At 37.6% G+C, this 230,686-nt stretch carries 214 protein-coding genes and 1 pseudogene (1 of these 215 cut by a window edge); 91 read left to right on the top strand and 124 right to left on the bottom strand.

What is annotated here, in order from left to right:
- The 12 genes and pseudogenes from R2R71_RS17940 to R2R71_RS17995 all read left to right on the top strand — a co-directional run.
- Positions 1–1,627, top strand: a pseudogene (locus tag R2R71_RS17940) (hypothetical protein); the annotation flags it as partial.
- A 9-nt stretch (positions 1,628–1,636) separates the two neighbouring features.
- On the top strand, positions 1,637–2,125 hold the full coding sequence (locus tag R2R71_RS17945) for a hypothetical protein (RefSeq protein WP_316832657.1): 489 nt from the start codon (positions 1,637–1,639) through the stop codon (positions 2,123–2,125).
- Positions 2,126–2,135: 10 nt separating this feature from the next.
- Positions 2,136–5,147: a hypothetical protein gene (locus R2R71_RS17950; protein WP_316832658.1), complete on the top strand. Its 3,012-nt coding sequence runs from the start codon at positions 2,136–2,138 to the stop codon at positions 5,145–5,147.
- Positions 5,148–5,219: 72 nt separating this feature from the next.
- Entirely contained in the window at positions 5,220–6,509 is a 1,290-nt protein-coding gene (locus R2R71_RS17955) for a gliding motility-associated C-terminal domain-containing protein (RefSeq protein WP_316832659.1), read from the top strand.
- A 50-nt stretch (positions 6,510–6,559) separates the two neighbouring features.
- Entirely contained in the window at positions 6,560–6,868 is a 309-nt protein-coding gene (locus R2R71_RS17960; RefSeq protein WP_316832660.1) for a gliding motility-associated C-terminal domain-containing protein, read from the top strand.
- Between the two features lie 67 nt (positions 6,869–6,935).
- Positions 6,936–7,898 carry a type IX secretion system membrane protein PorP/SprF gene (locus R2R71_RS17965; protein ID WP_316832661.1) on the top strand — a complete coding sequence of 321 codons (963 nt, stop codon included), beginning with the start codon at positions 6,936–6,938 and terminating at the stop codon, positions 7,896–7,898.
- Between the two features lie 82 nt (positions 7,899–7,980).
- Entirely contained in the window at positions 7,981–9,933 is a 1,953-nt protein-coding gene (locus R2R71_RS17970; RefSeq protein WP_316832662.1) for an OmpA family protein, read from the top strand.
- Positions 9,934–10,086: 153 nt separating this feature from the next.
- Positions 10,087–10,467 (top strand): hypothetical protein, encoded by a 381-nt coding sequence (locus R2R71_RS17975; protein ID WP_316832663.1) that lies wholly within the window; start codon positions 10,087–10,089, stop codon positions 10,465–10,467.
- An 80-nt stretch (positions 10,468–10,547) separates the two neighbouring features.
- A complete protein-coding gene (locus tag R2R71_RS17980; protein WP_316832664.1) occupies positions 10,548–14,912 on the top strand; it encodes a CusA/CzcA family heavy metal efflux RND transporter in 4,365 nt (1,454 codons plus the stop codon).
- A gap of 6 nt (positions 14,913–14,918) precedes the next feature.
- Complete coding sequence (locus R2R71_RS17985; RefSeq protein WP_316832665.1) at positions 14,919–16,058, top strand: efflux RND transporter periplasmic adaptor subunit; 1,140 nt, start codon at positions 14,919–14,921, stop codon at positions 16,056–16,058.
- A 346-nt stretch (positions 16,059–16,404) separates the two neighbouring features.
- Positions 16,405–18,258, top strand: a complete 1,854-nt coding sequence (locus tag R2R71_RS17990; protein ID WP_316832666.1) for a tetratricopeptide repeat-containing sensor histidine kinase — start codon at positions 16,405–16,407, stop codon at positions 18,256–18,258.
- A gap of 9 nt (positions 18,259–18,267) precedes the next feature.
- Entirely contained in the window at positions 18,268–18,723 is a 456-nt protein-coding gene (locus R2R71_RS17995; protein ID WP_316832667.1) for an NUDIX hydrolase, read from the top strand.
- Here R2R71_RS17995 and R2R71_RS18000 read toward each other — a convergent pair.
- Both R2R71_RS18000 and R2R71_RS18005 read right to left on the bottom strand, forming a co-directional pair.
- Complete coding sequence (locus R2R71_RS18000) at positions 18,720–19,097, bottom strand: DUF779 domain-containing protein (protein ID WP_316832668.1); 378 nt, start codon at positions 19,095–19,097, stop codon at positions 18,720–18,722. The two genes, R2R71_RS17995 and R2R71_RS18000, sit on opposite strands and share 4 nt — an antisense overlap.
- A gap of 64 nt (positions 19,098–19,161) precedes the next feature.
- The gene (locus tag R2R71_RS18005) at positions 19,162–20,667 is read right to left on the bottom strand and encodes an aldehyde dehydrogenase family protein (RefSeq protein WP_316832669.1); all 1,506 of its coding nucleotides are present in this window, start codon (positions 20,665–20,667) and stop codon (positions 19,162–19,164) included.
- Positions 20,668–20,820: 153 nt separating this feature from the next.
- On the opposite strand from R2R71_RS18005, the gene R2R71_RS18010 reads away from it, so the two are divergent.
- Positions 20,821–21,747: an AraC family transcriptional regulator gene (locus R2R71_RS18010; RefSeq protein ID WP_316832670.1), complete on the top strand. Its 927-nt coding sequence runs from the start codon at positions 20,821–20,823 to the stop codon at positions 21,745–21,747.
- A gap of 76 nt (positions 21,748–21,823) precedes the next feature.
- On the top strand, positions 21,824–22,675 hold the full coding sequence (locus tag R2R71_RS18015) for an NAD(P)-dependent oxidoreductase (protein WP_316832671.1): 852 nt from the start codon (positions 21,824–21,826) through the stop codon (positions 22,673–22,675).
- Positions 22,676–22,701: 26 nt separating this feature from the next.
- On the opposite strand, the gene R2R71_RS18020 is transcribed toward R2R71_RS18015, so the two are convergent.
- Positions 22,702–24,066: a hypothetical protein gene (locus R2R71_RS18020; RefSeq protein WP_316832672.1), complete on the bottom strand. Its 1,365-nt coding sequence runs from the start codon at positions 24,064–24,066 to the stop codon at positions 22,702–22,704.
- Positions 24,067–24,250: 184 nt separating this feature from the next.
- On the opposite strand from R2R71_RS18020, the gene R2R71_RS18025 reads away from it, so the two are divergent.
- Genes R2R71_RS18025 through R2R71_RS18035 form a run of 3 tightly spaced genes read left to right on the top strand, consistent with a single transcriptional unit; the run spans position 24,251 to position 28,973 of the window.
- Positions 24,251–24,643 carry a BlaI/MecI/CopY family transcriptional regulator gene (locus R2R71_RS18025; protein ID WP_316832673.1) on the top strand — a complete coding sequence of 131 codons (393 nt, stop codon included), beginning with the start codon at positions 24,251–24,253 and terminating at the stop codon, positions 24,641–24,643.
- Between the two features lie 26 nt (positions 24,644–24,669).
- The gene (locus R2R71_RS18030; protein WP_316832674.1) at positions 24,670–26,499 is read left to right on the top strand and encodes a M56 family metallopeptidase; all 1,830 of its coding nucleotides are present in this window, start codon (positions 24,670–24,672) and stop codon (positions 26,497–26,499) included.
- A 23-nt stretch (positions 26,500–26,522) separates the two neighbouring features.
- Positions 26,523–28,973, top strand: coding sequence for a TonB-dependent receptor (locus R2R71_RS18035; RefSeq protein ID WP_316832675.1), 2,451 nt, complete (start codon positions 26,523–26,525; stop codon positions 28,971–28,973).
- A 9-nt stretch (positions 28,974–28,982) separates the two neighbouring features.
- On the opposite strand, the gene R2R71_RS18040 is transcribed toward R2R71_RS18035, so the two are convergent.
- Positions 28,983–31,529, bottom strand: coding sequence for an ABC transporter permease (locus R2R71_RS18040; protein WP_316832676.1), 2,547 nt, complete (start codon positions 31,527–31,529; stop codon positions 28,983–28,985).
- Positions 31,519–32,211 (bottom strand): ABC transporter ATP-binding protein, encoded by a 693-nt coding sequence (locus R2R71_RS18045; protein WP_316832677.1) that lies wholly within the window; start codon positions 32,209–32,211, stop codon positions 31,519–31,521. The genes R2R71_RS18040 and R2R71_RS18045 overlap by 11 nt, the downstream gene beginning before the upstream one ends.
- A 104-nt stretch (positions 32,212–32,315) precedes the next feature.
- Here R2R71_RS18045 and R2R71_RS18050 point away from each other — a divergent pair, with 104 nt between their 5' ends.
- The 6 genes from R2R71_RS18050 to R2R71_RS18075 all read left to right on the top strand — a co-directional run bounded on the left by R2R71_RS18050 (position 32,316) and on the right by R2R71_RS18075 (position 40,483).
- Positions 32,316–32,999 carry an arylesterase gene (locus tag R2R71_RS18050; protein ID WP_316832678.1) on the top strand — a complete coding sequence of 228 codons (684 nt, stop codon included), beginning with the start codon at positions 32,316–32,318 and terminating at the stop codon, positions 32,997–32,999.
- 3 nt (positions 33,000–33,002) lie between these two features.
- Complete coding sequence (locus R2R71_RS18055) at positions 33,003–33,956, top strand: hypothetical protein (protein WP_316832679.1); 954 nt, start codon at positions 33,003–33,005, stop codon at positions 33,954–33,956.
- A gap of 397 nt (positions 33,957–34,353) precedes the next feature.
- Positions 34,354–37,377: a TonB-dependent receptor gene (locus R2R71_RS18060; RefSeq protein WP_316832680.1), complete on the top strand. Its 3,024-nt coding sequence runs from the start codon at positions 34,354–34,356 to the stop codon at positions 37,375–37,377.
- 12 nt (positions 37,378–37,389) lie between these two features.
- Positions 37,390–38,832 carry a RagB/SusD family nutrient uptake outer membrane protein gene (locus R2R71_RS18065; protein WP_316832681.1) on the top strand — a complete coding sequence of 481 codons (1,443 nt, stop codon included), beginning with the start codon at positions 37,390–37,392 and terminating at the stop codon, positions 38,830–38,832.
- A 61-nt stretch (positions 38,833–38,893) separates the two neighbouring features.
- Positions 38,894–39,568, top strand: coding sequence for a hypothetical protein (locus R2R71_RS18070; protein WP_316832682.1), 675 nt, complete (start codon positions 38,894–38,896; stop codon positions 39,566–39,568).
- Between the two features lie 222 nt (positions 39,569–39,790).
- A complete protein-coding gene (locus R2R71_RS18075; RefSeq protein WP_316832683.1) occupies positions 39,791–40,483 on the top strand; it encodes a helix-turn-helix domain-containing protein in 693 nt (230 codons plus the stop codon).
- A gap of 63 nt (positions 40,484–40,546) precedes the next feature.
- Here the strand turns inward: R2R71_RS18075 and R2R71_RS18080 are convergent, their stop codons facing one another.
- Positions 40,547–41,404, bottom strand: coding sequence for a helix-turn-helix domain-containing protein (locus R2R71_RS18080; RefSeq protein ID WP_316832684.1), 858 nt, complete (start codon positions 41,402–41,404; stop codon positions 40,547–40,549).
- Positions 41,405–41,602: 198 nt separating this feature from the next.
- Between R2R71_RS18080 and hxlB the strand changes: the two genes are divergently transcribed.
- The 3 genes from hxlB (at position 41,603) to R2R71_RS18095 (ending at position 43,351) form a co-directional block, all read left to right on the top strand.
- Positions 41,603–42,208, top strand: a complete 606-nt coding sequence (gene hxlB / locus R2R71_RS18085; protein ID WP_316832685.1) for a 6-phospho-3-hexuloisomerase — start codon at positions 41,603–41,605, stop codon at positions 42,206–42,208.
- 32 nt (positions 42,209–42,240) lie between these two features.
- Positions 42,241–42,873: a 3-hexulose-6-phosphate synthase gene (hxlA, locus tag R2R71_RS18090; protein ID WP_316832686.1), complete on the top strand. Its 633-nt coding sequence runs from the start codon at positions 42,241–42,243 to the stop codon at positions 42,871–42,873.
- 253 nt (positions 42,874–43,126) lie between these two features.
- Complete coding sequence (locus tag R2R71_RS18095; protein ID WP_316832687.1) at positions 43,127–43,351, top strand: hypothetical protein; 225 nt, start codon at positions 43,127–43,129, stop codon at positions 43,349–43,351.
- A 224-nt stretch (positions 43,352–43,575) separates the two neighbouring features.
- Here R2R71_RS18095 and R2R71_RS18100 read toward each other — a convergent pair whose 3' ends face one another.
- From R2R71_RS18100 to R2R71_RS18110, 3 genes are all read right to left on the bottom strand, one after another.
- Entirely contained in the window at positions 43,576–43,914 is a 339-nt protein-coding gene (locus R2R71_RS18100; RefSeq protein ID WP_316832688.1) for a hypothetical protein, read from the bottom strand.
- A 165-nt stretch (positions 43,915–44,079) separates the two neighbouring features.
- Entirely contained in the window at positions 44,080–45,303 is a 1,224-nt protein-coding gene (locus tag R2R71_RS18105; RefSeq protein WP_316832689.1) for a glycosyltransferase family 87 protein, read from the bottom strand.
- Positions 45,304–45,703: 400 nt separating this feature from the next.
- Positions 45,704–46,330, bottom strand: a complete 627-nt coding sequence (locus R2R71_RS18110; RefSeq protein ID WP_316832690.1) for a Crp/Fnr family transcriptional regulator — start codon at positions 46,328–46,330, stop codon at positions 45,704–45,706.
- A gap of 316 nt (positions 46,331–46,646) precedes the next feature.
- On the opposite strand from R2R71_RS18110, the gene R2R71_RS18115 reads away from it, so the two are divergent.
- The 3 genes from R2R71_RS18115 (at position 46,647) to R2R71_RS18125 (ending at position 49,101) form a co-directional block, all read left to right on the top strand.
- Positions 46,647–47,483: a PAS domain S-box protein gene (locus R2R71_RS18115; RefSeq protein ID WP_316832691.1), complete on the top strand. Its 837-nt coding sequence runs from the start codon at positions 46,647–46,649 to the stop codon at positions 47,481–47,483.
- Between the two features lie 160 nt (positions 47,484–47,643).
- Positions 47,644–48,846, top strand: coding sequence for a GAF domain-containing sensor histidine kinase (locus R2R71_RS18120; RefSeq protein ID WP_316832692.1), 1,203 nt, complete (start codon positions 47,644–47,646; stop codon positions 48,844–48,846).
- A 114-nt stretch (positions 48,847–48,960) separates the two neighbouring features.
- Positions 48,961–49,101, top strand: a complete 141-nt coding sequence (locus R2R71_RS18125) for a hypothetical protein (RefSeq protein WP_316832693.1) — start codon at positions 48,961–48,963, stop codon at positions 49,099–49,101.
- A 42-nt stretch (positions 49,102–49,143) separates the two neighbouring features.
- On the opposite strand, the gene R2R71_RS18130 is transcribed toward R2R71_RS18125, so the two are convergent.
- From R2R71_RS18130 to R2R71_RS18155, 6 genes are all read right to left on the bottom strand, one after another.
- Positions 49,144–50,430: a gluconate:H+ symporter gene (locus tag R2R71_RS18130; RefSeq protein ID WP_316832694.1), complete on the bottom strand. Its 1,287-nt coding sequence runs from the start codon at positions 50,428–50,430 to the stop codon at positions 49,144–49,146.
- A gap of 3 nt (positions 50,431–50,433) precedes the next feature.
- Positions 50,434–51,921 carry a gluconokinase gene (locus tag R2R71_RS18135; RefSeq protein WP_316832695.1) on the bottom strand — a complete coding sequence of 496 codons (1,488 nt, stop codon included), beginning with the start codon at positions 51,919–51,921 and terminating at the stop codon, positions 50,434–50,436.
- A gap of 214 nt (positions 51,922–52,135) precedes the next feature.
- The gene (locus R2R71_RS18140) at positions 52,136–52,759 is read right to left on the bottom strand and encodes a Crp/Fnr family transcriptional regulator (protein WP_316832696.1); all 624 of its coding nucleotides are present in this window, start codon (positions 52,757–52,759) and stop codon (positions 52,136–52,138) included.
- A 144-nt stretch (positions 52,760–52,903) separates the two neighbouring features.
- Positions 52,904–54,145 carry a helix-turn-helix domain-containing protein gene (locus tag R2R71_RS18145; protein ID WP_316832697.1) on the bottom strand — a complete coding sequence of 414 codons (1,242 nt, stop codon included), beginning with the start codon at positions 54,143–54,145 and terminating at the stop codon, positions 52,904–52,906.
- A 388-nt stretch (positions 54,146–54,533) separates the two neighbouring features.
- The gene (locus R2R71_RS18150) at positions 54,534–54,887 is read right to left on the bottom strand and encodes a hypothetical protein (RefSeq protein ID WP_316832698.1); all 354 of its coding nucleotides are present in this window, start codon (positions 54,885–54,887) and stop codon (positions 54,534–54,536) included.
- Positions 54,888–55,081: 194 nt separating this feature from the next.
- Positions 55,082–55,513 (bottom strand): DoxX family protein, encoded by a 432-nt coding sequence (locus R2R71_RS18155; RefSeq protein ID WP_316832699.1) that lies wholly within the window; start codon positions 55,511–55,513, stop codon positions 55,082–55,084.
- A 176-nt stretch (positions 55,514–55,689) separates the two neighbouring features.
- Between R2R71_RS18155 and R2R71_RS18160 the strand changes: the two genes are divergently transcribed.
- A complete protein-coding gene (locus tag R2R71_RS18160) occupies positions 55,690–56,319 on the top strand; it encodes a class I SAM-dependent methyltransferase (RefSeq protein ID WP_316832700.1) in 630 nt (209 codons plus the stop codon).
- Here R2R71_RS18160 and R2R71_RS18165 read toward each other — a convergent pair.
- From R2R71_RS18165 to R2R71_RS18385, 45 genes are all read right to left on the bottom strand, one after another.
- Entirely contained in the window at positions 56,316–57,062 is a 747-nt protein-coding gene (locus R2R71_RS18165) for a polysaccharide deacetylase family protein (protein WP_316832701.1), read from the bottom strand. The two genes, R2R71_RS18160 and R2R71_RS18165, sit on opposite strands and share 4 nt — an antisense overlap.
- 259 nt (positions 57,063–57,321) lie before the next feature.
- The gene (locus tag R2R71_RS18170) at positions 57,322–57,876 is read right to left on the bottom strand and encodes a WcaF family extracellular polysaccharide biosynthesis acetyltransferase (RefSeq protein WP_316832702.1); all 555 of its coding nucleotides are present in this window, start codon (positions 57,874–57,876) and stop codon (positions 57,322–57,324) included.
- Positions 57,877–57,906: 30 nt separating this feature from the next.
- The gene (gene xrtY, locus R2R71_RS18175) at positions 57,907–58,491 is read right to left on the bottom strand and encodes an exosortase Y (protein WP_316832703.1); all 585 of its coding nucleotides are present in this window, start codon (positions 58,489–58,491) and stop codon (positions 57,907–57,909) included.
- Positions 58,492–58,519: 28 nt separating this feature from the next.
- Positions 58,520–59,392, bottom strand: coding sequence for a glycosyltransferase family 2 protein (locus tag R2R71_RS18180; protein ID WP_316832704.1), 873 nt, complete (start codon positions 59,390–59,392; stop codon positions 58,520–58,522).
- Between the two features lie 4 nt (positions 59,393–59,396).
- Positions 59,397–60,761 (bottom strand): XrtY-associated glycosyltransferase XYAG1, encoded by a 1,365-nt coding sequence (locus R2R71_RS18185; protein WP_316832705.1) that lies wholly within the window; start codon positions 60,759–60,761, stop codon positions 59,397–59,399.
- A gap of 4 nt (positions 60,762–60,765) precedes the next feature.
- Entirely contained in the window at positions 60,766–62,160 is a 1,395-nt protein-coding gene (locus R2R71_RS18190) for a hypothetical protein (RefSeq protein WP_316832706.1), read from the bottom strand.
- Positions 62,153–63,337, bottom strand: coding sequence for a glycosyltransferase family 4 protein (locus R2R71_RS18195; RefSeq protein WP_316832707.1), 1,185 nt, complete (start codon positions 63,335–63,337; stop codon positions 62,153–62,155). The genes R2R71_RS18190 and R2R71_RS18195 overlap by 8 nt, the downstream gene beginning before the upstream one ends.
- Positions 63,334–64,632, bottom strand: coding sequence for a glycosyltransferase (locus R2R71_RS18200; RefSeq protein WP_316832708.1), 1,299 nt, complete (start codon positions 64,630–64,632; stop codon positions 63,334–63,336). Before R2R71_RS18200 ends, R2R71_RS18195 begins: the two co-directional genes overlap by 4 nt.
- Positions 64,633–65,355, bottom strand: coding sequence for a hypothetical protein (locus tag R2R71_RS18205; protein WP_316832709.1), 723 nt, complete (start codon positions 65,353–65,355; stop codon positions 64,633–64,635).
- Positions 65,352–66,311 carry a hypothetical protein gene (locus R2R71_RS18210; protein ID WP_316832710.1) on the bottom strand — a complete coding sequence of 320 codons (960 nt, stop codon included), beginning with the start codon at positions 66,309–66,311 and terminating at the stop codon, positions 65,352–65,354. Before R2R71_RS18210 ends, R2R71_RS18205 begins: the two co-directional genes overlap by 4 nt.
- Entirely contained in the window at positions 66,304–67,497 is a 1,194-nt protein-coding gene (locus tag R2R71_RS18215; protein WP_316832711.1) for a glycosyltransferase, read from the bottom strand. Before R2R71_RS18215 ends, R2R71_RS18210 begins: the two co-directional genes overlap by 8 nt.
- A complete protein-coding gene (locus R2R71_RS18220) occupies positions 67,490–68,479 on the bottom strand; it encodes a glycosyltransferase family 2 protein (protein WP_316832712.1) in 990 nt (329 codons plus the stop codon). The genes R2R71_RS18215 and R2R71_RS18220 overlap by 8 nt, the downstream gene beginning before the upstream one ends.
- Complete coding sequence (locus tag R2R71_RS18225; RefSeq protein ID WP_316832713.1) at positions 68,479–69,270, bottom strand: class I SAM-dependent methyltransferase; 792 nt, start codon at positions 69,268–69,270, stop codon at positions 68,479–68,481. The genes R2R71_RS18220 and R2R71_RS18225 overlap by 1 nt, the downstream gene beginning before the upstream one ends.
- A complete protein-coding gene (locus tag R2R71_RS18230) occupies positions 69,245–70,207 on the bottom strand; it encodes a glycosyltransferase family A protein (protein WP_316832714.1) in 963 nt (320 codons plus the stop codon). Before R2R71_RS18230 ends, R2R71_RS18225 begins: the two co-directional genes overlap by 26 nt.
- 3 nt (positions 70,208–70,210) lie before the next feature.
- Positions 70,211–71,011, bottom strand: a complete 801-nt coding sequence (locus R2R71_RS18235; protein WP_316832715.1) for a glycosyltransferase — start codon at positions 71,009–71,011, stop codon at positions 70,211–70,213.
- On the bottom strand, positions 70,996–71,799 hold the full coding sequence (locus R2R71_RS18240) for a hypothetical protein (protein ID WP_316832716.1): 804 nt from the start codon (positions 71,797–71,799) through the stop codon (positions 70,996–70,998). The genes R2R71_RS18235 and R2R71_RS18240 overlap by 16 nt, the downstream gene beginning before the upstream one ends.
- A gap of 131 nt (positions 71,800–71,930) precedes the next feature.
- Positions 71,931–72,638 (bottom strand): hypothetical protein, encoded by a 708-nt coding sequence (locus tag R2R71_RS18245; RefSeq protein WP_316832717.1) that lies wholly within the window; start codon positions 72,636–72,638, stop codon positions 71,931–71,933.
- Positions 72,639–72,778: 140 nt separating this feature from the next.
- Positions 72,779–73,675 carry a glycosyltransferase gene (locus R2R71_RS18250; RefSeq protein WP_316832718.1) on the bottom strand — a complete coding sequence of 299 codons (897 nt, stop codon included), beginning with the start codon at positions 73,673–73,675 and terminating at the stop codon, positions 72,779–72,781.
- The gene (locus R2R71_RS18255; RefSeq protein ID WP_316832719.1) at positions 73,668–74,216 is read right to left on the bottom strand and encodes an acyltransferase; all 549 of its coding nucleotides are present in this window, start codon (positions 74,214–74,216) and stop codon (positions 73,668–73,670) included. Before R2R71_RS18255 ends, R2R71_RS18250 begins: the two co-directional genes overlap by 8 nt.
- Positions 74,217–74,243: 27 nt before the next feature.
- Positions 74,244–75,176, bottom strand: coding sequence for a glycosyltransferase family A protein (locus R2R71_RS18260; RefSeq protein ID WP_316832720.1), 933 nt, complete (start codon positions 75,174–75,176; stop codon positions 74,244–74,246).
- On the bottom strand, positions 75,158–76,117 hold the full coding sequence (locus R2R71_RS18265) for a class I SAM-dependent methyltransferase (protein WP_316832721.1): 960 nt from the start codon (positions 76,115–76,117) through the stop codon (positions 75,158–75,160). The genes R2R71_RS18260 and R2R71_RS18265 overlap by 19 nt, the downstream gene beginning before the upstream one ends.
- Complete coding sequence (locus R2R71_RS18270) at positions 76,101–77,036, bottom strand: glycosyltransferase family 2 protein (protein WP_316832722.1); 936 nt, start codon at positions 77,034–77,036, stop codon at positions 76,101–76,103. Before R2R71_RS18270 ends, R2R71_RS18265 begins: the two co-directional genes overlap by 17 nt.
- Positions 77,017–77,754 (bottom strand): class I SAM-dependent methyltransferase, encoded by a 738-nt coding sequence (locus tag R2R71_RS18275; protein WP_316832723.1) that lies wholly within the window; start codon positions 77,752–77,754, stop codon positions 77,017–77,019. Before R2R71_RS18275 ends, R2R71_RS18270 begins: the two co-directional genes overlap by 20 nt.
- The gene (locus R2R71_RS18280; RefSeq protein WP_316832724.1) at positions 77,755–78,537 is read right to left on the bottom strand and encodes a DUF5672 family protein; all 783 of its coding nucleotides are present in this window, start codon (positions 78,535–78,537) and stop codon (positions 77,755–77,757) included.
- A complete protein-coding gene (locus R2R71_RS18285) occupies positions 78,524–79,399 on the bottom strand; it encodes a nucleotide-diphospho-sugar transferase (RefSeq protein ID WP_316832725.1) in 876 nt (291 codons plus the stop codon). Before R2R71_RS18285 ends, R2R71_RS18280 begins: the two co-directional genes overlap by 14 nt.
- Positions 79,400–79,477: 78 nt before the next feature.
- Positions 79,478–80,155, bottom strand: a complete 678-nt coding sequence (locus R2R71_RS18290; RefSeq protein ID WP_316832726.1) for an FkbM family methyltransferase — start codon at positions 80,153–80,155, stop codon at positions 79,478–79,480.
- Positions 80,156–80,311: 156 nt separating this feature from the next.
- Complete coding sequence (locus R2R71_RS18295) at positions 80,312–81,136, bottom strand: glycosyltransferase family 2 protein (protein ID WP_316832727.1); 825 nt, start codon at positions 81,134–81,136, stop codon at positions 80,312–80,314.
- 1 nt (position 81,137) lies between these two features.
- On the bottom strand, positions 81,138–82,010 hold the full coding sequence (locus R2R71_RS18300; protein ID WP_316832728.1) for a glycosyltransferase family A protein: 873 nt from the start codon (positions 82,008–82,010) through the stop codon (positions 81,138–81,140).
- On the bottom strand, positions 82,003–82,920 hold the full coding sequence (locus R2R71_RS18305; protein WP_316832729.1) for a glycosyltransferase family A protein: 918 nt from the start codon (positions 82,918–82,920) through the stop codon (positions 82,003–82,005). The genes R2R71_RS18300 and R2R71_RS18305 overlap by 8 nt, the downstream gene beginning before the upstream one ends.
- On the bottom strand, positions 82,905–83,732 hold the full coding sequence (locus R2R71_RS18310) for an alpha-1,2-fucosyltransferase (RefSeq protein ID WP_316832730.1): 828 nt from the start codon (positions 83,730–83,732) through the stop codon (positions 82,905–82,907). Before R2R71_RS18310 ends, R2R71_RS18305 begins: the two co-directional genes overlap by 16 nt.
- Positions 83,733–83,776: 44 nt before the next feature.
- Positions 83,777–84,847 (bottom strand): WavE lipopolysaccharide synthesis family protein, encoded by a 1,071-nt coding sequence (locus tag R2R71_RS18315; protein ID WP_316832731.1) that lies wholly within the window; start codon positions 84,845–84,847, stop codon positions 83,777–83,779.
- Positions 84,822–85,565: a glycosyltransferase family 2 protein gene (locus R2R71_RS18320; protein WP_316832732.1), complete on the bottom strand. Its 744-nt coding sequence runs from the start codon at positions 85,563–85,565 to the stop codon at positions 84,822–84,824. Before R2R71_RS18320 ends, R2R71_RS18315 begins: the two co-directional genes overlap by 26 nt.
- The gene (locus tag R2R71_RS18325; protein WP_316832733.1) at positions 85,562–85,891 is read right to left on the bottom strand and encodes a hypothetical protein; all 330 of its coding nucleotides are present in this window, start codon (positions 85,889–85,891) and stop codon (positions 85,562–85,564) included. Before R2R71_RS18325 ends, R2R71_RS18320 begins: the two co-directional genes overlap by 4 nt.
- Complete coding sequence (locus R2R71_RS18330; RefSeq protein ID WP_316832734.1) at positions 85,881–86,612, bottom strand: glycosyltransferase family 2 protein; 732 nt, start codon at positions 86,610–86,612, stop codon at positions 85,881–85,883. Before R2R71_RS18330 ends, R2R71_RS18325 begins: the two co-directional genes overlap by 11 nt.
- On the bottom strand, positions 86,605–87,231 hold the full coding sequence (locus R2R71_RS18335) for an HAD family phosphatase (protein WP_316832735.1): 627 nt from the start codon (positions 87,229–87,231) through the stop codon (positions 86,605–86,607). Before R2R71_RS18335 ends, R2R71_RS18330 begins: the two co-directional genes overlap by 8 nt.
- A 1-nt stretch (position 87,232) precedes the next feature.
- Positions 87,233–87,862 (bottom strand): hypothetical protein, encoded by a 630-nt coding sequence (locus R2R71_RS18340; RefSeq protein ID WP_316832736.1) that lies wholly within the window; start codon positions 87,860–87,862, stop codon positions 87,233–87,235.
- Positions 87,863–87,867: 5 nt separating this feature from the next.
- Positions 87,868–89,145 (bottom strand): polysaccharide ABC transporter ATP-binding protein, encoded by a 1,278-nt coding sequence (locus R2R71_RS18345; protein ID WP_316832737.1) that lies wholly within the window; start codon positions 89,143–89,145, stop codon positions 87,868–87,870.
- Between the two features lie 35 nt (positions 89,146–89,180).
- Complete coding sequence (locus R2R71_RS18350; RefSeq protein ID WP_316832738.1) at positions 89,181–89,543, bottom strand: four helix bundle protein; 363 nt, start codon at positions 89,541–89,543, stop codon at positions 89,181–89,183.
- An 83-nt stretch (positions 89,544–89,626) separates the two neighbouring features.
- Positions 89,627–90,481 carry an ABC transporter permease gene (locus tag R2R71_RS18355; RefSeq protein WP_316832739.1) on the bottom strand — a complete coding sequence of 285 codons (855 nt, stop codon included), beginning with the start codon at positions 90,479–90,481 and terminating at the stop codon, positions 89,627–89,629.
- Complete coding sequence (locus R2R71_RS18360; protein WP_316832740.1) at positions 90,478–91,581, bottom strand: glycosyltransferase family 4 protein; 1,104 nt, start codon at positions 91,579–91,581, stop codon at positions 90,478–90,480. Before R2R71_RS18360 ends, R2R71_RS18355 begins: the two co-directional genes overlap by 4 nt.
- 14 nt (positions 91,582–91,595) lie before the next feature.
- A complete protein-coding gene (locus tag R2R71_RS18365) occupies positions 91,596–92,000 on the bottom strand; it encodes a GIY-YIG nuclease family protein (RefSeq protein WP_316832741.1) in 405 nt (134 codons plus the stop codon).
- A gap of 344 nt (positions 92,001–92,344) precedes the next feature.
- Positions 92,345–94,135 carry an asparagine synthase (glutamine-hydrolyzing) gene (gene asnB, locus R2R71_RS18370; protein WP_316832742.1) on the bottom strand — a complete coding sequence of 597 codons (1,791 nt, stop codon included), beginning with the start codon at positions 94,133–94,135 and terminating at the stop codon, positions 92,345–92,347.
- Positions 94,136–94,462: 327 nt separating this feature from the next.
- Positions 94,463–94,966, bottom strand: coding sequence for a UpxY family transcription antiterminator (locus R2R71_RS18375; RefSeq protein WP_316832743.1), 504 nt, complete (start codon positions 94,964–94,966; stop codon positions 94,463–94,465).
- Positions 94,967–95,092: 126 nt separating this feature from the next.
- Positions 95,093–97,498 (bottom strand): polysaccharide biosynthesis tyrosine autokinase, encoded by a 2,406-nt coding sequence (locus R2R71_RS18380; protein WP_316832744.1) that lies wholly within the window; start codon positions 97,496–97,498, stop codon positions 95,093–95,095.
- Positions 97,495–98,316 carry a polysaccharide biosynthesis/export family protein gene (locus tag R2R71_RS18385; RefSeq protein ID WP_316832745.1) on the bottom strand — a complete coding sequence of 274 codons (822 nt, stop codon included), beginning with the start codon at positions 98,314–98,316 and terminating at the stop codon, positions 97,495–97,497. Before R2R71_RS18385 ends, R2R71_RS18380 begins: the two co-directional genes overlap by 4 nt.
- A gap of 258 nt (positions 98,317–98,574) precedes the next feature.
- On the opposite strand from R2R71_RS18385, the gene R2R71_RS18390 reads away from it, so the two are divergent.
- The 11 genes from R2R71_RS18390 to R2R71_RS18440 all read left to right on the top strand — a co-directional run bounded on the left by R2R71_RS18390 (position 98,575) and on the right by R2R71_RS18440 (position 112,444).
- Complete coding sequence (locus R2R71_RS18390; RefSeq protein ID WP_316832746.1) at positions 98,575–98,991, top strand: hypothetical protein; 417 nt, start codon at positions 98,575–98,577, stop codon at positions 98,989–98,991.
- A gap of 918 nt (positions 98,992–99,909) precedes the next feature.
- The gene (locus R2R71_RS18395; RefSeq protein WP_316832747.1) at positions 99,910–100,302 is read left to right on the top strand and encodes a hypothetical protein; all 393 of its coding nucleotides are present in this window, start codon (positions 99,910–99,912) and stop codon (positions 100,300–100,302) included.
- 1,122 nt (positions 100,303–101,424) lie between these two features.
- A complete protein-coding gene (locus tag R2R71_RS18400; RefSeq protein WP_316832748.1) occupies positions 101,425–101,961 on the top strand; it encodes a hypothetical protein in 537 nt (178 codons plus the stop codon).
- 66 nt (positions 101,962–102,027) lie between these two features.
- Positions 102,028–102,468, top strand: a complete 441-nt coding sequence (locus tag R2R71_RS18405) for a hypothetical protein (protein ID WP_316832749.1) — start codon at positions 102,028–102,030, stop codon at positions 102,466–102,468.
- 2,174 nt (positions 102,469–104,642) lie between these two features.
- Positions 104,643–105,044, top strand: coding sequence for a hypothetical protein (locus tag R2R71_RS18410; protein WP_316832750.1), 402 nt, complete (start codon positions 104,643–104,645; stop codon positions 105,042–105,044).
- 12 nt (positions 105,045–105,056) lie between these two features.
- Complete coding sequence (locus R2R71_RS18415; protein WP_316832751.1) at positions 105,057–105,800, top strand: glycosyltransferase family 2 protein; 744 nt, start codon at positions 105,057–105,059, stop codon at positions 105,798–105,800.
- Between the two features lie 92 nt (positions 105,801–105,892).
- Complete coding sequence (locus tag R2R71_RS18420) at positions 105,893–106,990, top strand: MraY family glycosyltransferase (protein WP_316832752.1); 1,098 nt, start codon at positions 105,893–105,895, stop codon at positions 106,988–106,990.
- Between the two features lie 598 nt (positions 106,991–107,588).
- A complete protein-coding gene (gene gap / locus R2R71_RS18425) occupies positions 107,589–108,593 on the top strand; it encodes a type I glyceraldehyde-3-phosphate dehydrogenase (RefSeq protein ID WP_316832753.1) in 1,005 nt (334 codons plus the stop codon).
- A gap of 118 nt (positions 108,594–108,711) precedes the next feature.
- Entirely contained in the window at positions 108,712–109,152 is a 441-nt protein-coding gene (locus R2R71_RS18430) for a GNAT family N-acetyltransferase (RefSeq protein ID WP_316832754.1), read from the top strand.
- Between the two features lie 2 nt (positions 109,153–109,154).
- A complete protein-coding gene (locus tag R2R71_RS18435; RefSeq protein WP_316832755.1) occupies positions 109,155–110,348 on the top strand; it encodes a phosphoglycerate kinase in 1,194 nt (397 codons plus the stop codon).
- Between the two features lie 68 nt (positions 110,349–110,416).
- A complete protein-coding gene (locus R2R71_RS18440; RefSeq protein WP_316832756.1) occupies positions 110,417–112,444 on the top strand; it encodes a gliding motility-associated C-terminal domain-containing protein in 2,028 nt (675 codons plus the stop codon).
- A gap of 33 nt (positions 112,445–112,477) precedes the next feature.
- On the opposite strand, the gene R2R71_RS18445 is transcribed toward R2R71_RS18440, so the two are convergent.
- Positions 112,478–114,310 carry an ABC transporter ATP-binding protein gene (locus R2R71_RS18445; RefSeq protein WP_316832757.1) on the bottom strand — a complete coding sequence of 611 codons (1,833 nt, stop codon included), beginning with the start codon at positions 114,308–114,310 and terminating at the stop codon, positions 112,478–112,480.
- A 206-nt stretch (positions 114,311–114,516) separates the two neighbouring features.
- On the opposite strand from R2R71_RS18445, the gene R2R71_RS18450 reads away from it, so the two are divergent.
- Positions 114,517–116,091, top strand: a complete 1,575-nt coding sequence (locus tag R2R71_RS18450) for a hypothetical protein (RefSeq protein ID WP_316832758.1) — start codon at positions 114,517–114,519, stop codon at positions 116,089–116,091.
- 9 nt (positions 116,092–116,100) lie between these two features.
- On the opposite strand, the gene R2R71_RS18455 is transcribed toward R2R71_RS18450, so the two are convergent.
- Positions 116,101–116,484: a hypothetical protein gene (locus R2R71_RS18455; protein WP_316832759.1), complete on the bottom strand. Its 384-nt coding sequence runs from the start codon at positions 116,482–116,484 to the stop codon at positions 116,101–116,103.
- A 492-nt stretch (positions 116,485–116,976) separates the two neighbouring features.
- Here R2R71_RS18455 and mraZ point away from each other — a divergent pair, with 492 nt between their 5' ends.
- The 17 genes from mraZ (at position 116,977) to R2R71_RS18540 (ending at position 140,730) form a co-directional block, all read left to right on the top strand.
- Complete coding sequence (gene mraZ, locus R2R71_RS18460; protein WP_316832760.1) at positions 116,977–117,444, top strand: division/cell wall cluster transcriptional repressor MraZ; 468 nt, start codon at positions 116,977–116,979, stop codon at positions 117,442–117,444.
- Positions 117,434–118,339 (top strand): 16S rRNA (cytosine(1402)-N(4))-methyltransferase RsmH, encoded by a 906-nt coding sequence (rsmH, locus tag R2R71_RS18465; protein WP_316832761.1) that lies wholly within the window; start codon positions 117,434–117,436, stop codon positions 118,337–118,339. The genes mraZ and rsmH overlap by 11 nt, the downstream gene beginning before the upstream one ends.
- Complete coding sequence (locus R2R71_RS18470) at positions 118,336–118,749, top strand: FtsL-like putative cell division protein (RefSeq protein WP_316832762.1); 414 nt, start codon at positions 118,336–118,338, stop codon at positions 118,747–118,749. The genes rsmH and R2R71_RS18470 overlap by 4 nt, the downstream gene beginning before the upstream one ends.
- Entirely contained in the window at positions 118,739–120,841 is a 2,103-nt protein-coding gene (locus tag R2R71_RS18475; protein WP_316832763.1) for a penicillin-binding protein, read from the top strand. Before R2R71_RS18470 ends, R2R71_RS18475 begins: the two co-directional genes overlap by 11 nt.
- A gap of 63 nt (positions 120,842–120,904) precedes the next feature.
- Positions 120,905–122,362 carry a UDP-N-acetylmuramoyl-L-alanyl-D-glutamate--2,6-diaminopimelate ligase gene (locus tag R2R71_RS18480; protein WP_316832764.1) on the top strand — a complete coding sequence of 486 codons (1,458 nt, stop codon included), beginning with the start codon at positions 120,905–120,907 and terminating at the stop codon, positions 122,360–122,362.
- Complete coding sequence (gene mraY / locus R2R71_RS18485) at positions 122,362–123,609, top strand: phospho-N-acetylmuramoyl-pentapeptide-transferase (RefSeq protein WP_316832765.1); 1,248 nt, start codon at positions 122,362–122,364, stop codon at positions 123,607–123,609. The genes R2R71_RS18480 and mraY overlap by 1 nt, the downstream gene beginning before the upstream one ends.
- A 37-nt stretch (positions 123,610–123,646) precedes the next feature.
- Positions 123,647–125,038: a UDP-N-acetylmuramoyl-L-alanine--D-glutamate ligase gene (gene murD / locus R2R71_RS18490; protein WP_316832766.1), complete on the top strand. Its 1,392-nt coding sequence runs from the start codon at positions 123,647–123,649 to the stop codon at positions 125,036–125,038.
- A gap of 14 nt (positions 125,039–125,052) precedes the next feature.
- A complete protein-coding gene (locus R2R71_RS18495) occupies positions 125,053–126,246 on the top strand; it encodes an FtsW/RodA/SpoVE family cell cycle protein (protein ID WP_316832767.1) in 1,194 nt (397 codons plus the stop codon).
- Positions 126,247–126,369: 123 nt separating this feature from the next.
- Positions 126,370–127,476: an undecaprenyldiphospho-muramoylpentapeptide beta-N-acetylglucosaminyltransferase gene (murG, locus tag R2R71_RS18500; RefSeq protein ID WP_316832768.1), complete on the top strand. Its 1,107-nt coding sequence runs from the start codon at positions 126,370–126,372 to the stop codon at positions 127,474–127,476.
- Between the two features lie 74 nt (positions 127,477–127,550).
- Positions 127,551–128,906 (top strand): UDP-N-acetylmuramate--L-alanine ligase, encoded by a 1,356-nt coding sequence (murC, locus tag R2R71_RS18505; RefSeq protein WP_316832769.1) that lies wholly within the window; start codon positions 127,551–127,553, stop codon positions 128,904–128,906.
- Positions 128,899–130,089 (top strand): cell division protein FtsQ, encoded by a 1,191-nt coding sequence (locus R2R71_RS18510; RefSeq protein ID WP_316832770.1) that lies wholly within the window; start codon positions 128,899–128,901, stop codon positions 130,087–130,089. The genes murC and R2R71_RS18510 overlap by 8 nt, the downstream gene beginning before the upstream one ends.
- A gap of 44 nt (positions 130,090–130,133) precedes the next feature.
- A complete protein-coding gene (gene ftsA, locus R2R71_RS18515; RefSeq protein WP_316832771.1) occupies positions 130,134–131,492 on the top strand; it encodes a cell division protein FtsA in 1,359 nt (452 codons plus the stop codon).
- 130 nt (positions 131,493–131,622) lie between these two features.
- Complete coding sequence (gene ftsZ / locus R2R71_RS18520) at positions 131,623–133,248, top strand: cell division protein FtsZ (protein ID WP_316832772.1); 1,626 nt, start codon at positions 131,623–131,625, stop codon at positions 133,246–133,248.
- Between the two features lie 172 nt (positions 133,249–133,420).
- Entirely contained in the window at positions 133,421–134,662 is a 1,242-nt protein-coding gene (locus R2R71_RS18525) for an aminotransferase class I/II-fold pyridoxal phosphate-dependent enzyme (protein ID WP_316832773.1), read from the top strand.
- 258 nt (positions 134,663–134,920) lie between these two features.
- Positions 134,921–135,097: a hypothetical protein gene (locus R2R71_RS18530; protein ID WP_010602932.1), complete on the top strand. Its 177-nt coding sequence runs from the start codon at positions 134,921–134,923 to the stop codon at positions 135,095–135,097.
- Positions 135,098–135,951: 854 nt separating this feature from the next.
- Positions 135,952–139,146 carry a TonB-dependent receptor gene (locus R2R71_RS18535; protein ID WP_316832774.1) on the top strand — a complete coding sequence of 1,065 codons (3,195 nt, stop codon included), beginning with the start codon at positions 135,952–135,954 and terminating at the stop codon, positions 139,144–139,146.
- A 27-nt stretch (positions 139,147–139,173) separates the two neighbouring features.
- Positions 139,174–140,730, top strand: a complete 1,557-nt coding sequence (locus R2R71_RS18540; RefSeq protein WP_316832775.1) for a RagB/SusD family nutrient uptake outer membrane protein — start codon at positions 139,174–139,176, stop codon at positions 140,728–140,730.
- Between the two features lie 124 nt (positions 140,731–140,854).
- Here the strand turns inward: R2R71_RS18540 and dapA are convergent, their stop codons facing one another.
- Both dapA and ligA read right to left on the bottom strand, forming a co-directional pair.
- Positions 140,855–141,742 (bottom strand): 4-hydroxy-tetrahydrodipicolinate synthase, encoded by an 888-nt coding sequence (gene dapA, locus R2R71_RS18545; RefSeq protein WP_316832776.1) that lies wholly within the window; start codon positions 141,740–141,742, stop codon positions 140,855–140,857.
- 85 nt (positions 141,743–141,827) lie between these two features.
- Entirely contained in the window at positions 141,828–143,840 is a 2,013-nt protein-coding gene (ligA, locus tag R2R71_RS18550) for an NAD-dependent DNA ligase LigA (RefSeq protein ID WP_316832777.1), read from the bottom strand.
- Between the two features lie 220 nt (positions 143,841–144,060).
- Between ligA and R2R71_RS18555 the strand changes: the two genes are divergently transcribed.
- A complete protein-coding gene (locus R2R71_RS18555) occupies positions 144,061–146,094 on the top strand; it encodes an FUSC family membrane protein (protein ID WP_316832778.1) in 2,034 nt (677 codons plus the stop codon).
- A 103-nt stretch (positions 146,095–146,197) separates the two neighbouring features.
- Positions 146,198–146,572, top strand: coding sequence for a hypothetical protein (locus R2R71_RS18560; RefSeq protein WP_316832779.1), 375 nt, complete (start codon positions 146,198–146,200; stop codon positions 146,570–146,572).
- A 14-nt stretch (positions 146,573–146,586) separates the two neighbouring features.
- Here the strand turns inward: R2R71_RS18560 and R2R71_RS18565 are convergent, their stop codons facing one another.
- Complete coding sequence (locus R2R71_RS18565) at positions 146,587–147,261, bottom strand: hypothetical protein (RefSeq protein WP_316832780.1); 675 nt, start codon at positions 147,259–147,261, stop codon at positions 146,587–146,589.
- Positions 147,262–147,416: 155 nt separating this feature from the next.
- Here R2R71_RS18565 and tyrS point away from each other — a divergent pair, with 155 nt between their 5' ends.
- Positions 147,417–148,703: a tyrosine--tRNA ligase gene (gene tyrS / locus R2R71_RS18570; protein ID WP_316832781.1), complete on the top strand. Its 1,287-nt coding sequence runs from the start codon at positions 147,417–147,419 to the stop codon at positions 148,701–148,703.
- A gap of 52 nt (positions 148,704–148,755) precedes the next feature.
- Here tyrS and R2R71_RS18575 read toward each other — a convergent pair whose 3' ends face one another.
- The 3 genes from R2R71_RS18575 to R2R71_RS18585 are packed head-to-tail and all read right to left on the bottom strand — an operon-like array spanning position 148,756 to position 152,555.
- Entirely contained in the window at positions 148,756–149,739 is a 984-nt protein-coding gene (locus R2R71_RS18575) for an acyl transferase (RefSeq protein ID WP_316832782.1), read from the bottom strand.
- Positions 149,740–149,759: 20 nt separating this feature from the next.
- Positions 149,760–150,077 carry a hypothetical protein gene (locus R2R71_RS18580; protein ID WP_316832783.1) on the bottom strand — a complete coding sequence of 106 codons (318 nt, stop codon included), beginning with the start codon at positions 150,075–150,077 and terminating at the stop codon, positions 149,760–149,762.
- Between the two features lie 48 nt (positions 150,078–150,125).
- The gene (locus R2R71_RS18585) at positions 150,126–152,555 is read right to left on the bottom strand and encodes a penicillin acylase family protein (RefSeq protein ID WP_316832784.1); all 2,430 of its coding nucleotides are present in this window, start codon (positions 152,553–152,555) and stop codon (positions 150,126–150,128) included.
- 190 nt (positions 152,556–152,745) lie between these two features.
- Here R2R71_RS18585 and R2R71_RS18590 point away from each other — a divergent pair, with 190 nt between their 5' ends.
- The 3 genes from R2R71_RS18590 to glgB all read left to right on the top strand — a co-directional run bounded on the left by R2R71_RS18590 (position 152,746) and on the right by glgB (position 160,298).
- Positions 152,746–155,631, top strand: coding sequence for a TonB-dependent receptor (locus tag R2R71_RS18590; RefSeq protein WP_316832785.1), 2,886 nt, complete (start codon positions 152,746–152,748; stop codon positions 155,629–155,631).
- A gap of 156 nt (positions 155,632–155,787) precedes the next feature.
- Positions 155,788–158,250, top strand: a complete 2,463-nt coding sequence (locus tag R2R71_RS18595; protein WP_316832786.1) for a glycoside hydrolase family 31 protein — start codon at positions 155,788–155,790, stop codon at positions 158,248–158,250.
- A 62-nt stretch (positions 158,251–158,312) separates the two neighbouring features.
- Positions 158,313–160,298, top strand: a complete 1,986-nt coding sequence (glgB, locus tag R2R71_RS18600) for a 1,4-alpha-glucan branching protein GlgB (protein WP_316832787.1) — start codon at positions 158,313–158,315, stop codon at positions 160,296–160,298.
- 134 nt (positions 160,299–160,432) lie between these two features.
- Here glgB and R2R71_RS18605 read toward each other — a convergent pair whose 3' ends face one another.
- A complete protein-coding gene (locus R2R71_RS18605) occupies positions 160,433–162,619 on the bottom strand; it encodes a TonB-dependent receptor (RefSeq protein WP_316832788.1) in 2,187 nt (728 codons plus the stop codon).
- A gap of 574 nt (positions 162,620–163,193) precedes the next feature.
- On the opposite strand from R2R71_RS18605, the gene R2R71_RS18610 reads away from it, so the two are divergent.
- Positions 163,194–163,499: a sigma factor gene (locus R2R71_RS18610; RefSeq protein WP_316832789.1), complete on the top strand. Its 306-nt coding sequence runs from the start codon at positions 163,194–163,196 to the stop codon at positions 163,497–163,499.
- 11 nt (positions 163,500–163,510) lie between these two features.
- Here the strand turns inward: R2R71_RS18610 and R2R71_RS18615 are convergent, their stop codons facing one another.
- Positions 163,511–163,681 carry a hypothetical protein gene (locus tag R2R71_RS18615; RefSeq protein ID WP_316832790.1) on the bottom strand — a complete coding sequence of 57 codons (171 nt, stop codon included), beginning with the start codon at positions 163,679–163,681 and terminating at the stop codon, positions 163,511–163,513.
- 246 nt (positions 163,682–163,927) lie between these two features.
- Between R2R71_RS18615 and R2R71_RS18620 the strand changes: the two genes are divergently transcribed.
- Complete coding sequence (locus tag R2R71_RS18620; protein WP_316832791.1) at positions 163,928–165,208, top strand: site-specific integrase; 1,281 nt, start codon at positions 163,928–163,930, stop codon at positions 165,206–165,208.
- A gap of 42 nt (positions 165,209–165,250) precedes the next feature.
- On the opposite strand, the gene R2R71_RS18625 is transcribed toward R2R71_RS18620, so the two are convergent.
- The gene (locus R2R71_RS18625; protein ID WP_316832792.1) at positions 165,251–165,724 is read right to left on the bottom strand and encodes a hypothetical protein; all 474 of its coding nucleotides are present in this window, start codon (positions 165,722–165,724) and stop codon (positions 165,251–165,253) included.
- A gap of 706 nt (positions 165,725–166,430) precedes the next feature.
- Here R2R71_RS18625 and R2R71_RS18630 point away from each other — a divergent pair.
- The 11 genes from R2R71_RS18630 (at position 166,431) to R2R71_RS18680 (ending at position 177,179) form a co-directional block, all read left to right on the top strand.
- Entirely contained in the window at positions 166,431–168,278 is a 1,848-nt protein-coding gene (locus R2R71_RS18630; RefSeq protein WP_316832793.1) for a hypothetical protein, read from the top strand.
- Between the two features lie 542 nt (positions 168,279–168,820).
- Positions 168,821–169,336 carry a hypothetical protein gene (locus tag R2R71_RS18635; RefSeq protein ID WP_316832794.1) on the top strand — a complete coding sequence of 172 codons (516 nt, stop codon included), beginning with the start codon at positions 168,821–168,823 and terminating at the stop codon, positions 169,334–169,336.
- Positions 169,337–169,594: 258 nt separating this feature from the next.
- On the top strand, positions 169,595–170,113 hold the full coding sequence (locus R2R71_RS18640; protein WP_316832795.1) for a hypothetical protein: 519 nt from the start codon (positions 169,595–169,597) through the stop codon (positions 170,111–170,113).
- Positions 170,114–170,437: 324 nt separating this feature from the next.
- Complete coding sequence (locus R2R71_RS18645) at positions 170,438–170,884, top strand: hypothetical protein (RefSeq protein ID WP_316832796.1); 447 nt, start codon at positions 170,438–170,440, stop codon at positions 170,882–170,884.
- A gap of 96 nt (positions 170,885–170,980) precedes the next feature.
- The gene (locus tag R2R71_RS18650) at positions 170,981–171,295 is read left to right on the top strand and encodes a hypothetical protein (protein ID WP_316832797.1); all 315 of its coding nucleotides are present in this window, start codon (positions 170,981–170,983) and stop codon (positions 171,293–171,295) included.
- 23 nt (positions 171,296–171,318) lie between these two features.
- Positions 171,319–171,546 (top strand): hypothetical protein, encoded by a 228-nt coding sequence (locus R2R71_RS18655; protein WP_316832798.1) that lies wholly within the window; start codon positions 171,319–171,321, stop codon positions 171,544–171,546.
- Between the two features lie 896 nt (positions 171,547–172,442).
- Positions 172,443–174,014, top strand: a complete 1,572-nt coding sequence (locus R2R71_RS18660; RefSeq protein WP_316832799.1) for a hypothetical protein — start codon at positions 172,443–172,445, stop codon at positions 174,012–174,014.
- A gap of 833 nt (positions 174,015–174,847) precedes the next feature.
- Positions 174,848–175,036 (top strand): hypothetical protein, encoded by a 189-nt coding sequence (locus R2R71_RS18665; RefSeq protein ID WP_316832800.1) that lies wholly within the window; start codon positions 174,848–174,850, stop codon positions 175,034–175,036.
- 154 nt (positions 175,037–175,190) lie between these two features.
- Positions 175,191–175,448 carry a hypothetical protein gene (locus R2R71_RS18670; protein WP_316832801.1) on the top strand — a complete coding sequence of 86 codons (258 nt, stop codon included), beginning with the start codon at positions 175,191–175,193 and terminating at the stop codon, positions 175,446–175,448.
- 202 nt (positions 175,449–175,650) lie between these two features.
- Positions 175,651–176,430: a hypothetical protein gene (locus R2R71_RS18675; protein ID WP_316832802.1), complete on the top strand. Its 780-nt coding sequence runs from the start codon at positions 175,651–175,653 to the stop codon at positions 176,428–176,430.
- Positions 176,431–176,723: 293 nt separating this feature from the next.
- On the top strand, positions 176,724–177,179 hold the full coding sequence (locus R2R71_RS18680; protein WP_316832803.1) for a JAB domain-containing protein: 456 nt from the start codon (positions 176,724–176,726) through the stop codon (positions 177,177–177,179).
- A 759-nt stretch (positions 177,180–177,938) separates the two neighbouring features.
- Here R2R71_RS18680 and gap (R2R71_RS18685) read toward each other — a convergent pair.
- From gap (R2R71_RS18685) to pfkA, 3 genes are read right to left on the bottom strand one after another with little or no spacing between them, the layout of a single operon-like run.
- On the bottom strand, positions 177,939–178,937 hold the full coding sequence (gap, locus tag R2R71_RS18685) for a type I glyceraldehyde-3-phosphate dehydrogenase (protein ID WP_316832804.1): 999 nt from the start codon (positions 178,935–178,937) through the stop codon (positions 177,939–177,941).
- Between the two features lie 9 nt (positions 178,938–178,946).
- Entirely contained in the window at positions 178,947–179,789 is an 843-nt protein-coding gene (locus R2R71_RS18690; RefSeq protein WP_316832805.1) for a hypothetical protein, read from the bottom strand.
- A gap of 5 nt (positions 179,790–179,794) precedes the next feature.
- Positions 179,795–180,781: a 6-phosphofructokinase gene (gene pfkA / locus R2R71_RS18695; protein ID WP_316832806.1), complete on the bottom strand. Its 987-nt coding sequence runs from the start codon at positions 180,779–180,781 to the stop codon at positions 179,795–179,797.
- 110 nt (positions 180,782–180,891) lie between these two features.
- Here pfkA and R2R71_RS18700 point away from each other — a divergent pair, with 110 nt between their 5' ends.
- Positions 180,892–181,581: an NUDIX hydrolase gene (locus R2R71_RS18700; protein WP_316832807.1), complete on the top strand. Its 690-nt coding sequence runs from the start codon at positions 180,892–180,894 to the stop codon at positions 181,579–181,581.
- A gap of 96 nt (positions 181,582–181,677) precedes the next feature.
- Here R2R71_RS18700 and R2R71_RS18705 read toward each other — a convergent pair whose 3' ends face one another.
- On the bottom strand, positions 181,678–182,538 hold the full coding sequence (locus tag R2R71_RS18705) for a BadF/BadG/BcrA/BcrD ATPase family protein (RefSeq protein ID WP_316832808.1): 861 nt from the start codon (positions 182,536–182,538) through the stop codon (positions 181,678–181,680).
- A 221-nt stretch (positions 182,539–182,759) separates the two neighbouring features.
- On the opposite strand from R2R71_RS18705, the gene R2R71_RS18710 reads away from it, so the two are divergent.
- The 5 genes from R2R71_RS18710 (at position 182,760) to R2R71_RS18730 (ending at position 189,121) form a co-directional block, all read left to right on the top strand.
- On the top strand, positions 182,760–183,782 hold the full coding sequence (locus tag R2R71_RS18710; RefSeq protein ID WP_316832809.1) for a GntG family PLP-dependent aldolase: 1,023 nt from the start codon (positions 182,760–182,762) through the stop codon (positions 183,780–183,782).
- A 17-nt stretch (positions 183,783–183,799) separates the two neighbouring features.
- The gene (accC, locus tag R2R71_RS18715) at positions 183,800–185,293 is read left to right on the top strand and encodes an acetyl-CoA carboxylase biotin carboxylase subunit (RefSeq protein ID WP_316832810.1); all 1,494 of its coding nucleotides are present in this window, start codon (positions 183,800–183,802) and stop codon (positions 185,291–185,293) included.
- A 10-nt stretch (positions 185,294–185,303) separates the two neighbouring features.
- The gene (locus R2R71_RS18720; protein ID WP_316832811.1) at positions 185,304–185,891 is read left to right on the top strand and encodes a riboflavin synthase; all 588 of its coding nucleotides are present in this window, start codon (positions 185,304–185,306) and stop codon (positions 185,889–185,891) included.
- An 84-nt stretch (positions 185,892–185,975) separates the two neighbouring features.
- Positions 185,976–188,624 (top strand): glycoside hydrolase family 78 protein, encoded by a 2,649-nt coding sequence (locus R2R71_RS18725; RefSeq protein WP_316832812.1) that lies wholly within the window; start codon positions 185,976–185,978, stop codon positions 188,622–188,624.
- Positions 188,625–188,659: 35 nt separating this feature from the next.
- Positions 188,660–189,121: a DUF4268 domain-containing protein gene (locus tag R2R71_RS18730; protein WP_316832813.1), complete on the top strand. Its 462-nt coding sequence runs from the start codon at positions 188,660–188,662 to the stop codon at positions 189,119–189,121.
- Here the strand turns inward: R2R71_RS18730 and R2R71_RS18735 are convergent.
- Complete coding sequence (locus R2R71_RS18735) at positions 189,118–190,266, bottom strand: tetratricopeptide repeat protein (protein ID WP_316832814.1); 1,149 nt, start codon at positions 190,264–190,266, stop codon at positions 189,118–189,120. The genes R2R71_RS18730 and R2R71_RS18735 overlap by 4 nt on opposite strands.
- Positions 190,267–190,400: 134 nt before the next feature.
- Here R2R71_RS18735 and R2R71_RS18740 point away from each other — a divergent pair, with 134 nt between their 5' ends.
- Both R2R71_RS18740 and R2R71_RS18745 read left to right on the top strand, forming a co-directional pair.
- Positions 190,401–190,697, top strand: a complete 297-nt coding sequence (locus R2R71_RS18740; protein ID WP_316832815.1) for a hypothetical protein — start codon at positions 190,401–190,403, stop codon at positions 190,695–190,697.
- A gap of 15 nt (positions 190,698–190,712) precedes the next feature.
- Positions 190,713–191,303: a porin family protein gene (locus R2R71_RS18745; RefSeq protein WP_316832816.1), complete on the top strand. Its 591-nt coding sequence runs from the start codon at positions 190,713–190,715 to the stop codon at positions 191,301–191,303.
- Positions 191,304–191,344: 41 nt separating this feature from the next.
- Here R2R71_RS18745 and R2R71_RS18750 read toward each other — a convergent pair whose 3' ends face one another.
- The 6 genes from R2R71_RS18750 to R2R71_RS18775 form a co-directional block, all read right to left on the bottom strand.
- Positions 191,345–192,289 (bottom strand): YihY/virulence factor BrkB family protein, encoded by a 945-nt coding sequence (locus R2R71_RS18750; protein WP_316832817.1) that lies wholly within the window; start codon positions 192,287–192,289, stop codon positions 191,345–191,347.
- 76 nt (positions 192,290–192,365) lie between these two features.
- Entirely contained in the window at positions 192,366–192,764 is a 399-nt protein-coding gene (locus tag R2R71_RS18755) for an META domain-containing protein (protein ID WP_316832818.1), read from the bottom strand.
- A gap of 62 nt (positions 192,765–192,826) precedes the next feature.
- Positions 192,827–193,039, bottom strand: a complete 213-nt coding sequence (locus R2R71_RS18760; protein ID WP_316832819.1) for an alkylphosphonate utilization protein — start codon at positions 193,037–193,039, stop codon at positions 192,827–192,829.
- Between the two features lie 23 nt (positions 193,040–193,062).
- Positions 193,063–193,506 (bottom strand): GNAT family N-acetyltransferase, encoded by a 444-nt coding sequence (locus R2R71_RS18765; protein WP_316832820.1) that lies wholly within the window; start codon positions 193,504–193,506, stop codon positions 193,063–193,065.
- Between the two features lie 87 nt (positions 193,507–193,593).
- Positions 193,594–194,109, bottom strand: coding sequence for a DUF4199 domain-containing protein (locus tag R2R71_RS18770; protein WP_316832821.1), 516 nt, complete (start codon positions 194,107–194,109; stop codon positions 193,594–193,596).
- Between the two features lie 120 nt (positions 194,110–194,229).
- Positions 194,230–194,709: a response regulator transcription factor gene (locus R2R71_RS18775; protein WP_316832822.1), complete on the bottom strand. Its 480-nt coding sequence runs from the start codon at positions 194,707–194,709 to the stop codon at positions 194,230–194,232.
- 145 nt (positions 194,710–194,854) lie between these two features.
- On the opposite strand from R2R71_RS18775, the gene R2R71_RS18780 reads away from it, so the two are divergent.
- Positions 194,855–195,640, top strand: coding sequence for a hypothetical protein (locus R2R71_RS18780; RefSeq protein WP_316832823.1), 786 nt, complete (start codon positions 194,855–194,857; stop codon positions 195,638–195,640).
- Here the strand turns inward: R2R71_RS18780 and R2R71_RS18785 are convergent.
- The 15 genes from R2R71_RS18785 to R2R71_RS18855 form a co-directional block, all read right to left on the bottom strand.
- Positions 195,630–196,253: an alpha-ketoglutarate-dependent dioxygenase AlkB family protein gene (locus R2R71_RS18785; RefSeq protein WP_316832824.1), complete on the bottom strand. Its 624-nt coding sequence runs from the start codon at positions 196,251–196,253 to the stop codon at positions 195,630–195,632. The two genes, R2R71_RS18780 and R2R71_RS18785, sit on opposite strands and share 11 nt — an antisense overlap.
- Positions 196,229–196,480 carry an Ada metal-binding domain-containing protein gene (locus R2R71_RS18790; RefSeq protein WP_316832825.1) on the bottom strand — a complete coding sequence of 84 codons (252 nt, stop codon included), beginning with the start codon at positions 196,478–196,480 and terminating at the stop codon, positions 196,229–196,231. The genes R2R71_RS18785 and R2R71_RS18790 overlap by 25 nt, the downstream gene beginning before the upstream one ends.
- Positions 196,470–197,321, bottom strand: a complete 852-nt coding sequence (locus R2R71_RS18795) for a methylated-DNA--[protein]-cysteine S-methyltransferase (protein ID WP_316832918.1) — start codon at positions 197,319–197,321, stop codon at positions 196,470–196,472. Before R2R71_RS18795 ends, R2R71_RS18790 begins: the two co-directional genes overlap by 11 nt.
- A 93-nt stretch (positions 197,322–197,414) precedes the next feature.
- Complete coding sequence (locus R2R71_RS18800) at positions 197,415–197,702, bottom strand: hypothetical protein (protein ID WP_316832826.1); 288 nt, start codon at positions 197,700–197,702, stop codon at positions 197,415–197,417.
- Between the two features lie 30 nt (positions 197,703–197,732).
- Positions 197,733–199,817, bottom strand: a complete 2,085-nt coding sequence (locus R2R71_RS18805; RefSeq protein ID WP_316832827.1) for a hypothetical protein — start codon at positions 199,815–199,817, stop codon at positions 197,733–197,735.
- Between the two features lie 70 nt (positions 199,818–199,887).
- Entirely contained in the window at positions 199,888–200,304 is a 417-nt protein-coding gene (locus R2R71_RS18810) for a DUF1801 domain-containing protein (protein WP_316832828.1), read from the bottom strand.
- Between the two features lie 126 nt (positions 200,305–200,430).
- Complete coding sequence (locus tag R2R71_RS18815) at positions 200,431–200,838, bottom strand: alpha/beta hydrolase (RefSeq protein WP_316832829.1); 408 nt, start codon at positions 200,836–200,838, stop codon at positions 200,431–200,433.
- 2 nt (positions 200,839–200,840) lie between these two features.
- A complete protein-coding gene (locus R2R71_RS18820; protein WP_316832830.1) occupies positions 200,841–201,743 on the bottom strand; it encodes an alpha/beta fold hydrolase in 903 nt (300 codons plus the stop codon).
- 52 nt (positions 201,744–201,795) lie between these two features.
- Complete coding sequence (locus R2R71_RS18825) at positions 201,796–202,353, bottom strand: DNA-3-methyladenine glycosylase I (protein WP_316832831.1); 558 nt, start codon at positions 202,351–202,353, stop codon at positions 201,796–201,798.
- A 2-nt stretch (positions 202,354–202,355) separates the two neighbouring features.
- Positions 202,356–203,276, bottom strand: a complete 921-nt coding sequence (locus R2R71_RS18830; protein ID WP_316832832.1) for a helix-turn-helix transcriptional regulator — start codon at positions 203,274–203,276, stop codon at positions 202,356–202,358.
- A 17-nt stretch (positions 203,277–203,293) separates the two neighbouring features.
- Entirely contained in the window at positions 203,294–204,091 is a 798-nt protein-coding gene (locus R2R71_RS18835) for an SDR family oxidoreductase (protein WP_316832833.1), read from the bottom strand.
- Between the two features lie 89 nt (positions 204,092–204,180).
- Positions 204,181–205,098 (bottom strand): helix-turn-helix transcriptional regulator, encoded by a 918-nt coding sequence (locus R2R71_RS18840; RefSeq protein ID WP_316832834.1) that lies wholly within the window; start codon positions 205,096–205,098, stop codon positions 204,181–204,183.
- Between the two features lie 15 nt (positions 205,099–205,113).
- A complete protein-coding gene (locus R2R71_RS18845) occupies positions 205,114–206,007 on the bottom strand; it encodes an NAD(P)H-binding protein (protein ID WP_316832835.1) in 894 nt (297 codons plus the stop codon).
- Positions 206,008–206,095: 88 nt separating this feature from the next.
- Positions 206,096–206,551 (bottom strand): SRPBCC domain-containing protein, encoded by a 456-nt coding sequence (locus R2R71_RS18850; protein ID WP_316832836.1) that lies wholly within the window; start codon positions 206,549–206,551, stop codon positions 206,096–206,098.
- A 14-nt stretch (positions 206,552–206,565) separates the two neighbouring features.
- Positions 206,566–207,138, bottom strand: coding sequence for an SRPBCC domain-containing protein (locus R2R71_RS18855; protein ID WP_316832837.1), 573 nt, complete (start codon positions 207,136–207,138; stop codon positions 206,566–206,568).
- A gap of 122 nt (positions 207,139–207,260) precedes the next feature.
- On the opposite strand from R2R71_RS18855, the gene R2R71_RS18860 reads away from it, so the two are divergent.
- Positions 207,261–208,241, top strand: coding sequence for a GlxA family transcriptional regulator (locus R2R71_RS18860; RefSeq protein ID WP_316832838.1), 981 nt, complete (start codon positions 207,261–207,263; stop codon positions 208,239–208,241).
- Here the strand turns inward: R2R71_RS18860 and R2R71_RS18865 are convergent, their stop codons facing one another.
- The 3 genes from R2R71_RS18865 to R2R71_RS18875 are packed head-to-tail and all read right to left on the bottom strand — an operon-like array spanning position 208,242 to position 209,630.
- Positions 208,242–208,655: a DUF6157 family protein gene (locus tag R2R71_RS18865; RefSeq protein WP_316832839.1), complete on the bottom strand. Its 414-nt coding sequence runs from the start codon at positions 208,653–208,655 to the stop codon at positions 208,242–208,244.
- A gap of 30 nt (positions 208,656–208,685) precedes the next feature.
- The gene (locus R2R71_RS18870) at positions 208,686–208,880 is read right to left on the bottom strand and encodes a KOW motif-containing protein (RefSeq protein ID WP_316832840.1); all 195 of its coding nucleotides are present in this window, start codon (positions 208,878–208,880) and stop codon (positions 208,686–208,688) included.
- A gap of 27 nt (positions 208,881–208,907) precedes the next feature.
- Complete coding sequence (locus R2R71_RS18875) at positions 208,908–209,630, bottom strand: SDR family oxidoreductase (RefSeq protein WP_316832841.1); 723 nt, start codon at positions 209,628–209,630, stop codon at positions 208,908–208,910.
- 231 nt (positions 209,631–209,861) lie between these two features.
- Here R2R71_RS18875 and R2R71_RS18880 point away from each other — a divergent pair, with 231 nt between their 5' ends.
- Positions 209,862–210,104, top strand: coding sequence for a hypothetical protein (locus tag R2R71_RS18880; RefSeq protein WP_316832842.1), 243 nt, complete (start codon positions 209,862–209,864; stop codon positions 210,102–210,104).
- A 20-nt stretch (positions 210,105–210,124) separates the two neighbouring features.
- Here the strand turns inward: R2R71_RS18880 and R2R71_RS18885 are convergent, their stop codons facing one another.
- The 13 genes from R2R71_RS18885 to R2R71_RS18945 form a co-directional block, all read right to left on the bottom strand.
- Positions 210,125–210,712: a YdeI/OmpD-associated family protein gene (locus R2R71_RS18885; protein ID WP_316832843.1), complete on the bottom strand. Its 588-nt coding sequence runs from the start codon at positions 210,710–210,712 to the stop codon at positions 210,125–210,127.
- A gap of 4 nt (positions 210,713–210,716) precedes the next feature.
- Complete coding sequence (locus R2R71_RS18890) at positions 210,717–211,169, bottom strand: DUF1569 domain-containing protein (RefSeq protein WP_316832844.1); 453 nt, start codon at positions 211,167–211,169, stop codon at positions 210,717–210,719.
- Between the two features lie 71 nt (positions 211,170–211,240).
- Positions 211,241–211,933, bottom strand: a complete 693-nt coding sequence (locus tag R2R71_RS18895) for a YafY family protein (protein WP_316832845.1) — start codon at positions 211,931–211,933, stop codon at positions 211,241–211,243.
- 10 nt (positions 211,934–211,943) lie between these two features.
- Entirely contained in the window at positions 211,944–212,507 is a 564-nt protein-coding gene (locus R2R71_RS18900) for a DUF4256 domain-containing protein (RefSeq protein WP_316832846.1), read from the bottom strand.
- Positions 212,508–212,610: 103 nt separating this feature from the next.
- Positions 212,611–213,732, bottom strand: coding sequence for an NAD(P)/FAD-dependent oxidoreductase (locus R2R71_RS18905; protein ID WP_316832847.1), 1,122 nt, complete (start codon positions 213,730–213,732; stop codon positions 212,611–212,613).
- Between the two features lie 20 nt (positions 213,733–213,752).
- A complete protein-coding gene (locus tag R2R71_RS18910; RefSeq protein ID WP_316832848.1) occupies positions 213,753–214,928 on the bottom strand; it encodes an NAD(P)/FAD-dependent oxidoreductase in 1,176 nt (391 codons plus the stop codon).
- A gap of 73 nt (positions 214,929–215,001) precedes the next feature.
- The gene (locus R2R71_RS18915) at positions 215,002–215,754 is read right to left on the bottom strand and encodes an AraC family transcriptional regulator (protein WP_316832849.1); all 753 of its coding nucleotides are present in this window, start codon (positions 215,752–215,754) and stop codon (positions 215,002–215,004) included.
- A 3-nt stretch (positions 215,755–215,757) separates the two neighbouring features.
- Complete coding sequence (locus R2R71_RS18920; protein ID WP_316832850.1) at positions 215,758–216,825, bottom strand: nitronate monooxygenase family protein; 1,068 nt, start codon at positions 216,823–216,825, stop codon at positions 215,758–215,760.
- A gap of 78 nt (positions 216,826–216,903) precedes the next feature.
- Complete coding sequence (locus tag R2R71_RS18925) at positions 216,904–217,515, bottom strand: dihydrofolate reductase family protein (RefSeq protein ID WP_316832851.1); 612 nt, start codon at positions 217,513–217,515, stop codon at positions 216,904–216,906.
- A gap of 59 nt (positions 217,516–217,574) precedes the next feature.
- Positions 217,575–217,928, bottom strand: coding sequence for a nuclear transport factor 2 family protein (locus R2R71_RS18930; protein ID WP_316832852.1), 354 nt, complete (start codon positions 217,926–217,928; stop codon positions 217,575–217,577).
- 17 nt (positions 217,929–217,945) lie between these two features.
- Positions 217,946–218,371: a VOC family protein gene (locus R2R71_RS18935; RefSeq protein ID WP_316832853.1), complete on the bottom strand. Its 426-nt coding sequence runs from the start codon at positions 218,369–218,371 to the stop codon at positions 217,946–217,948.
- Between the two features lie 45 nt (positions 218,372–218,416).
- Positions 218,417–218,917: an SRPBCC domain-containing protein gene (locus tag R2R71_RS18940; protein ID WP_316832854.1), complete on the bottom strand. Its 501-nt coding sequence runs from the start codon at positions 218,915–218,917 to the stop codon at positions 218,417–218,419.
- The gene (locus R2R71_RS18945) at positions 218,907–219,233 is read right to left on the bottom strand and encodes a metalloregulator ArsR/SmtB family transcription factor (RefSeq protein ID WP_316832855.1); all 327 of its coding nucleotides are present in this window, start codon (positions 219,231–219,233) and stop codon (positions 218,907–218,909) included. The genes R2R71_RS18940 and R2R71_RS18945 overlap by 11 nt, the downstream gene beginning before the upstream one ends.
- Positions 219,234–219,609: 376 nt before the next feature.
- Here R2R71_RS18945 and R2R71_RS18950 point away from each other — a divergent pair, with 376 nt between their 5' ends.
- A complete protein-coding gene (locus R2R71_RS18950) occupies positions 219,610–220,482 on the top strand; it encodes a DMT family transporter (protein ID WP_316832856.1) in 873 nt (290 codons plus the stop codon).
- Between the two features lie 47 nt (positions 220,483–220,529).
- Here R2R71_RS18950 and R2R71_RS18955 read toward each other — a convergent pair whose 3' ends face one another.
- The 10 genes from R2R71_RS18955 to R2R71_RS19000 form a co-directional block, all read right to left on the bottom strand.
- Positions 220,530–222,119 carry an ABC-F family ATP-binding cassette domain-containing protein gene (locus R2R71_RS18955; protein ID WP_316832857.1) on the bottom strand — a complete coding sequence of 530 codons (1,590 nt, stop codon included), beginning with the start codon at positions 222,117–222,119 and terminating at the stop codon, positions 220,530–220,532.
- Positions 222,120–222,284: 165 nt separating this feature from the next.
- On the bottom strand, positions 222,285–222,818 hold the full coding sequence (locus tag R2R71_RS18960; RefSeq protein WP_316832858.1) for a GNAT family N-acetyltransferase: 534 nt from the start codon (positions 222,816–222,818) through the stop codon (positions 222,285–222,287).
- Positions 222,819–222,967: 149 nt separating this feature from the next.
- On the bottom strand, positions 222,968–223,921 hold the full coding sequence (locus R2R71_RS18965) for a Fic family protein (RefSeq protein WP_316832859.1): 954 nt from the start codon (positions 223,919–223,921) through the stop codon (positions 222,968–222,970).
- 444 nt (positions 223,922–224,365) lie between these two features.
- Positions 224,366–225,166: a hypothetical protein gene (locus tag R2R71_RS18970; protein WP_316832860.1), complete on the bottom strand. Its 801-nt coding sequence runs from the start codon at positions 225,164–225,166 to the stop codon at positions 224,366–224,368.
- 180 nt (positions 225,167–225,346) lie between these two features.
- Entirely contained in the window at positions 225,347–225,781 is a 435-nt protein-coding gene (locus tag R2R71_RS18975; RefSeq protein ID WP_316832861.1) for a hypothetical protein, read from the bottom strand.
- Between the two features lie 139 nt (positions 225,782–225,920).
- Positions 225,921–226,628, bottom strand: a complete 708-nt coding sequence (locus R2R71_RS18980; RefSeq protein ID WP_316832862.1) for a hypothetical protein — start codon at positions 226,626–226,628, stop codon at positions 225,921–225,923.
- Positions 226,629–226,776: 148 nt separating this feature from the next.
- Positions 226,777–227,313, bottom strand: a complete 537-nt coding sequence (locus tag R2R71_RS18985; RefSeq protein ID WP_316832863.1) for a hypothetical protein — start codon at positions 227,311–227,313, stop codon at positions 226,777–226,779.
- A 146-nt stretch (positions 227,314–227,459) separates the two neighbouring features.
- Positions 227,460–228,053: a hypothetical protein gene (locus tag R2R71_RS18990; protein ID WP_316832864.1), complete on the bottom strand. Its 594-nt coding sequence runs from the start codon at positions 228,051–228,053 to the stop codon at positions 227,460–227,462.
- Between the two features lie 192 nt (positions 228,054–228,245).
- Positions 228,246–228,683 (bottom strand): hypothetical protein, encoded by a 438-nt coding sequence (locus R2R71_RS18995; RefSeq protein ID WP_316832865.1) that lies wholly within the window; start codon positions 228,681–228,683, stop codon positions 228,246–228,248.
- A 71-nt stretch (positions 228,684–228,754) separates the two neighbouring features.
- Positions 228,755–229,111, bottom strand: a complete 357-nt coding sequence (locus R2R71_RS19000; RefSeq protein WP_316832866.1) for a hypothetical protein — start codon at positions 229,109–229,111, stop codon at positions 228,755–228,757.
- Between the two features lie 236 nt (positions 229,112–229,347).
- On the opposite strand from R2R71_RS19000, the gene R2R71_RS19005 reads away from it, so the two are divergent.
- Entirely contained in the window at positions 229,348–229,692 is a 345-nt protein-coding gene (locus tag R2R71_RS19005; RefSeq protein ID WP_316832867.1) for a single-stranded DNA-binding protein, read from the top strand.
- 95 nt (positions 229,693–229,787) lie between these two features.
- Here the strand turns inward: R2R71_RS19005 and R2R71_RS19010 are convergent, their stop codons facing one another.
- Positions 229,788–230,686, bottom strand: partial view of a TonB-dependent receptor gene (locus R2R71_RS19010; RefSeq protein ID WP_316832868.1) — the 3' portion only. Its footprint extends 1,150 nt past the window's final position; only the last 899 of its 2,049 coding nucleotides appear in the window; the start codon falls outside the window, past its right edge; the stop codon is at positions 229,788–229,790.

A 230,686-nucleotide genomic window follows, 5' to 3' on the forward strand; every position in this document is an offset into this window, starting at 1 on the left:
TACCCCTGGTACACCCGGTTCAGGCACTCCAGGAGCACCAGGGGAAGGAATTACAATTGTAACCAATGACAGTGGCACTTGGGTTTACAATCCAACCACCAATACCTGGACTAACATCAACGGTGCAAAAGGAGATAAGGGGGATAAAGGTGATACTGGTTTGACCGGTTCACAAGGGCCACAGGGAGAGAAGGGAGAAACAGGTTTAGCAGGCCCAAAAGGTGATAAAGGCGATAAAGGTGATACTGGTTTAACCGGTTCACAGGGGCCACAGGGAGAGAAAGGTGAAACCGGTTTAGCAGGTACCAAAGGCGATACTGGTTTGGCTGGTTCACAAGGGCCACAGGGTGAAAAAGGTGAAACAGGTTTAGCAGGCCCAAAAGGTGATAAAGGCGATACTGGTTTAACCGGTTCACGGGGACCACAAGGAGAGAAAGGTGAAACAGGTTTAGCAGGTCCAAAAGGCGATAAAGGTGATACTGGTTTAACCGGTTCACAGGGGCCACAAGGAGAGAAAGGTGAAACAGGTTTAACAGGTCCAAAAGGCGATAAAGGCGATACTGGTTTGACCGGTTCACAAGGGCCACAGGGAGAAAAAGGTGAAACCGGTTTAGCAGGTCCCAAAGGTGATAAAGGCGATACTGTTTTAACCGGTTCACAAGGGCCACAAGGAGAGAAGGGAGAAACAGGTTTAGCTGGCCCCAAAGGTGATAAAGGCGATACTGGTTTAACCGGTTCACAAGGGCCACAAGGAGAGAAGGGAGAAACAGGTTTAGCTGGCCCAAAAGGCGATAAAGGCGATACTGGTTTAACTGGTCCTCAAGGGCCGGCTGGCACGAATGGTGTTGGTGGGATAACAACAGTTACTACTCCGTTAACAATTTCTGGCAATGGAACAGCTACATCAAACTATATCATCGGAGTAAATAATGCGACAAGCAGTACTGTGGGCGTTGTTAAACCTGGAACGGGTTTAAGTATTGATGGAACTGGCACTTTATCAGTGGATGCAACAAATATATCAACAGGTAAAACGATCACAGGTACAGCAATCACAGTTGAGAACGGCACAAATGCAGTATTAAGAGATGTTAGCTTGTCAGTTAATAGCGGGAATGGTTTGTCTATTGGAGGTTCAGCGCCTAACCAGTATGTAAAACTTGGAGGGACCTTAACTGAGCCCTCAACAACTATTGTAACAAATACTGTTTCAGGTAGTAATACGCTTGCAATTAGCGGTTTGCAACCAGGAGTTATAACCGATAAAATAGTTGTAGCAGATCCTGTTTCAGGTATTTTAAAACAGGTTAACGGGGTTGCACCAAAATGGTTTTACATGCCCTCAATAGTGTTGGATGTAGCAACTATTGGTAATAACAAAACGGTAGATCTATATGCATTATATGTGGCACAGTTTAATAACGTTCCGGCTAATATGAATAGTACCGGCTCAGTTAAAAGTATTCCTTATCAGCAGAATGCTACCGACTTGGAATACTATGTTACCTATGTCGATTCTACTGTAATAAATGTAACCTCGGTTAGTGCATCTGGTGTAATGACTTATAATGTAATTGGTAAGGCTAAAACAACCTCATTTGCAAATATTGTATTCGTAGTTAAATAATTAGGGAAAATGAAAAAAGTAATTCCATTAGTCTTCGTGGCGTGGGTAAGCATTATTTCAGCTACGCAGGCACAAATTTCGAAGATAAGTACATATCATGATAAAATTAAAGGTATTTCTGCTAAGGAAAGTGATGAAATTAAGTATTTGTTTTTTGGCGCAGCAAAGAGAATAGGCTTGAAAGAGGATGCTGTTCAAAATAAACTGCCTGAGGTCTTAACATTGGATTTTAATCAGATTGGAAAATTAAATACACTAATCGATAAAAATGGATTTCAAAATATAAAAGTAATTGATATTAAGGTAGACGCTGTAAAACCTATAGATATCAGTCCTACTGATCTTGCATTATTTCCTTTGTTGAAATTTATATTAATAAAAAGCTATGAGCAGATAAGCATTGAAGAGATTAAAACTATGCTTCGTTCGTTGTTGTCATCTGAAAATGTTTCCGATCAAATTGAAGTTGTATTTTATAAAATGGAGCGTGCTTCGTAAACGGGTTCGAATGAAAAAGTGTTTTGTGCATAAATTTAAAGCTGCTATTAGATTAGTTCTGTTGGTTTTGGCCGTACTGCTATTCAATTACAAAAGCTTTTCCCAATCTCGGGTGGCATTTACCCCGCGTACATCTCAAAAAGCGCCTGGGGTTTTTCAGGGGAAATCAATCTATAATTTGCAGGGCGACTTTACAATGATTGGGAATACGAATTTAACCTTGTCAAGTTATTCAACTTCAACAGATAACAGTAATTCGCAAATGATTTATGTTGATGTTGATGGGGATGAAAATACATTTAACTCTTCAACTTCTAATTTTAATTATACTGTAGACCCTACGTGTACCAAAATAATTTATGCAGGATTATATTGGACTGGAAGAGCCAATGATAATAATTCGAATACTTTTAATGTAAGTAAAACCGTAAATGTTTCTACAGCGGTGCCAGCTAATTCAACTCAAAAACTTACAAATGGATCTGCTGTGCAATACTCTTCTTACACAATGGCTGTTTCGAGAATAAATAACAGTTCAACAGACAGGTATCCGCGATATTCTTTCACGGGTTCAGGAACTACTTATTTATTCGAAGTAAGAAATTCGCCATCTGCCGGAGCAGTTTATGTTAGTACCAATAATGGAACAAGTTGGACAAGTCTTTCCTCAACATATACCACAACAACAAGTACAAGTAGCGCAACATTAACAACTCCTTATATAATTGCTGATGGCAGCTTAAATATTAAGATAAACAGCTTTAACAGATATACACTAACCAATGGTAGTGCAACTAATTACACTGCTACTGCTGATAACTATGCTAACGTTAGTCTTTCAGGAACAGGAACCTCAAGTCAGCTCATAACTAAAACATTCGATAAAACTAAGGTAAAATTAAAAAAAGCAGGCGGCACCTATCAGAATATTACTGCAACCTCCACAGATATCTACTACCCAAACGGAACTGATGGAAATATGTATGCTGCTTATGCCGATGTAACTGATTATGTAATTGCTAATGGTACCGGAGATTACACCGTAGCAGATATTGCATTAACCGAAGGTGATGGTGGCTCAACGGGTTATTACGGTGGTTGGGGAATGGTTATTATTTATGAAAATCCATCAATGAAATGGCGTGATATAACTGTATTTGATGGTTTTGGCTACATTGCCGGGGCTGTTGGGGCGCAACAGCTGGCGATATCAGGATTTCAGGCGGCTAAAAATGGGCCTGTAAATGTTAAAATGGGTTTAATGGCTGGTGAGGGCGATCGAAACATTTCAGGTGACTATTTTAATATCAGAAACGCAGCGAATAACGCTTGGATTCCATTGAGTCATAGTGGAAATTCAGTAACCAATTTCTTTAATTCAAGTATTGTTACTGGCGGGAATGCCCGTAATCCAAACTTAGATAATAACACTGGTTTGGATGTTAGTATGTTCGATCTGTCAAATACTAACAATACGATAATAGCAAATAATCAAACTGCTACAACTTTTCAGTATGGCAGTACGCAAGATACCTATGTCATTTTCAATATAACATTTGCTGTTGATGCTTACATACCAGAGATTCAGGTTTATAATGCAAATACTTCAAGTATAGCCAATGGCGCTAGTGTCGATCCGAATCAGGATATCCAGTTTACAGCTACTATTTATAATAAAGGAACTGAAGATATAAATAATGGTATAGTAAAAATACCTCTACCTCCAAATGTATATTATACTGGCTCAACCATTACAGTGGGAAGTGGTACAGTTCCGGTTGGTGGCGGAACCGTGACCTGGATACCTCCAGATGGCGGAATTAATGATCCAAGTGTAACAGCAGGCGGAACCATAATCTGGAATCTGGGTACAATTATTAAACCGGCTGACCCAAATACCATACTCGCTCAGTTAAAATACTCAATTAAAGTAACAAATGATTGTACAATATTAAGCACTGGAGGTAGTTGCGGTTTAAAAATTGATTTGGGTGGTACTTTTAGCGGCACCGGTGCAAACTCTGCAATTTCTATAAATAATGAATTTGTAACAGGTTATAATACAGATTGTGGAAGTACACCAATCAGAGATCCCTTTAGTATGAACATCGTACCTTCACAAGCATTCCTGAGTAGCTGTCCTTCAGATGTTGTTAATGGTAAAAAACAATTTAAAGCTTTTTGTTCTGCAGCAGGCAATGTAATCCCTCGAAGTGAAATAACTAGCGCTTATCCTCAGGGAACTAAATTTTATAGTGCTGTTCCTGGAACGACTGGATATGAAAGCTCGCTGATTACGGGAGACTTCCCTGTAAACCCAGCTGGTGGTTCAATTGATTATTATGCCATGCTTCCAGGAACAGTTAACTTCTGCTACCTGAGCTTACAAACGGTTCTTGAGGTAGTTACATCAGCACCATCAGCATCAGATCTTAAATATTGTGTTAATGGCGGGCCATCATCTTTTACCAATGTTACTTTATCAGCCACAGGTACGGCAAATAATTATCAATTGTTTTATTTCAATGATAGGGCTACTCAACCTTTAGCGAGTGTTCCATCGCCATCAAATGTCGCAGGTACAACAACTTATCAGGTTGCTGAGGGAATTGTGAAAAACGGAGTTACTTGTTTTGGACCTAAAAAAACCTTTACCGTAACCGTATATCCATTACCTGTTATTACAACTGATTTAACTGATGAGTTTTATGTTTGTGCCGATGAAACTAAAACTTTAGCTTTTGCAGCTAATAATGCTAGCCAGATAGATTGGGAATATTTCGATATCCCAACTTCGACCTGGATGAGCTTGTCAAATACCAGTTATCCCAATCAAATTTCAGTTAGTAATACCGGATTACAGTTTTCATCACCGGCATTATCACTTGATAAAATAACGGTAAGGGCTAAAGTTACCTCTGCAAATAGCTGTATAGTTTATTCAAAAGCTGCGATCATAGAAGTAAGGTTATGTAATATTATTACAAATCCGATGCTCCCTGCAAAAATTATTAAAAATTAAAAGATTATCTGATGCCAAGGAAATTATTCTTTACAAGATATGGAACAGTTTAGAGCATTACTAAAAGTTGCTATGAGAAAATTAGTACATAGAATATTTACGTTATTACTGCTTTTAATAGGCTTAAAACTATCCGCTCAAACCGGAACGGGTAGTATGACTGTTGATAACGCAGCCGTTAATATTGCCGTAGGAACTACCGAACAACGTTTTTCGGAAGGGACTTATTTTGGGCCCAATTCCAACTGGACTATCGATGGAACATTGGAAATTTACAGTAAAAATATATGGATAGCACCAGGTGCAACTTTTAGCGGGACAGGAAAAATCGTTATTCTAAATCCAGGCAGTAACCCCTTTTATCCAGGTATGAGTTCAAGTTCTACTAAAATTGATGGGAATAATGGTGGATTTATTAATCTAATCATTGAACATCGTAACAACAGCAATCTGATGCTTGCGGATGTTTCCGATCCTGGTTTTGGTACAACTAATCCTTCCGGGCTAAACTCCGCAACACTTAATATTGGAGGTACTATTGATATGGCTGTTAATCAGGCTGACATTGTTTTAAACGGACATAATTTAGTATTTGGAACAACCGGCAAAATTATTAACTATTCAAAAGATAGAATGGTTGTAACCAGTAATAGTACTTCAGGTCACATGGTAAAAGATTATGCAGGTAGCGATGGATTTGTATTCCCAATTGGTATTGATGAAGGCGATTACACCCCTGCAACATTAACACCATCTGCATCAGGAAGAATTTATGCCAGTGTTCAAAACTATTTGATGGCAGGGAAAAGTATACAGAAAGAAGAAACTGGTATGGATCGGGTATGGAATATTTATAGTGCTACACCATTAACTGCAAATATGATTTTACAGCATAATTCAGCAACTAACGGAAACTTATTTAAGGATAGTAATGCTGCAATAGCCCGCTATATTAACGGAAACAAATGGGATTTATTAAAAGGTACAAATCCTTCTCAAGGTGTTCATACACGAAATAATATCGTGTTATCTACAGATATAAATGCGAATGGCGCATATTTTACCAAGCTATCTGTTTCCGGCCGCGATCTGTTTATCCCGACGCTATTCACGCCTAATGGGGATGGAGATAACGATGTTTTTGAGATAAGGGGATTGGAACTTTTTGCAGAAAATACGCTGGTAATTACCAATCGATGGGGTAATGAGGTTTACAAATCAAATAACTATACAAATAACTGGAATGGCGATGGATTAAACGAAGGAACTTACTATTACCTGTTAAAAGTGCGTGAAACAAATAATGGTGAATGGTTTACCTATGCAGGATGGACAACACTGATAAGGGCCTTTAAAAAGTAATAAAGTATAGCGGTATTAAAAAAGGATTTATTTCATTTTAACTATTTTTTATGGCTAGGATAAAATTACAACAGGCAGAAATTCACATCCCTGATTTTTTTATTCCACAAGCAGGTACCAAGTCTGCTGGTTTTGAAATTGTTGGTCTGGAGTATGTAACCGACAATCATTTCTATATCGTTAACCATTGGGGTAAGGAAGTTTATAAATCCAGAAACTATAAAAATAATTGGATGGGGGAAGGGCTTAAATCTGGAAGTTATTATTATATGCTAATGATTAAAGAATCTCAAAACCGCGATTGGAAAACTTTTAAAGGCCATATCAATTTGATGTGTAAAAATGATAATGAGAAATAAGTATTGATTAACTGAAGGTGAGTAAACCCTCAAAAATATAGAAGGTGATGAAATTGAAAAAGATGCTATGAGAAAAATATTGTTATTGATTTTAATAATTAGTGGCAAAACTGTGTTTTCACAGCAAGATGCACAGTTTAGTCAATATATGTTTAACGGCATATATATTAATCCCGCTTATGCCGGATATAAGGAGCAGCTTAATCTGCATGCTTTCTACCGTACGCAATGGACAGGGATAGCTGGTGCGCCAAAAACAATGAGTTTAGCGTTAGATGCGATTGCTAACGATGGCAATGTAGGGTTGGCTTTACAGGTTTCTAGTGATAGACTTGGCGCACAGAGAAATCAATCAGTTTACGCAAACTACGCATATCGAATAAAAATGAATGCTGATGGAAGTGCCAGACTAGCCTTTGGCCTTGGTGCTGGTGCGGTGCAATTGGGTATCGACGGTGCACTATTAAAACCTAATGACCCTGAACCATTTCAGCCTACCGGAATGGAGAGTACCATTTTGCCAGATGCCAGGGCTGGCGTTTATTACGCAGATAATCGTTTTTACGCTGGTTTTAGTGCCGATAACCTGGTTTCACAATATATTGCTGTTGATCGGTATGCTTTTATCCCTCAGCCCAAACCTCATTACTATTTAACGGCAGGTATGCTCGTTCCGTTATCAACCGATATTTTGCTTAAACCTTCGTTTTTGCTTAAAGACGACCGTGGAGGACCTACAAGTTTAGATCTAAATGTCTTTGTGATTTTAGCAGAAAAATTTTGGGTTGGTGGTTCCTATCGTACCGGGGTAAAACTCTATAATAAAGATTATTTGCAAAATGATTTGAGCAATGTTAACTCCGCTGTAACAGCCATTCAAATCTTTCCTTCCCAAACATTAAGGATTGGCTACGCGTACGATTTTTCGATAGGTCCGTTACAAGGTTACAGCAGCGGAACTCATGAAATATCAATAGGTTATTTCTTCAATAGAAAAAATACAAGAATGCTAACACCGAGATATTTTTAGTTGTCATTTTCAGAAGTAAAAATAAAGCTGATTGCAAAAGTATTTAACACACAACTGAATCATTTCCGGTAAATAAAAAATTATGAAAAAAGTTTTACAACTTGTCATTATAATAACGCTTGCGGTATCAGATACGCCCGTTATGGCACAGTATATTCTCAAAGAGGCTGATGTGCAATTTGGCCTCTTTAATTATGAGAAAGCTATAGATTTATACGAGCAGGCATATCAAAAGAAGCCCTCACTTTATGCTGCTGAAAAACTTGGCGAATGCTACAGATTACAGAATAACTATAAACAAACAGAAAGCTGGTATGCTGTAGCTGCAGGAATGGCCAATACAAAGCCTGATAATATATTGAGCTATGCAAAGGCGCTGCAAAGCAATTCTAAATTCGCAGAAGCTAAAAGTTACTACCAGAAATATGTCGACGTACAAAAAGATATTACTGCCAAACAGCAAAGTATTTGGTTGTTAAGTTGTGATTCTGCCATGAACTGGATGAGAAATCCCACGGCAACAACAATAAACAATCAGCAAAAAATAAATTCTTCAGAATCAGATTGGGGCCTAAGTTTGCTGGGGAATTACCTTGTGTTTTCATCAGATCGAGGCTCAGTAAATATAACTCAGGGTAATGACAAACCTTTTTTAAAATTCGATGGCACTAAAGTACCCGATAAAGAAATTTATGGATGGACGGGCAATCATTATTTAAGGTTGTATCAAGTAGATAAAACCACAGACAGTACGAGCCTCTTCCCGATTAACGCTAATACGGATTATCATGTCGGACCTGCGAGTTTTACAGCAGATGGTAATGAAATGTATTTCACGCTAACTAAAATCCCAAAGAAACCAGTATATATAAAAGGAAAACTGGCTACTGTAAACATCGAGATTTACAGCAGTAAAAAAGATGTGAACAACAAATGGACAGCTCCAATGCCATTTAAATATAATAATGTAAACGAATATTCAGTTGGTGATCCCTTTATCAGCAAAGATGGAAACAGTCTTTATTTCGTATCGAACATGAGCGGAGGTATTGGCGGCACGGATATGTATGTGAGCATGAAGACTGAAACGGGTGATTGGGGCTTACCTGTTAACCTTAAAGATTTAAATACCGAAGGAAATGAAAGGACACCCTTTTTTGATAGTGAGAATAATTTTTTCTTTAGCAGCGATGGGAGAATTGGAATGGGCGGACTAGATATCTATAAGGCCACTTTGGTTGGTGGGAAAATGACCGAACCAAAAAATATGGGCTATCCGACCAATTCACCGCAAGATGATTTTGCCTATATTCAGCTTGCTCCTGGCTCAGGCTATCTGTCGTCGAACAGGGTTGATGGACTTGGTGATGATGATATATACAGTTTTACGCAAGCTCAAATTTTGGCCTTCAGGTTAACGGGTAAAGTATTAAATAAGAAAACCGGCGGGCCAATAACCAACGCAATTGTAACCTTGAGTAAAATACGCGGACAAAGTTTAAAAGTACAAACCGATGATAGCGGGGATTTTAAGTTTAATCTTGATCAATCTGCAGATTATACTTTGACAGGTGAAAAAACAAACTTCAGGAGCGATATTGCCAGCTTAACTACGAATAACTTAACCACATCAACAGAGTTGAAGCAAAATTTGTTTTTGGAGCAGATAGAGTTAGATAAGCCCATAAGATTAGAAAACATTTATTATGATTTCGATAAATCAACCATAAGGGCAGATGCAGCAACTGAACTTGATAAACTGGTAAAGATTATGAAAGATAATCCAACAATTTGGATTGAATTAGGCTCACATACTGATAGCCGAGGTAATGATCAGTACAACCAATGGTTGTCACAAAGCAGGGCAAATTCGGCGGTTCAGTATATTATCGAAAGGGGAATAAATAAAAATAGGATAACTGCGAAAGGCTATGGTGAAACACAACTCTTAAATAAATGTGCTAACGGAGTAAAATGTAGTGAAGCTGAGCATCAAGTAAACAGAAGAACAGAATTTAAAATAGTAAAACAATAATCCTTTGGAGGAAAATAATTTAAAGAAGACCGCCTTTGTGCGGTCTTTTTTGTGCATTATAAATTTTTAAATTCTTTCTCTGCATGATATTAAGTAACAGACATGATAAATGGAAAGGTTTGAATTAATTTGGTGCTTTAGTATATTTGCACAGTGAATAGAATTGTCCTCATATTACTTTTCCCGGTGCTTATTTTCAATACCTCGGTTCGTGAAGTAATCAAGGCGCCACAACTTGTGCTGCATTATATTCAACATTATCAACTCAATTCTGAGATCAGCTTTATCGATTTTTTAGATATGCACTATTTTGGGCAGGACCTGAATGATAATGATGATGAGGAGGATATGAAGCTGCCTTTCAAAAAAATAGACGGACATCATATAATTTCTATCGGTGTACCTGCTGAAAAGTTCGTTTTGCTGAAAGCAGCCTGTCTTAACTTATTTGAACAAAATACTTTTCATTACCGCAACTGGTATAACAATCCTGCTTTCGGAAGCCTTTTCCGCCCTCCGATGTCGATAGCTTAAAATAATTTTTCAATTTCTTCATTTAACCCGCTTTAGCGTGGGTCTGAATGATAGTTTCTTTATTTTAATTCAAAGCTATTATGTTAAATAAAATCATTGGCTTTTCCATCAGGAATAAGCTAATCATTGCTTTATTTGTACTCTCGCTGATTGGCTGGGGTGCATTTGAAGTTACTAAATTACCAATTGATGCCTTACCTGATATTACCGATAATCAGGTTCAGGTAATTACAGTTTCACCATCACTAGGAGCGCCAGATATTGAGCGTTTAATTACTTTTCCAATCGAACAAGCCTGTAGTAGTATTTCGGGTTTGAAACAAATCCGAAGTTTTTCCCGTTTCGGCCTTTCGCTGGTTACGATTGTTTTTAATGAGGAAACTGATGTTTATTGGGCAAGGCAACAAATTGCCGAACGGTTGCAACAGGTACAACAGGAAATCCCTCAAGGTATCGGCTCACCGGCAATGGCTCCTGTTTCAACCGGTCTGGGTGAAATTTACCAATATGTGGTACGGCCTAAAAAAGGTTACGAAGGCAAGTATAACGAACAGGAACTCCGCACTATTCAAGACTGGGTGGTAAGGCGGCAACTCTTAGGTACGCCTGGTGTCGCGGAAGTGTCGAGTTTTGGCGGCAGGTTAAAACAATATGAAGTTGCAGTTAAGCAAGACCAGCTAAAAGCTTACGGACTTACTATTGCAGAAATTTTCGATGCACTGGAAAAGAACAATGAAAATACCGGCGGCGCTTACATAGAAAAAGGGCCTACTGTATTGTATATCAGAAGTGAAGGCTTAACCACAAGTCTTGCCGATATAGAGAAAATTGTGGTTAAAACGCTTGATAATGGTATGCCTGTTTTAATGGGACAGGTTGCAAAAGTGCAATATGGCTCTGCTATACGTTATGGTGCCATGACCTATAATGCCAATGGCGAAGTGGCAGGAGCTGTTGTAATGATGCTTAAAGGTGAAAATTCTTCGGTTGTTGTTAAACGTGTAAAAGAGAAAATTGCCGAAATTCAGAAGATGGTTCCTGAAGGTGTTGTTATTGAACCATTTCTCGACAGGACGAAGATGGTTGATAATGCTATCAGTACTGTAGAAACCAATTTAATGGAAGGTGCACTGATTGTAATATTTGTGCTCGTGTTTTTTCTTGGAAACCTGCGTGCAGGACTTATCGTGTCGTCAGTTATTCCTTTATCAATGCTTTTCGCAATTATACTGATGAATAAATTCGGTGTAGGTGGGAATTTAATGTCGCTGGGGGCAATTGATTTCGGTCTTATTGTCGATGGCTCTGTAATTGTTGTTGAAGCAATTTTGCATCGTTTCTCCCATAGTAAGCATTTCAGGTCTGTTGGCCGTATCGATCAAAATCAAATGGATACGGAAGTTGAAAAGTCAACCGGTTCAATGATTAAATCCGCTGTTTTTAGTCAGATTATTATCCTGATTGTGTACTTGCCAATCTTATCACTCGAAGGTATTGAAGGAAAAATGTTTAAGCCAATGGCCTGGACAATCGCTTTTGCTATCCTGGGTGCATTTATTCTTTCTATTACATATGTGCCAATGATGTCGGCCTTGTGCCTGAATAAAAATATCAGTCATAAGAAAAACCTTACCGATAAACTAATGGCTTGGCTGGAGAGAAGGTATCAGCCCATTTTGAATAAAGTACTCAATTTTCCAAAAACCATTCTTGTGGTTACACTTTCCTTATTTGCCATATCGGTATTTGTGATGGGTACGCTTGGAGGAGAATTTATCCCTCAACTCGAAGAAGGTGATTTTGCTGTAGAAACCAGACTACTTACCGGTAGTAACCTGAATAATACGATAGAGAATACGCAAAAAGCTTCAAAAATTTTGCTGGATAAATTTCCCGAAGTGCAAAAAATTGTAACCAAAATCGGTAGTGCCGAAGTACCAACCGATCCAATGCCTTTTGAGGCAGGGGATATGATGGTTATATTAAAACCTAAGAAAGAATGGACTTCTGCCAAGTCATTTCCTGAGCTAAGTGCTAAAATGACGAAGGCCGTAGAAGTAATTCCAGGTATTACGGTAGGTTTTCAGTTTCCGGTACAGATGCGGTTTAACGAGCTGATGACGGGTGCAAGACAGGATGTGGTGTGTAAAATTTTTGGCGAAGACCTGGATTCATTGGCGGTTTACGCGAAACGTCTTGGTGATATTATTGGTACAGTGAAAGGTGCAATTAATGTTTATGAAGAACAGGTTACCGGTATGCCGCAGGTGGTTATCAAATACAACCGCGATGGGATGGCAAAATATGGTGTAAATGTAGATGATGTGAATCGGGTGGTGAATACTGCATTTGCAGGGCAAATTGCCGGACAGGTTTATGAAGGTGAAAAACGTTTTGATATGGTGGTAAGGTTGGATGAAGCTGCACGGAAAAATATCAGCGATGTAGAAAATCTGATGGTGCTAACAAAGGCCGGTACACAAATTCCTTTAAGTATGGTGGCCAATGTGGAAGAGGTAGAAGGCGTAAATCAGATTCAAAGGGAAAATACAAAAAGAAGGATTATAGTTGGTTTTAATGTTAAAGACAGGGATGTACAATCGATTGTTGAAGAATTACAACAAAAGGCAGGAGATAAGCTCAATCTTTCCAAAGGATATACGATTTCTTATGGCGGCTCTTTCGAGAACATGACCGCGGCTAAATCCAGGCTTGCGATTGTTGTTCCGATTGCGCTTTTATTAATTTTTCTGCTGCTTTATTTCGCATTCAGTTCTGTTAAACAAGGTTTGTTAATCTATACAGCCATTCCTTTATCAGCCACAGGTGGGATTTTTGCCCTCTGGATCAGGGACCTGCCTTTCAGTATATCTGCAGGCGTGGGCTTCATTGCATTGTTCGGTGTGGCCGTATTGAACGGAATATTACTTGTGTCTGAATTTAACAGGTTAAAAAGGGAAGGTTGGACTGATGTAAAGCGTATCGTTATTCACGCAACAAAGTCAAAACTTAGGGCGGTACTGATGACCGCTTTGGTTCCATCACTTGGTTTTATCCCGATGGCAATCAGCACCGGTGCAGGTGGCGCCGTTCAAAAGCCGCTAGCAACTGTTGTGATAGGTGGTTTATTAATCTCTACACTGCTAACCTTATTTGTTTTACCCATGTTATATATTTTGTTCGAAAAAGGCTTTGGCTATTTCAAGCCTAAAAGTAAGCTTGCTTTACTTGTAATTATTATAGTTTTTGCTGGTTCGAGCGCTAACGCACAGCAACAAATCAGCCTTAAAGCGGCCTTGGATACAGCTGTGAAAAATAACATTAGCCTGCAAATTGCCAATAACGAAGTACAATATTATAAACAGCTCACCTCGACTAGTTTTGATGCACCTAAAACTGCATTTAACTTCGATTACGGAAAGTTGAACAGTCTGGAAAATGATAATAAATTTTCGGTTGTACAGATTCTTGATTTTCCAACGGTTTATGCCCGTCAGTACGCTGTGCATAAAACCAACTTTCGTATCAGCGAAATCCAGGCTAGTGGTAAACAGCTCGATTTGAAGACAGCGGTTAAATCGACCTATTATAATTTACTGTTGTTAAATGAAAAACGTAAGTTATTGTTGTGGGCAGATAGTGTCTACTCCGCATTTCTTGAGAAGTCTTCGCAGCGGTTTAAATCGGGTGATGTCGATGTACTTGAGCTTCGCACGGCAGAAAACCAGAAACAGCAAATCAGTAACCAGTTGGCCTATCTAAAGACAGATTATGCCAAAATGTTGAATAGGTTCAAATTCTTATTAAACAGTAAAACTACATTGGAAGCTTCGCCAGATAGTATTGTTTATACATCAAATACAATTTTAAATGATGAATGGGCCAATAATCCTTTGCTTAAGCTAAGCGAAGCTCATCTGCTTGCGGCAAAACAGCAAAAATCGCTGGAAAGCAGTAAGCTTATGCCATCTTTAAATTTTGGTTACAATAATTCCAGTATTATGGGCTGGCAAACAAGCAGTATTGGCGCCGAACAGTATTTCGATAAAAGTAAAAGGTTTTCTTCAGTAAGTATAGGATTGGGGATTCCCATTTTCTTTGGCGCACAACAATCACGCATTAAAGCTTCAAAAATCTTGATACTACAGCGTGAAAAGGAACTGGAACTCACCAGGAAAATGTTGGATAATGAATTATCAACCGCAATAGATAGTTATGCTCAGCTGCAAAAATTAATCGACTCTTATCAAAAAATATCTTTAAGAAATGCATCTGATATCGTAAAAACAGCATCCGCTAAACTTAACGCAGGCGAAATTGCTTACCTCGATTGGGTAATATTAATCAATCAGTCAATACAGCTTAAAGTAGAATATTATGATAAGGTGCAGCAGTTTAACGAAGCCGCATTTGAAATAGAACGTATTACAGCCACAGAAAAATAAATCAAAATGAAGAGTAAAATAATAGGCGGATTAATCTGCATGTCAGTTCTGGCGGCTTGTAGTAATACCGCAAAAGAAGATAAGCCTGCAGAGAAAGTAAGCAGTACAAATGCCGACATGGTAGCATTTACACCTGAACAGGTTAAAAATGCAGGGATTGTAACCGGGCAATTCGAGAAGAAAGCCATCAACGGTACAATAAATGTAAATGGTGTAGTAGACGTACCACCTGAAAATACATTCTCAGTAAGTGTGCCCATGAGTGGTTACATTAAAAGAATGGTCATGATGCCTGGTATGCTGGTAAAAAAGGGCACTGTTTTAGCCACGGTAGAAGATCAGCAGTATATACAATTGCAGCAAGATTACCTGACAGCAGTAAACAGGTTGCAATTTCTTTCGGCTGATTATACCAGACAAAAAGGCCTGAACGAAACCAAAGCAACAAGTGATAAAATTTTCCAGCAAACTGAAAGTGACTTTAATAACCAGAAAGTACTGGTTAAAGCACTTGCTGAAAAACTCCGCTTAGTTGGAATTAATCCTTCCAGTTTAAATGTAAATAATATCACCAGGAATATTAATATTTATGCACCTATAACGGGGTACATCACTAAGGTAAATATCAATACCGGTAAGTTTGTTAATGCTGCCGATGTTCTTTTTGAATTAATTGGCCAGGGTTCATTACACGCTAACCTAACAGTGTTTGAAAGGGACGCTGCTAAACTGAAGGTTGGCCAACAGATAGTTTGTACAACAACCGCGAATCCTGATAAGAAATATATGGCAAAAATCCACTTAATTACGCCAAACATTGAGGATAACAGAACAACAAGTGTTCATTGCGACATTGAAAACCCTGACAGTAAGCTGCTTCCCGGAACATTTTTAAATGCCGCAATTGCCATTGGAAATGCAGAAGTGGATGTTCTGCCTGAAGATGCAATTGTGAAGTGGGAAAACCGCTATTACATTTTCCAGGTAACAGGTAATAATAATTATAAAATGCTCCCGGTTGAGACAGGTGCCAGCGCAAATGGATTTACGGAAATAAAAATGGCTAGTAAGCCTGAGCAGGTAGTTATTAAAAACGCCTATGCAGTATTAATGAAAATGAAAAACGGAGGGGAAGAGGGAGAATAGGCTTTTTCAACAATAATGAAATAATATCATTGAAATGAACTTCATATTTATCTTCATGAAAAATTCATCTAAATGGTCTTATCTTTACAACGTAAGGGGTGAGAGCCTTACATCAACTTCATAGTTGAGAGCGTTAATTTAGATATGGGACAATCATTAATTTGGTTGTCCTTTTTTTATTTTGATTATTGATGATGGGCTGTAAATTCGGTGGTTTTGAAGAAGCTTGAGCCGTCAGTTTCGAAGCGGGCATCGCAAACTTAATCCTACTCATTTTTAAGTATTCGTTTTGATATTAGGCAATAAAACTTTATACTTATAAGTAATTATCCCCGACATCAGATTCATGAAAAAAATCATCCCGATTTTACTGATTGGTACGTTTTTTAATTTACTGTGCTTTGCACAATCGTCAGAATTGAAAAATATAAAGGCTAGCATCTCGCAAATAAAAGATAGCCTAAGGTATATCGATGCCCTGAACCGCCTTGGAATGTTAATGTATGAAAAAAATGTTGACAGTACTTTTTACTACACCAAAATTGCCCGTGAATGCTCAATGCGTTTGAACTATGAGCAAGGTAAGGCAGATGCCTTAAATAACCTGGGTGTTTTTTTTGATATTAAAGGGAATCTGCAGTTGGCCATGCGTTACTATAACGAGGCAAACATGGCTTATACTCAATTGAAAGATACAGCGAATGAGGTACAGACGACCATGAATATTGCAATGGTTTACAGAGAGCTAGGCAAGGATGATAAGGCAATCCAGCGCTTTGATATAGCAATGAAAAATGTTGCAGGTATCACGAAGGATTCGATAAATTCCCTGGTGATTTACAACTATCTTCTTGCTTACCCTTCTAAGTTCGATAAAATAAAAAAAACACAATTAATCGAAAAAGCGCAGTCCATTGCCCGAAAATATAAAGATGAACGTGTTTTGCTTGCCATTGATCAGCTTGTGGCTGATGATTTGATTGCTGAAGGAGAAGTGCAAAAAGGCATTGATTTACTCGATAAAACAATTAAAGATGGTTTCGGCAAAAAGCTGTATTATTTTACTATGGATTTGTTGATTGATATTGGTGATCAATTATTGCAAGCAGATGAAAGCCGGGCTTTAGCCTATTATAAGCAAGGATTGGAAATTGCTGAAAAGAACAGCTATTCTTTTTATAGTGAAGTAATCGCCAAAAAACTCTTTGACTTTCACAAAGGAAAGCATGATGATTTGTCGGCATCATTGTACAGCAGCAAGCTTGTAAAAATGTATGAAGAAAAAGAGGCTGCAAATGCCGCCTCAGGTATAGATTATATCGAGTACGTCCTAAATCAGCAACAACTCGATGCTTTAAGACAACGCTCCAACTATCAGGTGATTTTGCTTCTGCTAATTTTAGTTATTTGTATTTCGGTTATTTCATTTCTGTTTGTGTTGAGAAAGAATTTAAAAAGAACCAGGTATTTAAATAAGAAAGTTGTGAGTCAGAATAGTCAGCTAAAACAGGTAATAAGCTCACTTGAACATAGTCAGCAAGAAAATGCTAAAATGATGAAGATTGTTGCGCATGATCTTCGAAATCCTATGGCTGGTATTTCTGCTATGACAGACTTACTTCTGACGGATAAAGAACGTTCAGCTCGCGATATTAAAGCTTTTGGATTAATGAGTAAAGCGGCTAAAGATGCGCTGGGATTGGTAAGTGATTTACTTAACTATAATACGTTATCAGGAGAGTTGAAAAAAGAAGACGTTGATATGCGTGAGCTGATTGAATACTGCGTAAGTATGCTGCGGGATAAGGCAGAAAGCAAAGCCCAGGAAATTAAACTGGAACTTATTCCATCCACTATTTTAGCAACAAGGGAAAAGCTTTGGCGGGTTATTAGTAATTTGATTAGCAACGCGATTAAATTCAGTTCCAGAGATTCAGAAATTCTAATAAAAATGGAATCCGTAGATGGATATGTCAGGATTTTAGTAGCAGATCAGGGGATTGGAATACCTGAAGATTTACAAGCTAAGGTTTTTGATGTTTTTACTAAAGCCAGGAGAAAAGGAACGGATGGTGAAACACCTGTTGGTTTAGGTCTGTTTATCTCAAAACAGATTATTGAAGCACACAGCGGAAAAATATGGTTTGAAAGTAAAGAGGGTTTAGGTACATCGTTTTATATAGATTTACCAGCCGCATAGTTTTATCAAATGAAAATAAGTGCAGGTTTATTGCTTTTTCGAAAAATTAATAATTACCCTGAATTCTTTCTTGTTCATCCGGGAGGCCCTTTTTTTATTAAGAAAAACGAAGGTTGGTGGACGATTCCAAAGGGCGAACTTTTAGCAAATGAAGCGCCTCTTGCTGGCGCAATCAGGGAGTTTATTGAGGAAACAAGTTTTAAGCCTTCAGGCGATTTTACCGAACTTAGGGCGGTTACACAAAAAGGAGGTAAGAAAGTATTGTGCTGGGCTATTGAATTCAATGTAGATGAAACCGCATTCGCAAGTAATAGCTTTGAAATGGAATGGCCACCACGATCAGGTAAACAACAAAGTTTTCCAGAAATTGATAAGGCTGCCTGGTTTAACTACGAGCAAGCCGCTAAACATATTAATGAAAAGCAGCTAAGTTTTCTGGATGAAGTACTCGCCAGATTGGTTTAAGCCTCATCCAGCGGTATTAAAGGCGCTAAATGTTTAAGTTCATCATCACTGAATAACCTCGAATCGATGAAAAAGCCAACATCAAGCGTAGATTCCAATGAAAAGCTGGCCGCCCGGCCTTCCATCGTATCTAAAGTAAGCTGTGTATGCTTCCAGTACTCAAACTGGTCACCGGCCATATAAAATTTACAACCTTCAATCTCACCGATACATACATCATTCGAGCCGATTAGAAAACCACCTTTCTCAAAACAATGGGGATAAGAGCCTTCACAACAACCACCGCTCTGATGAAACATCAGTTCTCCATATTCGGCCTTAAGCTGCCTGATTACTTTTGCTGCATTATCTGTAACTAATATTCGCTGTGTCATCTGCTTAAAATTAAAAATTAAAACAGGATATCACAACTTGTGATACCCTGAAATAAACCCAAACCTAAAAGAAACCCAGTTTATTTTTATCGTATGAGATCAGCATATTTTTAGTGCTGCGGTAATGATCCAGCATCATTTTATGGTTCTCGCGTCCAAAGCCCGATTTTTTATAGCCACCGAATGGTGCATGCGCAGGGTAAGCGTGGTATTGATTCACCCATACCCGGCCAGCTTGAATAGCCCTTGGCACCTGGTAAAGTTCGTGTGCATCTCTGGTCCACACACCGGCACCTAATCCATAAAGGGTATCATTAGCAATTTCAATCGCCTCCTCAACAGTTTTAAATGTGGTTACACACACTACAGGGCCAAAAATTTCTTCCTGGAAAACCCTCATTTTATTGTGGCCTTTTAATATGGTTGGCTCAATATAATAACCGGTTTCGAGCTCGCCTTCCAGTTTATTGGCCTCACCACCAGTTAATACTTCAGCACCTTCTTCTTTACCTATTTTGAGGTAGGAAAGAATCTTCTGGTATTGCTCATTTGATGTTTGGGCGCCCATCATGCCTGTCCTGTCAAGTGGATGAGCAATTTTAATGGCCTTGGTCCGCTCGATAACTTTTGCGATAAATTTATCATATATACTTTCCTGAATTAACAAACGGGAAGGGCAGGTACAGATTTCGCCCTGATTTAAGGCAAACATCACCGCACCTTCAACGGCTTTGTCAAAGAATGCATCATCTTCATCAGCTACTGATTCAAAGAAAATGTTCGGTGATTTTCCGCCAAGTTCCATAGTCGAGGGAATGATATTCTCAGCAGCATATTGCATAATTAAGCGGCCTGAAGTGGTACTGCCAGTGAAAGCTACTTTCGAAATACGGGAAGAGGTAGCCAGTGGTTTACCCACTTCAATACCATAGCCATTTACTACATTTAGCACACCCGGAGGAAGTAAATCGCCAATCAGCTCCATTAAAACCATGATTGAAACAGGCGTTTGCTCGGCTGGTTTAACCACCGTACAGCATCCCGCGGCCAATGCCGGTGCAATTTTCCAGGTGGCCATTAATAAAGGGAAATTCCAAGGGATAATTTGAGCAACAACGCCTATAGGTTCGTGTAAGGCAATGCTTACGGTGTTTTCATCATGTTCGGAAATACTGCCTTCATCGCCCCTGATTACACCCGCAAAATAACGGAAATGATCTACAACCAAAGGCAAATCTGCAGCTAAGGTTTCACGGACAGCCTTTCCATTATCAATGGTTTCAACCGTCGCAAGGAATTCTAAATTATCTTCAATTTTCTGTGCAATTTTCAACAGAATATTACTGCGATAGGTGGGAGCGCTTTTACTCCAGGTTTTAAATGCTTCGTGTGCTGCGTCTAATGCCAGTTCAACATCCTCTTTGCTCGAACGGGCTGCTTTGGTGAACACTTTTCCGTCGATGGGTGAAATGTTGTCGAAATAAACTCCTTTAACTGGTGCAACAAATTTACCATTGATAAAATTATCGTAATGGGTTTTAAAGCTAGGTCTGCTTATTAAATTTTCCATGATTATAAGATTTGGTTATGTACAAACCTAGTGGCAAAGACTTTGCGGGTGATAGTAAAATAGTAGCAACTGATAGCATTTTTGTTTCAGGTCATGTAACCTTGTTGAAATACACTTATATTTGATTATTAAGTATCTAACCATAATATCTTTATGCAGCATACATTGGATACCGTGAGCCTAAGCAAAGCGGAAAATTTACAAACGCTCGTAGAAAACAGAACTTCCTATACCCTGGAGCGATGTGAACTAAATGTTTTTGAAACCTATACCAAAAGTTATCTGGTTCCGCTAACATTTAATGATTTTGTAATTACCAGCATGCTTCGCGGCAAGAAGGTGATGCATCTTTTTGATAAGCAGGGCTTCGATTATAATCCGGGACAAACCGTTATCGTACCACCTTCGGTGACCATGAAAATCGACTTTCCCGAAGCAACAGATGCTAACCCAACACAATGTATTGCACTTGCAATTGACCAGGATCAGATCAAAAAAACGATTAACTACCTGAATGAATTCTTTCCAAAAGAGGGTGTTGTGGATAAATGGGTACTCAATTACGACCAATACCATTTTCATAATAACCAGGAAATTGCTTACCTGATTAATAAAGTAGTAAAAATCTGTTCTGAAAAATCCCTTGAGAAAGATGTGCTCGCTGATCTGACATTAAAAGAATTGCTGGTTCGCATTATGCAAAGCCAGAACCTGTATGCACTGAATAATGCCCAAGAAAACATCAACCAGAATCCAATGGCTTATATTATTGACTATATTAAATCTAACCTCGGTGAAAAAATCAATATCGATGGTTTGACAGATAAAGCATGTATGAGTAGGGCAACTTTTTACAGGCTCTTTAAAAGGGAACTGGGTATTAGCCCAAATGATTTTATTCTTGCGGAAAAAATAAGCCGGGCAAAGGAATTGCTGGCTAATCCTACGGCAAAAGTTACTGCAATAAGTTACGAGCTGGGTTTTAGCGATGCCAATTATTTCATCAGGGCATTTAAAAAACTTGAGGGGATTACCCCGGGTGTTTATCAGGCTTTGTTAATGAAACAATATGTGAGTTAATCAGCAATCTTAAATCATAGTCAAATACTTGAGGTTAACATTTCAGAATTAAAGCTGATTAATTGATATTTGCCAAATGGAGCAGAAAAAAATAGGATGGATCGGTTTGGGCAATATGGGTATCCCAATGGCCTCCGAACTAATTAAGGCAGGTTATCAGCTAACCGTTTACAACAGGAGCAAGAATAAAGAAAGTGCATTAGAGGCTTTGGGAGCCGCTATTTGCGCTTCGCCAAAAGCTTTATTAAACAATACTGATATTGTTTTTATTATGGTATCGGATGATTCGGCTATCAGCCAGATTTTTAACGCAGAAAATGGTTTGCTTTCAGCTGAGACTTCTGGTAAAATCATCATTAACATGAGCACTGTTTCTCCGGGAATTAGTATTCAAATGGCTGAACTGTGTAAATCGAAAGGTAATTTTTACCTCGATGCACCGGTTTCTGGTAGTGTTAAACAGGCCGAGACTGGTACACTTGTTATAATGGCCGGTGGCGATGAAAATGCTTTTGCAACAGCCAAGCCTGTATTGGATAAATTGGGCAAATTAACCATGCACATTGGTGATACTGGTGCAGGGAACAATGCTAAGTTAGCCATTAATTCATTACTTGCCCTTTATGCCCAGGGCCTTTCTGAAACGGTTTTGTTTGCCAACCAAAAAGGCGTTAAAACCGAGGATTTACTAAATCTGATTAATAATGCAGCCATAGGTAATATCTTCACCAAAATAAAAGGTGATGCAATTCTACAGGATAATTTTAAAGCCGCCTTTGCCCTTAAACATATTGTTAAAGATCTAAAGCTGGCTAAAGCAGAAGGTTTGTCTTCGCCTTTGGCTAACACAGCATTTGAAACTTATCAAAATGCCGAAGCCAGTTACGCGGAAGAAGATATCATCGCTATAATCAAGGCCATAAAATAATCAAACTATTTATCCGGCAAAATGAATTACATCTTCATTAATGCCGGATAAATTCTTAAAAATATTTGTGCACCCACGGGGTTTTTGCCGTATAAACTGTTCAAGGTATCATTTGTATGGTAAAACGAGAACTGTCCGCCCAGTGCTGCCCTGAATTTTTTTAAGTTCATTACATCGTAGTTGATGCCGAAACTTAAGGCATTTACGCCATAAAGGTTGGCTCCGTAAATCGTTTCGTTAAGATTAAGCTCTTCAGTGGATTTTTGCACCCACTCGTACCTTGAATAAAGCGATAATTTGCGTTTGCAGTAAGCAGCTTCCAGTAAGGCTGCATTTTCGCCTTCATGGCCCTTAACTTTATTTAGCCCCCATAATGCAGTAGCATTTAAATTTTCCGCTTCACCTAAAGGCAATGCATATATCGCGGATGCGATGGTACGGTTTACGTTTTCATTGCCATGCAAGGCTTCGGGGCTTTTTATCCAACCATGAGAAAGCTGTAAAGCCCAGTTTTTATTTGGGTTAAAAGATAGTCTGGCACTATAGGAATCGAAGCGGGGTTTGTCAAAATCGAAACGGTTTTCATCAGGTTCCCTTCCCGTAAATGAAGAAGCTTCAATTTTGATTTTATCGTAACGATAGCCAATTGTGGCTACGCCAAAGGTGATATGTGTACCATCGTTCCAATGATGAGAAATAGGCGCATCGGGATTGGATAGTGCAGAAGGTCGGTGCATAAAGGCAACTGAACCTAAAGCTGGCTCGCCTGGATAACCCAGATAAAAGCTAAGGTCTGATTTTTTTGAAAATGAATACGTGTAGGCAACAGACAATTCTGAAAATAGATCATGCGGATGCTGCCTGTCTACCAAAGGAACGCCTTTCCAGCTTTCACCGGTTTGAAACAACAAGGGATAACCGTTACCACCCTCAGTCAACCGGTCTAATGATAACATGGCCCCAAAATGGAATAAGCCTTTTTGCCCGACTTTACGCTGGCCCATCAACATGAACCAGTTCGGCGCATCAAATTTATCATCACCTCTGCTGCCTTTATCGGTTAAGTCTTGTTTGATGTAACGAAAGGAAATGTTTCCATGTAACATATACATCCATTTCTTTTTATGAATCATTAAACCATACATTGGTGAAGCATCTGGCAGCCATGAGGTTCCGGAACCATTTCTGCTCATGGGCAGGTTCAGCGAATAGGAATGGCTCATCGGCGAATTCATTTTTTGATGGTGCATGTTATGCATCCCATTCATTGTTGTATCGATTCGGTTTTGCGATGAATCTTTTGTGGGTTGAATGTGCATTTCATGCTGCGCCAGGGCTTTATAGCTGAATATGGATAAGGCCATTCCGGCGAATAAAAATTTTAAATTCATGTCTTCAGGAAAATGTGTGATGATGCAAAATTAACTTACATCATAAGCACTGGCTTTACATCATTTCGAAAATATCTTACATAATTTAAGGCCGTTTTTAAGCAATAGGAAGCTAAAAAGTGAATTATTGAAAAAAATAATCACTAATATTTGTTTCGTACGAAAACTATCGTACCTTTGAAATATGAAAAGTGCAAATTCTGAAAATAATCTACCTGAACCTACAAAAGCTGAACTGGAAATTCTTCAGGTTTTATGGGAATACGGTCCATCAACTGTTCGTTTTGTAAATGATAAACTAAATGAACAGCGGGAGGTAAATTATACTTCAACATTAAAACAAATGCAAATTCTTACAGAAAAAGGTATTCTTAAACGAGATGAAAGTCAGATGAAGCATATTTATATCCCAGTTGAAGCGGAATCAAAAACTAAAGACCAGCTTTTAGACAGATTTGTAAATACCCTATATAAGGGCTCTGCACCTTCGCTGGTCATGCAATTACTGGGGAATGAAAAAACCTCAAAGGAAGATATTGAAGAAATTAAAAAACTACTCGATAGTTTCGAAAAATAAAAAACTAACGCTAAAGAACCACAATCATGGAATTTAACCTAACAAATTATTTACCCTCAAACTGGCTACATGCGCTAGGCGCAACACTTTTTCACTCTTTGTGGATGGGTGTGGTATTGGCTTTGGTTGTTGCCCTTATTTTGCTTTTAACCCGCAAAACATCCGCGGCTTTGAGGTATAATCTGCTAACCGGCAGTCTTTGTTTATTTGTACTAGCTTCAGGTCTGGTTTTTTACAATGCACTTAATCATCATCCCTCATTGGTGGTTGGGAGCGGGGTGGAGAAAAACATTGTTATAACAACACAAGCCACTACGCTTGCAGCTTCTCAGGCCAATTTTAAGTCGGGTGTGAGTAATGTGATAAACATTTGGGAAGCCTATTCTGCAGAGATTGTACTTGTCTGGTTTTTGATTATTTGTATCAAAAGTATTCAGCTTCTTGCTGGTTTAAATGGTGTAAGCCATATCAGGAATAACAAAACCTATGCTGCCGGAAAAAAATGGGATCAGGTGCTCATTGAATTGTCGCAACGCCTGGGGATAAGTCAAAAAGTTAGTATCCTGCAATCAGGTATTGCTCAGGTTCCAATGGTGGTTGGCCACTTTAAACCCGTAATTCTTATACCATTGGGTTTATTAAACGGACTTTCTGCTCAGGAGGTTGAGGCAATCATTTGTCACGAACTCGCACATATCAAAAGAAGGGATTACCTGGTAAACCTGCTTCAAAGTTTTATTGAAATCATATTTTTCTTCAATCCTGCAGTGCTATGGCTTTCAAAACTGATTAGAAATGAAAGGGAAAATTGCTGTGATGACTTAGCCGTTGAACAATTAGATGATAAAAGAAGCTACGTAAAAGCACTCATTACCTGCCAGGAGTTTCAGCTGAATGCGCCATCGTTGGCTATGGCAGTAAATGGTAAAAAGAACCATCTTTTTAATCGTATTAGCCGCATGTTATTCGATACTAAAACCACATTAAATAAAATGGAAAAAACAATATTAACATTTGCCCTGGTAACTGTAGTTATTGGCTCGGCTGCTTTCAAAAATGTTGCCTCATCAGCTCAATCAATTCCTCACCAAGAACTTCAGGATACCACCAAAAAGAAAATGGCAAAGGCTGAATTGGCTAAAAAACAAGCTGAATCAGACAGGCAACAAGCTGTAATCGCTAAAAAGCAAGCTGTGATGGACTCGAAACTCGCTATTGAGGATTCGAAACAGTCAATTGAAGATGCAAAGATTGCAGCAGCGGATGCCAAACAGGCAAAAGAAGATGCACGAATTGCAGCAGTTGATGCCAGGATAGCAAAACAGGATGCACTCCAGGCAGAAATTGATGCGAAGGTTGCAAAGGAAGATGCAAGAATGCACCAGAATAGTGGCAGGAAGTTAAAAGCCTTATCTCCAATTACGCCAACACCACCTACTCCGCCAACGCCTGCGACACCAGGCGCTTACGAACCTTTAAGCCCGCTAAGCCCGGTAGCCCCTCCAACGCCACCAACTTACCAATCGACACCTCCAATGCCACCGGCAAATTTTAACCATTCAGGAAATAAAAAAACAACAAGCAAAACCGGTACGGAGCGTACTATAGAATCGATTAGTAGTACAGATTCGGATGCGCACGACTATAAATCGATTATAAAGGAAATGCTTCGCGATGGTTTAATTAATGACACGAATAAGCTTTCCTATAAGTTAGATAAGAATAACCTCATCGTTAACGGAGTTAAGCAAACAGAAAGTTTTCACAAAAAATACAAAGACAGGTATTTGGAAAAAGAAAACACTTCGTTATTGTATAATTACGAAACCAGTTCCTCAACGAAAACAACACCTTAATATTTAGCTAAGCTCCAGGTTTTATGAAATACAAATTAATGGCTTTTTTAGCCATATGGATGACTATTGCCCTTAATTTACAGGCACAAACGCTTTCAACAAAAATTTCCGGTGTCATTCTGGACGAAAAAGGTGCACCGCTTGAGGCGGCGACAGTTGGATTGTACAAAACTAATGATTCATTACTGATTAAAACAACACTTAGTGAATCGGACGGTACATTCAGTTTTACAGGGATTTCATTTGGTAATTATGAGCTTAAAGTCGCTTCAATGGGCTACAAGCCCTACAAAAGTCTTGCTTTAAATTTGGATGCTTCCAACACCGAATTACTTGTAGCGAAAATCACATTAACTTCAATAGATAATAACCTGAGTACAGTAAATATTAGTGGTAAAAAAACTTTTGTAGAACAAAAAATAGACAGAACAGTAGTTAATGTCGATGCCCTGATCTCTAATGCGGGTACCACTGCACTTGATGTATTATCAAAATCTCCGGGCGTAAACGTTGATCAGAATGGGGCAATCAGTTTAAAAGGAAAAAGTGGGGTAAACATTTTTATTGATGATAAACCGACATACCTTTCCGGTGCCGATCTGGAAAATTATTTACGTTCATTGCCTTCTTCCACCCTTGATCAGATTGAATTGATGACCAACCCACCTGCAAAGTATGATGCTGCGGGAAATGCGGGGGTAATCAATATTAAAACCAAAAAGAATAAGGTTGCAGGTTTTAACGGAAGCCTGAACCTAAGCCTGAATCAGGGCCAGTTAACACGTTCCAATAATAGTGTAAACCTCAATTACCGTAAAAATAAGATCAATATTTTCGGGAATTTCAGCTATAACCTAAACAATAGTTTTACTGATCTGGATCTGAACCGGACTTACAAGAACCCCGATAATTCTCCGAAGTATTTTTTTAATCAGAACTCTTATTTTAAAAGACACGGAGATACATTTAACACCAAAGCCGGGATTGATTTTTATCAAAATGAACAAACTACCTGGGGTTTTGTTTTTACGGGCATGAGCAGGATTTCTACACAGGTAAATAACAATACCAGTAATCTGCTGAATACTGCAAAGCAGCCTGATTCAATCATCAAAGCTGAAAACATTGACGATATTAATTTTAAAAATGCAGCGATCAACCTGAACTACAGGCATAAATTTGGAAAAGATAAAGGCGATATTACCTTTGATGCGGATTACCTGAGTTACAGAAATCAAACTGATCAACAGTATTTCAATAATACTTATTTTCCGGGAATGCAGTTGAAATCTCAGGATTTGTTATCGGGAGATTTACCTGCAGATATTGATATTTATACGGCCAAAACAGATTATACAAGGCCGATAAACAAACTCTGGAAGCTCGAGGCGGGACTTAAAACCAGCTACACGAAGACGAATAATGCCGCCAATTATCTCTACACGGCAAACAATAAAACCACTGTCGATTACGATAAGACAAATCAGTTTATCTATAAGGAAAACATCAATGCGGCCTATGTTAACATGAGTATGGAGGGTAAAAGATTGTCCGTACAGGCGGGTTTAAGATTCGAGACGACCGTGTCAGATGGCCATCAACTGGGAAACCTTATGAAACCCGATTCCGCTTTCCGAAGAAGCTATAATAGTGTTTTTCCGACTGCTTACTTTACTTACAAAATTGATACGGCGGGAAATAACCAGTTAGGATTGAACTACGGAAGAAGGATCGACAGGCCATATTATCAGGATTTGAACCCTTTTTATTCACCACTTGATAAGTTTACTTACTATGTTGGTAACCCCTTCTTGAGGCCTGCGTTTACCCAAAGCCTGGAGTTAAGCCATACTTTTAAAAGCAAAATTACAACCTCGCTCAGTTATAGCTGGATACGCGATGATGTTAATGAAACCATAGAAATTGTTAACGGAACGTATTACAGTCGTCCGGCTAACATCGGTAAAGGAACCGTGAAAAGTATCTCGGTAAATGCCGATCTTAATATTACAAAATGGTTAATGGCACATGTTTATACCGAACTGGCTGGCATCACTTCTAAAACAGATTTTTACACTGGTTATTTGGTGAGCAAAGGAACTTACTTCAGGGCGAATCCCAACCTGCAGTTTCAGTTAAGCCCAACCTGGAACGCAGAGGCTTCGCTAAGATATCAAAGCAAGTTAACTAATGTTCAGTTCCTTATAGCAGAATTGCATGAGTTTGGTGCCGCGGTACAGAAAAAACTATCAGCTAAAAGTACTTTGAAATTAACTGCGCAAGATATTTTTCGCAACCGCGTATTCGTTGGCGTAATTAATAACCTGGCTGCCACTGATGCCAACTGGGTAAATAGACAAGATTCCAGAAGTTTCGTGTTAAGCTATAGTTATCGCTTCGGTAAAGCATTTTCTACGCCAGCTAAACATGAATCATCTGGCGCTGATGATGAGCGAAACAGGGTTAAGAATTAGGCAGGCTTTTTAGCCCGCCTCGTTCCTTAGTATTTGCAGTGGTGGTTTATTTAATATGCTTCTGCTACTTAACACACCAGTTATTACCACCAGCAAAACCACACTAACAAAAAGTAAAAATGTTGGAAAGAATGGCGGCGCAAATGAAGCTGCAAAACTAAATTTTGCCAAAGCCCAACTGCTGCTTAAAGCCAGTATTAATCCTGCTGCGGCTGCAAATATGCCTAGGAAAAAATATTCTATGGCGTTAATGGCAAGAATCTGTTTTCTGCTGGCCCCCATTGTTCTAAGCAGAATACTTTCTTTTATCCGTTGATTCTTACTTGTTAATACCGCTGAGATGAGTACAATCCATCCGGTTATCATGCTGAAGCCCGCCATAAACTGGATCACAAAGCTTATTTTACCAAGCAGTTCATCTAACAGTTTTAATACCAATCCTAAATCAATAACAGATATATTAGGGAATTTACGAACAACATTACCCTGGAAATTTGCTGATGTTTCAGCATTGGGAATCCTGGTCATCAATACATGAAACTGTGGGGCCTGTTCTAAAACACCTGAAGGAAAAACGACCCTGAAGTTGGTTTGAAGCCTGCCCCAGTTAACTTCTCTCAAACTACCAACAACAGTAGGCAAGAGCATGCCCTGTACATTGAATACTATTTTATCATTTAACTTAACTTTAATGCTTCTTGCGAAATTCTGATCCAACGAAATATAAATTACATCAGCAGGATTGTTAACTTTTCCTGTCCATTTGCCTTCTACAATTTTCTCGGCTGCAGTTAGGGTATCCTGGTAAGTGGCACGGATTTCATTTCTGAAGGCGCGTTTATTTGTACTGTCGGCACCTGCTTTCTTGCCATTAATCTCTTCAATGCGCATGGTAATGACTGGAACCTGATTCATCAGAGGTAACTTATATGATTTGGTCAGGTTGGTTACAGCATCTTTTTGTGTCGATTGAATATCGAACAAGACCATGTTGGGTTGGTTAGCGCCCGATGAAAGTGTTACCCGGTTAATCAAAATTCCCTGAACAAAGTAAAGGGTGCAAATAAACGCAGTTGATAATCCGATTGACACGGTAAGCATTAAAGTCTGGTTATTCGGGCGGTACAAGTTTGCGAAACCTTGCCTCCACAGGTAACTCAAAGAAGCTGGCATTAATTTTCGTACCAAAAACATCAATAGCGTGGAGAACAACATTAACAGTAGAAATGCAATGAAAATTCCTATCGAAAAACTTAATGCCTGTAGCCATGATTTCATTTGCAGGTAACTAAAGCCCACAATGAATAAAGCCATTAACAGATAAACCAGAATCTTTAAAAAATCTCTTTTGCGAGGTGTAGTGGAATCAAAAGTTGCTCTTATCGCATTTAATGGTGAAATTCTTCTTACCGACAATAAGGAAGGCAGGGCAAATAATATGGAGATAATCAATCCCAGCAGTAAACCCTGGGCAATAGCTGACCAGGAAATCTGCATGGTAATTTCTACCGGTAAAAAATCCTTTAATACAATAGGAAGTAAAAATTGTATAAGCGTACCCAGCACTGAACCAATTAGGGCTGCGATGATACCGATAAAAGCAACCTGAATCAGATAAATTAAAAATGCATCCCAGGCTTTTAAGCCCATGCAGCGCAAAGTGGCAATTGCAGATAGTTTCTCCTGAATGTAAACATGTATGGCACTGCCTACACCAACACAGCCCAGTAATAAAGCTATAAAACCCGTTAAGGCCAGAAAGCGGCTTAAATCGCGGAACGAACGGCCGGTTTGTTCTTTCCGTTCCGCAACGGTATCTAAATCCAGACCTTCCTTATCCAGTTTGGGTTGAAGCTTTTTAATCGTCGATTCCAATGTGGCAGGATTCTCAAACTTATAATAGTACTTATAGTTAATACGGCTTCCAGCTTTTACAAGCCCTGTTTTAGGGAGATATTTTAGCGGGATATATACAATAGGGGCAACGCTAGCGGAAATGCCAGTTTGGCCTGGGGCTTTATCCAGTATGCCGGCAATTTTAAAAGTTAAATCACCAACATTTATCGAATCGCCAGTTTTTGCACCAAACTGAAGCATTAAAGTCTTGTCAACCAAAGCATCCTGTCCTTTAAAAAAACTTTTAGCAGCGCTAACCGGCGTCGTTTCTATAGCACCATAAAAAGGGTAGTTTCCTTCAAGTGCTTTCATCTGTACCAACCTGCTGCCGCCGCCTTTCACAAAATACACCATTGATGCGAAGGTGTTCTCTGTTGCCCTGTCATCGCCCATGCTTTGAAGTAATTGCTCCGTGGGTTTGCTAATCAGCTTTCGGCTTTCTACAATTAAATCGGCCCCGGTTAATTCTTTGGCTTGTTTGTCGATATCATTTTGAAGGTTATCCTTAAAAGAATAAACCGCTACTAAAGCAGCGATACCCAGTACAATGGAAGAAATGAAAAGTAATAAACGGGAACGGTTTTTACGACTGTCTCGCCAGGCCATTTTGAATAACCATGATAGCGGAACATTTTGTTTCGGTATTAGATTATCTGGCATAACTTGGGTTTTCGTCGGCTATTATTAATCCACCTTTCATTTTAATTACCCTACCTGTTCTGGCAGCCAGATCCGGATCATGGGTTACGATAACTAATGTAGTCCCTGCATCCTTATTTAAATCGAATAATAATTTAATGATTTTATCGCTGGTTTCTGCATCGAGGTTTCCGGTTGGTTCATCGGCAAACAGTATAGCCGGCTGGTTGGAAAAGGCCCTGGCCAGTGAAACCCTTTGTTGCTCTCCACCCGAAAGTTGTATCGGATAATGATGGCTTCTGTCGGCTAAACCTACTTTATCCAGTAATTCTAAAGCATGTGATTTTATGTTTTTTGCACCCCTGAGCTCTAACGGTACCATCACATTCTCAAGTGCAGTTAGCGTTGGCAGTAACTGAAAATTTTGAAAAATAAAGCCAACATATTGATTTCGGACCGAGGCCCGTTCGTCTTCTGATAATTTATCCAAAACAACACCGCTTAACTCAACACTGCCCTGACTTGCCCTGTCTAAACCCGCACATAAACCAAGTAGGGTGGTTTTTCCACTTCCCGAAGGTCCGGTTATAGCGACAGTAGAGCCGGTTTCTATCGAAAAATTAACATTATTCAGAACTGTCAATTCCCGTCCGGCACTTTGATAAATTTTACTTACATTTCGGATGTTTAATATGCTTTCCAACTGCTTATAATTTTAAATTTTCGGTTAATTTGCACTAAAACATAATGCAGCCTTTTCCGTTAAAGATAAAGGCTTTTTGATTTTAAGAGATAGAATAATTAGATATGTTACGAAAACGCTTGCTGACTTTAATTGTTTTGACAGGAATATTACAAGCCTGCTCAAATTCAATCGATAAAGATAAATCCAAGGTGGTTGATAGTACCGAAACTGCTGCCGCTGCAAAGGAAAAGGATACCAAAACCATATTGTTTTTCGGCACGAGCTTAACGGCCGGGCTTGGTTTAGACCCTAGTGAAGCCTATCCGGCTTTAATTCAAAATAAAATTGATTCCTTAAAATTGCCATATAAGGTAATAAACGGAGGCTTGAGTGGTGAAACCTCTGCTGCCGGTAAGGGCCGTATCGATTGGCTTTTGAAACAGAAAGTAGATGTCTTCGTACTCGAACTGGGCTCAAATGATGGTTTAAGGGGTGTGCCGGTTACAGAAACAACCAAAAATTTGCAAGCTGTAATTGATAAGGTGAAGGCGAAATATCCAGATGCCAAACTAGTGATGACCGGTATGCAGATGCCGCCAAGCATGGGCACAAAATACGCGACCGATTTCAAGAATATATTTCCTGAACTGGCTAAAAAGAATAATATGAGTTTAATCCCATTCTTGTTAGATAAAGTTGGGGGCATTCCAAAGCTTAACCAGGCCGATGGTATTCACCCTACTGCCGAAGGTGATAAGATACTTGCTGAAAATGTTTGGGTGGTATTAAAACCTTTATTGAATTAGTTCATGGATAGTATGTCGACGCTCAATACATCAATAAACAGCAAGGAATTTTCGCTTAAAGCTTTTTTGATTACGCTAAATCTCCTTGTGCTTAGTTGCTTCACTTTGCTTGCACAATCAAAGGATGATTACAAAATCCCCTTTAAGCTTACTGAGCAGAATAACATCATTATTAGTGCAACCTTAAACGGGGTAGACACTGTTTCGTTAATGTTTCATACTGCTGCGAGCGATCTTACGCTAACCAGTGCAGCCATTGAGAAAATGAAAAGCCTTCGTTTTGAAAGAACGGATACCGTTCAAAGCTGGGGCGGGGGAAATAATTCTTCACGATTTAGTAAAAGTAATGTGCTTGAAATTGCCGGCAGAAAATGGACGGAAATACCATTATGGGAAAACCTGAACTCTGGCCCTGGTAGTGGTGGAAAGTTCGGTCTTGAGCTTTTTGAAGGAAAGGCAATAGCAATCGATTTCGATAAAAAGTTAATTACTGTTTATGATAGACTTCCTTCGGGCCTTAGCAGCTTCAACAAATTATCACTTACTTATAAAGATGAAATGATGTTTGTTAAAGCCACAGTAAAAATAGGCGATAAGCTCCTTGAAAACTTATTTTTAATCCACTCCGGTTACTCGGGTTCAATACTGTTTGATGATAAGTTTACTTCGGAAAATCAGCTCGATGAAAAACTAACGATCACAAGTGAGAAAAGCCTGAAAGATTCTTTTGGAAACATATTAAAAACCAAAAAGGCAAACATACCTTCGCTAACGCTTGGGAAAACCAGGCTTGATCATGTTCCTGTCGGCTTTTTTGCTGGTGCTATCGGCCGTCAAAAAATGAGTGTTATCGGTGGCGATTTGTTGAAACGTTTCAATATCATCATCAGCGCAGATAGAGAAACAATATACATTAAGGCAAACAAGCTAAAAGCATCCCCTTACTCGAATATATAGATTTACAGAAAGTAGCCAATTGCTGTAAAATCTTCTGTATCTCGCTTTAACACATTTCCTGCGTTTCAAACCCTGCGCATAATTCATGAGCAATTATGGCAATTGTTGCTGTAATTGATTTAAATTAATTGTTAAATTAAATTTAACATAAGCTTCTTGTTGGTGTAGGTTTATCGATACAATTATCTAATTTGTCGTTACTCTACTGTTTTTGTAGTCTAAATATCGTTTTTTAGGTGCAGAATTATTATTCATTCATTTCCAGAAAGATATAACCGATGGGGGCATTGTGTTCACAATCGTCTGTTCGGTGCTTCCCAACCCATGGGCGTCTTTCAAAATATTCTGATTAATTCTTCAAAAATTTATTAACTATTTAAACTAAAATTAAATGTAGATGAAAAGAAAACTACTCAAATGTTTGTTGTTCTTTATGGTCTTATTGGTAATGAAGGTTTCTGCCCAGGACAGAACAATTACCGGTGTTGTAAAGGCTAAAGAAGATGGCTTACCTGTTCCGGGGGTAAGCGTAAAAGTTAAAGGAACATCGATCAGTACTTCAACCGATGCTTCCGGTGCCTTTTCAATCAGGGCAAACGCTAACCAATCGATCTTATTCAGTTATATCGGATTCCTGACGCAGGATATTCCGGTGGGCAATAAATCGGTAATCAATGTATCGCTATTAATGGATGCCCAGAATTTGCAGGAAGTTGTTGTAACCGATGGTTATCGTACAACTACCCAAAAAGCAAATACAAGTTCTATCGGAACAATTAAGGGTGAGGCTTTAGAAAATAAACCGTTTTCTACCGTTCAATCCGCTTTGCAAGGTCAGATTGCAGGGGTTTCAGCTGTGGTAAGCAGCGGACAACCCGGGGCAAATGTTAATATCCGTATACGTGGTTTAGGCTCTTTTGCTTTAACAAGTAATCCGCTGTATGTTATCGATGGAATGATTGTTAATTCTGGTGATTTATCAAGTGCTACCACAACTGCCAATGCATTGGCGGGTGTTAACGAGAACGATATCGAAAGCATTGATGTATTGAAAGATGCCGCTGCTACAGCCCTTTACGGTTCACGCGGTAGTAATGGTGTGATCGTGATTACTACTAAAAAAGGTAAAGCAGGTAAAACACAAGTTCGTTTCGATGCGGAAGCTGGTGCTTCATCATTATTAGATATTCCTGATGCCGGAAAGCCGTTAACTGCAGATCAATATGCAGAATTATTTAAAGAAGCATTAACCAATGGCGGAAACAGTGCTACTGCTGTAGCAACTGCTGCCACAAACTATGGTCTTAATAGCGGTAAAAGCAATGACTGGTATGACCTTGTTACGCGTACAGGTACCCAGCAACAATATAATGTGAGCTTAACCGGAGGTACTGAAAAAACCAAGGTTTTCGCTTCTGCAGGCTATTTTAAACAGCAGGCTACAACTATCGGATCTGATTTTAAAAGAATATCAGGATTATTTAATGTTGATCACCAGATTAGCAAAAGAATTACCTTGAGTACAGGTATTAATTTTTCTAACGTTGATCAGCACACGCCATCAAGCTCTGGTGCATATGCAAATCCATTGTTGGCCGCATATTTCTTACGTCCTTTTCAGTTGGCTTATAACGACGATGGTTCTCTGAATATTTCAAGAACAGGTTCTACCAACTTTACAGCAGTTTATAATCCATTGTATACAGCTGTTAACGATACCAAGCACTTATCTGAAACAAGGGTATTAGGAAATAGCACCTTGAAATGGAACATCTGGGATAAGTTAAAATATACCAGCTATTTTAGTATTGATTATAATACACTCGAAGAAACCGTATTCTGGAACTCAACACATGGTGATGGAAGAACTTATGGTGGTTATGGCTATGATTATTATACCCGCTATTTTAACTGGTTAACCCGTAATCAGTTAGATTATCGTTATGATATTCCAGGTATTGATGATTTCTATGTGTCGGCAGCAGTAGGTTACGAAGCACAGCGTTCTAAAATGTCATTTATTGGAGCAGTAGGTCAGGGCTTTCCTTCGTCTCAGGCTTCATTAACGGCTTTAAGTAATGCATCTACACCTTTGTATGCATACGGTACTAACAGTAATTATGCTTTTAACTCGCTTTATTCTACAGCAAGTTTAAACTTTAAAAATAAATATGCCATTAGTGGTTCATTCAGAAGAGATGGCTCATCAAGATTTGGAGAAAATAACCGCTTTGCTAACTTCTGGTCTGTAGGTGGTACCTGGAATGTTGATCAGGAAGATTTTTTTAAGGCACAAAATATATTTTCTTCTGCTAAGTTCAGGTCTTCTTATGGAACAACAGGTAATGCAGGACTAGGTAACTACGATTGGCGGGCAACTGCAGGCTACAGCAGTTCTTACGCTTATGCAGGCTACACAGGTCAGCAATATAACGTTATCGGTAGTGCTGACTTAGTTTGGGAAACTTCTAAAAAGTTCGATGTAGGTACTGAACTGGGCTTCTTTAAAGACAGGTTCTCTTTAATCGTAGATTACTACCATAACAATATTGATGGTTTAATTCAGTCGGTAGCGACTTCAAGAACTACAGGTTTTTCTTCGATAAACCAGAATATTGGTTCAATGAGTAACAAAGGCTGGGAATTTACGATTAAAGGTGATGTAATCAGAAGCAGGGATTTCAACTGGAACAGTAATTTTAATATCTCATTCAACAAAAATAAGATTACCAGTTTAGCTGAGGGAACTTCAGTTCAAAATGGTAACTTCTACAGATCAGTTGGCTACGATTACTATACTTACTACTTGAAAGAATCTGCCGGTGTAGATCCACAAACTGGTTCACAATTATACTGGACTGATGGAACACATGCCGCAACAACAACTTCATGGTCAGCTGCACAATACGTAACATTGGATAAACAATCTGATCCAAAAGCATTTGGTGGTTTTAATAACAACTTCCGTTACAAAGGATTCACTTTAGGCGTAGATTTCTATTATAATTTTGGTAACTGGATATATGGTTCTTACGATTCTTATTTATTATCTGGCGCTTATTATACCTATAACAAATACCAGTACGTTTATGAAAACCGTTGGACTACTCCAGGTCAGATCACTGATGTACCTAAATATTCTACCTCATCAACAGATTATAATTTTTCGTCAAGGTATTTATATAGCGGCGACTATATCCGTTTAAGAAACCTAACCTTAGGATATGATTTCAAAGACCTGGGTATTATGAAGAAGCTGGGTATAACGAAATTATATATCTATGGAAGGGGTACCAACTTATGGACTAAAACATTCGATGACCGTTTGCCTTTTGATCCTGAAGTTAACATTGCTGGTAGTTATACTTTAGATATTCCTAAGGTTAAAACTTACACCATTGGTATTAATGTTGGACTTTAATAAAAATACAAAATGAAAAATATAAAATATAACTTCTATATATTGGTCGCTTTTGTATCAATATTAACCTCTTGTAAAAAGAGTTTCCTTGATGAGCAGCCTTATACGTCTGTTTCGGTTTCAAAAGCAATTAATACCGAAAGTGATATGCTTGATGCAACCTCAGGAATGTATACCGCCCTTAAAGCATCTTCGTTTTTAGGTCGTGATGCAGCGGTTCTTGGTGATTTGCTTGCCGATAATACTTATTTGAGTACCAGTAATTCAGGCCGGTTTATTACGCAAAACAATTATACTTTTACTGCAACAACTACAGAACCTGCCAATATATGGGGGCAGGGTTACTATACCATTTTACAGGCGAACCGTATTATTGGTACCAACCTTACGTTAACCGACAATGTTAAGCAGCTTAAAGGCGAAGCCTATGCCATCAGGGCCCTGAGTTACCTTACCCTGGTTAACTGGTTTGCTACACCTTATACTGTAAATTCTGCGGCCCCTGGGGTGCCATTAGTAACAGTCTCTACTGATATTGCCGGTGGATTCATCAAGCCTGCAAGAAATACGGTAGCGGAGGTTTACAGCAAAATTATCAGTGATTTAGACAGTGCTTACCTATTGATGCCTGCTACAACCGCATCTATCCATACGGCGAGTTCAAACTTTATCGCTAAATATGCGGTTAAAGCCATACAAGCCAGAGCATACTTATATAAAGGTGATTATGCAAATGCCAGAGATGCAGCGCTATTAGTGGTACAAAACGGAGGTTATTCATTGGCTTCAACATCTGCAATTTTCGCTAGTTTCTGGGCTTCAGGTGCATCCCGTACAGATAAACTGGAAACCATATTTGAACTTAATATGAGTTCTACTTCAAGTAACGGAACTGCTGCGCTGGATTACATTTATTCTCAATCGGGAGGTTACGGTGATTTACTGGTAACAGATAATACTTATGCCCTATATACTGCAACTGATGCAAGACGTGCGCTGATTACCAGTGGAACAAGGGCTAGTTATCAGGCTTATATTGTTAATAAATATCAAAACGTTTTAAATACTGATCGTGATGATGTTAAAGTGATCCGCTATGCGGAAGTGTTATTAACCCTTACAGAAGCCTATGCACGTTTGGGTGATGAAGCCAATGCATTGATTTATTTAAACCGGGTAGCACAAAACCGTGATGCTGCTCAGGTAGCTTATACTTACACAGGAACAGCGCTGGTTGACGCGATAATAAACGAAAGACGAAAGGAACTTGCATTTGAAGGCCTTAGGTTTTTCGATTTATCACGAACAAACAGCGTGATTAACCGTCAGAACATGGGTGTGAAAGCCTATTCTTATTATACCACTGTTTCAACAAGTGATACGCGAAGACTGCAGCCAATTCCATCAGGAGAAATTGGTGCAAATCCAAATATTACACAAAACCCTGGCTACTAATTTTTATGCCCCGGATTTATCCGGGGCATTTTTAACATAATTTACAGACGATATGAAACCCATGAAGAAAGTTGTCCTGGTGATAACGGCTATTTTTGCGATAATTGGTAGTGCCAAGTCACAAAATATGTATGGCGAAACCTTAAGTGGCGTTCCGCTTAAAATTAAAATTTATGAAAATGTTAACGGCACTCCTTACTTAAACGAAGAGTGGACTAAAGGTACCGTGGTGCTTGAAAATGGTACGAAAAGTGGCTCATTGGATTTGAAATTTGATCTGGTTGCTCAGGAACTCATATTTAAAGATGCTTCTGGCAATCCCCTTAATTTTGCAAACCGTGTTAAGGAGTTTGTGCTTCAATCAAGTGGTAATAATCAGCAGCTTTACCGCAGGAACTTTCCTAAAACAGAGGATTCTACCCCAGATGATTTTTTTCAGGTAATTAGTGATAAAAATGTGAAGCTTTTAAAAAGAACCAAAAAATTCATCATCGATACCAAGCAATATGCTTCGAGTACTGTGGACCGGTCTATAGAAGAACGAACAGCTTATTATATCCTCTCAGGTAATACGCTTATAAAAGTATCCAATGCCAAAAACCTCCAAAAGGCATTTCCTAAAGTATCCGCTGAACTGGAAACTTACCTGTCTAAAAACAAATTGAATACAAAAAATGAAGCCGATTTAATCCTTATCGCAAATTACCTTGATCAATTAACAACAGGCAGGAATTAGTTTTATTCGCTTTGTCCTAAAATTAAACCGCTACTTCGATTAACTGATTCATTTTAAATGCTACCTACTTTTTAGCGATAACTGCCAAAATCAAATCATTGGAAGACAACGATTTTCTTTTCCTGCTGATTTGGTCTACAAAATCGGGGCTTTCGTCTCAATTTTTTAATCCCATTTAGCCGATGCTTTAATTTTAGGGCTTGTAAACTAATCAGTCGTTATATGCCGGTACTATTATATCACGAAACAGAACCTAATGTGTCAAGAAGTATTCTCAATGCATCACTTCCCAATGATTATACTTTTTTTCATGTAGACAGTGTTATTGATTTTTTAACTTCTCTCAATACCTTAAAGCCGAAAATCTGCATTATTGATTTAGATGCCCCTGATCAGAGTACCCATGTTCTTTTAGAGGCAATATTTAGCCTTAAATCTAAAGTAATTCTAATTTATCAGGGATTAATGCATCTGGAGGAATCCCTGCTGGTTAACAATCCATTCATCAAAACTTTCTTTTTTAAAAAAACGCTCATTGTGGAAGAATTTTTGCAAAATCTGACTACGTTGTACCAGCCGGAAAAAATATCAAACGATGCTGAACACAATAGCGATATCAGGTTTGGTAGTTGTTTGTTTAATACAGCCAGCAGAACTTTAAGCACCTCAAAAATAGCTTTTAGGTTAACGAACAAAGAAGCGCAGTTGCTTGTTCTGCTATTAAAATACAAGGGTGGGATTCTTCCGCGGGTTGAAGCCTTAAGTTCCGTGTGGAATCGTATTGATGCTTATACCTCGAGAAGTATGGATGTTATCCTTTCTTCATTAAAGAAAAAACTCAGCGCAGAAAAAGAAATACTGATTAAAAACCATAGGGGATTAGGTCATAGCTTAACAATTGTAGATTATTGTTAACAAGTATTCAGGATGAATAAACGCCAATCCTTAGCTTTCTAATTTTCTGATAGCTGCAGTACTTTAAACTAGAGTATTAAAATTGGTTTGAATGTGAGCCCGGGCAATTTTTTGAAATTCCTCAGGTGTCTGCCCGGTTTGTTTTTTGAAAAACCGGCTAAAGTAAGGGCGGTCACTGAAACCCAGTTCGAATGCAATTTCTTTTATCGTTAGCTCACTGTGGATAATCTTCCTTTTGGCTTCCAGGATAATCCGGTCATGAAGGATTTGTGTGCCTGTCTTGTCTAGTTTTTCTTTTAAAATCTGGTTGAGCCTTTTAGAACTAATACCCAGTTTTCCTGCATAAAAATCAATATTGGTTACCGTCTGGAAATTCCCTTCCAGTAACATTAAAAATTCGTACACACGTTTTTGATGGATGTCGTGGCTGGTAAAACTAACCTCCTTTACTGCAATAAGTTTAAGAAGCAGTACTTTAAGCAGCGCTTTCATCATCTGGTAATTGTTTGCCTTTTGGTATTCATTTTCCATCAGGCTATAGATACTACCAAGCTCTCTGGCAGCATCCTCATCCAGGCGCAGACAAGAAAACTCTCCCTGTACGTTAAAAATCCTGAAAAGATCTAAAAGAAAATCCTTGTCCTCTTCTTCAAGCATGGAACGTTTAAAAGAAATCAATTCGCCATTTTTACCTGCTTTATTGAGTTGGTGTACGCGGTAAGGTGGGATGAGGTAAATCCAGTCCCCTTTAACTTTATAGGCTGGGTCTGCAATCCCATGCAACGGATCTTCGTTTTTTAACCAAACAATCTCAAAGAAATCCTTTCTGCCAGGGTCGTTCAGGTAACTTGGTGGACAGTTACTTAAATTACGTATATAAAGCAGGGCGCTTTCCAGTCCCAGCGTATTGCTCGTATCCATTTTACAAAGATAAGCCATGGAATTTTGCAAGATTGGATTAAAGGATAATTATAGAGGACAATTCGGAAATAGTTAAATTCTGTTAAGCTTTTTGTGACTTTTAAAGGACGAAATGTCCAGATAGTCCAATTAAATGGGCTGTTTGTGTAAAGGTTCATTGGAGATTGGACTTTACTTTTGGCCATCTAAAATAAGTATATGAAGATAGCCGCAAAAGATATTGAAGAACTGGATTTTCAGGAATTGAACTGGCAGCTGCGCATGGACCTGGATTTAATCCTGGATGAAAATCTGCAGCTTGCCAAAAGAATAAATACGGAGAACCTGATCAACCTGGTAAATGCTATTCAGCAGGCCGAAAGGATTTTTCTGATCGCAGCTGGTCGTTCCGGTTTTGCAATGCGTAGTGCTGCAATGCGCTTAATGCACCTGGGCCTTAACGTTTATTTTGTTGGTGATACCACTACACCTGCCATTAAACAAGGTGATTTGTTGATTGTTGCCTCCGGTTCAGGAACAACAGTATCAATGGTAAGGGCTGCAGAGAAAGCAATCTCGGTTGGAGCGAATGTTATTGGAATAACAACTGCACCAGCATCGGATCTTGCCCGATTAGCAAATCATAGCGTAATTATTCCTGCAGCAGGAAAGCAGGAACTGGAAAGTGAAAAATCAAAACAATATGCGGGTAGTCTTTTCGAACAGTTCTTGCTGCTGATTATGGATGCCGTTTTTCAATCCCTTTGGAAGATGCAGCAAATTCCTTCGGACGTGTTGTGGGCACGCCATGCTAATCTAGAATAATAAAAAAAATTAACATTTAAATACATAAAATTATGGCAAAATTACAGGTTGCAATCGATTTACTTACTACAGAAGAAGCTTTGGCCTTGGCTGCCAAAGTAGCTCCATATGTAGATATCATTGAGTTAGGAACTCCACTCATCAAAAACATGGGTTCAACGGTGATTACTGCAATGAAGAATGCACACCCGGATAAATTGGTATTTGCAGATTTGAAAACGGCCGATGCAGGTGAGCTTGAGGCCGACATTGCTTTCAAAGCGGGTGCTGATTTAGTAACGGTTATGGGAGCCGCTGGAAATGCAACCATAATTGGTGCGGTGAAAGCAGCAAAAGCACATAACAAAGGCGTTGTCGTAGATACTATCGGTTATCCTGATCGCGTAAAAAGAGCACGGGAAGTTTCTGCACTTGGTGTTGAGTTTGTAGAACTACATGCGGGCTTGGATGAGCAGTGGACTGCTGGTTATTCCATCCAGGTATTAATTGATGAGGCGGCAAAAGTTGGCGTTCCGGTATCAGTGGCAGGTGGTGTGAAAATTGACAATGCTGCGGCAGTTGTAAAAGCCGGCGCTTCTGTGGTTGTTGCTGGTGCAGCAATATATGGGGCTGAAGATCCAGCTGCTGCTGCAAAAGCGCTTCGTGAAGTTATTGATGCCGCGTAAGCAATACAAAGACACTGCTAGTTAAAACGTGATTACAAAAAAGATGGACATTTGCTATATACGCAAATGCCCATTCTTTATTTATAAATGACTTGTCAAGTCATAAGTACGATTTTTCTTTTTTTAGTCCTTGGTTTAAATACCTGGAAATAAACGAGGTGAAAGAGCTAATGTTGGTTTGTGGATATCTTTCGGGATGAAGCCGAAAACAAATATTGGTTGAATAGGTTTATCCATGAAAAATTAAACCACTATGAATAACGTTACTAAAAGAACCGATCTGGACAGATTTATTGAAAAATTCGAACCATCAAAATTCAAGATGCTTTCACGCGGAGTAGAAATCCGTGGGATAAAAGATTTAAACAGGAGCATCACTTATGCAAATAAATTAATAGAGCAGGAGCAGCTTAAGCTGGCGGTTTCACATACAGCAGAAATGGCCATGTACGGAAGTTTTGAAGTCGTTTTTAATTGATATAATATTCCTCGAGAATAGCTCCAAAGGTCAGCTAACGAGTTTATTTTAATAACCCAAGGCGCCTGTCAGCGATGACAGGCGTTATTTATGAAATTCTCTAGTTAGTAAAGGTTAAACTCCGGCATTCTATTTAATACTGAAAGGAAGTTTGGAATGAATGCTGGGATATCCCATAATTACTTTCGCCCTATAAATTGCATATTTAATCACAATTAGCAGTCTCAACGTAATTTGGATTTTTGGAACAGGAGTTTTTGTGTTTTCCCCTTGAAAAAATAATTAGCTTTTATTGCTTTCAGCATTTCCATATCCTCTGTTATTCCTGCTAAGGTAATACCTGCTCCTGTATCCGAACGGAAAATGAACATGCCTTTTTGATCAGTTTCTCCACTTTCCGGTAAAAAATATTGCGTTGGTTTCTTTGCCTGATAAATTTGAATCTCGCTTCCTGCAGGATAACCATCAGCATATTTCAATCTGAATGTTGCGTTATCTGTCTTGGCAAAATAGTAAATTGTTTTGTAAGCTTTAGCCTGCTGCGCCTTGACAGTGCTTCCCATACATAACATTAGTAATAAAATAAAATACCTCATGATGCAGTTTTTCAATTGAATATAAAACGAATGCAATCGTCCTATAATTACTTTAAATTAAGAAACTTTTAATTTTTTAAACGGAAATTACTTTACACAAAATTTATAAATAGCTTTCTGGTCTAGTAAGAATTAAGACAGAAGAGGCTGCACTACGGGTAAAGCTGTTTCTGCCAGGCTGTCTTCATTTTTAAAGATTTTCTTGTACATCAGCGCTTTATACAAAATCCTGATCCATACCAGAAAATAAGGAAAGCTCAGCATCGAAAGCATAATTCGATGGCTTTTCGAAAATTCAGGAAAGAAAAGCAAAGGGAAGTCACAAGCTGTTATTAAAAGAACAGGCAATAAGATGTTTTTCAGTATTTTATTTTTCTCCAATACATACCAGATACCAACGCCTGCTATCGAAATAATAAAAGTACAATCTTCAGCGCCTGTACTAAAAAGCACAGGGAATAGCAATGCAGAAGCCAGGATTAATAGTTGAAACCCTTTTTTCTTGTACGATTTAATATTCAGGTACGGTAGCATAAAAAGAAGCGCACCAGTACCAATGCAGATTGAATTGCTAAGGATGGGTGAGTGGCATAATTGCCTGAAAAATCCCATTATAGACATATCAATGCCTACTCCAGATACATTATATGCGTTCTTTGTAGTTAGTGAAACAAACCACTCAAAGTAAGCGTCGGTTACAAAGAGGGGAGATGAAAACAGCATCGGAAGCATGAAAAAGACCAATGCCCAGAAAAGGGAATATAAGATATACCTTGGCTTGTCTTTAACAAAAAAGAAGAATGCCAGGCCTACAATACCGTATAACTTTACAAATACACCAAGTACCATAAACATGGCTGCCCAAAAACCTTTAGCCTTGTTTAGCTGTGTGTAGTTTAGGATAATCAAAGCTCCGGCAGCAGCATTAAATTGCTGGTTTAACATCGATTCGATTAAGCAGGGTAGCGCAATGTAACAAAATATCAAACGGTCTTTCTGACTAACCGGAAGTGTTTGTACTGCCTTAAATAAAAAGATACAATTAAAAAGATTCCAGAATAAAAGTCCCAACCAATTTGGTAAGGCTGCAAATGGAGCAATAATTAAACTGAAAATAGGACCATAATGGTTAGCGTCATTATGAAAATCTGGATAGAGATCATAAAAAGATTGCTGGTTCAGCAAGTTTCTGAAGGTGTTTTCAAAAATCAGGTAGTTATTTAACCTGTTAGTAATCCATGAATCAATCACGAATATTAAAGTGACTGCCAGCCACAATATAAACGCAAAACGATGGTCTTCATAAATTTTGGAAAACGAATAATTAGTTTGGTTAGCGGATGAAAGGGTATTCATTTGTAATGTTTGTGTTACACAATAATATGTGTAAGTTTTAACATTTCAAAGTGTTAAAATATTTTTTTTAACATTTTTTATAGCTTAAAGTTGTATTATTAAGTTTACTTATCACTTTTTTTATGTAATATTCTGATTTTCAATCTTATAACTGTTTCGCTGTTGGAATATCGATTTCTAAACATATTTAAAACAATTTGACGGCCTCATTTGTATTTTCTACAGGCGCAGCAATATAAGCGGCATAGGCATTCCCCGGTTAATGGTTGTTTTAGATCGGAATATTTGGGATTAAAGTATTTTATTGTTGTGGAGGTTTAATGCGGGGTACTCAAGCAAGCCAAATTATAACTGCGCCTAATCTTTTTTTGAATTCAAGCCCCTCATTGTATGCTGCTGATTAAGCAGATGCAAGGCTTAGTAATGCGTCAGTTTCCTTTCTTCTTATCCTGCTTAAGGTTTCCAGCCTAATAGATAAATAACTGGCCAGGTATCTTAAAGGAATGGGACTTAATTTGAAACGTTCATCTAATAAAACTTTTTTATACCGGTCTGCAGCCTTTGGTATTCTCGCCAGAATAGATCGTTGTGCAGCATAAAATGATTGCAAGGCGAGTAATTGTCTGCTGATAAAGTTCAACTCTGGAAAGTCCGTTGAATTTTCTTCAATTAAAGCGTATGGGATACAAACGATTAAGCAGTTTTCTAATGCATGGAGATATTCAGGCGAATAATTTATATGCTCTTGTGGTTCACGCATAGCGGCCATCATTTCATTTTCAAAAGCAAAGCATGTGGTAATTTCAATTCCCTCATCTTTTATAAAACCTCTCGCAGTACCATGTACAATAAAATATAAGTATTGGTTGTTGTCAACAGGTGAGAGAATGTATTTGTTCTTTCTGATCCTCATTACCTTGCAGTATTGCCTGTACAACGAAATTAGCCCTTCTGATAAAGTATTAATACTTTTCAGGTAAGATATTAAAACAGAAATTGCAAGTTGATCTTCATGTATAATATCCATATTGATTTCGATTAATAAATTTATTGAGTCCCGATCAATCCAGGGTGGTTAACATTCCTTTATCTTAATTATGCACCCGAAAAATCATTGATCTGGCATTTAAATGTTTGATTATAGGGCGAATAGCTATTCAATAAGAATTGAGTAATGGAATGCTTAAAATTCAGCTATTTAATGTTTACAATCCTGCCGGTTTTGTAATCAAAACTGACAAATTAAATAAAATATTTACTTGTAAATGTTGCAGTAAAGCTATGCGAGAAATATATTAGCAGAATATTAGCCTTTCCTCTAAATCGGGCTTGTATTTCTTAACATGAGTAAAACGCAGGGCAACGATCGTTTCGATCTTGAGTATTTTTTTGAATTATCGCCTGATTTGCTCTGCATTGCCGGATACGATGGCTATTTCAAAAAAATTAATCCCGCTGTATCGAAAACGCTTGGCTACACTAATGAAGAGTTAATGTCGGCCCCGATCAATTCATTTGTACACCCTGCCGATAAAAACAGAACTGCCCAGAAAAGAGATGGTTTAAGGAAAGGGGAGGCTTTACTACGTTTTGAGAACCGGTATTTAAGAAAAGATGGCTCAGCAGTATGGCTTTCCTGGACTTCAGTACGTGTAGAGCGAGATAAGGTGGTTTTTGCTATTGCTAAAGATATCACCTACAGAAAACAGTTTGAAGAACTCGAAAGGATATCGGCAATATTAATGCAGCTTAATACCGAGCAGATTCAGCGTTTGAAAAACAAAACTGGTGAACCTGTACTCGCTGATCCCGCCGAAGAACAAGATTCAGCACCGAATAAAATTAAGGTAGAACCATCACCAAGTGAACAGCTTTGGCTAAATAAGTTCGAAAGTATTGTCAGACAGAATATCGGAAACCTCGATTTAAATTTAAGCCTGTTAAGCGCCGAGCTTGCACTCAGCGAGCGTCAGCTTTTCCGGCAGGTCAAAAAACTGATGGGTATTACACCTAATAATTTAATTAGAATTATCAGGCTTCAGATGGCATGGGAAGCCATTGGTAGTGGGAAATATAAAACGATAACAGAAATCTCAAATATAGCAGGTTACAGCTCCAGAGATTATTTTAAAAAGCTATTTGAAAAAGTTTATGGAATCGAAATTGGTGAGGTAATTTAAAATAAAGAAAAGAATTTAGACAATGTAAAATAGCACTGTAAGTTTTAAGGTTATTCGTTCATTCAAACACAATTTAAAATTAAACTGTAATTTTAAATATTCTTAATTAAGAATAGTAATCTAAAATTTTATCTTGCAGTGCGCTCCGATATTAATTATTATGGCAACAGCAACAGAAATTATACGTCCGATCCCAGAAAACGAAGCAGAGCGATTACAGGCATTAGCAGGATTCGATCCTGATTATACCGATTTACAAAGTGACTTCGAGAACTTAACCGCATTGGCTGCAAAGATTTCAGGCAACCATATTTCACTTGTTAATCTGATCGATTCATTTACCCAGTGGACCATATCAAACCATGGAATTGAAATTGCACAAATGAATCGTGAAGAATCTATTTGCCAGTATACCATTGCAGGTGATGGCCCTTTCGAAATTATAGATATGTCTTTGGATGAACGTTCCAAAGATTTTTTCTACGTTGGCAATCCGCTAAACCTGCGCCATTATTTCGGAATACCGCTAAAAACCCATGATGGTTATAATATTGGTGCATTATGTGTTTTAGATGCCAATGCAAAGCAACTCAATGCAGAGCAAATTAGTTTACTTAAATTGCTGGCAAATGAGGTTGTAGAGAAATTAACCAACCTTAAAATTCTCCAGAAAACTAAATCAGAGCTTGATGAGGTAAAGAAAAAGCAGCGTAAGCTTGCGCACGATATCCGCGGTCCTTTATCGGGCATAAGTGGTATTATTGATATCATCCGGACCAGAGGTTACAAGAATAAGATGTTCGATGTGATGGATTATCTGTTTATGATAGATAAGAGTAATAACGAAGTACTTAATCTTACTGATGAAATCCTGGTCCAGGAGAAGAAAGCCATTGCTGATAATTTTAACCTCAGTATTTTCAAAGATAAACTGGATAAACTTTATACGCCACAGGCGAAAGCGAAAAACATATTTTTCAAGGTTTCAATAACTACCGAGAACCAGGAAGTGAATTTTGCAAAGCATAAACTGCTACAGATTACAGGTAACCTAATCTCCAATGCGATAAAGTTTAGCTCAGATTACGGAACTGTAACTGTTAAACTAAATCTTACCATCGCCGATAAAATCAAAAACCTTAAAATTAATGTTTCTGATAATGGTAACGGCCTTTCGAGTGCGTCTATCGAAAAGATTATGACCGGGCAATTGGAATCATCTAATGGTACGATAGGAGAGAAAGGTTATGGCTTAGGTTTACCAATGGTTATTGCTGATATTAAAAGCCTTGGTGGTACTACAGAAATTACTTCCGAAGAGGGTTGGGGTACAACGTTTGAAATAAAAATACCACTTTTTTAATATTCAGGAAACCTTAAATTAATATTGCAGATTTTGTGAAATTTTGTGTGTCTGGAAATACAATTATATCAAAAATGCTACAGAAAACAGCCTTTGAAATGATTATATTTGGATATGCATCAGCAAGTTCAAAATATAATTGTTCAATCTCCAAAGTCGCAAAAGGCATCAAACGAAATTAAAACGTTCGATAAATCGATGGCTGATAATTTAAGGGCTGCTTTACTTTTCAGCCAGTCGCAGCGTACAAAGTAAAAACTGTTTTTTAGTATATATTTATGGCTTCACTGCTATAGATTATAACAAGTTAATCAGCATTACACCTAACAGGCCAAGTAACGATACAATGCTTTCCATCATCGTCCAGGTTTTAAAAGTTTCTTTTAAGCTGAGGTTAAAATATTCTTTAAACATCCAGAAACCAGTATCGTTTACATGAGAAAACATCAGGCTACCTGCGCCCACTGAAAGAACCATTAACTCAGGCGAGGCACCTGCCCCGATAAGCGGGAGTACAATGCCTGATGCTGTTAATGCAGCAACTGTTGCAGAGCCCAGTGTTATACGTAATGCCGCGGTAATTAACCAGGCAAGAAACAGAGGCGACAGGTTTAAATCCGCAGTAATTAATTTAACTGTTTCACCAACACCGCTATCCACCAGAATTTGTTTAAATGCACCTCCGGCAGCGATAATCAGGATGATCATGGCAATGCTTTTAACACCTTCTACGCAATATTCCATTGTTTTTTCAATACTGGTTTGCTGAACCAATACGGTGATCACCACGGCAATTAACAAGGCTGCGGTAGGATCAGAAAGAAATATAAAAACTGGTTTTAAAAGGTATTCGTTATGAATTGCCGTACCAATTGTTCCGGCAACAATAAGTAGTACTGGTAATAGTGCAGTAGCGAAACTCTTCAGGCCGGAAGGCAATTGCTCATCAACCGACATGAAAAAACCATTTTGAATCAGGCCGGTTTCACGTTTAATAATCAATCTTGGGAAAAATATACCAGCAATAATCGCTATCGGGATACTTAATAGCAACCCATAAATTAATGTTTTACCAATATCAGCATGGAAAATTGCTGCTAAGGCCACAGGGCCAGGATGTGGGGGCAAAAAACCATGTGTAACCGAAAGTGCTGCCGCCATCGGGATACCAATATACAACTTTGGTAAGCCTGTAGCTGAAGCAATGGCAAATACCAGCGGAATAAGTACCACAAAGCCGGCATTGTAAAAAAGCGGAATCCCAACCAGAAGTCCGGTAAGTAATACTGCCCACTGAATATTTTTCCTGCCAAATAACTTAATCAGGATGAAAACAATCTTCTTCGCGGCGCCACTATCTTCAATAAGTTTTCCCATCATTGCGCCAAGCGCCAATACCATAACCATGCTACCAAGTGTACTCCCGATACCGTTGCTGATCGAGCTCATTACTTTCGAGGCTGACATGCCTAAAAAAAGTCCGGTTATAATGGCCGTTATCAATAAAGCAATCATAGGATTCATCTTTTTGATAATCATTACAAAAAGCAGTAAAATTCCGGCCAGTACAATGAATAAAGACATAGGTTAGGTTTTTAAATGATTAAGCTGATGCATGGTTGTACCCAGATTTGCATAGAGCTGCTTAAATATGACGAAATATTTTTGATATTCAAGATGTGCAGCTGCATTGGGTAAAATCGTTCTTGGTGCAGTATTTTTATGGTTTGGATAATGAGTACTTAAGCCATTCGCTTTAGCAGCAAGGTAGGCAGCACCTACGGCCGAGGCGTCTTCTTCTAATACGAGGACCAGTTTTTTGCCGGTAATGTCTGCTAAGATTTGCATCCATACTGCCGAATGTACGAATCCGCCGCTCACATTAATTTGTTTAATATAGACTTCGGTATCTTCTATGGTTTTGAGTACATCGTTTAGCGCATAACAAATTCCTTCAATTACTGCCCTCGACAAATGATTCTGGTTATGATTTAATTTTAAACCAAAGAATGTACCCGAACTTTCACTATCCCATAATGGCGCCCTTTCGCCCGCTAAATAAGGGAGAAATAACAACCCCTCGCTTCCGGCGGCGGTGCTGGCTACATGATCAAATAAGGTTTTATAATCTTCAGGCAGCAGTGTGTCTTTCCCAAAAACGTTCTTCATTAACCATTGTAGTGCAATTCCGCCATTATTTACCGGACCGCCGCAGACGTAAGTTTGCCCATCAAGAATGTAGCTGAAAGTCATTCCAGCCGGGTTGTAGATTGGCTTGTCGCTGGCAAGCCTTAACGCTCCACTGGTTCCAATTGTTAGTGCCGCTATTCCGTTCGTTGTAGCTTCACTCCCCAGGTTAGCCAGGCACCCATCACTTGCGCCAATAACAAAATTTGTATCCAATCCGTTCAAAGCCGTTATAGTATGCTTTCTGGTATCAACAAGATAATTTGTTTGTACAGGAGTCGATAAATGTCTTTCTTCAATACCAGCAAGCCTTAACGACGCTTTATGCCATGTTTGATGGTGAATATCGAACAAGCCGGTGCATGAAGCAATGGAATAATCAATTTTGTATTCACCAAAGAGTTTAAACCATATGTACTCCTTTATGGATATAAATTTATGGGCAGTATCGAACAACACTTTTTTGTTTTTTCGTAGCCATATTAGTTTGCTTAATGGCGACATGGCATGTATTGGTGTACCGGTTGCTTCGTAAAGTGCCATACCCTCAGGCGATGCTTTAAGTACATTTGCTTCTTCTGCGCTTCTGCTATCAGCCCATGTCATCATGGGTGCTAAGGCTTTGCCTGATTCATCAACCATGATCAGACTATGCATCGCCGAACTTAAACCAATGGTAACCGGAGCGACTTTGAATCTGTCAACCAGCTCATTTATACAATTGGTAAAGGCATCCCATATCATTTCCGGCTGCTGCTCGCTTTGCCCTTCCCTTGTACTGTCGGTGGTATAAAAGAACTGACTTGAGGCTACCGGCTGATAAGTTAAGTCTAAAGCTACCGCCTTTGTACTACCTGTACCGATATCAATCCCAATAATATATTTCATGTATAAGGTTTATACTGCAATTTATATTTTTGAATTAAGAATCATGCAGTTAATGAGGAATTTTAAGCATCAGAAATTTGCCTGTGCATTTCGGGTTCCTGCAAAGCATAAAACTGAAAAAAAATAAAAAATCCCTTCTGATATGCTAAATTTCAGAAAGGATTTAATATGATGAACGGTTAATTATAATCTTATTTCGATGCGGGTTCAGGCTTTAAGCAATTTTAAGCATTGGTTTTGTTGATAACCTGTTTTTTATCCTGCTCAGCGTTTCCAGTCGCATACCGAGGTAGCTGGCCAGGTATCGCTGAGGTATTCTGCTAATGTCGGCCTCACTCTTTGTAAATCTCGAGTAGCGGCCAAGCGCAGTTGGTATTCTGGCTAGTGTAGAACGCTCACTTGCGGCATAATACTGAATGGCGAGTAGTTTCCTTGAAATCAGATTTGCCTCCGGATACACATTGTTCAGTAAATGAATCAGCTTGTAAGGGATTCTGATTAATTCGCAATCTTCAATCGCCTGGATATATTCTAATGAATAGTTTGACAACTGTTGAGGATGTTTTAAGGCTTCAACAAATTCATGTTCAAAACCAAACCAGGTACTGATATCCTTGTGTTCTTCTTTTATAAAACCTCTTACAACGCCTTTTAATAAAAAGAATACGGAGTCGTTTGTATCAAATGGTGAAAGTATAAACTTGTTTTTTTTGACCGATACCAGGCTGCATTCTCTCTGGTAGTACTGAACAAAAGCTACCGAAAGCGGGTGGAATTGCTCAAGGTATTTAAAAAGCGGCTGAAGATAGGTTGGGCTATAGGATGCTTTAATTATCATGTATTGAAAATAAGCTGAAGATATTCCTTTAGCGGTATCTTCATTTATTTCAAAGTTATGGGCTATTCATAAAAATGGTCTTCTTTGCCGATAAAATGAACTCTAACGATTCAATCGTTTGATAGATTATTGATTTTATTTGCCTCAGGCACTTAATTCCTGGCCAATGTAAGTTGTCGGCATAACCCCTTTTTCTTTTTTAAAGGCATTATAAAAGGTAGCCTGATTCTTAAAACCTGCATTTTGGGCAATAGCCAGGATAGTCATTTTTGTTTTGAACAAGGGGTATTGATCAAGGAAATGACTTACACGGTATCCGTTGATCCAGTCGCGGAAATTTTTGCCCATATGATTATTGATTACATAAGAACAGTGATGAACCGGAACATTTATTTTTCCGGCCAGATCGACAATTTGTAAATCCGGATTTAAAAACATAAGATCTTCCTCCATGGCATACTTCATTTGGACAATATATTCCTCCAGTTGGTTCTCTGTGATTTTAATTTTTTTCAGTGCAATGGGTAAAAGCCCTGATTCTTTTACCTTCCTTTCTTTTTGATGATCAATAGCGCTTCCCGGATTATTCAGGTGTCCTGATAAATCTGTACGCTTTAAGGATTCTTTTTTCCTCCAGTCGATACCCACCAATAATGCACCATAAAAAATATGCGGCCGGTAGAGCGCATAAAGCAGTACACCTAGCAGTGCAGCACAATTAAGGAAAATAAAAATAGGGTTATAGAGCGGGACGTCGAAAAAACTCGAAAATATCCTGATCAGCCCCATTAACTGGAAAAAAGTAGCAATTCTCAGTATAAAGAGTACCCAATATCTTTCCGGGCTGTCCTGAACATCATCCTTTAATATCTTTGACTTGAGTACCGCCCACCAGCATAGCACCAGATAAGTTATAGTAAGCATCGGCCGGAAAAGACTATGGAAATAGGCAGGAAACAATCCGTTTTTTGCTTTTAGAGAGAAATAACCATATTCATTAAATTGCATGATAATTAACTCCCAGTTCAAAGCAGTGCTGCCTGGCCATGGAATTACGTGAATGACCGCAATAGCTGCAGGGATAAAATGAAGCCATTCTACGCTCCTCAGGGAACGATCACTTCTAAAAAATCCGGTAACATAGAGGTAAAAAATTGCCGGGGCTGCGAAATTTAAAGGAGTGAAAACCTGGAAAAGTATAAATGAAAGCTCATGCCGGTTTGAGCTCATTAATAAGGATACCAGAATGTGCGCTGAACGGGTAAATAGCAATACCGATAGTAACCTGTTTTGTGTTTTGTTTTCACTTTTAGCTAAAAACAAGTGCACGGCAAACAGGAAAAGGAAAAAACAGGTAATACTGACTAAAAAGTTTAAAATCGACATGGCTCAACCCTCCTGATAATGTTCGCTTCTAAATGATTGCAATTATGGGTAAACTAGCGTTGATACCTTACAGATCGGTTTAAACGAAACAACGTAAATCCGCTTAGGTAGCTTAAGTTTGTTTGCGATATAAAATCTGGAAAAAAAGAGCCATTATCTCCTTTGAATTTATTATCCATGAGCATTAAATAAAACAGTAAGTAATTATTATAGGGAGATAAACAAAGATGATGTTTTTTTTGACTTAAACAGCATTAATCTGACATAGAATTACGTAATTGTTTTTCAATACTTCGAAACGATATTGAGATTTCAAACAATCTGATAACCGTTACACTAAATAATATGGGATATGGGTAATGGATTACAAATTAAAAATTGATGTATTTTAAAGTCCTCTCCTCCTTAGCGCCCTTAACTTCCTAAAGCTTATGAGGCCAATTGGCAATGCAAATATAATAAAGGAGTTATCGATTGGGCATTCAGTAACATAGTAAGTTTCAGTGTAATTCTCGTTATGTCCGATCCAACAGAATCCCAAGTAAAAATCGCATACATAATAAGTTCCGGTTCTGGTTGTACCGGTTGCAACAAATTTACACGCAGAATTGGATTGACAACTAATTACATTTCCATTTCTGTCGTAAATGCAATTGCCATTAGTAGAAACGCCCCATTGCTGAGCAGCGGATGTAAACCGAAGAAAAACAAAAAATAAAATAATCGCAAATAGTCTTCCCATATGAAAAAAATAATGGGATGCACTAAATAGGAATATTTTATAAAAGTATTCTTAAAAGTGGTAAGAAAAGAAAAAAGTCTGTTAACCTTATTGATAAATATCAATAAGATTGATGTTTATCAATTTGGAATTGGTTTTTAATTTATAACTATCTGATTTTTAGTTATTTTATTTTGAAAGTTTTTAACCCGAACTTATTCACTATTATCGCTGTCAACGGCTACTTTACCATTACCTTCAATAATAAAACAGATTAAACCAATGAGAACACTCAGTGAAACCCAGAATTCTGTGTAAGGGCGAAAAATGCCATGGGAGATATTAATGAAAAATACAGCCCCGATTAATATTGGCAGATTAATAAGGCAGAAAGTTCGTGTATAGGTTCCTATAGCTATGGCTGCTCCGCCAACAATATGCGCAAATATGATAAGGTGAGCGAGTATACTGATCGAAACCGCAGCACCTAGATGTGCACCCCTCATAAGTGAATTAAATGCTTCAATTCCGGTCCAGAAAGAAACCCCTTTCCAAATCAGAACAATACCTAAAATTATACGGAATAAATCGAGCCAGGCAGGGTGGTGTTTATCACCCCAATTCTGAATGTTTTTTATAGTGCTCATAATCTTATCAATTGGTTATAAACAATATACGTAAAAACAAAGAGAATGTTTGTTGTTTAGGGTAAATTTAACATTTCGCCATTTTGTATTTTGTGATAATCTCAGTCACGAACCAGTATCATTTTTAAGCTTTTCATATAAATTTTTAGATATTTATTTCCTCAATGTACAATGGCATGATATCAGCAGATAGAATTAAAGATAAAGTCAGAAGAACACTTTACCAGAAATTACTCTACAAATTTGGTTTTGGTAACCGAGTTGCTAAAAGTACCTGGGAAACGCAGTTTGAAGATGGGTTTTGGAACTATTTATATAGTAAAGAGGAAATGGCTCATTACCTGAAAATAGTGGAAAATTACCATCATTTATCGCCCGGAGGTAGAATCCTTGACATTGGTAGTGGAAATGGGGCTTTGTATGCTTATCTGGTTCAATCAGGGATGAACACACAACTTTACCTGGGAATTGATATAGCCGAAGCTGCAGTTAGAGATGCTACATTGCGATTTCCAAAGGCTGATTTCAAGCAACTCGATTTTGAAAAGAGTTCCTTGAAGGACAGGTTTAATGTAATCGTATTTAACGAAAGCCTCTATTATTTTAAGCGGCCGTTAAAAAAGGTAGCAGAATGCATTAAACATAATTTAAAACCAGGTGGTTACCTGATCATTTCAATCGTCGACTACGGAAAAAATAACTTCCTGTGGACTTTATTGAAGAAAAAATATGAGTTTATCCGCTTCGAGGATGTAGAAAATGAGCAAGGTCAAAGATGGAAAATCGGGGTAATTTCTCCTGGCTAACTAAAAATCTTCTTTCTAAAAACTAATAAGGGGTCTAATAAACTTCTGAAGAGCATATACCTCTTACTTAATTTAAACCTCATACTTTTGCCATTATCAGATTGATGAATCTGAAAACGCCTAAGGGCATATCTTTCCTGACGTGAACTGTAAATGCCCGCACCATATTGAAAACCAGCATTGTTAAGTATCTTTTTATATCCCTTTGGAATACAGCCATAAGGATAGGCAAAGGAGATTATTTTTTTGTTTAATAGTGTTTCCAAAACCTGTTTTGACGATACAACTTCCTCACTAGCCTGCTGACATGACATTTTCTTAAGATTTGCATGCGTATAACCGTGGCTGCCGATTTCCATACCATGTTTTGATAATTCTTCTAGCTGTGAAGGATTCATCAATGGTACAGCTATTGCTTCATGTTCTATTATATCCCAGGTATTTACGCCGCCAATGTAGGCTGCCGGAATAAAAAAAACCGCTTTCATTTTGCGTTTTATCAATTCCGGAATAACAAAGTCAAAAAGGCTGGAAGGACAATCATCAAATGTTAATACAATTTTATTTTTAAGAGGATTTTCATGAGCAGAATTTGAAATTTCTTCAAACGTGGTAGATTCCAATCCCTTTTCTTCAATCGTATTTAAGAAAGCAGTAAATTTAGCACTTGTAATGGATACATTTAAAAGACTGTTATGCTGTTCATCAGATATATGATGCAGCATGGCAACGGGGATGTTCATGAAATGGAATAATTCCTTAAATCTGATTAATTTAGAGCGTACACAAAGGAACAAATTAAATACGTTAAGGCATAACCTTAATGTTTAAATTTGATTAAAGTCATTCTTTATTAATCATTTATAACTATATTTTTACTTCCAAACCAGAGTTGCCATGCAGATTGCTACGTTTTGAAACTCATTCATTAGTAAAGTTTAAATTTTTGGGAAAAAAAAATCACCCTTTGAGGATGATCAATTGCTTTTGTATAATAAACTTTTATGCGGTAATTAACCTTTGTTTCAATTTATTTGCCGGATTACCTTGATAGATCCAATAGGCTTCCAAATCAGTTGTAGCAACAGCACCTAATGTTAAAACGCTGTGGCTATGTAGTGTAATTCCTGCTGAAACTTTTGCTCCGGCACCAACCCATACACCATCTTCTAAAATGATAGGATTTGTAAACAGATCGAAGGATTTTTTTTTGTAATTATGATTCCCGTTAATGAGCATGGCCTGTTGCGAAATACAACAATTAGAACCAATTTTAATCCAATCAAGATTTTCTAGATAACAATCTGCCAGCCAGCTGAAGTCGCCTATTTCAAGTTTCCAGGGATACTTAACATGAATGCCAGGTTTAATCCTGACTTCTTTTCCAATCTTTGCACCAAATAAACGCAAAGTAAATACCAATATATTACTGAAAGGTACAATACCACTTTTGAAGAAAAACACGGAGGTAAAATACCAAAGGAATTGTTTAATGCCTGAAGCACCGACTTTGTAATTCCCTGTATTAAAATTCTTATGAAGTTGCGTTTTTAACAAAATGTACTATTTAAACGAAAGCATTTAAGTTTATTTCGAAATCGATTTAGTATTTTTCTTAATCCAGATGTAAAGCATGATGAAAATTACAATGTAAACCAGTACATTAAATATTTCATGGTGATATTCAAAGTAATTTCGCTGGCTGTGGAAAGTGCCAAATAATAAGCCTAAACCCGCAATACGACAAATATTTAAAAGATAAATACTAACTAGGCCAATAACAAGCATTTTAATGGTTTCTTTCCAGCTTGCAGGAAATGCCAGTACAAAAGCGGCTAAAAAACTCATAACGCCTAAACCTAAACAAGAGTAATTAATGCGAAGTAGCGGGCCTGCAACTACCATCACATCCTGTTCATTATGGATAGCATAAAAACCAAATAATTTAATAATCCAAACTGCAGGTACAATAAGGGCCGTTTTTAAACCCTGTATATAATCAAAATGCTGGGCAATGTAAGCATTGTAATATTTTCCGCCTGGGCTCATCACGCTATTCATAAAGATATTCCCCTGACTAAAAATAATGTACAAAATAAATAGCATAACAATAAATCTGATTGCTTTTTTATCAGCCTGTTTCTTTGCTTGTTGGGTTGTGATTTCGTCCATATTTGTTTGAATTGCCTAAAGATAAATATTATAAATGTGAGTTCGAATTTGATTGTGTTTTCTGTAAAGCTTTAATTTTCTGATCTACCAGCCTCCTGAACCAAAAACCTTGCAGGTAATGAAAACGTCTTCCGGTTTTACTATCAAGAAATCCGAATTGAAAAACCATCCTGAAAATGTAGTAAAGATAAGGCCTTAATCCTAAAGGTAATCGCCACCACATGCGTTTCAACCAGGCTTTCCTTTCATCCGGATTACCCATTAAATTAGGTTTTAAAGATTGATTACGAAGTTTTTGCATTCGCTCTATCTCTTCCTGGGCAATCAAATCACTATAACGCTCATGCTTTTTAAACCAGAAGCTGATATCATTTTCCTTTAAATTCTCCTCAAGGAGGTGACCTTTTTTCCAGATAATGGTTTTGCCGGGAACAATAAAACGGTGATCCATATTCTCATTTAAATCCGAATAGCCAATTCCGTTTCTGAACATTTTTAAAAGGTAAAGCGGATAGTAACCACCATACCTGATCCACTTGCCATGAAAGAAATTCTTACGGTTAAAATAAATACCGTTGATGCCTTTATATTGCTCATCATCAAATGCTGAAAGCAATTTAAAAAGCTCAGGCGTTACCATTTGATCAGCATCCAGGCCAATAATCCAGGGTGTTTGAATATCAAAATTCTTTAAGGCAAAATCCCACTGTTGGGGATGATTTTCAAATGGATTAGTTTTTACTTCCGCACCATAACTTGCGGCAATCGCTAAAGTGCTGTCTGTGCTGCAACTGTCCAGGATAAATAGTGGTGCACCTAAATCCTTTATGGAATCAAGTAGCCGTGGTAAATGAATTGCTTCGTTATAAGTTAAAATAATAAAACTGAAATTTTTATTCATGTTGTCACGCTGAGCGGAGTCGAAGAATCTTTTCGTATAAATCTAAATATTTCGCGGCCAGAACCTCATCATTAAAATCCTCCCTAATCAGATTTGGTGCTATACTTCTGATTTCTTTTCTTTTGAGTTGATTATGATAAGATTCGTTTATTTTTTCTGTGATATCATTAGGATTTAAATTACAAACCCAACCCAATTCATTTGCTTTTATGTAATCAGAAAGCCCCACTTTTTCACTAAGCATAACAGGTGTTCCCACACTTAAACTTTCAATAACCACATTGGCAAAATTTTCATTATATGAGGTGAGTACCAACAAATCATGTTGAGAGATTATTTCGAACTTATCTTCATTGCTCACTTGCCCAATCCAGTTTATCCTGGAACTCAACTTTAAGCTTTCCGCCTTCCGCTTTAAGCTTTCCACATAAATATCGTCACCCGATCCGGCTATGGTAAGTGTCCAGTCTATGTTAAGTAAAGCCAGTGCATCGAATAACAAATCCAGTCCCTTCTTTTCCTCAATCCGCGACAGAAAAATTAGTTTAAAGCTACTCTTTTCGTATCCCTGCTCTCTGCTTCCGGTTTTCTGCTCCCAGCTCTTAGCTTTAGCCTTTATGCTTTCGGCTTTAAGCTCCTCTTGATACTTGATACTTGATACTCGATACTCGATACTCGATACTTGATACTCGATACCCGATACTTGATACGCTACATTAACCAAATTCGGAATAACCGTAATATTTTTTGGCCTAACAATCCTTAAAATATCCTCCTTTTCCTGCTCACTTGTTGCATGTATATGGCAATATTTTAATAATCGTTTGCCGATGACCGAATGGATAATTCTTTTGGCAAGCGTGTTTCGATTATATTGAGTATAACTGGTAAGCATGCCTCTCGGTGAAAGTACAACAGGAACCTTATACCATTTAGCAACAAAACAACTGAATACCGAAACCAGGTTCCACCAGGCATGGATGTGAATAATAGGCTTTGTATCCTGAGCGATTTTTTTGTCATCCTGAGCGCAGCGAAGGATCTCTTTACGTAGCTCCCACAACAATGACGGAGAAAAATGACTATGGTCTTTTGTCAACCTTTTAAAATAAGTAACCGGCACACCATCAATCAGAATAGGCTCATTAACCGCTACATTCAATTCATTCAGGCCATTTGCGGTAGTTGTAAAAACCTGAAGATTAATTAGTCTTTCTTTTTCCTCTGTGCTTTGAGCTTTAGGCTTTAAGCTTTCCGCTTTTTGCTCCTTGCCCTTCACCAACGACTCACACAACTTTCCAACAGATTGAATGGGGCCACCATAAATATAAGCAGGTTTGTAGGAGGCTGTAATGTGGAGGATTTTCAATCAGTTAGATTTTAATCTGTTGAAGAAATTTTTTAAGCGCAAATCGCCTGATTAATTCATATATGAGCAAATACATTAAAAGACCTCCAACAAGCTTATTTAAGGCAGATTCAAACATATATATGAGTATGAAAAGAGGAATGATCATCGCTGTTCCAATTAATTTATCTGGACTACTTAACATAACATATTTATAAACCAAACCAATTAGGGATCCAAATGCAAAAAGACCGATAAACATCCACGGAACACCGAAATCAATATAGTTTTCTGTCACATATCCCAAACTGATTGATGTTCCTTGTTCCGTTCCGGCAACAAATATTCCTGAATATTTTCTTGTTGTTTCAGAATCATCTATCGCACTTTTGTTAGGAAATAAAATTCGAGGTTGTAAAACTCTACCCACAGCATCACCCCATAAACGACCGTGTGTATGAGGGATTACTCTAGGTACATAATCGATGGTTGCAGAAAAAAAATCAATGTAGGCTAGTCGGTCAACAGTTTGTTTAAAACCCGAATTTATGGCTTTTTCATCAACTTCACTTACTAGTTCACCTAACTTAGTTAATGATTCACGGGTACCTCTGATAACGTTCTGATTAAGCTGACCACCAGATAAATAATTCCGGTATTCGGGTTTTACATATTGCCAAACAATAACCATATATATTAAAGTTACAGTAATTCCAGCCAGCGGCATAACCTGTTTAAATTTCAGTTCTTTGCTGTAAATAACTAGAACACCACCAAAGATAACCAGAAAGTAATCTTTAAAACTGGAAAAGAAACCTGTCAGGCTCATCACAACCTCTGCAATCGCTATAATTGAAAAAAGTTTATATTGCTTAGTGTAAAGACAACTGAGCATGAAAATAAAAAACACCATCCATTTAAAATCAGCTAGTTTGGAAATAGGTTGCTGCAATCCACCAAATCTAAAAGAACCTTCAGATATAAAAGGATAAACTAAAGCCACAATGATATATATAGGGACCAACTTTCTAGAATCATAAGAAAGAGCCAGTTCTTCATAATCCGTTTCTGGAAGAACATACCCTCTAATTACAATAAAAATTCCGACAGCAACCGCAATTAATCCGATGTTACCACAGATAAAAGCTTCCTGAATATTCTGGTAATTGTTAAATGTTTCTTCAAAATTTAGCCCCTCGAAGTTCGCATAGAATACTTTTATATTTACTGACGACCATTGTAACATCAAGCCCAGGAATAAAAAGGGAGCTTCATTTTTTTTCCATAAAAGTGAAAATAAAATAAAAGGAACGGTAACCGCACATAATGTTTGAAAAGGATTATGACTTGTTACTGAATATAATATTAATAGAAATAATAATATTTTTCCTGAATTTCCTATCGGCTTAAATCTATCCATTGAAATACAAAAATGTCTTTTGTTCTAGGGTTTTGCAGAGAATTTCTACTGCCCTTTTATAATTCCAGTTTTTAATTTGATTTTTTGAATTCTCACCCATTTTAAAAAGGTTTTCTTCTGGGAGTTTACAAATAATATTTTTAAGTGCAAGTTCATCTCCTGATCTAAAAACCCAGCCATTCTTATCAATTTCTACTAAATCTTGATAACATCCAACCTTGTCGGAACAAATAATTGCCTTTCCGGCAGCCATTGCTTCGTTTATTGCTAATCCCCAGGTTTCGGCAGGTCCTTGTGAAGGTAGACAAAATATGTCGCAGGCCTGGTAAATGCCTGGCATCTCACTTTGATTTTTAAAATCTATAAAATGAATGTGGTTACGTTCTAATTTACTATTATATGCAATAGCTTGCATTTTAAGCTTATCTTCAAGTTCTCCATTGCCAACAAAGAGAAGATCAATACTTTTGTTATTGATTTCTGTAAAAGCATTCAATAAAATCTCAGGATTCTTTTTCCTTTCAAACTTACCTGCAAAAAGAATGAGTATGTTGTCTGACGGGATATTTAAATCCAATCTTACTTTCTTCGATTTTGAAAGTTGATCTTCTGCGAATCGTTCATTATCAACAGTATGTGGCACAAATACTAATTGGTTATCGCTCAAGCCGAAAGTCTTAAAATAGGATTTATTTGCCGTACCAACATATAAAGCTAAATCAGTAAAGCGGTAAACCCATGATAACAAGAATTTTCTCAACAAAATTTTAAGCGGATTTGATTTGTCTAACAACGTGGAATCGCCTCTAAACCATATTGGGATATTTCCTTTAAAATGCCGCATTAGTTTCAGATGGCTATAATAAGACCAGCCATAAATTAAAATTGCTTTTGGATTGAACTTTTTAATTTCATGGTTTAATTGCTCATTTTTAATACCCCAAAAGGAATTCAAACTCGGATTTTTTGCGGAATTATCCATAAACTGGAAGTCATAACCACTTAAAAGCGGGATATCCCAATCAATGACTTTTTTAAAGCCATTATCGTAATTTGATAAGTATCCATTTTTCCCGAAAGTATAAAAAACCTTAAGTTCACACACCTCTGCCAGCATTTTGAATAGAGGACTGTAATACTGTACCGGATGTGAAATAACTATTGCGAGCTTATTCAATTAATTTCTTTTTGAGCTAAAACCTGATCAAATAATATACATTGTTTTTCTGTCATGGCCCTTGCACGATATTTTTCGTAAGCACCCCAGTCAATTTGCACTTCAGGGAGGTTATCATTAGCTAAACCTGAAAGAAAGGATAGAATTGTCGAATCTGTTTCCTTATTGCCTGATATATCTGCAATATAGCCGGCATTACATTCAATAAGTGTTTGTGCTGCGCTACTGTGCAGGTTAAATATAGCTAACAAGGGCTTCTCAACCAAAATATATGGATATATTTTCGAAGCAGTGTATGCGGGAAGTTCATGTCCTGGTATAAACAAAGCATCCGCATTCTGTAAGTTGTATATGCTCTCGTAAAAGGAAATTCTATCTGTATCTTCCTTTACATAATCCTCAATACCAAGTTTTTCGGCAACGCCAAATAATGTTTTATTTCCTTGCCCTAGCGGAGCATAGCTTGTACCAATAAAATGAAATCTGAGTAGTTTAAAATGTTCGAAATCAGATTCAAGACCCTTTTTGAATGCTGTTAATAGTAATGAAACGGCCTTTTGCATATCATAGCCTCCTCTGCCTACATATACAATATGTTTATAAGCGGGGTTATTATCAAATACAATTCTTAGCTGCTCTTGGTTGGCCGCGGCAATTTGTAGATCTTGTTTAAACCCTCCAAATGTAATAACTGATGTAGGGATATTTACAATGTGTTCGTATCTTTCTGTTAGTTCATTGATATACCCTGAAGAAACTGCCAATAAGCCATCAACATTTTTCATGGCTATTGGCTCCAAATACTTATCCTGCCGATAAGAAAACCAATACTTTTTTGGTTGTTGGTGCTTTGGCTTGTCTTTATAATAATCGGTAAACCAGGGGTCTTGAACATCTATTACGTAAGGAACCCCCAATTTTTTTTTCCAATAATTACCTAAAATGCAGATGGGGTATTGCGTCGTAGAAAAATAGATGAGATCATAATGTTCTTTTTTTAGAAGCTTATTTACATATTTTTTATAAAACCACATCGAACGGAGTGCAATGCTCCCTAAACCAAATTTACGTGTCCATTTCTTATTTAGTGCTTTTACATAATGTATTCTAATATCTTTTGGTACAGAATGAATCAATAGATAATCAAAAACAGCATCTGTATACGTTTCCTGAACACAAATAACTTCAGGCTCCCAACCAAAATCTTTAAAAAATGGTAAGCTCATTCTAACACGTTGCATATCTGCTGTATTGGATGGAGGGAAGTAAGGAGATATAATTAAAACTTTTTTCAATTATTTATGAATTTTATTAAAGAATTTTGGATATACACCCATCGTTAAATGTAAACCATATGCTGTTCTCAACAATGTTTTGGTTTTACTTTTTATCGGAAGCCATATTTTTATGTAATAAAATAATCGTTCAAATCTGTTCGTTCTCCATTTATCCCAACCGATTCCATTTATGTAATATTCTATAATGCACTGATAGTTCCATTTCCAATCGAGTTTGAATGCCCTATCATTCCTGAAAAGTACATCATTAACGATACCTTGATCAAATGGCCCCCAAATTAAGTCTTTATCTGTCTTTGGAGTATATTCTCCATTTAGGTAAGCTTCTTCCAGTAAATACAAGGCGGTTTCATCACAAACAATAAACCCTGTATTAGCTGTCCATTTTACATGTTCAGCATTTGTATTTATCTGTACACTGTCCATGCATAAACCAACATATCCCAGAGGTACATCTTCCATAGGGGGTGCATTTTCACTCATTAGAATATCGTCATCAATTATAATATACTTATTAAATCCGGGCAAGATTCTGTGGACCATCAGTTTTGTAAAATGCGGGGAACGCGTATGGGTACTTACATAGGGCTTTTTAAGAAGACAGGCAGAATATCCATGTTTGGAAGCCCACTTATAAACTCTTGAATAACTAAACCTGGTCAAATGATCTCTTTTTCCAATGGAAACCATTACAACTATGGTATTTATATTTTCTTTCAATTTCTGAATTTGAATAGTTTAGATTTTAATTTTTTTCTGGCATCACTCCAATCAATCAGTTCATCAACTATGTCATAAAATCCTCGTTGTACTTCAGGTATTTCATTGCTTTCAATCCTCGAAATCAAATTTTTTAGGCTTTTATGAAAATATTCGTTCCGGTAGGGGGGATGTAATGACCACATTCCTTGATGTTTTCCTAGGAAATCAATTCTGATTAAATCATTTTTAAGCATGAAATCTGCGATAAGATGCTCTGGCAAATCAGCATTGTTATTGCCATTTAAAATAGCTTTAATTTGGTTTTTAAGACCAGGCTTTGTTAGATGAAGCTTATACTTATGGACCAAAGATTTTTTAATCATAAATATTCGCGTACTGAAACCTTCAAGCTGAAATTTATAGGGTTCTTCATCAAATTTTTTTATAATAGTTTGTCCTATTAAACACTCATCATTTGCAGGTGGGCCAGGCAAGGGGGCAACGCAAAAAAGGTTCTTGTTATTATTATAAAGTTCGGTAGCTTCACTGATCCAGGTATCACTTCTGCCTCCTAAAAACATATCTGCATCTAAATGTAGAATAATATCGTTGCTACAATTATACATTCCGAAAAAATAGCAATAAAAAGGTCCTCCTCTGAAATCTTTTTCGGGAATGAATCGTTTCCCAAAAAAATAGTCTGCAACTTTACTTTTAATTATTTCATCATAATTGACATAAATAACCCTAGCGGAAAAGTTAATCTCAATAGTTGACAGAAAAGTATCAAGTTTGACTTTGTTTTCGCTCCAACCCTCCGAAAACCTGCCTTTACTGGGCTTTGATTCTACTACAATAACAATCTCGTCTACTTGCTTTGCTAAAGCATTTAATTGATGTACTAGGATTAATCTTGCTGAAGGGTAATCTCCAGGGGATAAATTAATCTGTAAACTTATTTTTTCTTTAATCAATGGCACTTTGAACTAGGTTTAATAGTTTCACTACTTCATTTTCCCAACTGTATGCGGTTGCAGCAAGCACTACCTGCTCCTGAAATCTTTCAAGGATATCTTTTGCGGTCAATAATGATTTGATCTCGTGATCGCTTATATTTTCGAAATCAACCAGTAAACCTGGGGTAAATTTTTTAAAAATTTCCATTTGACCGATTGTATTTGTTGCAATTACGGGCAAACCGCACTGAATATACTGAAAGAATTTATTGGTAATAGTAAATTCTCTGTTTTTAGGCTGATGTAGTTCTATAGCTAAACCAATATCAAACTCTGAAAGCAAATCGCATAGTTTGTCTGCATCAACAAGAGGATGAAAAGTCAACAGGCATTTATCTGAAGTTGAGAGCAAAAGCGTGTTTTTGTATTCTTCTTCTACTTCTCCAACGAGATGAATTTCCACCATAATATTTAACTTATTTACTATAAGTAAAAACTCCTCCAACCCGCGGCCTGGTCCGATGTTTAAAGAAAACCAAACAAGTTTTAATGGAAAACCTGCTTTTTTTACCTTACCAAACAACCTCTCAATAGGGCTAAATGAATTATAAATTACTGTTGGTTGCTTGGTGTTATAAGTTTTGGAAAGTTGTTGTGCCAATGCCATTGATGTAGTAGTACAGTACATTCCTTTTGTTAACGCGAATCTTTCTGCATACCTCAATAATGCTACTGGTCTGGATATCCTTCTTTTTTCAGGAAGATCTTCTGAATGCCAGTCTTCAATATCAAAGGCTACGTTGTAACCAGCATTAATAAGTTTTGTACCAATATATAACGGGAGCTCCTGATGACAGATATATAAATCAGCTTTTAAAGATTTACTAATTTTTAAATATCGGTTTGGTGCATAGCCAAGGGCATAACAAGTCTCAAATTTCAAGTATTTTACCAATAAACCGCCGGCTTTTTTTATCACTCTGTCAATTAAAGAGCGCAGGTCTTTTTTTGATAAATCTGAAATATGTGTAATTCTTATTGATTCAGTATTCAAAAGCCTTAAATCATTCTTTGCAAGCTGTTCAGAATAGATTGAATTTAGTACATGCACTTCATAACCGGCTTCAGCTAATGCCTTAGCTTCCTTTAATACCCTAGGATTTCGGCTTAAGTGGGTATGCGTAATGATGCAAATCCTAGTCATTGCCTTTCGGTATTAAATTAATACCTTCAGTCAGATATCGCCATAAATGTCCATTACGCCTTTTAAATTTAAAACATTTTATAAAAATAGTTGGATGTTTAAGATTATAAAGGATAAAAAACAGCCAGTCATTTATTTTTGCATGTTTTAATAAAAATCTACAATTTTTATATAATAATCCAGTGTAAAGAAGCCTGTTTGTTGATCTTACCTTTTCATTGCGTGTTAAATTCCAAAGACTTTTAGCTAAATTAGTTGTTGGTTCAACTATCTTAAAAAAGCTGGATAATAATATAATGTAATGTTCATATAACCCATCTAAATTAGTTCTTCGATTAGTAGATCGTGTGAAATTATAATTCGCAAGTGGTTTGTTATTTAAAATAATTGGATAATTGAAATGTCTTTCTCTAAATGGCTCTACAAAATCAAACCTAATGTCTGTAGGAAGTATATATTTTTGAAGGTTATTATTTCTTATAAGCATGGCTCCGTTGGAGTGCAATGCACCATATGACTGTTTTATATCCCCAAATTCTATCAACTCCAATTTTTCTTTGGAATATGGCCATATTGTTTCATTCAATGATTCGCTATTGCCATCGATATTTTCTTTCCATAAATGCATGTTCGACCAAGCCATTTCAACATGTGGATATTCATCTAACAGTTTGGTCATTTCTTTTAAAAAAGTAGGCTCCCACCAGTTATCGTCTTCCAATAAAGTAATATATGTGGCGTCCGTAGATTGATACATCAGATTAAAAGTGACTACTGGGCCAAGGTTTTTTTTATGTTTAATGTATGTAAAACGGGAATCGTTAAGTTGATTTACATAATCGGCTAAAAGCATATCAGCAGGATCATCATTGTGAATTTCACAAATCCAATTATCAAATGTTTGCATCAATAAACTATTAATAGCCCTTTTTAAACTACTATTTCTCTTGTAAGTGGGAATAAAAACTTTTACAGCTGGCATTAAAGTTTTTTATAAATACGGTTGTGGCCAACGTTCATAACATTGACAAAGCCTAAAGTTGGGATGATTTCAGCTGCATCTGAAACCTGCTGATGTCCCTTCCAAAATGCTGTGCCAGGAATATTATTTGATGCATCATCCATAATTAGAAAACCGCCATTTTTAATAAACGGTGTGTAATTTTTAATGTCTTTTATTACAGTATCATAAGTGTGATCACCATCGATATAAATAATATCAAAGTAGTCAGTCGTAAAAGAATTTATAATTTTATTTTCAGTAGAATAACCCTTATGAAGTGTAATTTTATCAAATTCTAATTCGTGATACTCAAAATGCTTTTTTACAATCTCAAAATAATCTACATCATCGTAAAAATTTGCAGACTCATGTATTCGTCGGAATTTTTTACTAAACCTGATAAGTAATTTATACAATAATTTTGATTTAGGTTGGGTCTTTCCTTCAAATGGTGAAATGGCAAATATTGAAGTATTTATTCCCATTTTTTTTGCAATAAGCGCCCACAGCGAAATTACCTGCCCTTTAAAAACACCTATCTCTAACAGATTTATCGGATTAGAGTTCGTAGGTTCATTTAGATGATTTAATAACAAATACCACATGTAGTGGAATGCAGCATCTCCAAATCCTAATTGATTTTCCTCCACATGTAACCGATGATTATATAGCCATTCTATTTCCTTAGTTTTTTGATTAAACTGTTCGAAAATAAAATTATTATTTTCTTCCGTATTGATATAGCTATTTACCTGTTCTGAAAAATTCATTTTTATAAAATTGCAATCTTTTAATGTTTTTCCAACCTATTATTCGTGCTAATAATCTATATTTTTCAGGTAATAATTCTGAAAAATCAATTTCTCCAAGTTTACATATTTCCTGACTTGCAAGTTTTATCAAATCTTTATGTTGTGGATAGTTATTATATATAAAAGTGGCATATGTTTTCGCACTCAGTCTTTTGGCTATATCAGATGTTGAATGCTTTAAAAGAGTAGCTGTTGCTAATGAAATAGCCAGAAATTCTGATTCAGCACCTTTTCTCGATTTTAATCCTGAAAGTGTATTATGTGAGCCTGATCTATATGAGAGTATAGCATTTTCACAAAAAAGAACTCCATTCGATGACAAAATAATTCGGGTAAAAAAATCAAAATCATCAATTAAGCTTAATTTTTCATTCCATAATCCAGCTTTGTGAATAATGGTTCTGGGAATGAGAAATATTCCTGGCTGGGTCATAGATTGATTCTCTTTCCACGAAGAATAAATCCATTCTAAAGGTTTCATATCTTTCCAACACTCTTCAGGATTCAATTTAAACGTGCCGATATCATTTGAATAAAACCTGCCCCACTTACCCGATATTATACAGTCCTGATTATTTTTGGCAATTTCCAATTGCGAATTTATCATATCTGGATTTATTAGATCATCAGCATCAATAAATTTTATAAATTGTCCGGATGCTTTCTTAAAACCAAAATTTCTGGCGAAGGCAGCACCAGAATTTTCAATCGTATACACCTGCATCCTATTGTCTGTAATTTTTTTTACCTCACTTAAACTATCATCACTGCTCCCGTCATTAACAATTATCAACTCCCAGTTTTTGTATGTTTGAACTAAGATGCTATTTATTGTGTCTTTTATAAATAGTTGTGCATTATGCAAGGGGATAATGATAGATACGAGTGATTCCAATGATTAAATTTTATGCTTGCGTTTTAATTTCTCAAATAATGAGAATTTGCCGTAATTCCCATTTTTATCATATTCATAATTTTTCCATACCTCATTCCATAAATGCAGTGTGAATGAGTTTTTTTCGATTTTTCTTCCAGCCATCGTATCTGGTTTAAGTGCTGGCCTGAATATTTCTTTTAATCTGCTAAGTCTTGAGCGTTTATTCAATATTAATTCTCCAACATTTTTCCAGGTAATAGGATTAAAGCACTGATATGGAAATATGTAACCTTCGAGTTGTAATTCTTTAACAACTCTTTGGAATAAAAATGGTCCAGCTAGTCCAAAATCCATATTCGGTAAATCTATTTTTGAAATTTCATCAAGACAGTAAGTGAAAAATGGATGGTTTGCAGGAGCTTTAAATATACAATTGTTAACAAGCTCACCATAATCACCTTCATAGCTTGAGCAAAAAACCAACTCTTCTCTTTCTGGTAAATTGTTCAGGCAAATAATATCCATATCAACCCACCAGCCACCATTTTTCTGAATTAGTAATAATCTGAATAAATCGGCAAAGCCGGATACAGAATTTTTCGCCCAACCTGTTTTGTATCTAAAAATTGCTTCTTTCTCAATTATATTATTAGCATCCATGATAATTGTGCCTTTAGGAGCGTTTTTTATTTCTTCATACGTATAAAGATGAAAATCATAACCATGATCCAAGAATGATTTAATACAAAGTTTTTCTACATTTGAGAGTTGGCTACCTATCCAAAGTGATTGTACAAATTTTGGATTTATATTTTTTTCCATGCCTTATTAAAATATTCGTTTTTTGATAAATCCACATAGTGGTGAAGAACCCCGTATTTAGTTTCGATGATATTTGATGTTGGATTTACGATATATCTATTTTTATCCAGAACAGTAGTTGTAGAATTGCCAATAATCATTGCAGTTAATGCCTGTTCAAGATAATAGGATGTTTTTTCTTGCTTTTCCAATTGTGCTACCCAGTTTTCCAAACACTCCCAGTTTATTGCAGAACTTTTAAGTCCGATTACACCAACATTTACTTTTGATGGGATTTTTGCGCTACTTAGCGTTTCCATTAATTCAATACTGTAACCATAAGACTGCTCACAATCTTGCATGTAAATTGGCTTTTCTGGTTTATTTAACCAGTTTACTATTTCATTAGCATAACTCCAGAATAGCATATCAGAATCTAATACGAGCTTCCACTCGTTTTCTTCAATACTATGAATATCGGTTAACTTTTTAATGTGAGGATAGACTTTTCTCTTATGATGAAGATTGGGGAATTTATCTTTAGGTAGGATTCTTCGAAGGTTATCCTCAACCTGCCCAGCATCTATGATTTCTGCATTTTTAATTTTTGCTTTTGTGAAATCTTTTAACTCTGTGTCAAAGGTACCATCATCTACAAGAAAAAATTTAAAAGTATCCGGATGATACTTCACGATTGACTTTAAACAGAATAATGTTTGATAGAGATATTTTTTTCCTGTAAGAAAGTATATTGGAATACCGGTTTCGTTTGAAACGATTTGAGGCAATAATTTGCTTGCTGAAATCATTTTGTTACGGTTGATTATCATTTTCTGATAATTTATAAAACCGCCATAATGCCCGTAAACTTTAAATTTAGAAATGGGATGCCGATACAGTACGTCGATAATTTTTTGAATGGTTGTCAATAATAACGTATTTAAGAAAAGTAAAACGCGTCACGCCAAAAAAGGTGCCGAACATTACTGGTATAATGCCTCCCAATTAATGCCCCCGATGTTGGTCTCAGCGATTGGTTATCACTGTTATAATTTCCAATGATATGCTGGTTCCACAAAATACCAAAAGAATCGCTCGCAATTTCAGCAAATATTGTTTGTTCTGATAAAAAGTCATAATTAGGATGAATGTATTTTATTGCTTCTTCTAAACGGTATTTTTCATACAAATCTTCACCGTAGGCATATACTAACCCGGCATTTAAACTTCCGTATTCATCAGCCGAAGCATTAAAAAAAATCAAAAGTCTTTCATCATACGAACCCTTCCAATCTGCAGATCCACCACAAGCTGGTTTCATGTCGATGTTTGGAAAATAAGGGACAAAATCTTTAAAGAATAGTATATCACTGTCAATCCATATCACGGGCTTTATTTCTGCATAATGTAGTATAATGGCAAGCTTTTTTCCGAAAGGATTTAATTCAGCGTAACTTTTAATGGCGTTCCTGTTTTTCCTTTGATGGTAAGTAATGCTTTCCTGCCAATGCTTAATCTGTATGGCACCTTTCCAGAATTTTAATGAATGTTTAATCTTCTCTGTTGTTATGCTCCCATCAGAAATGATAACCAATTTAGGCAGTTGCGACCATTTTTTACTGATTGAGAATAAACAGCACTTTACCATATCAATGTGGTTTTTTCCTGTCATCATTAATATGGTTTGTGCTGATTGTGGCCGCTCAGAAGTTCTGAACCTTTTAAAGCTTAAAATGAGCCGATAAACTAAAGGTAATCTATACGCCAGTGATTTTTTTATTCTCCTGATCATTCAGCCAAACCATCAAATAAACCACAAGCAGCACGCCATTTTATATAGTTTGTTTTATTCATCCATGCTTTGTTACTAAACCAGGCTTTTATCTTTCTTAATTTCAAAGTACGGGATGAAATTTTTTTCCATGGATTTATCTGATGTGATTCAAGCAGAATTACCCATGATTTATTACTATGGTTAATTAACTTACAGATATATTTAAAAGCCATGCGAGATTTCGGTATTATATGCTGTAAAGTGAGTTTTGGAAAATATCCAACCTTCCATCCCGATTTTAATATTTCAAGTACAATGTCATTATCTCCCCCCGAGCTTAGAAAACTTCCTGTCCGGTCCAAAATAACATGGGCTTTGTTAATATAAGATTGTAAAGCTTCTTTCCTGATTACCATTCCTGCACCTATTGGTGATGCATCAGGATATTTATTTTCCCATGTTGCAATTAATTCTTCGTTCCCTAAATCGCGGATTGCAAGTGATGAGTAGAAGTTTTTTAACCATGTTTCTGGAGAAGTATCAAAAAGTGGGATAACTTTTCCTCCTGCAGCACCAAGATCCTTTTTCTTATCAAAAACAGTTAAGGCATTTTTTAAATAATCCCGATCTAAAAGGTTATCATCATCAACCATAACAATAAGTTCACCTTTAGCTACCTTAAAACCTGCTAACCTGGCATGCGTTAAACCTTGTTTTTCGACAAAAATAATTTTTGAATTGATATCTTTTGATAGAATAGGGGTCACCCTTTGATTGGAATTATTATCAATAATAATAAGCTCCCATAAATCTATTGCTAATGTTTGCTGTTCAAGGTGTTTAATTGTTAAATTTAATCTATCCAGATTCGGATTATATGTTGGCAATATTACACTGATGAAGTTAATCATTCCTGTAACCAATAATTTTTGCGGGAACGCCAACGGCGATTGCGTACGGTGGTAAATCTTTTGTAACTACAGTTCCTGCGCCAACTACACATCCATCTCCTATATTTACATTTCCCAATATTTTAGCCCCTGCGCCAATCCAAACATCATTACCAATTTTAACCGGCATTAAAATATCTCCCTGAGATCGGATTAAAACGTCTTTGCAGGGGATCGTATGATTAGAACTAACTATGCAGGTATGCATGGCAATAAGTGTGTTTTCTCCGATTTCTACGTTTCCATGTCCATATATACATACGTATTCTCCCAGAAAAGTATTATGGCTTATATTAACACTCCCTCCATAACATTTGATAACAACTCCTTTAGAAAGTTCACATTTCTCACTGATATTAATAGAACCTTTCTTTTGATTTAAAAATCCTCTGTTTAGCAATATGTCAGATCCAATAATTACATTATTCTCAATATTAACCCCTCGCGCTTTATAAAAATAAATAAAAAGGAGGTTAAAGGATTTTTGTATAAAATTTAACATTGCTTGTGCCCTTGATGTTTTATTTACCTATCTGCTGCGTTGAGCAAAAGAAATTACTTTTTGTAGCCATGATGACGGTATAAGACTACTACTGTAATATAGCATCTTTGCCTTATTAGTTGATAAATCAAGTTGATATTTTTTATTCAAATCAAATATTTTTTTTAGCAATCTGTATGTGCCCATGTTAATGAAAACGGTTTGCACTTTCTTCAATTCCTGTTTGAAAATATCTTTATCTACTTTATCCAAATAAACATTGAGGTAAATTTCCAAAAATCTTAACCTACACCTCCAACACTTTTCCTGATCCTTACTTATACCATTAGCATGCCTTAACGAATGGGCAATTATTTCGTTTACAACTTGAAAATTCGCCTGTACAGCAGCTAATCTAATATGCAAATCTGCATCTTCCCAGCATTTAATATTTTCATTAAAACCACCAATATTAAGAAAAGTAGATTTTTTATAAACCGTATTAATTATACCTAATGGTTTACTCATAAAATAAGCCAATGGATTTTTTTTAATGGCCATCTCATCATACGTCCATAAAATGAGCGAAGCTCTTGAAATTTCATCAATCCAATCAGCATAACCGAGAATTACATCTGTATCACACAAAGTTAATTTTTGATTAATTAGTTTGAGAAAATCAGAATCAATTTCATCATCGATATCATGAAAATGAATATATTCTCCTTTTGCTTCATATGCAAGGCGATTTCTGGCATAGCCAGGGCCTTTATTAATTAGCCCTTTTATTACCTTAAACCCTTTTTTTTCTAAAAGGAAAATTGTCTCATCTGTACTCCCATCATCATAGAATACTACTTCGTTAAAAGGGATGGTTAGCTTTGATAATTGCAAAGCAAAACGATCAATATATTTAGCCGCATTATAGCAGGGAACAAGTAAAGAATGATGAAAATCCGAACTCATTTTTTTCTCATCCAAAAGCTATAACCTTCTTTATGTGATTTTCTTTTCTCGAAATTTCTACTACCTAATGTTAGATTTACTTCATTAAGTTTATTGATGATTTGCTGGTTGGTGCATGATTCATAATATGCAGGATATAAGATTTCGTAATCCTTTAATCCATTCACTAGCATTGCGGCAAGTATGTACTGTTCTGCCCAAAGCTGTTGTGATACATTTGTATCATAATCATAAGGTAGATAAATATCATGAATATGGATGATAACGCCCGAAGGGATGGATGGTATTAATTTAAAGAAAAAAGTCAAGGTATCATTTCCCTGGAAGGCATAGTGGGAACCATCCATAAACAGAAAATCACCAGCAGCTAATTGAATTTCATTTTCTTCTATAGCAGATTCTAAGGGCTTTTTGTAAAATGTATCGACTACCTGCTCAATTTCTACTCTTGGAAAGGGATCAATACAAGTTATTTTTGTCTTTAAGCTATATTTATTTTTGAAAAAGTGCATATACCTGGTTGATATTCCTGAACCAATCTCGATTATTTTTAAAGGTATATATTGTTGCATCATGGCACCAAGTATTGCAGCGTCGAATATTCCGAAGAAATAATTGTCCAGGTAGGGCTTGATCTGATCTTTTTCAATTTCTGATAATTCCAATAACTGGTGCATTTCATTGATGATTTTTAATTCAAGCTCAGCGGCTTTATTACGCTTAATCACTTCTTCCATCATTGAAATTACTTTACTCGAGAATGATTCTTTAAAGGATTGTGTCGAATAAATTGGGAAGTAAGTTCTTAACAGATTTGTTCCAAAACCTGGAATATTACTCTTATCAAAAATTAACCATGCATTTTTACTGTTAATTATTTTATTGAATAATATACATTGAAGTTTAAAATAAATCTTTCTATACAGAAAAAATAAAGCGCTAATAATTTTTTTCAATTAGTTTATTAAGTTTAAGCAATATTCGATGTAAAAAGTTAATTGTTTGCCAGTTATTTACTGGTCCATGGGCATCTTCACTGCAAATGAGTTCATGGTCGTGTTTCCATGCTGCACCCATCTTTGGATTATGTGTTTTAGCATCATCATGTTTATTTGCAATTGTCAGAACATGTTTAAGTAGTTTTCTTTTTTTTCCTTTCACCATTCTCAGCCATAACTCAAAATCTAATGAACAATGCAATGCTTCCCAAACGGGCTGGTGAATACTAGCCAGCCAAAAACATGAAGGTTGTTGTAGTGTTGGAATACGAAGCAAATAATCATATAGTCGTCGAACCTTTATAATTTCCATTTCATTTTCCTTTTGAGAATAACTGGCACTATAACCATAAACAAATTCGATTCTGTGTTTAAGAAAATTAGTAATTACTAATTTAAAAACATCCTTGCAGTAATAATCGTCGCTATTAATCCAGGCATAATAATCTCCCGAAGCAATACTGAAACCTAAATTTATAGCTTGGCTCTGGCCATCATCTTTTTCTGATTGCCAATAACTAATCCAGGGTGAATATTTTTCCAGAATTTCTTTGGTATTATCAGTACTTCCACCATCTATAACTATATATTCAAGATTAGGATAGTTCTGTAATAGTACTGATCTAATCGTTTGCTCGATAAATGAAGCCTGATTGTAAGACGGTGTAACGATAGTGAGTTTTGGCCAATCAACATCCTCTCTGTATATTCTTGGGTCAACCTCTTCATCCCAGGGCCAGCCTGATTTACTTTTAACCCCCGGTAATGACATCAATAATCCTTCAGCTGCTTTTGCAGCATTATCAAGAGGAAATGTTAATCCATTTTCAATTAATTTTTTCTTATAATTATTTAGATCAGGAAGATAGATTTTCATTATTTTTTCTTGCAACTATCACATAATTCATTGTGTTTACTGGGTCATAGTTTTTAGTGTCTAAGTAAGTGAAAATGCGATTTATTGTTTTAATTCCTCCTAAAAGAAAAGCCATAGATTTTATTAATTTTCCTTTAATGCCTTTCACATTATACATAGCGGGATAAACTGCATGTAACAAAGCTTGGCCAGCCACAGCCCATTTTCCACCGTTCGAATTAATTTCAATAATTTCAAAACCTGCTTTTTCTAGAATGTGTCTAAATCCATGTTTTGTAAATCTGAAAAAATCATGAGGCTCCTCGTGTAGGGGCCAATACATCGGCCCGGTCAACACAAAATACCCATTAGGTTTTAAAAGCCGGTAAGCCTCATTTACCAACCCCTGATGATCTTCAACATGCTCAATTGTTTGCGAAGAGAAAACAGTATCAAAAGTGGCCTCAGCTAGTGGAATATCATTAGCCGGACAAAGTACATCTACACATTGATTACTTGATTGAATGATATCACAACCAATGTATTTTGTAACGAGTGGATTTATGGTTTCTAAACAAGGTTTGTTGCCGCAACCAATGTCAATTAAATCACCATTTATATATCGTTTAATTGCCGAAAACAATTTTTCGTGATAAAAATGATAATGTAAATAAAGCGAGTTGCTTTTGCTAATATTTATATTGCTGAGCCTGGCGGTTTTATCGTCTCTTGTATCCATTTAGGGTAGATAGCTGTATTTTTCTATTAATGGTTTCCATGTTTCCCACTCATACTTTTCGTATGCGTGACAACCAAATGGAGTTTCTTTTTTAAGTTTGGCTAATGTTGTGCTAGCTTCGATTTCTATGGAAAAACTTATCGCCTCCTCGTCACCTGGTAGTTTGAATAATGGGAATAATATATTTCCAAAATACTTAAAGAAGCCGTCTTCATTATTCGGAAGCCACTTTTCGACTGAATTGTTAAGAAATTTAACTAACCGATAACATGACCTGGTTTTTCGTAAAGAAAAGCCACCGTTACCAACATTGCTTATTTGTTTATCAATTTTTAAGATTCTTAGAATTTTTGAGTAGTTTTTTAAAAACTGAACTTCACCGGGATTATTTAAATGGCTTCTATTTGGTGCGCCAATGAAATCATATCCTTTATTGCACCAATAATGTAGTTCATCTTTGAAAACAAATGCATCTAACTGATAAATTAATATGAATTTAAATTTGATAAATGTTTTATAGAAATGCGACGAAAGCATAAGCTGATTATACCCATTAATTCCTTCGAAGTATTTTTTCTCAAAGAAAGTAATTTCAAAATTAATATGGTGCTTAACACAAGCACGCTGGTAGCAATCAAGATTTAAGTCTTCAGGGCCAAAAAATATAATCTTATGTTGTTTTAAGACTTTTAAACATTGATTTAATGAGATGCTTTCAGTTTCATTTAATGTTTCCTTATAAATTGGAATTAAAACAGCTGCCAGTGTATCAGTTACCTGCATTCTTGTTTAAAGAAAAAAAACGCTTTGCTCTAGAGATGATTTTAGTTAAAATCACTTTTTTAAATGGCATTATTAGCATTTGATAACGTTCATAGTTATCTGCTTTGAGGTCCTCTTTAATTTCTTTTGGATGTACAATTTGGGTCAATTCGAATTGTTTCATTTTTGATTGATTTGATGATTCGTCAAAAGTATGAGTAGCATCAGGGCCAAAACCGATATTTGCAATCATATTTTGCCAGGGAATTATCGTCAATCCTCTATTCTTCCATATCCAATACATCCACTGGTAGTCCCAGGCATCTAAACCATTGTTTATTAGGCTTAAATTATAATCCCAAAGCTTTTGTTCCCTCCTGGATTTAAAAGTCTGTTTAATTATTGCAGATTTTGCAGCTTCTGGCTCATTAACCAAACTCACATTGTATAAATCCCATGCCCTCTTCCACGTAGCCCAGCCCCAAACATGAACGTACTTTGAAAAGTAATAAGTAGCGGAGCTGGAAGTGTTATTTTGAAAACTGCAACCCGTTATCATCATCACGTTTGTGTCATGTTGATATTTGTTTAGCAACGATTCCGTAAAATAAAAAAAAGATGAATTTGGTAAACAGTCATCTTCTAAAATAATCCCATAACCATATTTATTTAAAAACCAGGTTATTGCTTCACTAACAGCATACTTGCTTCCCAAATTTTTAGCTCTAAAAAGAGTATCTACCTGGCATTCCCAGTCTATATCAGCAATAATGCTTTTTGCCTCGGCACAAAGTTTAATATCATTTAACTGGTTATCTCTTGGCCCATCGGCAGCAATACACAAAAATTTAGGTCTTTGCTTTTTAATTTCTTCAAAAACCATTCGGGTATGTTGCGGCCGGTTAAATATTAAAAGAAGTATCGGCGTTTCAAACATTTTTTACTGTATATATTTGGAATATTATTTCCTGAAACAATAAATGTTTACCATAAAGTCCATTCTACCAAATATTTCCTCACCCGAAAAGGGATTCATTTTAGGATATCCTTCTTTAAGATAATACCTAAAACCTGCATTTTTAAGGTGTGTTAACATTTCCTCTAAACACTGAGGCTCATCTATAAATGAATGATATTCTAAAAATAAAAACTCTACTTTCAACAGCTCTTCCGCTATATCTGGAATTAAATCTTTTTCATGTCCTTCGATATCAATTTTTAAAAATGATATTGTTTCATATTGCTGTAAAAATTCTTTTAATCGGATTGCCTCAACCTTTATGGTTTCAACGTTATTATTAAATGATAATTTTCCGGCATGCCCACCTTCACTGCTAAAATTAAGTATACCTTTTTCGCTTGATACAGCTTTATTTAGACATGTAATATCTTTAAATCCGAAAGCTTTAATGTTATTTTGCAAGGCATCAAAAATTTTAGGATCGGGTTCAAAGGCTACTATGCTGGCATCAGGATGGTTTTGTTTTAAGTAAATTGTTGCCAACCCGATATTTGCACCACAATCGATCATTACAGGTTTTATCGTCTTTGTTTCAAAACTATAAACGTTCTCTCTAAAAATTTCTAGGTACGAGGCAATAAAAGTTACATTGTCAACAACGCTAAAATCTACGCCCATAAAATTGATATTGGCAGCTTCATAGCGTTGTAATGCGGTTAATTTATCCTGGTCTTTATAATTGATATCTTTTATAATCAATGGTCGCCGATATACTTTTTTTAGAATTTTTCTGGCTAACAACATTAATGAATTCATAAATTAGGGTTTAATAAATTAACTAACTAAACTAGCTACTTTCAGCTTTATGTATGCGAGTAGGCATATGAATCGCTGATGGGGTTTTAATAATTTGTTTTTTTTAGTAAATACTTCTCTTAAATATACCCGGACTTTAGAAAAGTCTTTATCGAATATCCTTTTTTTGAAGTACTGATATAGAATTACGCCTCTGTTTTTATTGAAGTAATTATCAGGTACTGTGGTGCTAAAACCGCCAACGTAAAAGTTTGCAACAATGAGGTCAACGTAATCGAATTTTAATTTAGCATAACACCTTAAATTAAATTCCTGGTCTGCGCTACTTATATATTTTAAATCATAGTTACCTAGTTCTAAAAAAACATTGCGACGGTAAAAAATGCTTTGATGGCAGATATTTGTGACAAGCATTTTTTCTAAATTATATTTACCATTAAAAACAACATTATCCAGATTCCACTGGTTTTTACCTCGCATTATCACATTGCCATAAATTATTTTAGCCGATGTTTCATCTATTTTGTGTTTTATCTCCTGTAGTACTTCATTGTTATAAAGCGTATCATCGCTTCCCAAAAAGTAAATCCATTTCCCTGCACTTAACGCAATGCCTTTGTTCATCGCATCATAGATTCCTTTATCCCCCTCTGATATATAATTAATATTAGGAGAATACTCTTGGTATCGTTTTACAATTTCTAGGGTAGTATCTGTTGATAATCCATCAATAATCCAAATTTCGAAATCTTTAAAATGTTGAGATACTAGACTATCTAAACAATTGGAAAGAGTTTTCGCTGAATTATAGGTAGGTATTATCACCGATAAGATACTTTCCATTTTAACTGCTAAGCGTAATGGCGTAGAAAAATCTTAATTTATTAACCATTTTTAGATGATAAAAATAACGCTTACCTAAAGACAAAATTTTGTTTTTATCCTTGTAAGGATAATAGCTCTCAAAAATTTTATTGTAAATGTATTTTCGGGTCAAGCTTAGTTGATAGAAATCTAAATGCTTCTCAAGAAGCTTTGTCATATCAAAACGATCAAAATTAAAATTCATTCCACCTGCTGACCGGTTCCAGACATAAATTGGAGCGTTTAAGTACATGCCATTAAACCCTGCCTGTAATACCCTTATCCAAAAATCTACATCTTGCACAGAGTACGAAAATTCTAAACTGTAACCGCCAATTTCTTTCCATACACTTTTTCTACATGGACTTGTACCAAGAAGTTTCCAGTGAATGCTTAATTTTCTTTTATCGATTATGTTTTTTGTTGCTATGTCATCACATTTTATAAGCTGAGATTCATTAGTTTCAACGTCTTTTAAATAGTAATCACCAGCAACAAAATCGATGTCATTATTTTCTTCAAAGGCCTTATAGATTAGATCTAAAGAAAAATCTGGCAATATGTCATCAGCGTCAAGCGGTACGATGATTTCAGTTGTAGAATTATCAAAACCTAAATTTCTTGAATTGGACAATCCTGAGTTCGTTTCGCTCCTTATAATTTGGAGGTTTTTAACCTGATTAAGTTTAGCCAGTACTTGTAAAGTTGAGTTATCAGTTGAACAATCATCTACCAATATAATTTCGGTGGCTGAATAGATTTTGTTATTTCTTAAAGATTTTAAAGCCTTTAAAATACTGATTCCTTCATTGTAAACACAAATAATAACCGATATTTTATAATTCTTATCCAACAATTGATACGATCTTAAATGCAATCTTTTGTTGTATACGACTGTTTCCACTAAGAAGTGTTCCGATTAGAAAAGATAATATATCTAATTTTTTTAAGCTTAAATAATCACTGATAATGGCAATACAATTTTGATGAAAATCTGGATTAAAAAGCTGCCATTTCAATTTGTTAACAATCGTCTTCTTTTTATCAATCTTATTTGTGAAATCATATATATCGCATAAAGTGTAAAAAATAGGTTGAGATATATTTAAATTTTGAAAAGTAGATTGGGAGGGGTGTATTCGATAATAAAATAATCTGTGAGCTGTTGAACGGAATTTGTATCCTGTAAGTAATAATTTCAACCACAAATGATAATCTTCTGCATTTTGTATTTCATTCTGCTCCGAAAAAAAACCTACTTTAACCAAAGCTTCCTTTTTCATTAATACAGACAATATCGGGATTTGGTTGTGCAACAAAAAGTCTTCGAAATTGTTTAAATCCCATTTATCTTTTATAACTAAGTTGCAATCATTGCACTTACTATTTTCAATTATAAATCCTTGAGTAAATAATAAATCGATTGACTCATTTTCTTTCAATAAATTTAACTGAATCTCTAATTTATTGGCTACCCAAATGTCATCGGCATCTAAAAAGGCTATGAGTTCGCCATGGCTATTTTTTATACCCAAATTTCGAGCTTTACCTTGTTTGCCATTTTCCTGATAGTAATAGTGTATTCTGTGATTTATGTTGGTAAATTCTTTTATAATTGCTGCGGTTGAATCGGTTGAGCCATCATCAACAATGATTAGCTCCCAGTTTTTGTATGTTTGCAATACCACTGATTCGATTGCCTCTTTTATAAATTTTTCTGCATTGTAAGCAGGCATAATTATTGAAACTAAAGTTTTATCCATCCTAACGGAACTATTTCTGTTGAATTATGAACAAACCACTTTTTGGGCGCAATTACAATTTTATCCGGATTTCGATTTAACCAGGCAGACCACCAACTGTAACTGCTATTTGCTATTATATTATGCCTGCACAAATGCATAAGATACATATCCTCCCAGTTTTTTGAGTTAGCATTTGAAACAAATGTTGCAGGTATTAAACTCAAATTGGCCTTACACCATTCAATGTCATCAGAAAAAACGTAATAAGTTGGATGATTAACTTTATTTTCGATTTCAGATTTTGCTTGCTCATAATAATTAAGAGGAAGTATACCGTGATAAGCACTAATGGCTGGCTTTAGATAATCTCCTCTTCGAATATGAACTGCTACAGCATTATTGTCGGCCTTTATTTTATCGGCTATAATTTTATTTGACTCAGATAATTCCGGAAACCTGAAATCATGTAAAAGTTGTTCTCTGATATCGGCAAAGTAAACCTCATTTTGAAAATAGCCATCCAAATATAAACTAAAAGACTTATTACTTTTAAGATTGATGAACTCGTTTTTTTCAGATTGATAAATAGATTTGGAGAGAAATATTAATTTTTTCCTTATCAGATATTTCAAAAATCTCCTGGTAATTTTTAGATTGATATTCTCAAAAATGAATAATTCAAGTTCTCTTTTAGTGAAATTTTCATCAGACACCCGGTTAGCGTTTAAAAAATCAACATCGAAATATAATGATTTAGATCCGATTGCTTTTGCTGTGGCATATTGGAACATCTGATTCCCCAGTCCGCCCTGAAGTTTTACGATGACCATTTGTTTTTTAATAAATTAAGAATACTTAAGTCCCACTTTTAAGATTAATTATCTGGTTCATCAAAATAATCACCTTCATTGAAAGTTAATATTTTCTCATTCGGATAATGATAAGTTTTATTATAAATCGAAAACCAATCATTAAATGTTAGCAACTGATGCGTATTGTTATGGCTATAATATCGGTTCCTGAACTCAGTGTGTGGTAAATACTTTGGCCAAAACAGATCGATAGAATTGTAGTCTACGCAACAAAAACTTTCAGCATACACACTCCAGCTATCCTCGATAGTCCATTTCAGATTTCGTCCTGTTTTTTTTAAGAATTGAGTTGAAAGATAGACTTCGCATACGCTTATTTCTGCAAATGATTTCCCGGTATAAATTACACCTTGATCATTAATTACCCTATTGTCAGGTTCAGCATTCCAATACAAGATCATATCATCAGTATTTCCAAACATCATCATATCGGTAATGCCATATAAACGGAATAAAAATGTATTAATACTAGGTATAATCAATCTTTCTTTTTGGAGGCTTACATTTCTGAGTGGAAAACTAGCAATGAGATTTAAAAAATATTCAATCGTATTTAAACCATAAATTCTTTGATCTGCACGGGTTTTCATTACATATTTCGCACCCAATTCTTTAGCCCTCTTAATTCCAGTTATGCTACTTTTTATTTGGTAATTAATATGAGAGTGTCCTGATATTAATGGCTTTTCATTTAAAATAATTTCAATTCCGAGAGATTTTAATTTCAATAGGGTAGGTTCATCTTCTCCTATCCATGTCGAAACAATTAGGATAGTGTTTTTGAAATTTTTCTTGTAGAGTAAAATTGTTTCAAGAGTGAAATTATCAACGATTATTATTGGTCCCTGAATAACTACAGCTATTTTAGGCTGTGTTCTTGTTGTTAAGGGCTTTATATTGTAGGCTACATGTTCTTTGGGTCTTCTATGCTCGGTAAGGAAAACATTCTCAACTTTTTCAAGTTTTTGAATAACATTCAAATGCATTTCATTTAAATCAATGAAGTTTTTGGAAACTAAGTATTTAACTAAGTTCGTAAAGAAAAGTCTAAATAAGCTTTTCAGATATCCCATCTTTCAGATACTTTTCAAGGTCTTCTGGTGTGCCCAAACCATGCATCCATGTATGATTGATACTATAAGTGCCGATTTGTAAGCCATTTTTAATAGCATAGTTATAAACTGGGCAAGTGTAAAATTCATTATTAACCCGGTCGTTATTGATAATCATATCTATCGCCCCATCAACAAAATCATTTCCTTTTCTAAATAAATATATTCCGGCGGTAGCTAAATCAGATATTGGCTTCTTTTCCTGTACTTCTGTCACTAATCCATTATCATCAGTTTTTGCAAAAGACCATTTTGGATTTAGGCTTTCGTCATTAAACGTTAATATCGAACCATCAAGTGATCTTTGAAAACAATCGTTAATAAAACCAGCAATTCCATTCTCAATAATTTGATCGGAGTTAGCTATAAGTAATGGAGTGTTATTATTTATGTATTTTCTGGCATGTAATATAGTGCATACTGTACCTTCAGTGAGTTTATCAATAAATATAAAATGAGCATTAAAATTGTCTTTTATCTCATTAATTGTTTTATTTTCCTCTGTCAAATGTCTTTCTTGTCCTATCAGGAAAAATTGAGCGTCTGGATATTTTAGATTTTCCATTACCCTTACAATCATTGGTTTACCGGCAACATCAATAAATGGTTTAGCTTTTGTAAATCCAGCCTTAGCAAATCTACTGCCGCTACCGGCCATGGGTATTACGATATTTATCATTTCAATAAATATTTATCATTAGAAGCCCCTGGTATCTTAACAACAACAGTAACTACGTCAGTTAACGCTTTAAAATTCGTAGGCGTATCAGGCATAATTTTTATTATATCACCATCATTATATTGTATACCATTCATTTCGACTTTTCCGTTCACAATCACTGTAAACTCGGTAGCTATTTTATGGTAATGGATTGAGTCGTAGTCACCTTTTTTATAACGCTTAAGCCCAACCTCGAAATCTTGAGTTCTGTGGAGGCTGGGTTCAAAATCTCCGATAAACCAACCATTGGTCATCGCAGACAGGTCAAATTTTTCAATGGCCATTTTTCAGATTTTCAAATTCGTTTAATTTTTGAGGAGAATAAAATGAGTGGTATTTTAAATTATCAATTTCATAATTGTAAACTTTCTTTTCCGCTAAAATATATTCGTTAATAACAGGCGAGATAAAGTAAACATCATTTAATTGTACTTTATTCCTTATAACCCGAAAAGCATTTTCAAAAAACAATGATGCCTTCGAAAAATAATAATAACCCGCAATAGCATGCTGGCTAATAGGGTTTTTTTCGGCGGTTTGAGTAATTAAATCATTTTCAATTTTTACATAAGACCATCTTGGATGAATTGATTTAAAAGTTACAACACCCACATCTGCCAGTTTTTCCTCCCAAAATTCTATTATTTTATTAAAATCTTCTTCAATAATTTGATCTCCATTTAAGATTAACAAAGTATCATCATTATCAATATAATCTATCGCCATTAAAATACTGCATAGTGCTCCTTTAGTAGGATTTTTTAATTTTATAATGTCGCAATTTTGTGTTAATAATTTTAATGTGCTATCTAAATGATATTTTATTACATCTTCTTCATTTATAATAAAGATAAATTTATGAGGAATGTTAATAGGAATTATTTTTTCAAATATAAATTGTATCATAGGGATACCCTTTACATCAATTAGTGGTTTGGGGTAAGTAAAACCAGAATTAAAAAACAATTCTGATGATCCTGCTAAAGGAAAAATTATTTTAATCATTTTCTAATTCCTGTATTCTTTTAATTATTCTATGGTAGGTTACGTCAGTCGTATCCTTTACCTTGAGTAAGTGCGCTCCCGAATCCAATGCAGCCTTTATTCCATGTTCATTATCTTCAACTATTAAACACTCTGCAGGAGCTAAATTTAATTTTTTTATAGCCATCAAGTAAATTTCCGGATCGGGTTTACTTTTTGTTACATCGTCACTTGATAGGCAAAAGTCCAGATAATTCACAAGGCCGGCTTTTTCCATCATAATGTTAACTGTTTGGCTAATTGAGTTTGATGCAACAGCAAGCTTATAACCATCTTTTTTTAATTGAGATAATGCAAATTGATGTTGAAAAACGGGATTACATTTAGCAAAAATGGCTTCAAATGTAAATTGTTGTTTTAGCGCTCCAATAAAACTATGCAAGCCTAACGGCAAACCATTTTTCAAACTTAAAAGCTCAAGTTTCTTTTTGGTTGGAAGTCCGTCAAAAGTAGAAAGATGATCCTGCCTGTTTATTTCTGCACCAAATAAACTTAATGCCGAGTTAAGCGCTTCATAGTGCCAGTCTTTGGCATCTATCAATACCCCATCCATATCGAATATTACCGCTTTGATTTTCATTTTAATTTTGAAAAAAGTTTCGCGCTTCCATAGGAAAATCTGTACATAAAATTACTTTTTTATTCGTGCAAATCGCTGTTGATTTTAGCATTTCCCATAGAGCTAAATGGTTTCTGCCATGTAGCTCGGGAGATACAATTGCTACTCTTTTATTGTTTTGAATATGTTTTAAGATTAGCTTGTCATCATACCAGTCTTTTATAAAACAATCCAGCCATATTCCTTCACATTGTTCATAAAATGCAGGTAGCAATTCATGTTCACTTTGTCTGCTAAAGAAGGGAATTTTATGTTTAATGTACCCGAGGGTATCCGGTATCGACATATCAAATACAAAATAGCTATGAATCTTGTGTGTTTTTACTAGATTTTGGATTCCAGCTTGTAAGCCATCAGCTTTTATATTCAAAGCAAGGGTAGATAATTGATTATACCTATTGTACAGATCAAAAAAATCATCCACAAGCATTGAACCATTGTCAGCCGGATCATGTGATATTACAATATTACGGTTTAAATCTCTTAAATCCGTTTCTGTACCAAAACCTAAATCAAATGACCTTATAAATGCTTCTGATTTATTTTTTTCTTCTGATTTATTCCAATAACCCCTATGACTTATTATTTCCATGTTCTTTAAATTGCCCACTTGGTTCTGATTAAACTCGTACGGCCTTTGCCTGAGGGTATTACGTATTTTCTACCTATTCCGCTAATGTTTAAAAGATTAAAGGAAATATCACATTCATCATAAATTATTCTCTTTTTCATGTGTATGCCTACGTCAAATTGTATTCGATATCTTCCTTCAGCTAATGTGTTCGCAGGTATACAAAATTTTTTAATGAATTTTTGGGCTTGATGTTCTTTAACTTCTACATCATTTTCATCATCATCGTGTAGTACATAAGCAAGCTCATAATCAAATTCCGACCAAAGCGTGAAACCCAATACCAATCCGAATATGGGTTTTAAAATCTCTCCCTGAATTTCAATATAAACATCGCTGTTAGTGTGTAGATTGTTAATCTGGTCTAATGAGTAAACAATACACTTATTGATTTCAATTGCATCATCACCCGCTTTTCCAACCCATTCTTCAGTAATTGAAATGTTTTCATTCTTTGATATGTAGTTGCCGATTATTTCACGGGTTTCTCCGATATTTTCTATTAAACCATTTTTAAGATAAATACAATTATCACATAAAGCGCTGATAGATGACATATTATGACTGACAAACAGCACCGTTCTTCCTTCCCCTTTACTTACATCATTCATTTTACCTAAACATTTTTTCTGAAATTCTGCATCACCAACAGCAAGCACTTCGTCGATAATTAAAATTTCTGACTCTAAATGTGCAGCAACGCCAAAAGCTAATCGAACGTACATACCAGAACTGTATCTCTTAACGGGAGTATCTATATACCTTTCTACACCAGCAAAATCTACTATTTCGTCAAGTTTTCGTTGAATTTCTTTTTTTCGCATGCCTAAAATAGCACCATTTAGGAAAATATTTTCCCTTCCTGATAACTCGGGATGAAAGCCTGTTCCAACTTCTAGTAAGCTTGCAATTCTCCCTTTACCAGATATTTTACCGGTTGTAGGGGCGGTAACTTTACTTAAAATTTTAAGCAATGTACTTTTACCTGCGCCATTTTGGCCAATGATACCAACAGCATCTCCTTGATTAATTTCAAAATTAATATCTTTTAGGCTCCATACAACATCACTGCTACCCTTCAAAGTTCTATCGTTTGTTTCTCCAATTGTTAAAAAAGGATCTTCTTTCCCACGGATTCTGGCATACCAGCGTTCCAAATCACTACTGATCGTTCCGGTTCCAATTTGTCCGAGCTGATAAGCTTTGGAAAGGTTTTCTACTTTGATAGCAATGTTTTTTGACATTGTTGTTTAGTGTTTAGAGAGTAGGGGTTGTTAATTCAACGAAGTATTTGCGATTTCCTCAGCGCACTTAATTTTGTTGTAATGGCTTCTATCTTAATTCGCTGCAAAAGGTATTCTGACTCTGAAATATAATCCAGATCCATTGCGGCAATAATATGATTTAACGTTTCGAGGGTTGTTGTATAAGCCATGTTGGTATAATGTGCTTTGTCTTTTGCTGTTATTTTACCAGAGCCCTCGGCAAGGCAAGCTCCAATGCTGCTTACAGATCTTTTTATTTGACTAGTCAATCCAAAGGTTTCTTCCTTCGGAAATTTTGAAGCCAATTGATAAATGTCTTTTCTAAATGCTCTTGAAAGTTGCCAAACATCAAGTTTTTCGAATGAATAAATATGCATGATCTTTATTTAGTTACTAAATGAATTAAATAAAGGATGATTTGTGTTATTTTTTTTAACCTCTCAACCCTAACCCCTAAACATCAAACAGTGTCCACAAAATTCCGCTCCACTTTATTAAAAATCACAATTCCGAAAAGGAGCAATGCGAAGGTTATAGCCGAAGCATAGCCAAAGCTAACCAAACTAAAACTCCCTTCGCCCAGGAAGCCATATCTAAACGTTTCTATGATAGGGGTCATCGGATTATATTCAATTACCCATGAATAAGCTGGGTATTTTTTAATAGCTTCTGAGAGGGGATAGATAACAGTTGTTGCATACATCAGGAGCTGTACTCCGAAACTCACCAAAAAAGCCAGGTCACGGTATTTGGTTGTCATCGCAGAAATAATCATTCCTGCACCTAAACCTAATAAAGCCATTAATAATACAATTATGGGAAATAAACCAATGGCCCAGCTGATGTGCAATGGGGTGCCTGTTATGTAATAATAAGCCATTAAAATTAAGAACAATAACATCTGAACACCGAATCGCACTAAATTACTTACCACGATGCTTAAAGGCATAATTAACCGGGGAAAATACACCTTACCAAATATACCGGCATTGTCCCGGAAGACGTTCGAGGTTTTAATTAAGCAATCAGCAAAGTAATTCCAGGCGGTAATGCCAGCCATGTAAAACAATGGTTTTGGAAGACCATCGGTCGAAATTCCTGCCAGGTTACCGAATATAAAGGTGAAAATAATTGTCGTAAACAAAGGCTGTATGAAAAACCATAGCGGACCAAGGATTGTCTGTTTATAAAAAGAAACAAAATCACGCCTTACCAATAACCATAATAAATCACGGTATGCCCAAACTTCGTTTAACTTGAGGTCGAATAGTGAACTTTTTGCTTCAATCGTCCAGGAATGTTCGTGTTCGTTCATGAATGTGTTAAAAGTTGATGAAGTTTGTGCTGATAATGACTAAAGCTAAAATGTGCCAGTGTTTTTTCCTGTTGTAGTAAAGGGCTGGCTGGTAACTCCAGTGCTTCCAGAATCGCTGATTGGAGTTGCGCTGAATCGTTAGGATCAATCAAAGTGCCAAGCGCACCATTTAACAGTGCCGCACTGCTGCCATCCTGGTTACCGGCAATCACCTTACAGCCACATGCCGAAGCCTCAATAAAACTGATGCCAAAACCTTCAGCTTTACTCGGCATAACATAAATATCTGCCAGCAAATAGTGCCCGGTAATTTCTTCATCGGCAATGAAGCCAGTTAAGGTTACCCGTTTCTGTAATCCATATTGCACAATGAGTTGCTTTATCCGTTCCGCTTCAATCGTATCAGCCTTTCCGCCAATGATGTAATGAACATTCTCAGGTAGGTTCTTCATCGCCGCCAGCACCTGGTCATAGCCTTTGTATTGTTCTTGCGAGGAGAGCCTGGTGAGTGTGAACAATATTTTTTTATCACGGCTTATAGCATATCTTTCCATTAATTCGAAAGGTTTCTCAAAAGTAACAGGAGGCTCAAAGAAGGGATCCAGGCAATTGTTCAGGATATTAATTTGCTGTGCTTCGATATGATGTTTTTGCTGGATACAATCAGCGGTATATTTACTTACAGCAAGAATTTCAACTTTTCGCTGCAAAAATTTCCTTTTCCAGTTACGCAGTGGTTTCCAGATTTCAATCCCGTGGGCAAAAAGAATCACTCGGGTTTTTGGTTTTAATGCCTTGATTAGCCAGGCGAAAATCAGCAGGTTGACATGGCTGAGCATAACAATATCTGATTTCAAGCCTTCCCGAATGCTGTTTAAACCAAAAGTGATACGCTTTCCGCTAAAACCCGAAAAATTTACGGCATCAGCATATCGGCTATCCGTTTCAGTATCGTATACACTCAAACAATGATGAGCCGCAATTGAACCCGCTTCATTTAAGTTGCCCAATGCTTTTGTTACTGAACGGCACACTTTTTCAATGCCACCGGTTAACCCGAAAGTATATAAGCTTAGAAACAGAACTTTTTTGTTATTCATTCAATTATATCGGATCACGACAAACTTTTACCTAGGCTACCTTGATTGGAATTCAAGCTGCCCTCCGGCTTGGAGTCAAAGTTGTCATCCTGAGCGGAGTCGAAGGACATTCCATAATTTATATGAGTTGTGCTATTTTTACAGGAAGCAAGTTCCTTCAGCTTCTCCCAGTTATTTGCAATAATGGCCTCTTTCTTTTTTCTGCTCCAGCCTTTTATTTGTTTTTCGAAAGCGATAGCTTGATTTATATCCATGAAGTCATCACAGAAAACTAAAGAAAGCGGTCTTTTATTAAAGGTATAGCAGGTTTTGTTTTCACCATTAATGTGCTCCTTGAATCTTCTCTCAATATCATTTGTTACACCAGTATAGTATGAATCATCACTACACTTTAATATATAAACATGATAATACTTCATTTATATCTTCCCTTCGACTACGCTCAGGGTGACAAATCTATTTAGCTACGCCCGAGGGTACCAAATTGTTCATCTTAATTTTAATGAAACAAAGGTCTTTTTGGAGCTTTATATAGTGTTGATAACTGGTTTTTTCTATTGCAATGCTGAATTCTGCATTTTGAAAAACTTTCTAAATCGTCAACCAGCTGTCATCCTGAGCGGAGTCAATGTAGCCATCCTGAGTTGATTCAAAGTTGTCATCCTGAGCGGAGTCGAAGGACTGTCTTATCATTCGCTTAGGATAACCTTTTTTATTATAAAAGTTAAACACTGCTCACTGCCAACTGAAAACTGCCCACCATTTACTTAACCTGATACAGCGCCATCACTTTGCTCCAATGCAGCTTACCTTTTCTGAAATCATCAGTCAAGGCCCTGATCTTTTTATTCTCGTGCCTTGATAAGGCATCTAAAAATGCCTGATTGGTTGTCAACCACTTCTGAAAAGGGAAGGTAAAGCCCATTTTCGGACGATTCCATATCTTTTCAGGTAACACATTTTTGAAAGCCTCAATCAGTAAAGTTTTAGGCTTAGTATGCTTATAAACTAAATCACCCGGTATATGGTGAACAGCCTCAACCAGATCATAATCTAAAAAAGGAACACGTACTTCAACACCATGTTGCATGCTCATCGCGTCGGTATCCTTTAAAAGCTGGTTTTGCATATAAAGATTGTATTCCATCCAGCCCGCGCTTTGTTCAGCAGTTAATCCCGGCTGAATTGTTCCGATCTTTGCAGATTTCAACACCTGATCAACCTCATCAACCGAACAGCTTAATATGGCCGCTATTTCCTCCGGATTAAAAATCCCCCTTAAAAACAAATACTTGCCGCAGGTATTCCGGTAGCTTAAATAGTACGCCCGTTTTAATGCCGGTTGATTAAAACGCAAGCCCTGTTTTAGAATAAAGCGTGGTAAACGACTTGCGATCTCCACCCATTTCATTCTTTTAAATGAAGGATAACCTCCAAACAATTCATCTGCCCCTATACCGGATAATACGGCTTTCATACCATTTTGTTTAGCGAAATAGGAGATAAACCACGAATTGATGCCATCTGTTGACGGCTGGTCGATTGCGGCCAGTGCAGCCGGAAATGAGGCGTCAAATACCGCTTTACTGATCTTATATTCCTGATGGGTGCTTTTAATTTGTCTGCTGATTAAATCCTGATAAACTTGCTCTGAATAACCTGCTTCGTCAAAATTAATTGAAAGCGTGTGTAAGCCAGATTGATTTTTGAGGACCTGACCGGCCAGTATGCTAATAATGCTGCTGTCGATACCACCACTTAAAAAAGCGCCGATAGGGGCATCAGAATAGAGGTGTCGCCTCACCGAGTTTTTTAACTGTTGTCTTACTACTTGCATAGCTTCTGCATAATCCTTCATCTGACCATGTTCAGATAAACATTTGTACTGATGGATTTCAAAGGTATGACTGGCATGCGACCAGGTTAAATAACTACCCTTAGCCAGCATCTGGATTTCCTGATAGGTGCTATAGGGTTCGGGAATATGTCCGAAAGCCAGAAAGTAAATTTTCCAGTCCTTGTTATTGGTGTATGAATAGCTTGTTTGACTGAATGCCCTGACTTCGGAGGCAAAAACTAATTTCTGTTTTACCGTACTAAAATATAATGGTTTAATGCCTGCTGCATCGCGAACAAGGTAGCTTAGGTTTTGCACAGTATCATACAAAGAAAATGCAAACATGCCTTTCAGCATGCCAAAACTTTCTACACCCCATTCAGCATAAGCTGCGAGGATAACTTCCGTATCGCTATTGCTCTTAAAATCATGGTTAAGGTCTAGCAGGGAACCCTTCAGCTCACGATAATTATAGATTTCGCCATTGAAACTAAGCACATAACGGTCTTCTTTATAAAACATAGGCTGATGCCCGGCAGTACTCAGGTCGATTAAAGCCAATCTCCGGTGGCCAAAAGCAATGCCTTTCTCCGCCGCTACATAAAAACCCTCATCATCAGGACCGCCGTGTGCCATTACACCGCACATAGCCTTAACATTGGCCTTTAAGTCAGCTTCTGTTTTAGTATGGTCTATAATTCCTGCGATGCGACACATATTAGTTTGAAGTGGGCAGTTACCAGTGAACTAATGACCAATGACCAATGAACCAATGAACAAATAAACAGTTGTCATTAATATAATCAGGCACAGCTTCGCCCTTTCAGTCACATTTTCTTATTAAAAATGAACCGATCATGTATATTTTTAATATCTCATCATTGCGAGGTACGAAGCAATCTGTTTTGCCAGATAAGTTGTTTCGTGCCTCGCAATGACGGCTTTCGAACTAATAACCCAATACCCAGTTCAGTTGCTAGTTAACAGTTGCCAATGCTCAGTTAAACAAATAACCTATTGCCTGCTACTAATTGAATCCCAAACCTAAATCCTTTCCACAAAAGCCATTGAAGTATTGATTTCAATAGCAAAGCCCATATTTTCCAAACGTAAAATAAGGCGTTGTTTATTGTGTATAGACACCGTTTCTGCCAGCATGCCTTTAAAAGGGCCAGCCTTTATGCTCACTTTTTCGCCAGGCTTAATATCATAGTCAAATACCGCCAATTCGGCATCGGTGGCCAGTAATAATTTTAAACTTTCAATTTGTTGCTCAGGCATGGAGGCAACCTGACCTGAAAAATAGAGGAAGCGGGCGATGCCGTTTGTCATCAACACTTCCGCATGCTCTTTGGCCGAAATATACACAAAGAGATAGGATTTTATCAGAGGTTCCTCAACTATTTTCTTCCGGTCGCTCCATTGCTTCAGTACTTTTTTCAGCGGAAGATAAGCAGTAATATTTTTTCGGATTAATTCCTGATAAGCTTTTTTTTCAGCCTTCGAACGCGTATAAACCGGATACCACTTGTAAATATTATCAATCATTAATCTATAATGCTATGAGCACCTCAACAATTAACCAGCTAATCCCTAAACTCTAACCGCTCAACCCTAAACTATTAACCAACGACCCCTAAACAATTAACCAATTAACCAACTAACCAACTAACTTTACTTCTTCTTCCAGAACTCCCACCATTTCTTATCATCATCATAATAACCTGAACCTGAGTAACCTGAGTAGTCAGAATAATAGTATGTGCTGTTGCCACCACCACGGCTATAATCAGTTGTATAATAGTTGGAGTATAGTGCATCATCTCCAAAAGCATTTAAAACAATGGCAAGGTTATTTAAGCCGTATTCTCTTGATAGACGCTCTGGGATGTTGGCTGCACGCTCTTGAGAAACACCAGATCGGATAACAAAAAGGTTAACATCGGCGGTTCGAATCAGCGGAATCGCATCCGAAACTAATCCAACCGGAGCAGTATCAACCAGCACATAATCATATTGAGATTCTAGTTCTTTTAACAGGTCTTTCATTGCTGCGGTATGCAATAGTTCAGAAGGATTTGGTGGTACTGGCCCTGAAGGTATGAAATCGATAAAATGGACTTCATCACTTATAATCACATCTTGAAGCGTAGTCTGACCAGATAATACTGAGCTTAACCCTTTTTTGTTATCATAATTGAAAGCCTTATGTAGTTTCGACTTTCTTAAATCAGCAGCAACTAAGATTACTTTTTTTTCAATCAAAGCAAGGGTGCTGGCTAAATTTAAGGTTACAAATGATTTTCCCTCCCCCGAAATTTCTGAGGTAACACAGATAATTTTACTCTGTTTGTGACTGGCAAGGAAACTTAAATTGGTACGTACAGACCGAACAGATTCAGCAAATACAGACTTAGGTTTTGCAATAGATAATGCCTGTCTGCTATCCTTATCAATATAATCAGGGAATTTTCTGATAACACCAATAATCGATGTATGAGTTAAAGCTTCTACAGCTTCTTTATCGTAAATGTAAGGGTTTAAGAACCTTACTAAAAGTATTAAACCAAAACCTAGGGCTAAACCAATCATTAAGGCCGTAGTGTAAACTTTATTTTCGTTAGGGGATATTGCAAAATAGGATGGGTATGCCGGATTCACAACCGATGCACCAGCCACGGTTGCTGCAGCATTCATTTCGGCTTCCAGTTTTTTTTCAGAAAGGAAAGACCTTATTTTATTATTGACTTCAAAAGTAGTCTGAAGCTTTACCAGATTTTGTTCTTTTGGAGGAATGGTTCCTAAACTTTGATTAACCTGTGCAATTTGATTATTCACATAATTAATAGTCTCCTCATTCTGCTTTTTGATAACATAAATGTTGTTTCGTATCGAGCTCTTTATATTTGCAATCTGGCGATCCAATGCAAGTATAGGTGCAGCATCTGCATTAAATTGCGTCAGTTTTGTTTCTCTGTTTGCAATTAGAATATTGAGTTGTGCAACCAGCCCGCTTACAGCGCCACTTAATACACCTTCTAAATCGAGTCCTATCTCAACCTTGCTTCTATTCGCATTGATCTGATCTTCCAGTTGTTTGATTCCGAGTTGTCTGATGTATAGTTCATTTTTCTGTGTTTCATAACCAGACAACTTATTAACCGTCATTGAAGAGGCCGTACCCATGTCAATAATTTTATTCTGGGTTTTAAAGTTAGCAAGGTTACCACCCGATTTCTTCGCTTCCGCATCGATAAAATCGAGCTGGCCGTTAATAAAATCTACAGTTTGGCTTGCCGATCTTCTTTTTTGAATTACATCATACTTAATGTATTCTTTCATAATTGCATTAAGCATATCAGCAGCAAACACAGGATTCCCATCTGTTAAACTTAAACTCATAATGTTGGTGTAGCGGGCAGCTTCTGCAACATTTAAACCGCCAACAGCCCTTCCTATAAAATCTTCTTTTGAGTTAAATTTGAAACTGTAATTGCCATTTGAAGGGATTTTAGATTTAATAACAAACTGCATATTACCGAGATTTAAAACCTGGCCATACTTATAATCTACCGGTTTCGCATCCGGGTTATCCGAACTTTTAATGCTGAATGTTTGCTCATCTAATCCCTCAACAAAATAAATCCCCCTGCTAAAATTAACCGAGTCCTGTTTAATTATTTCAATCTGAAATGGTATGCTCGGGTATAAATCAGTAGTTCTTATTCTCCCTTTTAGATAAAAAGAAATCTGGTAATTAATGTTCGAAATGGCTTTAAGAATTACGTCATTACTTTTAATTACAAAACTTTCTGCCTGAATCTTATCTGTATAATTATAATTTTGAGATTGCATCCCAGATGCGATTACTGAAGGGCTATTGTCCTGTAATTTAAGCGAGGAGCCGGTTTGATAAATAGGCGGAGTATACCATAAGGTTACTTTTGCAATAGCAAGTGCAATGGCAGCAGAACCTGCAATCCAATACCAGCGGCTCCAGAATACACGAAATATTTTGTAAAAATCAATTTGTTGACTTACAGGCTTTGGTTGCCCTAATACATCTTTATTCTCTGTCATCTTGTTAAACTAAGTATTAATATTCCGAGGTTAACAACAATCAAAATTGGTTGAACAACATTATTAATGCTTGTTAATTTTTCTGTTAAAGCCGCACTCTTTGTACTTTGTAATATGATGAGGTCATCGTTTTGCAAAATAAGTTTCTTGCTCGCCAAACTATTTATATCATTTAAATTTACGTAAATAATTTCCGGATGGCTTCGGTCTCCACGTATAATCTTTAATGTTTTGGGATCTGCATTTTTGGTTATACCGCCTGCTTCACCAATGATATCAATAAGATTCATGTTCTCCCGATCGATATAAAAATTCCCCTGCTTACCAAATTCTCCGAGTAAAGTAACTTTTAAATTAATAATGTTAAGTTCAATAATGGGATCTTTGAGTAACTTCTCTTTGTAAAGCTCCTGTATCTTATTGGCAGCCTCACGACGGCTTAGCCCTGCAACCTGAACCTTTCCAATCGCCGGTAAATTTACCTGTCCATCCAATTCTACGGGGAAAGATAATACGTTTTGTGAATTTCCCGAGCCTGAGCTTACTATCGGGGCATTAGCCGCAATGTTTCCCGTGGCACCGAATTCAAAATTCTGAACATTGCGGATTGCCAGTTTGTCGTTCACCTTTATTTTGTAGAAGGCATCTGATATGCCCTGATCATTAACCACATAAACCTGCTTAATAGTGTCCGTAACAATGTCACTTGGTGCATTGAACAGACTTCGCTCTTTTCTCGCAGAACAAGAACAAAGTATAAGAAGAAATAATACCGGGATAATTAAAAAGGAGTGTTGCTTATTGAATTTCGCTACCATATAGACTGCCCTACACTTATAAGTTTGAAAAACAAAAATACTTTTTAAAATGATTAAATGAAGAAAAATCACCTCAAATGTACTTTCAAATCTTTTTTTAACCTTCACAAATTTAGGCTGATGATATTTTCTTCAAATCAATTCTTAATGTGTTGATAATTGTCAAATGTATTTTATTGCCGTCTTTTACAATTAGCATATTTTAATTACTTTTGGATATCCGCTATTGTTAAACCGCATCCCATAATAATTTATTTTATGGGAAAAATTGTCTTTTCGGTTATTGCATTCTTCATCTTATTGTATCCCTTTAAATCTTTGGCGGATGTTGGCTGTGCGTTAAATTATGGGAATTCTTCTAGTGAAGTAATTTATTTTACGGTAATTGGTACTGCAGGTTCAGGATCATGGGTAGATTATGGCGGTAGCCCAACCTATAACAATGTGGGGTTTCCAAATCAGTGTCCCAGATATGTTTACAGCACGGCGCTTGATGATGGCGGCAGATGTTGTGTGAATGGCAACTGTAATAATACAACCCGCACCAGGGTGAATTTTACGCCAATTCCTTGCCCCTTAGATGATTATATCCCGCTTCTCAATTTAGTTGTGGCTGTTTTGGCTTTAAAGTTTATCAGGAATGACAAACACTTTAGTTTTGCCCCACTTTCATGAACCAAATTTAAGTTAATCATACAGTGGCATAATAGCTACAGCTTGCACTGATTATGTATGTATTTTGTATAATATCAACTTACCTAATTTGATTAAATCAGCTAAAATTGAGAATGCCCCCCACTTATTAAGTTTAAGGAGAAATACACTTTTCAACTAACTGAAGAACAACTGGTTTTAATCTCTTTTAAAAAAATATAAATCCAGATAAACAAATTATGGTTGATTAATATCAATCACTATCTGCTACATGTGGATGTTATTGGCCTGAAGGCATCTATTTTTGACAATCCCTCTATGATAAATATACCGGAATAGAAAGATGTCCAGATATTTATGAAGTTTTTGTTCAATGCAGTCCTGTTTGGACTTATCTTTTTAAGTTCATTAAATATTAGTGCACAAAGCTATAGCGGTTGTGTTGTGGGAAATACTGTTTACACAGATTATTATGGCACGTCAGGATCAACCCGATACTATGATGATGATATAACCCAATATTCAGCCTGTGGCTGGTCAAGGAGTTCTACGGGCCAATTTACTTGTAGGGTATATGATGGTAGTGGATCGAAGAATAACACTTCTAATTATACTGGGCCCTATCAGGGAGGAATATTTACCTTAATTGTTTGTCCGCTGGATAAACACGCCTGCTATCTAGTATTTGCATTGGGTTTAATAGGAGGACGCCGGCTACTTAGATTTAATCAGGAAGCTATACGATTAAAGGTGTAATATTTCTATCAATTTCTTAAGCAAAACATTATTTACAATATATTGTTAATTATTGTACTAAGGCAACTGTTATTTTTGAAAATTTTAAGCAAAAGTATGCCGATGTTCTTAGCCCTTATCCATCCTCTGAATTAATTACTGCCCGCTTTTTTTTGCCTGATTTGCTTAATAAACGATTGAGCAATGAAGTTTTTAACTATACTTCCTTTATTGGTATTTTTATATCAACAAAGCATAGCGCAGGTGGGTTGTGTTGTAAACAGCAGCGAAATATTTATCACAAATACAGGAACAACGCAAAATATCAGTGTATTGTGCCCGATAGTATGCAACTACGTACCTGTATACTCAAACCCGCTATTTACAAGTTCTGCTTCATGCCCAAGGGCAATAATTGGCGCTAATACCTTTAATCAGTGTGTCGCTAACGGTCTTATAGGCTATTTGCATAATTATCAACGGCTTGATCCCCCACTTCAATGCTCTATGGATGAAAAAATATTCCTTTTGTTTGTTTTTTTAGCGCTTTTAGGAATTAAATATATCAAAAAATACACAAATTGTATGATGATGTAGCATTCGAAAACTAATAAGCCATCATTTTCGTATTTTTGTATCGGAAATCATCCCTTTCCATAATGATATGAAATTTGTCAGACTTATCTGCACGCTCTTTTTATTATTTAATGCTTCAAATATTTTCGGACAAACGTTGTACACAAATGCATGTTACATTGCCAGTGAACAGAGAGCATATGTTTTAACTGCTGGCGGTACTGTTTGTAGCTTAGGTTTTATGCATTGTTATGAATCAACTTCAGGAAATTTTATTCTACTAACTCGTACCACAAGCACACCGTGTACAAGTTGTAGTTTTGGTGGTGTTACGAGGACCGGTGTCATTGTTGATTTCAGGGTTTACCAATGTCCAATTGATGATTATGCTTTTATGCTTTTAATTCCTTTTGGCATATTTGGATTTTTTATGCTTAGGAACAGAGGGCTTAAAGTAGTTAGATAACGATCGTTACTTACAAGTACGTAATTTGTATATGCCTTAAGAGAACTTTATTAATCATTATAGCTTAATTTTCATGCTCTTCGCTGGCACGCGTGCCGCGTTTGTAAACACATACTTTTAGAAACACGCTCACTTTTAATAATTGCGTTGATATACATCAACCATCTGTTAAATTAGCTCATGAACAATTGTTTTTCGTCTTCATTTATTGTAGGCTGCTATTAGTTTACTGTCATTGCGCCAAAATCCGAAAATATAACTTGAGATATATTATTCATTTGCCGTAGATTTGATCAGTATTACTTTATTGGCAAAATGTTCTATTACCATTGCCTTCATAAATGATTACGCTCATATCATTGCCTTTCTTGCTGGATTGATCACATTAGAAAGAAGAGTCTTGGTGTTGTTGTAAGACGCAAAAAATGAGTAGTTTATTTTAATTTATTCATTTTGTTCATTTTTATTTCAAAATATTTTCCTCACTTTTGCATACCTATTTATGAAAAATTAAGCTAATTAATTTTTTAATCATCCTTTACTTTAATGATAATTGCATTTTTTGAGCCGAAAAAGCTGCCTATTAGGATTTTGCATCGCATCATAAAATATTTTTCAAATTTCAAAATCTACTCCTTTAATGTTTACGTAACTGATGGCTTAAAACAAACTTTTTAATGAGGGTTATCTTAATTGTGATATTCCTATTTATAATGGGGATAACTTCCAATGCGCAAACTAATGGTAGAGGGTGTAATACAGGCTCCGCGGTATTCACAAATTATTTAGGCACATATTTTTACTATGGTGATGTAAACCGTCCGGTAAGGGTATACAGTAACGCTACAGCCTACCCATCACGAATCGCGATTAACTTTAACAATTCAGTTGGTTATCAATGCAATCAAATTAATACTTACTCGGCAACGACTAAATACAATCCTGCAACAGGAAATAATGATCCTGTTCCGGCACAAAATGAGATTTTGACCTCAACTTATAATGCCGGTTATGCCGGTTGCGTGATTGCAGCCACACTTACAGGTACCCCAACGGGTGAAGGACCTGACGTTACCTTTACAATGGCGAACCCAACTTATTGTACTCCTGCTACGCCCGTACCTTTAGATACATATATCCTGATTTTAATGGCTGTGACAGGGATAATAGTTTTGAATATATTTAGAAATCAAGTTTTTGACAGTTTTAAGTAACTGAATAAAAGGAACAGCAATTTAGCCTAAAAGGCTTGGTAACTTCGTAAGAAGCACACCAGGCTTATGAAAAATTTAAAGGTCCTTTTGTTGATATTGTTTTTACTGGTTGCTGAAAAATCTTTTTCAGCTGTTGGGTGTAAGGTGATAGGTGGAACAACAATTTATCCAACCTATAATACTTATCTGCTTGGTGTTATCGTTAACGGGATTAATATTGGGATTCCGTCAGATGTTTATTGGTTGAATAACCCAATATCTACCAACGTATCATGTACAGTAGCCTGGGCTAACAATTATCAGGTAACCGGCTCCTGTGTTTATGGCACTCCGGCAGTAGCACTCCCTCCACTTGTATCGGTATGTACCAATTGTGTAGCAGGTGAACTTGTAAATTATACCACTACCCTACAATGCAACCTAGACGATTACTCATGGGCACTAGGGGCAACCGCCGCAGGCTTAGGCTTTGTCTTTATCCGGAGAAGAAAAAATAATAACAGTTAAGCGCTGCTAACTCCTAACCACTAAAATTAACCAGTTAAACGGTATCAGTGAACAGTTCTCAGTTGGCAGTTTATAGTTGCTAGTTAATACCGTCATCGCGAAGCCACACTAGTACGAGCTAGTTTATCCCGGTTCCAACTCAACCTGTCATCCTGAGCGTAGTCGAAGGACTTTTTCATTCGTCATTGCGAAGCCGGCCTAGTGTGAGCTGAAGCAATCTATCTCAATCAGTATAATAATTAGAGATTGCTTCGTACCTCGGAATGACGAGTTGTGGAGACCAATAATCAGTTTTCAGTTGGCAGTTAAACAATTAACCGATTGAACAATTTTCAATAACCAATAATCTTAACTAAGACGTTATTAAATTCAAACGTCCTGCTGAATTTATTTCAGCATCTCTTGGAAGATAGACCCTGAAACAATTTTCAGTTCTTAGTTTGAAATTTTCAGTTAACCAATTAACCAATTGATCAATATACAATAACCAATTATCAAAAATATTAACGAAAAGATTGCCACATCGTTAATCCTCGCAATGACGAGTTGTAGAAACCAATGAACCATTGAGTAATAATTGTTATATTAGCATTACAAAGGGATTTATCAATCCGGTATAGCAATTTCGCTACCGTTTTCACCCATAATTTTCAATGTTAAGTCCACCTCAAGTCCGACTCAAGTCCACCTTTAGTCCACGTTCTATCCACCCTTACTTCGTATTATCTCCCAGTGTACTCCAATAATGCTTCAGTAACACTTCGACTCCCGGGAACTAAAGTATTAAGGAATGATGTAGGGATAGCTATAGGATAGCAACTAAATCATCGCCCTATCAGGCCCGGCGTAGCGATGCTTTCCAAAACCCCAGCCGAACAAGTCCCGGAGTTTTCTAAATGTTAAGGTTAAGAAAGGCAGAAGCACAGTTACAGGCTTACGCAATAACCAATGTTCAATAACCAATTATCAAAAATCTTAACTAAGACGTTATTAAATTCAAACTTCCTGCTGGATTTAGTTCAGCATCTATTGGAAAGGAGACCCTGAAACAAGTTCAGGGTGACGGACCGGAGTGTCGTTTCGCTCTGAAGGAGTCTTCCTGCTCAACCTGTCATCCTGAGCGTAGTCGAAGGACTTTTTCATCCTACAACAGCTCCAAAGATCCCTCTATTCTGCTGCGCTCCAATCGGGATGACGACTTTTTGAGACCAATGAACTAATGATCAAATAGAAGCCCTCAACCACACCTCTGCACCTCGCTATCCGGCCTAGCCCATCGAGGCAGCAGAAAGCAAGGGAATACTTGAACTCCCTTTCATTTCCCCACAACCCAAGGGAATTTGCAGCCCTAAGGGAAATGTGTGCCAGCCTGGCCTCAAATTAACGCCATTGGTATTCCCTTGCTTTATGCAACGAGAGGGGCAAGCCTTGATTTTTGGTTACCTTTTTATCAAGAAAAAGGTAAGAGCCCTTGCGGCGGTGAGCAAATGATCAGTTTCAGTTAACATCGTCATTGCGAAGCCGGGAATGAGCGATCTGAAGCAATCTGTTTAATTAGGCGCTCCAAAGATCCCTCTATTCCGCTGTGCTCCAATCGCAATGACGACTTGTGGAGACCAATGAACTAATGACCAATGAACTATTGAACCAACCGAAGCCCTCAACCACACCTCTGCACCTCGCTATCCGGCCTAGCCCATAGAGGTAGCAGAAAGCAAGGGAATACTTGAACTCCCTTTCATTTCCCCGCAACCCAAGGGAATTTGCAGCCTAAGGGGGAATGTGCGTAAGTCAGGCCTCAAATTACCGCCATTGGTATTCCCTTAGCTTTATGCAACGAGAGGGGCAAGCCTTGATTTTTGGTTACCTTTTTATCAAGAAAAAGGTAAGAGCCCTTGCGGCGGCGAGCAAATAATCAGTTTTCAATTCGCAGTTTTCAGTTACTAATGAACTAATGAACTATTGAACAGTTGGCAGTTTTCAGTTAACACCGTCATTGCGAAGCCGGGTGAGAGCGAGCTGAAGCAATCTATATCAGTAAGTATTAAAATTAGAGATTGCTTCGTACCTCGCAATGACGACTTTTTGAAACCAATAAACTACTGAACCAATAGCCAACGTTTTGATATCTGCAAAAGAACACTTATATTGCTGTATGATTAAATCTATAGCTTATGAAAAAGTTGTGTTTAATCATCCCGCTCTTATTACCTCCCATATCTCTTTTTGCTACCGATGGTGTCGACGGATGTTTAATTACAACAGGTGTTACCATGCAGGCCAGACTTTATTACACCCCTTATACAGATGGTTTGGGAAGCCCGGTGCAGTGGATTGAAACCTCCACAGGCCACGCCGGATATAATATAACTACCGCTACAAGGTGTTTCGAAACAACAGGTATAACATGTGTGGTATATCAGTATGGCACAACCGGAGCCACACCACCGGGTACAGCTGTAGTATACAGTGGCTTTTACGGTCAGGTTACTACAAATTGTCCTATCGACGATTATATACCCATATTTTTTATCTTTACTGCGGGTTTTGCTTTCTTTCAGATAAGAAGAAATTAGAGCTTGTTTATTATGAAAATATCCCTGATCACAGTAGTTTATAACGGCAAAGCACATATCGAAGATTGTATTAAATCAATAATCAGCCAGTCGTATAAAGCCGTTGAATACATTGTTATTGATGGTGGTTCTACCGATGGGACACTGGAGCTTATTGAGCAATACCTGCCGTATATTACGCACCTGATATCAGAAAAGGATAAAGGATTGTATGATGCCATAAATAAAGGTATTACATTGGCATCTGGCGATGTAGTTGGTCTTTTAAACGCCGATGATATGCTGGCCGATGAAAAGGTGATAACGAAAATTGCAGCAGCTTTTCAAAATGATGCAGGTATTGAAGGTGTGCATGGCGATTTGAATTACATTACACCCGATAGTGGCAAGGTGATTCGGAAATGGAAAGGTAAACAAGCTTCCTTTAAGGAGATTGAACAAGGCTGGATGCCCGCACACCCGACCTTGTATTTAAGAAGAAGCCTTTTTGATAACTATGGTAATTATGCTTTGGATTTAGGTACAGCCGCCGACTATGATTTGATGCTGCGCTATTTCCATACATATAAAATAAAAACGAAGTACCTGCCTTTTTTAATGGTTAATATGCGAACAGGCGGGGTAAGTAATAATTCCTTAAAAAGCCTTTATAAAGCATTTGTGAACGACTACAAGGCGCTGCGGAAAAATGCGATTCCAGCGCCGTTGATGGTTGTTTTGAAGAAGAAGTTCTCTAAAATTATCCAGTTCTGGTAAAATTTGATATGCGTTTTGTCAACAAAAAAGCTGCGTATAAATAGCACTTTGTCGCTACAGTTAGTATCTTTGTTAGCAAACCGACTACAATTTTGCTGATACATTTACTTAATACAAATCCAGTATTTTTTTATGTCGCCATAGCGTTGATGGCCTGTGCTATTGTGGTTTCCAGTATTCCTTCAATAATTTATACCTCCATAAAGTATAGCTTATTTGATAAGAATGATATGCACCGCAAAAACCACAAGCATGATATTTCACGTTTAGGCGGCCTAGCCATTGTAGCCAGTTTCACCATAACAACACTATTGTTCTCTACCCTCGTTAAATTTGAGGAGGCTAACTTTCTAATTGTTTCATGCATCATTCTGGCGGCACTGGGTCTTAAGGATGACGTTTATGGAAGTAATACAAGTACTAAGTTTATGCTGCAGATTATTGTGGCCATCATACTGGTATTTTTCGGTGGTTTCCGGTTAACCAGCCTATATGGGGTGCTGGGGATTGATGACATGCCCATGCTTTGGGGAGGTGTGTTTTCTGTAATCTTAATCATTTTCCTGAACAATGCTTTTAATCTCATCGACGGGATTGACGGGCTTGCGGCAACAATCGGTATGCTCGCAAATCTGATTTTCGGTGTTTTCTTTGCTTTGATGCATCAGGTACATTATGCATTTATTGCCTTTGCCCTGGCGGGATCAGTAGCAGGATTTCTCCGGTATAACTGGTATCCGGCAAAGATATTCATGGGCGATACGGGAGCTTTGATCATCGGACTGGTAACCGCAGCATTGTCGATTAAATTTATTGAGCTGAATAAGTTTTCGATAAATAGTAACCCCTTTATTTATTCGGCTCCTGCCATTGCAGTATCCATTTTGATTGTGCCCATTTTTGATTCGCTCCGGATATTTACGGTTAGGGTACTCAAAGGGAAATCACCTTTCATGGGTGATCGTAATCATATACATCATAGGTTAGAACGCCTTGGTATGAAACCACCGTTTATTATTTTAGCTACAACCGGTTTAAATATCGGCGTTATTGTAATGACTATCCTGATGCGTAATTCCGGTAATTTCTTTTTAATCTTTTTTATTATTGGCTTGTGCACCATCTTTGATTTTGTGCTCTTCTATAAGCTAAGGATAAAAGATAATCGAAAAGAAAAGTATTCAAAGTGAATGATTAACTGCCACTATTTTTGTTAGCACAATTTATTATATTTCCATATATAAACAACTGCCATGCTGGCAATAGGGAAAAGCAAAACCAGAACGTTTCGATCAATTGGGCAGGGAAATGTATAAGTGGCTATAAAACCCTGCTGGCTGGGATTCCCATTCCGATAAACCATACATGAGTTTTGACTTATCGATAAACATTGAGGATTATCAATCGTAGTGTATTCATTAAAAGTGTAACCTTGCCCATCAGCTCTTAATCTGGTGTGTAGCGACCTGTTTTGTGCAGGTGTTTCAATACTGGATTCTATATAACAACCTGTTTGCGCAAGGGCTGGAATGGAGAGGAAAGCAATTATAATAATAAGGAAAGGGCATAAAAAATTTGAAACAGTAAGCATAATATGGAACGGAATGATTTTTTGCAAATATAAGAAACTTGTAATCGTTAATCTTTTTGTTTTTTAATGATTTCAAATGATGGAATTGTATAAGATTTGTTATTAAAATTAATTAGTATCATTTAAGCATGTCGGCTTTATATATTCCTTTCCACAATCCCGAAATAAAAAGTAATTTTGCGCACTAATTTTAATAAATGAGAATAGCAATAAACGGTTTTGGCAGGATAGGACGCACGTTCTTGCGTTTGGCTTTAGCCGAGGGTTTCGATGTAGTGGCAATTAATGATTTGGCAGAACCAAAAACGCTTGCCCACCTTTTTAAATACGATACCGTTCACGGTGTATATAAAGGAAATGTTGAGGCTAAGCCGGATGCCTTATTGGTTGATAACCAGACGATCCCTGTTTTTTCGATCAAACATCCGATCCAGTTGCCATGGTCGGCATTAAAAGTTGATATAGTGGTTGATTGTACCGGTAAAAACCTGAGCCATGAAGATGCCGAAGGACACCTGATTTCGGGCGCCAAACAGGTAATCATTTCTGCACCTGCAGCTGAAGATATTCCCATGGTGGTTTTAGGGGTTAACGACTATGAGATCGACCTGAGCAGTAAAATATTATCCAATGCGAGCTGCACAACCAATAACATTGCCCCGATGATTAAAATCCTGAATGATAACTGGGGTGTTGTTGAAGGCTACATTACTACTGTTCACTCTATGACTGGCGACCAGAACCTGCACGATAGCAACCATAAAGATTTGCGCAGGGCAAGGGCTGCTTCGGCTTCGATTATCCCTACCACAACAGGCGCTGCGAAGGCTATTACGCATATTTTTCCTGAGCTTGATGGGAAACTCGGCGGTGCGGGCATACGCGTTCCGGTATTAAATGGTTCCTTAACCGATTTCACCTGTTTATTAAAGGAAAAGACCACCATCACTGAAATCAATGCGGCATTTAAAACCGCTGCTGAAGGAAGTTTTGCTTCGGTTTTGGAATATACTGAAGACCCGATTGTTTCTGTTGATATTATTGATAATCCACACTCCTGCATTTTTGATGCCCAGCTTACCTCTATTGTTGGCGATCTGGTAAAAGTTGTAGGCTGGTACGATAATGAATATGGTTACAGCAGCCGGCTGGTCGATCTGATTAAAAAAGTTAAGGCACACCGTGAGGTTGCCATAGCTTAATAATTAATCGGTTAACTTTCTATACACTTAACCAATTTAAACATTTAACCAAAAACCGGCATAATTTACGGGAACGTTTGCATAACTTTGAACACAAGCCCTTAACAACAAAATATAAATGGTAAAATTTATCTCTGCAGAAGAAGTGCTCCCCTTAAGAAGTCTTGTTTTAAGAAACGGGAAATCGTTCGAGCATTGTGTTTTCGAGGGAGATAAAGCTTATGATACCTTTCACCTGGGTTATGCACTTAATGGCGAAATCAGGTCGATAGCCACTTTTATGCGCAACGATTTTTTTGAGGGAGAAGGAGAGGGTTATCAGCTTCGCGGAATGGCAACGCATCCTGACTTTAATGGCCAGGGATATGGAAAGGCCTTAATTGATTTTGCAATCGAGTACCTCAAAGAATACAATACTACTTATTTATGGTGCAATGCCCGCTGTACTGCCGCCGGTTTTTATAAGAAAATCGGTTTCACTACCGAATCGCCCGAATTTGATATTCCGGGTATTGGCTTCCATTATGAAATGAAAAAAAACTTAAATCAAAATAATTAAACATGAAAACAGTAGACCAGTTTAACTTTAAAGATAAAAAAGCGCTGATCAGAGTAGATTTTAACGTTCCTCTAAACGAAAATTTTGAAATTACCGACGATAAAAGAATGCGTGCTGCGCTTCCAACAATCAAAAAGATTTTAAACGATGGCGGCGCTGTAATTTTAATGTCGCACCTTGGTCGCCCGAAAGATGGACCTACCGATAAGTATTCTTTAAAACACATCCTTGGCGATTTATCTGCATTAGTTGGTGTAGAAGCTAAATTTGCTGATGACTGCATTGGCGAACCGGCTGTTAACCAGGCTAAAGATTTGGCAGCAGGCGAAGTTTTATTGTTGGAGAACCTTCGTTTCTATAAAGAAGAAGAAAAAGGCGATGTTGCCTTTGCTGAGAAACTGGCTGCTTTGGGCGATGTATATGTTAACGATGCTTTCGGTACAGCACACCGTGCTCATGCATCAACAGCGGTAATTGCTCAGTTTTTCCCTGATGCAAAATATTTTGGCTACCTGATGGCTTCGGAACTGGAAAATGCAGAGAAAGTATTAAACCATCCTGAACGACCATTTACTGCTATTATGGGTGGTGCTAAGGTTTCGGATAAAATTTTATTAATCGAAAAATTATTAGAGAAAGTAGATAATCTGATTATTGGCGGTGGTATGGCTTACACATTTGCGAAAGCGCAAGGTGGTGAAATCGGTACATCACTTTTAGAAGCTGATAAACAAGCACTTTCTTTAGAGTTATTAGAGAAAGCGAAAGCAAAAGGTGTTAATTTAATTTTACCTGTTGATACCGTAATCGCTGATAAGTTTGCTAATGATGCGGCTAAGCAAAATGTAGATGCTGGTCACATTCCAGCCGACTGGATGGGACTTGATATCGGCCCTAAATCTGTAGCCTTATTTCAGGATGTAATTAAAAACTCTAAAACTTTATTATGGAATGGCCCGATGGGTGTTTTCGAAATGGAAAGTTTTGAAGTAGGTACCAAAGCTGTTGCAGAAGCTGTAGTTGCTGCAACGAAAGATAACGGTGCTTTCTCTTTAATCGGAGGTGGCGATTCGGCTGCAGCCATTGCAAAATTCGGTATGGAAGATGAAGTGAGCTATGTATCTACCGGTGGTGGTGCTTTGCTCGAATACATGGAAGGTAAAGAATTACCAGGCGTTAAAGCAATTAATGAATAAATAGATATATTGCGGGTTGAATTAATCATTTAACCCGCAATATTGTCTTAAATTCTTTTGCCGCTCTCATGAAAATCTGCCCTGCACGATTATTACTCTTATTTTTTTCGGTGTTAAGCACCATCACGCAGGCGCAAACCAATCAAACCATTTTAAATGGCCAAGCCAGCAATGGCGTAAATTTCGGTGCTGCTGCCTGCAAATATAACTGGGCAAACGACAAGCCTGAAATTGGTTTGCCTGCCAGTGGTTCTGGTGATATTCCGTCATTTGTTGCCGTAAATAACTCAACAAAACCTATAATAGCTACTATAACTGCAACACCTGCCGCTGCAGGCTTTGCCTATGTGGCTGATACGTATCTGAACATTGTTTCGGTAATTAACTTAACTACTAATCTTGTTGTCGCCACTATTCCCGTTGGCTTAAATCCACATAATGTCGAGATTAGTGCCGACGGAAGCCTGGTCTATGTAGTCAATTATCACGGAGGTTCCATATCGGTGATCAGTACGGCTACAAATAAAGTAATTTCTACCCTGACTACCGATGATTATCAGCTTGGGTTTACCGTAAGTGCTGATGGTAGCCGCCTGTACACCATCTGTGGAAATGGTAAGTTTTTGGTTATCAATACCGCCACTAATACGGTTATAAAGTCGACGGTACTCAATTTAACCAGCTGTAGTATGTGTTTTAGTAAAGATGGGAAGTATATCTTTATTGCTTCTAACTATGGTAATGATATCGCTGTTTTTAATACGGAAACCAATGTTATTGAAAATACAATCCCTATTGGTGTTAATTCGAATACAGTCTCATTAAGTGCAGATGGAACAAAGCTTTATGTATCAACCCGCGATAACAGGATTAAAATCGTAGATATTGCAAGCCGTTCGGTGAGTTCGGATATTACTATACCTTATCCTTATGCTACGATGCTAAGTCCGGATGGAAAGTTATTATATGTAACTACATCCGGAAATTCTGTATCGGTGATTAACCTGGCCAATAATACAATTGTAGCAAGATATCCGGCAGGCCAATATGTAGAAGGCATTTCATTAAATGGAGATGGTTCAAGGTTATATGTTATGAATCAGGTGCCAGGAACAGTATCTGTGATTAATACGACCAATAATACCTTAATTACGGATGTGCGGGTAGGTACTAATCCTTATTCGATGGGTCATTTTGTTTACAGTTGTTCCGCAAAACCAATAACATTTACCATAACCATTAATCCAACTACACCGGTTCCAAAGGTAATTACTTCGGGTGTTCTTGCATCTTTAAGTACAGTTTATGGTAAGGCATCAGAAACTACAGCTTTTAAGCTTTCAGGAGAAAACCTGTCGGGCCCGGTTGAGCTTATTGCACCTGAAGGCTTCGAATTGAGTACAGACAACAATGTATTCGGTACGTCACTAAGTACTGGAAATTCAGGCAATCTGCCACTAACCACGGTTTACATCAGGTTAAAATCAAATGCCAGTGCCGGTAATTACGCAGGGCAGATTCAGATTAAAAGTGGTTCAGAAATTGCCATGGAATTAGCAATGCCTTTAAGTGAGGTGTTCAAAGCACCGTTGCTTATTGTGGCTGATACTAAAACCCGGTTTTTGGGTGCTGCGAACCCATTGTTTACCGCCAGTTATTACGGATGGGTAAATGGAGATACAACAGCAAAACTATCCGCGCAGCCAACAATAACATGTATCGCACTTAGCTCTTCTGCAATTGGAGCTTATCCTATTGTAATCAATGGTGCTGCAGCCACTAACTATGAAATATCTTATATTGATGGCTATCTTTATGTGGTAGAGAATCCTTCCGTAACCAATGTTCCTGGTGGGTTTTCGCCAAACAATGACGGTGTTAATGACTTTTGGGATATTAAAAATTTATCTTCAGATAGTGGGTGTACGGTAAATGTTTTTAACAGGTATGGGACCAAAGTTTTCTCATCAATTGGCTATAAAACTCCATGGGATGGTACAAGCAAGGGGAAAGTCGTAGTACCCGGTGTGTATTTCTATGTTATTACGCTAAAGGAAGGAAGAAAAATTTCCGGTAGCTTAACGGTGATCAGATAGTTGCTTTTTCACTTAATTTGAATCAACTAATCTCTACTGATAACCCTTTGCTTGTAAATTAAATAATTCTGCATAACGGCCGTTTTTTTTAAGGAGTTCCTGGTGTGTGCCTGATTCCAGTATTTTTCCTTTGTCGAGCACTAAAATCCGGTCGGCAAGTCTTGCAGTCGAAAAACGGTGAGAAATCAATACAGCCGATTTTCCTATCGTCAGTTCAGCGAAACGCTGGAATACTTCATATTCTGCCCTTGCATCCAGCGCTGAGGTTGGCTCATCAAGGATCAGTACCTGCGCATCTTTCATATATGCCCTAGCCAGTGCAACTTTCTGCCATTCACCACCCGATAGTTCTACACCATTATTGAATTTGCGCCCTAAAGCCTGTTCATAACCTAGCGGGAATTTAGCAACCAGTAAATCGGCAAGGCTTTGTTTTGCAGCGGTTTTAATCAGGTCCATATTGTCAATTTCCCCAACATTACCAACAGCAATATTTTGCGAAAAAGTCATCTGGTAGCGAATGTAATCTTGAAAAATGATACCCATATTGTACCTTAATTCTGCAAGGTTGTAGTTTTTTAAATCCTTGCCGTCAAGTAGTATCCTGCCTTCTGTCGGGTCGTAGAGCCGTGATAATAATTTTACCAGCGTTGTTTTGCCAGCACCATTCTCGCCAACGAGCGCAAGTTTTTCTCCGGCCTTAAGACTGAAACTCAGGTTGCGGCAGGCGTATTTCGATGCATTGTGGTATTGGAAACCTACATCTTCAAAAACAAATCCGCTAACAATTGGATTTGGGAACGGCAAGGCGTTTTCTGGTTCGGTAATCCTTGGTTTAATCTGGAAAAACTCGATAAAATCGTTCAGGTAAATAGCACCCTGCGATACCATGGTAAAACGGGAAAGCATGGTTTCCATTAAGGCGCTCAGTTGCCTGAAAGAGCCTGCAAGAAAAGTAAGGCTACCGATAGAGGCCTTACCGTTAATGGTCTGGAAGATGATGAAACCATAAGCACCATAATAGCCAATGGTTCCAAGTATGGAGAAAAGCGTTCCCCAGCCCGAACGGCTCAGGGCCAGTTTGCTGTTATCGGCATAAAATTTATCCGAAAGGGTTTTGAAGCGGTTGATGATAAAACCCGAAAGCCCGAAAACCTTTACCTCTTTAGCCGTTTCATCGCTCGCACCAAGGTAGCGTACATAATCAAGTTCACGCCGCTCCGGGGTCTGGCTGCGGGATAGGGCATAATTACGACTGTTGAAGTATGATTCGCCCAGGAATGAAGGGATAATTGCAACAAGAAGCATCAGGATAAGCCATGGATTAAAGGCAATTAATCCGGTTAACAGAAATGCCATAGATATAAAATCCTGTACCTGGCTCATTACCTGCGAGAGTAAAATGGTACGCCCAATGGTTTGCTGTCTGGCCCTTTCCAGCTTATCGTAAAATACAGAATCCTCAAACTGGTCTAAATCAAGCTCAGTGGCGTGCCGCATAATCCGCATGGAGGTATGATTGGAGAATAAATCGCCCAGTAAGCTGTCGGTCAGGTTAATCATCCGGTTTAAACCATCGGTTAAAACAGCCAGTATAAATTCCAGTCCAACCAGTTCCCATAGCCTTGCGATGTCTGTGCTGGTTCCGGTATTTAAGGCAACAACCTGGTCGATGATTAGCTTCCCTGTATAAAGCAGCGCAACAGGCATGGCAGAACGGAAAATGCGAAGCAACAGGCTGATCAGTGTTTTTTGGGGGCTGCTTTCCCATACCATCTTAAAGAAAACCGGTAAATTCCTGAAAGATAATAAACGCTGTTTAAACGATATTTCTTCCATCTTAATGGTATTGATGCCTTTTGCCATATATTCCTGCTGTTAGTCAAATATAATTTATTATCTTTCAGGAATTCCTGAAAAGTAAAATCTTTACCTGAATTTGAAATCTGTTTAGTCGTTGGATAATTGAATATTAGTGTAAATGCTTAATATGTAGTATCTTGTAGGGTAATTGTCCCGATGTTTAGTTTTGATAGCTGTTCCTGCATTACTTACTAAATTAATTTAACCAAATGAAGTTCATCTCTACAAAATGGTACACGCTCATTAGCGGAACGGTATTGCTTATCGCAATTTTACTCATCTTTATCCTCATTCCCTGTCCAACAAATCCCCAGCAAAACATATTGCGGATTTTTATTGCACTTGCTGCAGGAGCCTTTGCTATTGGTATACCGGGAAAAATTAATATCAAGAACGATTTTGTTAGCGCCGGGGGTGCTATCGCGGTAGTGGTTTTTATCTATATGGTTAATCCGGCAGGCTGGAAAGAAGAGAGCGATTGCAACGCCAGGAATTTCAGGGCGATTGTATACGTCGACAATCAATTAACCAAAGATGTAGAAGTGATTTTTCCGGCGCTAGGGAAATCTGCCTTTACCGATAACTATGGGGCAATAAACGTCGAATACTTGCCCCAGCAAATCAGCCTGCCTTTTAAGGTGATTTTTAAATACAAAACAGTGGTGGATACAACCGTTTCTTTAGATGCATTAAGCAATAATAAAACAGAGTTTTTCCTGAAGGCTAAAAATACAGCCGGTCAAAATACCAGCCTGAGCAATAACTCGCTTTCCGTTAATTTTGGCGATTTAAACCTGAATATTTCCCTGATCAACCCAAATAAAACAGATCCGGTTTATGTTTATGCTGATACCGTTGCCTATCATTTTTCGGCTAATGGTGATTCCGTTTTCATAAAGCCTGCTTCAGCCATATTAAGTCTGCTAAATAAAGGAGGGGTAGTTTCAGGGAACGAAAATCCCTGGTGCATTAATTTACCACAGTTCGATTTTAAGCTCAGTAATAACAGTGATGAAGCGATATTTTTAAATGAAATTCAGGTGGCTGTTTCCAGCAGCAGTGCAAATAACAAGGCTTTAATTGTTCCCTCAGGTGTTTCTGCCATAAGTTTTTCGAATAATGGCTGGGGCGATGCGAAAGATGTAAAACTTGATTTTAATGTTGTACCTGCCAAATTTTATAAGGGATGGGCGCAAACAAGTTACCGGCATCATTATCAATATCCTTTGCTAAAACGAAATCAGCCCTGGAAGGAAGGTGATCCGGAGCCTTCCAATGCGAATGATGAGGGAGGTGCCGGGATTTTTATCGACTTGCATAGCTTAATGAAACAGTACGGCATCAGCCAGGAAGCATTTGAGGCCGGTGAATATGCCGACCTTAAAAAGCCTAACGATCCGAAAACGAAAAAGTATAAAAAACTGGCTGGTAATTATGACGAGGGTGGAATGGCCTACGGTTTACTTTCTTATACCGATACAGATGGAATCGTGAAACAGCTAAAATTCCAGAGTGCATTCGAGATCAGCTCAGGTTACGGGGCCGATTTACCCGAGGGAGAGGCTTACAACACTAAATTTAAGACTTCAGGCAATAACTATCAGTTATCCTCTTCGATCTCAAGAGGAATAAAGCCTAAGGATTTTGACAGGTTTTCATTGGTTTATGGCGCCGGTCAATCCTCAAAACATATCTTTAAATTGTCTTTTTTGTATAATTCTAAAAAGATAACACTTCCCTATGTTTTTGTGCTCGACTATTTCAATACACCTGATGGTGTTTAGTCATTGAGCTTAATCAAGATTTTTGGTGCTTCTTAGTGCCCAGTAAACCAATACCGGCTGAAAAAATAACCTGGCGAATCTTTTGGCATCAGTGTTTAGTCCGAAAGCCGGACGCTTATTCTTAAACTGTGCAATATTGCCGGGGAAAACAGCGACAAATAAGCCAGCTGCAATTTTACCTAAGTTTTTTTGCTGTTTTTCTGGTGCGAATACTAAGGCACTTCCCAGTGCAATCTCTACAATTCCCGATTGAACAACAGTATCATCTTTCTCTAGTGGAACCCAATCGGGTACTTGTGCCTGAAATGCTTTTCTGGCAAATGTTAAATGCCCTAAGCCGGCAATCATTAATCCTGCACCTAAAAAGAGCCGGGCTACTTTTTCTCTTGTCATATCTTCTCTTTAATGGTTTACCGGTTTAAACAATTTTGAGCTTCAAAAGTTGGGGCTTTGTTTTATCGTGCTGTTGTGCAGTCCTTTAGTTTATGGTCGGTGTTAGCCAGCTCTGGAAGCATTAATTTTATGGTTTTGCTTTACATCACAGCAAATTCCCACCGGAGCATAAAAATCATGACAAATTCTACTTTTGTGAGTAAAATTTTGGCGAAAACACCTCAGAATGTCCTTAGCTTTGGGCTTCGAAGCCACCTGTTTTTTGAAAATAAATAGGGTGAAAAATATTTTTTAATGATAATATATTTTGATGTTAACTTGCTTTTTATCAGTTATTAAGCGGTTTTTATAGCTTTTCAGGTAATTTCTTTACCACTCTTTTTTGGAGTAAAGTGGGAGAAAATAGATGTGGAAAACTTTTTTGTGGTAGAAAGTGGTAAAAAGTGGTAAAACTATTTACTTTTACACTACATAAAAAGTGTAAATCCCACTATGGCTCATCTTTTAGGAGAATTTGATTGTAAACTTGATGCGAAAGGCCGCTTAATGGTTCCTTCTTCGCTTAAGAAACAATTGCCTGATGTGGAGCGTGAGGGCCTGGTGATTAACCGTGGTTTCGAGAAAAATTTAGTTATCTATCCAAAAAGTGTCTGGGATAAAATTGTAGAGAAGCTTGGTGAGCTTAATGTTTACGATGCTGAAAACAGGAACTTCGTCAGGGCTTTTACCCGTGGTGCGTCTGAGTTGAGTCTTGATGCTGCGGGCCGCGTGCTTTTACCGAAATCACTTACTGAATATGCCGGCATCGGAACTGATGTTATGCTTGCTTGCCAACTAGACCGTATAGAGGTTTGGGATAAGCAATCGTACGAAGATACTCTAGATAGTACGCCTGCAAATTTTGCAGCACTTGCGCAGAAAGTGATGGTTGATAAGAAGGGAGGTGCTGATGGAATATAATTACCATGTTCCTGTGATGCTGCAGCCTTGTATCGATGGTTTAAATATTAAACCGGATGGGGTTTATGTGGATGTGACTTTTGGTGGCGGAGGCCATTCGAAAGAAATTTTAAAGCACCTTGGAGCGAAAGGTCGTTTGATTGCTTTTGATCAGGATGCTGATGCGCAGGCGAATATTCCTGATGACGATCGTTTTATTTTTATTGATCAGAATTTTGGTTTCCTGAAAAATAACCTTCGCTTGAAAGGTTTTAAGCAGGTGGATGGTATTCTGGCTGACCTGGGGGTTTCTTCTCATCAGTTTGATGTTCCTGAGCGTGGCTTTTCAATTCGTTTTAATGGTGACCTGGATATGCGTATGGATTCGAATGGGAGCCTTACCGCTGCAGAGGTTTTAAATACCTATGCAGAAGATAAGTTGCATCGCATTTTTGGTATTTATGGTGAAGTGAAGAATGCCAGGTCTTTAGCCCGTGCTGTGGTTACGGCCCGTTTGGATCAGCCTTTTACAGATATCAACAGTTTTAAAACTGCAGTTGCAGAATATATCCCGAAAGGAAAAGAAAATAAATATTTAGCACAGGTTTTTCAGGCGCTTCGTATTGAGGTAAATGCAGAGATTAAGGTGCTTGAAGATTTTTTACAGCAAGCGGCAGATGTTTTGAAACCCGGTGGTCGTTTGGTGGTGATGTCTTACCATTCGCTGGAAGACAGGCCGGTAAAGAATTTCATGGCTAAAGGTAAATTTCAGGGTGAAGTAGAAAAGGATTTTTTTGGTAACCAGCAAAAGCCTTTTCATGTAATTACCCGTAAGGCCATTGTTGCCACTGAAGAAGAGATTGCCCGGAACAACAGGGCTCGTAGTGCAAAACTAAGAATAGCTGAAAAGATATGAACAGGTTTAGAGAAGAAGAGGAGTTGGGACCGGAACCTGAATTGAAGGTAAAAACGGAAAAGGTAAGGCCTGAAGACGAGAAAAAGTTCAGTGATACTTTTATCGGAAAGTTTTTTACTGAAGGAGTGATATCAAAAGAAGCGGCTACGGATGCATTGCCGTTTTTGTGCTTTTTAGCGCTTTTGGGTATGATATACATTGCGAACAGTCATTTTGCAGTGAACAATGTGCGTCGTATCGATAAACTGAATAAAGAAGTTAAGGAGCTACGCTGGGAGTATAAATCGTTGAAAGCTGATCTGATGTTTAAGAGTAAACTAACAGAAGTGGCTAAAAAGGTTGATACGCTTGGGATAAAGGAATTAGTTGAACCACCAAAAAAAATAATTGTTAAAAGCGATGAATATTAGAGCAAACATATTGCTTCGTGTATATCTGGCATTTGGCTTAATTGTGCTTTTTGCTTTGGCGGTATTTTTACGCCTTGGTCAGGTGCAGTTTATACAGGGGCATAAATGGAAAGCTATGGCTGATAGTCTTTCTACCCGGTATATGGCTGTTGAGGCTACACGTGGTAATATATATTCCAATGATGGTAGTTTGCTGGCAACCTCGGTGCCGGAGTATGAACTGCATATGGATATGTTTGCTGGTGGTATTGCAGATGATAAAATCTTTAATGAAAAGGTTGATTCCCTTGGTATGAAGCTGGCAGGTCTTTTTGGCGATAAATCGGCAAAAGACTATTCAAGAATTCTTCGTAAGGGCCGTCAGGATAGTGCAAGGTACTTATTAATTCGCCGCAGGGTGAGTTACACGGATTTGAAAACTGTAAGAACTTTCCCTTTATATAACATCGGTAAATTCAGTGGTGGCTTAATCGCGGTTCAGCAGAACAAGCGGATTTTGCCATTCCAGGCGCTTGCTGCCCGTACCATCGGCTATAAAAATGCAAATGTTAAAAATGGTGTCGGTTTAGAAGGTGCATATACAGAGTATATTAATGGAGAAAGTGGTAAACGTTTAATGCAGCGTATTGCAGGTGGTGTTTATGTGCCTGTAAATGATGAGGAGGAAGTTGCACCGAGAGATGGCGCCGATATTATTTCTACCATTGATATCAATATGCAGGATCTGGCGCAAAGTGCACTGGAAAAACAACTTAAAAATTACAGCGCCGACCATGGAACTGTAATTGTGATGGAGGTGGCGACTGGCGAAATCAGGGCTGTAGCAAATTTCTCGAAAGTAGAAGAGGGTGTTTATAAAGAGCAATTTAACTATGCTATTGCAGGTAACCAGGATCCGGGTTCAACCTTTAAGTTGGCTTCTTATATGGCTTTACTGGAAGATAAACTAGTGGATACCAATACGATGGTTGGGACGGGTACTTACCAGATTCCTGGAAAATTAATTACCGATTCACATGGAAGTATCGGTACGGTTACGGTGAAAAGAGCTTTTGAGGAGTCTTCTAACGCGGCGATTGCCTACCTGGTAAATTCAAATTATAAAGAGAATCCGTCGAAGTTTACCGATCATTTGTACGATTGGCACCTGAACCAAAAACTCGAACTTCAGATCCCTGGAGAGGCAACACCGGTAATCAAAAGCCCTAAAACGAACCGTAGCTGGAATAAAAACATGACTTTGCCACAAATGGCTTATGGTTATGAAATGCAGTTAACGCCGCTTAAGATGTTGTCTTTTTACAATGCTGTTGCCAATAACGGGAAATATGTTGCACCCATTTTTGTGAAGGAGATCAGAAGATTAGGTAATCCGATAGAGCAGTTTAAGGCCAGGGTAATTAACGATCAGATTTGTTCTGATGTGACCTTGAGCAAGATTAAAAAAATGCTCGAAGGCGTGGTAACTGAGGGTAGTGGTAAAACCTATGTATATAATCGATTATATAAAATAGCGGGTAAAACGGGTACAGCCCAGGTTGCTGATGCAAACAAAGGTTACAAGGCAAAGAAACAATACCAGGCATCTTTTGTAGGGTATTTTCCTGCAGAGAAGCCTAAATACTCCATGATCGTGGTAATCAACGATCCTAAGGGTGGTTATTATGGTGCATTGGTTTCTGGTCCGGTATTCAGGGAAATCGCCGACAGGATCTATGCGAGCGACATGCAGATGTACAATGATGTGCCTACAACATTAGTTGGCAATACGGGTAATCCACCTACAAAAGCTGGTCAAAGCAAAGCGACACAAAAAGTTTACAAAGCTTTTGGCTTTAAACCGCTGTTCGCTTCAAAGTCAGAATATTACAATACGATAGATACCAGCGCAGGAACAATTTTTCAGGAAAATAATGAACGAAAAGGGGTAATGCCAAATGTTGAAGGAATGGGGCTAAAAGATGCGCTTTACCTTTTGGGAAATGCAGGACTTAAGATCAGGGTAAGTGGTTCAGGCAAGGTAATCAGGCAATCTGTGCAGGCCGGAACAAAGGTTGGCAAGGGTTTGCAAATAGATATACAGTTAGACTAATTGAGATGATGGAATGATAGACTGACAATTTTTAGTGCATTCAATCATTCAAAAATAAAATATATGCAATTACAGGATTTACTATACGGCGTTACGATAAAGGAGCTGGTTGGCAGAACCGACAGGGAGATTAATGCCCTGAATTTCGATTCGCGTAAAGTAGCCGATAATGATATTTTCTTCGCTGTGGTAGGTACAGTGGCCGATGGCCACCTGTTTATTGAACAAACTATAGTGCGAGGGGCGAAAGTAATTGTTTGTGAAAACCTGCCAGAAATTAGTGATTACGATGTTACCTATGTTAAGGTCGAAAATTCTTCTGTAGCACTGGGTATAATGGCTGGTAATTTCTACGGAAATCCCTCTGCTGATTTAAAACTAGTTGGTATTACCGGAACAAATGGTAAAACAACCATTGCCACCATTCTATATAAACTTTTCAGGGATTTAGGCTACAAAACCGGCTTATTGTCGACTGTTGAGAACTACATTAACGATGTGGTGGTCGCGGCAACACATACCACCCCTAACCCGATTGTTTTGAACGCTTTGCTTCGCGATATGGTTAATGCAGGTTGCGATTACTGTTTTATGGAGGTGAGCTCTCATGCGGTTTCTCAACATAGGATTGAGGGTTTAACTTTTGCAGGAGGTGTTTTTTCAAACATTACACACGATCATCTTGATTTTCACAAAACTTTCGACAGTTACCTGAAAGCTAAAAAAGCATTCTTCGATGGTTTACCTAAATCGGCTTTTGCACTGACCAATACCGATGATAAGAATGGCATGGTGATGCTGCAAAATACCAAGGCCCATAAGAAAACATATGCTTTAAAACAGCTTGCTGATTTTAAAGCGAAGATTATTGAGAACCAGTTTAGCGGTTTACACCTTGATATCGATAATGAAGATGTTTACTTCAAGCTGGTAGGGTCATTCAATGCCTATAATTTACTGGCTGTTTACGGTACGGCGATTTTGCTGGAGCAGGATAAACTGAAAGTACTAACGCTGCTAAGCCGCTTAACAGGGGCTGAGGGACGTTTCGATTACATCACCTCTCCGGATAAAATTATCGGTATTGTAGATTATGCACATACGCCCGATGCTGTACAAAATGTTTTGAGTACGATAGCCAATATAAGAAAAGGAACGGAGCAGGTAATTACGGTGATTGGTTGTGGTGGCGACAGGGATAAAACCAAACGTCCGGTAATGGCACAGGTTGCCTGCGATTGGAGTGATAAGGTAATCCTGACTTCTGACAATCCACGTACGGAAGATCCGCAAACCATTATCAATGAAATGGAGGAAGGTGTTTCGCCTACAAATAAGCGTAAAACATTATCCATCCTTGATAGAAAAGAAGCGATAAAAACAGCTTGTCATCTTGCAAAAAGCGGGGATATTATCCTTGTTGCAGGAAAAGGACATGAGAAATACCAGGAAATTAATGGTGTACGAAATCATTTTGACGATAAAGAAATTTTGCTTGAACAATTAAACCCTCGCAGCTAATGTTATATTTATTATTCGAATACCTGCATAAGCACTACGACATTCCTGGATTAAGGTTGTTTCAGTATATTACTTTCCGGGCTTCGGTATCAATTATCTTGTCGTTAATCATTACCACGGTTTACGGTCGCAGGCTGATCGATTACCTTCATAAAAAACAGGTAGGTGAAACCGTAAGGAATTTGGGGCTTGAAGGCCAGATGCAAAAGCAAGGTACACCAACCATGGGTGGTATCATTATATTGCTTGGTATTTTAATTCCGACCATCCTTTTTGCGAACATCACCAATGTGTATGTAATCCTGATGATCGTAACCACCATCTGGATGGGCGCAATTGGTTTTCTTGATGATTATATTAAAGTTTTCAAAAAAAATAAAGAAGGTTTAGCGGGAAGGTTTAAAGTTGTTGGACAGGTAGGTTTAGGTATAATTGTCGGCTGGACGATGTATTATAACCCAAATATCCTGGTTAGACAAACTGTTCAGGATAATGTTAAAACCACAAATGCCGCACCAATGGTTTTGCGCCAGAAAGGTGAAACATTTTATTATACACAGGATGTAAAATCAACTAAAACGAATATCCCTTTCTATAAAAACAATGAGTTTGATTATGCGAAGGTGCTTAAGTTTTTAGGTAAAGGTTATGAAAAATATGCATTTCTGGTTTTTCTTGCTTTCACCGTTTTCATCATTACGGCAGTATCGAATGGTGCCAATATTACCGATGGTATAGATGGGCTTGCTACAGGTACCTCCGCTGTAATTGGTACAACCCTCGGCATACTGGCTTATGTTTCGGGTAACGTAGGCTTCGCCGATTACCTGAACATTATGTATATCCCGAATTCGGGGGAGCTGATGATTTTTGCGGGTGCATTTGTTGGTGCCTGTGTAGGCTTCTTATGGTATAACTCTTATCCGGCTCAGGTTTTTATGGGTGATACAGGAAGTTTAGCCATCGGCGGTATCATCGCATCATTTGCTATCATGATCCGTAAAGAATTATTGATTCCTATACTATGTGGTATTTTCTTGATCGAGCTTGTTTCGGTGATCATGCAGGTATCATACTTTAAATACAGTAAGAAAAGGTTTGGCGAAGGCAGGCGGATTTTGCTTATGGCACCCTTGCATCACCATTACCAGAAGAAAGGTTACCATGAAGCTAAGATCGTTACCCGTTTCTGGATTATTGGAATCTTACTGGCTATCATGACCATTGTAACGTTGAAATTAAGGTAGAATAAAGCGTAAGTAAAAAGATAATAAAGTAAAAATAATGAGCACTAATCACAATACAACAAATAGTACTTCTCCGTCAGTTATGGCAGGGCAAGGCCGTGTTGTGATTTTGGGTGCGGGAGAAAGCGGTGTTGGTGCAGCAAAGCTCGCGAAGCAAAAAGGATTTGATGTATTTGTATCTGATTTCGGTGTAATAACTGATAAATATAAATCAGCACTCGAAAAGCTAGGGGTTCCTTTTGAATCGGAAAAACATACAGAGGCTTTAATTTTAAATGCTTCAGAAGTAATTAAGAGCCCGGGAATTCCCCCATCCGCTCCGATTATTAAAAAACTGGTAGCACAAGGTATTCCTGTGATTTCCGAGATTGAATTTGCAGGGCGTTATACAGCTGCTAAGATGATTTGTATTACCGGTTCAAATGGGAAATCGACAACCAGTTTGCTTACTTATCATCTTTTAAAAAATGCCGGAATAAATGTGGGCCTCGCCGGAAACATTGGGCATAGTTTTGCCGCCCAGGTTGCCGAAGAATCCTTTGACTGGTATGTGCTGGAAATTTCAAGCTTTATGCTTGATGATATGTTTCAGTTCAAAGCCGATATCGCAGTATTGCTAAACATTACACCTGATCATTTAGATAGGTATGATTATAAAATGGAGAATTATGCAGCATCAAAAATGCGCATCATTCAAAATCAGACAGCCAATGATGCTTTTATCTATTGTGCCGATGATGAAGAAACCTTAAAGGCCTTAAATGGTGTAAAACCATTGGCTAAAACCTATCCCTTTTCAATAATTAAAAAGGTTGAAACAGGTGCTTATTTAGACAATAATACAATACACATCCTTACTGAACCAAATAAAGAATTAACCATGTCAATTTCAGAATTAGCCTTACAAGGCAAGCACAACATTTACAACTCTATGGCTTCGGGAATCGTGGCAAAGGTTTTAGAGTTAAGAAATGATTCCATTCGTGAGAGTATGGGCAATTTCAAAAATATTGAGCACCGACTGGAACATGTTGCTAAAATTTCGGGAATTGATTTTATCAATGATAGCAAAGCGACGAATGTTAATTCTACCTGGTATGCACTCGAGAGCATGACAACAGATGTCGTGTTAATTATGGGCGGGGTTGATAAAGGCAACGATTATGGTATGCTGAAAGACTTAGTGAAAAGTAAGGTAAAGGCAATTGTGTGTTTAGGAAAGGATAATAAACGCATACACGATGCTTTTGAAGAAGATGTAGATGTGATTGTGAATACATTTTCGGCAGAAGAAGCTACGCAGATTGCTTTTCATTTAGCTAAAAGGGGAGATAGTGTTTTGCTTTCTCCGGCATGTGCAAGTTTCGATTTGTTTAAAAATTATGAAGACCGTGGCAACCAGTTTAAAGCAGCGGTAAAAGAATTATAGAAGGAGGTTTTTATATGCTTGAAGCACTACTTAATAAAACAAAAGGCGACAGGTGGATATGGTTAATCATCATCCTGCTTTCGCTTATTTCTGTAATGGCTGTTTACAGTGCCACGGGAACGCTTGCATATAAAAAAGGTGAAGCTGTAGAAAAATTATTGCTAACCAAGCATCTGATTTTTGTTTTGCTCGGTATCGGTATGATTTACATTTCGCATTTGCTGGATTACCGTTATTATGCCGGTATTTCTAAGATTCTGATGATTGTTACGATACCATTATTACTCTATACGCTTATTTTCGGGGCAAATGTAAATGATGCATCACGTTGGGTAAAAATTCCGGTTATTGGCTTAACCTTTCAAACTTCCGATTTGGCCAAACTGGCACTGATTACATTCCTTGCCAGAATGCTGACCAAAAAGCAGGAAAATATTAAAGATGTAAAAGAATCTTTTATCCCGATCATGGGCTCTGTTTGTGTGGTATTCGTATTAATTGCATTAGCGAATTTATCTACAGCATTGATGCTCTTTGGTGTAAGCATTTTGCTTTTAATCATCGGACGGATAAGTATTAAACAGATATCGCTGGTGTGTGTCGGTGGAGCGGTTCTATTATTACTAGTGGTTTTTCTGGGACCAAGGAGAGCTACTTACGCATCAAGGATTAAGTCTTTTCTGCATCCGGAGATGCAGCATTCTGATAAAACTTTCCAGGCAGACCAGGCCAAAATTGCTCTGGCTACTGGCGGTGTATTCGGTAAAGGACCAGGTAACAGTACACAACGCAATTTCCTTCCGCATCCTTATTCGGATTTTATTTTCGCCATTATTATTGAAGAATGGGGAACGTTCGGGGGAATGGTAATTATGTTGCTTTACCTGGTACTTTTATACCGATGTATAAAAATTGTAACACGGGCACCTAAGGCATTCGGCGCACTGCTTGCAGCCGGTCTGAGCTTTAGTTTAACCATACAGGCATTTGCGAACATGGCCGTGGCAGTTGGTTTAGGTCCGGTTACCGGGGTGCCACTACCATTGGTGAGTATGGGTGGTACTTCGATGATTTTTACCAGTGTGGCTTTTGGTATTATTTTGAGCGTAAGCCGCGATGTGGAAGAAAATGTAGCAGGTAAAGCTACTGGTGATAAATCGAAAGTGAGTAATAAAGTAATTGTTGGAGAGATTCCGGCATTTGGATAACGGTTGGTCGTCATTGCGAGGAAGAATGACGAAGCAATCTGTTGAAGATGGTTTAAGATAAAAGAGATTGCTTCGTGTTTCGCAAAGACGGTAAAGAAGCGAAATTCAATAATTAATATAAAAATGAATAATTCCCCAAAAATTATCATATCAGGAGGTGGCACAGGCGGGCATATATTTCCCGCCGTTGCCATTGCCAATGCATTGAAACGTATAGTGCCTGCCTGTGAAATATTGTTTGTGGGTGCAATTGGCCGCATGGAGATGGAAAAAGTTCCGGCAGCCGGATATAAAATTGTGGGCTTAAATATTAGTGGTATTCAACGGGGTTCGATTGTAAAAAATCTTGCCTTGCCATTTAAAGTGCTTGGCAGCGTTCGGGCAGCAACACAATTAATTAAGGAATTTAAACCGGATGCGGTTGTTGGGGTTGGTGGCTATGCTTCTGGACCCTTATTGTATGCTGCCTCTTTAAAGGGAATTCCTTACCTGATTCAGGAACAGAATTCTTATGCCGGGATAACCAATAAATGGTTAGGCAAAAAAGCATCAAAAATCTGCGTGGCTTTTGATGATATGCAGCAGTTTTTTCCTGCAGCGAAGATCCTGAAAACCGGAAATCCGGTGCGTCAGGAGGTGGTCGATATTAAAGGAAAACATTTTTCGGGTGCCGAGCTTTTAAAACTCGATCCGCAGAAAAAAACAATTTTAGTTACCGGAGGAAGTTTAGGTGCCGGAACATTAAATAAAAGTATTGAGAAGCATTTGCCTGAAATTATCAAACAGGATGTACAGGTTATCTGGCAAACGGGGAAGTTTTATTACAAGGGCATAGTAGAAAGGCTTGGTTTGGATTATCATCCAAACGTGCGCATACTGGAGTTTTTGAATAAAATGGATCTGGCTTACGCAGCAGCAGATGTTATCATCAGCAGGGCAGGTGCCGGAACCATCGCTGAGCTTTGTCTCATCCAAAAACCGGTAATCCTGGTGCCTTCGCCAAATGTGGCAGAAGATCACCAAACCAAAAATGCAATGGCATTGGTTAAGAATAATGCCGCTGTGTTGATAAATGATAGCTCAGCTGAAGATACCCTGGTAAGTGAGGCATTAAGGTTATTAAATGATAAAGCCTACAGCCAGGCCTTATCAGAAAACATAGCAAAAATGGCTTTGCCGAAAGCAGATGAGATCATTGCGGCTGAAGTATTGAAATTGATTAAAAAATAAAAGAGAAAAGCGGAAAAAACCGAAGCAGTTTAAAGAAAAAATAAAACCTATAAAGGAAGCTTAAGCTTAATAAAATGGAACTAAGTAAAATAAACAGGGTGTATTTCGTTGGTATCGGAGGTATCGGTATGAGTGCGCTTGCCCGTTATTTTGCTAAACGTGGTCAGGTGGTTTGTGGTTATGATAAAACCCGTACCAAGCTTACTGAAGCGCTCGAACAGGAAGGTATTTTAATTTCTTACCTCGATGAGGCTTCCGCATTACCTTGTGCTTTTCTGGATAACCACGATGATACGCTGGTGGTGTATACACCGGCAATCCCGAAGGATTCAAAAATTCTTAACCATTTTAAAGACAAAGGTTTCGATCTTAAAAAACGCTCACAAGTCCTGGGTATCATTAGTAAGGGAATGTTTTGTATTGCTATTGCCGGCACACATGGCAAAACAACCACTTCGTCTATTGTTGCGCATATTTTGAAAGACACAGGATACGATTGTACCGCATTTTTAGGCGGCATTACCAGTAATTATAATAGTAATGTGCTGTTTGGTAATAATAACGTTGTAGTGGTGGAGGCGGATGAATACGACAGGTCCTTTTTGACTTTACACCCTGATGTTGCAGTGATTACTTCAATGGATGCCGATCACCTTGATATTTATGGCGACAAAAGCCATCTGGAAGAATCTTTTCATTTGTTTGCAGCTCAGCTTAAAGAAGGGGGACATATTTATGCGCATGAAGGTTTGCCCATTGAAAACAGCATGAGTTACGCTGCCAGCACCACTGCCAGCGCCAGGGCTGAAAACATTAGGGTAGAGGAGTCGAAATTTGTGTTCGATTACCAGGATGGAAACCATACCATCAGTAATTTAACACTGATGCTGCCTGGTAAGCATAATGTTGAAAATACGACTGTAGCAATAGCTATTGCTTTACAACTGGGTATTGATCCGGAAAAGATAAAGCAAGCTGTTGCTAATTTCAAAGGGGTCAAACGCAGGTTTGAATATATTGTTAATTCGGATCAGCAGGTATATATCGATGATTATGCACATCACCCGGAGGAGTTAAAAGCTTGTTTTAACGCGGTAAGGCAATTATATCCTGATCGGAAATTAACGGTTGTTTTTCAACCACATTTGTTTAGCAGGACCAGAGATTTTGCAGATGAATTTGCAAAAGTACTCGCAAGCGCAGACGAACTGATTTTACTTGATATTTATCCGGCCAGGGAATTGCCTATTGAAGGTATAAATGCCCAGTATCTTTTAGATAAGATAACATTGGCTGATAAGAAAATAATGGCTAAAAACGACGTATTAGACTACGTTAAACAAACAAAACCTGAACTGATTTTAACGGTTGGGGCAGGAGATATTGATACATTGATTGAACCATTAAAAAATATTTTGAACAATGCTTAAACGAATAAACTGGAGCGCTATACTTACCGGATTTGCGTGGCTGATTAGCCTTGCAGGTGTGGTGGTGCTTTTAAGTTTTATCAACGTTAAAAAGCAAACTGTTAAATGTACCGAAGTGAAAATACTGATTCCCGGTGCCGATAATTTTATCGAAAGGGAAGAGGTTGATCAGATTTTGAGGGAAGATCAGGGTGTTTTGGTCGGTAGAAATCTCGAGCGGATTAATATCCATCAGATTGAACAAAAATTAAGATCTAATCCTTATATCGGTTTTGCCAAGGTATATGCAGATATGGATGGTGTACTTAGGATTGAGATTAAACAACGCCAGCCGATATTGAGAATTCTGAATCTTACAGGTCAGGATTTTTATATTGATAACGATGGATTGAAAATGCCAATATCGCCAAACTTTACGGCCAATGTACTTGTTGCAACAGGCAATATTCAGGAAGGTTTTGGTGTGCGTGTGGATACGCTGCGTACGCAAATGGCACGCGATTTATACAAAACCGCCCAATACATTAAAAAAGATACGCTGTGGGATAACCAGATTGAACAGATTATTGTAGATGGTAAAAATGATATCACACTTATTCCGCGGGTAGGAAACCAAAGGATCATTCTTGGAAGTGCCGACTCGCTGGATAAGAAAATGAAAAACCTGTTAATTTTTTATAAAAAGGCAATGCCTCAGGTGGGCTGGGAAACTTACAGGACAATTAATATTAAATATACCAATCAGATTGTTTGCGAGAAAAGAGATTCTTCACTAATAGCGAAGAGACCGAAAGTACTTTCCAGTGCTGATAGTATAAATATCACCAGGAAAGTTTCTGATTCGCTTATTCGCGATGTGATTGCTGACGCAGTGAAGAGCGGTGAGGTGAAAAAGGAAAAGGTTGTGGAACACAAGGAAGAAAAGCCGGTTATCGCTGCCAAGCCCAAAGCAACTGTAGTTAAAGAAAAACCTAAAGCGGAGCCTTTAAAAACCGAAGTAAAAAAAGCGGAGGTGAAAAAGGAACAGCCTAAAGCTACTGAAGTGAAGAAGGAAACAGCCAAACCGGCAGATAAAAAAACAGAGGTGAAGAAAGAGAAAAGTTTTGCTGAAAAGATGGCAACGGCAAAGACAGCTAAACCGGAAGCAAGCCAGAAGAAAGCCCCGGAGAAGAAGAATAAATAAGTCCCTAGAAAAACAGAATATATAACTCAACAAAATTAACGAATATGGACAAGGCAAAATTTACTAGTCAGTCTCCAATTGTAGTAGGCCTGGATATTGGTACTACAAAAATTTGTGTTATTGTAGGTCGCAGAACACAGCATGGTAAAATAGAGGTCTTAGGAATAGGTAAAGCTGAATCTGCAGGTGTAACCCGTGGTGTGGTTTCTAACATTCAGAAAACTGTCCAGGGTATCGCACAGGCCGTAGAAATTGCCAGCGGGCAATCCAATGTAGAAATACAGGTAGTGAATGTTGGTATCGCAGGTCAGCATATCAAAAGTTTGCAGCACCGTGGTATTTTAACCAGAAGGGAATTAAATAACGAAATCGGTAAAAAAGACATCGATAAGCTTATCGATGATATGTTTAAACTGGTGATGCCTCCGGGCGAAGAAATTATCCATGTTTTACCGCAGGAATTTACCATTGATAATGAGCCGGGTATTAAAGATCCGATTGGAATGGCAGGTGTTCGTTTAGAAGCGAATTTCCATATCATTTCTGGGCAGGTAACGGCTGTGAAAAACATTATTAAATGTGTAAACAATGCAGGGCTTCAAACACAGGATTTAATCCTGGAGCCTTTAGCTTCTTCTGAATCGGTGTTGAGCGATGAAGAAAAGGAAGCTGGTATTGCACTGGTAGATATTGGTGGTGGTACAACTGATATTGCTATTTTCCATGAGGGCATTATCCGTCATACAGCTGTTATTCCTTTTGGAGGTAACAGTGTTACCGAAGATATCAGAGAGGGATGTTCTGTAATGCGTAACCAGGCTGAATTACTAAAAACACGTTTTGGTTCTGCTTTGGCCGAGGAGAATAAAGAGAACGAGATTATCTGTGTGCCAGGATTACGCGGCAGGGAACCAAAAGAAATTTCGGTTAAAAATCTTGCCTATGTAATTCAGGCCCGTATGGAAGAAATCATCGAGCATGTTTACTATGAAATCAAGGCTTCGGGATATGAGAAAAAGCTAATTGGTGGTATTGTGATCACCGGTGGTGGTGCATTGCTTAAGCATTTGAGCCAGGCGGTTGAGTATGTAACAGGTTTAGATTGTCGTATTGGTTATCCAAACGAGCATCTGTCGAAATATGAAGATATGCCGAAGACCATTTATGATGACCTGAAAAGCCCGATGTATGCAACCAGCGTTGGTTTATTGATTAAAGGAATTCAAAAAGCCGAAGAATTAATTGAAGAAATGAAGCAGCCAGGGGTGTTTGTTGAGAAACCTAAAACGGCTAAGGAAAAGGAAAAACGCGGACCAGGTTTATTCGATAAATTGCTTGCAAAAACAAGAACTTTCATTCAGGATGATATGGATGTTAGTGATGAAGATTACTTAAGAGGATAGGTTTTTTTCAACAAAACAGGAGTTTTCCACATTATGAACAGTTGTGGAAAACGTGTGTTGAAAAAGTGTTAATATTACATTTGGTAATGAACAGAATTTAAGAATTTTTAAACAACTGATTCATAAGATTATGCAGTTCGAAATGTTAAAAGATAAGTCATCAATCATCAAAGTAATTGGTGTTGGTGGCGGTGGCGGCAACGCGGTGAACCATATGTACCTGTCGGGTATTACTGGTGTGGATTTTATTATTTGTAATACAGATGCCCAGGCTTTGGAATCTAGCCCTATACCTAACAAGGTACAATTAGGTGCTAGTTTAACTGAAGGAATGGGTGCTGGTTCTATTCCTGAGGTTGGAAAAAACTCAGCCATAGAAAATATCGATGATATTAAAGCCATGCTGGGCAGTACCACTAAGATGCTGTTTATTACTGCCGGAATGGGTGGTGGCACAGGTACTGGTGCAAGTCCGATTATTGCCAAAGCTGCCAAAGAACTTGATATTCTAACTGTAGCCATCATTACCACACCATTTTCTTTTGAAGGTAAGCGACGCAGGTTGCAGGCCGATGAAGGAATGGAGGAATTAAAGAAATATGTAGATTCTTATCTGGTTATTTCTAATGACAGGCTCCGTGAAATCTTTGGTAACCTAACTTTAGGTTCTGCTTTTGGTCAGGCAGATGATATTTTAACTACTGCTGCAAAAGGAATCGCCGAAATCATCACTGTACCAGGCTATATCAACGTCGATTTTAAAGATGTGCGCACTGTAATGAAAGATAGTGGTGTTGCCATCATGGGTAGCTTTGCAGCTGAAGGCGAAGAACGTGCTTTACAGGCTGTGGAAGGTGCTTTGGCTTCTCCACTATTAAAAGATAGTGAAATAGAAGGTGCCCGTTACATCTTGTTGAATATCAGCTCTGGCTTGCGTGAGGTAACCATGGATGAGGTTTCAATCATTACCGATTACATTCAGGAAAAAGCTGGTTTATCTGCTGATTTAATCTGGGGTAACTGTACTGATGAAACACTGAATGATAAGTTATCGGTAACCATCATTGCAACTGGTTTCCAGACTTCGGAAGAACGCGTAATAGAAGAGAAAAACAAAAAGAAAATATCATTGCTTACACCTGAGGAAGCACCTTTGGTTCGTCCGGTTGAGCCTGTAAATTCTTTTATACAACCTAAGGCTGCTCCATCACCTGAGCCAGTTTTAAAAGCTAAAGAAGAAGCGCCTCAGGCAGATTTGTTTGGTGGCATGTTTAATAAAGCAGAAGCTCCAAAATACCAGGAGCCTGAAAATGATATCGTTCGTCACACTTTACTTGAGGAAGAACCTCAGGCAGAAGCACCGGCAGAAACGGGCTTTGAGTTTGAAATCAAGCTTGCTGAAACCGAATTTGTTTTCGAAACACCTGTTGCCGAGATTCCTGCAATGCCTGAACCAGAGCCAGAGTTACCTGTAGTTGGCTTAGATGATAATCAAAGCGACGAATCGGTTGAAGAGCAATTGAAAAAATCAAGAGAACGTATTATGCGTTTAAAAGATTTAAGCATGAAACTTCGTACTACAAATGGTTTGCAGGAACTGGAGAACGAACCAGCTTATAAGCGTAAGCAAATGCAATTGCAGCAAGTTCAGCATTCGTCAGAATCGCAGGTGAGCCGCTTTACATTAAGCAATGATCAGGATGGCGGAACGGAGATCAGACCGAACAATTCTTTTTTACACGATAACGTTGACTAATATAAGCTCAATATGACTAAAAAGCCCCCGATTTTAAACCGGGGGCTTTTTTGGCATTAAATTGGAGTGTTAAAATCAGTTAATTGACTTCGGCTGGACTAATCCAGTTGATTTTAAGCAGGATAAACCGTAAATTCGCCACAATTTCAGTACAATATAAAAACATAATACATTGGATATATTTGATAAAATAGCAAAACACATGGGGCCTCTTGGGCAACACCAGAAATGGTCTCATGGGTATTTCTCATTTCCAAAATTAGAAGGGGAAATTGCACCACACATGCAATTTAAAGGAAAAGAGCACCTGGTTTGGAGTTTAAATAATTATTTAGGTTTAGCTAATCACCCGGAGGTGAGAAAGGCTGATGAAGAAGCGGCAGCTCAGTTTGGTATGGCTTACCCAATGGGTGCCAGAATGATGAGCGGAAACTCAAATTACCATGAGCAGCTGGAGCAGGAATTAGCAGCATTTGTAGGTAAACCCGATGCTTTCTTATTAAACTACGGTTATCAGGGGATGGTTTCGATCATTGATACCCTGGTAGATCGGAATGATGTTATCGTTTATGATGCAGAATCTCATGCATGTATTATCGATGGCCTTCGTTTGCATATGGGTAAAAGATTTGTTTATCAACATAATGATATCGATAGTGCAAGAAAGCAATTAGAGCGTGCTACCAAACTGACTAAAGAATCTGGAGGTGGTATTCTTTTAATTACTGAAGGTGTTTTTGGAATGAGTGGTGCACAAGGAAAACTAAAAGAAATCGTTGATCTTAAAAAAGATTTCGAATTCCGTATTTTAGTTGATGATGCCCATGGCTTTGGTACGATGGGTAAAACTGGTGCTGGTACACACGAAGCACAGGATTGCATTGATGGAATTGATGTTTATTTCGGAACTTTTGCCAAATCGATGGCGGGTATTGGTGCATTCGTTGCTTCAACAGAGGAAATCACCAATTTCTTAAGGTATAACATGCGTTCACAAACATTCGCCAAAGCACTTCCTATGCCTATGGTAATCGGTTTATTGAAACGTCTGGAATTACTAAGAAGCAAACCTGAATTGAAAGATAAATTATGGGAAATTGCTACAACCTTACAAAAAGGTTTACGCGAGCGTGGTTTCGATTTAGGTGTAACCAATTCAGTTGTTACCCCTGTTTTTCTTAAAGGTGAATTAAGTGATGCAACTGCAATTACATTCGATTTACGCGAAAACTATAGCATATTCTGCTCTATTGTAGTGTATCCTGTTATTCCAAAAGGTATGATCGAGTTACGTTTAATTCCAACTGCTGTTCATACTTTAGAAGATGTACAACGTACTTTAGATGCCTTTAGTGAAGTGTCAGAGAAATTGGAAAGCGGATATTATAAAGAAAACCAATTCGCGACAGCATAGGTCGAAAATATATTTTGATAGCCCTCTAATGTGTATTAGAGGGCTTTTTTATTTTGTTTTATTTGTATTTATTTGATTTTCAGGTGTTTGATTGTATTTTGTTAGTGCTAAATGTTTATAAACAGCATTAATGTGGAAAAATAGGCCACTGGAGGCTGTTTTTTGTCTTGTTAAAAATTTTTTTTTTTGGCTAAACCCTTTAAATTAGAGTTACTTAATAAAAACTAAAAACCTAAAAATTTATAGGAGCATTTAAAAATGAAAAAATTCGAAGAAGTTAAAAGTTTAGTTGCAGCTTTGGAAGCTGACGCAGACAAGTTTTATAACAAAGGAAACAGCGCAGCAGGTACCCGCGTACGTAAAGGAATGCAAGATTTAAAAAATTTAGCGCAGGCAATTCGTTTAGAGGTTCAGGATACCAAAAACAAAGCCTAAACGATTAAAAATATTTATTGAAAAAGCTTTCACAATAGTGAAGGCTTTTTTTGTGTCAAGAATTTATAATCATCCAAACAATCTGATTCTACAGCAAATCATTTATTTATCATTGTATAAATAAATGAACTAGGTTCGGGTTTTTGTTTTCGATTTATTCATAATCCTGCGATGAATATGCACTATTCATCTGATGGTGATACCACAGCGTCCGGCCTCCCTTGTATCTTCTTTTTTGCTTATCCTACTTACTCGTTGAATGCTTCTGCATATATATGACTATGGAAGTGATTTTACGGTAATTTTATCATGAGGGCCAATATCTTTGAGAAGGGTATAGGCTAAACCAATTATCATTTTTTAAAATTTTATATTTTCAGTTAATTGTCAATGAATTGAACTGGAATGTTGCGCTTGGAGCTAACTGAGTGCATAATTATTTTTTTTAAACCATCTTTATAAAAATAAAAATTTAACAAATTATTTAACATATGTATTATTAATCATGCTGTATTTTTAATAATACTTTATTGTGAATATTTTTTAAAATATATGTTGACAATGAAAAGATAATTGCCTATAATTGAGTAGATAAATCGTTTTATCTCTAACCAACTAAAAATATGCATCCCAGGATTATACAATTCAGTATTTTCTTTAGCTACATTATCAAGACATACTCGTGTCTTTCTATTTCCTATATACTTTGTCTGTATTGCCCCTTTAAATCAGCTTTTTTAATTAAACAACCAAAATTTCAATTTATTTAATCTTTTACTAAAACGTTTTATGAATCACAATTAATTAATATATAATTTTTAACTAACCATTTACTAAACCTAATCCTAATGAAAATGAATCTACTCAAGATTTCAGGGCTTGCTGCGCTTTTTTTGCTCCATAGTCCTGCTTTTTCAATGACTCCGGGAGGCAAAGAAATGCCTTATTTACCAGGAGAAAAGCTTCCTCTAAATGTCATTAAAAGCAAAGAAGTGATTACCGGAACGGTACTCGATGAAAAGAGCCAGCCAATGCCCGGTGTTGGTGTTAAAAACCTCTCAACGGGTAAATCGGCAGTAACAGATGCTTCCGGTAAGTTCACCATAGAGGCCAGCCAAAAAGATATATTACGTTTTTCTTTTGTGGGCTACCAGAATAAAGATGTAGCGGTGGGTACACAAACAAATTTAAGTGTGAGTATTGTTCCTGCTGAAGCCAGTAAACTGGATGATGTTGTGGTAATTGGTTATGGAACAGTAAAGAAAACAGATTTAACCGGTTCAGTTGGGGTAGTAAAAGCCAGCGAACTTCAGGAACGTCCTGCAGCTTCACTAAATCAGGCGCTTGCAGGAAGAGTCTCGGGTGTTCAGGTGAATACCAACTCTGGTAGGCCAGGCGGACAAACCAATATCCGTATTCGTGGTTTTAGTTCAATTAATACCAGTAATAACCCACTTTTCGTTGTTGATGGAGTTGCCTTGCCGGTAGGTTCACAAACACAGAACAGTAACGCGATTGACTATATTAATCCAAGCGATATCGCTTCGGTGGAAGTGTTAAAAGATGCGTCATCTACAGCAATATATGGTGCTAGAGGTGCAAATGGGGTTATCTTAATTACAACAAAGAAAGGAACAGCGAATGCACAGCGTATTACATATGATGCAGATTTCTCTGTAAATACCTTGGCAGCCCACCATGTTAAAATGCTTGATGCGTACGAATATGTTAAAGTACAGGATTTAGCTTACGATAATATTAAGGTTTACGACCCGGTAGGCTGGGCAGCTGGAAACTATGCTTCAACGCCAGTACCTAAAGCGGCCAGGGCAGCAATACCAACGCTTTTTGATAGCAATGGTAATCCTTTGTATAATACTGATTGGTTAAAAGAATCAACACAAAATAAGTTATCACAAAACCACCAGTTGGGTTTTACCGGTGGTAATGAGAACAACACTTACGGGGTTTTTGCAGGATACCGTGACGATGAAGGATTGTTGAAAAACTCATACCTGAAACGCTACTCTGCAAGATTTAATTTTGATAGTAAAATTAAACCATGGTTAAAGGTTGGTGGTAATTTAAGTTATAATAACCAGGATGAGAATATTGTAGACCAGGGTACAGGCGGGTTGAATTCAGTTCGTATGATTACTGAAGCATTCCCGTTTTTACCTATTAAAATGCCTGATGGCAAGTGGGGCGATAATAAACTCATTCCATGGGCTGAAGGTGGCTCCAATCCTGTTCACATCCTGACTGATCAGAAATATGGTATTATTACCCAGACCATGCTTGGAAGTTTATACAGTACCATTAGCTTTTCTAAAGATTTAGAATTCCGTACCCAGTTGGGATCTAACGTGGTAAGCAGGAACATTAATGAATATAATGCAAAGTTGTTGTATGGTATATCAGATGGACAAAATGGAACGGCTAACATTACTAATGACAGGGAAACATTCTGGTCGATAGAAAATTATTTAACGTATAACAAGCGTTTTGCAGAATCTCATTCCATTAATGCCTTATTAGGTATTTCGTGGCAAGCCAGCAACTTTTTCAGCAATACCAGCCATGCAGAAAATTTTGTAACAGATTTTTATGGCGATAACAACCTGGGTTCGGGAAGTAAATCGATCAGTGTTGGCTCAAGCAGAAGCCGTTCGGCCTTTAACTCTTATTTTGGCCGTATAAATTATGCTTTCAAAGATAAATACCTGGTAACCGTTACAGGAAGGGCAGATGGTTCATCTAAGTTTGGTGAGAATCACAAATACGCGTTCTTCCCTTCCGCTGCAGTTGCATGGAATGTATCAAATGAAGATTTCCTTAAAGGAAATAAAACCATTTCTAATTTAAAACTACGTACAAGTTATGGCTTAAGTGGAAATTCAGAACTTCCGGCTTATCAATCATTGGCTACCTTAGTAAACAACTCGGCTATTATTAATGATAGTAAAGTAACCGGTATCGGTATCGGCAGACTTGCCAACCCTGATTTGGTTTGGGAAAAAACAGCACAATACGATGGTGGTTTGGAACTAGGCTTATTCAATAACCGCATCAATTTAGAAGCCGATCTTTATTACAGAAAAACAACTGACATGCTTTTGGATGCTCCTGTTCCAAGATCTACAGGTTACGCCGTAATCCGTAAAAACGTTGGTTCAATGGAGAATAAAGGCTTAAACCTTGGTATTAACACTGTCAATATTCAAAGTGAAGATTTTACCTGGAAAACAAGCTTCAATATTTCGTTAAACAAAAATAAAGTTTTATCGTTAGCTACCCCTGATGATATTTTCGGTGTGGGTAATCCAAATTTCACCAATCAAACGGGTATTATCCGTGTAGGTGAGCCAGTTGGTTCTTTCTGGGGCCTTGTTCGTCTTGGTACCTGGAGTGAAGCGGAACGTGCTGAAGCGGCCAAATATGTAAGTTACCGTGGAGGTAAAACACTTTTACCGGGAGATATCAAATATCTTGATGTAAATGGTGATAAAGCAATAACTGATGCCGACCGTCAGATTATCGGTAATGGAACACCAAAAGGCTGGGGTTCATTGTCTAACTCTTTCCGGTATAAAAACCTGGATTTAGTTGTTGAGTTACAGTATTCTTATGGTAATGATGTTTTAAACATGACCCATCACTCAGGCGAAGACAGACAAGTGCAGGCAAACAGCTTTGCAAGTGTTTTGAATGCATGGACTCCTCAAAACCAAAACACACCAATTGCGGCAATTCGTGATCAGGCTGCTGGTTACGTAACCAATGTTGATACACACTGGCTTGAGGATGGTTCGTTTATCCGTGGAAAAAACATTTTATTGGGTTATACCTTTAATTCTGCCGTTGCTCAAAAATTACGTTTAAACAGGCTTAAAATTTATGCTTCGGTTCAGAATTTCTTCCTGGCTACAAAATATACGGGAAATGATCCGGAAGTAACCACCTACGGAAATGTATTTGCTCAGGGACAAACATTTTTTGATTATCCAAAACCAACTACTTTCCTTCTGGGCTTAAACATTGGATTATAAATAGTATTAACCGATAAGATTATTAAAATGAAAATCAATATAAAAAATATCTTTTTGTTACTGCTGCTAAGTGGGGCAGTAATGAGTAATTCCGGATGTAAAAAGTTTTTGGATGATACAGATCCGACAAACTTATCTCCCTCGAGCTTTTATACGCTACCAGAGCATGCTGAAGCCGGTATCGCTGCTGTTTATGCAGAAATCAGGTTTATTGGCGGTGGTGCAGGTATATTTTCGAACAACTGGCAGATGTATGATGCACCTACCGGTATGCAGATTACTGAAACGGCTCAGAACTCTGATTTAAACAATTTATATTCCCTTATTTATGATGGTTCAAACCTTCATGTTAACCAGAACTGGAATGGTTTTTACAAGGTAATTGCCCAGGCAAACCTTGTTCTGGATAAAGTTCCAGGAATTAATCCGATGGATGGTGCGCAAAAGAAAAGAATTCTGGGTGAAGCATCTTTTCTAAGGGCATGGGCCTATTTTTACCTTGTTCGTTTATGGGGTGATGTTCCGTTGATCGTTAAACCAATCAGCAGTCCGAGTGATCCGAATTTCTCGCCTGCGAGATCAACCCAGGAACAGGTTTATAAGCAGATTGTGGATGATTTAATCTTGGCAGAGGCAGCGGGCCTTCCATATATGGATGCGAGCGGAAGGGTTTCAACTGCCGCAATAAAAACACAACTGGCAAAAGTGTACCTTACTATGGCTGGTCAGCCTTTAAATAAAGGTGCTGCATACTATAAACTTGCTGCCGATAAATCGAAAGAGGTGATCGATTATGCAACGGCAAATCCATCAAGTCTGGGGCTTTTTGCTAATTATGCAGCCATTCATGATGCTAAAAATGATAATAAAACAGAGCATTTGTTTGGTATTCAGTATAATGACGCTGCAGGTTCAGGTAATCCGCTTCAGTCTATCTATTTGCCATTACACCAGCCTTTGGTTTCGAAAATCGATGGAATTGGTACTTCTATTCCAACTGCCGATTTTTATGCTTCATACGAAGCAGGAGATTTAAGAGCAAAAAATCGCGATGGTTATTTCTTTACGGATTATTATACTGATGGTTTCAAACTTCCATTGATTAACCGTGGTAAGCCTTATATTTTCAAACATTTCGATTTAGTAGCAAATGGTACATTGGGTGTTGAAGGTACAAGCAGAAGTGACTTGAATATTCCACAAATACGTTATGCAGAAACTTTGCTAATTTATGCTGAAGCACAAAACAGAGCTGATGGTACACCGAATGCGGCTGCCTATGCTGCAGTAAATGCGATCAGAAAAAGAGCCCAGCTTGCAGATTTAGCTGGTTTAGGCCAAACGCAATTTGAAGAGGCTGTTTGGAAAGAGCGCTGGCACGAGCTATGTTACGAAGGTATCTTATGGTTTGATATGCTCCGTTTACGCAAAGCATACAATGAAAGCACAAACAGCTTTGACAATTTTGTTGGGCACATTAATAAAAGTGTTAATCAACCTTTACAGGCTAAAAACCTGTTATTCCCGATACCAACACCTGAAATTAAGAACAACCCTAAACTAACCCAAAACCCGGGTTATTAAAATACTTAGCGGTGAAGAGGGGTTGCCTTTAGGGGCATCCTTTCTTTTTATTATTTTACATCAACCTATAATAACAAAAAAGCGCCCATGATTTCAATCAGGGCGCTTCTTTATTTGCAATTAATTAAGCTGTAACACTTAATTTTTCTATTTCTTTTACAATTAAGCTTTCCAGTTGCGTTGAGGCTTTTATTAATGGTAACCTAACGGTATCACCACAAATATTCAAATGCTTAAGTGCAGCTTTAACGCCAGCAGGATTACCCTCGGCAAAAGCTAATCGCGTAAATTCAACGAGGCTCAAGTGAGCAGGTAAAGCAGCCTTGAAATCTCCTGCAAGACATAGGTTTACCATTTCGGAGAATTGTTTTGGTAGGGCATTAGCGATTACTGAAATGATGCCTGAAGCACCTAAAGCAACCATAGGTAAGGTAATTGGATCATCGCCTGAGATTAAAAGGAAATTTTCAGGCTTATCACGCATAATCTGGTTAAATTGATCAAAACTTCCTGAAGCTTCTTTAGTGGCAATGATGTTTTTAAAATCGTGCGCCAGTCTGCAAGTAGTTTCCGGGCTCATGTTACTCATTGTACGCCCAGGAACATTGTATAAAATCAAATCTAAAGGAGAGACTTCAGCAAGGCGTTTGTAATGCTGGTAAATACCCTCCTGGGTTGGTTTGTTGTAATATGGACTAACCGAAAGGATTGCGCTATAGCCAGTAGCGTCAAAAGCTTTAATGTCTTCGGCAACAGCTAAAGTATTGTTTCCGCCAATTCCGGCAACCAATGGTAATCTGTTATTATTGATTTCAGCAGTATAGGCCCACACCTTCTTCTTCTCTTCCTTAGTCATTGTAGCGGTTTCGCCGGTTGTGCCTAAAGAAACGAGGTAATCTATCCCTCCATCTACCAGATGATTAATCAGGTTTTTTAAACCATTATAATCAACTGTTCCATCTGTGTTAAAAGGTGTAACTAAAGCCACACCTGTACCCTGAAATTTGTTCATTTTTATTAATAATTATTGAATTTTGAATGAGTAAATGATTGAATGTTTAATATTCCATTATTAGTTACATCAATCGCTCGTTCATTTATTTTATCATTTCCAATAATTCAGCATCGCTGATGATTGGAATATTTAGCTTGTTTGCTTTTTCGAGTTTTGAGGGGCCCATGTTATCGCCGGCAACCAGGTAGTTTAACTTGCCCGAAATACCACTTAAAATTTTGCCCCCATTTGCTTCGATTAAGTCTTTTAACTCATCTCTGCTATAGTTCTCAAAAACGCCCGAAATTACGAATGTTTTTCCAATAAGTGTATCACTGTCAAGCGTTATTACCTTTTCTTCAATTTCAAAGCGCAATCCGGCGGATTTTAATAATTCTATTTGTGTTAAGTGCTCAGTTTTTCCGAAATATTCAACAATGCTTTCTGCAATGCGTTGCCCAATTTCGTCAATTGCGGTTAATTCTTCCAGGTTTGCTTTAGCCAGGTTGTCGATGTTTTTAACACCTGCCGCCAGTTTCTTAGCCACCGTTTCGCCAACGTAGCGGATGCCTAAGCCAAAAAGAACCTTCTCGAAAGGCATTTCTTTTGATTTTTCGATGCCTGATAGCATGTTCTCGATAGAACGTTCACCGAACCGATCGATAGCTTTTAACTCCTCAGATTTCTGATAGAGTGTATACAAATCGCTGATGTGGTTAATCAAGCCTCTTTTGAAAAAAGTTTCAATTGTTTCATCACCAAGCCCATCAATGTTCATCGCTTTACGTCCGATAAAATGCTGTATTTTACCTACAATCTGCGGTGGACAGCCTTCATCATTAGGACAGTAGTGGACAGCTTCTCCTTCCTTTCTAATCAGCTCGGTACCACATTCAGGACAATTATGAAGGTAGTGGACTTTCTTAGCATCAGCTAATCGTTTGTCGAGATTTACCTTAATGATTTTTGGAATGATCTCGCCACCTTTTTCAACAAAAACAGTATCTCCTTCATGCAAATCCAATCTTTCTATTTCGTTTGCATTATGGAGTGTTGCCCTTTTAACCGTCGTGCCTGCGAGCAAGACAGGTTTTAAATTCGCAACCGGTGTTACCGCTCCTGTGCGCCCAACCTGATAAGTTACTTTTTCAAGTATGGTTTCTACTTCAGCTGCTTTATATTTATAGGAAATTGCCCAACGTGGAGATTTTGCCGTAAAGCCAAGTTCCTGTTGTTGTGCATAGCTGTTTACCTTGATTACAATACCATCGATATCGTAACTCAATTTGAAACGTTCATTTTCCCAGTGGTGGATGAATTCCAGTACATCATCGATGTTTTTAACCAGGCGATTGTGTTCACAAACGTGAAAGCCCCAGTCTTTAACTGCATTCAAACTTTCCCAATGTGTTTTAAATTCATTTTTGTCGGTATAAAGAAAGTAGATGAAACCATCAAGCGGGCGCTTGGCTACCTCTTTACTATCCTGCATTTTTATAGTTCCGGAAGCAAAATTTCTTGGATTTGCATAAGGAATTTCGCCAAGCTCCTCCCGGGCGGCGTTCAGTCTTAAAAAAGCCGCTTTGTGCATGAAAATTTCGCCACGTATTTCAAAGTGCTCCGGTGCATTGCTGGTTTTTAGCTGATGTGGGATGGTATGAATGGTTTTTACGTTATTGGTCACATCATCACCTTTTGAACCATCACCACGGGTAACTGCTCTTAAAAGTTTACCATTTTCATAAGTAAGGCTGATGGACAGGCCATCAAACTTTAACTCACAAACATATTCGAAATTATCGCCTATAGCCTTTCTGATGCGTTCATCAAAATCGCGTAAATCCTGCTCATTATAGGTGTTGCCCAAGGAGAGCATTGGGTATTTATGCTGAACGGTTACGAAGTTTTTGGTGATGTCGCCGCCAACCCGCTGTGTTGGAGAATTCGGATCTGCAAACTGAGGATTTGCAGTTTCCAGATCGGCAAGATGCTTAAGTTTTTTATCAAATTCAAAATCGCCAATGGTTGGCATTGCCAGCACGTAATAATTGTAGTTGTGCTGGTTTAATTCGGCCACGAGGGCATCCATTTCTTCTTTTACTGCAAATAGCGACATGGAACAAACTTAGATAAAAATGTTGTTTTTAACATAATTTATTGCTTTGCTGCATTTGCAAATTTCCACAAGTCAATTCTATCCTAGTTTCCTTCTATTATTGATGATAATTGTACCCGTTAATGAAATGGTATTTGGTTGTCGGGCATTTTTATAGCCAGAAAAGCTTTCTGGAGGTATTTAAAACGTACTTTTGTCGCTTCATTGTTGGGCTAAGAACGTGTCGTATAACCAAAAGTCTTTTTTCTCTTCTATCGTTTATTTCTTTTTAGGCGAATATTTTTCTGATGCTTTACGCAATACGCTGGCCATCGTTTTACCGATTTTGCTTTTCTTTTTTTTAGGGAAGCCTGAAATGGGCTCTGGTATTGGCGTGGGTGCACTATTATTAAGCCTCACAGATTTCCCTGATAATCGTTTAAATAAGTTTAAAACGGCGATTTACAGCCTGCTAACATTCTTCTTAATTACGCTAACCATTTCTTTTTCCCTCAAAAGCTTTTACCTGATGGCAGGAGTAATGGTCGTTTCAGCTTTTATATTTTCGATGTTTGCTGCCTATGGCAACCGGATGGCACTGATTGGAACGATGGCAATCATTGTATGCTGCTTTGTGATGGGATTGCAGCCGAAGCACCCTTTACTTTTTAGTACCTATATGCTGGTTGGGGGTATATGGTATTATTTGATTACGCTATTGCAAATCTGGATTTTTCCTTTCCGTTCGCTTCATCATGCAGTTTTCGAATGCTTAATGAGCAGTGCCTTGTTTCTTAAAGCAAAGGCTAAGAATTACGACCCTGAAACCTATTTCGACGATTCACAGGCAGAAATTATTAAACTTCATCATAAGGTAAACACCAAGCATGAACTGATTAGAAATCTGCTGCTTACAGATAAGCTGGCCATGCACCCAGAACATAGAAAAGGGCAGGTTTTGCTAGGCAGGGCTTTGCTATTAATTGATTTATATGAGCAACTAAATGCAGTGCATTATGATTACGCTGCGGTGCGAAAAGTTTTAGAAGGAACAGGATTCTTACCACGCATGAAAGCTATTGTCGATTTCCTCGCAAAGGAACTCGAAACCCTCGCTGGAGAAATGCGTATGGGAAAGGCAGGTAAAGTGAAAGATTCATCTTATCCGTATCAACTACTTATGGATAATTTAAAAAATGATTCAGAAAAGCTTAATCCCGCTCAGCAGGAAATCATTGAAGCTTTTTTTACAAATACAAAGGCCGTGAGTAAGCTCCTGGATATGCTTCGTAATAATGAATTACCTCAGCATAACAGTAAGCGCTTGCTTGGAAATGAAATTGAATACCAGGATTTTTTAAGCAAAAACAGCACTAAAATTTGGGAACATCTCACATTTAGCTCTCCGGTATTCAGGTTTTCGTTGCGGCTGGCCATTTGTTTTCTGTTTGGCTTCTTTCTGATTCTGAAACTCGATTTAAGCAGGTATAGTTATTGGTTATTCTTAACGATAGTAGTGGTGGCAAGGCCTAAATTTACCATCACCTGGAAAAGGAATTTAGAACGTATTAGCGGTAGTATGGTGGGGATAATTACTGGCTTACTTCTGGTTTATCTGGTTAAAAGCCCCACAGTTTTATTAAGTGTTTCAGTAATTTTTCTTCTAGGTTTTTTTGCTTTTAACCGATTGTATTATGGCTTGAGCGTAGTTTTTATTACCCTGGCAGTTATTCTTACGCTTTCGGTTTATCATGGCCATTTCGACATGATTGTCCATGAAAGGGTACTGTATACCATTATCGGGTGTTTAATTGCGGTAGTGGCTTCCTACCTTTTTCCCATTTGGGATAGTTACCAGTTAAACGCTAAAATGCAGCAGGCATTAACTGCCAGTGAGATATATTTAACAGCCGTGTGCAAACCTGCCGGCTTTACTAATGAAAATGCAGAAAGGCTTGCCAGAAAGAATGCAAACCTAACGCTATCGGATTTAGCTGAAGCTTTGGCCCTCGCTAAAAAGGAACCGTTTAGCCATCGTATGGGCCTGGATAGATTTTATGTCAGGCAGGTTTTACTCTTCAATATTAATGCTTTGATTACTTCCTTTTATCTCTCCGAAGAAAAAACTTCTGTTAATCAATCATTGATAAATGCTATTGTTTCAAATTTCCAGGGGAACAAGATAAATCCTATTAACGATTTGGAAAAAGATTTAAATGCTAAGGATATGAAATTGAAACAGATTTTGGTGCTCGCCGAAAAGCTTCATCGCTAATTAACGCTTAGCTTTAGTCCTTTCTGATTGCCGACTTATCCTGAATTTGATTTTTATAAAACCTTATCTGTTTTTACGATGTTGAAAATAGAAAAGACCGCTTATGAGAAGTACTGCTACGAGAAAAAATATTAAGGATGAGTTATTGCTGGAGGGATTAAAGGCTGCGGGAAGTGCAGTGGGAATTCACTATGGAAAAGGTAAGATTAAAAAATCTGTTTCCCGAAACCTGAGTATGGTTGATAGCCTCATGACAGCTGCTTTTACCAGAAAGGGAAGCGTTCCTTTCAAATCGCAAAAAGCCATAGAACTGGGTAGTTTAGGTTTTATTGCCTTATACAATATTGTTAAGGGTGTTAAGAAGAACCGTCGTGGTTTGATTGCCGAAGGTATATTTCTTTCCCTGGCTTTGGGTGCCGTAATTTTAGCTTCAAATATTCAAACAAAGAAAACCGATGGACCGCTAAAACTTAAATAGGCCCGAAATAATGGTCAGGTAAGTTGAGCATCTATTTGATTGAAGATGGTCATGAAATCCTTTTCAAGTATTTCTTTAAATAATCCAAGCTGATAGGTAAGCTCCGCCAGTTGCTGTTCATTCAATGTTTCAGGCCATAAACGCATGCAAATACGGTTTAAGGCATAGCTGACGTTTTCAAGTTTCTGATAGCTCAATAGATATTTACTACTGATAAATTGTTCGAGGAACCTGAAAAATACTTCAGGGCTTTTAAAATTACAGTGCGCCAGAAAATCGCTAAGGGAATCTTTATTTACCGCATTTAGACTATCGTAAAACTGATTAACCTGAACCAGGTTATGTTCAATTAATAAATGGTCTAACAAAAGCTCAAGGCCAATATGTGCCAGAAATGAGGGTCTTACATGCGTATTTTCGACTACAGGAACGATTAAATGTTTTAATGCAGTCGTTTTTTCTAAAAAGAATTCTGAAGAGTGAAAAAGTAAGTCAACGGCTAAGTGTTTCTTCCAGCCTGCAAGTAAGGCCTCTTCATCAGTATTGCCTTTAAATAAGAATTCATTTTTCTGTGGATACAGGTTTGATTCCTTTGACGCATTTTTTACCAAATCAGGCAGTACAATACCCATTACGATATTGGCATCAGTATTTAACCGGTCGAAATAGTAATGGGAAAGGAAATTCATTCTGTAAATATAGTTTTTAAAACGGATTGATTTATTTAGCCTGATTTTCTTAACCTCCGGATAACAATTCAATAATGGGCAACAATTTTAGTATGCTTATTTCTGCTTTCAGCTTTAGGCGCAAAAAACTATCTTTGCGCAATTAATTTTATACCATGACAAATTTTGTAGAAGAGTTACGTTGGAGAGGCATGTTGCACGATATTATGCCGAATACTGAAGAAAAGTTAAATGAAGGTATGACTTCTGGCTATATCGGTTTTGACCCTACCGCAGATTCGTTGCATGTTGGGCATTTAACGCAAATCATGACGCTGATTCACTTTCAGAATGCCGGCCATAAGCCTTTCGCTCTGGTAGGTGGTGCAACAGGTATGGTGGGCGACCCTTCGGGAAAATCTGACGAACGTAACCTGCAAACACCTGAAATGGTAGAACATAACCTTGCAGGAATGAAACGCCAGCTTGCTAAATTCTTGAAATTTGAAGATGCTGGCAATGGCGCAGTAATGGTTAATAATGCGGATTGGTTTAAAAGCATGAACTTTTTGGATTTTATCCGCGATGTTGGTAAGCACATTACAGTAAACTACATGATGGCGAAGGATAGCGTTAAAAAACGTTTGGAAGGCGATACCGGAATGTCTTTTACAGAATTCTGTTACCAATTGGTTCAGGGTTTTGATTTTTACTACCTGTGGAAAAACCACAATTGCGTGGTGCAGATGGGTGGCTCAGACCAATGGGGAAATATCGTTACCGGAACAGAGTTAATCAGAAGAAAAGATAGTGGAACAGCTTATGCAATTACCACACAGTTAATAAAAAAGGCCGATGGGACCAAGTTTGGTAAAACGGAAAGTGGTGCCATCTGGCTTGATGCTGAAAAAACTTCGCCATACAAATTTTACCAGTTCTGGTTAAATGCTTCTGATGATGATGTTAAAAAGTGGATCAGAATTTTCACTTTGAAAACGCAATCGGAAATTGAAGCACTGGAATTGGAGCACGATGCCGCACCACACTTAAGGGTGTTGCAAAAAGCATTAGCAGAAGATATAACCGTGAAAACCCACTCTGCTGAAGCTTTGGAAACAGCAATTAAAACATCGGAATTCTTGTTTGGCAATGGTTCGCTGGAGTTTTTAAAGAGCTTATCTGAAAATCAGGTTTTGGAGATGTTTGAGGGCATTCCTCAGTTTAAAGTTTCGAAAACTGAATTGGCACTCGGTATAGATGCCGCAACTTTATTGGCGGAGAAAACTGCTGTTTTTCCTTCAAAGGGCGAAACCAAGAAGTTGATACAAGGCGGGGGTGTTTCGGTGAACAAAGAAAAGATCGCAGATATCAATCAGGTGTTTAATACAGAAAATCTGATTAATGATCGCTTTATTGTAGTTCAAAAAGGGAAGAAAAACTATTTCCTTTTGATAGCTGAATAACTGGAAAGTAATAATATTATTAAGGAAAAGCGTCGATTTGTTGACGCTTTTTTTATTGCACTAATAAATTGCAACCCCTGAGATCGGCATTATCAAAACGGCCTAAAACTTCAAAACTGCCATCAGGATTTATTCGGCCTAAATCTTGCGTAGCAATGAAAGCACAGGAATTAATATTTGCCAGATCGATAACGTTTATGCCTCCTGTTCGGCCCTTGTCGATTAGGGTTAAAGGGTCGTTTGTATCGCGGATTAACACTTTCATCCAGTTAGGGCAATTGAAAATCCCTTCGCCTAAAGAGTAGGCCTGCGATAAAAGTTCGGTCATGCCATATTCACTATGGATAGCATTAATGCCAAAACCTTTCGTTAACTGTTCGTGTAATTCTTCCCGAACCATTTCCTTACGCTTTCCCTTCATGCCGCCGGTTTCCATTACAATTAAATCAGGGAAATTAAGCTGATAGGTTTCAATAAAATCGAGCAGTGCATAAGTTACACCAATCAGAACGGTTTTCTGTTTACGTGATTTTAAATTGTTTAGGGTTTCATAAAGTTCATCATGGTTATATAGAAAATAACCGCTTTCAGCATGTTTGCTTTTTGCGATCAAGTCGTTAACCATGTAAATTAACGAAGAACCAGCCCGTTGCTGGTAGGATGGGAGCAAGGCTAAAAAGCAATAATCTTCGATATTTCCATAAAACTGATCGAAAGCCTGAAGGTAGCTCTGCTCATAAAGCTTTACATCAGTTACCAGGTGGCTACTCTGCACCATTCCTGTAGTTCCAGAGCTGCTGAAAGTTATTTCCACCGGCTTGGTATTACTTAGCACACGATGTGTTTTGAAAAAGCTAATGGGCAAAAATGGAATCTTTTCTATACTTTTTACCTGCTGGGGAACAATGCGCAAATGACGCATGTATTCCGCATAAACCGCACAGTTTTCTGCCTGATGCCTGAACACAGCTAAAGCAATCGCTTCAAATTCTTCAGGATGCTGAATGGAAAAGATTTTTTCGGGGGTAAAATTCACAAGGGCAAAAGTACAAAGGCTTATGCTATTTTTTCGTCAGTTTTTTTTACCAGCATCGCTTTGCGGAAATGATAACCACAATAGCCGCTTATTCCAGCCACAAGACCACTTAATAATCCGGTAATCACTAATAAAATCCACCATATTTTTACACCTGTCATTACCGCTACGCGTGAAGCCAATACATTGTCGTTTGGAAGGCTCTTGAATAATGCATAGCCAATCCATAAAAGGAATATCGCTAAAAATGATTGCCAAAAGGCTATTTTACCCGTTTTGCCAATGATGCCACAAGTTGCAAACGAAATAACGATAATTACCCACCATGGGGCTACCATCTGTAAAAGAAAACAAATTATTAATATGACGATGAAAACCATTTTTAGCTATTTAGAGATTTTTAAACGAGAGATTATTTGCCCAGATTTATCATCAGGCGATTGCATATAGAACAAATCGTAAAGTTTGCCATTGGCCCAGGTATCAACCATGTTGTCGTAAAACTTACTGCCCGGGTTTCCTGATTGACCACCAGGATATACCCCATGGCCTTTAGGTGTTTTACCAAGTTCTATAACCATTCGCCAAGATGGGCCGTTACTTTCACTAATGGCATTAATTGTACTTTTGGCGCCACCGATAAGTAATACCTTTGAACCGAAGCCCGGTATTTTTGCAAGGTGAGGAACATTGGTTTGTTTAACATTTGCCCAGTTCCAGTCTTTGTTTATGGGGCCGAATCTACGTTCTAAACTATCGCAGCTATATTTAAACGCTTCGTTAACCAGATCGGCCAGGGTTTCTTTTGCAGGCGTTTTAATGTTATCAAACCATTTGGCATTAGGTTGTTTTAAGATCATTTCCACTGTTCTGTCTCTTGAAGGATAACGCATCGGGATGCCTTCAACTTCAAATTCATCGTTCCAGATATCAAAACTTAATCGCTTGGTCCATATTTCGAAAACACTGGCGGCTATTTTATCGGCATCATAACGCTTATCCCATTTGGAAACATAGCTTAATGCTTCTTTCTGTGTTGCATTCAACTGTTCGCTGTTAATCAAAGGCATCAGGGCTGGTAAAAGATTTTGGGCCATAATGCTATAATTATCGGTTTGCATCAGGCGGATACTGTCTGCCGTAGCTTTATTCATTGCTGCAAGTCTGTCGTTTATGCGCTTTCCACGTTCGTAAGGCGAAAACTCCCAGTTAATGTAATAAGGATAAGTGGTATCAGTGGAGGATTGATTAGCAGAACTTACGAAACCTCTTGGCGGATTCTTAACTGTTGGGTTCTGAGCAGCAGGAATCCAGCCTTGCCAATCGTAGGCAGGGTCGGTGCCATCCAGAATAAATTTACCCTGGTCTTTCCATTTGAGCGGAAACTTACCATTTGGGGTAATGGCAATGTCATTATCAATGCTTGCAAAGATGAAATTCTGAGCAGGCGCAGTATAAAAAGTTAGTGCTTTTCTATAATCATCATAATTTTTACCCCTGTTCAGGTAGTAAAAAGTCATCAGTTCATTTGATTCATCATGTGCAATCCATCTTAATGCATCGCCAACAGGAACATTGTTTGCCCTGCCATATTTAGGTTTTTGAAAATAAACAACGGGGCCATGATGTGTATAATAAACCGTATCTATTTCATCTTTAGCGCCGCGGATTTTTATGGTTTCAAGCCTGGTTTTCGTAGGCTTCCAGGCATTATTATACCAATATTCTTTATGTGAATCGTCTTTGAACTTTATCTGGTAAAAGTCCAGTACATCGGCAGCAACATTGGTTACGCCCCAGGCAATTTTACCATTGAAGCCGATAATCACCCCCGGTGCACCAGGAAGTGAAACGCCATAAGTATTTACACCAGGCGCATGTAACTGAATCTGGTACCAGATAGATGGAAGTGTTAAATCCAGGTGTGGGTCGTTTGCTAAAATGGGATAACCCGAAGCAGTTTTAGCACCTGATAATGCCCAGTTATTACTTCCGATCCCTTCAATTTTTTCTTTTGTTTTTACCTCACCTGTTTGCGCTTTTGTAAAAGATTCAGGTGTTTTAGGGATAGCCAGTGGCGAAAAGTTCCATTTTGTACCTATCGGGATAATCGGGTCTTCGCGGAAAGGGTAATCTGGGAAAAGATCTTTTGTAACCTCGGGGCCGAACTTTTTCAGGATATTAGTCATGTAAAATTCATCAGAACCCATGGCCAGAACAGCCGACATCTGTTTTAACAGCAATGCGCATTTTACGGGTGACCAATCCTCAGGTTTAAAGTCGAGGATTTTATACTCTATCGGATAATTAGCCTTTGATAATGTTTTGATATAGGCATTGATGCCTTCCGTATAGGCCAGGATCATTTCTTTGGCTTTAGGATCGGCCATCATTCCTTTTAAAGAATTTTCTGCACCATAAACCATACCCATCCTGCGCTGATAGCGGTCAACTTCAATAGCTTTTTCCCCAACAACTTCGCTGATTCTTCCGGCGGCAAAACGGGTTTGAAAGTCCATTTGCCATAAACGGTGCATAGCCGTAACATAGCCCTGTGCCAGATAAAGATCGTGGTCATTATTTGCAAAAATATGGGGAATCATTCTATCGTCGAAAACAATTTCAATCTTATCAATCGCACCTTTAATTTTTGCTTTATGGTTAAACATAAAATGGTTATTCTCGGCATTTTGCCAAAATCCCATAAATGGATTTAAGAATTTTAGCAAAGGTGGTGTGCTACCAAGTTTTGTATTGAAAAGAAATGCGAGTGTTATTGGGATTAAAATGCAGAAAAGAGCCTTAAGTTTATTCATAAATGGTTAGCTAGAAATCAACATTACATAAATTATTTGCCGGATGACAATATGCAAATTACGACAAAAATATCTCAATCAAAATTAATAATTTCAATTGAAATTATTATGCTAACATAATTTGTATAATTCAAAAAAAGGATTTAAGTTTAAGTAACTAAATAAACACTAACCAAATTTATTAACGTTTATGAGCAAAATCTTTACACAAATCATCCGTGTGTTTGTACTTGTTTGCCTTACCGGGTTTACGGTAAATGCGCAAAATATAACGGTAAGCGGTACCGTTAGAGACAAGCAAAGCAAAGAGCCACTGATTGGGGTAACCGTTACGGTAAAAGGTCAATCAGGCGGTGCTGCTACAAATGCCAGCGGTGCATTCAGCTTTACAACTTCAGCGAAGGCACCTTTTACTTTGGTGAGCAGTTATGTAGGCTATACAACTGTTGAGCAATCGGTAACAGGAAATACTACGGGTTTAAGCGTTGAAATGGAGGCTGCGGCTTTATTGGGCGGTGATGTGGTGGTTTCTGCATCCAGAACGCCTGAGCGTATACTCGAATCACCGGTTTCAATTGAACGCATGAGTGCCGCCTCGATTAAGGAGATAGCAGCGCCATCTTTTTACGATGCCTTAAATAATATGAAAGGTGTTGAAACCAGCATGCAGAGTTTAACATTCAAATCAATTAATACCCGTGGTTTTAACTCAAATGGAAATACCCGTTTTAATCAGTTTATCGATGGCATGGATAACCAGGCACCTGGATTGAATTTCTCGGTTGGAAATATCGTTGGTATTACAGAACTTGATGTAGATAATGTGGAGTTGCTTCCTGGTGCTGCCTCTGCATTATACGGTGCAGGTGGTATAAACGGTACTTTACTAATGACTTCTAAAGATCCTTTTAAATATCCCGGAGCCAGTTTTCAATATAAAACAGGCGTAAACCACGTAAACGATAATAATAGCAGTGTACAGCCATTTAACCAGTTGGATGTTCGTGTTGCAAAAGCATGGAATAATAAATTCGGATTTAAGGCTGCCTTCTCTTTTGTTCAGGCGAAAGACTGGTATGGTACAAATACTGCAAATTTTGATAGGGTTGCCAACAGCGTAAAGCCTGGCGACAGAAACTCTGATCCGGGTTATGACGGCGTAAACGTTTATGGTGATGAGGTAAATTCAAACCTGTTGGGAGCTGCAAGATCAGTTCAGGCTGCTTTCCAGGCTTCGTCTCCTGCAGGTTTCGCGGCATTTAATAGTTTTATTGGTGCAGGATTAACCTATCCTCAGATTGTAAGTACCGTAAATTCCAATCCGGCTTATGCCGCATTAAGACCTGCTTTACCTTATCTGGGTGTTATGTACAGTTTAAACAAAAATACTACACCAAGTCAAACCGTTTCCAGAACAGGTTACAACGAAGCTGATCTGGTTGACTATGATACGAAGTCGTTGAAAACTTCAGGTGCACTTTACTATAACTTTACACCAACGATCCAGGCCATTGCCCAGGCTAACTGGGGAACAGGTACTTCTGTTTACACTGGTTCTGACCGTTATTCTTTGCGTAATTTCAGAATCGGTCAGTTTAAATTGGAATTAAAAGGGCAGGATTTCTTCTTAAGGGCTTATACTACCCAGGAGCGTTCAGGCGATTCTTATATTTCTTCTATCCTTGGAAGTTATATCAATGAGAAAACAAGTCCGACGGCATCTGTATGGTTTCCAACTTACACCATCGCTTATTCTGCTGCAAGGGCTCAGGGTGCCAGTGATGCTGCCGCACAGGCTGCAGCAAGGACAACTGCCGATGCTAACCGGGCGCTGCCAGGGTCGACAGCTTTCGCCACAGCCAAAGAGCAGATCATGAATACAACAATTAGCGCTACCGACCCAAGTAAAGGTATCTATGGCGCTAAATTTGACGATAAAACCAATCTGTATCATTATGAAGGTATGTACAATTTTACCAATGCCTTTAATAATGTTATCGAATTCCAGGTTGGGGCCTCATCAAGAAAATACCAGTTAAGATCGGCCGGAACAATTTTCGATGATCTAAACAGAAAGATTGATATCAATGAATATGGCGCTTTTGCTCAGGCAGGTAAGAAATTTGGAGAGATATTTAAGCTAACCGTTGCTGGTCGTTACGATAAGAGTACCAATTTTGAGGGCCGTTTTACGCCAAGAGTTACCGGTGTATTCACAGTTGCAAAAAATAATAACATTCGTCTTTCATTCCAGACTGGTTACCGTAATCCAACAACACAAAACCAATATATAGATCTTTCTGTAGGTGGTGGTGTTCAACGATTGATAGGTGGTTTACCAGAGTTTTTAACGAAATACGGATTAAACGCTGAAGCAAGTAAAGGTTATACTGAAAGCAGTTACAGGGCTTATCTGGCTTCTGTGATTGGAGGAGCACCAAATCCTGCATTATTGCAAAAATATACTTTCGATGCACGCGGTATACGTCCGGAAAGCGTTAAATCGTATGAAATTGGTTATAAAGGTTTGTTAGGCCCGAAATTATTGGTTGATGCTTATGGTTACTATAATCAATATAAAGATTTCATTACCGCTGTAAATGTGTACCAAAACGTAAATGGCAGTTTCGTGAAATATGGTGTTCCGGTAAATGCTGAAGGTTCCGTAAATTCTTATGGAGCTGCGCTGGGTTTAGATTATCTAATCGGAAAGTATAATTTGAGCGGAAACGTTTCTTACAACCAGATCGGCGATTTACCTGCAAACTATATCAATGATTTCAATACACCGAAAATCAGGTATAACCTGGGTATTGGTAATAAAGAAGTAATCAAGAATTTTGGTTTTAATGTTTCTTATCGCTGGCAGGATGAATTTTACTGGAATTCTTCTTTCGCTGCAGGACAGGTGCCTTCATATAGTACCCTTGATGCGCAGGTTAGCTTAAGAATACCTTCAGTTTTATCTACAATTAAACTAGGCGGTTCTAATATTTTAAATAAATATTATTTCACATCTTACGGAAATCCTGAAGCAGGGGCGATTTACTACTTAGCCTTTACTTTTAATCCATAAAATAAATTAATTAACATTTAGCCCTCATTACGTTGAAAAGTAATGAGGGCTTTTTTATGAAATAGTGCCATTCCTTTTATAAAATATTTGTATTATAGTACTTTCTTAACGAGCTTGTTTTAAGGAAATCGAATTAAATATTTTGAAATTATTAGGATGGAAGAGCAAAACGATAAGCCGAGTCCGGCTAGTGAGCTGATTGAAAAAGAACAGGAAATACAACATTTAAATAACCCTGTTGATATATCAGTAAAACCGATTGTTAAGCAATATTTAGGTGCAGTTAAAAAAGTTAAAAAAGAAGGTAACCGGTTTTATTTTTCCGATGGTGATGCCAGAGTAGAAGTTCGAGTGGTAAGCGACGATATTATTCGTGTGCGACTAGCGCCTCACGGTGTCTTTCTTGATGATTTTTCTTATGCCGTACCTGAGGTTGATCAAAAAGTTTCGGTATTTAAAATGCAGGAGCATGACGATAGTTATACCATTTCTACGCATGCTGTGACCTGTAAAATTGAAAAAGCCAATTTTCATATTTCTTTTTCTGATAATATAACAGGCATGTTAATGGTTGATGATGCCAATTCCATGCATTGGGAAGAAAATACAGATTTTGGTGGTTACTACATTTTTGCAACTAAGAAATGTCATCCTGAGGAGAATTTCTTCGGTTTGGGCGATAAATCCGGAAACTTCAATTTAAGAGGCCGCAGGTTCCAGAACTGGAATACAGATGCTTATTCTTTTGGTTGGAATCAGGATCCTTTGTATCGTACAATCCCTTTTTACATTGGTTTGCATAACCAGGCTGCATATGGTATCTTTTTCGATAATACCTTTAAATCATACTTCGATTTTGGTGCAGAAGATGTAAGTAAAACCAGTTTCTGGTCAGATGGTGGTGAGTTGCAATACTACTACATCCATGGACCGCATATGATGGATGTTGTTAAGCGCTACGCTAGCTTAACAGGTACGCACCCAATGCCACCAAAATGGACATTAGGTTATCAGCAATGCCGCTGGAGTTATTATCCGGAATCGAAAGTTAAAGATATTGCAAAACAGTTCCGTGAGCGTAAAATTCCTTGTGATGCTATCTATCTAGATATCGATTATATGGATGGCTACCGTTGCTTTACCTGGAATAAAAAATACTTTCCCGATCCTAGAAGGATGATTAAAGAGCTTTCTGACGATGGTTTTAAAACCGTTGTGATGATTGACCCAGGGATAAAAGTAGATGATGATTACTGGGTATTTAAAGAAGGAAAGGAAAAAAGATTTTTCTGTCGCAGAAGCGATGATTATTATATGGAAGGGCACGTGTGGCCTGGACGTTGTCAGTTTCCCGATTTTACCAATCCAAAGGTTCGTACATGGTGGGGAAATTTATACAAAGAGCTGGTAGATATGGGCGTTGCGGGTTTCTGGAATGATATGAACGAACCGGCTGTTTTTGGTTCGGGAACGTTCCCCAATGATGTACGCCATAACTACGATGGTTTCCGAGGCTCGCACCGTAAAGCACACAACGTTTATGGTATGCAAATGGTGCGTTCTACCTACGAAGGTCTGAAAAAACTGATGCGTAATAAACGCCCCTTTACCATCACCAGAGCGGGTTACTCGGGTATGCAGCGTTATGCAAGTGTATGGACAGGAGATAACCTTGCCAGCTGGGAACATTTAAAAATGGGTAATATCCAATGTCAGCGTTTATCAGTTTCAGGTGTACCTTTTTGTGGTACCGATATAGGTGGATTTAGCGGAGAGCCTGATGGCGAATTATTCACCCGCTGGATTCAGTTAGGTACTTTTTCTCCATTTATGCGGGCACACTCAGCAGGCGATACCGCCGAACGTGAGCCATGGAGTTTTGGCGATTTTTTCGAAGATATTAACCGTAAGTTTATCGAATTAAGGTATCGTTTAATGCCTTATCTATATTCCGTTTTCTGGGAGCATCATCGTTATGGCTTTCCGATTCTAAGGCCATTGGTTATGTTAGAACAAGAAAACATCAGCAACCATTTCCGTCAGGATGAATTTTGCTATGGTGATAAACTGTTGATATGCCCTGTTTTAGAACAAGGTGCGGTTTCAAGAAAAGTTTATCTCCCTAAAGGAACCTGGTATAATTTCTGGACCAATGAGATTCTTGCAGGAGAAAGTGAACATCTGGTAGAAGCAAAAATAGACAGTATGCCTATGTTTGTAAGGGCGGGGTCGGTAATTCCAGAATATCCTGTAATGCAATATGTTGATGAAAAGGCTATTACAGAAGTAATGCTGAACATTTACAGCAGTGATTATGAGGTAAATTCATTTATGTATGAAGACCATGGCGATACCTTTGCTTATGAGCAGGATATTTACCTGGAGAAAAAATTCACGGTGAAAGGTGATGCTTCAACATTGAAAATAAACCAGGTAACTGAGGGATTATATACGCCTAATTATGAATTCTATGCTTGTAATGTATTGGGCATAAAATTCCAGGTGCGTAAGATTTCTGTTGATGGACGTGACGTAGCAGACTTTTATACCGATGATAAAGGTTGCCTGCACTTTAAATGCAATAAAAACTTCTCTGAAATACAGATTATTAGTCTGTAACAATACAACCCCGAAAACTTTAATTAGCTTTCGGGGTTTAAAATATCTAACCTAAAATAACGATGTCAGCAGCAAAAAAAGCACCCGCTAAACCTGCGGTAAAAAAAACAGCAAAAGCAGCATTACCAGAAATAGATAAAACTTTGCCGGTATGGCCGTACAGCTTATTTACCGATTACGATATCGATTTGTTTTTAGTTGGCAAACATTTTCGCTTATATGAGAAAATGGGTTCACACTTGTTAACAGTAGAAAAAACTTCCGGTGCTTATTTTTCGGTTTGGGCGCCAAATGCTATAAGGGTTTCTGTTGTTGGCGATTTTAATGGCTGGAATACAAATGGACATGAGCTAAACAAAAGATGGGATAAATCTGGAATTTGGGAAGGCTTTATTCCCGGGCTCAAAAAAGGAGATGTTTACAAATATTTTGTAAAGGGTTTCGATGAATCAGCACATTTAAAAGGCGACCCTTATGCCATACGGTGGGAGCATCCCCCTCAAACAGCAAGCATTATCTGGGATACTGACTACAGCTGGAAAGATAAAACCTGGTTAGCTAAAAGACCAAAAGTTAATGCACTCGACCAACCTATTTCGGTTTATGAATTGCATTTAGGCTCATGGCATCGTGATCCCGATAATCCGGAAAGGACTTTGAATAGCCGGGAGGTAGCAAAGGCATTGGTGCCTTATGTTACGGAAATGGGTTTTACCCATGTAGAATTAATGCCGGTAATGGAATTTCCCTTTGCACCAAGCTGGGGTTATCAGATCACAGGCTATTTTGGTGCAAGTTCCCGCTACGGATCTCCACAGGATTTAATGTACCTGATTGAAGAACTGCATAAAGCTAATATTGCTGTTATTCTTGATTGGGTGCCTTCTCATTTTCCTGGCGACAGGCACGGTTTATATGAGTTTGACGGAACACATCTTTATGAACATGCGGATATGCGGAAAGGGTTTCATCCCGATTGGAAATCCTATATCTTTAATTATGACAGGAACGAGGTACGTTCATTTTTAATCAGTAATGCGCTATTTTGGTTAGATAAATATCATGCAGATGGCCTTCGTGTTGATGCTGTAGCTTCGATGTTATACTTCAATTTTTCAAGAGAAGATGCCGAATCGGCAACAAACGAATATGGTGGAAGTGAAAATCTTGGCGCTATTCAGTTTCTGCAGGATTTAAATGTTGCCGTTTATGGTAATTATGAAGGCGTTCAAACCATTGCTGAAGAAAGCAGCACGTACCATGGCGTAACACATCCTGTACATAACGGTGGTTTGGGCTTTGGCATGAAATGGATGATGGGCTGGATGAATGATACTTTAAAATACTTCAAGGTAGACACACTTGGGAGAAAGCATCATCAGAATCAACTCAGTTTTAGTATGACTTATGCTTTCACCGAGAATTTTATGTTGCCGTTTTCGCATGATGAAGTAGTGCATGGTAAATCGCCAATGATTTATAAAATGCCTGGCGATGAGTGGCAAAAGTTTGCAAACCTGAGGGCATTGTATGGTTATATGTATACACACCCGGGGGCAAAGCTGCTTTTTATGGGTAATGAATTTGGCGACACTAATGAGTGGAATTTTACACAATCCTTAAATTGGCATTTACTGCAGTATGCGCCGCATAAAGGTATGCAGGAAACGGTTAAAGCTTTAAATTTCTTATATAAGAAAGAACCAGCTTTATATCACTTTAACTTCAGTTACGAAGGTTTTGAGTGGATTGATGCAGATAATAGCGATGAATCTGTATTTATTTATATCAGGAAAGGACCAAAAGCTAAAGATACTTTAATTGTCGTGCTAAATCTGACGCCTGTTGTACGCGAACACTATAGGATAGGTGTACCTTTTAAAACAAAATGGAAAGAAATCTTTAATTCTGACGATATCGTTTATTATGGTAGTGGAATTAATAACCGTGGAGATATCATACCGAATAAAGAGGGTTCAAATGGCCAGAAATATTCGATTGATATTACTTTGCCGCCATTGGCTGTTTCGATATTTAAGAGCAAATAGTTTAAAAAAGAAAAAGCTTTCCGTTGCCGGAAAGCTTTTCTTTTTTCCGGAGTGGAAGCATCCGGAACGCCAAAGATAGGTTTAAAAGATGTGTTTTGCTAATTTTAACCTTAGTTAAAATGTAACTTGCTCATTTAGAGCTTCAATTTTATTCCCGCATTGAAAGTTCTTCCCTCCGTATGCGTCCAGATATCATCAAATGTGGGGTTGGTATGCGATCCGTTTACAACACTTTTGTATCTGCTCTGCCTGGTGTCGGTAAAGTTTTCTGCATTGATGAAAACCGATATTTTGCCAAATACCTTTTCGGCCATAAAGCCAAATTCCCAGTAAGCCGGAGTATGAAAATTATTGTAAAGGTATTGCCTGTCGGTAAAATAACCCTCTAATCCTAACTTGAAGTTTCTTTCTTTTTCATATAATAGTGCCAGGTTTAACCGGTTTTTTGGTAATAAACGGATATCCGTTACTACGGGAAGATACTTTGCTTTAGCGTTGGTGTAAGTGTAGCCGGCAAAAAGTTTAAAATCTTGTTTGAAAATAATTTTGGCATTGCTTTCAAAACCCAGGCTATTAACTGGTTGAGCAGTATTGGTGGAATAAAAGTTCAAATTGCCATCCTGCATTAGTATCGTTGAATTCGTTATTCTGGTGTAGAAAAACATTTGGTTCAGGCTGATTAACCAATCATCACCAACATTCGTTTTATAATTTACATCGGCCGTGCCACCATAACTTTTTTCTGATGAAACATTATCTAGTGGCAATAAGTTCTGGTATTGAAACGTTTCGGTCTGTTCTGTAAACAATGTTGGTGTTTTGTAACCCAGTCCGCCGCCAATTCTTGAACTCCAGTGGTCGTCAAATTTATACAACGCAGAAATTCTTGGCAGCACAAAAAAATCTGTCTTATTGTAAAAATGATTATAATAATGAGTTAAGTCTGTTCTGATACCACTTTCGAGTTTAAACTTTTCGGTAGCATCCCAGGTATGTTGGAAGTATAAACCTGCTGTTTTAGTATTGAAATCCCTCGCAACAACAGTAGTGTTTTGCTCCTTAAAATTATCGTAAACTAAATTTGCACCAAAGATTAAGCTTTGGTTTTTAATATTTTTTAGATAACTGATATCTGAATAAATATTATAATTGACACCTTTAAAATTATAGTTTGGGATACCGATACTTCTATCAAAATAATTAAAGCTTGTTTTTACCCGAAACAAGTCTTTTTCATTTGATTTTATACTTAAGTCCAGTGTAGAAGTATTTCTGATACTCTTGTTGTTTTCGAAATAGCTATGATTAGCGTCTGCACCCTCTTTAATCAGGAAAATATCTCCGCCAGTCCGGTTACTTTTTGTAAATGCATTCCCAATAATTATCGTTGTCTTTTCGTTAGGATAAATGAAAAGCTTCGGGTGAATGGTAAAATCTTTTGATTTAGGTAGTTCTGTAAAATCATCCTTATCTACATCATAAGGCTTTTGAAAGTTTGCCAGCGCCAGCAGGCTGTACCCGATTTTATCATTCCGCTTCATGGCAAAGCCTCCAATATTTGTTTGGCCAACATTTGATTGATTTACAATAAAGTTGTAATCAGCCTTTTCCTTTGGTGTGCGTGAAATAAAATTTACTACGCCTGCAATTGCTCCTGCACCATATAGGGTAGAAGCAGGACCTTTAATAATTTCGACCTGTGCAAGGTCTAGAGGTGGAATTTCCAGGATACTTAAGCCATTTGCAAAGTTGCCAAAACTGGCGTAACCATCTTTTAGTAGCTGTGTGTACCTTCCATCTAGTCCTTGTATCCTGATGCTTGCATTACCACTCGTGGCAGAAGTTTGTTGTACCGAAATTCCGGTACTTTCATGTAAAATCATGGAAACGTTTGCCGGCCGCATATTGCTTTTTTCGTCGATTTCTTCCAGTTCGATGGTTTCTACACGTGTAGGTGTATTCTGAATGGAACGGCTGGTACGTGTAGATGAAATGATTACCTCTTCAAGTTCATCACTTGTTTCTTCCAGAAATACGATTAGCGGGTTCGACTGGCTAAGCGGAAAATTAAGTATAATGGATTTTTCCTGATAGCCAATGTGGTTAATTTTTAAGGTCTGCTTTCCATTTGGGATATTGTTGATTAAAGCAATCCCATTTTCATCAGCAGCTGCACTGATTGTGGTGCCAGTAATACTAATAGTTGCACCTTTTAGAATTGTTTTATCGCCTTGCGATTTGATAAGTGTTTTGAAACTGTTTTGTGCATAGGCACCTGTTGTGCATAAAAGCATGCACAATACGAAAAATATTTTTTGCATTGATTGATATTAAAAATGAATAAATAGAACTGAATTAACAGTAATAGATGGTTCGAACTATGCGAACGTATTCATTCTTAATTTTGGCGGTTGCCAGATGTTGTTCAAAAAGCCAGCTGTAAATGAACATTTATACGCGGCTTGATTTTGTGTTGATTCTTCAGTTTTAATGAAGTCTAGTCCCAAAGGTTTTAATGGAGATAGTAAAGGTTGTCCACAACAATTACAGGTGCAGAGCGGCGAACAGCTATCCTGATCAGCATGGTTTTGATCTTTTTGTATCCTAAAACTAACCTGATTTTTTTCAAAAGCAGGAGTTTCCATAGCATCTTCGCAGTTTGTGAAAGATAGTATGAGCAAACATAGACTTAAAAACCAGATACAGATCTTCATTGAGTAGCAAATATACGAATCAAACAGAAAATAGTTTAAAACCTTAATGTGTATTGGAAACGATAAGTTGCCCTCAGATTGACCGCTAAGCATTTACTCTTTGTAGTTGTTTGTTTTTCAGTAGGATAGCTAAACTTTGTTATGTGGCTAATGTTGAGTAAAAGAAATAGAATAAATAATCATGCAGCCAAAAATTATTATCAGGCAAGCCCCTGAAAAACCATTTTTTAAGGTTTTTTCCACGCCTGATAATATCTGCCCAATTAAACTTAAAGAAAGGGATAGAAAAACTTTTAAAGCTTTGTACAGGGTTTACGCTCCAATGATATATGGTTCACTGATGAGAAGCATTAAAGATGAGCAAAAATGCAACATGTTACTGGAGCAGGTTTTTCTTATTGCCTGGCAAGATATTTCTTTATACGATGAAAGCAAATGCAAGCTTCATACCTGGTTAAACAGGATTGCTAAGAAAGAAGTTTTATAAATAGTATGAGCTTATTGTTCAGCTTTATCATTTTGTTTTTTTAATTCCTCATATATACCTCTTAATATATCGTTTCGCTCATAATTTGATTTTCTGATGGAGTCGATTATTTTAAAGAATAAATACAGTAAGCCAATAATTAATAAAGTGTAGATAATTGGAATGAGCGAGAACCAGAACATATTTTAGTTTTTTTAGATGGTGTTATCAAATATATTAAAAAACTAATGTTTAATAGAATGAATCTTATGGTGTAAAAATGGCTTTAAAAATAAAAAGGAGACCTCATCCAAGCGTCTCCTTTTTTTCTAACCAAATATAAACCTGTTATGAGCAATGTGCTTTATACTGCGTATAAAGCACGCTTTGTCATTGAAAATCAACTCTGAGGGATGAGTTGAGGGATGAGGCTTAAATTTTTAAGTTTCATGAAATCTCAAAGACCAGTAACTAAAACGAACAAGTATCTCTTAGCAAACATTAGAGGTGTTGAAGTTTATCTATCCACTCCAATCAATGAGCTTGCCGAGCAGAAATATTATCTCGATTACAAGTTCAACGGGCATAAGAAGTATTACGGCAAAGGGGCTATAAAGGCTAAGGCATTAGAGTTCTTTTCAGACTGCACAAATAGGAAGTTGACCAAGCCACACAAGGAGTCACTTCTATCAGAGTTATTTAAAGAAGACTTGCTAATAATATCTAGCGAGTTTGTTCAACCATTAGTTAATACTTCGTTAGCCTTGAGAACAAAAGTCTCTCAAGCACTACAACAATTTTTCACTTATAAAGAGTTGCAACATAAAGAAGGTTCAGTTGATAAAGTAAGTTTATATGGGTACAAGCATCATAATAAAAAACTTACTGATTACTTCAACCTGTCAAGTTATAACCAAATGACTATTAACGAACTCAGTTCAGCATTTTGGTTAACCTATAGAATTGACTTGCTAAACAACAGCTATGGTATCAGTAAAAAGAAATTAAAGAATAGTTCAGTAAACCAGCACTTCCAATATGTCACACAATTTTACACTTGGTTAATTGATTACAACGAATTACCCTTGCGTAATCATCTGAAAAAATTGAAGAAGCTAAGTGAGGCACAACATGATAAAAGATTTAAGGTGTTGTCCAAATCAGAATTGAACGACTTTTACACCATTTTAGAGACTCAAGAGAAGTTTAGGTTCACTAGGCTTTATCTTGCAGGACTGTTATTGTATGAAAACAATATAAGGTTGTCAGAGCAAGTTTTAATTAGGATTTGTGATGTTGATTTAGATAAGGGAACTCTATTAGTTTTAAACAAGAAAAATGATAGCCTTAGGACAGTTGTAATGTCAAACAAAGTAAAAGAGTTGATTAGTATAATCATTCAACGAACTCTTGACAAAGGTATTGTCATCCAAAGCACAATGTATTTGATTGGCGGATATAATCGATTGAAATCGGGGATGCCGTTGACTCATAAAGAATTAGGTATCGTGATGCGTGAATTCCGCCTTAAGTATCCTCAGTTTAAAGGCAGAACGCTATACGAACATAAACATACATCAATAACAAATCAATTTGATAGTGGAGTTGAACATTACAAAATTAAAGAACGAGCAAACCATAGCAGTATTTCTACCACAGAGATTTATCTTCAAGCTAATAGGGTAGTTCAGCCATACGAGTTAAAGTTAGAAGTAAAAGACAAAGCCTGATTACTAGATAGCACCCAACAAATGTTGGGTGCACCCTTGTTATTAGTCTTCAGGTTTTAACTTAAAGACTGGTCTATAACCAGTTTGCTTTTTGTTACTTCCATCTTCGTCGGCTGTATAAACGTCCTCTACTATGAACAATGCAAAGAAATCATTCTCGCAATTCTGCTTCCATCTCGATGTGTAGGGAGGCAACCCTGAATCTCTTCTCACTTGAGCTACAATAGATATGACTTCAGAATAGGTATATTCTTTTCCAACATCAAAACTATCGTAAAGAGCATCATGGTAATTCTGCTCCGCCTGTTTTGCGCTGTTAAGAGAATCTATCTTTTCAACAACTTTATTAAAGCTGTTTCTACCTCGTCCTTCGATTCGCTTTACGAGTTCGAGTGTCATTTGCTCATTGTTAATTAATTTGACTAGGTAGTCAAATTTTTGTTTTTGCATATAAGTCAAAGACTCATATGTTAATGCTTCAGATACTTTATCTGAAGCGTTATCTTCTTTATTCATAATTGTAAATAAAATGTTTTAAGAGATACCCCTTTAGTGTTCTACTCCACCAATGGATACGTTTAAAACTTGTTAAATAATAGGTCTTAAAGACCGTTAATAATACAGTCGTCGTGTAAAACGACTGGCATGTTATACCATCCACTGTTGATTGGTTCATGAATCCAACTACAATAAAAGTATGCGCTGATTACACTCAGCACAATAAGCTAATGAGTATGGAATAGCTAGTTCTATACTTTAAAAGCTTTATAACAAAATGGTTAAATGTAAATTTGTCTGTTTAAAACGCCAATGTATCCCTACAAATAAAGGAATTACCTCATACTAGATTGGGGGCTACCAATTACGCCACTTCCGCAGTCAGGATTGATTAAGGATTACAAATATAGATTAGTCAATCATTAGTTCAAAGTTCTAAATGTGTTTTACAAGCAAGACTTGTATATGCTGTTATGTAACATGCTCATTATCAGTTGATAATTTTCTTATTCTTATGGATTTTTTGTATCTTTGTAATAACATTTCAGCAGTTAGAGGAGTCTATTGCACTTAAGGGATTAGCTTTTTCAGGCTAATCTTTTTTGTTGCCTTAGATTTCCATGCAAATAAGAAGTGTATAGCCAGATACACCTAAAGCAGTCCTCCACATCTCTGACTGCGACTTCTAAAGATACACCTGCAAACTACTCTATAAAACAATGAAATGTATAAGACACAAAGAACCTACATTGTAGGCAAGAACGATTATTTAGATAAGGTATTTAGAGATAAAATATTACCCTCAGGCTTCATAGATAAAGGAAGGTGTGGTATTGGAGGGACAACAATGGAAATCCTATATACAGGTCGTTGTTCAATTATAACCGTGCCGAATATAAGCATACTAAAATGTAAGAAGCAACAGCACTCTGAGATAGAAATTGTGTATGGTGACGTAACACGAGAAGAAGTATATAACTACTTATCAGTAAAAAGAAAAGGACTGAAGATAATGACCACCCCTGAAGGAATCGAAAAAATAATGTGGGCAGCAAATCAGCTTGGTCGAACCAATGAATTAATGGAGGAATGGTTTTTTATGCTCGATGAGGCACATACATTTATTACTGAGGACTATAGAGAAAACATCCTTGCACCTTTCAAGTACTTTTTCGAATGGAAGAATAAATGTATAATCACTGCAACTCCATATCTCTTCACCCATCCTAAAATGGTAGAACTTGATTATCATCAAGTTGTTGTTAGTGAAAAGCTAGGTAACGTTACCCTCGTCAACTCCTATAGTGTTGCTGCAACATTAGATTATACACTACAACATGCAAATTCATTTCCGGGTAACTTGCATATTTTCCTTAACTCAGTTACTGAGATTGCAAAAGCAATTGACAGAGCACAGCTTAGTGATTGCAACATCTATTGTGCAAATGATAAAGACAAAAGCAACCTCAAAAAATTGGGTGAGTTGGCCAAGTTCTACTACGAGGATACCAACACTGAAAGCTTCAAGAAGATTAACTTCTACACAAGTAAGTATTTTGAGGGTTGGGATATGTACGATGATAATGCTACACTAATCGTCGTAACGGACATTCATTGCGACCATACCAAAATTGGTATTAGTGATAAAGCAGTACAAGCATTTGGTAGGCTCAGAGGAAAAAGAGATACTCAGGATTGCCCTAGCCCGCATCAGCTTATACACATTACCAATGCTGCAAATAATCTTAGCATCAAAAGGCAGGAACATTTTGCTGAAGAGTTCACTTATAGCGCGAATAGGCTCATACAACAGCATAACATAAATTGCAAAGATGTAAAGTTTGCAAAGACTTTACTCAGTAAGGAGATGAGCAAGTATGCTGATGTAGATAACAGGACACAAATGGCTGCATTGGACTATATGAAGCTTGACCAACAGATTAATGAGGCTGCCAAGCGAGAATGCTATAACCACATCAATTTTATTGAAGAAGCATGGGAGAGCAAATACAGTGTAGATAAACAACAGTCAACAATTAAATATGAAGGCAAAACAACAATGAAACGTAAATCAGCATCAACCAAGTTTAAAGAAGATTATCACCAATTGTTAGATGGAAGGAAGAGCTGCAAAAAGAATATGTATCTCAACTTTCTTAATGAATCAATAGAACAGGATATTAAAAAAAATAACCCACTTGCATATGAAGCCGCCAAGCTACTCCCAGTTGAACGGGTTGAAGAATTAAATTACTCAATTAGCAAGATTAAACAAGAACTTATATTAAAAGGGAATGCGAAAGCAGAGATAAAACTATTAAAATTGCTCGACCATTATTTTAAGGTTGGCGCAGTTTATACCAATGAGTTCATTACTGAGACGCTACAAAGTTTATATAATCAATTACAGATAAGAACGAAATCAGGAGAGATTCGTGTTGCTAAACCAGCCCAATTAGGTGAGCTTGGAAGATTTGAAATTGACAACTGCAAGCCAAAGAACAAAAACAATGAGTTTGTGCATGGCTACATTATCTTAAGAAAACAGTTTCAGCTTCATATTGCAGCCTGATAGCTGTAATAATTTTCCATGCAAAGATTAAAACTTACTTATTAAGGGGAAATTACAAGAATTCGCATTTCTATGGAAAAGGCTTAATAAATGAAGAACAAAATAATAAAGGAGACTTGCTTTACAGGCAGGTCTTTCTTGTTAATGGGCGTTTTGTCTTAAATATTGGCTAAAACTTAGATTTAAACTCATTTAGTGCTATTAGGATATTTAATCAATATTTTTTGTGAGGCCTTCAAATAAGCCCCCTCTCTATTTGAACATGGATTGTAGAGAATTATGCGTCATCCAACTTGGAGGGTTGCACCCAGTCTGTAATATATCCTATTCTTTAAAAGTGGATATTCTTAATATGAATTTATAATGTAAGTATAGTGCCTTTTTATATGTGTCCCCCCCAGACCAACAGAGGTTAGACATAACCCCCTGAGCATGCTGTCGATGAAAGTAAAAAGTTTACTAAGCTTCTAGCCGCCAATAAATTTCTTGTTTCATTACACTGCGTTCTAATAAGATATCCACTTATAAAAGAGAAAAACACTATGATAAAACTTGAACTAATGCAGAATAGATTACCAAATGAAGTTGAATGGAATGAAAAGCAATGGGTTCAAACCACTAGAAAATATAAAAACCTCACCAGAGCGAAGCGGTATGCGTCAGCAGAACAAAAGAAATTGAATCCACTTAGGGAATCAATGTACTTCATTCTTGTAAACAAAGTGAAGTTGATGTACCAAACTTTACCGAACAATAGTGATAGGGTGGTCGTTGAAATCCCACTTAAAAAACATCCGATTGATACAATTGGCATACATAGCTTCATTTCTAGGTACTTTTATTTTCAATTGGAATGTGATGTAACCAATAACTATATCATCCTCTATAAGTTTCATAATTGCCCATTTGAAGAGGATATTTACAAGTTGATGAAACGTCTTAGCTTAAAAAAGTTTAGTAAGGAAGCTAACATCCAAGACTATCCTTCATATTACAAAAGGGTGCTTCAGGTTCAACCTGAACGTTTCATCCTTGAACTACCTTATAATAACACTTGATTTAACCATCAATCACACAACTGCCTGGCTTATCAGCTAGGCAGTTTTACCAACGCACTTTTTTACATTATTCACTTTTAAGAGATAGAAGAGCAACCCTGATCTACCTTTTAAAAGTGGAAACCGTTCCATAGAATGTACATAGCTATTGCTACTACATAGGTCTAAATCCAGTCCTAGAATACTTTTATAATCTAGCAAATTTCCAAGCATCCAAGACGGATGCTCTTTCTTTTTATTCAATTTTAATTCTTAACAATGAAAGCACAAACAAGAGCGAAAGCTCAAAACAGAACACAATTTGTAACAGTTACAACCGATGTTCAAACTATCAACAAGGAGGTTGAGAAAGCCTACACCCTTATTGTAGACAAAGCAATCGAACTGCTCAACCGATTTGAAGTAACCAAATTTAGGACTTACGCCATGATGGAACATACCAAGAACGAACAGAACACAAATCTTGTCAAAGAGTACCTAAGTTACTTTCACAATGTCACTTTAAGTATGTCGCCAAAGGATGGAAGATTTTATATTTTTCTGGACTGTGGGCAAGAAGCACTTGAAAAGTTCGGTAGTAGCTTAACTAACCAACTACTGAGAGAAGCTTACAGCATTACCCAGTCTCATGATAATACAAGCGGAATCGAATATGCGCTGAGAGTAAACTTTCTACCTGCGGAACAACAGCATAACTTTTTCTATCGCAGGATTGCAGAAGGGGAAACGGATTACGTAAGCATTAACACTGTTGATAGAAAAGAATCACCAAATTAAAAATATAGGGGCTTACTGCCCCTATATTTCATTGCTCTTGATTATCTTTACACAGACTTAAATACCAATACGTAAACGAAACAGAGTAATAATTAACAACATATAAAGAATTTTAGCGTAGCTATCAGTTCTTGCATATCAGGAATCCTAGGAAAATTCAACATTGCAACAAGAACGGAGACAAGCAACGCCTACGCAAAAGCGTAGGTGCTGTCCTCTGTTGCAATAAGCCCTCCTAGGAGCTTCTGAATGCAGATTGGTACAGTTCCCTACGCTTTCGTGTTAACTAGAATGCTGACTTGGAACATGGCAGCTTAAATTTATATGAAACTCTCAATCTTCTTTTGGATTACTTCACTTGTGCTCTACTTTCAGCCAACCAAAGAATGCAAGTATAGGTTTATCATCGACAAACAAAATTACTTTATTGAAGAAGCACAGCTCAACGACATTTTTGGCTTTTGCTTTCAAGAGATTGTTAACACTGGAAATGCTAAACAAAAAGACTTTGAACTCTGGTCTGAAAGCTATGCCACATGGCGACAACTTGCTTGTCAAGGTACTTACCAATGGGATGTTTACTACAACAAGATAGCTAACGCAACTTATTCAGGTACTGCTTCAAATAGCGATTTAGGGATTGGTGATGATGGAAAAACAGCTAGGGGAAACCCTAATAAAAAGCAGAATCATGCTCACCGCATGGCTTATCTCAATTACGAGATGCGTAAACAGCTAACTTACTTTTTCACACAAAAGAAGATTCAGTAAGCTATGAAACAATTCATTTTTATAATTATGCTATTCTGCCTTAAAAGTGGATACGTTAGAAGTCAACAGATACAGATTTACTCTGGAACATGTAAGATGGTTCAGATAACTTATGTCCGTGATGGTAATGGTAAATATTATCGTTCAAATAAAGATGTTGGTCAAGCATTTGGTAAAGTTGTTTTAGTCCCTTCTACGAAGAAATTTAGTTTTTTCTATAACGGTAAATTACAGCATTCATCCAACTACTTAGTATCTGTTGATGGTCAAAGAGGTGAAGAATCATATGGTTTACAAAATGGATATTCAGCCCATAGATTCATTGTAGAAAGGGATTTTGTGGTTCTGTACCAACCTTCAAATGGCGTTCTGTATGAATACCACATATTTAACTATAAGATAAGTGAATAGGGCAGTCAAAATATTAAGCAACCATGATAAAAAATCAAGAAGAGATCTTACAGCACTACCAAATTGAGCTTCACCGTAGGGGTGTCAATAAGAAGTTTAGTGAAGTGTTAGCACATAAAATGTTAGACATCCACCTAACCATCGATGAAGAAACAAAAGGGCAATACCGAGGTGATATTGCCACAGAATTACAACTTGGTGTACTTCAGGACGTAATCTTACAATTTGTTGTTAAGGCGAAAAGTAAATAAGGAAAGACAAGAGCCGTAGCTATATGGCTCCTTTTTATTATACTTGAAGTTGAAATCCCTAGTAATGTTTAAGCCAGCTAATTTGGCAATTGGCGAAACGACAAAACCCGTAAAAGAAATGATGCCACCGCAACCTAAATATGGAACATGGGATGCTATAAATTCACCTGTCGAAGGAACTCAATTTGCGATTCGATGAGTGGATGCAAGACTGGCATTATGAGGTTGCAAATGCTGCTGACATCGGTGCATACATTAAATATTACAAATCGGAAGTAGATAATGATAAGAAAGCTCTACTTATGCAAGCCATCATCCAATCTACAGAAAATCAAGAATGCCAGGCGGACTTTGAAAGCTATTGGCGTATTCTCGAACCGCTGTTAAGAACGGATTTTAAACTTCACGCATATGCAGTTTTTTACTGGTCGTGTTTTGATATAAAGGACCTAAACGACTGCTAGACAATTACTCCAAACACGCGAAGGCTTTGGAATGACAACGAATAAATTCCATAGCTTGCGCTCGTTTGTAACGCATGCATCAAAGGCCAGTTGTTGACAAATCATAGTCATCTCCAGGTTGGTGTGTCACTAATTAGAGGAGGCTCTATCCCAACAGACAAATTTTCTGCATTTAAAATGTTATATCACATTATACTGAGTTTAAGATTAAATTAATAACTTTAGGGAACTAATTTGTTTACACTTATATACTCCTTGTTTTGCAATTGATTATCCGATTTGTAGGCTTTACAAATGTTTAAAGAATAATAAATTTATCTATATCACACCAAGTAAAAAATGTACTAAGTCTAATGTTTTTTGATTTTTTAGTATTGTATTCCTGGAGTCATACGAGGTATTTTTTGAATAAGGCAGTTTTACTCTTAAAATATGAACGAAATAAATACTACTTTTTTGAAATTTTCTAAAAGATCTGAAACTGTTGATATCGAATATTTAGTGAAAACTTTCGTAAATGTAGGCCCACTATTCACTATTTTATCAAATAAAGAACATGAAATAACTTATGGAAGGAGGGGAACAGGTAAAACACATGCTTTACTAAATTTGAAAAGTAACATAAATAAAAATAATGAAATACCGGTTTATATTGACCTGAGAACTATTGGCTCTAACGGTGGGATTTTTTCTGATTCTTCTATTTCAGTGGTTGAAAGGGCAACGAGATTGTTAATAGATACTATTAGTTTCATAGTTAATAGCATAGTTGACACAATCGTGTTAGATGAAACAGGAAAATATAATTTAAGTAAAGCAAGTCCAGTTGCAGATAAAGTATGGGATTCAATTAGTGAAATAAAGGTCGAAAGTGAAATTGAAAGAACTGAAAATATAGAAGAAAATTCGACAGAATCCACACAAAAAGATAGGAAATTTCAGTTATCAAATAAAGGAATAAGTTATAATCGGGAAAAACAAACTGGCGTAGGAAGTAGTGGGAAGAAATCCATTGAAACTAAAATTAAGGGAATCTCAACTCACCGAATACATTTTGCCAGTTTATTTTCCAGTTTAAAAGAACTGACTAAAGAGTTAAATACAAATGTTTGGATTTTAATTGATGAATGGGCAGAAGTACCTCAAGAACTTCAGCCTTATCTTGCGGAGCTTTTAAGAAGGACAATTTTACCAAATCCAGATTTCATTTTAAAAATTGCTGCCATAGAACAGAGGACAAATATTTCATTTACAGATGAGAATTCAAATAGAATTGGAATAGAAATAGGTGCAGATATTGCAACCACGCAAAATTTAGATGAATACATGGTATTTGATAATGACGAAGAAAAATCTAAAGAGTTTTTCAAGGAATTAATATTTCATCATTATACTAATACAGTTAATGATAATAAAATTCAAAATGCGGATGATTTAATTTCAAAAGCATTCTCCCAAATAAACTCATTAACAGAATTTGTAAGGTCTTCAGAAGGAATACCGAGAGATGCTATTAATATTCTTTCAATAGCTGCTTCAAAGGCGAATGACAATAAAATATCAGTCGAAAATATTAGAAGTGCAGCAAGAACTTGGTATGCACGAGGTAAAGAAAAGGCAATTACATCAAACAAAGAAGCTCATAATTTACTCCTGTGGATAATCGATGAAGTAATTGGTCAAAGAGCAGCACGAGCATTCCTATTGCAGACAAACAAAAAAGATAAATTAATTGATTATTTATTTGATTCAAGGGTATTACACATTATAAAAGAAAATATTTCAGGAAAAGATACTCCAGGTATTAGATATAACGTGTATTCTATTGATTACGGTTGTTATGTAGATTTATTAAATACAAAAAATGCACCTAAAGGATTGTTTGCGGCAATTGAAGGTGAAGATGACGCAGAGATTTATATAGATGTTCCTAAAACAGATTATAGAGCTATTAGAAGAGCAATTTTAGATTTAGATGAATTCTACAAGCAAAACATAGTTTAAGATGATATAAAAAAATTAGGGTGAATTATTTTTCGCTAAATAATTCATTCCTAACCCAAGCCTTTCACTCCTTTGCTGCTTACACAGTGGAAAGGCTAGGTTTAGTCATTGATTTTGTGTGAGGGGGCTTCATTACTGCTGCTTTATAAGTGGAATTGCTTTCACTTTTATGACAGTAGCAATTATTAAGAGACAGTGCTATAAGGTAGGTAGAAAGGTATTCGGCAAGTCTAACACCACTTAAAACACACGCCATCGCTATGCTCTGTCATGGTTTTAATTTTGGTGAATCGGTTGCCTCATGGAAGCTCACTTATCTTTATCTAGGATTTGCTACACTCATAAATTCGTTACGCTTTATCCTGGATAAATCTAATTGCTTCCCTTATTTGCGTACCTGCGTGATCGCTCAGGCTTCAGCTTGTCACGATTATTGAGGATGTACAGGACAAGAGTTTAAAGTCAATAATCTCGCCAAGCCTCGTGTTTTATTGCATAAAACATTCCGTTGCATCGTTCTGCGAACTTTACTGCAACGACCATCGCTCAATACGCATGTCGGTACGCTAACACACTTCTAGCGGTTGGACTAAGCAAAATAATATTCTGTTTTAACGTCAATATTTAGACTATTGAACTGAAATTGAAGTAAGTCTTTGAATCAAGTTGTTTACTTAACACTTTTGCGTTTTCATAGAAAGCTAAGTTTACTACGCATTAGATAGAGGTTGATATACTTTTAATGCTATTAGTTAATTACAGATAAGCCGATTATGTCGGCTTATTTTGTTTAGCCTAACTCTAACAATCTAACTTAATTAATAACGCTCATTATGTTAAAACTAACTTCAAGTCATTTAAACAACGCTCGTACCATTAACCGTACAGCTTATAACGCGATTATCGAAAAAATGCAAGAAACCATTCTTAGTGGAGATACTATTGAAATAAGTGGTGAAGAGCATATAGTTAGGATTGAAAATAGTAAAGAACTTAATGATTTTATCTTTAAATTAGGTTGATTTTATTACGCTCTATAACATGAAAAGAACCCTATTCGCTCTAATTATTGGCTTCGCTTCATTTAATGCTTTTGCTCAAAGCACATCAGAAGCCCCTGTACAGAATATTTCTACTGATAGTACTGTTACATATAGGCTATTTGCTACTCGAAATATGTACACGTTCATAAAATTGAATACCAGAAATGGGCAAATGTGGCAAGTTCAATGGGGATTAGAAGATAAATACAGATTTGAGAATACACTATCGGACGTTGTTCGTGTAAGTAAAGAAGAAGAAAAGAATGGCAGGTTCTTTCTATATCCAACTACTAACATTTATAACTTCGTTCTGCTTGACCAAATTAGTGGTAGAACATGGCAAGTGCAATGGGGAAAAGAAGACAGTAGAGCCGTTATACCCATATATTAACGGAATCGTTATCAACCGCAATTATCATAGCTGGGCTGATGATGGTAGATTTAAAGTAATGCCTTGGGCTAGTCGCCTAGGGCATTTGATAATTTAATTAGACAGATAGCCCAGCCCTTGTAAAAGTAATAGTTTCCTCTATCTTTATTAAGGGTAACTTTTTGTATATATTTAAGAGTTATAGACAATCTTAAACCACAATATGAAAACCCCAGAAATTATACCAATAAAAATTATAGAAAATTCCGATAAAATTGATTGGGAACCTTGGGTTTTACTAGTTGCTGTTTTATCTCTATTCGCAGCGGTAATAATTCCCTTTGCTCAAAAACGTTATGAAGAATACAGAACTAAAAGAAATTTCCAATATTATTTAAAAAAACAAATTGGTTTAATTTTAAATCTAATTACTACTGAAAAACTTGAATATGTTGAACCAAGCGTTAAAAATGAGCCGAAAAAAGAATTCTTTTACATTAATGACTATATAAAGAAAATTAAATCTGATTTTCAAGAACATAAAAACACAATCCAACCACGAATAATTTTTATGTTGCTCATGAATATTCAGAAACTTTGCCATTTTTCTTATCAGTTGAGGCAGATTATTTCAACCATCGATTTACAAAATATTACAGAAAAAACATTAGAGCATGGTAAAGAATTATCTAAAGAAGAACTTAATAAAATCTACGGACTGATATTAATTTACGAAAGTTATGTTGGAATTTCATCATTCCATGATAGATTTGGAAATACAAAGTCAATTAAAAGAGAAATTAAAGACAACCTTTGGATTGGCTTGAAAGTAGAACAAAGTCTTCTTTCAAATCAAAGCGTATTAAATGAAGATTTACTTACGATTAATGACAATGAAAACAGTTTAGAAGAACTTCAAAATATCATATTAATTGTAAATCAACAGACCAAAGAATATTTTGATTACGACAAGCTGCAATTAAAAAGAAAAAAAAGTGACTAACTTGCAGGATAGCCAAATGTTTAAAATAGGGTAAGCATTCGGTATCAATACAAAATATCCAAAATTCAAATTTGCCCCTTGAATAAAGAAATAGTGTTGAAAAGTGGATATTGTGAGGTAAGGATATGTAATCTATTTTACTATTACACCAATTTAAACTTGTCCCCTCAACACGTTTCAAGAAATTCCGGCATAAACGCTCTTGTAGCCACTACACAACCTATTTATTCCGTTGCTTCTTGACTTAGTTGAGTTGAAAGTTTTGTTCAGTTCCATAATTAAAAAATACAACTATGGTACAAGAACAATTCCAAGTAGCCGAAGTACAAGTAAGCTACAAACCAGACTACGACATTAATGAACGTCCAAAGGTGAACTCAGCTCAACAAACGTATTGCCTTTTAAAACAGCATTGGGATATGGGAAGGATAAACTTCCTCGAAGAGTTCAAGGTCGTGCTGTTCAATAGGAGCAATAGAGTTCTAGGCATTGCCGACATATCGATGGGTGGGGTGAGTGGTACTTACGTAGATCCTAAGGTAATATTCTCTATTGCTTTACAAGGTAATGCGAGTGGACTGATACTCTGCCATAACCATCCAAGTGGCTCATTGTTGCCAAATGAACAGGATATTAAGATCACGAAGAAACTTGTGGAGTGCGGTAAACTGCTTGAAATTAATGTATGGGACCACCTCATAATAGGTGAGTCGAGCTACTACAGCTTTGCTGATGAGGACATGATATAGTAAGTTTATCTTACAGAGATGCGTGATTTTCTGGGGATGAGATAGGGATGAGTTCCTTAATCCCTGTATTGAAAAGTGCCTCAAATGCGTATATTAGTTATCTAATAAAATAAATGTAAACAAGTGTGTTAACTAGTTTCATCTCTCTTTTTGTTCTTAAAGTGTTGATTTACAGTAATAAATGGCTTTGAAAATAAAAAGGAGACCTCATCCAAGCGTCTCCTTTTTTTCTAACCAAATATAAACCTGTTATGAGCCAGGCTTTGTCTTTAATTCTTTATCTAAACCTCAGGTTTTTCAAAAGAATGATTTATCTTTTTTATGTGAATAAACATCTTTCCGTTTATTACTCTACAAATATAGAAAAATTTTTCTTAGTGTAAAAAATACACTAACATTTTTTTAAGTATTTTTTTTGTCATTTTTTAGTTGTTGTTCTTTTTTAAGAAGATATCGTGGTTTAAAATGACAGTACTGCAAATATACTTCAAAAACATGTTAAGCAATTGTTAAATATTATCAAATTTTGGTATGATGTATTCAAATTGTATCATCATTTTGTTCAAAATCAAAATTTACTTTGATTATTGGATGTCTTTTAAGATGATGACTAGGGTAAAACGGATTTTTCGATTTAATGTTTTGCTTAAATTGTTAAAGAATGTTAAAATGAATTGTGTATTTATAAGTAAAAAAGGTTTTTAAATAAAAAAGACCCCGAATTCGGAGTCTTTTCTGTAATTATATGTTGCTTTAAGCTTATAAGCTAGCGTAATATTCAACAAATTTAGCTAATGCTGAAGAGTAACCCCACTCATTGTCGTACCAAGATACAACCTTAACGAAGTTATCATTCAAAGAAATGCCAGCTTTAGCATCAAAAATTGAAGCGTGATCGTCACCAATAAAGTCAGAAGAAACAACTTCATCTTCAGTATAAGCTAAAACACCTTTTAATTCACCTTCAGAAGCTGCTTTCATAGCTGCTTTGATTTGCTCATAAGTAGCTGGTTTTTCTAAACGTGCTGTTAAATCAACTACTGAAACGTCAGCAACAGGAACACGGAAAGACATACCAGTTAATTTACCTTTCAACTCAGGTAAAACTAAACCTACTGCTTTAGCTGCACCGGTAGATGAAGGGATGATGTTTGAGAAACCACCACGGCCGCCTCTCCAGTCTTTAGCTGAAGGACCATCAACAGTTTTTTGTGTTGCAGTTACCGCGTGAATTGTACTCATTAAACCTTCAACAATACCGAAGTTATCGTTTAAAACTTTAGCAATTGGTGCTAAACAGTTAGTGGTACATGAAGCGTTAGAAACGATAGTCTGATCTGCAGTTAATTTGTGGTGGTTAACACCCATTACATAAGTAGGGATGTCGCCATCTTTTGCAGGAGCAGAGAAAACTACCTTTTTAGCACCTGCAGCGATGTGTTTTTCAGCATCAGCACGTGTTAAAAATAAACCTGTTGATTCGATAACCACTTCAACACCAACAGCATCCCATTTCAAGTCAGCCGGGTTACGCTCAGCAGTTACACGGATAGTTTTACCATTTACTACTAAATTTCCATCAACAACTTCAATTGTGCCATCAAACCTGCCGTGAGTGGTATCGTATTTTAACATATAAGCCATGTAATCCGGCTCGATTAAGTCGTTAATTGCTACAATATCTAAACCTCTTTTTAAAGCAGCTCTGAAAACCAGTCTGCCGATACGGCCAAAGCCGTTTATTCCAATTTTGCTCATTGTTTTTTGTTAATTAATGTAATGTTTTAATAAATTAAGTATTGGTTCTTTTATAATGCTTTTTATTGTTAGATCGTATTTTTCTGCCGTATGTATTAGTCTGTCTTCAAATTCGGCTGCCACTGTACCCACAAAATGTAAATCTTTTCCCGGGTGCTTTTCTATCATTGGTAAAATGCAATTTTGAAAATGTTTTTCGAAACCGTCATCAATCATTCTGATGATATAACCATGTTTATTGTTCTGGATAAAAAAATCAAGGAAAGAACTCAAAAAAATATTTGCCTGTGGCTTATTATAAATTCTTTCAAAAATCTGCGACCTATCCAGGTTATAAGCCCTGTTAAATTTTGTTTCAAGCTCTTTAGGTAATTTTTTGTTAAGGTAACTCTTCAGTAATGTTTTACCAAGGTAGTTAGCCGAACCTTCATCCCCTAAAATATAACCTAATCCAAAGTTATTAGCCTGTGGCTTTTTTCCGTCAAAGTAAGCACAATTAGAACCGCTGCCCAACATGGCCACAATGCCAGGTTTGTTATAACAAGCCGCTTTCGCTGCGCCAAATAAATCATTTTCTACAATAACCTTGCTGTATTTAAAAAAAGATGACAAGGTTTTTGCAAGTTCTTCTTTTCTTTCTGCAGATGAAGCACCAGCTGCAAAAAAGTAGATTTTCTTAATACTTTCTGCATGGTTTACCAAAACTACCTTTTTATTTAAAATTTGAAGAATAGTTTTAGCATCAACGAAGCAAGGATTTATACCTGAAGTGTTGCAGTGCGCAATCACTTGCCCATTTTGAGTAAGTTTCCAAAATGCCGTTCTCGAACCGCTATAAACAACTGCTATCATTATATTTATATGGATAAAACTTCCGTCATCTCCATTAAATCATCTTCAAGTTTAAAAGTATGTGTAGATAAAGCTTCCTCAATACTGGTTAAGCGGATATCGTTTCCTCTTAAACCAACCATTTGGGCACTTTCTCCTGCAATTAGTGCATTTACTGCTGCAAAACCTAATCTGCTGCCTAGTATCCGGTCGAAACTGCTCGGGCTTCCTCCTCTTTGCAGGTGGCCAAGTATGGTAACTTTGGCATCATAATGATCAAAAGTTTCCTTAACTCGCTTGGCAATATCGTAAGCCCCGCCTTGCTTATGACCCTCTGCAACGATAACAATGCTAGATGATTTTTTTGTTGCTGCACCTAAAGCGAGCTTGCTAATTAAATCATCAACACTGGTTTCTACTTCTGGTAATAAAACCGCTTCGGCACCGCTGGCTATTGAACTTCTTAAGGCAATACAACCCGAATCGCGGCCCATTACTTCAATAAAGAACAATCTGTCATGCGCATCTGCAGTATCCCTTATTTTATCAATCGCTTCTATCACCGTATTAATAGCCGTATCGTATCCTAAAGTAAAATCCGATCCGCTTAAATCATTATCTATCGTTCCAGGTATACCAATAACTTTAACGCCATATTTTTCGCCAAAACGTTTAGCTCCGGTAAAAGTTCCATCACCACCAATAACCACTAAGGCATCGATATCATTTGCTTTTAAATTATTGTAGGCAATCTCTTGTCCCTCATCGGTTTTGAACTCTAAACAACGGGCAGTTTTTAATATCGTGCCGCCCAAATGTAAAATGTTGCTTACAGAGCGGGCGTCCATTGGTTTTATGTTGTTGGTGATTAAACCCTGGTAACCTTGCATAACACCAAACATGTTGATGCCATGGTAAATTCCTGTACGAACCACTGCTCTGATGGCAGCATTCATTCCCGGAGCATCGCCCCCTGAAGTTAGTACAGCTATATTTTTAATATTTGGTTTCATCTTCGTAGTACGAATATAGTGTGTATTTTCTACACTAAGTAATTTATTTTATTTTTTTTACTTAATATTGAAAGTCATACCTTTAACGCTTAAAATAACTAAATTTTACATTGGAACAAATTCTACCTCATTTAGATTCCGTTTTCTCCATTGACTGTGTGCTGTTTGGATTTGATGGTAAGGAATTAAAAATCTTACTTATCGAAAGGAATGAAGAACCATATAAAGACTGGTGGGCACTACCAGGTAACATTGTAGGTGCCGACGAAAGTTTAGATCAATCTGCTGCCCGTATTTTGTATGAATTAACCGGTTTACGGGGAATTTATATGGAGCAATATTATGCCTTCGGCGATCCGGGAAGACACCCTCAGGGTAGGGTAATAACGCTAGCCTACTATGCTTTGATTCGTTTGGGCGGAGATAAAGACTTGCGCCCGATTAGTACTTACGCAAAACAAGCCAACTGGTTGCCGATAACTGCTTTGCCTAAACTAGCTTTCGACCACCAGAAAATTTACGATAAAGGTTTAGAGAAAATAAAGCGCAGGATTAAACATCAGCCTATTGCCTTTGAACTATTGCCAGAGAAATTTACCTTAACACAATTACAGCATGTGTATGAGCTGGTATTGGGTAAAAAACTGGACAAAAGAAATTTTAGGAAGAAAATTGTAAGCTTCGGTGTTTTAAAAGAACTCGATGAGAAACAAAAAGGCGTGTCGTACAGAGCAGCAACTTTGTATAAGTTCGATAAAAGGAAATATGCCAAGCTGTTTGGTAAGGAAATTTCTTTCTAATTAAGATACCTGAAATACCAAAAAACCCGGTTTGAAATTTTCAAACCGGGTTTTTTGTCTACTAATTAATTTGATCGGCGTAAACCGATTATGATTTTACCCTTTAGGAGATAATTCTAAGTGGTAGTGTACCAAATCATCTATAGGCGAACGAATGATTTTGCCAACACCCATTTCGTAACGGTCGGCAACAATGCTTAAAATGTCGCGGAAACTGTAACCTACAGAACCAACACAATTTAATTTGTGGTCTTTGTAGTTTGGATAGTGGATTACTAAAGCTTCGAAAAATGCCGTGAACGCATAATCGATGGTTTTATAGGTATAATCCTCGTAGCTATCTTTAAAATCGTATAAGAATTTACTAAAACTTGCGCAGAAACGGTTCGGCAAAGGTTTGTTGTAAATGTTATCAAAAATATCTTCGTTGGTTAAAGCATAGTTATCATAAAAAGCTTCTCTTAAGCCTTTTGGCATGTAACCTTTCATGTAATCGCTAAGGATGCGTTTACCAATGTACGAGCCGCTTCCTTCATCACCAAGGAAATAACCAAGTGAATCAATGTTTAAGGTAATGTCGTTTCCATCATAAAGGCAAGAGTTTGTTCCTGTGCCCAAAATGGCCGCAAACCCTGGTTCGTTACCTAAAAGCGCCCTGCATGAGGCAAGTAAATCATGACCGACAAAAATTTCTGCATTGGTGAATACCTGTTGCATGGCATCGGCAACAATTTTTTTGTTTGCCGGTGTAGAGCAACCTGCACCATAGTAATAAACTGCTGTCAGCTTTTCTCTTTCTAAGTGGTCCGGAAGAGTTTCATTTAAAGACTGTACAATGTATTCCCCCTTTGAGAAATAAGGATTGTAACCTTCGGTATTAAAGTAAATTTTTCTGCCGGCCTCGTTAATCAAACACCAATTTGTTTTGGTTGATCCACCGTCTGCAATTACTATCATTTTATTTATTTTTGGTTTTAGCACGATAAAAGTATAAAAACTCTTATATTTTGTATCTTTTTTTTTAATAATTTTTTAACAATTTATTGTTGTTGAAATTTAAGTGTGTAAAAAATACACTATATAAGCTGTTTAATCGGCCTAAAAACCTTAAAATTATACCAAATAAGGCATTGGTCTTATTTTTTTACCATCAGATATTTTTTACAATTTTTATAGAAATGAATAACAGAATTTTAGACTTCAGGAGTGATACCGTAACCAAGCCAACTGCCGGAATGCTTGATGCCATGATGCGTGCAAAAGTAGGCGATGATGTTTTTGGTGAAGATGAAACTGTGCATGAACTGGAGACAAAACTTGCCGGAATGTTTAATATGGAAGCGGGATTGTTTTGCCCTTCGGGAACAATGACTAACCAGATTGCTATTAAATGTTTCACGCAGCCTATGGATGAGGTGATCTGTGACCAAACGGCACATGTTTACCGTTATGAAATTGGTGGGATTGCATTTCACTCAGCTGCTTCTGTAAGATTGCTGCACGGTGATAGGGGAATTTTAACGCCAGAGTTAATAGAACCCGAAATTAATGAAGACAATATTCATTATCCAAATTCCAGCCTTGTGGTGCTCGAAAACACGGTAAACAAAGGTGGTGGCAGTTGCTATAAACTGAGCGATATTGCGCCAATACATCATCTGTGTAACATTAAGGGCTTGAAACTACATTTGGATGGAGCACGGATTTTTAACGCACTAATTGCTACCGGAGATAAGGCCCATGATTATGGTCAGTATTTTGATGGTATTTCTGTTTGCTTATCCAAAGGTTTGGGTGCGCCGGTTGGTTCTGTTTTGTTAGGGAGCAAGTCAACTATTCATAAGGCACGTAAAATAAGAAAAGCCTTTGGCGGAGGAATGCGGCAAGCAGGTTTTCTGGCAGCTGCTGGCATTTATGCATTGGATAATCATGTAGATCGGTTGAAGGATGACCACTTCCATGCGAAAAAACTGGCTGAAGCATTATCATCGGCAAGCTATGTTAAATCGGTAATGCCGGTTGAAACGAATATTGTAATCTTCGAAGTTGCCCCGGGAATGGCAAATAAAATAGTTCATCAGCTTAGCGAAAAAGGTTTACTTTGCAATACAACAAGTGCAAGTACCGTACGTTTAGTTACACACCTCGATTTAAGCCCTTCTATGATTGATGAGGCTATTGAAATAATATTAAATTTGTAGCACAATAGCCTAACCAGATGCCAGAAATTTCAAAAATTTTAATTGCCAACCGTGGAGAAATAGCTTTGCGAATAATGCGCTCAGCAAAAGAAATGGGGATAAAAACGGTCGCGGTTTTCTCTGAAGCCGATCGCGATGCCTTACATGTACGCTATGCGGATGAGGCGGTTTTTATCGGCCCTGCACCATCTAATCAAAGTTACCTCGTCGGGGAAAAAATAATCGATGCCTGTAAAAAGACAGGTGCACAAGCCATTCATCCCGGCTACGGATTTTTGTCTGAAAATGCTGGTTTTGCTCAAATGGTGGCATCGGCTGGTTTGATTCTAATTGGTCCATCACCTGAGGCTATGGAAACCATGGGGAATAAACTTTCTGCAAAGGCTGCTGCTTTAAAATATAATATTCCAATGGTTCCCGGAACCGAGGAGGCAATTCAGGATGTGAATGAAGCAAAGCATAGGGCAATAGAAGTTGGCTTTCCAATTTTAATAAAGGCAGCTGCCGGTGGCGGAGGGAAGGGGATGCGGATTGTTGAAAAAGCGGAGGATTTTGAAGAACAAATGCAACTCGCGGTAAGTGAAGCCACTTCTGCCTTTGGTGATGGAGCAGTTTTTATTGAACGCTATGTAACCTCGCCAAGGCATATCGAAATTCAGGTTTTGGGTGATACGCATGGTAATATCGTCCATCTGTTTGAACGAGAATGTTCTGTGCAAAGGCGCCATCAGAAAGTAGTGGAGGAAGCACCATCTGCAGTGTTAACCGAAGAAATCAGGGAGCGTATGGGGAAATGCGCTGTTGATGTAGCCCGTTCTGTAAATTACGTTGGTGCCGGAACTGTCGAATTTATCCTTGATGAAAACCTGGATTTTTTCTTTCTTGAAATGAATACCCGTTTGCAGGTAGAGCATCCGGTAACCGAACTTATCACCGGTGTCGATCTGGTAAAAGAACAAATTAAAGTTGCTGCCGGCGAAAAATTAAGTTTTACCCAGGAAGACTTGAAGATAAGCGGCCATGCAGTTGAATTGAGGGTTTACGCCGAAGATCCTAATAATAATTTCCTGCCTGATATTGGTACTCTACAAACCTATAAAACGCCAAAAGGAAATGGTGTGAGGGTTGATGATGGCTTTGAACAGGGCATGGAAATCCCTATTTATTACGATCCAATGATTGCTAAACTCATCACCTATGGTAAAAATAGGGAAGAAGCAATTGAGCGAATGGTAAGGGCAATTGAAGAATATGAGATTACCGGGATAGAAACCACTTTAGGATTTGGTAAATTTGTAATGCGGCATGATGCTTTTAAAACCGGAAATTTTGATACCCATTTTGTGGGGAAATATTTTAATTCTGAAAGTTTAAAAGCGGAAGATGAAACCGAAGCATTGATAGCTGCAGTAATTGCTTCGAGGTTATTTCAAAAAAGTGAAGGGGCGCTTGAAGGAAAAAAAACTTTGGCAAATACTTCGGGCTGGCGAAAAAACCGATTGAAATTTTAATTTTTAAAAAATGTTTACCGGAATAATTGAAACCCTTGGCGAAGTAACGGCCATTAAAACCGAACATACAAATATTCATTTTACCATAGCTTCATCAATAAGCCATGAATTAAAAATAGACCAGAGTGTGGCGCACAATGGTGTTTGCTTAACCGTTGTTGCTTTAAATGATGGCTCACATACCGTAACGGCCATTGATGAAACATTACGAAAAACAAGTCTTGGTAATTTAAAAGTTGGCAGTAAAATAAACCTCGAGCGTTGTATGCAGATGAATGCACGGCTGGATGGGCATATTGTTCAAGGCCATGTGGACCAGACTGCGGTTTGTATAAAACGTGAAGAACTGGATGGAAGCTGGGAATATCGTTTTAAATACGATGTATCTTCAGGTAATGTTACTGTAGAGAAAGGTTCTGCATGTGTTAACGGTATTAGTCTTACTGTAGTAAACTCAACTGCCGATGAATTTTCTGTTTTCATTATACCTTACACTTTTGAACATACTAACCTTCAGGAAGTTCAGGTTGGCGATACGGTAAATCTTGAATTTGATATTATTGGCAAATATGTTGCCCGTTTAATGGGTAGTAAATAATTCGCTGGAGCTTTAAGCAGGACAGTACAGGACAGTTAGCTGAGGAATATTGGATAATATAGGGTAAAGAATATTTTTCCCTATATGAAATATTTACTCAATAAAGCCGCTGGCCTCGTAATTATTATGCTATTTTCAACAGTATCACAACTTTTCGCTCAAAAGCTTTCAGTTACAGATCTAACTGTAGAAAACCTTACCAATCCTTTAAGTATTGATCAGCCGAAGCCTCGCTTTAGTTGGAAAATTGTTTCTGCAGAGAAAAATACAAAGCAAACTCACTTTGAAATCAGATTGGGTAGCCAGGCAGACTTGACCAGGAATACCATCTGGAAAGCTGATAAGAAAAGCGAAACTTCCGTATTGTTAGCCTATGATGGTAGTACTTTATCTTCCAAAACTAAATACTATTGGCAGGTAAGGGTCAAAGATAATCATGGTAATACCTCTGTCTGGTCTGCAGTTCAGTATTTTCAAACAGGACTAAAACCGGAAGATTGGTCTGCCCAGTGGATCACCGTTTCGGGAAAGGACTCTCTACCTTCCAGTCCTTATTTTCGCAAGGAAATCAGCCTGAAAAAAGTAGTACGATCTGCAATGATTTATATCACGGCAAAAGGTTTGTATGAGGCTCATTTAAATGGCGCTAAAATAGGTAATCATTATTTTGCACCTGGATGGACAAGTTATAAAAATCATATTCAATATCAGGTTTATGATATTACCAAAAACCTGAAACAAGGAAACAATGCAATAGGTGTAGTTTTAGCTAACGGTTGGTATAAAGGCAGGATTGGCTTCAGTAACCGGAGTCAGTTTTATGGCGATATGAGGGCATTTCTAATGCAACTTGAAATTGAATATACCGATGGAACAAAAGAAGTTATAAATAGCGACAACACCTGGGAAACCGCAAATGGCCCGATTGTTTCAGCTGATATTTATGATGGTGAAACCTACGATGCAAGGCTTGAAATCCCGGGATGGGACAGAATAGGTTTTGCGGCATCGGCTTCATGGAATACTGTTCGTATACTCGATAAAGGAACTGAAAAACTGGTAGGTATGAGTGGTCCACCGGTAAGTAAACATGAAGAATTTAAAGCACTGAAAATATTTAAAACACCAGCAGGTGAAACCGTTGTCGACTTTGGACAAAATCTGGTTGGTTGGGTGATACTTAAAGCCAAAGGTGCTGCGGGAACAAACATCACACTGAGCCATGCCGAAGTTTTAGATAAGGCAGGTAATTTTTATACCACTAACCTCCGGACTGCTAAACAGCAAAACAATTATATTCTTGCTGGTAAAGGTGAGGAAACTTTTGAACCTCATTTTACCTTTCAAGGCTTTAGGTATGTGAAAGTTGAAGGTTATCCCGGTGAGTTAAAATTAGATGATTTAAAGGCCGTGGCGCTCTACTCGGATATGAAAACTACCGGGAAATTTACTTCATCAAATCCATTGTTGAACCAATTACAACATAATATTCAATGGGGACAGAAGGGAAATTTTGTTGATGTGCCGACTGATTGTCCACAGCGTGATGAACGTTTAGGCTGGACCGGCGACGCACAGGCCTTCGCAAACACAGCGGCCTATAACATGGATGTTTCAGCATTTTTTACAAAATGGATGAAAGACGTGAGCGCCGACCAGTTGGCAAACGGAAGTGTTCCATATGTTATTCCGAACGTATTAAACCCAGGTGATGCCGGCTCTGCAGGATGGGCAGACGTGGCTACCATAATTCCATGGGATATGTATGTTGCCTATGGGGATAATGGAATTTTAGAAGCGCAGTATCCCAGCATGAAAAAATGGGTAGATTATGTATCATCGGTAGCCAAAAATAATTTATGGAATAGTGGCTCGCATTTTGGCGACTGGCTTTTCTATCGTCCAAATGATGATAATGATGGTCGTGCGGCAGTTACCGATAAATATATGATTGCCCAAACGTTCTATGCACATTCCACCCAGTTACTAATTAATGCAGCTAAGGTTTTGGGTAAGAACGATGATGCCGCTTATTATGGCCAGTTGCTTGAAAAAATAAAAACGGCTTATGTAAACGAAAACATGACTCCCGCCGGAAAGCTCGTTTCCAATACGCAAACGGCTTATGTTTTGGCCTTGCAATTTGATATGCTTCCTGAAAATCTTCGTCCGCAAGCTGCAGAGCGTCTGGTTCAGAATGTTAAAAGCTATGGCAATCACCTTACCACAGGTTTTCTGGGAACACCTTACCTATGTCATGTATTGAGTAGGTTTGGCCATGAGGATGTTGCCTACAATTTGTTAATGCAGGAAAGCTATCCTTCATGGCTTTATCCTGTTAAAATGGGGGCAACCACCATATGGGAACGTTGGGACGGACTTAAGCAAGATGGAACTTTCCAAACACCAGATATGAATTCTTTTAACCACTATGCTTATGGGGCAATTGGCGACTGGATGTATAAAAATATTGCAGGTATAAATCCTGTAGCAGAAAATCCGGGATATAAGCATATTTTGATTAAGCCAACTCCCGGAGGAAATTTAACCAGTGCCAGTGGAGAACTGGAAACCGTTTATGGTAGCGTTAAATCGGCATGGATAATTAAAGATGGTATTTTTAAACTCGATGTAACCATTCCCGCGAATACCACCGCAACTATTATTTTACCTAATACAACTAAAAAAGAAGAAGTAGGTTCTGGTAATTATCATTTTGAATCTAAATACTAAAAATTAATTTTGCAGCTTCTTAGCAAAGGAAATTTATGTATAGTAGAGAAGAAGCAGCACGTTTACGCCAACAATTCTGGATTAGTTTTGGGCAATATATGAAACCTGTTCCTTCAGCGAGTGGCAGTACGGTAAACTGGATTAATTATAAAACAGGTGTTAAGCACATTTATTTTAAAATGGATGTGGATAATAAAAAAGCAAGTATCGCTATACAATTGGTTCATCCTGATCCAGGTATCAGAGAATTGATATTTAATCAGTTTGAGGAATTTAAGTTAATGTTAACCAATACCACGGGTGAAACATGGGACTGGATAGAAAACGCAACTGATGATTTGGGTAAAACGGTAAGCCAGATAACCATTACGCTTGAAAATGTAAATATCTATAATCAGCAGCATTGGCCACAGCTGATCTCTTTCTTTAAACCAAGAATCATCGCCCTGGATGAGTTCTGGGATAATGTTAAACCCGTTTTTGAAGATTTAAGTTAGTCAGCAGTTTTTAACTGTTCCATGCGGGTTTTTACATATTCAATTTCATCTTTATCACTTTCGGGATTTGGTTTACTTTTCAGGTAAAGCTTATAATATTTTTCGGCCTGTTTAGGCTTATTATATTTGGTGTCATAAAGAATAGCAAGGCGATAAAGGATTACTGGCGAAGCTTTATATTCCAATCCTTTTTTTAATGCTGAATTGGCCATATCAATTTTATTAGTTTCCTGATAAATTAATCCGAGTAGGGCATAGTAGTCTGATGTGTTCGGAGAAATTGCTTCCTGAATCGTTTTTTTTGTATAACTGGCAGCCAAAGGATAATTTTTCAGTGCCCGGTAACAAAGTGAGGTATAATAAAGTGTACCTTCATTAGATAAGCCCATTTCTTCAAACAGCTTATATTTATCAATTGCTTTCTGGTACTTTTTGGTGAAATAATAGGCTTTGGCTACATCTTTAATTACTAAAGCATCTTGATCTACAGCTAAAATCTGTTCGCCTGATGTGATTACTTCATCATACTTTTTTAAAAAATTAGCGTATGGAAGTATCGCTTTTTTTAAAATGATATTCCCGGTATCGGCAGCGATGGCGATATTTAATACTTTATAGGCTTTTTGCTGTTCCTGCCGCGTGCCATAAACTTCCGATAAGTCGTAAGCTACATCTCCCTCCAGTGGATTAAGTTTGCTTGCTTTCAATAGGTATACAAGTTTCAGGGAATCTTTCGAGGTGTACATGTTGGCCAATAGCTTATAAACATTAAAATTATTGCTGTCGATTTTTACGATTTCACCATAATAAAGTTTTGCCTTTTCCTGATTGCCACGCCTGGCATTTATGCTGGCCAAACTAAAAAGTGTTGGCAGGTGTTGTGGTTGCTGTTTGTAAGATTTGAGATAATATTGTTCTGATAACGGATAATTGCCCGCCATTAAATAGCAATAACCAATTTGCGTAAGGATTTTAACCTCTTCAACATCATTGCCATATACTTCCTTTAAATAATTTGCTGCATCAGCGTAACGCTGTGTCTGGTAAAAATCGAAAAGTTTTTCTTTGTCTAGTGATGCCGGATTTTGACCATAAACAGTTATGGAAAATAAGAAAAACAAGGGGAATAAGTGCAGCTTTTTCATATTCATTAGTTTTTAACTAAATTATTAGTTGTTTTTGAGAAATCCAAATTTGTTGTTAAAGATTCTGGAAATAAAAACAAAAACGACATGAGCGGGTTTATTATCTGATTGTTTAATAATTAAAATAAGAACCTATGAATACTTTAAAGAAGTTCGAATTAATGGAAAAGATTGTGCGTGAATTGGAAGATTTACAGAATTCTCAGCAGGCACTTATTCAGAAAATTTCAAAAATTGAAGTCGATAACATTGAGTTAAGTGATAAACGCCTGGAAAAAGATTTACCAGATATTCATCAAAATCTTGCAGATAACTTAGATACAATCTCAGGTATTTTAGATTACTTTGCGGATAAGACCCAAAACTTCGGCGATAAAAACAATGTAGATGCGCTCAAAGAACAAGAGGCAATTAATAATGCAACAAATTAAAATCATTTATAATTTATGAAATCTCTCTATCTCTCCCTGGCCTGCTTATTTGTAGGCTTCTGTGCAAGTGCACAGGTTTTACCTTCATTCCAAATGGGATTAAAGGCTGGTGTTAACCTTTCGAAATTCGATACTGAAAACACGTTTAGCAGTGATAACAGAACCGGTTTTTATGGTGGATTATGGGCGAGATTAGGTGGAGCGGGAATCTTTTTTCAGCCAGAGCTTTATATTTCCGGTAAAAAGGCAAATCTGGTAAGCGATGCAACCGGACAGGTGAATAAGGTGAGTTTTACAAGTCTTGATGTGCCATTATTGGTTGGTACAAAGTTTGGTGCAGCAGGTGTAGGTTTACGCATTAATACCGGGCCGATGTTTTCATTGATTTTAGATGATAAACAAAGCTTTGGACAAGCTACAGGAAATGTATTCAGCGGTAATTTTAAAGATCAGGCTGTTGCATGGCAATTCGGTGCAGGGCTTGATATTAAAAAACTTAGCATCGATGCCAGATATGAACTTGGTTTATCTAAACTGAACAAAGACGGTTACCCGCCAACAAAACTGAACCTGTTTACAATTGGTTTAGGTTACAGATTTTTATAAAATTCTTAATCACTTTAGGGAAAGGGCAAATTGGATTAAATTCATTTGTCCTTTTCTTTTTTTGTGTTGATTTCATTTTCAATCGCGGTAAGCTCATAAGCATACGCACCGTTTTTAGGGATAATTGGTGTTTCCCTGCCTACACTTAAAGCTTTAATAAAGGATGCGCCAAAGTAAAATATTAACGAAGAATAAAATACGAAAAGCATAATGACGATAATTGATCCTGCCGAGCCGTAAATGTTGCTGATGTTGCTTAATGGCAATAAAATCCTTAAAATATATTTACCAGCGGTAAAAAGACAACCTGTTAACAAGCCGCCTGAAATTGCCGCACGCCAGGTGGGCCTTCCATTGGTTAAAAACCTGAAAAGTATGGTAAACCAGGCGGTTACAATTAACACAAATACAGCCTGGTTAATAACCGATGTGGCGATCAATTCGAAGGAAGGGGAATTGGTTTTAAGGAAAGAACCGATAATTGCCTGGACGCTATCAGCCAAAAGGCCGATTAAAAATAGAATTCCGGCAAGAAGGATAATGGTAACTGAAATAGCCCTCGATTTTAAAGTATTAACAATTCCTTTTTTCTCCTGTAAGCCAATATTCCAGATTTGTTCCAGCGAATTTTTAATTACGTTGAAAAGCGTTGTAGCCACAAAAAGGAAAAATATAAAACTGAACAGCGTAATATACCATTCCTGATTAATACCCCTGATATTTCTTAAGGTTAGCCTGATTTGAGCAATGCTCTCATCATCAAGAATATTGTTTAACCTTTGGAAAATATGTGTAACCAACAAACGCCTGTCGGTAAATAAACCAAATAACCGGATTAAGATAATAAGGATGGGGGGAAGGGCAAAATTGGTGAAGAATGCTGTAGCGCCAGCAAGTCGTAAAGGATCATTTTTCTGAAATAGGTTGAATGCCTTTCTCAAAGTAGCGAAAAAAAACTTTAAATCTTCTTTTATCAGTGATGGCATTCCTCCGTTTTTAAACTAAAAAGCCCGAAAATACTAAAAATAGTTTGTTCGGGCTTAAGTGTAAATGTTAATATTACTAATCTACCTTTTTAAAAATCAAAAGTGTTTGTTCTCCTTTAAGCAGAAAAAGCTTGTCACCTTCAATTTTTGCATGATCAGTTTCATTTAATGCATTTAAATAGGCAGTTTCTTCTGAAGCAGTTTCCTGGCAAAACATTCTGGTTCCGAAGATATTTTTCAGTGCTACCTTGTTCTCGTTTATTTCCACTTTCCCTCCATAACTGTTACAGAACGATTTTCCACTAACATTTAAGCTGTCGTTAAAAACCATAGTCGCTTTCGCTGAAGCCGGAAGTGTTTTTCCAACAAGTTGTGTTAATTCCCACTTTGAACCTTTTAATTTTTCAGGGTCTAGTTTTTCGAGGCATGAGCTTAATAAGCATAATAAAACGCTGCAGATAATTAGATTTTTCATAGGTAATGATTTTAATATTTCCCTCAAAAACCAATCCAATAAATCATTGTATTAAAGCCTTCTTAGTTCTTTTTCTTCAAAAATTCTGTTTTCAAAACGATGATTGTACCATTAACTTTGCCTTCAATAGCCTTTGGATCCTCCGTTAAACGAATGTTTTTCACTGTTGTACCTTGCTTAATATCGGCCGCCATACCCTTAACTTTTAAAGTCTTGATTACACTTACCGCATCGCCATCATTTAAAATGTTGCCATTACTGTCTTTTGTTTCCATTGTATTGGTTTTAGCAGGCGAAATTAGAATTTAAAATCAGATTTTTCAATGCTCATCCAATAGTGGACTTTCCCATTATAATCGAAAAGCCCTGATTTTATCAAGCCTGCTTTTTCGAGAACTTTTATAGATGAGGTATTGTCAATATCAGCGATGCCGATGATTTCGTTAAGCCCCATTACCCTGAAGCCATAATCCAGAACAGCTTTTGCAGCTTCGGTAGCATAACCTTTACCCCAATGGCATTGAATAAACCGATAGCCAAGATCATAATAATTAGTATGGCCATTATGAGTTTCAAGCATCAGTTTTAAACCAGCCCAACCAACAAAGTTACCTGTTAACTTTTCGATTACGGCCCATCTACCAATCCCGTTGTTAATATATTGAGCACGGATGAATGCAATATTTGCCGCACTTTCTGCCTCAGTTTTAAAAGGGTTATTCCCCCAAATAAAGGTGAACATCAGGGTCAGCATCCATCTCAAACATGTTATGAACATCTTCAGGTATAATTTCTCTTAATATCAGCCTTTGCGTTTCAACGAAAACCTTCATGCTTTTCTTTTAAATATTATAGCGCAAATTAGTGAAACAACCAATCCAACTGGAAGAATTTCCATATAAGTGAACAAGATAATTAATAAGGGATTCTTATACATTTCTTTATAAGCCTCCATCTCTTTAGCTTTTTCAGCCATTTCAGGCGCAGAAAGCCCTTTCTTACCCGCCTCTGCCAATGCATGAGCAGTATATTTATCCATAAAATCAGGAACAAAAAGGTAATACTCAATCAGCCAGGCAATCACGTACATTGTTGAAGCAATTAAACATATGTAAAGCCCAATCCTAAATGCTTTTCCAAATGAAATGAATCCTCCTGAATGTTTATCACGGTAGCTTTTTACGCCAACAAAAATAAAAGAAAAGGCAAGCAACATAGATGCATACCCAATGAGCATACTGCCCTCAAAATCTGAACTGTTGTAGCAGTTTGTTATTGAAAGAAGCATTAATGCCGACACAATCAAACCGGCAATCAGGCCGAATACAATTACAATTTTTTTCATCTTTAAATAATTTTGATTAATTTTTTAATGGCCTGAAATTGCTGCTAAAATCTTTTTCGATGGTCATACTTTCGGGTGATTTTTGAAATAACTACCCTTTTCATACTAAAGTATTATGATTTATTTAATGAGGCTTAGCCTTTTCGCCATCTCAACTGCCTGCGTTCTCCGCTTAACTTCCATCTTTTCGAAAAGTCTGGAAATATGTGTTTTAACCGTGTTAAGTGATACGAATAAATGATCTGCTATTTCCTGGTTACTCAAGCCACCCGACATTAACCCGAGCACTTCTATTTCACGTTTGCTTAAATTTAGTTTTTCCAGTTCCTGTTGATTCAAAATGAAATCTTCTGGTTTATTTACATAAATTTCTTTTTCAATAAGAACTGTGTTGACTTTCGGTTTGGTTAATTTCAGTGCCAGCCAGATACCAAGACCAGTAAATAACAAGGCGATTATCCCTGCATAAACTTCAAAAGCATGGCTCATAATGATGAACCTTAACTCCAGCCATTTTAATAAAAATAAAAGTATAGCCAGCGAAATACCATAAAGAATGATATTCCTGTTTCTAGCAATTAAGTTTGGTTTAAATGGCATTAGTATTTCTCCTTATCAAAAATAGCGAAAATTTAATGTCGCTTTCGTTTTTAAAGAAAGTGATATTTAACAACATAAATACAATTTCAGTTATAAAAACGTAAATAAAAGATGATAAATTAGCTGATAAAAAATACATCTCTTTATGAAACCAGCATTATTAGCACTTTTTTTATCCGTCGCATTATTTTCTTGTAAACAGGGGAAATTAGAAAAGGCATATACGCCAAGAGCATTAGCCACCGACGAAAGTTTTAACGAATTCCCTAAAGAAAAGGGGAATGCCTTAAAAATTTCTAAAGTTGATTCAAGCCGTAAAGACGGCGATTTATTTGTGTTGAAATTCAGGGACACCGCTATTTTGGTTCAGGATGGTTCAAAGCCATTGGCAAACAAATTCTATCAGCCCAGATTTTTAAACAGCCAAAAAACAGCGGCACTGGTTCAGGTTTTAGACAGTACCGGCAAAGGGTCTCCATTTTATATTGTTTCGCTTAAAAATGAGCAGCCTGAAGTGATTTCTTTAGCAAGGCCATCAAATGGCGCTAACGATAGCAAAATTACCGTTGGGCCTGAAGAATTAAGTCTTAGTACCGTTTTAATAAACAACGATTATATTATCACCCTAATCAATGGTAAGGTTTATCCTGTTAAACGCCAGAATGAGGCAGAAAGAATTCAGGGAAAATTTCTGTTTAATTCACCAGATAAGAAAACACTTGTTTTTGCTACACCCACTTCACTTTATCAGGTAAATTATGTTACTGGCGAAGCAGAAAACCTGGCCGCATCTGCAGCCACGCTTAATCCTGCCTCAGTAGCTTCTAATGTTCAGCAAAACTATCATTTCGAAAAAAATGTAAAAGGAAATTATAAACTTGTAAAAACCGATAATAATAAAATTGTTGATATCAGCGAGTTTAAAAAATAAGTGGTTTATTAACCATTGTTCTAAAGGTCAGGTTTATTCTTGGCCTTTTTGTTTTTTTGGTGGGCGGTAAGCGATGCAACCAGTTGGTCTGGGTAGCATCGGCCATAACCAGCAAGCTTCCATGTTCTAAAAAGGTGCTAATGGTGGCCTTCGTTTGTTTATGCTTAAAGAGGAATTTTCTTTCGGCGCCAAAACTCATCGATGCAATGGCCGAATCTTTCGCCAGTGCTTTCTCATCATCGCTGTGGTAAGCCATGCCTTCATCACCATTGTGGTACAAATTAAGCAGGCAGGAATTAAAGGTTGTGCCTGTTTTTTCTTCTGCAATTTTTTTTAGCCTCAGAAGCGCAGGTGTCCAGGGTAATGCGGTTTTCGAGGCTCTTGAGTAGGTATAAGAGTAATTTTCATCGCCATACCAGGCAACTTTTCTTTTGGTAATGATGTGTTTGCCCATAATAAAAGCCTCATCGTTTTTCCAGTCGATATGATGCCATAACTCCTCGAAATAATCGTCGGCCTCAACAGTTGTGAATAGTTTTCCAAAATAATTTACCCGGCCACCATATGGCAAAAGGTTTTGATTTTTATCTATTGATGTACTGAACAAATCCATTCCTGATATTTCCCTTTTAAACAATGCCCGCAGGGGCGAAAACCATTTTTCAATGCTTCTTTTTCGCTCTTGAAAAACACCCTGTTTTCACGTTTCATACGTTTACCCGATTTACAGTTGAGTAAGCCATAAATCTTTAACTTTCTGTTGCCTGCGAAACAAATTTCCTTATTTTTTATTTGAATTTTAACCGAAGCCGAAGTTATTTCCCAATGATTAATCACCATTGCTGTGGTTTGTTTTTGAAGCTTCCCAACCAATCATTGCTGCCTTTCTGTCTAAACCCCAATGATAACCTCCAAGGGCACCACTCGATTGAATAACCCGGTGACAAGGGATTAAAAAAGCTACAGGATTATCGCCAATAGCCGTTCCAACTGCTCTGGAAGCATTGGGGTTTTGAAGCTTTTGAGCAATGGCTCCGTAGGTAGATAATTTTCCCATGGGGATTTTAAGCAGGCTTTCCCAAACCTTTAGCTGAAAATCCGTTCCCTTGAGGTGGAGTTTTAACTGTGGCAGTTTGCTCCAGTCGTGATTGAAAATAAACAGGGCATTTTGCTGCTCTAAATCTGTAATCTGTTTGAAGTTTGCTGCCGGAAACTGAAGCTTCAGATTAGTTATTGCTTCATCTTCGTCCTCATAAAAGGAAAGGTGGCAAATGCCTTTTGGTGTTGATGCGACTATAATGTTGCCAAACGGACTTTGTGCAAAGCTATAATTGATCTTTAAGTTTTCACCACCATTTTTATATTCGCCAGGTGTCATCCCTTCAATATTGATAAACAAATCGTGTAGCCTGCTCGATCCGGAAAGGCCTGTTTCCATTGCCGTATCAAATACACTTTGATTTTCTTTAAGCAATTGCTTCGCATAGGTAATACTGGTGTATTGTAAAAAACGTTTCGGACTTGTACCAGCCCATTCGGTAAATAGCCGCTGAAAATGGAAAGGACTTAAATTTACCTTTTCAGCAATTTCTTCAAGCCCCGGCTGTTTTTTAAAATTTAACCGGATATAATTTATCGCTTCGGCAATCCGGTTGAAGTTAATCTCATCCTGTACTTTCATCATATTATATTTATACACAAAAGTAGTTTGGTTTTCGGCTTCAAACCACCCGAAACTTGCTGAGTTAGCTCACTAAATTTAAGACTTCCTTTTTTACAGGAATTGTATAACCAGGTTTTCCCACTCTTCGTCTAGTGTTGTTTTCGGCCGGCTTTGGTTTGCTTTCCGGTACCAATAATCGGCATTCCAGTTATCGCCTTCTTTGCGATGAAGATAAGCATGTACATGCGCAGATGAAATGTCGTTTAATTCGTCAACCTGCTTATGCGCTTCATGCCAGTTGCCTTTACCATCGTACCAAAGCGCCAGTAGCTGAACGGATAATGAAGGATCGGGCTTGTTATCTTTTAAGGAGGCTTTAAATGCTGCTAAACTTTTCATGGCCTGAATATATTAATTTTGCCTGTTCAATTATTGTTCAATCCAAATCATTTGCGTAAAGCCGCCATTCGCAGCAATATCCCAGGCCTCAAGCCTTACCCATTTACGCCCACTCAGATTTATTTTTTGTGTAATAATTTGCTGGTTAAAGGCTTTTGTATTGTTAAGATCAATGCGCTCCCGGAATGTGTTCTTTCCATCACCTGATACAACTTCTGCATAATTCATGGGAAAAGTCCAGTCCAGCTGGAATTTTAAGGTTGCATTTCCTGTTTTATCAAGTTTAAGGCTTTCACCTGCAGTTTTATTATTGATGCTGAACTGCGGGATAAGCACTTCACCCGTCGAAACAAAAAACTTACCCTTTTTAAGTACATCTAGTACAGGTTTCCATCCTTTATCATAAGCAGGAACGGTATCTAAAGCCAGATAGTTTACATTTAAGTGCGCATACATTTCATTCTGATGGGTAACGGTAAAAATGTCTGATTCTGCCAAAACATTCTTTTTTAGTCCCCAGTTTGCCATGTCATCATAAAGCTTTAATACACGCTGGCTTAATGTGGCGATGGATAAATCAGCCGGTATGGCTTTCCAGGCGGCGCCTAAAAAGGTGGGCGATTTATAAAATGCCTCATCTTTATAAATATCAGGGTAACCTGTTGAACCTTTTGTACGGGCATGTGCGGTCCAGGCGAGGCCATTTTCAAGCTCAAGCAATTTTAACATTTCTTCCTTATCACCTACACGATAAACTTTCCCCAAGGTTGGATCTTCTGTTAAGAATTTTTCATCGGCCTTCCGCGACATGATCCAGTAAACTGGTTTAGGGAAAAATGCAAGCCAGTGTCCGCCGTAAAAATTATTGGCCTCTTCACCCGGAAGTAGCAAAAAGTTTCGGTCAGAAAGCCGTTTGGTTTGTTCAAACAATGATTTAAGCTCTTTTAATCGCTCTTGTTCAGGCCCTTTTGGGTGTCCTGGTCCGTGGAATTCGGCTAGTTTTACAATGTTTATCCCATGCTTTTTTAATACATCAACAAATTCAGGTTTTTCGGGTATCGGTTTTCCTGAAAGGGCTACATCAGATATAAATTCATTGTGAAAGTGTGTGGCTAATGTTTTATAACCTTTCAGGGGTTTGTAAGAATCATTATGTGTTAATTTTTTTACTTCTTCAAGCGCTTTTGTTGCGCCTTCGGTATTGATTAAGCAAAAGAAGTTAAGCCGCTGATGTGTTTTTGGCGGTGCATTAAACCAAGGTACATAGCGCTTATCGCCTAATGGATCTTGCCTGATACCCATCCCGAAGCCTGGTATCAATTTATGAAAGCTATTTCCATACCAGGTAAACTTTAAGTTAAATGCTTCATCAAGTGGATAGAAATATTGGTGTGGTGCAGGGAAAAGCGCCAGACTTCCACCTGTGTTTTCACCAACAATTGCCCGATATTTAACTTCTAAATTCCTGCTGGTATCCGTTGTCGTGGGTTTGGAGAAATGCATCTTTTCCGATACATCAGACCATGCCATGGATTTCCATAACGATTTCTTGTTTACCAGGCCGGCATCATATAAAATCGCTGTAGAATCAACCTCGGTTGCCAATACCGCTGCAACGTTAAATAGCGGACTACCATTATAAAAGGTAATTTCAATAGTTCCCTTAAAACGGTCAGCTGTAGCATCGTTTATGCTAATGGTTGTACGCTGCCCTTTTGTACTCACCCTTGCTTTTTGTTTTTTGATGTCCACCAGGTAAGAAGCATAGGGTTTCCGTGGTACGCGGTCGAAGAAAACATCCCAACCGCCGCTCGATGGGCTAAGGGTACGTTTGCCAACGGTGAGTACAAATGCGGGGTCTAAGCCCGACATAATTTCGCTGAAGTTTTTTCCTTTAGTAAGCTGTATACTTTTGAATAGTGGATTTTTTTGATCCATATCCAACAGCATGCGGGCAGTACCTTGTTTTCCTGCTGGCCAGCTAATGGTGATTACTTTTTTGTTTTGAGTTACAATGGCTCCGTTTTTTTTGAAACCCGAAAGATCGATTAATGATTGTTGTGCGAACGCATTTGCACTTATCATTAAGATGATAATAAGGAATAATTTTTTCATAGGTTTTATAAAAATAATAAAAAAATATAAACCCGATTATGTGGAAATATCAAGGTGGAAGTTGAACCTCTTATTCTCTTTCAACCAGGCTTAGCCAATCCTGAATTATCTGTTGTAACAACTTGCCTTTTGATCGAACATCTTCCATGCTTGTTAAAGTTATCAATCTACGCCCATCCTTATAATCGCCTTCCAGCAATCCTGTCGTATCATTTATCGTTGCACCGGTTGGAAACACAAGCAAGATTTTTCCTTTGTGAAGGTTCAAAACAACAATATCCCGCTTATATTCTTTCGGATCAAATGATTTTATCTTTCCCGTGTAGTAGAAACTAGGGCTATTCCATTTTACCTGTTCTGCAACTTCTTTATCTGTATTGAGAATGAGCCGTCTGATCAATTCGACGATTTCCCCTTGTTTGGTTTCGAGTTTTTGGATAAGCGCTGAGACTTGTTCTGTCGGCGATGATTTTTCGACTTTTGCCATTATGGATTTGTTAAGGATTCAAATCATTTTTTATCTGATAAGCAAAGCTATAATAGAAAATCATGCTAAAAAAGGGCTGTTTAGGTTTTAAAAAATGCCGTTTGAGACAAGACCTAGCTTGCTACCTTAATTTATGCCTTCATTTAAAAAGTTAAGTACCGTCTGGTTGAACAGCTCCGCGTTTTCTTCGGGTACCATATGGCTTTCATTTTTGAATATGACGAGTTTGGAGTTATTAATGTTATCGGCGATCAATTTTGTATGTGCCTGTTTTATGATATCTTTTTCGCCTGCCATTATCAAACAACTAGCCGTTATTTTGTGCAAATCCTGGCTGTCAATATTTGGCTCAGCCAGAAGCATTTTCAGTAAGCGGGCTACCTGTTGTGATTCAGCATCGTCTTTTTTGATCAATTCTTTTAAATCTTTCCTAACCTGGGCAAGCATAGCCTTATCAACAGCCTGTTCGGTTGGATTAAGGTTGGCACCCGTAATCATCAGTTTGTTTACATACTCTGGATATTTAATCGCCATAATCAGGGCCGTGTTTCCACCATCGCTCCATCAACAATGTTTACCTTTTTTAAATGTAAGGAGTCTAGAAGTACTTTCATGTCGCTGGCGAAAAGATCATAACTCAGCTTTGTGGTATCGTTATCTAAACTTTTACCCTGTGCCCGGGTATCAACCGCGATAACTTTATATTTCTTTTCAAAATCTGGTATTTGCTTACTGAATGCAGCTATAGATTGTCCGTTGCCGTGTAAAAGTAACAATGGTTCACCCTTTCCGTAAGTTTCATAATAAAGTTTAATTCCATTTACCAGGCAATATTTCCCGGTTGTCCGGTTATTTCCGTAAAAAGTTTTCCAGGTTAATTTTGCCTTTGTTGTTTCAATTTCTAAAACCTTTCCGTGTAAATGGTCATTCAGATTCAGCGCATTAATCCTTGTACCTTCAGGTATTTTCGGACTGTGTAAAAAACTTTTCAGCGGATTATCCCCATCGTTTTCAAAATTGCTGTTTTTAATAGGTATTTCTATCCAATTCCCTTCATTGTTCCTGATCTCAAACTTTATATTATCGGCCAGGAAAATACCGTTTCCTTCAATGGTTACGTATAACCATATTTCTTTCGATTTTGGATTTATCCTGCCCGTGGTCTCCAGCTTCTTCCAGGAAGTATCTGCTGAAACATCTTTGGTCATATTAACATCGAGCCATTCATCACTGTTAATTACCTGTCTGGCCAGTATGGTTATGTTCTTAAGTGAATCAGTTTGCCTTGATTTTACATCTAATGTATAACGGAAGTCGTTGCCGGAATACTTTTCTATTTTGAGTTTAGTTCCAAAGTAAAATGAATTGGTAACAACTTTTGTTTGTGCATGAATCCACAGGTAAAAAATACTGAAGAGAATAGTGAGGCGAAATTTCATAATTATTCTGACTTAATAAATTGCGAAAAGATTAATAGCTAAATCGTTCGGATTAATTTTTCGTACTTAGCCACATCGGGTTTTGTTTCGCTATTTCTTTATTAACAGGGCAGTTTTCATCGTGGCATCCAGGTAGATAACCAATACTCATCAAAAATTCGTTAACAATTTCACCTCCGGTAAACTTAAAAGTCTTTTTAAAAAGTTTTATCCATTCTTCTTTGGTTTTAGGATGATGGTGTGTTAACCAATTTTCGAAAGAACCAAATTCTTTTTGAAGGGTAAGAATGGTTTTTGCGTTCTCAATGGCAGCATTTATTTTCAATCGGTTTCTGATAATGCCTGCATCAGCAAGCAATCTTTCCCAGTCGGCTTCGCCGTAGGCGGCAACTTTTTCAATGTTGAAATTATCATAAGCCAATCTGAACGATTTTTCTTTTTTTAAGATGGTTTCCCAGCTCAAGCCTGCCTGGTTAATTTCCATTACTAACCTCCCGAAAAGCTCGTTGTCATTATGTATTGGAAAACCATAATGATTATCGTGGTAGTTTTTATGTAAAGCCTTCCGCTCTTCGGGCTGCATGTATTCAATGGCGCTGCAATATGACATCTTTAGTTTTTATAAAATGATTGTTTGAATTGTACTGGTGTAAGGTTCGTTTTACTCTTAAATAATTTATTAAAAGATTGCGGATGTTCAAAACCCAGCTGGTAGGCGATTTCGGCAACCGATAAATTACTGATTGATAAAATTTCTTTAGCCTTCTCTATTAATTTTTCGTGGATATGCTGCTGTGCATTCTGGCCGGTTAATGAACGCAACATATCGCTTAAGTAGCGTGGTGAAACACTAATTTCTTCTGCAAGCTGATGAACCGTTGGTAAGCCCTGTATCAGTGCCGTTTTGTTATTGAAATAGTTAGTCCAGTAATCTTCTAGTTTTGCGAGCAAATCGTGATTTACAGCCTTTCGGGTAATAAACTGTCGTTTGTAGAAACGATTGCTGTAATTCAAAATTAATTCGATTTGTGAAAGAATCACGTCCTGGCTAAAATCATCAATGGCAGATTTTAATTCTTCTTCAATATTAAAAAAGATGTTCAGGATGATATTTTTTTCCCTGTCAGAAAGGTGAAGCGCTTCATTAGCGGCGTATGAAAAAAAGCCATAGTTTTTAATGTTGCGGCCTAAGGGATAATTCCGGATAAAATCGGGATGTATAAGCAAGGTATAGCCTAAATATTCAGTATCATCGGTAGTGGCGAGGATCTGGTTTGGAGCCGTAAAAACCAAACCACCTTCATCAAAATCGTAATAATTCTGGCCATACCTTATTTTTCCTTTAAGGCTCTTTTTATAAGATATTTTGTAAAAATTAAATAAAAAGGCAGCTGGCAGCTCATCTTTCGCTACCGAAATAAAAGTGTTATCCACCAGACTAACAAGCGGATGCAAGGGCTTTGGTAAGCCCAGCATCCGGTGTAAATCTGCTATCGAATCAAACTGATGTGGAATATTTTCTTCTTTTTTCACTGGTTAAAGATAAAGATTTAGTTCACTGAAATTAGCTCAGCCATCTCTTTTCTGAACGATTCTGCGCCAAGTTCCATCCTTTGTGCATAAAGTGCCTTCGCATCTTCTCCTGCGAGGTATCTTAACTGCTCTTTGCCATCGGTTGCCGCTTCAAAAACTACTTTCGCAATGTCTTCTGCTGCGGTAAAATGATCTTCATTTAAGCCTGAAAACATTTTATCCATCCATTTCTGATAAGCAGGGTGTGAGGATAAATCTGCCGAGCGATTCAGGAAGTCGGTTTTAATGCCCCCAGGTGAAACCGTTTTAATACCCACACCAATTTTTTTCAGTTCAAAAGCCATGCTTTCACTCCAGCCTTCAAGCGCCCATTTTGTGGCGTGGTAAACCGAACTGAATGGAAAGGTAATCAATCCGCCAATGGACGTGGTTGAAATAAAAAGGCCCTTGCCTTTTTCCCTGAAATAGGGGATAAAGGCCTGCGTTACCCTTATAACGCCTAAAACATTTGTATTTAGCTGGCGGATCAACTGGTTGTCTGTAGTAGATTCCAGCGGTCCCATCAAACCATATCCGGCATTGTTAAAAACTACATCAATATCGCCCATTGCCATCGCAAGTTTGGTGGTTTCTTCAATTTGGGCTACATCGGTTACATCCAGCGGTAATAGCGTTACATTGTCGATGGTGTTTAAAGTTGTTTCATTTTCTGGTTTGCGCATGGTCGCGATTACTTTCCAACCGTTTGCGGCAAATAATTTTGCCGTCGCTTTTCCTAGGCCTGTTGAGGCACCTGTTATAAATATTGTCTTCATTTTTTATATAATTGAAGTACAAAATTGCAGTAGCCAGGAAAAGATGATGTAGCCTAACTGGAAATTATTGTAGCCAAATTGGTTCTGGGCTAATTAAATGATGCTCTGAATGCCAGCGGGGAGAGCTTGGTTTTGGTTTTGAAGAGCTTGCTAAAGGATTGTGGATGCTCAAAACCAAGGCCGTAAGCAATTTCACTCACTGATAAACCTGTAAGCGATAACTTCTCCTTGGCTTTTTCAATAAGCTTGTTATGGATGTGCTGCTGTGTACTCTCGCCAGTTAATACCTTTAACAAACCGCTTAAATAATTGGGCGACATGTTTAGTGTTTCGGCAATGTGCTGAACGGTTGGTAATCCGTCTTTTAACAGGTTTTCGTTTTCAAAAAAATCGTCAAGGATTTCCTCAAGCCTTTGAAGTACGGTATGGTTTGTGATTTTTCTGGTGATGAATTGCCGGTGGTAAAACCTGTCTGAATAACTTAACAAGAGTTCCAGTTGTGCATGCATTACGTTCTGGCTGAACTTATCAATATTCGAGTGATATTCCTGCTGTATATTTTGCATAATGGCCGCAAGTGTATTTTCTTCCTTTTCAGATAAGAAAAGTGCCTCATGTACGGCATAGTGAAAAAATTCGCTTTGTTTAAAAAGCCGTGCCAAAGGGGTATTCCATAAAAAATCGGGATGTACAACTAACATCCATCCCGATTGTTTTAAGCTTGTGCCTTCTTCTACCTCAATACTAAAAATCTGACCAGGCGAAATAAAAAACAAAATGCCTTCATCAAAATCGTAAGCCTGTTGCCCATACCTTATTTTGGCATTAAAATTTCTTTTAAGGGCAATGGAGTAAAAATCAAGCACAATGTTGTTTTTGCCCTCGGGTACGCTTTTTACATCAGCTAAATTTATCACGCTAATCAACGGATGCTCAGGTTTTGGTAAGCCCCTGAACTTATGAAACTCGCTGATAGTTTTAAATTTATGAAATAATGTATTTGCCATGGCTTAAATATACTGTTACTGATGATAAGCCAAGGCAAATTCCGTGGCGTAATCGGTCATTTTTACTTTACCCATCGCCGGTTTGTTATTATAGTAATCTTCTGCAAGCAATCCTGTACGTAAAGCGGAATACATCTCAATCAGTCCAGCTGCAATTGTTGGGTTTAATCCGACTGTAATCAGGTTTTGTAATGCTTCTTCATCAGAAAGAACAATCCATTTCAAATCTGGTTTTCCAATGGCTTCACCTAAAATCCTTGCCGTTTCATTTCCCGAAAGGTCTTCGCTGCCTACCCGGCGTATTTTTCTGCCAGTAGAAACTGCCGTTAGTTCTTCGGCTATGGCTGCTGCAATATCTGCTGGTGCAACCCATGGTATAATCCCCTCACCACCATAATTTGCGGCAATAAAGCCCATCGATTTGATTACAGGTACATAACCCAATAAATTATAGTAAAAAGAGTTTGGCCGCATATGGGTAACGGTTACATCCGAAGGTAATTCATTCAGTATCTTTTCTACTTCGTGTGCACCCGCCAGAATGCCGTTGCCTTTTGCCAGGTTGCCGCCAATTGTACTTAAATTAACAACTCTTCTTACGCCTGAAGCTTTAAGCGCCGCTGCATAAGCGCTCCCTTGATTAATAAAATAGGCATGTAAGTCAAAGTTGTGGTCGGTGTAATTTCCCGGAGGGACCATGGTATACACTGCATCAGCACCTGAAAAGGTTTTGGTCAGAAATTCAACATCAGCAATCGAACCGATTGCAGCCGTTGCGTCTAAGTCTTCAATTTCCTGCTTTCTTTCGGTACTACTGCTAATTACGGTTACCGAATGTCCTTTTTCTACTAAAGATAAGGTTAGGGGCTTACTGATGTGCCCCAATGAACCTGTTATAATAATTTTCATTTTCTATTGATTTGATAATTCAAATTTCTGAACTATTAAATCATAGAATGAAGCCAAATCTACTGTTGTTGTAGCCAAAAAAAGAGAATTAAGATTTACTGTTTCTCTTGGTATTGGGTTTTCCTGTGCCCGTTGTGATCAGGTTAATCAAACTGTTTTGTAAATATGCGGTCCAGGCATTTGAGCAGGCATCGAAACATTCAGCCGATTCTTTTAAGCCGATATGCTGAAATCGAATTTCTGTCAGTTGCCCGCTCGCCACAATATCAAAAATAACATTTGTGCCAATCCATTCTGTCTTATCAGCATTCCATGGTAAAAAGCAATCAATCACTTTCCAGTTTATTTTTTGGCCAGGTGTAAATTCAGTTACGCTGAAAGTTTTCCATGTATCGCCAAAATGTACGGTAAAATTGTTGTGTAGAGCATTGGGCGTACCTTCAAGGTCTGTAGTCCACCAGGCATCAATATGGTTTATTGCATTAAAAACTTCTTCGGCACTGGCTTTAACATTTAAGCTTATTTGATAATCTTTATCTTCCATGTGGTTTTTATCTTTTATTTACCTGAACTCAGTTTTTTCTCATCATCGGTTTGCGCTTTTTCCTTACCATTAGGTTTACCTTTTCCTTTGGTAATCAATTCACGTAAGCTGATCTGAATATAATTTGTCCAGGCATCATGGCAAATTTTATAGCATTCATCCTTTGGCTGCAAGCCTTTATGGGTAAAAACGAGTTTGGTCTGCTCACCGGCTTTTGAAATTTCAAAGATAACTTCAGTTCCTGGCCATTCGTTTTGCTTACTGGTGAACTTGAAATAATTTTCTTCAACCCGCCATACCACCTTCTTACCGGGAATAAGTGTTGTTATTTTCATTTTACAGCGGTGCACATCCTGAAAGTGATAATTAAAAACTGCATTTAATTTTTCAGTTTCGCCCTCAATTTCTTCTGACCACCAGCCCCTGACGTTGTTAATAGCTTTATAAACCTGTTCGGGTTGTTGACTAACAAAAATAGTTGTTGTGAAATCTTTAGTTTCCATATTGCTTTTTTCTTCTTCAATAGCCTGGTTTTTACCTGTATAACTAAACAGTACCAGAATAGGGTATAAGGTATATTTTAACATATTTTATACATTTAAATTCAAATTTACGGTCTGGATAAATAACTCAGGTAGTGTGAAATAGACTTTATGATGGGTTGATCTGGACAATAGAGATGATTATCTTTAAGCTAAAATTGTGCGTAATGAAACACCTTACTATCATTGTTCCCGACGGGGAAAATAACCTAAGCAGCATTGTTGGCGCTTATAAAATATTTACAAAAGCTAATGAATACTGGAAGCAAGCCGGCAAAAATGAATTGTTTAATATCCAGCTGGCCGGTATTTCACCAACTGTGGATTTTTATGATGGCTTGTTCAGCGTAAAGCCACATAACGATATTTCAAAAATCAGTAAAACGGATCTTATTATTATTCCATCCTTAAATCATAACTATGAAAAAGCAATTGACGGGAATGAAACCTTGATTAATTGGGTAAGCCGTCAATATAAGAATGGCGCTGAAGTAGCAAGTATTTGTACCGGCGCTTTTATGCTGGCGGCCTCGGGTTTGCTCGATGGTAAAAGCTGTTCTACGCATTGGTCTGCTGCCGAAAATTTTACGAAGATGTTTCCAAAGGTAAATTTACAACCCGATCGCTTAATTACCGATGAGTACGGTATTTATACCAATGGAGGGGCTTATTCTTTTTTGAACCTAATGATTTACCTGGTAGAAAAGAAATACGATAGGGAAACAGCAATTTTTTGTTCAAAGGTATTTCAGATTGCCTTTGAAAGAAACAGCCAGTCGGAGTTTACCATATTTACCGGACAAAAATCTCATGATGATGAACTGGTAAAAAAAGCACAAAACTATATTGAAAACAACCTTAACGAAAAATTATCAATTGAAAAACTTTCGGCCGATTTTGCAGTGGGGAGAAGGAATTTCGATAGAAGGTTTATTAAAGCAACCGGAAATACACCCCTCGAATATGCCCAGCGTGTACGCATCGAATCGGCTAAGAAAGCACTTGAAATAGGTCGCAAGACTATAAATGAGGTGATGTATGAAGTAGGCTACGCCGATATTAAAGCCTTTCGGGAAGTTTTCAGGAAAATCACGGGCATGTCGCCACTGGCCTATAAGGAAAAATATAACAGGGGGCTGGCGAACTAATTATCTTGTCGATCTCATCGCATTTACATGCTTTATCGACTGGTCATTAGCAAGCTTTTCATATTCCGGGCTTTCCAGTCCATAAAGCGCAATTTTACCCGTTTTATCATGATGAATTCCCCAGCCATATCGTTTTGTTAAGGGAGAGGCCCGTAAACAGGCCTGTCCCTTTGAAAAAAATATTTTCCTGGCTTCATCGTAATCCTGTGGCAATAAATCATTTCTATCGGCGTAAACCTGAAACAGCACATCATCGGAAGTATATCGATAAGGATGAGCCGAAATTAGCTCAAATTGCATGCTGGCCACCGTTTTGTTTTCTCCTTTCATTGGTGGTGATTCTCCTTTGATGGCCGGAGAATCCTCAGCAACTTTTATAAATGTATCCTGATAATTGGTACTATACTGTTTCATTTTTTACTTTGATTAAAAATCAAGCGCTTCTTATTGCATTTTAATGATTGCTACATTTCGGCCCAGGGTTTTAAAACGCTCACCATTCTGTTGTGTCACGGTGATGGTTTGATGCCCTGTTTTACTGATGTTAATGTCACTAACTGCCCCCGATTTACCCTTATGGGTGCCTCCGGTTACATGACAATAGTCACCATCTTTTAAATCCTTTACTTTTTCAATCATTCAATTAAAATAGTGAAAAATTTAAACTTAAGGGTTCATCATGTTAAAATACTCCAAAATGGTCTCGTTGTTTGCCTCGGCCCTGGATGCACTTGTTCCAAAGGTTAACTCTGTTTTTCCATCCCCAAGCTGTTTAAATATCGATTCGATAAAATCGCTAACTGCCGGATGCTGGTCGTGTAACCCTTTCCCGCCCAGGTCGGTATTTAATGCCGGAGGGATAATTTCAATAACCTCGATATTTTTAGCTTTCAGCTGATGCCTTAACGACAGGGTAAATGAACGTAAAAAAGCTTTTGTGGCACTGTAAACAGGTACTTTTGAAAAGGGGACGAAAGCTAAACCCGAAGTAACGTTCATCACCGTGTTGATTGACTTGGATTGCAGAAAGAGGTTGGTAAGGTGTACAGGCGCCGTGATATTGATCTCAATTTCATTCGCCGCCTTATCGTAAAGATCGTCTTGAGCCACATCAACCCAGTTTTGAATGCCCGCATTGTTTACAAGTACATTAACATCAGGGTGATTTTCCTGGACCCAGTTATAAAGCGCAATGCGTTCTGCCGGCTCGGCCAAATCACAAACCTTGGTTATAACTGATGGAAATTGATCCTTAACTTCTTTAAGTACCGATTCTCGGCGACCACAAATAATCACCGTATTGTTTTCGTTGATAAATCTTTCTGTTAATCCTAAACCGATGCCGCTTGCACCACCGGTTATTAAAATTTTATTATTTGATAAATTCATTGTTTCTGTTTTTTATTTTTCAAAGTTAAGTGGCCTATCATTAACCCAGTGGTGAGTAGTTAAGTTTTTAGCTTTAGTTAGTTTTTATTTGTAAGTATCTTGTTACTTAATGGGTTAGCTATTCGGTTTTGCCGCTTTTCTTTGATTTTTATCAACGTCCTTCTTGCAAAAGGGTGTTTTTACGGTTTAGGGGATTTATTTCTGGTTTAAATTTGCATAAACCTTACGACCATGAAAAACCAAACATCTCTGAAATCTTTGCAAAAGTTAATTCACAGGGCCGAAATGCTTACCAGTTTTCAGCCTGAAAATTTTGAAGATATTTTCAATACGCTAAGAAGTTTTCCTCAATTGCAAACCCCAAATACCGCCTTATTGTTGAATGATGTGCCAACAGAAAAGAACTGGTTAAACATCAAGTACAACATTATCGATGATATGGTAACAAAAGTTGGCGATTTCCTGAAATCATAACGTCCAGTTTTTGTTTTTCGTTAACGCAAATGCTTAGGCTTTAATTTCTGGCTGGCAAGTTTTGCGACTTCGTTGATGCGGTTTTGTCTTGTTTCCGCTTTTCGGGCAATTACAATCCATATTAAAATGGCTTTCTTAACCGACTTGCTTAGGGAGGAGAAAAATAACGCTGCACCTGAATATGCCTTTAGCGCAGTAGCTAGGTCTTTAGGGACAATCAGTTCTTCTGCTTCATCTAAAATTGTCCAGGCACCGTTTGCTTTAGCTATTTCAATACTTTTTAAGCCTGCTTCGCTCATTCTTCCGGTTTGAATCAGTTCTTCAACCTTATCCTTATTTATTTTCGACCAGGTTCCACCCGGTTTTCTTTTGCTGAAAAACTGTATGAATGTGTCTTCGTCAACTTTCTTTCTGATGCTGTCAATCCAGCCGAAACACAGGGCTTCTTCTACTGCTTCACTCCAGGAAATACTGGCTTTTCCTGATTTTTTACTGTACTGAACCAGCCATACTGCGGCGCTTAACTGATGGTTTTTCATCAGCCAGTTTCGCCACTCTACCCGGTTCGCCGGGCAGAATGTTGCTGTTTTATCGTCTCTTTTCACCATAGCTCTAAACCCCGAATTGCCTCAAATGGTGATCAAAATGTTTCCATTGCATAATAGCATACTCTTCTGCAGTAAGTTTTCCAAAAAAGGCATGTATATTTTTGGTACATTTTTCGGGTCCTCCTGCTGAGAATTGTTTTATTTGACTGATTACCTTCACTTTTTCATTTTCGAAATCAGGATTACCCTTAATGATATAATTTTTACTGGTTTGACTGTTTTTGGGAAATGGTTTCTCGCCAAAAAAACCAGGTTTTAATATTGCACCGAATATGCGGCCAACCAGGCCAACACGTTCCTGAAAATTTAAACCCATAGCTGTTTCTAAAGAAGCATTGCAATGGGCCAGCATTTGATTTACGTTCATTTTGCCCCATTCATTGTTGGCTAATGGAGAAAGTTTTTCAATTCTGTTTAAAATTTGAGCAGTGTCTGATGGATCAAAAAGGTTGTTCATTTTCGTTAAAATTTTAATTACCCTGCAAAGTTAAAGCAGCTTATGACAGCCCTATGTCAGGGGTTAAAAAATTAACCTTGCTTATCGAAAAATTCCTGCAAAGTCATTTTATGCGGTGTAAATTTTTCGTCTGAAATTTCAAGTTTATTAATCCTGTCGAGCCTGAAAAACCGGAAGTCATTGCGCAAGCGGCACCAGGCAATCAGTAGCCAGTTCTCCTGTGTGCTTACCAGGGCAAATGGCTCAATCGTTCTTATGGATGACTTTTTTGCCTCATTAACATATTCTATCCGGGTTAACCGGAAATTGGTTAAGCAGAACTGCAGGTCTGAGAGGTTATTGCTGTTTCTTTCATTGTTAAAATTCTGACTGAACCGGGTACGTTCGGCAAGTAAGTTAACATTGTCTTTGGTTTTATTTCCCAGCACTGCTTTAATTTTATCGATGGCCTCGCTGTATGCCGCGATAAAGGAGGCATCTTTATTTTTGAGCACCAGTTGTTCGGCAAGAATTAATGCATTAGCCTGGCTTTCAGTAAACATTACCGGAGGGATTTTAAAGCCTTCCATTAAAGAATAACCCTTGCCTTCGATGGTAAGGATCGGTACACCTGAAGCTTCCAAAGCTTTGATATCACGGTAAATTGTTCTAACGCTAACCGAAAATTTAGAGGAAAGTTCAGTAGCTGTCAGTAACCGTTTAGTTTGTAGTAGTGTCAGGATTGCGGTTAGCCTCGAGATACGTTTAGTATCATTGTCTATCATGTCAAAGGGTTTATACCTTTAATAAGCCACGGAAACCCCTTGCAGCGTAATAAGATTCGGCGCCATTGTGGTAAATAAAAACCTGATTGTATCGGCGGTCGCCAAATAAAGCACCCCCTAAATTTCTGATTGCTGCGGGACTACTAATCCAGCTTGATGTTTTGGTATCGAAAGTGCCTAGTTTTTGTAAATTACGGTATTGCTGCTCATCTAAAAGCTGAATACCCATATTTTCGGCTTCCTCCAAAACACTGCTTTTTGGTTTGTTTTCTTTTCTGGCATCTAAAGCTTTACGGTCGTAACAAAAACTTCTGCGTCCTTTCGGGCTTTCGGCAGCACAATCATAAAATACATAAGTGTTATCCGAAACATCATACTCAACAACATCAGGCTCGCCTTCTGTTCTTTCCATCTCCATCAGCGACCATAGTTTTTCCGGGTTTTTTTCGAGTTTAGCTTGAACATCCTGCCATTTTAAACCTTCATGGCGGTTCATGTTTTTTTCAAAACGAAGCTTTAATGTGCTAAGAAGGGTTTCTTGTGCTGCTGCTGTTATTTTCTTATTGCTGCTCATCGGGTATGTTTTCGGTTGATAAAGGGTAAATATAACTAATGTCGAAGAAGTTATCTGCAAAGTCGGATGCTTTTGCGCAATCAAAAAGGTTTATATAAAACCATCATGGATAAAACTTGCTGAAAGAAAAATCCCGATGACGCATGATGATTTCATTTTTTGCCGTTTCTGCCTGTGCTTCGCCCGCGTAAAGAAACATTTTCTGCTCGTAATCAGTTATTGCGGCCTCCAGCGTATGAAATTTCCCATTGGTTAAGTTGTCCGATAAAATCAGGGCATCTAATAAACCTGTATTCACACCCTGCCCGGCAAATGGGGGCATAATGTGTGCTGCATCACCAATAAGTGTAATGGGTAGGGGGCGCCTGCTTTTCCAGGGCGTAGTTAAGGGGATTTTCCTTGTCGGCCAAACCTTGAAGGAAGTGGTTGCATTTAATAATTGTGTATATAATTTATTCCACGTGGATAACCTGCCCGAAAGAAAGCTCCGTATATCATCTGTGTTTCTGGTAATATTTAAATCCCATTCATCGGGTTTTTCAAAAATTACATTATAACTTAAAATACCGCCATTCTTTGGGTTTGCCACCAGCAAAGTTCCCTCATGTGCCGCCATTAAAATATCATCATTGCATAGCTGGTAAAAGTCAGGGCAAGATTGTTTTGGATTTAAAACTTCCCCTTGAAGAATTAACGTACCGGTATAGACTATGCTGGCATCCGTAACGTATCTGCGGGCTTTCGTCATACCACCATTAGCTCCAATAACCAGATCGGCAACTGCATTTTCGCCTGCTTCAAATTGTAGTAACCACTTGTTGTCTTGTGGTTCAAGGTTAACGAGTTTTCTGTTCCAGATAACTGTTCCGGAACTTAAGCTGTTCAGTAATAGGACTCTTAAGTCATTTCTGTTAATTTCCGGGTTATCGTTTCTTTCTTCGAGTGCTATCTTTCTGGATAAAATAATTTTCGCGTCTTCATCAACAATTGTTCTCCCCATTGCTAATGCCTTTTCGTAGTATGCCGCCAATAAACCTGCCGCTTCTAATGCATCCTGTCCTGAACCTTTATGTAAGTCGAGCGTGCCGCCTGAAATACTGGTTTGATCATCCTTATCCCTTTCATAAACGGTAACATTTACCCCCTTTTGCTGAAGGAGTCTGGCCATGGTTAAACCAACCGGCCCTGCGCCAATGATGGCTACTTGCTTATCTTTTAATAACATATATCTTGTCTTTTAGCAGATTAACCTTCACGCATATCATTCAGTTCATTGAAAAAACCAAGCATGTTGTCAAGGTTATTTTCTGATTGCATTAAACCGACCATATCCAGTGCATCTTGAGTTTCCTTAGAGGTACGTAAAAGCATTTTCTTTTCAAAGGCCGCAATTGCGGTTTCAATTGTGTCGAAATTTTCCATACAAAGTGCCTCATATAATTCCAACGCATCCTGCATGGCCTGGTTAACGCCTTCGCCTGAAGGCGGGGTAACATGTGCTGCATCACCAATCATGGTGAGATTAGACTGGCTTTTCCAAGACTGCTCAACAGGGAAATGATATTGCGGACGAATAACGAAGTAAGATTCATCTGTTGAAAATATTTCGTGCCACTGATCACTCCAGTCGGCGTAGCGTTGTTTAAACCAGTCGAATACCTGTGCTTTATTTCTAAAATCTATTCCTGCTAAAGTTGCTAAATCTTCAGGTTCATAGCTGATGGTGTAAAATGAAAGTGAACCTTCACCTTTTGCACTTAAAACGACAGTTTTTTTATCCCATAAAGCATAAACTTTGCCGCCATTAGTCAGTTTCCATAAGTTGGGAGCATTGCTGGCTGCATTGTAAATATTACCTTCCACTATGGTAACGCCTGAATATATCCGCTTGATATCGGTTATATATTTCCTCACTTTTGAGTTAGCGCCATCTGAGGCAATGACTAAATCAGCATAAGCTGTTGTTCCGTTTTCGAAAACCAGGTTCCAGCCTTCGCCATTTTTGATCAGTTTAGAAAATTTGGAGTCCCATATAATGGTATCTTCTTTTAAAGAGTCAATGAGTAAATCACGAAGCGGCCCGCGATCGATTTCCGGTCTGGCAAATTCGCTGTCTAAGTCTTCCAGAGGAGCTTCATTACGCTCCGTGTAATGAACAGTTGCCTGGTTATCTACAATGGTAACCCTTTCCGCACCCGGACGATAACTTTTTTTGAAAGCATCTATTAATCCGGCTTCCCGAAGTGCCTTTAATCCCGAATGGTAGTGTAAATCAAGCGTGGCGCCTTGCTGACGGGCCGATTTATCCTGATCACGTTCATATAGTTTAACGCTTGCACCCTTAAGCTCGAGTAGTCTTGCTAGTGTTAATCCGCCCGGACCGCCGCCCACAATGGCTATTTTTTTATCTTTTAGTAACATCTTTCTGTATAATTTGATGTTACAAAATTGCTGATGCTTTGATAAACAGAATAGTAAAAATCAGACGTTTTTTTTAACCCTCTTTTTTCAATGCGGCAATATCAATGAAACGTTCATCTTTATTTTTGCGCAGTTCTTTAGGCGTTACACCAGCATACTTTTTAATTTCTTTAATAAAATGATTCTGGTCGGTAAAGTTCTGCTCGGGAAAAAGTTTGCCTTCGCTGATGTGCCTAAACGACGCCTTGAAACGGAGTATGCTGCAATAGGCCTTTAATGAGATTCCGAATTGCTGATTGAAATAACGGTTTATTTGCCTGCTGCTCCAGAAAACCTGCTCTGAAAGTTCTTTCACACTCATTGCACCATCGGTGGCATAAATCAGTTCGAATAATTTCTTTTTGCGGCTATCGATAGTTGCCTCCGTAACCGTTTTTATTCTTGCCGAAGCTTTTTTACAAAAGTTTTCGAGGCTTTCGAAATCAACGGCTTCAAATGCCCAGAAATCGTTTGGGATTATTTTTCCTTCATTGAGTACATCTTTAATTGAATCCCCAAAAAGGTATTCTACAGCCAGTAACTTAAAGCCTATGGAAAACATTTCTGTTCCGGCTTTAATAACAACCTCACTTGGCAGGGTATCAACGCCCCTTACAAATATTTCCCACTTGCCGCTACTTGCTTTCATCAGCATCATATCGGCCATTCCATTTGGCAGTACGGTAGCTGGGATGTCTTTTCCGGTTTTATTTTCGAGCAGCCAGAAACTGTGCGCAAAATGCGCAATGGACTCATCAGCTAATATCGATTGAATGGCAAGCTGCATGCTTTAGTGTTGTAAAGTTTCATATTGCCTGATCAAATCCTTGAAAACATCACTGGTTTGTAGGCCTGTGTTAACACCTGCAGATTGGCCTGCCCATAGATTGGTATAGTCGGCGTCGTTGGCCTGTTGAGCCAGTTTACGAAATGCTGTGGTTAAGCTGTTCTGAAAAGGGTAGGGTGGGATAGGAATGCCAGCCTGTTCAATTCTTTCCATCATCTCATTCCGGATACCCCTTGCCCATCTTCCTGAAAAGCTGCGTGTAAGTGCTGTATCCGTATCTTTTGCTGCCTTAACCTTTGATTTATAAGCTGCAATACCATCAGCTTCCTGCGTTGCGATAAAAGCCGTTCCTATTTGTACAGCACAGCTTCCAAGCTTAAAAGCAGCATTTATCGTTTCACCGCTGTTTATGCCGCCCGCTGCAATGCAGGGTATTTTTACAGCCTTAATTACCTGTGGAAGGAGTGAAAAAAGCCCGATTTGTGGTAGCGGGATATTCTCAATAAATGTACCTCGATGCCCACCGGCCTCAATACCTTGAACAACAATCAGATCAACCCCGTCTTTTTCCAGTAGCTGTGCTTCCCCTACACAAGTTGCAGTGCCTATCAGGGTACAGCCATGGGCTTTGAGCAATTGAATACTTTCGGCATCAAGCCGGCCAAAGGTGAAGCTAACAATTGAGATAGCTTCTTCAATTATAACATCAAGCTGGTCGCGATAAGTGTAAAATTTAAAATTCGAAAGCTTTTCAGCATCAAGTTGATAGCCTTTTTCGCCTGCCATCTGCATGAGCAGGTTTCGCATGGGCTCCAGCGCATGTTCATCGTAATCGGGGATACGGTGTGTGAAAAGGTTGAGCGCAAAAGGCTTGTTGGTAAGGCTTTTAGTTTTTTGAATAAGTTGTCGGGTAGCTTCAGGCGATAAGCCGCCCACCGGCAGCGAGCCTAATCCTCCCTCATTTGAAACGATGGCAGCCATTTCAGGGGTAGAAACCCCAAGCATTGGTGCCTGTATCAATGCATATTTGATATTTAAGCGTTCAGTAAAGGCATTTTTCAAACTCATCATAATGGTAAATTTACCATTAAACCTTTATATCCTGGGCATTTTAATATCCGTCATGTTTATTTTACCAATCAATTATTTTTATGCTGCTCCCGATTCTCCGGTTTCAACAACTCCATTCCGTTCGTAGTAAGCAATGATTACACCTTTCGAATTGATAATGTGCTCGGTTAACTTAAACCTGGCCGGAAATGCATTATTGTCAAACAATTTTTTCCCTTTGCCTAAAACTAAAGGATGGATTTTAAGTTTGAGTTCGTCTACCAGATCGTGTTGGAGCAGTTGCTGAACAAGCTTACTGCTTCCCCATACATGTAAATCTGCGCCAGTTGTATTTTTTAGTTCTTTAATGGCTTCGATGTCATTTACCACCACCGAGTTTTTCCACCCGGTAATGATCGGGTCTGAATTTTTTAGCTTCCGCGAAAACACATATTTGGTTCCTTCATTAATGCCTGGCCAGAAAGCACCATGTTCAGGCCAGTAAGCAGCCCAGATTTCGTAAGTTTTTTTACCTAAGATGTAATCAGCTGGCGAAAGTTCTTTCTTTACTGCTTCGTTATAGCGCTCATCAGAAAAGGGGGCTACCCATCCGCCGTATTCAAAACCATCTGAAGGATCTTCTTTAGCACCTCCGGGTGCCTGCATTACACCATCAAGGCTAATCATCGATAAAACAATTATTTTTCTCATGATAATTTATGGTTAGAAGGTTATAACGAAGCTGAAAATGTTTTTCAGCTTCGCTTAATTTATTCGGTTTCAATATCCATTCGCTGCAAAAGGCCATCCCGGAAGGTGTAAATGTGTTTTACCTGTCCATCGAAAAGAAGCTCGCCTGCCAGGTTTTTTACCTTTTGGTGAACCTTGATTTCCAGGGTACCGTCAGGACGATCAGTAAAACCGACCGGATTAACTTCAGGGTTTATTTCCTTCCATTGCCTTGTCCAGTATTTGCGTATTTCCTCATGTCCGGTAATATAGCCACCTTCAAAGGCTTTTGGCCATTGTATCGATTGGTGCATCATAGAAAGGGCGGTATCAATATCACGGTTATTAAAAGCCTTATACACTTTATGAATTAAGTTTTCTTGCGTTGTAGCCATTTTTTCTATGAAGGTATTTATGCTTTAGCTGCGTAATCTATCATCCATTCAATGCCGTATTTATCCCTGAACATAGCAAAATACGAGCCCCATGGGCTATCGTTAATCGGTACTTCTACCTCACCACCTGCTGAAAGAATATTGTATAATCTATCGGCCTCCTCACGGCTTTCTGCGCTAACAGCTATCTTCGATCGGTTTTCACTTTCACTCACCTTTCCCATGCTTTCAGGAACGTCGTTACCCATTAAAATGTTAGGACCAATCGGTAAAGCAATGTGCATGATTTTGTTGGCCTCGTTTTCCGAAATAGGATGTTCGGTACTCGAAATATCTTTAAAACGTACTATTCTTTCAAATTCGCCACCAAAGGCCGATTTGTAAAAGTTAAATGCTTCCTCGGCATTGCCGTTGAAGTTGATGTGTGGATTAATCAGTGCCATTTTTTTTATGTTTTGTTTTTATTTAATAGTCAGTTCTTTAAACAATTATTGTGGTGATAATGTTGTAAGCAATTTCTCCAGGTTATCAACAGATGCGGAAAACCCTTCTTTAAAGCCCATTTCGATCATACGCTCTAATCGGGCAAGCGATTCGTTGTAAATGGTGATATATACTTTTGTTTTGCCATCCGCTTCGCTAAAATTATAATTCCAGTCAGAGCCTGGCAGCTCCGGGTTTTCGTGCTCATCAGCAAAGGCATTATGCATTTTGAAATTGGTTTTGGGCGTTATCGAAGTGTATTCCTGTATCGACCAGCGCTCCATCCCTTCAGGGCTCACCATGGCATAAAACCTTTTTCCGCCGACCTCAAAATTCATGTATTTTGTTTTTGATTGCCATGGTTTAGGGGCAACCCATTGGTCAAGCAGTTCGGCTTTTGTAAAAGCATCCCAAACCAATGGAAGTGCGGCCGCGAATTCGCGGGTTATAAATACCGTTTTGCTCGCCTTGTCAACGGTAAAATCAAAAAGCAGGTTATTTTTCATTGTTTATATTTTTAAGGTTAGCTAATACATTATCCAGTTGATCAAAGCGGGTTTCCCAGATTTTTCTGAGCTGGGCCAGCCATACATCCATTTCTTTCATTTTTTCAATTTCCAGCGAATAATAAATTTCCCTGCCCAATTGTTCCTGTTTTACCACTTCGCATTCCGTTAAAATACGGAGATGTTTTGAAACCGCCTGTCTGGTAGTATTAAAATTATCGGCAATGGCATTAGGTGTCATCGCCTGCAAGGCAATTAATGCAATTATTGCTCTTCGGGTAGGGTCGGCAATGGCCTGGAAAACATCTCTTCTCATATCTTGAAATCAAATTATGCAACTAATTGGTTGCTAATATACGTGCAACCTTTTGGTTTCGCAAATGTTTTTTCAATTATTTTTCTATAATGCCTGAATTAACTGTTTGATAGCCTTTGGGATAAGTTTTTAATTGTTCGACCCGAGGTGATTCTTTGAATTAAATACGACAGTATTACTAGATTTTTATATATTTGGAACAAATAATCGTATATGAACTGTAGAAATTGTATTTCGCCTCCAATCGTTTAAATTTTTTTCAGTATTGAAATCCAGCACTGGTTATTTGAACCAGCTTATTTGCTGTGTTTCAGATTTCGAATAATTTATTAACGATAATAGCTTGTTCCGATAAGGGACAGGAAAGACAATTTTTATGAAAAGATCATATATTTTGCTCCACATTGCTGTGGTGCTGGCAGGGTTTACAGGTGTTTTTGGTAAACTTATCTCGCTGAATGAAGGTTTATTAACCTGGTACCGGCTTTTCTTCTCCTCAATTTTCCTTTTTACGATTCTGAAATTTCTAAAGATTAATACAGATATCGGTTTCAAGAAGAAAATGGATATTGTAAAGGTGGGTTTGCTTATTACCATCCACTGGATTTTTTTCTACGCCAGTATCAAATATTCAAATATTTCTGTAGGCGTGGTTTGCTACAGTTTAACCAGCTTCTTTACCGCCTTGTTTAAACCGCTGCTTGAGAGAAGACGCTTTGTGCTTTCGGAAATGCTCTTAAGCGGCATAACACTTTTGGGGATTTACCTGATTTTCCACTTCGATGCTTCTTACCAGCTGGGGATAATATTAGGAGTGATATCATCGGCTTTTGCGGCACTTTATACCATTTATAACGAACGTTTGGTTAATGATTACGACAGTAAGGTGATTAATTATTATCAGATGATTGGCGGCACCATTGGCCTGGGGGTTTTAATGCCGGTTTATTTACATTTCTTTCCGGTTGCAAGTTTAATCCCGGGGCTAAAAGATATTGTTTACCTGCTTTTGTTGTCGTTTTTCTGCACCGTGGTATTATATGTTTTATTTGCCGAGGTTTTAAAGAAAATACCCGCCTTTACGGTGAACTTAACCTTTAACCTGGAGCCAATTTACGCCATCATATTAGCATTCTTGTTTTTTAATGAGGGCAAGGAAGTAAATTCTTCATTTTATTTAGGCTTGCTCTTTGTAATGCTCTCAGTAATGCTGCAAACACTAATTTCTTTTAGAAAAGCTAGAAAATAACAAATCTTAACAAGCCGCAGGCGCTGTCTGCGGCTTGTTAATTTGCTTTAGGATAATTGGATCTGCTGACGGATATTTAACTGCTCAAGAAAATAAGCATCGTGTGAAACAACAACCAAGGCACCCTGATAATCGTTAATGGCTTTGGTAAGGATTTCGATGTTCTGCATATCCAGGTTATTTGTCGGCTCATCAAGCATAATGATGTCGGGCGCTTGTGTATCAATGGTAAGGCAACAAAGAATTAAACGCATTTTTTCGCCGCCGCTCAATGCACTGCAAGGTTTGTCCCAATCATTTTTGGTGAATAAGAAGCGGTTAAGCCTGATTTTTACCTCATGTTCCTGCAAAGCCGATGTGTTAAAGGCCTGCGCTTGCTCATAAACTTTAAGCTGCTTATCAATAATGGAATAATCCTGGTCGATATAAACAGGTTTATTTACTGCACGGTAAAACGCACCGGTTTGTGGTGTTATCTTCCCTAAAATAATTTTAATTAAAGTAGTTTTTCCCGAACCATTAATACCTTTAATGGCGATGCGGTCATTACCATAGAGCTGAAAAGTTAATGGCTCGGCCCACAATGGCTGGTGGTGATAACCAAAATTAATCTCTGTGGCATTTACTAAAATTTTTCCCTTATGCAATGCGGATTGCTCAAAACCCAGTTTCATTTGGTCGGTATCGGGTAAAGCTGAGCGCAGTTGCTGTAATTCATGCGTTATACCATCTATTTTTTCAGCATGAACCCCTTTCATTTTTGTGGTACTGTTTTCGGCTTTGTTCCGCATGGTATTCATCATGATCCGGGCAACACCTGCTTTTTCCTGCCTGGCTTTTCCCCGACTGTCAAGCTTCTGCTGTCGTTCTGTGGTTTCTTGTGCTTTCGCCCTGGCTTTGCGCAAGGCTTTTTCTTTATGCTGCAAATCAAGGTTTAAAGCATTATTTTCAATTTGCTTCTGACTGGCATAAAAATCATAATTGCCACCATAGGCAGTTATTCCGTGCTTGCCCAATTCGATTGTTTTGTGCAAAAGATTCAATAAGGCCCTGTCGTGACTCACAACAATAAGTGTACTTTTTGATGTGCGGATAAAATCATACAACAATTGCCTTCCCGAAAAGTCTAAATGGTTACTGGGTTCATCAAGCAAAATTAAATCGGGTTGGTGTATGGTTAGGCCCGCCAGGAAAACTTTTGTTTTCTGGCCACCACTTAGCCTTTCCATCCGATCATCAAGAGATATTCCTGAAAGCTGCCAATACTCAAGTGCCTGCTTGCAGCGTTCTTCGATGGTCCAATCGTCATCAAGCAAAGTATAGTTCTCGCTGGTTAAATCTCCTTCAAGTATTTGCTTTAAGGCATTGAGTTTATGTTCTGTTTTTAATGCCCGCGCAACAGTAAGCTGATTGTATTGACCAAAAAGCTGAGGCACGTAATAAGGTTCGGAGGCTAAAGTCAGTTGTCCTGCTGAAGGTTCCCATTCGCGGGCAATGATTTTTAGCAGGGTAGATTTGCCTGAACCATTATTCCCGATTAAAGCGATTTTATCGTGAGCGTTTACCGCCAGACTGATATTGTCAAGCAGCAGCGTTTTATCTGGATGTATATATGAGATGTTCTGTAAAATAAGCATAATTCCTTTCGTTAAAGATTAATGAAAAGGCTGAACTGCCGGGCAGTGCGCCATCTTTAATGGTTTGAAAGAAATTTTATCCTACATTATGTCTTGAGCTTTTGAATTGCAAATATAGGGATTTTTAGATAAACCCATTGTTTTTCAGAAGTCGGATGGTGGCTACTAATGCAAATGAGTTAAACTGAAAACATTAAAATCAAGATTTTCTTCACTTGCTTCTTCAGCTTGCTGAAAGTTAAATTTCGTTAATAGTTTAGTCGAATTCAAATTTCCTTTATGCGTAAATGCGGTTATTTTTTGAAATTGTAATGTTTCAAAAACATAGCTAATTACTTTTTCTATCGCTTCTGTCATCAGGCCTTTTCCCTGAAAGCTCGTCATCAGTTCATATCCGATTTCGCAACTGTTTTGCTCGCTGGAAAAATCGAAAAGGCAGATTGTGCCGACAACCGCTTTCGTTTTTGTTAAACAAATTACCCAATAAAGGGAGTTGTTGTTTTTAATGTTTTCGTTAACCTGATTAATGAAGTTAATTGCATCGTCAATGCTATGGCTGGCCGAACGGCTGAGGAATTTATTTACAGCCGCATCCGATCGCAAGGCAAAAATAGCTCCCTTATCTTCTATTGATATTTGCCTCAAAGTTAACCTTTCGGTTGTGAGGATAGGGAATGGGCTGGAGTTTATGCGTGACATGGTATTATAGTTTATTTCGACTTGCCAATAATTGTTTTGATGCTTCTTTAGCTGCTTTTTTGTATGAACCAGTTAGAGATAAATCATTATGAGATATAACAGGTTAAAAATGATTTCTCGCCAATTTAGCAAAACCTTTGTTAGGCCTATTATTTCTTTTTGTAGTAGGTCGTTTTTTTATCTCCAAATCTTTCAATCAGCCCATTCTCATAACCGTTTTTTAGGTCTCTACTTGCGGTAGCGGTTGATATTTCACGAAAATGCTTATTGTAGTCTTTTCGGGTAAATTCATCTTTATTATCTGCTAAGAAAACTTCCAGTCTTTCGGTTTCATTCAGTTTTTTTGTGCCGTTTTCTAATAGTTCATCAAATGATTGGTCTATTATATTCAGCATAAATTCAATAAATTTAGTTGACTTGCCCGTTTTGTCAGAAACCGAAAGCGCATTGTAATAATCGTTTTGATTTTTTGATATTAACGTTTCAAAAGGTAAAAATTCAAAAAGTGGATATTCGCTCATAAGAATTGAAGTTTGCCACAGTCTTCCCATTCTCCCATTGCCATCTATAAAAGGATGGATGAACTCCATCTCATAATGAAAAACACAACTTTTTATAAGCGTTAGTTCTGATTTGTCTTTCAGGTACTGAAATAATTCATTCATCAAATATTTTAAGTTTGAAAATGGGGGCGCTATATGCTCAACTTTAGCACCTTTTACTATGCCAACACCTTTAGTTCTGTATTTTCCAGGATCTAAAACCAATCCATTCATTAGCAGTTTATGGGCCTTTAGAAAATCCTTTTCGGAACTGTATTTAAACTTTTTTAATTCTTTATATACATTCAAAGCATTTAATACTTCTTTGATGTCTTTTTCCGGGCCAACAACTCTTTTGTTTTCTATAATGGAAGTTATTTGCTCTTCTGATAGTGTATTCCCTTCGATGCTTAATGAAGAATGAATTGTCCTTATTTGATTTTGCTTTCTAAGTTTAGGGTTTTGTTTTACCAGATTTTTTGCATTTACTTCTCCTATCTTTTGTGAAATAGAAGTAATTAGCTTTAAAATTTTTGGTGTTATATCGTAAGGTGGATTCATTTTGATAGTATCATTTGATACTATCAAAGCTACGATAAATATATTACTCCATCAATGATTATATAAATTCGTAGAGCGATTTCAATAATAAATAAAGATAAAAATCCGTAAAAAAAGGTTGCTCCCCGAGCTATGCCAAAAAATAAAGAAGATAGTAAAAGTATGCTAAAAAAGATTGCTCCTTTTTTAGAAGCCCTCGTTATGTGTTCTTTATTGCCCCAAACAAATAACTAAATATATTATTTTGTAATTAACTTATTTTGTTTTCCAGTAAGAAAAGGCTTGAGTTAACTCTGTTTGATAATCATTTTCAGTCATAAATGACCAAACCTCAAAATCACCAGGTTTTGAAATTCCCTATACGCCAAACGCTGTTATGTTCTTTCTGTATGTTCAACTAACCACTGAATTGCCAATTTCGCTAACCCCATGTTAGCCGCTGCTCTACTTCTCATCATATTGTTGCTTTAGTTTTCCTAGTGTCCTGTCAACTGCTTTACTTATGTCTTGATTGCGGATGTCAATCTCAAAAACTTTACTACCGTTCACTTCAATTCTGTAAATGAAATAGTCGTCACGCCAATCAACTTGAGTGACTTTGATTTGCCTATTATCTTTTGCAAAGGTGAAATAATCCACCATTCCACTTCTGTCAAAAGGAGAAAGCTCATCGCTGTCAACTAAAAGTTTGTAGCCGTTTTCAATAAGAAGTTTGGTCGCGTGCTTTTTTACTTCTCCAAAGAATGTCGGCATGTTATGGTCGTCGAAACGCTTACCAAACTTTTTTTCAAAATCATCACCCTTTAATTGTTCAATCTGTTTTACCTTAATCCAGTTGTCTGTCGTGAGAAACTTTTTGTAACGCTTAAACAAATTTGCCGTGTTGATCAAAACTCCATGTAAACCTGTTGAGCTACCAGCGTAATAGTCAAAATGTTCGTAATTGTTGTTGCTCTCTAAAATGGCTAATTCCTCAAAACTGATGCAGTTGTCTTTATTGCTATACTTTGCAGGTTGTCCGTTTATGAGCCGCCTTATTTCACAATGAAACCAAGTTGTATCGCCACAAATTTCCAATTGAAGTTTTAAACTGTCGTTGCGATATACCAAGAAGTGTTTTGCTTTAAAATCTTTTCGGTACTCTGTTTTGACAAGTTGAAAGCCAAATTCTGAAGTCAAAAACTGAAAACTGTTATTGATTTCGTCAAGTGGTGTTTTCTCTTTAAATATGTCAATTAGTCCCATTTATTTGTTCTTTTTAGCACCGTCAGTTAATGTTCGCATTGTCGTCAAAGAGTTGCCGCTAACGTTTTGTAGTTTCGTAAATTTTTGATATTACTTATCGCAATTAGCTGTAGCACTAACTTAAGAAATAATTAATGAACTCGCATATCGCCTATCGTCCAAAAAATAGCAAAACCGCTTTTAACAGCAGTAATGGGGTAAAAAGTCTAAAATTAACCAGCTTAAAAACCAACAAAATAATAGCGGAATAATTACAAGGAAAAATTGGAATAAACTTTCTAAAGATGTAGAAATATCAGATTCTTCATCGTTCCAAACAGAATTATATTTCACTGAAAAGTATAAATGACGATTGAATTTTTTTAAGATATAATTATCCACTAACTTGTAGAATATTAAAAAGATTAGAAGATAAAAAGATCCAAAAACTAATGTCTTTTCACTTTTTTCTAAATCGCCTTTATAAAGAACTATACATAATCCCGATGAAATGATACTTGCAAGAAATAAAGTTTTAAAAATTTGTTTTCTACGCAAAATTTTGTGCCAAGGCGGATGAACAATTGTAATTGCCCATATAAATGCGAATCCCAAAGCAAATAAAGCAGTTATCATATCTATGGTTGTAATTATTATTGCTGTTAACGTGCCGCGTATTGGCGATAGGCTGGATTTTTAGCACTGAACTTTAATCGAAGAACAGAAGTTGAATTTTGCACTTCCGTTGATACGAAACCATTCAGCCCGGCTATTGTCAATACGGTGTTACCAATAGTGCTTTCTTCTGTCGTCGTACAAATTTCGCCTCTCTGGTTAATTTACTTTTGTCTAAATCCAAATCGTTACTGAACCAGTCAGTCAATACTTTTTCAATTTCATTTTTATTAAATGTCTTTGGGTTTCGTCTTGACTTTATATAATTTTCTCTTGTCATTTTTTCAACAACTTGTCCAAACGTTTGTAAGTCAAGTTCGTTTCCGATTTTATTTGCAAACCAAAGTCCTGCTATAGAAAACATAAGTCCTAAAAGTCCAATTTGCCAATTAAAGTAAAGTCCACCGAGAGAAGCAAGAAGTATAATGACAAGTGTCCCTGTCACCCAATTTGGCGGTCGTAATATATGAAGCTTAAAACCTAATTGCTCTTCCAGTTTTTTAGTCCGAGAACGTCTGCTTTCCCTTGGTAAAAAGTCAGCAAGGGGAAAGTTTATAGAAATTGTTTTTTTGTCTATTTGAAGTGTCGATGAAATTGCGTCACGTAACTTATAAAACGCTTGTTGGCTTGTGCAATCATCCGCATTGTCAAGTTGAATTTTATTTACAATATGGTCACACAGTTCTCCAAAAGTCGAAATATGCACTAGTTCGGTGTCGCTAAACTTAATGGCAAATGACTTTTCAACTTTAACGAGTAAATCGTTAATGTCGTCTGGGTCGATATTTTTAAGTTCGTAGTCTGTCATAGCATTATTGGTAATGGGCAGGGGGCTTGGCGAAGTGGCTGAAATCGAAGCACAAATGTTCAGTTTTGCACAAAAGTTCAATAAAAAAACTGAACTTGAATTTAGCATTGAACCCGCCATTTTGCCAAACCGCTATTAGGTACTGCCTTCATACTTTATCTCCGGTTAGTAATAATCTTGTTTCTACAATGTCGTCAAATTTTAGTATGATTTTATCTTCTTTCATTTCAAAGTCGTAAGGTGGAGAAACAAATGCCTCCCATAATTGCTCACCTTTCAAGCTAAAAACACCAAAGTCGATTTCTTCTTGTTGTAAAATAAAGTCTTCGTGTTTTGTCCAGCCCCAAAAACCCATACCGCTATTTTTCTCAAAAATTATTTTGTTGTCCGTTAGCCTGAGTGTCTTGATTATTGTCCCTGCTCCAATAAATAATGTTTGATTTTCTTTTTCGTAATGCAGTCCAGGTTTAAATCCAGCATAGCCAACTGGGTCGGTCTTAAAAGCAATAATAGTCGTTTCTGGTTTTGAGAAGCCTTTTGAAATAATAATGTAAACTTCAGTTCCTTCATTTTTCAAATCTTTGTCATCAATGAAAACAGCGTGTTTTTTATAAAAGTCTAAAATGTCGGGTTTCTGTCCAACGAATACTGTTATGTTATAGTTGTCAACTGAAAATTCAATCATTGTTTGTCGGTCTTTAAGGTTGCACCTACCGTTCTGGGGCTTGCCGAAGATGGCGCCTTTTAGCACCACCTGTCCCGTATTCGCACAAATCCTCAATCGAAGCAATCAGCCCCGCTTTTGGCAATACCTTGTTGGGTGTAGAATTTTTACCAATTTGGAGTTTCATAAGTCATACCATCAATTTTCAATTTTTCATATCTCTTAGGATTAAAAAAAGATGACTTTGCTATTTTTCGTTTAATAGCGTCTTTTGAATATCCAATACCAAAGTTTGTCCTTGGGTTTTCATTAAGTAAAATCAAATCTCCCTTTTCATCAATTAATCCAAATTGTAGTTGATCTGATCCGCCATTAATGTTTCCATATATTTGTAGTTTAATAACTCTTCCTTTCAGTTTATAGTAACCAATTATCCCCTTGTTAATATTATTTATGTCTTCTGTTTTAGGTGTCTCATTAGTCCCTTGTAATTTAAATCTACCGTCTGAATAAAACCTAATATAATGGTCACTATTCTTATATTCGCTACTATTTCTATAATAATTGCTGTTATGTAAATAGTAAACTACTGTTGTGTCTAAAACTTCATTATTTGTTAGTTTAGTAGAATTCTTTTTATAACTGAATTTGTAATTTTTCGGTGGTCGGGTATAACCAGGGTCATTGATAATATAATGAGAGCAACTTGTCAAGAATATAAGTGATAAAATTGTAAGAGCTTTTCGTTCAATTGCTTTCATTGGTTTTTAAAATTACCGCTATCCCTCAAATATACTTAACTTATCAATGTTTACATATCAAAAAAAAACATCCTTATAACCTGTTTAAAGCAATATTAATATACGTTTTTTGAGCCCACCTTGTAGCCGAAAAGGCAAGCCTACTACCAGCACTTACACACATAAACATCCGGCTAATTGCTAAAACCTTTCTTATTCCTCCGGCTTTAGAGGCAGCATTTCAATTAATACTTTTTCATCATTGATCAGATAATATGGGATAAAAATCAAGGGCTTAGTTTTCGAAGCATTGTCAAAGCGCACAATCGGCTTGTCAGCAGGCTCGTAAACTACATCACCTGCCTTTAAAGTTTTTAATGCACCACCTTCTTCCTGATAGTAGGCCTTCCCGTAAACAATATAGTTTACCACAGGGCAGGGGTGCTTGTGAAGCGCCGTTTTTTGTCCCGCACGAAACTTTATTTCCCGCACATCAACTTTTTTAATTAGCCTGCCACCGATATCTGCAGTTAAAAGCGCTTTTCTTACAATCTGGTCCTGTGCCACAGCATCAACCGAAAATAATACCAGCATATAAAAGATCGTCAGTTTAAAAGCCCTGTAAGCGAGCTCTGTGCTTTGGTTTTTCATAAAATGATAATTTACTAGATGTAGATCTGTTAATTAAGCCTATTGAATTTAGTGTTTTGCCTGAACCAGGATTATTTTTCCTCCCGTTTCACCAATAAAAACTCCTCATCAGCAAGACTGAGAAAGCCATACTCATAACAAAAATTATAGCTGTTGCCGGTTTTGGTTTTATAAACCGAAGTAAAATAATCCATATTAAAACCCTCGCCGAGTAATTTCTTTCGGGTTATTTTTCGCGTTTTTCCATCAGGATTCAGTTTGGCAAGAATATCCCGGTTGCGTTTAAGGATGCGGTTTACCTCCTTAACCATTAACTGGTCCTCAGCTTTAAGCTGATTGTTGTAGTTGTTGCGACATAAATCGTCGCAGTATTTTTTGTCGGCCCTACCCTTAATCGGGGCGCCGCAATCCAGACAGAAGCGTTCCATAATTCTACGATATAATAATTATGGGATGACCATTAAATTTAAAAAATAAGTTAAACTAATTCAAAAAAATATCAGCCTTTATTTTCTCGAATCAACGATTATCCGTTTTTAAACGTTTATAAACGACTATAAATATTTAATATCCGGATAAACTTTTAGCCCTGTTGCAACTTTGTCCTGTCGGTAGTCGTGGTGACTGCTGGTCGTTAAACAATTAAGCACTAAATAAAAAGATTATGGAAAGTGTAACAAACAAAGTGGTACTAAGCGGATTTGCAGGTGCCGATGCAGAAGTTAAAAACTTATCAGGAACACAGAAGTTGGCAAAAGTAAGGCTGGCCGTAAACGATTACCACAAAAACACTTCAGGCGAAGAAGTTAAAAACACACAATGGTTTACCCTAACCTTCTGGAATGCCAAAGCCGATTTTGCAGAAAGGGAAATAAAAAAAGGAACTCGTTTAACCATCGAAGGCAGACTGGTTAATAATTTTTACGAAGCAAAAGATGGTACTAAGCGTTATTCGATCGAAATTGTGGTTACCGAAGCAAATGTGCCTGCAGCAGAAGCCACAAACTAATTTGTCACATAGCGGTTTCCTTATGCAATAGTTCAGGGATATGACTAAAGCCTTCAGCTATCAGGAGCAGTATGTAAACCCACCCATACTGCTCCTTACAGTTTTACCGAAAGTCCGGCATAAAAGTTCCTTCCGGCTGCGGGATTGAAATAGCGGTTGTTTGCCGCATTCAAATCGTTGCCCAGGCTGTAGGCTTCATTCAGCAGGTTGTTTATACCGGCGAATACCTCCGTTTTAACCCTGCCTATTCTGAGGTTTCTTACCCCTGCTTTTGCCTCAACTAAATGATAACGTTTTGCAAATACGCTATTGGCGTCGTTAAGTGGAATTGCAGCAGTATAATTATGCTGGGCAAACAAGTAGAAACCCTTTGTAAACTGAAAGTTAAGGCTGCTCACAATTACATGTTCAGGAACACCTGTTAATTTATTGCCCGAATAATCAATCGCTCCGCTCACAAAATTTTCAAAACGGTAATGACTGTAACTATAGCTGCTGCTAAGCTGTAGGCCATATAAGAAAACACCGTCCTTTTTGATCAGCCATAAAGAGGTTTCAAGTTCCAGTCCTTTTTGCCTGGTTCCGCCGGCATTGATAAAGTATTCCGCATCGTTCGGGTTTAAGCGTCGTACAATGGCATCCTGCAAACGGTATTGAAACAGGTTTGCATTAGCATAAAAGCGGTTATCTTTTGTTTTATACCTTAACCCTAATTCATAATTCCAACCGTTTTCGGCCTGTAAACTGTTGTTGATATTGTTATCAGATGCACGTACTTCGGCAAGCGTAGGTGGCGAGTAACCACGGCTGGCAGAAGCACGGAAAGCAATATTGTTGTTCAGTAGGTACGAAACGGCCAGCTTCGGCATAACCTGCGTGCTGAATTTGCGTTTCTGCTCGCCAATTGCCTGCGGGAAGAAGCTTTCATACTTATAGTTGAAAAAATTAAGGCTCGATGCCAGCTCAATAAGTAGTTTGCTGCTGATGTCGAAAT

The sequence above is a fragment of the Pedobacter aquatilis genome (genome assembly GCF_032678405.1).
Lineage (GTDB): Bacteria > Bacteroidota > Bacteroidia > Sphingobacteriales > Sphingobacteriaceae > Pedobacter > Pedobacter aquatilis_A.

Excerpts from the sequence above, each read along its gene's own strand:
- R2R71_RS17945 (WP_316832657.1), top strand. The coding sequence starts at position 1,637 with ATGAAAAAAGTAATTCCATTAGTCTTCGTGGCGTGGGTAAGCATTATT.
- R2R71_RS17950 (WP_316832658.1), top strand. The coding sequence starts at position 2,136 with ATGAAAAAGTGTTTTGTGCATAAATTTAAAGCTGCTATTAGATTAGTT.
- R2R71_RS17955 (WP_316832659.1), top strand. The coding sequence starts at position 5,220 with ATGAGAAAATTAGTACATAGAATATTTACGTTATTACTGCTTTTAATA.
- R2R71_RS17960 (WP_316832660.1), top strand. The coding sequence starts at position 6,560 with ATGGCTAGGATAAAATTACAACAGGCAGAAATTCACATCCCTGATTTT.
- R2R71_RS17965 (WP_316832661.1), top strand. The coding sequence starts at position 6,936 with ATGAGAAAAATATTGTTATTGATTTTAATAATTAGTGGCAAAACTGTG.
- R2R71_RS17970 (WP_316832662.1), top strand. The coding sequence starts at position 7,981 with ATGAAAAAAGTTTTACAACTTGTCATTATAATAACGCTTGCGGTATCA.
- R2R71_RS17980 (WP_316832664.1), top strand. The coding sequence starts at position 10,548 with ATGTTAAATAAAATCATTGGCTTTTCCATCAGGAATAAGCTAATCATT.
- R2R71_RS17985 (WP_316832665.1), top strand. The coding sequence starts at position 14,919 with ATGAAGAGTAAAATAATAGGCGGATTAATCTGCATGTCAGTTCTGGCG.
- R2R71_RS17990 (WP_316832666.1), top strand. The coding sequence starts at position 16,405 with ATGAAAAAAATCATCCCGATTTTACTGATTGGTACGTTTTTTAATTTA.
- R2R71_RS17995 (WP_316832667.1), top strand. The coding sequence starts at position 18,268 with ATGAAAATAAGTGCAGGTTTATTGCTTTTTCGAAAAATTAATAATTAC.
- R2R71_RS18000 (WP_316832668.1), bottom strand. The coding sequence starts at position 19,097 with ATGACACAGCGAATATTAGTTACAGATAATGCAGCAAAAGTAATCAGG.
- R2R71_RS18005 (WP_316832669.1), bottom strand. The coding sequence starts at position 20,667 with ATGGAAAATTTAATAAGCAGACCTAGCTTTAAAACCCATTACGATAAT.
- R2R71_RS18010 (WP_316832670.1), top strand. The coding sequence starts at position 20,821 with ATGCAGCATACATTGGATACCGTGAGCCTAAGCAAAGCGGAAAATTTA.
- R2R71_RS18015 (WP_316832671.1), top strand. The coding sequence starts at position 21,824 with ATGGAGCAGAAAAAAATAGGATGGATCGGTTTGGGCAATATGGGTATC.
- R2R71_RS18020 (WP_316832672.1), bottom strand. The coding sequence starts at position 24,066 with ATGAATTTAAAATTTTTATTCGCCGGAATGGCCTTATCCATATTCAGC.
- R2R71_RS18025 (WP_316832673.1), top strand. The coding sequence starts at position 24,251 with ATGAAAAGTGCAAATTCTGAAAATAATCTACCTGAACCTACAAAAGCT.
- R2R71_RS18030 (WP_316832674.1), top strand. The coding sequence starts at position 24,670 with ATGGAATTTAACCTAACAAATTATTTACCCTCAAACTGGCTACATGCG.
- R2R71_RS18035 (WP_316832675.1), top strand. The coding sequence starts at position 26,523 with ATGAAATACAAATTAATGGCTTTTTTAGCCATATGGATGACTATTGCC.
- R2R71_RS18040 (WP_316832676.1), bottom strand. The coding sequence starts at position 31,529 with ATGCCAGATAATCTAATACCGAAACAAAATGTTCCGCTATCATGGTTA.
- R2R71_RS18050 (WP_316832678.1), top strand. The coding sequence starts at position 32,316 with ATGTTACGAAAACGCTTGCTGACTTTAATTGTTTTGACAGGAATATTA.
- R2R71_RS18055 (WP_316832679.1), top strand. The coding sequence starts at position 33,003 with ATGGATAGTATGTCGACGCTCAATACATCAATAAACAGCAAGGAATTT.
- R2R71_RS18060 (WP_316832680.1), top strand. The coding sequence starts at position 34,354 with ATGAAAAGAAAACTACTCAAATGTTTGTTGTTCTTTATGGTCTTATTG.
- R2R71_RS18065 (WP_316832681.1), top strand. The coding sequence starts at position 37,390 with ATGAAAAATATAAAATATAACTTCTATATATTGGTCGCTTTTGTATCA.
- R2R71_RS18070 (WP_316832682.1), top strand. The coding sequence starts at position 38,894 with ATGAAGAAAGTTGTCCTGGTGATAACGGCTATTTTTGCGATAATTGGT.
- R2R71_RS18075 (WP_316832683.1), top strand. The coding sequence starts at position 39,791 with ATGCCGGTACTATTATATCACGAAACAGAACCTAATGTGTCAAGAAGT.
- R2R71_RS18080 (WP_316832684.1), bottom strand. The coding sequence starts at position 41,404 with ATGGATACGAGCAATACGCTGGGACTGGAAAGCGCCCTGCTTTATATA.
- hxlB (WP_316832685.1), top strand. The coding sequence starts at position 41,603 with ATGAAGATAGCCGCAAAAGATATTGAAGAACTGGATTTTCAGGAATTG.
- hxlA (WP_316832686.1), top strand. The coding sequence starts at position 42,241 with ATGGCAAAATTACAGGTTGCAATCGATTTACTTACTACAGAAGAAGCT.
- R2R71_RS18095 (WP_316832687.1), top strand. The coding sequence starts at position 43,127 with ATGAATAACGTTACTAAAAGAACCGATCTGGACAGATTTATTGAAAAA.
- R2R71_RS18100 (WP_316832688.1), bottom strand. The coding sequence starts at position 43,914 with ATGGGAAGCACTGTCAAGGCGCAGCAGGCTAAAGCTTACAAAACAATT.
- R2R71_RS18105 (WP_316832689.1), bottom strand. The coding sequence starts at position 45,303 with ATGAATACCCTTTCATCCGCTAACCAAACTAATTATTCGTTTTCCAAA.
- R2R71_RS18110 (WP_316832690.1), bottom strand. The coding sequence starts at position 46,330 with ATGGATATTATACATGAAGATCAACTTGCAATTTCTGTTTTAATATCT.
- R2R71_RS18115 (WP_316832691.1), top strand. The coding sequence starts at position 46,647 with ATGAGTAAAACGCAGGGCAACGATCGTTTCGATCTTGAGTATTTTTTT.
- R2R71_RS18120 (WP_316832692.1), top strand. The coding sequence starts at position 47,644 with ATGGCAACAGCAACAGAAATTATACGTCCGATCCCAGAAAACGAAGCA.
- R2R71_RS18125 (WP_316832693.1), top strand. The coding sequence starts at position 48,961 with ATGCATCAGCAAGTTCAAAATATAATTGTTCAATCTCCAAAGTCGCAA.
- R2R71_RS18130 (WP_316832694.1), bottom strand. The coding sequence starts at position 50,430 with ATGTCTTTATTCATTGTACTGGCCGGAATTTTACTGCTTTTTGTAATG.
- R2R71_RS18135 (WP_316832695.1), bottom strand. The coding sequence starts at position 51,921 with ATGAAATATATTATTGGGATTGATATCGGTACAGGTAGTACAAAGGCG.
- R2R71_RS18140 (WP_316832696.1), bottom strand. The coding sequence starts at position 52,759 with ATGATAATTAAAGCATCCTATAGCCCAACCTATCTTCAGCCGCTTTTT.
- R2R71_RS18145 (WP_316832697.1), bottom strand. The coding sequence starts at position 54,145 with ATGTCGATTTTAAACTTTTTAGTCAGTATTACCTGTTTTTTCCTTTTC.
- R2R71_RS18150 (WP_316832698.1), bottom strand. The coding sequence starts at position 54,887 with ATGGGAAGACTATTTGCGATTATTTTATTTTTTGTTTTTCTTCGGTTT.
- R2R71_RS18155 (WP_316832699.1), bottom strand. The coding sequence starts at position 55,513 with ATGAGCACTATAAAAAACATTCAGAATTGGGGTGATAAACACCACCCT.
- R2R71_RS18160 (WP_316832700.1), top strand. The coding sequence starts at position 55,690 with ATGATATCAGCAGATAGAATTAAAGATAAAGTCAGAAGAACACTTTAC.
- R2R71_RS18165 (WP_316832701.1), bottom strand. The coding sequence starts at position 57,062 with ATGAACATCCCCGTTGCCATGCTGCATCATATATCTGATGAACAGCAT.
- xrtY (WP_316832703.1), bottom strand. The coding sequence starts at position 58,491 with ATGGACGAAATCACAACCCAACAAGCAAAGAAACAGGCTGATAAAAAA.
- R2R71_RS18180 (WP_316832704.1), bottom strand. The coding sequence starts at position 59,392 with ATGAATAAAAATTTCAGTTTTATTATTTTAACTTATAACGAAGCAATT.
- R2R71_RS18190 (WP_316832706.1), bottom strand. The coding sequence starts at position 62,160 with ATGGATAGATTTAAGCCGATAGGAAATTCAGGAAAAATATTATTATTT.
- R2R71_RS18215 (WP_316832711.1), bottom strand. The coding sequence starts at position 67,497 with ATGACTAGGATTTGCATCATTACGCATACCCACTTAAGCCGAAATCCT.
- R2R71_RS18220 (WP_316832712.1), bottom strand. The coding sequence starts at position 68,479 with ATGCCAGCTGTAAAAGTTTTTATTCCCACTTACAAGAGAAATAGTAGT.
- R2R71_RS18225 (WP_316832713.1), bottom strand. The coding sequence starts at position 69,270 with ATGAATTTTTCAGAACAGGTAAATAGCTATATCAATACGGAAGAAAAT.
- R2R71_RS18235 (WP_316832715.1), bottom strand. The coding sequence starts at position 71,011 with ATGGAAAAAAATATAAATCCAAAATTTGTACAATCACTTTGGATAGGT.
- R2R71_RS18240 (WP_316832716.1), bottom strand. The coding sequence starts at position 71,799 with ATGATTTCAGCAAGCAAATTATTGCCTCAAATCGTTTCAAACGAAACC.
- R2R71_RS18245 (WP_316832717.1), bottom strand. The coding sequence starts at position 72,638 with ATGGTAAAGTGCTGTTTATTCTCAATCAGTAAAAAATGGTCGCAACTG.
- R2R71_RS18250 (WP_316832718.1), bottom strand. The coding sequence starts at position 73,675 with ATGATTAACTTCATCAGTGTAATATTGCCAACATATAATCCGAATCTG.
- R2R71_RS18255 (WP_316832719.1), bottom strand. The coding sequence starts at position 74,216 with ATGTTAAATTTTATACAAAAATCCTTTAACCTCCTTTTTATTTATTTT.
- R2R71_RS18270 (WP_316832722.1), bottom strand. The coding sequence starts at position 77,036 with ATGAAAATCTATCTTCCTGATCTAAATAATTATAAGAAAAAATTAATT.
- R2R71_RS18275 (WP_316832723.1), bottom strand. The coding sequence starts at position 77,754 with ATGGATACAAGAGACGATAAAACCGCCAGGCTCAGCAATATAAATATT.
- R2R71_RS18280 (WP_316832724.1), bottom strand. The coding sequence starts at position 78,537 with ATGCAGGTAACTGATACACTGGCAGCTGTTTTAATTCCAATTTATAAG.
- R2R71_RS18285 (WP_316832725.1), bottom strand. The coding sequence starts at position 79,399 with ATGGTTTTTGAAGAAATTAAAAAGCAAAGACCTAAATTTTTGTGTATT.
- R2R71_RS18290 (WP_316832726.1), bottom strand. The coding sequence starts at position 80,155 with ATGGGCGTAGATTTTAGCGTTGTTGACAATGTAACTTTTATTGCCTCG.
- R2R71_RS18295 (WP_316832727.1), bottom strand. The coding sequence starts at position 81,136 with ATGGAAAGTATCTTATCGGTGATAATACCTACCTATAATTCAGCGAAA.
- R2R71_RS18305 (WP_316832729.1), bottom strand. The coding sequence starts at position 82,920 with ATGGATAAAACTTTAGTTTCAATAATTATGCCTGCTTACAATGCAGAA.
- R2R71_RS18310 (WP_316832730.1), bottom strand. The coding sequence starts at position 83,732 with ATGGTCATCGTAAAACTTCAGGGCGGACTGGGGAATCAGATGTTCCAA.
- R2R71_RS18315 (WP_316832731.1), bottom strand. The coding sequence starts at position 84,847 with ATGGGATATCTGAAAAGCTTATTTAGACTTTTCTTTACGAACTTAGTT.
- R2R71_RS18320 (WP_316832732.1), bottom strand. The coding sequence starts at position 85,565 with ATGATAAATATCGTAATACCCATGGCCGGTAGCGGCAGTAGATTTGCT.
- R2R71_RS18325 (WP_316832733.1), bottom strand. The coding sequence starts at position 85,891 with ATGGCCATTGAAAAATTTGACCTGTCTGCGATGACCAATGGTTGGTTT.
- R2R71_RS18330 (WP_316832734.1), bottom strand. The coding sequence starts at position 86,612 with ATGATTAAAATAATTTTTCCTTTAGCAGGATCATCAGAATTGTTTTTT.
- R2R71_RS18335 (WP_316832735.1), bottom strand. The coding sequence starts at position 87,231 with ATGAAAATCAAAGCGGTAATATTCGATATGGATGGGGTATTGATAGAT.
- R2R71_RS18340 (WP_316832736.1), bottom strand. The coding sequence starts at position 87,862 with ATGGAAATAATAAGTCATAGGGGTTATTGGAATAAATCAGAAGAAAAA.
- R2R71_RS18345 (WP_316832737.1), bottom strand. The coding sequence starts at position 89,145 with ATGTCAAAAAACATTGCTATCAAAGTAGAAAACCTTTCCAAAGCTTAT.
- R2R71_RS18350 (WP_316832738.1), bottom strand. The coding sequence starts at position 89,543 with ATGCATATTTATTCATTCGAAAAACTTGATGTTTGGCAACTTTCAAGA.
- R2R71_RS18355 (WP_316832739.1), bottom strand. The coding sequence starts at position 90,481 with ATGAACGAACACGAACATTCCTGGACGATTGAAGCAAAAAGTTCACTA.
- R2R71_RS18360 (WP_316832740.1), bottom strand. The coding sequence starts at position 91,581 with ATGAATAACAAAAAAGTTCTGTTTCTAAGCTTATATACTTTCGGGTTA.
- R2R71_RS18365 (WP_316832741.1), bottom strand. The coding sequence starts at position 92,000 with ATGAAGTATTATCATGTTTATATATTAAAGTGTAGTGATGATTCATAC.
- asnB (WP_316832742.1), bottom strand. The coding sequence starts at position 94,135 with ATGTGTCGCATCGCAGGAATTATAGACCATACTAAAACAGAAGCTGAC.
- R2R71_RS18375 (WP_316832743.1), bottom strand. The coding sequence starts at position 94,966 with ATGATTGATAATATTTACAAGTGGTATCCGGTTTATACGCGTTCGAAG.
- R2R71_RS18380 (WP_316832744.1), bottom strand. The coding sequence starts at position 97,498 with ATGACAGAGAATAAAGATGTATTAGGGCAACCAAAGCCTGTAAGTCAA.
- R2R71_RS18385 (WP_316832745.1), bottom strand. The coding sequence starts at position 98,316 with ATGGTAGCGAAATTCAATAAGCAACACTCCTTTTTAATTATCCCGGTA.
- R2R71_RS18390 (WP_316832746.1), top strand. The coding sequence starts at position 98,575 with ATGGGAAAAATTGTCTTTTCGGTTATTGCATTCTTCATCTTATTGTAT.
- R2R71_RS18395 (WP_316832747.1), top strand. The coding sequence starts at position 99,910 with ATGAAGTTTTTAACTATACTTCCTTTATTGGTATTTTTATATCAACAA.
- R2R71_RS18400 (WP_316832748.1), top strand. The coding sequence starts at position 101,425 with ATGAGGGTTATCTTAATTGTGATATTCCTATTTATAATGGGGATAACT.
- R2R71_RS18405 (WP_316832749.1), top strand. The coding sequence starts at position 102,028 with ATGAAAAATTTAAAGGTCCTTTTGTTGATATTGTTTTTACTGGTTGCT.
- R2R71_RS18410 (WP_316832750.1), top strand. The coding sequence starts at position 104,643 with ATGAAAAAGTTGTGTTTAATCATCCCGCTCTTATTACCTCCCATATCT.
- R2R71_RS18415 (WP_316832751.1), top strand. The coding sequence starts at position 105,057 with ATGAAAATATCCCTGATCACAGTAGTTTATAACGGCAAAGCACATATC.
- gap (WP_316832753.1), top strand. The coding sequence starts at position 107,589 with ATGAGAATAGCAATAAACGGTTTTGGCAGGATAGGACGCACGTTCTTG.
- R2R71_RS18430 (WP_316832754.1), top strand. The coding sequence starts at position 108,712 with ATGGTAAAATTTATCTCTGCAGAAGAAGTGCTCCCCTTAAGAAGTCTT.
- R2R71_RS18435 (WP_316832755.1), top strand. The coding sequence starts at position 109,155 with ATGAAAACAGTAGACCAGTTTAACTTTAAAGATAAAAAAGCGCTGATC.
- R2R71_RS18440 (WP_316832756.1), top strand. The coding sequence starts at position 110,417 with ATGAAAATCTGCCCTGCACGATTATTACTCTTATTTTTTTCGGTGTTA.
- R2R71_RS18445 (WP_316832757.1), bottom strand. The coding sequence starts at position 114,310 with ATGGCAAAAGGCATCAATACCATTAAGATGGAAGAAATATCGTTTAAA.
- R2R71_RS18450 (WP_316832758.1), top strand. The coding sequence starts at position 114,517 with ATGAAGTTCATCTCTACAAAATGGTACACGCTCATTAGCGGAACGGTA.
- R2R71_RS18455 (WP_316832759.1), bottom strand. The coding sequence starts at position 116,484 with ATGACAAGAGAAAAAGTAGCCCGGCTCTTTTTAGGTGCAGGATTAATG.
- mraZ (WP_316832760.1), top strand. The coding sequence starts at position 116,977 with ATGGCTCATCTTTTAGGAGAATTTGATTGTAAACTTGATGCGAAAGGC.
- rsmH (WP_316832761.1), top strand. The coding sequence starts at position 117,434 with ATGGAATATAATTACCATGTTCCTGTGATGCTGCAGCCTTGTATCGAT.
- R2R71_RS18470 (WP_316832762.1), top strand. The coding sequence starts at position 118,336 with ATGAACAGGTTTAGAGAAGAAGAGGAGTTGGGACCGGAACCTGAATTG.
- R2R71_RS18475 (WP_316832763.1), top strand. The coding sequence starts at position 118,739 with ATGAATATTAGAGCAAACATATTGCTTCGTGTATATCTGGCATTTGGC.
- R2R71_RS18480 (WP_316832764.1), top strand. The coding sequence starts at position 120,905 with ATGCAATTACAGGATTTACTATACGGCGTTACGATAAAGGAGCTGGTT.
- mraY (WP_316832765.1), top strand. The coding sequence starts at position 122,362 with ATGTTATATTTATTATTCGAATACCTGCATAAGCACTACGACATTCCT.
- murD (WP_316832766.1), top strand. The coding sequence starts at position 123,647 with ATGAGCACTAATCACAATACAACAAATAGTACTTCTCCGTCAGTTATG.
- R2R71_RS18495 (WP_316832767.1), top strand. The coding sequence starts at position 125,053 with ATGCTTGAAGCACTACTTAATAAAACAAAAGGCGACAGGTGGATATGG.
- murG (WP_316832768.1), top strand. The coding sequence starts at position 126,370 with ATGAATAATTCCCCAAAAATTATCATATCAGGAGGTGGCACAGGCGGG.
- murC (WP_316832769.1), top strand. The coding sequence starts at position 127,551 with ATGGAACTAAGTAAAATAAACAGGGTGTATTTCGTTGGTATCGGAGGT.
- R2R71_RS18510 (WP_316832770.1), top strand. The coding sequence starts at position 128,899 with ATGCTTAAACGAATAAACTGGAGCGCTATACTTACCGGATTTGCGTGG.
- ftsA (WP_316832771.1), top strand. The coding sequence starts at position 130,134 with ATGGACAAGGCAAAATTTACTAGTCAGTCTCCAATTGTAGTAGGCCTG.
- ftsZ (WP_316832772.1), top strand. The coding sequence starts at position 131,623 with ATGCAGTTCGAAATGTTAAAAGATAAGTCATCAATCATCAAAGTAATT.
- R2R71_RS18530 (WP_010602932.1), top strand. The coding sequence starts at position 134,921 with ATGAAAAAATTCGAAGAAGTTAAAAGTTTAGTTGCAGCTTTGGAAGCT.
- R2R71_RS18535 (WP_316832774.1), top strand. The coding sequence starts at position 135,952 with ATGAATCTACTCAAGATTTCAGGGCTTGCTGCGCTTTTTTTGCTCCAT.
- R2R71_RS18540 (WP_316832775.1), top strand. The coding sequence starts at position 139,174 with ATGAAAATCAATATAAAAAATATCTTTTTGTTACTGCTGCTAAGTGGG.
- dapA (WP_316832776.1), bottom strand. The coding sequence starts at position 141,742 with ATGAACAAATTTCAGGGTACAGGTGTGGCTTTAGTTACACCTTTTAAC.
- ligA (WP_316832777.1), bottom strand. The coding sequence starts at position 143,840 with ATGTCGCTATTTGCAGTAAAAGAAGAAATGGATGCCCTCGTGGCCGAA.
- R2R71_RS18560 (WP_316832779.1), top strand. The coding sequence starts at position 146,198 with ATGAGAAGTACTGCTACGAGAAAAAATATTAAGGATGAGTTATTGCTG.
- R2R71_RS18565 (WP_316832780.1), bottom strand. The coding sequence starts at position 147,261 with ATGAATTTCCTTTCCCATTACTATTTCGACCGGTTAAATACTGATGCC.
- tyrS (WP_316832781.1), top strand. The coding sequence starts at position 147,417 with ATGACAAATTTTGTAGAAGAGTTACGTTGGAGAGGCATGTTGCACGAT.
- R2R71_RS18580 (WP_316832783.1), bottom strand. The coding sequence starts at position 150,077 with ATGGTAGCCCCATGGTGGGTAATTATCGTTATTTCGTTTGCAACTTGT.
- R2R71_RS18585 (WP_316832784.1), bottom strand. The coding sequence starts at position 152,555 with ATGAATAAACTTAAGGCTCTTTTCTGCATTTTAATCCCAATAACACTC.
- R2R71_RS18590 (WP_316832785.1), top strand. The coding sequence starts at position 152,746 with ATGAGCAAAATCTTTACACAAATCATCCGTGTGTTTGTACTTGTTTGC.
- R2R71_RS18595 (WP_316832786.1), top strand. The coding sequence starts at position 155,788 with ATGGAAGAGCAAAACGATAAGCCGAGTCCGGCTAGTGAGCTGATTGAA.
- glgB (WP_316832787.1), top strand. The coding sequence starts at position 158,313 with ATGTCAGCAGCAAAAAAAGCACCCGCTAAACCTGCGGTAAAAAAAACA.
- R2R71_RS18605 (WP_316832788.1), bottom strand. The coding sequence starts at position 162,619 with ATGCAAAAAATATTTTTCGTATTGTGCATGCTTTTATGCACAACAGGT.
- R2R71_RS18610 (WP_316832789.1), top strand. The coding sequence starts at position 163,194 with ATGCAGCCAAAAATTATTATCAGGCAAGCCCCTGAAAAACCATTTTTT.
- R2R71_RS18615 (WP_316832790.1), bottom strand. The coding sequence starts at position 163,681 with ATGTTCTGGTTCTCGCTCATTCCAATTATCTACACTTTATTAATTATT.
- R2R71_RS18620 (WP_316832791.1), top strand. The coding sequence starts at position 163,928 with ATGAAATCTCAAAGACCAGTAACTAAAACGAACAAGTATCTCTTAGCA.
- R2R71_RS18625 (WP_316832792.1), bottom strand. The coding sequence starts at position 165,724 with ATGAATAAAGAAGATAACGCTTCAGATAAAGTATCTGAAGCATTAACA.
- R2R71_RS18630 (WP_316832793.1), top strand. The coding sequence starts at position 166,431 with ATGTATAAGACACAAAGAACCTACATTGTAGGCAAGAACGATTATTTA.
- R2R71_RS18635 (WP_316832794.1), top strand. The coding sequence starts at position 168,821 with ATGATAAAACTTGAACTAATGCAGAATAGATTACCAAATGAAGTTGAA.
- R2R71_RS18640 (WP_316832795.1), top strand. The coding sequence starts at position 169,595 with ATGAAAGCACAAACAAGAGCGAAAGCTCAAAACAGAACACAATTTGTA.
- R2R71_RS18645 (WP_316832796.1), top strand. The coding sequence starts at position 170,438 with ATGAAACTCTCAATCTTCTTTTGGATTACTTCACTTGTGCTCTACTTT.
- R2R71_RS18650 (WP_316832797.1), top strand. The coding sequence starts at position 170,981 with ATGGTTCAGATAACTTATGTCCGTGATGGTAATGGTAAATATTATCGT.
- R2R71_RS18655 (WP_316832798.1), top strand. The coding sequence starts at position 171,319 with ATGATAAAAAATCAAGAAGAGATCTTACAGCACTACCAAATTGAGCTT.
- R2R71_RS18660 (WP_316832799.1), top strand. The coding sequence starts at position 172,443 with ATGAACGAAATAAATACTACTTTTTTGAAATTTTCTAAAAGATCTGAA.
- R2R71_RS18665 (WP_316832800.1), top strand. The coding sequence starts at position 174,848 with ATGTTAAAACTAACTTCAAGTCATTTAAACAACGCTCGTACCATTAAC.
- R2R71_RS18670 (WP_316832801.1), top strand. The coding sequence starts at position 175,191 with ATGTACACGTTCATAAAATTGAATACCAGAAATGGGCAAATGTGGCAA.
- R2R71_RS18675 (WP_316832802.1), top strand. The coding sequence starts at position 175,651 with ATGAAAACCCCAGAAATTATACCAATAAAAATTATAGAAAATTCCGAT.
- R2R71_RS18680 (WP_316832803.1), top strand. The coding sequence starts at position 176,724 with ATGGTACAAGAACAATTCCAAGTAGCCGAAGTACAAGTAAGCTACAAA.
- gap (WP_316832804.1), bottom strand. The coding sequence starts at position 178,937 with ATGAGCAAAATTGGAATAAACGGCTTTGGCCGTATCGGCAGACTGGTT.
- R2R71_RS18690 (WP_316832805.1), bottom strand. The coding sequence starts at position 179,789 with ATGATAGCAGTTGTTTATAGCGGTTCGAGAACGGCATTTTGGAAACTT.
- pfkA (WP_316832806.1), bottom strand. The coding sequence starts at position 180,781 with ATGAAACCAAATATTAAAAATATAGCTGTACTAACTTCAGGGGGCGAT.
- R2R71_RS18705 (WP_316832808.1), bottom strand. The coding sequence starts at position 182,538 with ATGATAGTAATTGCAGACGGTGGATCAACCAAAACAAATTGGTGTTTG.
- R2R71_RS18710 (WP_316832809.1), top strand. The coding sequence starts at position 182,760 with ATGAATAACAGAATTTTAGACTTCAGGAGTGATACCGTAACCAAGCCA.
- accC (WP_316832810.1), top strand. The coding sequence starts at position 183,800 with ATGCCAGAAATTTCAAAAATTTTAATTGCCAACCGTGGAGAAATAGCT.
- R2R71_RS18720 (WP_316832811.1), top strand. The coding sequence starts at position 185,304 with ATGTTTACCGGAATAATTGAAACCCTTGGCGAAGTAACGGCCATTAAA.
- R2R71_RS18725 (WP_316832812.1), top strand. The coding sequence starts at position 185,976 with ATGAAATATTTACTCAATAAAGCCGCTGGCCTCGTAATTATTATGCTA.
- R2R71_RS18730 (WP_316832813.1), top strand. The coding sequence starts at position 188,660 with ATGTATAGTAGAGAAGAAGCAGCACGTTTACGCCAACAATTCTGGATT.
- R2R71_RS18735 (WP_316832814.1), bottom strand. The coding sequence starts at position 190,266 with ATGAAAAAGCTGCACTTATTCCCCTTGTTTTTCTTATTTTCCATAACT.
- R2R71_RS18740 (WP_316832815.1), top strand. The coding sequence starts at position 190,401 with ATGAATACTTTAAAGAAGTTCGAATTAATGGAAAAGATTGTGCGTGAA.
- R2R71_RS18745 (WP_316832816.1), top strand. The coding sequence starts at position 190,713 with ATGAAATCTCTCTATCTCTCCCTGGCCTGCTTATTTGTAGGCTTCTGT.
- R2R71_RS18750 (WP_316832817.1), bottom strand. The coding sequence starts at position 192,289 with ATGCCATCACTGATAAAAGAAGATTTAAAGTTTTTTTTCGCTACTTTG.
- R2R71_RS18755 (WP_316832818.1), bottom strand. The coding sequence starts at position 192,764 with ATGAAAAATCTAATTATCTGCAGCGTTTTATTATGCTTATTAAGCTCA.
- R2R71_RS18760 (WP_316832819.1), bottom strand. The coding sequence starts at position 193,039 with ATGGAAACAAAAGACAGTAATGGCAACATTTTAAATGATGGCGATGCG.
- R2R71_RS18765 (WP_316832820.1), bottom strand. The coding sequence starts at position 193,506 with ATGTTCACCTTTATTTGGGGGAATAACCCTTTTAAAACTGAGGCAGAA.
- R2R71_RS18770 (WP_316832821.1), bottom strand. The coding sequence starts at position 194,109 with ATGAAAAAAATTGTAATTGTATTCGGCCTGATTGCCGGTTTGATTGTG.
- R2R71_RS18775 (WP_316832822.1), bottom strand. The coding sequence starts at position 194,709 with ATGCCATTTAAACCAAACTTAATTGCTAGAAACAGGAATATCATTCTT.
- R2R71_RS18780 (WP_316832823.1), top strand. The coding sequence starts at position 194,855 with ATGAAACCAGCATTATTAGCACTTTTTTTATCCGTCGCATTATTTTCT.
- R2R71_RS18785 (WP_316832824.1), bottom strand. The coding sequence starts at position 196,253 with ATGGATTTGTTCAGTACATCAATAGATAAAAATCAAAACCTTTTGCCA.
- R2R71_RS18790 (WP_316832825.1), bottom strand. The coding sequence starts at position 196,480 with ATGGTGATTAATCATTGGGAAATAACTTCGGCTTCGGTTAAAATTCAA.
- R2R71_RS18795 (WP_316832918.1), bottom strand. The coding sequence starts at position 197,321 with ATGAAAGTACAGGATGAGATTAACTTCAACCGGATTGCCGAAGCGATA.
- R2R71_RS18800 (WP_316832826.1), bottom strand. The coding sequence starts at position 197,702 with ATGAAAAGTTTAGCAGCATTTAAAGCCTCCTTAAAAGATAACAAGCCC.
- R2R71_RS18805 (WP_316832827.1), bottom strand. The coding sequence starts at position 199,817 with ATGAAAAAATTATTCCTTATTATCATCTTAATGATAAGTGCAAATGCG.
- R2R71_RS18810 (WP_316832828.1), bottom strand. The coding sequence starts at position 200,304 with ATGGCAAAAGTCGAAAAATCATCGCCGACAGAACAAGTCTCAGCGCTT.
- R2R71_RS18815 (WP_316832829.1), bottom strand. The coding sequence starts at position 200,838 with ATGGCGATTAAATATCCAGAGTATGTAAACAAACTGATGATTACGGGT.
- R2R71_RS18820 (WP_316832830.1), bottom strand. The coding sequence starts at position 201,743 with ATGAAATTTCGCCTCACTATTCTCTTCAGTATTTTTTACCTGTGGATT.
- R2R71_RS18825 (WP_316832831.1), bottom strand. The coding sequence starts at position 202,353 with ATGTCATATTGCAGCGCCATTGAATACATGCAGCCCGAAGAGCGGAAG.
- R2R71_RS18835 (WP_316832833.1), bottom strand. The coding sequence starts at position 204,091 with ATGAAGACAATATTTATAACAGGTGCCTCAACAGGCCTAGGAAAAGCG.
- R2R71_RS18840 (WP_316832834.1), bottom strand. The coding sequence starts at position 205,098 with ATGGCAAATACATTATTTCATAAATTTAAAACTATCAGCGAGTTTCAT.
- R2R71_RS18845 (WP_316832835.1), bottom strand. The coding sequence starts at position 206,007 with ATGAAAATTATTATAACAGGTTCATTGGGGCACATCAGTAAGCCCCTA.
- R2R71_RS18850 (WP_316832836.1), bottom strand. The coding sequence starts at position 206,551 with ATGGAAGATAAAGATTATCAAATAAGCTTAAATGTTAAAGCCAGTGCC.
- R2R71_RS18855 (WP_316832837.1), bottom strand. The coding sequence starts at position 207,138 with ATGTTAAAATATACCTTATACCCTATTCTGGTACTGTTTAGTTATACA.
- R2R71_RS18860 (WP_316832838.1), top strand. The coding sequence starts at position 207,261 with ATGAAACACCTTACTATCATTGTTCCCGACGGGGAAAATAACCTAAGC.
- R2R71_RS18865 (WP_316832839.1), bottom strand. The coding sequence starts at position 208,655 with ATGAAACAGTATAGTACCAATTATCAGGATACATTTATAAAAGTTGCT.
- R2R71_RS18870 (WP_316832840.1), bottom strand. The coding sequence starts at position 208,880 with ATGATTGAAAAAGTAAAGGATTTAAAAGATGGTGACTATTGTCATGTA.
- R2R71_RS18875 (WP_316832841.1), bottom strand. The coding sequence starts at position 209,630 with ATGAATTTATCAAATAATAAAATTTTAATAACCGGTGGTGCAAGCGGC.
- R2R71_RS18880 (WP_316832842.1), top strand. The coding sequence starts at position 209,862 with ATGAAAAACCAAACATCTCTGAAATCTTTGCAAAAGTTAATTCACAGG.
- R2R71_RS18885 (WP_316832843.1), bottom strand. The coding sequence starts at position 210,712 with ATGGTGAAAAGAGACGATAAAACAGCAACATTCTGCCCGGCGAACCGG.
- R2R71_RS18890 (WP_316832844.1), bottom strand. The coding sequence starts at position 211,169 with ATGAACAACCTTTTTGATCCATCAGACACTGCTCAAATTTTAAACAGA.
- R2R71_RS18895 (WP_316832845.1), bottom strand. The coding sequence starts at position 211,933 with ATGATAGACAATGATACTAAACGTATCTCGAGGCTAACCGCAATCCTG.
- R2R71_RS18900 (WP_316832846.1), bottom strand. The coding sequence starts at position 212,507 with ATGAGCAGCAATAAGAAAATAACAGCAGCAGCACAAGAAACCCTTCTT.
- R2R71_RS18905 (WP_316832847.1), bottom strand. The coding sequence starts at position 213,732 with ATGTTATTAAAAGATAAGCAAGTAGCCATCATTGGCGCAGGGCCGGTT.
- R2R71_RS18910 (WP_316832848.1), bottom strand. The coding sequence starts at position 214,928 with ATGTTACTAAAAGATAAAAAAATAGCCATTGTGGGCGGCGGTCCGGGC.
- R2R71_RS18915 (WP_316832849.1), bottom strand. The coding sequence starts at position 215,754 with ATGCAGCTTGCCATTCAATCGATATTAGCTGATGAGTCCATTGCGCAT.
- R2R71_RS18920 (WP_316832850.1), bottom strand. The coding sequence starts at position 216,825 with ATGATGAGTTTGAAAAATGCCTTTACTGAACGCTTAAATATCAAATAT.
- R2R71_RS18925 (WP_316832851.1), bottom strand. The coding sequence starts at position 217,515 with ATGAGAAAAATAATTGTTTTATCGATGATTAGCCTTGATGGTGTAATG.
- R2R71_RS18930 (WP_316832852.1), bottom strand. The coding sequence starts at position 217,928 with ATGGCTACAACGCAAGAAAACTTAATTCATAAAGTGTATAAGGCTTTT.
- R2R71_RS18935 (WP_316832853.1), bottom strand. The coding sequence starts at position 218,371 with ATGGCACTGATTAATCCACACATCAACTTCAACGGCAATGCCGAGGAA.
- R2R71_RS18940 (WP_316832854.1), bottom strand. The coding sequence starts at position 218,917 with ATGAAAAATAACCTGCTTTTTGATTTTACCGTTGACAAGGCGAGCAAA.
- R2R71_RS18945 (WP_316832855.1), bottom strand. The coding sequence starts at position 219,233 with ATGAGAAGAGATGTTTTCCAGGCCATTGCCGACCCTACCCGAAGAGCA.
- R2R71_RS18950 (WP_316832856.1), top strand. The coding sequence starts at position 219,610 with ATGAAAAGATCATATATTTTGCTCCACATTGCTGTGGTGCTGGCAGGG.
- R2R71_RS18955 (WP_316832857.1), bottom strand. The coding sequence starts at position 222,119 with ATGCTTATTTTACAGAACATCTCATATATACATCCAGATAAAACGCTG.
- R2R71_RS18960 (WP_316832858.1), bottom strand. The coding sequence starts at position 222,818 with ATGTCACGCATAAACTCCAGCCCATTCCCTATCCTCACAACCGAAAGG.
- R2R71_RS18965 (WP_316832859.1), bottom strand. The coding sequence starts at position 223,921 with ATGAATCCACCTTACGATATAACACCAAAAATTTTAAAGCTAATTACT.
- R2R71_RS18970 (WP_316832860.1), bottom strand. The coding sequence starts at position 225,166 with ATGGGACTAATTGACATATTTAAAGAGAAAACACCACTTGACGAAATC.
- R2R71_RS18975 (WP_316832861.1), bottom strand. The coding sequence starts at position 225,781 with ATGATAACTGCTTTATTTGCTTTGGGATTCGCATTTATATGGGCAATT.
- R2R71_RS18980 (WP_316832862.1), bottom strand. The coding sequence starts at position 226,628 with ATGACAGACTACGAACTTAAAAATATCGACCCAGACGACATTAACGAT.
- R2R71_RS18985 (WP_316832863.1), bottom strand. The coding sequence starts at position 227,313 with ATGATTGAATTTTCAGTTGACAACTATAACATAACAGTATTCGTTGGA.
- R2R71_RS18990 (WP_316832864.1), bottom strand. The coding sequence starts at position 228,053 with ATGAAAGCAATTGAACGAAAAGCTCTTACAATTTTATCACTTATATTC.
- R2R71_RS18995 (WP_316832865.1), bottom strand. The coding sequence starts at position 228,683 with ATGAAAAACCAAAGCACAGAGCTCGCTTACAGGGCTTTTAAACTGACG.
- R2R71_RS19000 (WP_316832866.1), bottom strand. The coding sequence starts at position 229,111 with ATGGAACGCTTCTGTCTGGATTGCGGCGCCCCGATTAAGGGTAGGGCC.
- R2R71_RS19005 (WP_316832867.1), top strand. The coding sequence starts at position 229,348 with ATGGAAAGTGTAACAAACAAAGTGGTACTAAGCGGATTTGCAGGTGCC.